The organism is Fructilactobacillus fructivorans, assembly GCF_000814735.1.
Lineage (GTDB): Bacteria > Bacillota > Bacilli > Lactobacillales > Lactobacillaceae > Fructilactobacillus > Fructilactobacillus fructivorans.
The window spans coordinates 1-216,715 of record NZ_JOJZ01000019.1; the positions used below are offsets into that span (position 1 = coordinate 1).

A 216,715-nucleotide genomic window follows, 5' to 3' on the forward strand; every position below is an offset into this window, starting at 1 on the left:
TTTAAGCTTGTACACTTAAAACTACCTTACACTTGTAATCAAAATCTTGTTCAGTTTTCAAAGATCTACTCTTACTAATAACGGCTTTCGTTTCATCTCAACGCCGCATATATTAATATACCATGTGGTTAAATTAATGTCAATAGAAAAGTTTGACTAATTTTAACCAAATTGATATGCCGCTCTTGGCGACAATTAATACTATACTATCTATAACCTTAATCGTCAACACTTTTTTTAAATAAATCAAAAATAATTTAAATAAAGCAAAATTAAATTCAAAAAAATACATTTTATTGATACACTTAAATAGTTAAAAACATATATCAAAAGAGGAAAAATATGGATTTTTTTAAATTTTTAATTGATTTCGTACTTCACATTGATAAGCATCTCATTACCATTGTAAACATGTTTGGAGATTGGACATACCTGATTTTGTTTATAATTATATTCATTGAAACGGGTGCTGTTATTCTACCATTTCTCCCTGGTGACTCTCTTTTATTTGCTGCGGCAGCCCTATCAGCCAATTCAAATTATAGTCTTAGCATTTGGATCTTCATTCTTACCTTCTTTGTTGCATCAGCAGCTGGAGACTCATTAAACTTCTTTATTGGAAGAAAAGTTGGCAATGCTTTAATTGAACATCAATTCTTCGGCAAATTCATTAAGGAAAGGGACTTAAAAAGAGCACGAGAGTTCTTCAATAAATACGGCGCAATTGCAATCTTCTTGGCACGATTCATGCCAATTATTAGAACATTTGCTCCCTTTGTGGCAGCTGGAACAGACTTCAGTTACAAAAAGTTTCTAAAATATAATTTAGTCGCTTGTATCTGTTGGGTATTAATTTGCTGTGGAGCAGGATACTTTTTCGGAAACATCCCATTTGTTCAGGCTCACTTCTCACTTGTAATCATTTTGATCATTATCATCTCATTGATCCCCGCTTTAGTTGGCTATCTAAAAAGCAAGGTTTCAACACCAAAATAAAAAGAATCTTTCTTCCAGAATTTAATCTGCTAGAAAGATTCTTTTTTTAATTCCCTTTTACCAATTATGGCTACTATTATCAAGCCAACAATAACCAGTAAAAAGAACAGTGCAAAACACATCAAAAAGTATTGATCCGGTAATACATTAATTATCGGATCTTTTTTTGGATTAAAAATCCAGTCTTGATTTTTAAACAATACTTCATGGAAATATATGAATACATCTTGGAAATCCAAAACACAAAACAGTGCTAAAACACCCGTCATTAACATTGTCACTTCTGAAAGTGACTGTAATTTCCACATTTTTTTAAAATAGTTAAATCGAAACATGATGATAAGTAAACTGATAAATGTAATCAATAAAACTAAATTATTAACTAACGTTAACGTTCTGACATTTTCAAAATGAACCATTCCATTTGATGAAATGGGAAACTGATTAAGTTTTAGCACACTCGTAAATGGATTTTGAATAAAATTAGTCATCCTATGAAAATTTTCCATTAATAATCCGTTTGAAACATGAAACTTAACCGCTAATCCCATGAACGCTATCGTCACGTAATACAACCAACTGGCATTAATAATAAAAAAGACCGAAAACGTGATCAAAAAAAGTAGGATTAGGATAAATACTCCAATATCCTTTAGACTATAAAACATTCCATTCATCTAGACTATTAACCTCATAAGTGGGTTGAACATCCCGTTTCTCAACCTGTTTCTTGGTGGAAACTCCCGTATAAGTAATTAAAGTATCCATTCCATCGTTAATTCCCGCCATGATGTCAGTATCATAATTATCTCCTACCATAATCACTTCCGACTTCTTTAAACCTAACTGTTTCAGAGCTTTTTCCACAATTAAAGTCTGTGGCTTTCCAATCATGATAGGATCAACTCCCGACGCATAACGAACTGAGTCAATAATTGATCCCGCACTTGGTAACATTCCATTCTCACTTGGAATTCTAGCATCTGGGTTCGTTCCCACGAATTTAGCTCCATGAGCGATTCCAAGAACTGCCCGTGACAATTTTTGATAGGTTAAATCACGATCAAGTCCAACTACTACGTATTCAGGATCATCCGTGAAAACATTAAAACCCTGTGCTTCCATGGCTTCTTTTAAGCCATTTTCACCAATTACATACGCTGACTTTGTTCTGTTATTAGCTTTAGCGTCATCATTAACATAGGCAGCCGTTGCAATTCCAGAAGTATAGACGTTCTTGTCTTCTACATCAATATCATGATTATTCGCCAAATTATCAACAACTTCACTTGGCATCTTCGTTGAATTATTCGTCACAAACAAAAAGGGAATGTGATTTTGCTGGAGCCTTTCAATAAATCGTTTGGCTGCAGGAATTCTTTTCTTTCCTTGGTAAACGGTCCCGTCTAGATCAATTAAGTATCCCTTATACTTCTTCATTTAATCCTCACTTATTTCTGCCTAATGGTAAAGCCACGTTTACCACTCTTAAAGTGTTTTGTCTTTAAACTCTTCTTTTGTTGTTTTTTAGCTGAATTATGACTACCAGCCGATTTGGATTTTTTATTTTTCATCCCAAACCGTTGTTTTTTTCTATTAGATTTATGACTTGAATTCTTTTCCTTCTCTGCCTCTAAATTATGCAAAATGAAGTAATTGGAACCAAAATTAGTATCTTCAATCAAATAATCAGGAATTGCTGAATAACGTAAACTTTTACTAACGTTTCTAAAGTCACCATAAAAACCCTTTAATCGTAATTGTCCGTATCCCCAATCACCAACAATATAATCAAATCTAGTCAAAATTGGGTTAAATTTATTCGAAAATTCACCCAAATCAAAAGCATTTCTAACATTTGTTTCAATCACGTATACGTGACCATTAACACTTAAAGTAGTCTCGTCCACTTGCTTAATATCAGCTAATGCTGCTCGTTCATCATTTCTGGTCTCAATTAACGTCTCAATTTCATTATGATCCATACTATTCTCCCTTTAACGGAAATTTCTTTGCCAGATAATCACCAAAGACATCTCGGAGGGTTTCATCATAAAAAATATCATTCTTTCCCACAATGCTAATCGCTGGGAAAAATGGGATGAAACTATAATGATCTATCAGTGCAATTGTGTATTTTTTGTCGGGCTCCACAAGTTCGTCATGATAAAACAGTTGCTTTTTTTCAGGATCATACCGAATTCCATCATAAATTAATCGACCAAAGTATTTCCCACGAAAACCCATTCCTTTTTGTTCAAATCGAACTAGAAAATCCTTGTTCTTTTCCATTTCCATGACAACTTCCCACAAATTATAACCATAAAATTCACTTTTCATAACGTGAATTGAATGTGGTAATAACTTATGAAGTTCATTTTTATCAACAACACCCTTATCCAAGTTACCTAAAAACAAACCAGTGTTCAAAACGGCAGCCGTTGTACCGGCCTTTTTCTCAATCGCTTTAAGTCCCAAGTCGACTAATTCATTGTCATCCGTTAAAGAAGTAGTCATCGTATGAGGAATATCAGCGACTCGTTGACTTGCTAAAATTCCTTCACCACGATCTTCGAGATGTTCAATTTCTTCCGCATCTTTCACATCAGCTTTCATTTCAGAAGTTTTGTAAACCCGGGCTTTCATATTTTCGACTTGTTTATCATCATTGACATCAAACGTAATTTCACCGACATAATGACCCCACTTTTCAGCAGCAGTCAACATGGTTTGATTAACCTTCTCACCATGAACTAACAGATGATGGGTATGACCACCAACAATAACGTTAATTTCAGGAAAGGCTTTTGCAATTCTTCGATCATTATTAATCCCTAAATGAGAAAGTAAGATCAAAACATCATATTGACCCTTCCAAGCTGTCAAGCAACGTTCAATTGTACTTTTGATGGGAAGAGAATTCCAATCCATGTACTGATAAGTCGGATAAGGAGCAGTTAATCCCATAAAACGAACTCTAACATTGTTCTTTAAAAGAAAGTCACGATATGGAATTGCCCAACTTGGAAGTTGCCCAGTTCTTTCGTCAATTACATTATCTAAAACAACGGGAAAATTAGCATCATCGTATAAATGCGCCAATTCATCATGCGAAGTAGTAAGGGCTTCATTATTACCAATGGTGGCTGCATCGTATCCCACTGAGTTCATCAACTCAATATTTGCTTTGCCAGAAGTGGCCTCGGTCAATGCATTAGATCGATCAATGGCATCCCCATCATCAACTTTAAAGACACGATAACCCTTGTCTTCCAATTGTTTAGTTCTTAACTTCATAAATCTTCTGATTTTAGGCCAATTTTCAAAATGTGAGTGAAGATCATTGGTATGCAAAATTGCTACTTTATCCATCATATTACTTCCTCAATATTTTCTTCTATAATTATCGTTATTTTCTATTCTAACATCCATTAATAATGATAATCAAAAAGTCGATGACTTTAATCATCGACTTCTTTTCTTTCCTTATGCTTATCGCTTAAAACTTTGAAACCATACAAAATTAGTAACCAAATAATTGAACCAATCAACGCAACTAACGTTTGCATTTTAAAAATCAAAACAAAGGCAACAAAAACCATAAATCCAACAACAAAGAAGTCGGAGTAAGGGAACCATGGCATCTTAAAGGTAAGCTTACTGGTTTGTTCTGGCGTAAGTGATCGTCGATACTCATAATGAGTGATCACAATCAATGACCAAACAAATAAGAAACAAGTAGTGGCAATACTTGAGACCAGTTCAAACACGCCTTCAGGCATTAAAATGTTCAACACAACTGAGATAGCAATCACAATGGTTGAGAACAAAATCGCGTTAGCCGGAATGTGTCTTTTGGACAGGGTTCCCAATTTCTTGGCAAATTTGTTTTGACTTTTATCTGTTAACGAAAACAACATTCGTCCAGTGGTAAAAATAGCACTATTACACGATGATGCTGCAGCAGTTAGAACGACAAAGTTAATGATCGCAGCTGCCGATTTAATTCCAATATTCGAAAATACTTGAACAAAAGGACTTGAATTAGCGGAAATGTACTGCCATGGGAAGATACACATTAAGGCTAGTAAAGATCCAACATAGAAAATAATGATTCGGGTAGGAACTTCATTAATACATTTTGGAATGATTTTCTGTGGATCTTGTGTTTCTGATGCGGTCATCCCAATCATTTCAATCCCTGCAAAGCTAAATAGAACCATTTGAAATGAAAGTACAAACCCGGAAGCACCGTGAGCAAAAAATCCGTGAGAATACAAATTGGATACCTGGGCGTACCCCACACTTGTCTTATAGTGCATTAACACCAAAATAATTCCAACGATGATTAACGCCACAATTGCAACCACTTTAATTAATGCAAACCAAAATTCCGTTTCACCAAAAGCAGAAACAGTAATCGAATTCAATAGAAACAAAATTAGAATCAAGAATGCAGCTGTTACCCATTGTGGTAACCCTGGAAACCAAAACTTCATGTATAAACCAGCCGCAGTGACTTCTGCCATCGCAATGGCAATCCAACAGAACCAATATGTCCATCCAGCTACAAAGCCGGTTCTTTCCCCTAAATATTTGTTAATAAATTCAATAAATGAAACGCTATTAGTATTCGATAAAAGTAATTCACCGAGGGCTCGCATCAAGAAGAAACAAGCCACTCCAGCAATTACATAGGCAATAATGATTGACGGTCCTGCAAGGTGAATTGATTGTCCTGCACCTAAAAACAGACCCGTTCCAATGGTTCCACCTAACGCCATTAATTGAACATGACGACTTTTGAGTCCCCGTGACATTTGGTTTTCATTATTTGTATTCTTTTCCAACAAAAACATCCTTTCTTTACGTATGCCTACATTATACACGGATACGTGAAGCTATTTGTTACTTTTTAAGGAAATTATACAGATATTTTGTCAGAAAAACTACCAAAAATTTAAAAAATTCCAAATTTACATGATAAAAAAGAATCCACTTTGATGAGTGGATTCTCATTAGAACTATTTATTTGCTTTTTCTTTGCTTTCTTTTTCAAGTCGTTGAACATCAAGAGCGATCATTAATTCTTCATTAGTTGGAACTAATAAAGTCTTAATCTTTGATCCCTTGGCACTTAAATCTCTAACAACTCCTCTGACATTATTCTTTTCTTTGTCAACACCAATACCAAAGTATGAAAGTTGGTCAGTGACTTCTTGTCTAACAGTGATACTGTTTTCACCAACTCCAGCAGTGAAGACGATGGCGTCAGCACCACCCAATTCTGCTAGATATGATCCAATATAACGAACAATTCGATTATCATAAATTTGACGAGCAATCTTAGCACGATGGTTAGTCTTTTGAGCCTCTTCAACTTCACGCATATCAGCAGAAACTCCAGAGATACCAAGTAATCCAGATTTCGTGTTTAAAACCTTAATCATATCATTGATATCAGTCATGCCCTCTTTTTCCATCACATAGGCTAAAAGAGATGGATCAACATCACCAGAACGAGTTGCCATTGTTAGGCCAGTAACTGGGGTGAATCCCATGGATGTATCATAAGACTTTCCATTCTTAACAGCACATATAGAAGCACCAGCACCCAAATGCATAATAATCATCTTAAGATCTTCCACTGGCTTACCTAACAACTTAGCAGCACGTTGTGATACGTAACGGTAACTGATCCCGTGGAATCCATATTTACGAGCTCGATACTTCTCATAGTATTCATATGGAAGACTATATAGGTAGTTCTTTTCAGGAATCGTTTGATGAAATGAAGTATCAAAAACGGCCACACTAGTTACATTAGGAAGAACCTTTTCAAATGCTTTAATTCCCAAGACATTAGCTGGTTCATGGAGAGGAGCCAGCTCATCCAAACTTTCAATCTTTTTGAGAACTTCAGGAGTAATAATTACCGATTGATCAAAATATTCTCCACCAGCAACAACTCGGTGTCCAACCCCAGTAATTTCGTTATAGTCATTAATAATGTCAAGATCGAGTAATTGATCTAACAAGATTTGAATTGCTTGTTCGTGATCCTTAACATCCAATGTTTCTTCAAATTTCTTCCCATCATCATATTTAATTTCAACATGTGATTCTGGTAAGCCAATTCTTTCAATTAATCCTTCACCAAGAACCTTTTCTTCTGGCATTTTGAATAACTTAAACTTTAAAGTTGAGCTACCAGCATTAATCACAATAATTTTACCCATGAGTAATCTCCTTATTTTTAACTATTTTTTTAATAAATCGTTTTCTTCCCAATCAACAATCTCAGCCATGAATTTTTGAAAGGCATCTGTATCTTTAAACGAAGGGAATTCTCCCAACATAACCTTTTGCACTTGGTGACTATCTCCGCCACGATTTTGCAAAATTAAAATGGCCTTCTGAGCATTTTCGTTTGCAAACAACTCTTTTGGTAAATTCAAGACTCCTTGTAAGTATACAGAATCTTGAAACCATTTTAAAAGACCCTTGGCTTCACTAGTTTGAAAAATGTTGCTGGGAACCAAAAATACTCCAAAACCAGCTGGTTTTAAGTAGTTCATTGATTGTTCAATTAGTAAATGATGAACATATGAATGCCCTGCTTGAGCTCGAGTAGCATAACCCGTGGTTTTTTCATCAATTGGATAATAACCAACCGGAAGATCAGAGACAACCAAATTAATCTTGGGAACCAACAAATGTTCAATACTATCTTGCTGAATTAGTTCGACATCCAAATTCTGCATTTTCGCACTAATACTAGCAATTGAAATCATTGAATCATCATTATCAATTCCATATCCCTTTACAGTATCATGAAGTGAATCATGTAATTGATTCATAACCGCTGTGAGTAAATTCCCAGTTCCAACTGCTGGATCAAGGATGCTAACACTGGATTCATGTTCATAAATCCGCGTAACTATGTATCCCATGATGTAGGCGATTGTATCAGGAGTTATTTGATGATTTGCCTGAATCTTGTCTTCTTTAGTGGCTCGGATCATAACCATTTGAATGGCTCGTCGAATTGATTCGTTATCCATTTTGTGGTAGTCAACCGTTCGATATAGCTTAGTAAGGTCATCCACTATTTTGGGTTTAGGAACCCCATCTTCAACTCGAACCGTATTATTATCAATCATATTATCAGCCGTCTCAATGAAAGCATCCAAATACGATGTTCCTAAAGCTTGACTTAAGACTTTGCTGGATTGATCAAAAACTTGAAACAATGATATTGATTCTTTTTCAGACAGAAATATCAACCCCTTTTCTTATATATCTAGGGTTAATACTACCAGAGTTCACGTCCGTTATTCAAGATTTCTCGTTTATCTCTTAGAATTATTCAATTCTTTAGTCAGCCTTTGATATTTTGCGGTCCGAATATGATTATTTTGGATTTGAAAGTCTACTTTTTGGTAGCGATAAACGATTATACCAGATAAAAATAGCAAAAATAAAATAGCAATTAAAGTTAAACTTCCCCTTCTTTTATAAATAACTTTTGGCTTCATAATTAACCCCATCAATTTTGATACGACTAGTTAAAACATGATGATGAGTAGACCACGAAGCATGATTCACTCTTAAAATAATTGGGATGTGACCACCCTTAACCCCACGTAGCCTCACCATGTTCTCATATTTTTCCATAATGTATTCTTTATTCTCTTTTTTACTTTTAAGCTTAACAGAATTTCTTTCGACATTCATGACTTTAAACTGATAATCCGGTGATTCAATCACATCGAGATAACGGTAAAAAATTCCATCACGATCTTCCCACTTCTCACTTCTAATTAATTGCGTGGTCAACATTATTAGACCAAAGGCCATCGAAATTACCAGCAAGGAAAAAATTGATTCAATGATCGAGAAACCAGCCCGTTTACTGATACTTTTTAAGTAATTTATGCTCATAAGTTTTCCTCACCGCCTGCATTTCATCCCTACTTTTTTGTAAACAATGATGCTCAAAATCATTCACATTTAAATAAAAAATCACTCCACTACAAATTAATGCCAGGCCAATCAGTGAATCCAATAGCGTAAATCCTAATCTAATTTTGTTTAATAGTTTCAAGGTGATATGCACCCCATCCCAGTTGAATTTTTTGTAAAATCAATCTCTTTTGTCCACTTGAAGACCATCTAATGGTTTGCGGTTTAACGTAGCCATCTTTTTTGATTTCAATGTTATGATAACTTTTAACGCTTAGCCCCCTTGGCATTTTAACTACTCGATTTTTTAACTTTGACTTTTCCTGCTTCACAAACACTACCTCATCATTTGGGTAAAATAATACCCGGGTTGAATGGTGATGAGCTTGCGATTCAACTAATGCCTCATTCCAAGCAGAATCAAGTGTCTCAAAGAAACGTTTCTCTTGATTTCCTATTACACCGAGATAATTGAAAGCTACTAACGTGATGCCAAGAATTAAGGACGAAACAAACAACACTAAGACACTTTCAACTAACGTAAATCCAGGTTGATCATTTTTGCATCGCATGATTTTTTACCACAACGATTCTTTCAGCATGTGCTTGATTAGCCTGCTTCCCAGTTAAATAATGACTTCGAACTAACTTATTAATTGTTACATCTCCATCGTGATTTTCATCCTGATAGGCATCAATTTGAGTTTGAATCACAGATACCATTGCTGATCCATGAATTTTCTTAGCATGATCTTTCTGATTACTAAGATTTGGGATAATAATTAAAACTAACAATGAAATGATGAACAAAACAATCGTCATTTCTATTAAAGTAAAACCCTTCCTATTCATTAATAAAGTCCTTTCATCGAATCATACATTGGTAATAGCATTTGTAAATAAGCTCCTACAATTAAAATTCCGATTACTGCAAAAGAAACTGGTTGAATCAATTTAATTAACAAGTTAGACTTACGGATCATTTCTTTAAAGCTCAATCTACTAAGTGCCTTAAGATTTTGAGCTAACTCCGACTGAGTACTTCCGTTTGAAAGAAACACGATCATTTCTTCAGACACAAAAGAATAGCGTGCTAAACTTGCCCCAAAATTCATTCCCTCATTAAAGCCTGCGCGCATTGTTTTTCCAACATCATAAAGAAGACTTTGATGATCAAACTTTAATAAGGCTGAAACGACCTGCTTCAAGTCCAAGCCACCGTTAATCATCAAAGCAAAATTAGAAGTAACAAAATATTGATAATACGCTTTAAATAGCTGTCCTATCACGGGAATTTTAACTAATAAATTAATGCGATCAATGCATTTCTTCGCTTTAAAGTTTTGGTAACCAACCATTCCCAATAAAATAATTGTTAAACCAACAGCATAGACTATATATGAAATAACATGATGATTCCTAGTGCCTGTTTGTCCTGTCAAGTCAGCTGTTTGGGGCATAATTAAGAACTTAACGGCAAAGATAATGCTAAATAAAACTAAGAACAAAAAAATGGGGTAAACCACAACTGCTTTGATTTTCTCATTTTGTGTAATTCTTAATTTTAAAAAGTCACCAACTTTTTTCATCCCATTCACTAAATCACCATGCTCATCAGCGATTTTTAACTGATAATAGATTGATTCACTAAGAAAAAATTTCATCGAATCCGGTAAATTATTTCCTCTTTCTAAGCCATGTATGATCTTATTTACAATTATTTGATTCCGTTTCGAGACTACTTTAACAAACTCCAAGCTCTGATGAATTGAAAATCCAGTAGATAATAAATCACCTAAGGTTGAAAACAAAAATGCTTGTTGTTTTATGGAAATCCGTTTACCCGTAAAAATATTTATCCCGATTTTTTTCACTAATTATTCCCCTTTTAAAAAGCAGTTCAATCTGATCCTTCCAATCTCTCATATCATCTTTTTCCACATGATGATTATTAAACTCATCCTTAATGGTTAATAAGGTTTTAATTTCTTTAGATTTAGTTGGGATTAACCGTTGGTAGACCACTAAGTTTAAAGCCGCTTGAATTCGTTCAAAGTCAATCCCTAACTCTAGTAGTCGCTGAATCGTTCCATCAGGAGACTTTGCATGAACAGTGCTTAAAACTAAATGACCTGATAAAGCAGCTGAAATTGCAACTTCCGCCGTTTGATGATCCCGAATTTCACCAATTATAAAAACGTCAGGACGTTGTCTTAATCCTACTTTTAGCAAATCTGCATAAGTCATCTTGGCCTGATCATTGACTTCCAATTGTAAAAAAGACTCTTCATAGATCTCCACTGGATCTTCAATTGTCATTACAATTTGATCTTTACTGATTTTTCTAACTACACGATAAATAGTAGTTGTTTTACCCGATCCAGTGGGACCCGCAAATAAAAGTAAACCTCGCTTTTTACAAGCCGATTCAATCTTTTGAATTTGATCCGGATTAAAAAAGCCGCTCTCGATTTGATGAGTATCGTAGATAATCCTAATCACCATCGATTCATTTTGGCTAAAGTTTCCCACCGACGATAATCGCAAACGAAGTTTCTGATCTTTGATCATATAATCCATTGCACCAAGCTGGGGCCTCCTACTATCTGTCACTGACATTCCACTTTGATACTTACAATACGAAATTACTCGTTTTGCCATCTCAGTACTCAAATTTGTAATTTGAATCGTCCTGACCGCCGTATGAACTTTAATACAATATTCATTTTCCTTTGGTAAGATAAAAACATCAGAAGCCTGGCGTTGGACCGCGAATTCCATAATATTATCTAACCATTGTGTCACTTTCAATTTCATCACATCCTTCGTAACTAAATACGAAAAAAGGGTGCAATCTAATTAAAGATTGCACCCTTTTTTTAATTATTTAATTATTCAGCTTCATTTGGTAAAACAGCTGCTTCATAAACATCTTGAACATCATCGTTGTCCTCTAATTCATCAATAAGACCACTATACTGTTCAACTTTATCTGAAGGAACTTCAGTTGTATTCTGTGGGACTAACTTAACCTCAGCATCCAACTTATAACCTGCTTTTTGTAATGCATCACGAACGCTCGCCATGCTTGCAGGATCAGTAAGGATTTGATATTCATCATCGGTCGACTTCATATCGTCAGCACCAGCATCTAAGGCAGCCATCAACATACTATCTTCATCATCATCCGTATCAGACTTTGAAATAGTAATGAATCCCTTTCGATCAAACATATATGATACTGAACCATCAGTTCCAAGTGAACCACCATGATGAGTAAATGCAGAACGAATTGCCGCAGCAGTTCGGTTCTTATTATCAGTTAAGGCAGATACCATTACTGCAGTTCCACCAGGTCCATATCCTTCATAAGTTACTTCTTCAAACTTTGCTCCACCAACACCTGAAGCTTTGTCAATTGCCCGTTGAACGTTGTCTTTCGGCATGTTTGCTTCACGAGCTTTTTCCATTTCTAGTCGTAATTGAGGATTTCCTTCTGGATCACTTCCACCAGCCTTTGCAGCTTGGTATAAGTTACGTGAGATCTTCTGGAAAATCTTTCCACGCTTAGCATCTTGGGCGTTCTTTCGTCCCTGAATGTTATGCCACTTTGAATGTCCTGACATGATCGCAACTCCTCTCTCTTTTAAACATATTAACTCTCTAATTATAGCAACTAGTAACTCTAGTATCAAGTTAAGTTCTATTTAGTTGATTCACGCTTTTTTAAACCAAAAGGCAAAAAGACCTTATTTTCTTCAATATCTTCATTATTCATTAACTTCGTTAAAAGACGCATGGCAACGGCTCCCACATCATAAAGCGGTTGAGTAATCGTTGACATGGTTGGTCTGGTCATTTCAGTTAACTTCGTATCATTACTAGTTGCAAGTTCAAATTCACCTGGAACACTAACCCCATCATCAGTCATCGAATTCATCACTCCTGCCGCCATATCATCGTCAGTAACAATTGCGGCAGTTACTTCATTCTTTTGCAACCGTTCTCTTAAAGCGTATCCACCAGAATAACTGACATCGGTCTCAAAAAGCAATGATTTCTCATATGGGATTCCCGCATCAGTCAACGCATCCTTGTACCCTTTCAAACGAAAGTCCTTATTAATGGAACGTTCGAGGGGACCCGAAACAAAGGCAATCCGATCATTTCCATTATTAATTAAATTAGTAACTTCAGAGTACACTGCTTGTCTATAATCAATGTTGACACTCGGAATCTTCCCACTAGCATCCACAGAACCCGCTAAAACCACAGGTGCTCGGGATTTTTTGAATTCCGATCGTAACTCTTCTGAGATTTCATTTCCCATAAAGATAATCCCATCAACCTGTTTAGCCTGAAGCGTATTCATTGAGGTCAGTTCACGCTGATTATTACCGTCAGAATTAGTTAAAATGATGTTGTACTTATACATTGTCGCAATATCATCAATCCCTCTGGCAAGCGAAGCAAAGTAAGTATTCGTCACGTTCGGAATAATAACTCCCACCGTGGTAGACTTTTTACTTGCCAGTCCTCTAGCAACTGCATTGGGACGGTAGTCAAGTTTATCAATGATGTTTAAGACTTTTTGTTTGGTCGCATCTTTAACATTTTGGTTACCATTTACCACTCGTGAGACAGTTGCCATTGACACATTGGCCTCGCGAGCTACATCATAAATTGTCACATTTTGTTTTTTCAAAGTCGATTTCTCCTATGAGCACACTTATGTACACTAATTATTATAAATATATCAAAGTAAAGGAATTCATTCAAGTGAAATCGGTTACATCAAGAGAGCAAAAAAAACCGGACCGTCCGTCCGATTTGGGTAAATAAATTATTTTTCATGGTGTTCGTGAACTGGATAAATTGTCTCTGCACGATCTTGATCGCTAAATGCATCATCTGGATCAATCACAATATCATCAGATTCTTTTTCTTTAGCAAGATCATCTAATTCATTCTTAGGTGCTGGATGTTCTTCAACATCAGATTTTAAAGAATTAACAGCTTCCTGTAAATCAGATAATTTATCACTAAGAGATTCATTAACTTTATGAACCGATCCTCTAGCATCATCCATCTTATCTGAAGCAAGATCCTTAAGGTCTTCAGCCGTATCATTTGCATAGTAAACGTAGTCTAACGCACGGTCTTTAGCATCTTCCGTAGCGTCTAGAATCCACTCTTTAATTTCACGTTGTTTTGCTTCATCTAATAGTTTGTAGGCTACGAAAGCAGCAGTTCCACCAAGTACTGATCCTAAAAGCATTCCCTTTTTCAAATTCATAACCAATCCACCCCTTAATTTGTTTCTTCAGAATTTTTGTCGCGTTTAGAGAACAATCTGCCAAGCATCTTACCAGCAAATGTTAATGCAGACGTTTTAGCTAACAAACCACTCTTCGATTTAACTTTCTCAGTTGCATTTCTTGTTGCTTCATTTAGGTCTGAAACACTTTCACCTAAATCAGCTGCCGCCTGGAACACGGGATCAACCTGATCGAGTTTTGAGTTAACGTTGTTAAGTAAGGTGTTTGAAATGACCATAATTTGCTCACATTCTTTGCTAATATGATTAGCATCATTTGTAAGACTATTAACACTTTCACTGACATCCTTAACCGTTTTTGACAACCTGATCAAGAAGAAACACAAAAATACAACTAAAACTAAAAACGCAATTGCAGCAATTAACGCTGCTACTTCACCGATACCCATTTAATTATCCTCCTAATGGCTTCTTCATCATTTAGAATAGCATTATCCTGTCAATATGACAATTTAAAAAGCTTAATTTTATTTAGGAGATTTCTCTGTTAAAATATTGATAACAGTAAAATCAAGAGTGGAGGAAATTATGAACATTTTTATTCAATTGGTAGCCGATTCTGCCAAAGCATCATCGGCCCTTAAATCAGGGTCAGTGGAAAATGTAGCTAATCCGTCGTTTTTAACCAAGTACTTTAGGAGTTTCGATTGGACCAAAATACTTTCAAATCTTACAACCAAAATTGTAAGTATTATTTTAGTCTCAATCCTTTTTCTAATAATTGTACGAGTTGGAAAAACCGTTATAAAACATTTTTTCAACAAACGTCAAACTAATATTTCACAAAAAAAGGATAGTTTACCAAAGATTAACGGAACATCCGAACCAATTGCAGCGAGAAGAAACAAAACCATGTATACCCTTGCTACTAATATCTACTACTATACCGTCATTTTCTTTTGGTTATATTCAATTTTATCAATGATTGGCATTCCGGTTGGAACTTTGCTTGCTGGTGCTGGAATCTTCAGTTTAGCAATTGGACTTGGAGCTCAGGGATTCGTTAGTGATATTGTTAGTGGATTCTTTATCTTGTTTGAACACCAAATTGATGTTGGTGAACGAGTTATCATTAACAATATTGAGGGTTACGTAAAAGCCGTAGGTATCAGGACCACTCAAATTACTAGTATTAACGGAACCCTTAACTTTATTCAAAATCGGAATATTACCACGGTTTCAAATCTATCTCGTGGTGAAATGATGACAATCGTCAACATCAGAATCACGCCAGAAACACCCATTCATAAAGTTGAAGATATTATTGCTTCAGTTAATGAAGAAAAGTGTCCAAATGATCCTGATATTGTTGGAAAACCAGTCATTTTTGGAACCAACTTCCTTGAAGACGGGTCACTTGCCATTTCCGTGTTCCTACACACCAAAAGTGAACGCGAATTTGACGTCAATGCTAAGTACTTAGGGGCTTATCTCACCGCTATTTATAAGGCTGGCATTAATCTCCCACTTTCACCATTGGTAGTTCCTGCCCCACCACAAAAAACAAATTAAAAAATAAGCTATCACATATGTGATAGCTTATTTTTTTACCACCAATCTTCAATTACATCAGTTAGCTTTCTGAGAGCATTTCCACGTGCACTATACGCATTCTTTTGCTCATCAGTCAATTGAGCCAATGTCTTACCTAACTCGGGGAGATAAAATAAGGGATCATAACCAAAGCCATTGGTTCCCCGTGGAGTTTCAACGATCTGACCATCCACTCTTCCAACAACCACTAACTGTTTTCCATTTGGCTTTCTAACAATCAAAGTCGTATTGAAGTGAGCATTCCGGTTCTGTTTTCCCTGCATGTTCCTCAATAACTTAGTTTTATTAGCCTGATCATTATGATCACCAGCATATCGTGCCGAATGGATACCTGGAGCTCCATTTAATGCATCAACAACTAAACCTGAATCATCGGCCAAAACTGGCAAATCTAGATATTCTGAAACAACCTTGGCTTTGATGGTCGCATTTTCTTCAAACGTTGTTCCATTTTCATTGATGGCAGGAACATTATCAAAATCATTAATCGATTTAACGGTTAAACCAAGTTTAGAAAGCATCTCCGTAAATTCATTAATCTTGCCAGGATTCTTTGAAGCAACCACAATTTGATTATTTTTCATTAATATTTCTCCAATTGTTTTACGGGAATAAGCTTAGCATCAATATCCGTGTGTAACCATTGCTTACCAACTTCGTCGAACCGTTTGACGTCCGCAGTGGTATAAAACTGAGCACTGGGATGAGCTACATTCGCCAAATGATCAGTACCTTTTAGTTCCCTTTCAACTGCATTAACCGTTTCATATCCAGGATTAACCAAAGTTATGTCCGGTCCCATTACATTACCAATTAAATCAGCAATAATTGGAAAATGAGTACACCCTAAAATTAACGTATCGATTCCACTGTTTTGAAATGGCTTTAAGCCCTCTTGAACTTTTGCTTGTGCATCTTTACTATGGTACTTTCCACTTTCAACTAACGGAATAAAAGTTGGACAAGCCACTTCTTTCACTTCAATACTGGGATCAATTTTTTGAATTGTATCACGATATGAATGACTAGCAACTGTTCCCCTAGTGGCGATCACTCCGATTTTCTTATTCTTCGTTTTTTTAACCGCTGCCATACTTCCAGGCTCAATTACTCCAATCACAGGAATTGGAAGCAATTTCCTTAAATACGAAAGAGCTGCTGCAGTGGCAGTATTACAAGCAATTACCATCATTTTAGCACCTTGATCAACAAAAAAATGGCCAATCTCAGCAGAGTATTGACGTACCTCATCGGTGGTCTTTTCTCCATATGGGAGTCGCGCTTCATCCCCTAGATAAATCATATTTTCGTGTGGTAGTTTTTCTAACGCAACTTTTGCGACCGTCAAACCACCAACTCCAGAATCCATGTAAGCTACTGGTGATACCTTCATAATATCCCTCCTATTCACTTCAAATTTAATTATGGCGTTTTTTTTAATTGAGTTCAAGTTACCCTTTCTTCTTTATTTCACGGGAGTCTATGATAGAATGTTATTTGTAAAGTATCTTTTTGGAAGAGGACTCTGATATGAATAAATACGAAAAATTTCGCAAGGAACATTCTGATTCACCTTTTTGGGGAATTGAACTTTTAAGGGACAGCCTTTTACCAGATCTATTAGACCAAGATATTCATGACATCCTATACTGGGGCGGCAAGGATCTTGCTACCAAGTTTCCAGTTGCGTCAAATGATGATCTTCAGGCATTCTTTAAACAAAGTCAGTTTGGTAATCTAGAACTTAAAAAAGAAAACATCAAAAAAATCAGTTGGAAACTAAGTGGACCAGAAGTAGAGACCCGCTTAAAACTAAATAAGGATCCTGATTTCATGCTCGAAGCTGGTTTTTTAGCACAGACTAAACAACAAATCGATCAAATTTCAACCGAATGTGAAGCCACCATTAAACTAAATAGTGTGAACTTTAACGTTGTTTCCGATCCGAATGCTCCTGTGAATAACCCAAGTGATTTCAAAACAATTAATATAGCAAAATAAAAAGAGCCCAACGGGCTCTTTTTTTATGCTGTATATGCAGACAACAATTTCTTTAATTGATCTTTTGAATGGAAGCCGACGATTTGATCGATAACTTTACCATCCTTAAGCACCATGATGGTAGGAATACTCATAATTCCAAACTCACGTGAAGTATTAGGATTATCATCAACATTCATTTTAAAGAATTTGATTTTGTCAGCAACCTCTGGATCCTCTGACAAGTCTTCAATTACTGGAGACTGCATCTTGCATGGACCACACCATGGAGCCCAAAAATCGACAACTGAAACACCATCAGCAGTGTCTTCTTTAAAGTTTGCATCATTAGTTTCATTAACCATAATATTTGCCTCCTTATTTCTCTTACTATGAGTAAGTATAAACACGTGTTGTTTCAAATGCAACTAAATTGCATACAATCTACTTAAACTTCACGACAGTTGAACCGTCCCCACCTGCATTAGCCGGTGAGAAACCAAATTCCTTTACTCGGCGGTTTCGTTTCAAGTAACTAATCACACCTTTTCGAAGAGCTCCTGTACCCTTACCGTGGATAATCGTTACCGAAGGATAGCCAGCTAGAAGAGCAGAATCAATATAACGATCCAACCGTTGCATGGCAGATTCATATCGCTCACCGCGTAGATCAAGGGTTGGAGAAATTCCACTAGAACGGGTTCTTCTTACACTAGGAGTATGCTTCTTCTTACCTGGTTCTTTGTGAGTTTGTTCCAAATCTGACTCAGAAACTTTCATCTTCAAGATCCCAAGTTGGACTTCCCAGTTATCTTTTCCCATCTTCTTCAACAAAACACCACGTTGACCGTAGGATTTTACCAAGACATCATCGCCTTCTTTAAAATGATGCTTGGCTTTTTCACGCTTTAAAACACGATTGTTTTTAAGCTCAGGATGCTGCTCAAGTGAATTAATTTTCCCCTTAGCATCAATTAACTCATTCTCTTTGATTGGCTGATTGGTTCTCTTTTGGACTTGATGAAGATTATTGATGATTTCGTTAGCTTGCCGTCGTGTTTTTGAGACGATTTGATTAGCCTGTCGTTTAGCATCATTTACCATTGAATCTTTATTATCAGTAAACTTAGTAAGCTTATCATTCAGATCAGCATGAAGTCGCTCATTTTCAGCTAATTCAACTTTAAGCTTACGTGCTCGTTCATCCGCATCTTTGGTTTGTTTGGTAAGTTGTTTAATCATCCTATTAATATCTTGACTATCAGAGTCCATTAGTGAACTAGCTTCGGAAATAATGGTGTCAGGCAAACCCAATCGTTTAGCAATATTAAGGGCATTACTTTGGCCTGGAACCCCTAATAACAATCTATAAGTTGGTTGGAGGGTCTTCTCATCGAATTCCATTGAAGCATTGATCGTCTCTGGTCGATTGTAGCCATACACCTTTAATTCTGGATAATGAGTAGTAGCCAAAACTTCACTACCTGATTCACCCATTTTATCTAAAATAGACATGGCAAGCGCTGCCCCTTCCTTAGGATCAGTTCCTGCGCCTAGTTCATCGATTAAAATCAAACTCTGATTAGTAATGTGCTTTAAGATATTAATTAAATTATCCATATGTGATGAGAATGTACTAAGGTTGGCTTCAATTGATTGTTCATCACCAATATCAGCAAACACGTTATCAAATACACCAACCTGACTACCCTCATTGGCCATTACAAAAATCCCTGATTGCGCCATTAACTGGTTAATTCCTAAGGTTTTAATGGTGATGGTTTTACCACCCGTATTGGGACCAGTAATGATAATTTGCCGAAAATCAGAACCAATCTGAATGTCATTGCCAACCACCTTTTTCTGATCAATCAATGGATGACGAACGTTTTTCAGATTAACGTGATTTTCTTTGGAAACACTGGGCTTAGTGGCATGCATTTGATCCGCGAACTTAGCCTTTGCATTAATAAGGTCAAAATGCCCTAATTGTGCTGCGTTTTCCATTAATTCTTCTTGGTAAGGACGAATCATATCCGAAAGCTCACCTAAGATTTTGTGAATTTCCTTACGCTCATCTAATTGAGAACGTCTTAAATCATTGTTCGATGAAACCACACTTTGAGGCTCAATGTAGAGCGTTAAACCACTTGTACTTTGGTCATGAACGATCCCACCAAATTTTTGCTTATCCTCGGATTTAACTGGAATCACATATCGTCCGTCTCGAACCGTAATAATTGGTTCACTTAAATACTTGGACTGCTTTCCATGAATATACTTATTCATGGTAGTTTTGATATTCGTTTCTAGTCGTGTAATTTCTCTCCGAATTGAACGCAGTTCACTGGATGCTGAGTCTAATACACGACCATCTTCATCAATTGAAGCTTGAAGTCGTTTTGAGATTTCTGGAAGATCATTGAAATCCTTGGCTTCGTCGTATAGAACGTTTAATTCAACCTTGTCATCATCTAAGTTTGCAAAAAAGGTCCTGACTCGCTTACTAGCAAGCAAAACCGCATTAACCTGAGATAATTCAGTCCCATTCAGGTCAGCATTAACCGCTAAACGCTTCATAGATGGCGTAATATCAACTAATCTTGGAACTGGGATCATTTTATTTAGACGATAAATATGAGAACCATCATCAGCTTCATCCAGTGAATGTGAGACTATGTCATAATCACTACTTGGCTTTAATTGCTTGAGCTCCCTTGATCCGTTTTCAGTAGTTAAAAACTGTCCTACCAATTGTTTTACTCTGTCGTATTCTAATGTATCGAGTACTTTTTCGTTCATTTTTTCATCCCATTTTAACGATTTATCATTTGATTAAATAAATGCGGCGAATCCATCGTTATCATCTGTGAAACGGTTGAATTTTGATATTCAGTGTTAACCCAATCATTATTAGTTAATAGTAATCCATCCAGTATTAACATCATAACCAGTAAACTGATAATGGCACCAACAACTGCACCCAAAAGTGAGTTCAATTGACGTAAAACTGGAAGCGAAGCAATCCGATTTAATAGGTGTGAAACCCATCGGAGTACCACCGCAACAATTACAAAAGTTATTAAAAACGACAAACCACGCCAAAATCCAGTATTGGTATAAGCATGGGTCGCCAAAATCATATTAGATGCAGACCTTAAGAAATCTGCAACCGGAATTACATAAACAAATGCAATGACAGCAGCAATTAAATAACTAATAAAGCTGAATAATTCATTTACAAGTCCATGATGGTAGCCATTTACGATTGAAAAAATCAATACAATTATGATAATAATTGTAAACAACATTAATCTTCGCCATCCTCCGCTTTATTATTAATTTTATCAAGTTCTAGTTGCTTTTTTAATTGATCAGAAATTGCGTTAAACGCAATTAAAATGGCAGCATCTTCATTACTAACACCCTTAGATAAATTCTTTAACTGTGCAAGTTGATTATTCAAAATACGTGCAGTCGTTTCCATGTGTTCATCAGATGCATCACCAATAAATGTATATTCTTTCCCACCAATTTTTGTTTTAAATCTATTTTTACCTGCCAAATTAAAACCTCCCGCCAATGTTTCTATTTTAGCATGAAAATCTTTTAGAATTAATTAAAAAAGGATGCTGGTAATCCAGCACCCATTAATTATTTTTAATCTTGACCTGATTGAAGGAATGTATCAAGCATTTCTTGAACCATTTCCCACTCATTATCATCTTCAATTGGTTCTAATTCTCCACCAGTTGGATTGGCAGGATCATCATCTTTTGGTAACGCGTAGGCTTCAATGTCAACTTCATCATTATCATCATCTGTTGCTGGATAAATAAAGATATATGAACGATTGTAATCATCAGATGAGAAAGTAAATAAAATGTTGTATAAACTCTCATTTCCATCTTCGTCGACAAGTGTAACTTGTTCTTGTTGGTTGTTCTCGTTTTCTTTACTCATATTAAGCCCTCTTTTCTAATTAGAAATTACATAATTTACCCTTACGATCAAGGTAACTCTGTAAAATCAATTCAGCTGCAACTTTATCAATGACCTTTTTTCGTTTTGCTCTAGAAACATCAGCTTGCTCGATTAACATTCGCTCAGCTTCAACGGTTGTAAGTCGCTCATCTTCAAAATCAACTGGTAAATTAAAGTGTTTTTTAATTAATTCACCATAATTTTTTGATGCTTCTACTCTGGGACCAGAGGTATTATTCATATTCTTGGGCAAACCAATTACAACACCATTTACATCGTATTTTTTAATCAATTCACCAATGCGGTCTAACCCGAATTCTTTTTCGTCTTCGTTAATCTTAACGATTTCAATTCCCTGGGATGTCCATCCCAAAGCGTCGCTCATGGCTACCCCAACTGTTTTTGATCCTACATCTAATCCCATTAATCTCACTGATCTGCCGTCCGATCCATCGATGGTGTTTTACCCTTCAAGTATGAATGTAAAAGTACATCGATTATTTCTTCTCTATCATAATGACACATAAGTGTCCGTGCATTATTCAATTTTGGAAGATATGCTGGATCACCAGATGTTAGATAACCAACCAATTGAACATAAGGATCATATCCCTTTTCAATTAAAGCTTGGTAAACAGTTGCCAGCGTCTTGTGAATGTCTAGATTAGACTTGTCTTCAAATAATGAAACGTCTTCTTGTTTATGCTCCATCATAGATCCCTCCCCTACAAAAATGATAATACACGACTAATTTTTAAATAACAACTATTACTTGCGTTCCTTAATCCAAGCTTTGGCAGCCTCTAACGCATCCTCAATTCCGGCTGGATTTTTTCCACCAGCTTGAGCCATGTTGGGACGGCCACCTCCGCCACCATTAATATACTTAGAAATCGATTTAATCAAATCGCCTGCTTTAATGCCGGACTTAACCTGATCCTCACTAACTGCCACTAATAAATTAGCTTTGTCATCAGTACCGGTCCCAAGTACCAATACATCAGAAGCATGTTTATCTCGCCACGAATCTGCTAATTCTCTTAGTTGGTTTATGTTAACATTTTTTAAACTTCCTGCAATCAAAGTGACTCCGTTAATATTCTGAACATTATTAAAGATATCAGTAGCTTCTTGGTTTGCCAATTTGGTTTCAAGGGATTCCTGTCGACTCTCTAAATCTTTAATTTGGGCTTGCAATTGTTTTACACGTCCCGGAGTCTCATCGGTGGTAGGAGCTTTTACAGTTTTCCCGATTTCTTTTAACATGCGTTCCTCATCATTTAAGAGATCAAACGCATCCTTAGAGGTAACCGCTTCAATTCTTCTTACACCAGAACCAACTCCTGTTTCAGAAACGATCTTAAATAATCCTAGTTGATTGGTGTTTTTAACGTGATCGCCACCACAAAATTCAATGGAAAAATCATCAATTTTTACCACCCGAACTTCGTCACCATACTTCGCATCAAAGAGGGCGATCGCACCCATTTCTTTTCCGGTTTTCTGATCAGTTACCACCGTTTGAACTGGGATGGATGCAAAAATCTTTTCGTTTACCATATCTTCAACTTTTTGCAGTTCATCATCGGTTACTCGACCAAAATGAGTAAAATCAAAACGAAGGTAGTCGGGACGAACCAACGAACCCGCTTGCTGAGTGTGACCTCCTAAAACATTTCGCAGTGCCTGATCCAATAAGTGAGTGGCAGTGTGATTGTTTTCAACTCGCTCATGAAAACTACGGTCAACAACCAGCTTGTACTGCTCACCCTTTTTCAGATCTCTAGTAACTTTTACCGTGTGCAGGTTTTGACCATTCGGAGCTTTTTGAACATCCTCAACTTCTGCCACTTCGTCACCGTTCTGATTATAAATCTTTCCGGTATCAGCCACTTGACCACCCATCTCTGCATAAAATGGGGTCTTATCAAAAATTAGTTCAACTTCTCCTTCACCTGGTGTCACACTGTTTACTAATTTTTCATCCGCAATAATGTCATCCAATTTAGTTGCATCAACGGTTAACTGACTATACCCAACGTATTCACTTGGTGTTTTGATGTCCAGCAATAAATCACGTTGAACCTTCATTGACTTTTTCGAACCACGAGCGTTTCTGGCACGATTTTGTTGCTTTTGCATTTCAGCATCAAAGCCCTCTTCATCAACTTTAACACCTTCATTACCAGCATATTCCTCAGTTAATTCTAGTGGAAAGCCATAGGTATCATATAATTTAAAAGCATCCTTACCAGAAATCTCCTTTTTGGAATCTTTTTTGGTATCAGCAATAATGTCGTTCAATAACCGAAGTCCATCATTTAGAGTTGCATTAAAACGTTCTTCTTCATTTTTAACGATTTTTTGAATATAGTCACTTTGTTCGAGGACATCAGGATAGTAAGCTTGCATAATCTTGCCGACAACGGGAACCAACTTGTATAAGAAAGCATCATTAATCCCTAATTCATGACCATTAACAGTAGCACGACGAATCAAGCGACGAATGACGTAACCACGTCCCTCATTCGATGGAAGAGCTCCGTCACCAATGGCAAAGGTAATGGCCCGAATGTGATCGGCAATAACCTTAAAGGGAACGTCCTCTTCCCGATTGCCACCGTACTTCTTACCGTTGCTTAATTCTTCAGTCTTCTTAATAATCGGCATAAATAGATCAGTCTCAAAATTAGTCGGTGCATCTTGAAAAATGGATACCACTCGTTCTAGACCCATCCCAGTATCAATATTCTTTCTTGGAAGTGGTTCATAAGTCCCCTCTGGGGTGTGATTATATTGAGAAAAAACAATGTTCCAAACTTCCAGGTAACGTTCATTTTCTCCGCCAGGGTAGTTTTCAGGATCATCTGGAGCTAGATCATCATATTTTTCTCCTCGATCATAGAAAATTTCTGAATCGGGACCTGAAGGACCTTGACCAATATCCCAAAAGTTATCTTCAGCTGGCACAATGTGATCCGGAGCAATTCCAACCTTCAACCATAATTTTTTGGTCTCTTCATCATCAGGATAAACTGTGACATACAAATTGTTAGGATCCCATCCAAACCACTTGGGACTAGTTAAAAGCTCGTATGCCCAAGGAATAACCTCTTTTTTGAAATAATCACCAACCGAAAAATTACCAAGCATTTCAAACAAGGTCTGATGTCTAGCGGTTTTCCCAACGTTCTCAATATCATTAGTTCGGATACTTTTCTGAGAACTAGTCAATCTTGGGTTGCTTGGAACTTCTGAACCATCAAAATACTTCTTCATGGTAGCAACACCAGAGTTAATCCATAGTAAGGTTGGATCATCCTTCGGAATTAGAGAAGCACTGGGCTCAACAGTGTGACCCTTTTCTTTGAAAAAATCAAGAAACATTTGACGAACTTGACTACTGCTTAGTTTTTTCATGATATCCTCCATAAAATAAAAAATAAAAAAACACCATTGCTAGCAAAGACGCCGGAACGCGGTACCACTTTGCTTGCAACGATGTTGTTCATTACCTCTTCAGTCCCTATAACGTGGGAAACGGTTTACTATCTGGCAGCATCAAAATAACTTAGCACAGTCTGTTTTCATTATCCAAACCTCTCTGTGGTACTTTATTAATTTGATATATCCAATTAACTTAGATTATATCCAGAAAATAAAACACTGTCAATCAGTAATGTTATTGATAACGCTGTGAACTACGTTTCTTCTGTTTCTTTCGAGCCCGGATTTGATTTCTAACTTCAATCTTCCGATCTTCATCACTTTTTTGTTTAATGGCTCGTTTAATTTTCTTCTTGTATCCTGGCTTAACGTTTTTTTTCTTTTTCTTAATTAAACCAATCATGGTCGGATCTAACTTATTTTTAGGTTCTTTTCGCTTCATTCGTCGCTTTCGATCATACGTATCAACGACCTCACCACGCTTGATCTCTTTTGGAATGAACTTAATGCCCATTTTTTCCAGTTCCGAAACCTTTTGTTCCTCACCTGGAGCATAGAGGGTCATGGCAATTCCCTTCATGCCATTTCTTCCAGTTCGTCCAACCCGATGAATAAAGTACTCTAAGTCAGTGGGAATATCATCATTAATCACGTGCGATACACCAGAAATATCAATTCCTCGAGCAGCTAAATCGGAGGCAACCACAAATTGATAATCTAGATTCTGAATCTGTTTCATGACTCGTTTTCTGACTCGTGGCTGCATTCCACCATGAATTTCAGCAACTTTTAGTCCTTGCTGCTTCAGATAGTTATAAATTTCATCAACTCGTTCGCGAGTATTGGCAAAAATTAAAACTAGATATGGTTCGCCCATCGTAATTAATTGATAAATTAAATCATTCTTATTCTTGCCCTTAGTAGAAATTAACCAGTTTGACACATTTTGGTTAATAACGGTTTTGGTAGGAATATCATTCATTACTGGATTCTTCATGTATTTCTTAAGAAATGGTTTTAGTTTTGGTGGAACCGTGGCAGAAAATACCATCATTTGCAAATCTTCTGCCATTTTAGAGGCAATCTCATCAACCGTATCCAAAAATCCCAGATCAAGTGTCATATCAGCTTCATCAATTACTAATTGGTGGGCACTATGAATCTCAAGATCACCATTCTTCACAAGATCCCAAACTCTTCCAGGGGTCCCAATTACTACTTGCGGTTGTTCACGCTCAAGTTTTTCAACTTGACGTTCTTTATCTGTCCCACCAACGTAATTACCGATATGGATCGTTTTATCAGAAAACTTCGCAATCTGTTTGGCATTGTCGTAAATTTGGTAAGCCAATTCTCTACTAGGAGTAGTGATTACTACTTGAACGTCTTCCTTATTAAGATCTAAACCATCAAAAATTGGTAAAAGAAAAGCATGAGTCTTACCACTTCCCGTAGCAGACTTACCAATCACACTTTTTCCGTGTTTGATGGTTGGAATTACTTTGGTTTGAATTGGGGTGGGATTACGAAATCCAAGATCTTTAATGGCGTCATCAATAAAGGGTTGAAAATGATAATCCTTAAACGAAGCTCCCATTAGTTATTCTCCTTTTTATACTGTTTCACAACTTCAGAAAGTTGCTGCACAACCTGTTTTATTTCATCGTCATCGGAAGCCTTAGCACCACTAGCTAGCGCATGACCACCGCCATCGTGTTCTTTGGCCAGTTCATTAATTGAAGGACCCTTAGAACGCAGACGGATCCGGTAATTTCCTTCTTTTTGTTGAACAAAGATGGCCCAAGCAACTACTTCACCAATATTTCCAGGAAGTGGAACTACCGAAGAAGTACTATCATCGCCTAACTTAAGATCCTTAATCACTTCATTAGTTAAAATCACATAAGCTGCACCATTTTCATCAATTGTTAAATGTTCGTATACATAGGCAGCCAAACGGGCTTGGGCAACATCTATAGCATCTTCAGTTTGAGCAACATCTGTAATTGAAAAATGATATTCATCCAACTTACTTGCCACTTCAAAAGTATGTGAAGAGGTTGAGGAGTACTTGAAACGACCAGTATCACCAATGATTCCAGCATACAACAAACGAGCCGCATTATCTGGCATCTTGAGATCATTGTTTGCAGCAAATAAATCATAGATAAGTTCAGAGGTACTTGATGCTTCCGGCTCAACCCACATCAAATCACCAAATTGGTCATCATTAGGATGGTGATCAATTTTGATGAGGTATTTCCCCTTAGTATAACGATTATCATCAACTCGTGGTTGATTGGCAGTATCTACCACAATTACTAAAGCATTTTGGTAATCATCATCACTTGCTTCAGTTACTTTTCCTAACCAATCAAAACCTTGGTACTGTTTCCCGACCGTTAAAACTTTCTTATCAGGATAAGACGCTTTGATAATACTTGCTAATCCAAGCTGTGACCCAACTGCATCAGGATCAGGGCTCTGATGTCTATGAATAATGATGGTTGGAAATTCCTTGATTTTTTCATTAATCTGCTGTTTTACGTTCATTACAATGGCCTCTAATACTCTTAATTATTTAACAGTTAAGTATAACCCACTCCAGCTACATTTCAAAGCGTGGATCCGAATACAATGGCAACTTAATATTTTGAAAGCCAATGTCTGATAGATTTGTCAGCGTTATCCCGAGCAATCTAATGCCATAGGTTGCCTCAGGTAAACCATCAAAAATCTCCAGCGCCAAATCATAGAAGAGTCGAGCATCATTTTCCATAAAATCATTCCAAGAAATTCTTTTAGTCAACGTCGTAAAATCACTATATCTGACCTTTAGAACTAAAACTTTTCCATGTTTTTCATGTTTATTCAGGGATTTTTCGACCATCTTAGCAATCTTATGCAGCTGTGATTCTACTTCCTCTCTACTCTTTAATTCAGGTCCATAGGTTCGTTCCTTTCCAATTGACTTTCGCTCACGTTGATATTCAACTGGTCGATCATCAGAACCACGAACCCGACGATATAAAAAATAACCAAATTTACCAAAATTCTTGATAAGGTCCATTTCAGATTGCCGATACAAATCCTGCCCATTTTGAATGTTTAGCTGTTGCATTTTTTGAAGTGTTTTCTTTCCAACCCCACGATACCGATCAATTGGGAGCTTCATTAAGAATTCATGACTATCTTTAACGTCAATCATGGTAACCCCCGCCGGCTTACGATAATCAGAGGCTTCTTTAGCCAAAAACTTATTGTACGAAATCCCAGTAGAAGAGGTTAGATGCGTTTTTTCCCATATCTCGCTTTGAATTAGGTGTGCAATGAGAACTGGATTTCTAATTTGCTTTTTATTTTTCGTGATATCAAGATAGGCTTCGTCCAAGGCCACCGTTTCAATACGATCCGTATACTCGTGAAAAATATCGTGAATTTGATGGGAAACATCCCGATATAATTCGAATTCTGGTGCCTTAAAAATACCATTTGGGCACAATTCTAATGCTTTACTGGCAGGCATGGCTGAATGAACGCCAAACTTTCTAGCTGGATAATTAGCAGTGGTAACTACTCCACGACCACCCGTTTTTCTTGGATCCTTAGAGATAATTAATGGTTGATCAATAAACTCAGGGTGCTCTCTTTGTTCAATCGAAGCGAAAAAGGCATCCATATCAACATGTAAAATATCACGTGAATGATTAATTTTAATTGATTCTTCCAATATAATCCTCCTTAATCCACCAAACGTACGTTCTTTCATCTCCAATAAAAAAGATCGGATAAATCCGATCTTTTTTATTTAGCGTTATCATCACTATTTGAAGTTTGCTTTGAATCAGTTGCTTTTTCTGGTTCGTTCTTTTTAGAAACTTCCTTTTCCTTTGAATCATTTTCTGAAGCTTTTTCTTCTCCAGGACGACTTGCACTTGCAATCGCATTGAGGTCAAATACTAAATAAAGACCATCACAGTCCAAAGTAACTGTCCGCTTTTCATTGTTGATTTGATCAACAATTCCATGAAGTCTACCAATGGTAACAACGTGATCACCCTTGCGCAGGTTCTTTAAAGTGTCTTGATGCTTTTGTTGTTGCTTCTTTTGTGGTCTGATCATCATAAAGTACATTAAAACGAACAAAAGAATTAATACAATAATTCCAGCATATTGTGATATATTTTGCATGTTTTCACCTCATTCTTTATTTAACAATAGCTTACCAAATTGAAGATAAAATTTCCAATTTATTTAATTAGTTTCCGGATATTTCCGCCCTAAATGCTCATAGCCAGCTCTAGTTACCATCCGGCCACGCGCTGTCCGTTTTAAATAACCAATTTGAAGTAAATAGGGTTCATACATTTCTGAAATTGTTTCAGATTCTTCACCAATATTAGCAGCTAATGTGTTCAAACCAACCGGTCCGCCATCATAAAAATCAATCATTGTGGAAAGTAACTTAATGTCAGTTCTATCCAATCCATTTTTATCAACCCCTAAAGCATTAAGGGCCGTATCCACACTTTTGACGTCGATTTCATCATGATTAGCAACTTGGGCGAAGTCCCTGACTCGTTTTAGTAAACGATTAGCAACTCGTGGGGTTCCCCTAGAACGAAGGGCAATTTCATGAGCGCCCTCTTCTTTAATCTTACTATGAAAAATTTTTGCTGACCGTTTCACGATCTTCTCTAAATCACGATCATTATAATAATTCATTCGTTCAACGATTCCAAAACGATCTCTGAACGGTGAATCAAGTAGTCCAGCTCTAGTAGTTGCCCCAATTAAAGTAAAGGGCGGCAAATCAAAATGAACGGGATGTTTAGTCGCATCATCATTTCCAATGATAATGTCAACGTAGTAGTCTTCCATTGCTGAATACAGCATCTCTTCCACTTCTTTTGGCAAGCGGTGAATCTCATCAATAAAAAGAATGTCTCCCGGTTGTAGTTCATTTAAAAGTGCAACTAGATCACCCTTCTTTTCGATTGCTGGTCCGGTGGTTGTTTTCATGTCAACACCCATCTCGTTTGCAATAACATTGGCTAACGTTGTTTTACCAAGACCTGGTGGTCCGTATAATAAAACGTGATCAAGTGATTCTTCACGTTGTTGTGCAGCTTGAATGTATATCTTAAGCTTCTTTTTTAGGTCATCTTGACCGATGTACTGATCAAAATTTTGTGGTCGAAGTGACATTTCAAATGATTCATCATTTTCATCATCACTTGCTCCAGACACGATTCGATCATCTGTCATTATTTCCTCCTAACTTACTTAGTTAACAGTTTTAAACCAGCACTAATGTATTGGTCAGTAGTGTAATCTTCCTCAACTTCTTGAAGTTTTGCCTTAATTTTATCAACTTCACGTTGCTTAAAGCCCAATGCTTGAAGGGCACTTAATGCATCATCTAATTGTTTATTACCAGTGTCTTCAACATCATCTACAGAAACATTGCCAGTAAAAACATCATTGGATGTAATTTTGTCTTTTAAGTCTAACACAATTTGCTGAGCAGTCTTTTTCCCAATTCCCGGGAACTTGGTCAGATATTTGATGTTTCCAACGTTAATGGCCCTAACTAAACCATTACTATCATTGCCCGCCATGATCGCCAGAGCACTTTTAGACCCAATGCCAGATACGTTCAGAAGTTGCTCAAAAAGTTGTTTATCTTCTAAGGTGATAAATCCGTATAGCGCCACCCCATTGTCTGAAACCGACTGATGGATGTAAACCCTTACCTGCTGATCAGTATCATAGTGATAAGGATTAGCTACGTAGATTAGATAACCTACTCCATTAACATCGAGAACAATGTATTTGGGACTTACATTCGTAATCATCCCATATAAATACTCATACATACAATCAACTCATTTCACGTTAAATTAAAAATCATTCTTACCACTTTGATGTGGATCTTGAATCCTTTTGAACATCGTCTCTAAGTCTGAATTCGAAAAATGAACCAAAACGGGGCGTCCATGAGGACAATTAAATGGATTTTCACACTCGGGTAACTTGTCTAGCAACGCCTGTGCTTGCCGTTTATCGAGATGATGATTGGCTTTAATGGCACGTTTACAGCTCATCATAATGGCTGCCTTTTCTCTAAACTGAGCCGTTGATAATTGCTGATTGCTTAAAATCCAATCAATCATTTCTTTAATGGTGTCTTCTTCCTGTCCCGCCTTAAACCAAACTGGATGTTGTCTTATTACAAAACTGTTCTTCCCAAATGATTCCAAGTGAAGCCCATTTTCTTCCAAAAGATCCAAATGACTTGAAATTACCAAAGCATCGCTTGCGGGATAATCAAGTACAATTGGAACCAGCATTTTCTGTTCATCCCCACTGACCTTTCCAACTTGCTTTCGGTAATATTCATAATTAATTCGTTCTTGAGCAGCATGTTGATCCACAATGTACATTCCATCTGAACTCTCAGCCACTAAATATGTTCCGTGAACTTGGCCAATATATCTTAGTTGAGGAAAGTCATGAGAAGCATTGGGAGCTTCAATCCTGCCACCAAATGGGAGTCCACCCTTTTCATGCTCATATCTTGCCTTAAAATTTTGAACTGCCGTCGCATTTAAATCAGCTTTTTGATAAATCATAATCGGTTGATGGGTCGATGAATCTGAGGCCATGTGAGTAACAGAATTCATCGGATCGGGTTTCCCAGTTGATTCTTCAGTATCAGCATGAACCGTTTGCTCTCCATTTTCATACAATTGATCTAAATTAAAGGAAATTTCAGTTGAATTATGCCGGGCTACACCGTTTTTTAATGCTTGATTATTCATGGCTTCAGGAATCAAATTTTGTTTAGATAGGGTCTCATAAATCGTTTGCGAAATAAAAGTACTAAGTTCCTTCTTTTTGGAAATTCGAATTTCTTCCTTTGAAGGATGCACATTTACATCCACTAGACTCGGATCCATCGTAATGCTTACGACCACGATCGGATATCTACCAACCATTAGTTTTGATCCGTAACCATCAATAATGGCATGATCCAATCCAAAATCACGAATAAAACGCTCGTTAACAATCACTGACGTATATTTTCGACTAGCCCGTGTTAATTCAGGAAGGCTAATATAACCGCTGATCTTAAAATCAGGATTCTCTCCCTTGATCGCAATCATCTGTTTCATGTTGCGGTTCCCGTAGATTCCGGCAATGACCTGCTGCATATTATTTCTACCTGATGTGCGTAAGAGTTCACGTCCATTGTGAGTAAGCGAAAATGCAATCTCAGGATGACTAAGGGCTAACCGGTTTACAATGTCGGATATTTTAGATAATTCGGTAGCTGGCGCTTTTAAATACTTTAGCCGATTAGGCGTGTTAAAGAAAAGATCAGAGACCAAAACTGAGGTCCCTCTTCGAGCTTGAGAAGGTTCCATTTTAACTACTTTTCCACCATGGATCTGAATCTCAGCTCCTTGTTTTTTACCATCAGAGGTCTTCATATCCACGTCAGACACGGAAGCAATACTTGGCAGAGCTTCACCACGAAATCCTAGTGACCTGACACGAAATAAATCCCGCTTATCACTAATCTTACTGGTTGCAAAGCGACGAAAGGCTAATTCCACTTGGTTTGAAGCAATCCCTGAACCATTATCAACCACTTCAACGCTTTTAAGCCCCGACTCAGCAACCACAATATCAATTTTGGTGCTATTAGCATCAATTGAGTTTTCAACCAGCTCTTTCACTACCGATGCTGGCCTTTCGACTACTTCTCCTGCTGAAATTTGATCTGATAAAATCGTTGGTAGTTGGTGAATATCTGCCATAGTGTCACCTCCTAATTTTCTAACTTAGTTTTCCATTTGTATACCAAATTCATAATTTGAATTGGAGTTTTACTCATAAGATCGGTACTCTCTAAATCTTTAATGATTTTACTTTCATTCTTGCTTAATTGTGAATGGTTCTCAGGCTCATCAACTTTAAATAAAGCCATCTGTTCACCATCACTTAAGTCAACTGACGTTTCTGATTCAGTCTTCTGGGGAAGTGTTGGATGCTTCACTTGTGCTTCATTTTTCTGAACCTTATCATCATGATTGTTTTTCTGCTGATCAGCATCCTCAAGTTTCTCAAGGACCGTATTAGCTCGTTTTAATAATTGGTCAGGAAGTCCCGCTAGCTTAGCAACATTAATCCCGTACGAACGATCAGCAGGACCATCCATAATTTTATGCAAAAAGACTAAATTACCATTCTTTTCAACCGCTCCAACATGAACATTCTTTAAATGTTTTAATTCATGATCTAAATCGGTTAACTCATGGTAATGAGTCGAAAAGAGGGTTTTTGCCCCAATATTGTCATGGATATACTCAATAATGGCCTGAGCAAGTGCCATTCCATCATACGTGGACGTTCCCCTTCCAATTTCATCAAATAAAATCAACGAATTATCTGTGGCATGTTTAAGAGCTTCGTTAGCTTCTCTCATTTCCACCATAAAAGTACTCTTTCCAGAAATAAGATCATCAGCGGCTCCAATTCGAGTGAAAATTTGATCAAATATAGGCATATCAGCACTCTCAGCTGGAACAAAACAACCCATTTGGGCCAAAATCACAATCAACGCTAATTGTCTCATGTACGTGCTTTTTCCTGACATATTAGGGCCAGTGATTAGTAATTCTGAAACAGATGGATGCATTACCACATCATTTGGAACGTAGCTCTGAGCTCCCATTACTCGTTCTACCACAGGATGACGTCCAGCCTTAACGTTTAAGTCATGACCATCATTAAATTGGGGCTTAATAAACTGATATTTCTCAGAGATAGTAGCGAAACTTTGCAAAACATCTAACCGCGAGATCCCACTTGCTAATTTTTGGATCCGCGGGATTTGTTTTTTAATTTGATCGCGAACTCGAGTGAATATTTCATACTCCAAGCTCTTTGATTTTTCTTCAGCTTCAAGTATAATCGACTCTTTTTCTTTTAATTCCGGAGTCGAAAAGCGCTCTGCGTTAGTTAGCGTCTGAAGACGCTCATAACGACTATCATCCAGTTTACTTAGATTTCCCTTTGAAACCTCAATGTAGTAACCGAAAACGCGATTATAGCCAATCTTTAGATTATGAATTCCAGTTATCTGACGTTCCTTAGCTTCCATATCAGCAAGCCACTGCTTACCATTCTTCATGGCATCCCGATACTGGTCGAGCTGTTCACTATAGCCATCTCTAATTAAGCCTCCGTCAGTCACTGAAATAGGTGGCTCGGAGATAATAGCCGCTTTAATTAATTCATATACATCATTAACATCATCAAGTTTTTGATAAATTTCATCGAATTCAGGAGTATCAAGATCATTTAACACGTGCTTGATTTTTGGAATTTGTTCAAGTGAAGTTTCTAATTGGACTAGATCACGGCCATTCACACCGCCAAAAGAAATTCGTCCGGCTAACCGCTCTAAGTCATACACTTTAATCAAATTATCAGCGAGTTCACTTCGTTCATAATAATTATCTAAAAGTGTCTCAACCAAACTCTGACGTTGTTCAATCTCTTTTCGATCAATTAAGGGACGCTCCAACCATTGCTTGAGTTTTCTTCCACCCATTGCCGTTTTAGTATCATCGACAATCCAAAGCAACGTTCCGCTCTTTTTTCCGGTTCGAATATTTTTGGTGAGTCCCAAATTATACTGCGAATTATGATCAATCTTTAAAAAAGAACTAGGTTCATATTGAACGGCGGGTTGAATGTGTGACAAACTTCGTTTTTGGGTGTCAGAAATATACGATAGCAACATTTTAAGTGAATCAAGTAAGGTAGGGTCATCAATGGTAGAAATAATCTCATCTGAATCTATTTCAGAAATCTGGTTTTCATGAGAAATTAGAACTCCAATCCCCTTTAATTGATCAATTAAATCACTATCAATCGATTCATCAACAACAACTTCCTTAGAATTCAAGTTAATCACTTCATTTAAAACAGCTTCCGCGTTTTTTAACAAACTAACCTTTAATTCACCAGTGGATAAGTCAATGTATGAAAATCCATAAGCATTATTACTTTCACTATAGGTCACCGCAGTTAAATAATTATTAACCTTTGCATTTTCAGCGTTAGCATCCGTCTGAGTTCCTGGAGTTACTAATTGAATGACATCCCGGTCAACCATTCCCTTAGCTGTCTTGGGATCTTCCATCTGTTCACAAATTGCCACCTTATATCCCTTATCAACCAGTGTATCTACGTAACTCTGCACTGATTGATGGGGAACTCCACACATGGGAATGGGGTTATCAGATTTTCTGCTACGCTGTGTTAGGGTCAACTCCAATAATTGAGCTCCCTTAACGGCATCTTCATTAAACAATTCGTAAAAATCACCAATACGATAAAACAAAAAAGCATCGGGATACTGATCCTTAACCTCCTGATATTGTTGCATCATTGGCGTTGTTTGTTTTGATTTTGCCATGCGTTACTCTCCTCTAAAATTCTTGGTACGGATGATCCTTATTAATTAAAATGTTCTTAATCTTTCGTGCTTTTCCCGATTTACTGTCAACATCAATGTAACACCCTGATAACACTGCACTACCTGTTTCTTGCACTTCAAACCGATTGGGCCTTGCTGTCATAAACTTATTGATGACTGGCTCAAACTTCATCCCAATGACCCCATCGTTTGGTCCTGTCATTCCGGCATCAGTTAAGAAAGCTGTCCCGTGGGGTAAGATTTGACCATCACTAGTTTGAACGTGGGTATGAGTTCCAACCAAAGCTGAGATTCTTCCATCCAAATGAAGCGCCATGGCCTTCTTTTCACTAGTAGTTTCCGCATGAAAATCAACAAAAATAATATTCACGTTATCTTTGTGTAATTGAGTTAGGAGATTATCCACGTTCTCGAACGGATCGTCAATTTCATCCATAAAAACCCGTCCCTGAAGATTAATTACAGCCACCTGGTTGCCATTCACGTTCATTTCTATGTATCCATGTCCTGGAACATCTTTTCCAGGATAATTAAGTGGACGAATAAGATTTTTGGTTTGATTGATAAAATCGAAAATTTCGGAATTATTCCAGGCATGATTTCCCAGGGTAATTACATCAGCTCCAGCATTCATAATTTTTAAATAAAGTTCATGATTAATCCCACGACCTACCTTAGTAGCATTTTCACCATTTACAATGGTGACCTGAGGTTTCAAATCGTGTTTTAATAATGGTAAATATTTTTCTACCGTAGCCACTCCAATATTACCAACCGTATCTCCTAGAAACAAAAATCGCATATCCATTCCCCGTCTTCTAATATAATATCTTTATTTTACACTGATAAATTGAAATAAAAAAGACCAGAATAATGTCTGATCTTTTACTTTGCATATTCAACTGAACGGACTTCTCGAATCACATCAACCTTGACGTGACCAGGATGATTCATTTCCTTTTCAATCTTATCTTTAATATCTCTAGCAAGCACAATTGCTTGGGTATCAGAGATCTTTTCGGGCTTGGCGATCACTCTAATTTCACGTCCAGCTTGAACAGCGTAACTCTTTGAAACTTCATCAAAGCTATTACTAATCTTTTCAAGTTTATCAAGACGATGAACAAAGCTTTCCAGTGAGTCACTCTTTGCACCAGGTCGAGCCATTGAAATCTTGTTGGCAACATCAACTAACTCTGAAATCATGTAATGAGGCTCACTTTCAGGTCCACCTAATTGAATTGCATCAATTACCTCAGGACTCTCACCATACTTCTTTGCGATATCAACGCCAGCATCAATATATGAAACATCCGTTCCACTATTAGACGACAAGCCAATCTCACGCAATAATCCCGCTCTTTTCGCTAATGTAACATCTTCACCTAACTCAGCAGCAAACACTCCCGCCAATTTTGCTACTTGAATGGAGCGTGATAAAACATTTTGTCCATATGAAATTTTGTATTTCAATTGACCAATTAATTTAATCAAATCAGGATTCATCGAATGAATCCCTAAATCAAAGACAACGTTTTCCCCAGTTTCTTGAATTTGGGCTTCGAGTTCTTTCTTACTCTTATCCACCATTTCTTCAATACGAGCCGGATGAATCCTTCCGTCTTTAATTAACTTTTCAAGTGCCATTTTGGCGACTTCACGTCGAACCGGATTAAAACCACTTAAGACCACGGCATTAGGAGTATCATCAATAATTAAATCAATTCCTGTAAGTGATTCAAAGGTTCTAATGTTTCGACCCTCACGTCCAATGATTCTACCTTTCATATCATCATTGGGTAAAGTTACTACAGACACAGTAGTTTCTGAGACAATATCAGCTGAACTCTGCTGAAGTGCTTCAACAATTAAATTCTTGGCATCCTTAGCAGATGCTTCCTTAGCAGAATCGTAACTTTCTTTAATCATTTGAGCACGAGTATCAGCCAATTCTTGCTTCGTCTCATCAATTACCATCGTACGAGCTTCCTCTTTAGTTAAATTAGAAACTCTGGCAACCTCCTGTTGCCTTTTTTCAATAAGTGAATCTGCTTTTTGTTGTTTCTTAGTCAGTTCTTGCTTCTCTTTTTCAAGTTTTTCTTCTTGACGTTCTAATGAATTATCTCGCTTTTCAAACGCACTATCTTTTCGATCAAGTGTCTCTTCACGTTTTAATAACCGATCTTCCTGTTTTTGAACTTCAAGTCGACGCTTCTTCAGTTCTTTTTCTACCTGAAGACGATAAGCATTACCCTTTTCCTTTGCTTCTAAATTAGCCTCTTTAAGCGCATTTTCAGCCTGCTTCTCAGCATCCGAAAGGATATCCTTTGCACTCTTATGAGCAGCATCTAACTTCTTCTCAGATACTTGCTTATAAGTAAACTGACCAATCAAAAAACCAACAACTACAGCGATAATAGCGGAAACAACTGTAACTATCATTTACATATGCCCCCGTATCACTAATAAAAAATTTATTTAAATAACTAACACAAACGTTATTCACTTCTTAATTCTAAAGTTTAGAAAAATTAGTGTCAACTAGTATGTACAAAAACAGGATACAAATATCATCCTATTTTACTTTAAATTATCGTAAATCATTTTAAGACCACACTTAGTAGCGTAATCCCGAATCTCATTTCGATCTTTGCCAAAGTTAAATTCTTTCGCCTTTACATCTCCGTCAGGGAGCGCAATTCCAACCCAAAAGTTTCCTGCTGGATGTCCTTCCAGTTGATCTGGTCCTGCAACTCCAGTAAATGAAACAGCAACATCGGTATTAAGTATTTTTTTTGAATTTTGTGCCATCCATACGGCGGTTTCACGTGAGACAACTCCATGATCATTAATGACCTCAGTGGGAATATGCAGAACGTTTTCTTTAACCTTAGCTGAATAGGTAACAAATCCACCAGAAAAGACTTCAGATACCCCAGAGACATCTCCAAGTCGACTCTGAAACATGCCGGCTGTGAGCGACTCAGCTGCTGTAATCGACAATTTCTTATCCTTTAGAAGGCTAACGGCCACTTTAGCTAAAGAATTATCGTCACCGAATCCATAGAAATACTTGCCAACGATTGCATTAACCTTTTGAACCATCCCATCAATTAGGTTATCAACATCAGCTTTTTTAGATCCACTAGCAGTAATTCTGAGGGTAACTTCATTATGCTTAGCGTATGTTGCAAGCGTTGGGTTACTTTGGTTAGAGATCAAAGGCTTTAATTGATCTTCAAGTTCAGTTTCCCCAATCCCAAAGAAACGCATTACTTTCGAAGCAATCACTGGATTGCCACTAGCCATCTTGGCCAAGATTGGCAAAGCATATTTAGTAAACATGTGCTGCATTTCAACTGGAGGTCCGGGTAAAACTAAATAATCACATTGCTTGGTCTCTAAAAACATTCCAACCGCAAATCCATTATCATTCGGTAATACAGTTGCACCATGAATGTATTTAGCTTGCATGTCGGCTGTCGTTGGTTCCTTCATTGGATAAGACTTATAAAAGTCATTAATTTTTTGTAGAGCATGCTCATCTGTATCTAGAGCAAGTCCCAGATGTTTAGCAAGGACTAGTTTAGTAATGTCGTCTTCTGTGGGACCCAGTCCACCACTTAAGACGACCAAATTACTTCGACTCTCAGCGAGGTTAATAACCGATTCTAGTCGCTTATAGTTATCTCCCACCGTATCTTGAAAATAAACGTCAATTCCAAGATTAGCTAAGCGACGGGCAATGTATGGAGCACTTGTGTCAGTAATCTCACCTAAGAGAATTTCCGTTCCGACTGATACTATTTCAGCATTCATCAAATCACTCCTAACAATATTAATTAAAATGAATCAGAAAAAACTTTTCGATTTTTGTAGAAATACTCAATCCCAGAGTAAATGGTAAAGAAGAGACAAATGTACAAACAAATCTGTCCCACTGGTAAGTTAAGATTGTTAAATAAGGCATTATTCAATAGCAAAATAATAATTGCAATCATCTGGAAAAAAGTCTTTATTTTTCCAGGCCATGCTGCTGCAACTACTTCCCCATCGTTTTCAACGATAATGAGTCTTAATCCAGTAACCGCCAATTCCCGGCAGACAATGATGGCAGCAATCCAACTAGCAACACTTCCTAAACCTACTAAAACGATAAAAGCACACATTACAAGCATTTTATCGGCTAAGGGATCAGCAAATTTTCCAAAATTAGTCACCAGATGTTGCCGACGAGCAATTTGTCCATCCAAGAAATCCGTTAAAGCGGCCACAATGAAGACGATCGTTGCTAAAATTTGAGTAACTGGAATCATGGTTCCTACAATCATTACACTACCCAAGTCCATGGGTACTACCAATAAAATCAAAAAGATTGGTATAAGAATTATTCTAAATAAAGTTAATTTGTTTGGTAAGTTCAAAAATCTATCCTCCTAGGATCAAACGCTAAAATAACGACCTGTTATCTTTAACAGATCGTTATTTTGGTTAAAGTTTATTTGGTCAACTTGAAAGTAACGTTTCTAACCTGAGCACTGCCATTATTAGCAGGTTTCTCTAAGTTAGCCTTTTGTCCGTTAATGGTAATATCAGTTGCAGTAGCATTACCTAAATTAACGTTAAAGTCCTTAGAATTAGCAGGAATGGTTACCTCATGGGTTTGATTAGGATTCAAGGTTCCTTGCCAAACTTGTGATCCATTAACGGATACAGCCGACCATGATTTAGCGGTTCCCTTTAAATTAACCTTAGTTTTTTTTTCATTGGTCTTAACGTTATACTCGTTCTCATTTGCTCCTTTGGTAATTTGAGTTCCAGTAGCCTTAGTATTCTTTGACTTAGCTTTTGCTTTATCCTCAGCAGCTTTTTGTTTTGAACTGGAACTAGCTTTAGAGCTGTAACTATCGGATGAGACCGAAACTGAGGTGGTGCTTGAGGCACTATTAGAATTATGATGAGCTAATTTTCCTGCGCCAACCCAAATTACACCGATGATAATAACCACGATAATTACAATTCCAACGATCGGAACTAACTTTCTCATATTCCAACCAGAGTGATTTGGTTCTGGACTGGATGGATCATGACGAGCCGTTCTTTGACTAGACTGTTGTGATTGGGCTGGTTCTGGTTGATTCCCATTATAATTCTGGCCCTCACGACTTTCATTATCAATAGAATTGGCATTTTCTCCACCAGGCAGATCTTGATCATACTTTTGAATAAACTCACTTCCGTTTAATCCAACAGCATCAGCAAACTGCTTAACAAACGCACGCACGTAAAAATCACCCGGTAGCGCAGCAAAGTTATCTTCTTCAATTGCCTCTAGATAACGTTTCTGAATTTTAGTTTTCTTTTGAACGTCATCAATCGACATCCCAGCGTCAACTCTTGCCTTACGGAGTAGTTGACCAATATTGACACTCTTTTGATTTTTATCTTCTTTATCCATATGTAAAACCCCATTGTTTTAGATTTCATTGCAAGTATATCACAACGCATTGTTTTAAAAAAAGATATACGTTAAGAAATGACCTTTAAGGTCGTTTTCCCAAAGTCAAAAAAATGTTTAGCAAAATCAATGACTTCGCTAAGTGAGAGTTGATTTAAGATCTGAACTTCATCAAAAATATTTGTGTATTCGTTTAAGGGATCACCCATTTGATTAGCAATCGCTGAATTAGAATTCATGACCGAAATTGATTGGCCAATTTCCTCCCGTTTAATTAAATTGAAAATCTTAGTTAACCCTGAAGCATCATCTAAAGCTCTTTTAATTTCACGTTTAATTGACTGCTGGAATAACTCAGGGTGATCGGAATCTTCAGCAAAAATCACAAATTGATAGCCTGCTTCCATATCAAAATCATACCCAAAAGAATCATTGATGATGCCTTCAGAATATAGACGTTGATATGACTCTGAATCCTCGGAAAAAATCATGGATAGAAATAATCCTAGGGATAATTCATTCTTGGAAAATTGGGAACCGTAAACTTGATCACTTGGTCCCCTGAAACCAACCGCTACTTTACCAGTTGAAAGATTCATTTCAGAATAATCAGATGCAACAATGGGACTCTTCTGAATTGCCTCGTTAGTTTTTTGTTTCAACGTTGCGATCTGTGTTGGATTAATTGGCTTGATCGCTTTTTCGAGATCACTAATCCGCGCAATGGCCTGGTCTTTATCAACCTTTCCTACCAACATTAAATCCATGTTATTAGGAACATAATACTGACGATACATGGCGTACAAATCATCAGCAGTAATTTCAGCAATCGAATCAACGGTTCCAGCAATGTCATGGTCAAGTGGTGATCCATGATACAAATTACCAATCGTGTCGAAATAAATTCTTGAACTAGGATCATCCTGATACATAAGAATTTCTTGACCAATAATCCCCTGTTCTTTTTGGACTTTTTTCTCATCAAAATATGGATGTTGAACTAAATCAATTAAAACATCTAAGTTGTCATTAACATGACTAGTCGTATTAAAAAGATAACTGGTTTGATCAAAACTAGTAAAAGCATTGGAATCAGAGCCAAATTTACCAAATCGATCACTAGAATCATAGTCATGTTTATCAAACATCTTGTGTTCCAAAAAATGTGCAATTCCAAGTGGCATCCCTTGAAGCTGATCACCATTCAATCTCACGTTGTTAATGGCACCAAAATGAACGTTTAAGATCCCATAGGTTGAATTAAAGCCTGGTTTAGGGTCAATCATCACTTTCATCCCATTATCTAAATCATAACGATGAATGGTTTCATTTAAATTGTCATACCGAACTTCAACCATTATTTGTTCCTTTCAATAAAAATCTTGTCTTTAACTTCATCATTGAAGCTACCTTACTTAAGTCGTCTTTAGTAACTGCCCTAATTTTTTGGATCCATTGGTCAACACTCAAGTCCACCCCATACAATTCATTTACAAAGTCGCCGTTCAGAGTTCTTCTCTGACTATCAAACTTTGAATCGTATCCATCGACAAGTGACGATTTCACGTCCAAGAAGCGTTGATCATCGTATTTTTGAGCTTTAATTAAAGCAATCTGCTGATGAATTAAAGCTTCAACCTCCTCTGCATCATCCGCATTAATCCCGCTTTCAATTGCTACATATCCGAGAGTGGAGTTGTAACTACTTGAAATATAATATGCCAGACTGTGCTTTTCACGAATATTATGAAACATCAACGACTGTTGCGTCCCACCAAGTAATGCATTCATGACGATGGCAGAAAAATAATTGCGATCCCCAATCAAGATGGGAAAATCAAACGCCAAATCAAATTTAGATTGTTCACCCTTGATGGTTTCCACCTTACTTTGTTCAGACGATTGACCTAACTCTGGTCTTATTTTCGAACTAAGATCTGGCCGTGGTGAAAACGCCAAATGATGCTGAACATCCTCAATTTGCTTCGGAGAGAGTCGTCCTAGGATTGAAATATGAATTTCATCATTTGCCAAAATGTTCTTCAATTCATTTAAAACATCTTGATTTTTAAGGCTCATAACCTGTTGGGGACTTCCAATCACTGACTCTGAATAGTTGGGTTGACCGTAAAAATATAGTTCACGAGTTCGTTTTAGGGCATAATAACGACGATCATCACTAAGTGAATTCAGGTACTGAACGAGATTATCCCTTTGAATCTGAAACTGATCATCAACATATTGATGACCAACTTGATTAGGATGAAAAATCATTTCGGCAAGAAAAGCAAGAACTTCATCCAAAACATCTGAATTATCCAACGTGAAATCATTATTAACAAAACTCATCACAACTCTTAAAACACTTCGATTGCCAATCTTAAAGACATTGGTACCAAAATCAGCACCAAATAGTTCAGAAAGTCTTCTAGCCACTTTAAGTTTCGAATTATACTTTTGACTGTAATTTTCCATCATTTCAGCTACCATTGCTCTAGCCGCAAATTTTCGATGGTCTAACGGTTCCACAAAGTCAACCGTCATTGCGGTTGTTTTAAACTTGCTACTCTCATGAACGTTCAAATGAACGCCATCTGTCATTACTTTCTTCAAACCAATTCCTCCAAAACAAAAAGTTCTCCTAGAAAGAATTCTAAGAGAACTTTATCAATTAGTACAACTAATTCTTTGTAAACACATGCTTAAATTTTGACCAGAATCCTTGTTTCTGTGGTTTGATCTTCATCAAAGGAACGGTTTCACCTAACAAACGACGCGCAATATTTCGGTACGCTGTTGAAGCAGGATCATCCGTATCTAAAACGACTGGTTCACCGTGGTTGGATGTAGTAATGACCTTATCATCATCAACTACAACCCCAAGTAAACTAATTCCTAAATGATGAGTAATTTCATCAACATCCATTACATCACCATCATCCATCATGCTAGGACGAACTCGATTAATGATCAAACTGGGTGTCTCTTTTAAGGGATGCTTCCCTAATAAGCCCACAATGCGGTCAGCATCACGAACAGCCGAGATTTCAGGAGTAGTAACCACAATGGCACTATCAGCACCAGCCACTGAATTCAAAAATCCTTGTTCAATTCCAGCCGGACAATCAATCAACACGAAGTCAAATTGTGGTTTTAACTCATCAACAATTTCCTTAACTTGATCCTCTTTTAGAGCTGTTTTATCTGTATTTTGTGCAGCAGGTAATAAGTATAAATTATCATCAAACCGTTTGTCTTTTACTAGGGCTTTCTGAAGCGGAACTCGACCATTTGCGACATCGACAATATCATACATAATTCGATTATCCAAGCCAAGAACAACGTCAAGGTTTCTTAGGCCGATATCCAAATCCATTAGGCAGACACGCTTACCCATCAAGGCTAAAGCAGTCCCGATGTTAGCAGAAGTCGTTGTTTTACCAACTCCACCCTTTCCAGAGGTAATAACGATTGCTTTTCCCATTATTCAGTTCCTCCTATTCGATTATAAAACTTTGGACTAATGTTTTTAATCTCATCTAAATTGCCATACTCGATAGTATGTAGGTCATTAATGTAAATTACGGTACGGCTATTTTCAGACATTCTATCTTTATTATCACTCACAATATCAAACTGTTCACCAATCCGAACTTGTTGAGCATCATTTAAGTTTCCGATCACAAGGGCTTCTTCATCATTAGGGAATCCAGCATGAACGATTCCTTTAACATACCCTAAGTTATAAACGTTACCACCAGCAAGTAACTTCCCACCTTCATGTATTGCCCCACAGAATAGCACGTCACCTTTAGCCATGACTTCTTCGCCATTCCTGATGGTTTTCCCAATTACTGAAACCTTATTTAAATCACGAATGCGATAGGCCTCTGAAGTTGTAACTACATCGGCCATAAAACGTCTAATACTCATTTGTGGATACTTGGAAACGATCTCCCTTAACTCTTGCTTTTGGGCTCCGGTTAAGATGCGATTCCCGGTAAAGACATCAAAGGAAAATTGTTTAGTGTTTCCTAGTTCCTTACCACTACTCAGTTGTTCCATTAAATTCTTAAACTCATTAATGTCACTATCAAAATTACTGGTATCAGAAATATTAATCTCATAACCATTCTGAGTACCCTTTAAAACTACGTTCTCCATACAATCAATGCTCCTAGTTTAACTAAAATAATTGAAAAGTGCCCTGATTGGGAAATAAAGAATGACAAACAGGATCAGATTCAATACTAACGTTGGCCCCAAGGTGTAAATCAATAGCTGAGTTCCACTAAGAGACGCAATGTGGGCAATTCGATCACCCAAGTAACTCAAGATAAATACCACTAAAACATCCCCCATATAAATTAGGGATGAAGTTACCAGGTTTTCACGAACAAACTTAAAAACAATGCGATTAATATAAACCACCAGTGGAAAGGCAAACATAAAGATTCCAACGATTCCAACGTAATAAACATCGTAGACGATTCCAATTCCTAAGGCCCACCATCCAATATGAAGTTTTTCGTGGCGCGCAAAAAGCGTTGCCATCACTAACCACATTAAAGTTAGGTATGGTACCATCGAAAATTTTTCAAAAAGTACTGGTGAAAAAAGTTTAGAGATTGACCCCTCTAGTAGGAATGCAATTACCAATCCAATTGGAAATAAGAATTTCAAACGGGATGGGCGACGCATCGTACGCCCTCTTCTAATCCTTCTTGCCAATTACGGTCACCGCCTCAATATCATCCATATTTGCAGCTGGCTTAATGTTAACTTTTTCAGAAATGCCATCACTATTCTGCTTGGTTCCGGCCACTTTTCCTACAAAAAGTCCTTTAGGAGTGACACCACCAAGACCATTTGTCATGACTTTCGTCCCCGTCTTGATTTTATCCTGATTAGTGACACTTCCCATTACCAACTCGTTAGTATCACGATTATAGCCATCAATGAGACCATTAACAACTTTCTTTTGTCCCTGAACTTGAACAGAGAAACGACTAGCGTTATCACCTTTATCTGTGATTAATTCAACTTTACTATTGGTTTTGTTGACTTCAGCAACTCGACCTACTAATCCTGAATTAACGATTACAGACATGTTCTTTTGAACTCCAGAAGCTGATCCCTTATTAATGATCAATTGGTTCAACCAAGAAGATGGCGTTCTAGTAATTACACTAGCATTAATTGATTTGTAGTCCGTGGGAGTTCCCTTAATATCCAACTGTTGTCTTAATTTTGTATTTTCATTTTCAAGTGCTTGATTTTTAACTTGAGTTTGAGCTAATTGTTCAACTTGACCCTTTAAATGATTGTTCTCCTGATAAGTGTTTAATAAATTACCAGTTGCACCAAAGAGTGAACCAACACCATTCGCAGGGATGCTAACAATTCGATCACCAAATCCAACAACGTCATTTCCTACCTGCTGAATCAATGGAGGAGTAGCACGGTTTTTTCTAACTGCCACTGACCCACTAATCAAACCTAAGCCAATAATTAAGCAAACGACAATGATTACTAGCTTTCGACTTGAAAAAAACTTGTGCATAATAATCCTCCGTGCGTGCTTAAAATAAATAAGCGGGAATTAAATCCCCGCTTATCCAGTTTATTTTTTATTCATTACTTCAATACTCTTAAGTGATTCACCTGTACCAATAGCAACACAATCCATCGGATCCTTAGCAATGGTTACAGGAACTTGAGTGGCATCTGAGACTACTTCGGGGAGATTCTTAAGTAATGCACCACCACCAGTTAACACAATTCCATGATCAATCACATCAGCCGAGATTTCGGGTGATGTTTCTTCCAAGGTTTCTTTAATTGTGGTAATAATTTCAAGAATATCTTCATGCATCGCAGAAGCAACATCTTCAGCAGTGACTTCAACTGATTTTGGTAACCCAGTCAGAAGGTCTCTTCCACGAACGGTTTCATCACTCATATCTTTGGCAGCGCCAATTGAGGCAGAACCGATTGAACACTTAAGATGTTCAGCGGTGGGCTCACCAATTAAAACGTTATAATTTTTTCTAATGAAAGTAACGATCACTTCATTAAGTTTATCACCAGCCATTCGAACTGAACGAGACGAAACAATTCCGCCAAGAGAAATGGTTGCCACATCAGTAGTTCCACCACCAATGTCAACTACCATACTACCAGTAGGATCCATCACTGGTAATCCCGCCCCAATAGCTGCAGCGAATGGTTCCTCAATTACATAAGCATCTTTGGCTCCTGCCACACGAGTAGCATCAATTACGGCGCGTTTTTCAACGGCTGTAATTCCACTAGGAACACAAACCATTACGTATGGTTTGGCCCCGTGGTTGCCAAGGGCTTTATCAATATAATACTTCATCATGGCTACCGTAGTATCATAATCAGCGATTACCCCATCCTTCATTGGGCGAATGGCTTCGATACTAGCTGGCGTTCTGCCAATCATCGATTCCGCTTCCTGTCCCACAGCGACAACTTCACCGGTTTTGGTATTTTTAGCAACCACAGATGGTTCTCGTAAAACGATTCCCTTTCCATCAACATATACAATGGTATTAGCGGTTCCTAAATCGATTCCGATGTTTTTCGTACCTAATCCGAACAATTTATTCATCCCTTCAATTTTTAAGTTTTAAATTTTAAGTTATTACTTTGATAAGACTAGTATATCATACTGCATTTACATCAGTCAGGAATATAAAGCCAAATTTAGTTACTTAAGTTTTTCTTCATTTTCTTTAATTAGTTTCCGAACTTCCGAAATAAATAAAAGTGAACCAGTGACTAAAATCAATCGTTGCTCATTCTTACTTTTCAACTCTTGATCAATCGCTTGCTTTAACGCCAACTTCCAGTTACTAGTGAACGCGACGTGGTCACTGCCGGAAACATCAAGACCAGTGAAATCAGCGCTGGCCCTGTTTTCGTTGGCAGTAAAACGGGTCAAAATAATGTCAGCATTAGGAATTTGATTCACAATTTTAAACATCTCTGGGTATTGTTTGTCAGCAAAAACTCCCATGATAACGATAAGATGATGGTCTTTCCATTGACTATAGGGAGCTCGAATTGCCGAAAACAGTTTTTTAATGGCGGGAACATTATGAGCTCCATCAATCATAATTGGAGGGTTAGTTTGAATTAATTCCATTCGTCCAATCCATTGCGCTTGAGCAATTCCTAATCTGACGGCCTTTACGAGTTTCCCTTGATCTTGGTTTAAATAATTAAAAGCATAAATCAGGAAGGCTTCGATGGCAATGGCGGCGTCTTCCATCTCAAAGCTTCCAATTTGTTTCATCGTAAGATTCTTGATCCTAAATTTGGAATTCATAAAATCAAATTGGTTTTGCTCTTGAGGAATAAAACGGTAATCTTCCCCTTCTCTAAAGATCGGACTTTGAAGTTTCTGAGCCGTCTTCTCAATTACCTCACGTGGTCCCTTTTTAATTTTTCCAATCACACATGGACGATTGGGTCGAATAATACCAGCTTTATTATCAGCAATTTGTTCTTCAGTGTCACCTAAAAGCCTCATATGATCCATTCCAATGGTAGTGATAATTGAAAGTCGAGAATGAACCACGTTGGTAGAATCAGACCTTCCCCCAATTCCTGCTTCCACAATGACAATGTCAACCGGATGGCTTTGAAAATATAAAAACATCATGGCACAAATGATTTCGAATTCTGACGGTCCAAGAGATGGAGTGGCCTGATCAATTTGATCAACAACTGGCTTGATTTTTTGAACAAGTTTGAGAATTGCTTCATCAGAAATGGGAACATTATTAACACTAATTCGTTCATTAAACCTAATCATAAATGGTGAGGTAAACGTTCCTACTGTCAACCCAGCAGTTTGGAGCATGTTACTCAAGTAAGCTACACAGGAACCCTTCCCATTCGTTCCTGCTACATGAATACACTTTAATTTGGCTTCTGGATGCTTTAATTTCCCCATCAAATGTTCCATTCGTTTAGTGGGAGGTTCTTTTTTAATGCGTGGCCGCCCGTGAATATAATTCAAGGCGGCTTTATAACTAGTAATCATGGTCTTACATCTCCAAAAATAAAGCTCAGCTTGTTAGCTGAGCTTTAATGTTATTTATTTAGAGCATCCTCAACGTCTTTTAAGCGAATTTGAACGGCTTTAAGTTTATTTTCATTATCCTGCTGCTTCTCTTTTTGTTCGTTTACAACGGCTTCAGGAGCATTTTCAACGAATTTTTTATTAGCCAGCTTTTTCTGTGCCCGTTGAACTTCTGCTTCAAATTTTTGAACTTCTTTTTGCAAACGAGTTTTTTCATCGTTTAAATCAATTAGTTCATCCAACGGAATGCTGATCTCAGCATCCGTAATCACTGATGTCATGGCCAACTTAGGAATGTTAATATCCGCCCCAATTTCTAACTTATTGGGATGACCAAATCGGTCAATGTAGTCACTATTATCTTTCAAAACCTTTTTCAATTCTGGGTCATCAGTTTTAACCAAGATATCCACTGGGCTTGATAATGGTGCATTAACTTCAGAACGGATATTTCTAACCGCCTTAATAACATCAATTAAATGATTCATATCGGATTCAGCCTGTGAATCGTTAAATTCATCATGATTTACAGGATAATAAGCGACTACCAAAGACTTTCCAACATGTGGCATTGAAAGCCAGATTTTTTCGGTAACAAATGGCATCACTGGTTGAAGTAGTCGCAAGATTTGATCAAGAACGTATGCCAAAATATTTCTAGTATTTTCCTTAGCCACTTCGTCTGAACCAGTTAAAATTTCCTTACTCATTTCAATGTACCAATCACAGAAGTCATTCCAAATGAAATCATAAAGAGAACGGTTAGCTTCACCAAAGTTAAACTTATCGTATTCCTCGGTAACGTGGTTTACCACATGATTCAGTTTTGAAAGAATCCAACGATCAGCCAAATTCCATTCAGATTGTGCTGGCAATTTTGGCTGTTTCATATCACCGAGGTTCATGATGACGTAGCGACTAGCATTCCAAATTTTATTAACAAAATTCCAAGCTGACTCAACTTTACTGTAACTGAACTTCATATCTTGGCCAGGAGTTGTTCCAGTTGAAAGACACCAACGTAATGCGTCAGCCCCATACTGATCGATCACATCCATCGGATCGATTCCATTTCCAAGCGATTTACTCATCTTAACCCCGTGTTCATCCCGGATTAAACCGTGAAGAAGAACATTTTTAAAGGGACGCTTACCAGTAAAATGTAAACTTTGAAAGATCATCCTAGAAATCCAAAAGAAAACCAGGTCGTATCCAGTAACCAAGGTATTCGTTGGGAAATACCGTTGGTAATCCTTAGAATCAGTGTCCGGCCAACCAAGAGTCGTAAACGGCCACAAAGCTGATGAGAACCATGTATCGAGTACATCTGGATCTTGGGTCCAATTTTCTGGATCCTTGGGAGCATTTTCACCAACATAAATTTTGCCAGTTTGATTATTGTACCAAGCTGGAATTCGATGTCCCCACCATAGTTGTCTTGAAATGACCCAATCATGAACATTTTCCATCCATTGCATAAACGTATGTTCAAATCGTTCTGGAATAAAGTTAACGGAATCCTTGGTCTTCTGATTTTCCATTGCTTTTTGAGCCAATGGTTTCATTTTGACAAACCACTGGGTCGAAAGCCGAGCTTCAACCTGAACTCCCGTCCTTTCAGAATGACCAACAGAATGGACAATTGGATCAATCTTAATCATCAATCCCTGATCCTTTAAGTCCTTTACCATGGCTTTGCGAGCGTCAAAACGATCCATACCTTCGTACTTACCAGCATTTTCGTTCATGGTTGCGTCTTCGTTCATGGTATTGATGCGCTTCAAATCATGTCGATTTCCAACCTTAAAATCGTTAGGATCATGAGCGGGTGTAATTTTAACCATTCCAGTTCCAAATTCTGGATCGACATATTGATCAGCAATAATTGGAATAGTACGGTTTACAAGTGGAACCACTACTTTCTTACCAACTAAATCCTTGTAACGTTCATCGCTTGGATTAACGGCAACTGCGGTATCACCCATCATCGTTTCAGGTCGAGTAGTGGCAATTTCAATGTAATCTTTCCCGTTGAACTTCGTATCATCAGCAAAGGGATACTTAACGTGGTAGAAAGCCCCCTGATCATCCTTATGAATTACTTCAATATCGGATAATGCAGTGCGAGCCTTAGGATCCCAGTTAATGATGTATTCCCCACGATAAATCAATCCTTGATTATATAGGTCAACAAAAACCTTGCGAACAGCTTTTGACAAACCATCATCTAAAGTAAATCGTTCACGGCTGTAGTCAAGTGATAATCCTAGTTTAGCCCACTGCTTATGAATGGTATCAGCAAAATCATCCTTCCATTCCCAAACCTTATCAACAAACTTCTCCCGACCAAGATCATAACGAGAGATTCCTTGTTCATTTAACATGGCCTCTACTTTGGCTTGGGTTGCAATTCCAGCATGATCCATGCCTGGAATCCATACGGTATCGTATCCTTGCATCCGTTTCTGTCTGATCAGCATATCTTGGAGGGTCGTATTCCAAGCGTGCCCTAGATGAAGCTTACCAGTAACATTTGGTGGAGGCAAAACGATTGAATATGGTTTTGCTTCTGGGTTCCCATTGGGTTTAAAAACATCTTCATCAAGCCATTTTTTATACATCCCTGCTTCAACAGAAGTGGGATCATACTTCGTTGACATATCAACTTCTTTTGCCATTTCTTCACCTCATTATAAAATAAAAGCATCCGTCCAGAATAGGACGAATGCTCGCGGTACCACCTAAATTGAATTATTACTAATTCCAACTTAACTAGATAACGGCTAGTACCGATTACATCTTTATTAATTCAACATAACTGCTCACAAGCAACATTAATCGTTTTAACACATGAATTTCTCAGCTTTCATTCACTCTCTGTGTGCCCTAACAATTAAACTCTTGGTCAATGCATTTAACATAATAAATACTACTTAATTTAGGATGCTTCGTCAACCACATTAAAGTAATTCTGAAAAAACATCTTCATTAGCGTTTAGATAATCATCATCAGGATGGATTTTACTAATCTTAATACCATCGAGAGCTTCTTTCATTAATCCATCAACATCAATATTTTGTTCAAACTCACGAGCTTTTTCCACTTTAGGCTTAGTCTTGGGTGCGGGTGGAGTAAAGATGGTACAGCAATCTTCATAAGGAAGAATTGATAAATCATAAGTATCAATTTGCTCTGCAATCTTAATGATTTCAGTTTTATCCAAAGACAATAGTGGTCTAAGCACTGGCAAGTTGGTGACATCGTTAATGGCACGCATACTTTCAAGCGTCTGAGAGGCAACTTGCCCTAAGGATTCTCCTGTGAACACACCATCGCAGTGACGTGCAATGGTAATTGCTGCAGCAATTCGTAACATCATTCGTCTTTGAACCGTCATCAAGTATCCCTCGGGAACTTTTTCCTTAATCTCTTCTTGGATCTTAGCAAATGGAACCTGAATAAAGTCCACGGTTCCACCTAAGGCAGAAAGCTTAGCAGTTAAATCTTTGGCTTTGGCTAACGCCTGTTCGCTGGTATATGGAGGACTGTAAAAGTGAATCATATCTAACTTAACTCCACGCTTCATTGCCATGTAGGCAGCTACTGGTGAGTCAATTCCACCTGATAACATCATTGTCCCTCGTCCACCAGTTCCAACTGGTAGTCCAAGGGCGCCTTGAATAGTCTGACTAGACAAATAAATTCCTGACATTCGAACATCAATTTGTAAATTAATGTCAGGATGCTTCATTTGAGCCTCAATTCCCTTTAAATGATCTAAAACATAACCACCTACTTCATCATTCATTTGATAAGTATTTAATGGATAATCTTTGTTTTGGCGATTCGTGGAAATCTTGAAAGTTTCGCCATTTTTAAATTGGTTTGAAATCATTTCTAAAGCGGTTTCTTGAATTTTCTCAATTGGAGTATTTTTTTCTAATTTAACGACTGGCGAAAAGGTTTCAATTCCAAAGACCTTTTGCAAAGTGTCCATGACTGGTCCTGCATCCTGGTCATGCAAGCTAACGTGCATTCGATCACGTTGGGCATCTACCGTGACTCCGTCAAACTGCTTTAAGACCTGTCTAACATTATGGCCTAATTGACCAATGAAAACCCTTCGATTTTTCCCTTTGGTTGATAATTCACCATAACGGACCATAATTTCGCTGTATTTCACGTTCTCACTCCTTTATTATTTAATAATTATTATTAATTAGCTTAACTTTTTGAATTCTTCGTACAACTGATCAAACACTTGGTTAAATTGATTAGCTTCCTCTAATGTATTTTTGTCACCTAAAGAGATTCGAACTGCACTTCGCGCAATACTAGGATCGATGCCCATCGCATCTAACGTGCTAGCCGTCTCCTCCTTCTTAGATGAACATGCACTGGTGGTTGAAATGTAGATTCCATGTTCTTCAAACGCATGTACAATTGTCTCACCTTTAACGCCCTCGACTGCAAAACATAAAATATGAGGAGCAAAATGATCGGATAAACCAGAAAAAGTATGAACTTTATCAAATTTTGTAATATGATCATAAATTTGTTTTCGAATCTTTTGCTCGCTAGCGACACTTTCAGCCTCATGATCTGAAATGATTCTCAAAGCTTTAGCCATTCCAGCAATGGCTGGCAAATTTTCGGTTCCACTTCTTTGACCGCGTTCTTGACCGCCACCATCCATTAATGGAGCAATTTTTCGGCCATTTCTACCATAAATTAGTCCAATTCCTCTTGGAGCATGAAATTTGTGTCCTGAAAAAGTGACAAAATCAACCCGATCATTAAAAACGAGATCATGGAGACCTTTTCCCACGGCCTGAACAGCGTCAACGTGAAAGTGAATCTTAGGATATTTTCTTAAAACATCACTAATCTCATCAAGTGGTTCAACTGCTCCCATTTCGTTATTCACTGCCATAATGGAGACTAGAATAGTATCCGGTCTAATCGCATTTTCTAAATCTTGAGCTGATACTCGTCCTTCTTTATCAACGGGAAGGTAGGTAACATCGAACCCCAGATCCTCTAACGCGTGCATCGAATTCTTAACAGCTGCATGTTCAACCGAACTAGTAATGATGTGTTTTCCAAATTGATGTTTTTCCTTAGCAGTTCCTTTGATAACCCAATTATCACCTTCGGTTCCACCACTGGTGAAATAAATTTCATTGGGTTCCACTCCTAAAAGTTTAGCAATTTGGTTCCGTGACTGACTCAATAGATTAAAGGATTGTTGACCAAAGTTATGAAGACTGGAAGGATTTCCCCATATTTTTTCACTTACCTGATTATAAGTGTCCAGAACTTTACTATCCACTTTAGTCGTCGCACTATTATCAAAGTAAATCATTATGGCATCTCCTCTTATTTTTAATTCGTTCAAATTACAACAAATTTCATTATACCAGCATTACATCATAATAAAAACAAGCTGAATTATATAATTTCAATTCAACTTGTTTTTTATTATTTTTGGTTTTGTGAATCCTGTTTATTTTTATAATAGGCATTTTCAATTCTTTTATATGATCCCGGATTAGCCTTATCAATTGCCGTTGCAATTGTCTCTAGACTTTCAGGGTACTTATATTCATCATCAAAAAGATGTTTAGCTTTAGAAAGAGCACTACTAATCTCTGGATTTGAATTGCGGTAACGGTTAGCGTACTGCATGACCTGCTCTGCTAGAGACGAACTATCAATTAAATCATCAGTTTTTTCTTCGAGGGTATCCCGATCTGATTTAATGACACTAAGCTGTTTTTGCACATCATCCATACTGATCTTAACTTTATCCATGGTCCGGTTCAAATCTTTAATTTCATCAGCAACAATTCCAAAATAATCAACATAGTCCTGGGAAATTCCCGGTAAATTCAATTCATCAATCTTACGCTGAATACCATGAAGTTCTAAGTCCAGATCATCTAGAACTTGATGAGCCTTTTGCTCTTCATCCTTAAAGTCGGCCACGGAATCATTAATTAAGCGCTGTTTCTTTTCAATTTCATTGAGTTGACTATCACTACTGGTGATGTGCTCCAGAATACGAGTATAAATGGCTTCCTTATTATTGATGGCATCGCGATCTTTTTTATACGTATCCTCAATTTCATCAATTTGTTTGCCAAGAGCATTCGCATTGTCAATCTCACCATGTTCTAACGAATAGTTATGACTTAGTCGATCTAACTCTGAAATTAAAATCTGATTCTGTTTTTTGGCATGCTGAATGTATTCACCAGTGATTTTGAAATTCTTATCAACCTTTTTCTTAGCGACTAACTGCTTTTCCATTAAGTCATAAAGCCGATCAATTTTAGTTTCAATCTCATTATCCGAATCTTCCGCTAATTTTAGATCCAAATGGGCAATGTTTTTCAGATTATCCGAAACCGCACTTCTTAATTCTTCGAGTGAAACATCAAATTCATCATCTGCAAATTCATAGCCACTTGCATTCATCTTGGCATGGGTTGAACTAATTTCTTCAATCTGATTTTTGAATTCAACGTTATTAGTAGCAAAGATATGAGGGATCTTTTTAACGTCTAACTCAAGTTGGTCAGTTGATTTATTTAAATCCCCCAATATCTTATCGGCCTTTTCATGATCCCCATTTTTAGAAAGACTAGAAAAATCATCAAACGTCCCTTCGATGGTCGATAATTGATTTTCTAAGGCATCAATAGCTGGACCAAAGGAAGCATTTTTAGTCAATAACTTTTTCCTTAAATCTTTATAACGTGCCTCCAGATCAGTAATGGCCTTTTTATGTTCAGAATTTAACTGATTCATTTTGGCTAAAAATTGACGAATGACCTTCACATCATCTTCAGCCGTATTGACGGATTGTTCAGCTTCAGAACATTCATCACGGGTTTTAACAAAATTAACTCCTTTTGAATCACTTTTCACAGCTTCAACATTCTGCTTGATGGCTGGAATTAAACTGTTAGTAACATTATTAAAATCAGCCTGAGCACTATTAACACTACTCAGTGAATCTCCCGTTAGACCAATATCCTTTACCTTGTTAATTTCATTCTGCAGATTCAGATCATTCAACCGCTTAACGCGGCCCTCGATTCCTTCTGCAATCTTTAATAAATGATGTTGATACATGACAACTGCAAAATAAATCACAGCTACTACAACTAAAATTCCAATAATGACGTTAACCATTAAATATCCGTCCTTCAACAAATTAATTATGTATAAATTCTTTTCCTTGTTATTAAAATAATTATATCATAAATGGGCAAAACGTATGGTAGCATTCCCAATTTTTACCATCACAAATTCTAATGTTACATTGACTTTTATGCTTTAGTTTCATATAATTAGGCTTGTGTAAAATAATGCAGCAGTACGCGGTAAGCTCGTCAACATGTTCTTGCTACTTATAGTTTAATTAGTAACCCATTGGCTGCTGAGGCGAAAATTCAGAGGAATATGCACGAATACTAAGCGCACATCGTTATTTTACTCCAAATATTTTATTGGAGGATTCATTTATGTCAAGATATACAGGTCCAAGTTGGAGAATTTCTCGTCGTCTTGGAGTTTCTTTATCAGGTACTGGTAAGGAATTACAACGTCGCCCATATGCTCCCGGTGTTCACGGCCAAGGTCGTCGCCAAAAGCTCTCAGAATATGGTGTTCAATTACGTGAAAAGCAAAAGTTACGTTACATGTACGGTTTAACTGAACGTCAATTTTACTCATTGTTTAACCGCTCTGGTAAGATTCGTGAAGGTAAGCATGGTGACAACTTTGAAATTATGCTTGAAAGCCGTTTAGATAACATGGTTTACCGTTTAGGTTTAGCTACTACTAGAAGACAAGCTAGACAGTTAGTAAACCATGGTCACATCACTGTTGATGGCAAGCGTGTTGACATCCCTTCTTACGAAGTTAAGCCCGGCCAAGTAATCGGCGTTCGTGAAAAGGATAAAGATATGGGAATCATCAAAGAAGCTGTTGAGTCAGTTGTTAGCCGTCCTGCTTACGTATCATTTGATGCTGATAAGCTTGAAGGTTCATTAACTAGATACCCACAACCAGATGAATTAAATGCAGATATCGATACTTCATTAGTTGTTGAATACTACAACCGTTAAAATATTGTGTCTGTTCACAAAAAGGCGATCTCAATTGAGACCGCCTTTTTGTATCTCCATTTTCTTTAATGTTAAAATATAATAAATACCCAATAAGGAGCAAATATTATGGCAGATGACAAAGGATCAGTTCAAAATCGTCTCGATCAAGCAATGAGCGGGAATTCCCCTCAGATTAATCCTGATGAACAAAGAAAATACCTAGGAACCTTTCGTGAAAGAGTCGATTTCGCAATTACGGTTGCTGATGATAAAAACCAAAATGCGATTGATCAATTAAGTGACAAAATGAAACAACATCCTAATTACCAACTTTTCATTAATGGTAATATTCCTGAGGAACAGCAGCAACCCTACATGAAGTTAGCGAGCCAAAATAACGCTAAATTCACTTTGAAAAATAACAGTGCTTACGGAACTAAACCTGACGAATATGCGGTCGTTCTCGTTGCACCGGAAGCAATCCATCAAGATCAAATTGACTTTGACCCTGACAAAACTAGTAGTAAGAAACAAGACGATCAACCTAAAAAATCTGAATCGTGGTTCTCACGTTTATTTCATAAGTAGAAAGAAGATATATGATGCAAAAGCCCCTCGCCTATCGGATAAGACCTACTAAAATTGAAGATATTGTTGGTCAACAAGACTTAGTTGGACCGGGCAAAATTATTGATCGAATGGTAAAGGCAAAAATGCTATCATCGATGATTCTATATGGACCCCCTGGTACGGGAAAGACTAGCATTGCAAGTGCAATCGCTGGATCGACTAAATATGCATTTCGAATGTTAAACGCAGCTACTGATACTAAAAGGGATCTTCAGGCTGTCGCTGAGGAGGCAAAAATGAGCGGTACGGTGGTTCTTCTTTTAGATGAAATTCACCGATTGGATAAGACCAAACAAGATTTTTTGCTACCCTTACTTGAAAGCGGACAAATTATCCTCATTGGTGCTACAACTGAAAATCCATACATTAATATTAGTCCAGCCATTCGTTCCCGAACTGAAATTTTTCAGGTTCATCCATTAAGTAGTGATGATATTAAAAAAGCCGTTGAACGAGCATTAACTGATAAAGAGAATGGATTAGGTAAGTTAAACGTTAAAATTGATCATAATGCAATGAGCTTCTTAGTTCACAGTACGAATGGTGATTTAAGAAGCGCATTAAACGCATTAGAATTATCAGCTAAATCAACTGAACCCGATAAGGATGGTGTTATTCATCTTACCCTTTCCGACATTGAAGCTTGTCTACAAAAGAAGGCCCTCAGTCAGGATAAGAATGGTGATGCTCACTATAATGTGGTATCAGCCCTTCAAAAGTCGATTCGTGGCTCAGATGTCAATGCCGCCCTTCATTATGCCTCACGTTTAATTGAATCAGGTGATTTAAATTCATTAACCCGTAGACTAATGGTAATTGCATACGAGGATATTGGTTTGGCTAATCCTGCAGCTGCTGCTAGAACTGTTAATGCGGTGCAAGCTGCTGATAAGCTGGGTCTTCCTGAGGGACGGATTCCCTTGGCTGATGCGATTATTGATTTGTGCCTATCACCAAAATCTAATTCTGGCATTAAAGCTATTGATAATGCTCTATCAGATGTAAAATCAGGAAATTATGGCGATATTCCCAATCACCTTAAGGACACCCACTTTAAGGGTGCTAAGAAGCTTGGTCATGTTGGCTATAAATATCCACATAATTACCCAAATGATTGGGTGCAACAACAATATCTTCCGGATAAAATTAAGGATGCGAAATACTACCAACCAAAATTAAACGGAAAATACGAAAAAGCGTTAGCTGATCAATATCAAAAAATTAATGAAGCTGAAAAGCATCACGGAAAGGAATAGTTTTTAATGCTCATCAAAGTCTTAATGTTATTTTTCTCCGTAATTTTAATTATTAACGGAATCTACTTTTTAACTCATGCTCATAAAAGTTTCCTTCTCTTTCATCCTGAAAAATTCCCTTCATTAAGGATCATTTTAATTATTAGTGGAATCATACTGCTCGTAGTAGCAATTTTCGGGATTATTTCATTGTTCTTTGACAACACCGTTTTCACGTTGTTAGTCTTATGTGCCGGCTGTTTATGTGCTGTTATTCCAGAAGTTTTTATCATTCAGTACATGGATAAATAACCTTTATATCTGACTTTTCAAGTAAAAAATACTAGAATTAAGTTAAATAAAACATTGAGGTGGTTTTTATGCTACAAGAATACAATAATATCTTAGTTCCCGTTGATGGTTCATACGAATCCGAATTAGCTTTTAAAAAAGCCGTTGCTGTCGCCAAACGAAATGATGCTCATTTGCACATTGTTCACGTTGTGGATACTCGAGCTTTTCAAAATATTTCTAGTTTTGATACTTCCGTGGTTGAAGAAGTAACGCAAAACGCTAAGAAAACCCTAGAACAATATGCTCGTGAAGCCAAGGATGATGGTGTTGACAAAGTTGATTATTCAATCGAATATGGGGCACCTAAAACAATTATTTCTAAAGAGTTACCAACCAAATTAAACATTGATTTGATCATGATTGGAGCTACTGGATTAAATGCTGTTGAACGCTTACTAATTGGTTCTGTGACCGAATATGTAACGCGAATGGCTATTTGTGACGTTTTGGTTGTTAGAACTAACTTAAATAACCAAAAAGTTGATCCTAAAAAAGGAAAACAAAAAGTTACTAAATAAAACAAAAAAGCATTCGTTGAATTTAACGAATGCTTTTTTGTTTGGCAATTTTTAATAATTTATCAATTCTCCCACTATCACGAACCCCATTCAACAAGTTAATCTTGTTCTGGATCGCTTTAGCTTTTGAACATAATTTTTCCTGTTTATAACTCAAGTACTTCAAACTATAAAATGATTTCAAACAATAAAAAGAATATTTACGCTTTAAATAAGCAATCATCCGATTCGATTCATTGATAACCAGTTGGTAATTGTTAGAAATAAATGCAAAGGTAACAATCGCTAATCCTAACTTAATGATAATGTAGCGTTCGTTTAAATTCGTCTGCTTTTGATGAAGCAGATGATGCATTCTCATTAATGCATCATCTAAGTACTTATGGGCTAATTTTTGACATCCTAATCTACGATATGAGATGGCCATCCCTAAATAACTCCATGCTGTACAAACAATATTCGCCTTAACTGCATAGGTATCAATCATCGTATGAAAACATAAAGTGACTTCGTCTAAAGAAACACCGCAAAATAATTCAGCAAATCCACGTTCACAATAATACCGTCCCTTAATTTCTTTTGAATCAATATTTTCAACTTTGATCGTTTTGATGATGGTGTTGGCCTTTTCAAAATGATAGTGGAGTAAGTTACACTCAATTTGCTTCAATAATTCTTTGGCGTAGCAGTAATTATTAGAAACACACATCTCATCTAGATTCATCCCTAATCGTGATACAATCTTTGGGATAATACTCCATTGGTTAAAACAACCATCGTTTTCCAAAGCACTAATCGTCGATTGGGTACAAAGACCCTTTGCTAATTCTGCCTGGGTCATATGAAGGTCCAACCGTCGTTTTCTAATCCTAATTCCGATCTTTTTTAATAACGCTTTTGAGGGCATGATGACTTCCAAGCCCGTCATCTCCCTCTGTATTTCAAAATCTCATCGTGCCTAAAGCACTCAACATCATGATCATTAACGATTCCTGATGCTTGTAAAAAAGAATAGAGCGTCATGGGACCAACTCTTTTAAAATGGTATTTCTGAAACATACGCTTAAACTTTTCCATCATTGGTTTCATTTCATCCAAATTAACTTGATCATTACTAACTAAATGATCAATTGGCGTGTAATTAACTAACTGCCATAGTTGGTCAAAAAAATGGATGTTTTGCGCTTCTAATTCAGCCATAATTTGGGCATTCGTTAAAATTGCCTCAATTTTAGATCGATTTCGAATTCCTCGGACATCATTCAAGGCTCTCCTTCTAACCTCCTCGAAATGATAAGCTAGGTAACCGAAGTCAAATTGATGATAAATATCATCCAATCCATCTAATTTTTTTAAAATTAGATTCCATTGGAGGCCAGCTTGCATAATTTCAAGTGACAAATCTCGAAACAATGATTGTTCATCATAATCAGGAACGCCCCATTTGGTATCATGATAATCCATTAGTTGTGGACTTTTAGTAGCCCAATCACATCTTTTCATCATTATCACCTCCTACCAAGTAAATACGCAACAATTCTTAAAAACAAAAAAGATTATGACTAAATTAAGTCATAATCTTTTTTTGTTTATTTATCTTCATAAACTTTTTTCTGGTCACCCTTTTGAAGTGGCTTAAAATCATGAAGAATTTTAGATTGACGATTAAACTCCGCATATGCTAATTCAATTAATTGATCAATCAAATCGGTGTAACTAATTCCAGAAGCTTCCCAAAGTTGAGGATATAAAGAAATGTTTGTAAAGCCAGGCAAAGTATTAACTTCGCTTAAATATGGTTTGAAGTCTTTAGATACCAGAAAATCAATTCGAGCCATTCCTTTTAATCCAAGTGCTTTGTACGCTCCAAGTGCCATTTTAGTGATTTGCTCATCAACTCCATCAGGTAATTGAACTGGGATAGTAAATTGGACCTGACTAGCATCTACAAACTTATTGTCATAAGTATAGAATTTATCATCAGCGGGAACCTTAATTGCACCAAGTTTAGAAGCCTTAGGGTCCTCATTTCCTAAAATAGAAATTTCAACCTCTTCAGGACCTTCAATGGCTTCTTCGATCAAAATTTTATTGTCATAACGAAAAGCATCGTTTAATCCACTTTCTAGTTCTGCTTGATTATGAACCTGGTGAATTCCAATTGAAGATCCTTGATTAGCGGGTTTGATAAACATTAAAGAACCCAACTTTGCTGCCAACTTATCATAATTCCAATCTTTTCGATTATCTGGAGTTAACAATACATATTTAGTGTTGTTAATCCCAGCTTCATCTAAGATTTTCTTAGTAATGTCTTTATCGTATGCCATGGATGAAGCTAAGATTCCACTACCCACGTAAGGCTTGTTCATTAAACGCAACAACCCTTGAATCGTTCCGTCTTCACCAAGATTTCCGTGAATAATTGGAAAGAAAACATCAATATCACTAGTACTATCAAAATTAATGATAGGTGCTAAGGGATTATTCATGTCTAACTTGGGAATCTCGTCTTTTACTACATCAGCTTCATCCTCACCGTCAAATACACGGTGAGAAGCTTCATTGCTCAAGACAATTCCATTTTTGGTAATTAAGAATAAGCTGACTTCGTACTTATCCTTATCCATCGCATCATAAATATTATGCGCGGATCTTTTTGAGACGTCGTGCTCTGATGAATTTCCACCGAATAATAGCGCAACGTGCTTTTTATTTTTAGTCATTTTCGCACCTCTGTCGTTCATAATAGAACCTTAAGTATAACACAAAAAATTCATTGTAGATGAAACCAAATAAAAAAGCATGAATAAACATGCTTTATGAGAAATTCTTTTCTGTACTGAACATTGAGCTCTTATTATGGTATTGCATTGACATTATCAACCCAATCCCTATCATATTACCAATTAAGGCTGATCCTCCTTGACTCACAAATGGAAGTGGAATACCAGTCATCGGAAGCAATCCGATACTCATTCCAATGTTTTCAAAAACATGGAATAAGATCATCATGATTACTCCACTAGAAATGTAGGCATAGAAAACATTCTTAGTTTCAAAGGTAACTTTAATCATTTCATAAATTAATAAGAAATAAAGTAAAATCAATAAAACGCCACCAATGAATCCAAAGTTTTCTCCCATTACGGAAAAAATCATATCAGATTCACGAACTGGCACATACACTTTAGAAACGTTAAATCCAGTTCCGGATAATCCTCCCGAACCGACAGCTTTCATACTTTGCCACAATTGAAACCCTTGGTTACTCGTATCTGACTCAGGATGCAACCAGGTATCAATTCGAGCAAATTGATAAGCTTTGAAACCAAAGTTTCCTAGTAATGCTCGTCCCTCTTTGGTAATAGCCAGGGTAAGAGCAATCACGCCTAAACCACCAGTCACTCCAAAGATGGGACCGAGGATTTTCCAAGTAACTCCCGAGACAATCATCATGCCAGCTAAAATAGCAATAAACACGATGGTCGTACCAAAATCATTTTGTAACTTCAACAGAATTACGATTGGAATTGTCCACAAAATCATTTTACCAAGTAGTGCCCAATCCGTTCGTGGCTCATGAATGGGATGTTCATTATTATGGGCAGCAATCACCTTTGCTAGCATCAAGATGTACGCTGGCTTCATAATCTCTGATGGTTGAAATGTTAGTGGACCCAGTTGAAACCAACTCTTAGCACCGGTCTGTGCTTCATAAGATCGACTGTATAAGAAAAGGACAGCAACTAGAAGAAAGATTCCAAACCAATACGCGTATGGCGCAAGTTTCCACAACTGTTCAGAATCAAACTGCATCACAACGACAATCGCAATTGCTCCAATTGCGTACCATACTAGTTGAGATACCACCGCTTTTACGACACTAGTCTGACTAGTATCATGACTTGCTGCTACAAAAATTGAGCCTAAACCTACCAAAGCAAGCATCAGTACACAAAAGATAATTCCCCAATCGATTCGATTATCGTCTATATCTTCCGACTTATTAAACACGATTAGAACTCCCTTTTTATAAGATCATACTTATCTTTGATGTAAATTATACTCTCTTATTACTTCAGCGACAGCATCTTCCTCACTATTTTCATGAAAAGTTTTATCACCGATTACGCAAACAGATTTCCCATTTTTTTCTTCAATTGTACCAACGGTATGGCCACCAATTTGAACTAACTTTAACGCTTTTTCTTCTGGATCCTCGACGATATTAACTCCAATTTGTTTTTCTTTTCTCGACACTTCTAAAACCTCCTAGAATAAAAAATAGTTGATAAAATCAACTATTTTAACTTCATTGAGCGACGATAATCTTCTTCAGCTTTCTTATTTCTACCCAGTGAAAACTTCCTTGGAACGGGATCATATCCACCTTTTACAAGTGGATTGCATCGTAAAATTCGGGCGGTACCCATCAAGATCCCTTTAAAAGCTCCAAAGCGGTCGATTGCTTCAAGCGTGTAATGGGAACAAGTCGGTGAGTAACGACAACTAGGCGGAAATAACGGTGAAATAAAATGCTGATAAAATTTAATTAAAGATATAAATATTCGTTTCAACTTTTTTCTCTCAATTATTTTCTACTGAAGAACCCTCGACTCTTCTTAGTGTTACTCATGTGTTCTAGCATTTCACCAGCACCTTTAGCAACGTTATCTAATGGATCTTCAGAAATATAAACTGGAACCGTCAAAGCATTCGCAATTACAGTGTCAATGTCTTTAAGTAATGCTCCGCCACCAGTTAACATAACACCACGATCAATAATATCAGCTGAGATTTCTGGAGGAATGGTTTCAAGAACTGCCTTGGCTCCGGATACAATTGAATTAATAGATCCATTAATGGCTTGAGCAACCTCTTGACTAGTAATGGTTACCGACTTTGGCATCCCACTGACTGAGTCACGACCTCTAACTTCCATTTCTTTGACATCTTGACTTGATACGTCAGCCGTTCCAATCTGCATCTTGATTCGTTCAACAGTATGTTCTCCAATGATGAGATTATGCTCTTGTTTTAAGAAATTAACAATGTCACCATTCATAACGTCACCGGCAATTTTCAGTGACTTACTAGCCACAATATCTCCAAGTGAAAGAACCGCAATATCTGAGGTTCCCCCACCCATATCGATGACCATACTACCATGTGGTTGATAAATATCCATTCCCGCACCAACAGCAGCTACCTTTGGTTCTTCTTCGATGAAAACCTGTCCACCAGCTGCTCGTTCTGCTGCTTGAATAATTGCTTTTCGTTCAATGTTAGTGATGTTTGTAGGAGCACAGATCATTGTCTGTGGTTTAGAAACAACGCCCTTAACGCTTAATTTACTAATAAAATATGAAAGCATTTCCTGAGTGATGTCAAAATCAGAAATTACTCCATCTTTTAATGGTCGAATGGCTTTGATGTTTCCGGGAGTTCTTCCAACCATCTGGTAAGCTTCAGTACCAACCGCTAATACCTTATTAGTCTTTGTATCAACGGCAACTACAGATGGTTCATTAAGAACAATACCCTTTCCTGTAACGTATATAAGAACGTTAGCAGTTCCTAAATCAATCCCAATATCTTGTGCCATAAAAATACTTCCTTCCGTAACATCGTTTAACTAAATTATAGCATATTCATAATAGCAAAAGAGAATTATCACATACGAAATTATCTAAGCTTTTCTAACGATCAAAGTTAGTCATTAGCAATTGCGTCGCTTTCTTTGATGGGAATTCGTTCAACTTCTGCACCAAGCTTTTGGAGCTTCTTGTGAAATTCATAGTACCCACGATCAAGATACTTGAGATTGGTAACTTCAGTATACCCATCAGCAACTAATCCTGCTAAAATCAGCGCAGCGGCAGCTCTAAGATCGGTTGCCGCAACCTTGGCACCCTCAAAATGAGTTGGTCCATACATAATGACTGATTGACCTTTAATATCAAAATTAGCACCCATTCGACGGAGTTCTTCCATATGCATAAATCGGTTTTCAAACACTGTTTCTGTTAATTTACTAACCCCATTAGCCTCTAATTGAAGAACTGTCATCTGAGGTTGCATATCAGTAGGGAACCCGGGGTATGGAGCAGTTTTAACGTCAACCGGTTTTAATTCAGCGGGGCCGATTACTCGAACCCCATCACGTTCTTGCTCAACCTTTACCCCCATTTGTTTCATTTTAGAAATCAAAGGAAGATTGTGTTCAGTAATTCCATTCTCAATTAAAACATTGCCTTGAGTAAGCGCAGCCGCTACCATAAAGGTTCCAGCTTCAATCCGATCCTGAACCACTTCATGATCAGCACCATGAAGACTTTTAACTCCAACTACTGTGATTGTATTAGTACCAGCACCAGAAACCTTGGCACCCATTTTATTTAATACCTTTTGTAAGTCGACAATTTCAGGCTCACGAGCAACATTTTGAATCTTAGTGGTTCCCTTAGCAAGGGTAGCTGCCATCATCACGTTTTGTGTTGCTCCGACGCTTGGAAAATCAAAGTAAATATCAGTTCCAACTAAGCCATTTGGAGCAGAAGCTTCAACGTAGCCATCATGTTGTTCAATATGGGCGCCTAAAGCTTCAAAGCCACGTAAATGTAAGTCAATTGGACGACTGCCAATTGCACATCCGCCTGGCAAAGCAACCTTAGCCTGTCCTAAACGAGCAAGAAGTGGTCCCATAACCACAATTGATGCTCTCATTTTTGAAACGTATTCATATGGAGCTTCTGGTGAAATTTCACCGGAAGCATCCACGGTAATTTTATTTTTATTTTCATCAAAATCAACTTTAATGCCTAAATGTTTTAAAACTTGATTCATAGTAAAAACATCGGACAGCATGGGACAATTAGTTAAAACGGTCTGACCATCTTTAGCAAGAATAGTAGCAGCTAGAATCGGTAAAACAGCATTTTTGGCACCCTCAATGTGAACTCGTCCATTAAGCTTATTTCCGCCATGCACAACAATTTTTTCCATGGTACTCTCTCCTATAAGTATTATTTAAATAGTACTGTTAAATTTTTTAAGTTATCAATGAATGACATAAAGAACGAACTGCATATAAAACCAATCACGATCGAAAGTAAGACAATTAAGACCTTACCTTGACGCTCTTGAATTGGTAAGAACCGTTCAAAGTGAATTCCTTGTATAGCCCAAAAAGCTACTGCAATAAAGAATAGCTGGCTAATTATTGTGATTAATGATTCAACTCCAAATGGGTTCATTACGCGATACTCCTAATATTCATTCTTAGTATATACTATCATAAAAATACCTAATTGTCGTAAATCGGAGGTCCATGTAAAAAATTGTAACAAAAAAGAGGAACTAGAAAGTTCCTCTTTTTAAAACTAATGCTGTGCAACATTAATTCGGTTAACAGCTCTTTGTAATGCAACTTGTGCACGTTTCAAAGCATCCGTATCGTTCTTAGATTGAGCATCTTTAATTTTCTGTTCTGCACGCTCACGGGCATGAGTAGCTCTCGATACATCAATGTCACCTTTACGCTCAGCACTATCAGCAACGATTGTCAAAGTATTATTGGAAAATTCAGCAAAGCCACCATTAACGGCAACGGTGTCCATGTCGTTTCCATTAAACTTGAATCTCGTTTCACCAATTCTTAAAGAAGCAATCACTGGAACATGGTTAGCTAGAATTCCAAGATCACCCATCATGGTCTCAATAACGGCCATAGTAACTTGATCGTTGGAATAAACTTCGCCATCAGGAGTAACGATACTAACGGTTAATACTGATGATTTATTATCAGCCAATTAGATCACCCTCCTATTTGCTCTGACTTGCTTTTTGTTCTTTCAGTTTGTTGTAGTTAGCAACAACATCATCAATTCCACCACAGTTTCTAAAACAATCTTCTGGAATATTATCGTATTTACCTTCAAGGATTCCCTTGAAACCTGCGATAGTATCTTTAACTGGAACGTATTTACCAGGAAGACCAGTAAACTGTTCAGCAACCGTAAAGCTTTGTGATAGGAAGAATTGGATTCGACGAGCACGACCAACAATGGTCTTTTCTTCGTCAGACAATTCATCCATTCCTAGAATTGAAATGATATCTTGCAATTCACGATATCGTTGAAGAACGTGTTGAACTTGGCTGGCAACGTCAAAGTGTTCTTGTCCCACAATTTCTGGAGAAAGAGCAGATGAAGTTGAAGCCAACGGATCAACGGCAGGATAAATACCCTGTTGCGTCAATGAACGTTCAAGGTTGGTAGTAGCATCCAAATGGGCAAACGTAGTTGCAGGAGCTGGGTCGGTGTAGTCATCGGCTGGAACATAAACAGCTTGAATTGAAGTGATCGCACCTTTTTTAGTCGAGGTGATTCGTTCTTGTAGCTGTCCCATTTCAGTAGCTAACGTAGGCTGATAACCTACGGCTGATGGAATACGACCTAACAAGGCTGAAACTTCAGTACCAGCTTGGGTAAATCTGAAGATATTATCGATAAATAGAAGGACATCGTCTCCTTCTGCATCTCTAAAGTATTCAGCGATTGTAAGACCAGTTAATGCAACACGCATACGAGCACCAGGTGGCTCATTCATCTGACCATACACCATGGCAGTCTGCTTTAAAACACCTGATCCTTTCATTTCGAAGTACATATCATTACCTTCACGGGTTCTTTCACCAACACCAGTGAAAACGGAAATACCGTTATGACCCTGGGCAATGTTATGAATTAATTCCTGAATTAAAACAGTCTTACCAACACCGGCACCACCGAATAATCCAACTTTACCTCCACGAATATATGGAGCTAATAAATCAATAACTTTAATTCCAGTTTCAAGAACTTCAGTAGATGGGTTTAACTCATCGTACTTAGGTGGCTGTCTGTGAATGGCCCATCTTGTCTGATCAGGTCCAAACTCAGGTCCACCATCAATCGGTTGACCTAAAACATTAAATACTCGACCTAGAGTATCATTACCTACTGGAACTTCAATTGGAGCACCAGTATTTTCAACATCCATTCCACGACGTAAACCATCAGTTCCGTCCATGGCAATGGTCCGTACTACTCCGTCACCTAATTCAAGAGCAACTTCGACAACTAACTGTTGGTTGTCACCCTTTTTAATGTTCAAAGCAGTATTGATTTCTGGTAAATCACCGTCTAGGGGAAATTTAACATCAACAACTGGTCCGATAACTTGTTGTACTTTACCAGTAGTATTCATTATGCTTTAATTCCTCCCATCTATTATTGGTTCAATGCTTCTTGACCACCAGTAATTTCTGTAATTTCGGTAGTGATTGCGGCCTGTCGTGCACGGTTATACTTAAGTTCCAATGATGAAATCAAATCATCGGCATTATCCGTAGCAGATTTCATTGCTGTCGAACTTGAAGCATGTTCAGCAGTTTTGGCATCCAAGATTGCCCCGTACATCAAGCTTTCAGCATATTGTGGAATTACGACTCCCAATACTGCTTTAGCAGATGGTTCAATATCGTAATCTTCAATCAAGTTTTTCACTTTAACGTCAGATCCAGCTTGACCACTATCTTTTTCATCCATGGAAGATTGAATGGAATCTTTATCCATTGGCAAGAGCTTTTCGGCTCTAAAATCAGAAGAAATTCGGTTAATGAAATGGTTATAGCAAATGTACAAGTCGGTATAAATTCCGTCGTTATACATTGAAGTAATTGTTTTAACGATTCCTTGAACTTCAGTATAAGTAGGTACATCTGAAACCGTACGATTTTCGTACGCTACGTTTGCACCACGCTTCTTGTAGAAGTCAGCGCCACTACCACCAATTGCTAAAATCATATAATCATCGGTATTCGGAGTATGTTTTTCAATAAACTCGTTCGTACCTCTAATCACATTACTGTTATAACTTCCAACCATTCCACGATCGGATGAAATTACAATATACGCAGTCTTTTTCTTAGCATTTTTTGAATCTTGACTTGAAGGTTTATTATCCTCTAACAAATCGGACTGAGCCAGATGAGCGATTACAGACTTAACCTTAGATACATACTGATTATAGTTCACAGTATGTGCCTGAATTCTGTTCAACTTGACAGTTGAAACCATCTGCATCGCCTCGGTAATCTGACGCGTACTCTTGGTCGATGCGATTCTGTGCTTTACATCATTCATCGATTCAGCCATTAGTTGTTATCCTCCCTTCAAGTTAATTACTATTAACTACACTGTCACCCTTAGCCGAGGGCTTAAAGGTGCTTGCAAATTCTTGAATTGCACTGTTTAATTTCTTCTCATCTGGAAGATCACCAGTCTTCTTAATGGTCCCAAGTAAGTCAGAATAACTAGCATCAAAGAATTTGAAAATCTCATCCTGGAATCTTAAAACATCATCAACTGCGATCTTGTCTAAGTAACCATGAGTTAAGCAATACAAAATCAAAACTTGTTTTTCAACTGGTAGTGGAGAATGAAGTGGTTGTTTTAATACTTCCACCGTTCTAGCACCACGATCCAGTTTAGCTTTAGTAGCTTCATCAAGATCAGAACCAAATTGAGCAAATGATTCTAGTTCATGATATGAAGCAAGATCCAAACGTAATGTACCAGCAACTTTCTTCATTGCCTTGATTTGAGCATCTCCACCAACACGAGAAACTGAAGTACCAGCATCAACAGCTGGACGATCTCCAGAATAGAACATGTCAGAATTTAAGAAGATCTGACCATCGGTAATCGAAATTACGTTGGTTGGAATATAAGCTGAAACATCCCCTGCTTGAGTTTCAACGATTGGAAGAGCGGTCATTGAACCGCCACCCATCTTGTCACTCAATTTAGCAGCACGTTCAAGTAAACGTGAGTGAGTGTAGAAAATGTCACCAGGATATGCTTCACGGCCAGGTGGACGTCTCAAAATTAAGGAAAGTTCACGATAAGCATTAGCTTGTTTCGTTAAATCATCGAAAACAATCAGAACATCTTTTCCTTTATCCATGAAGTATTCACCCATTGTTGCACCAGCATATGGAGCAATGTAAAGCAATGGGGCAGGTTCAGATGGACCAGCTGACATAACAATCGTGTAATCCATCGCACCATACTTTTGGAGCGTGTTTACTTGTTGTCTAACAGTTGAATCTTTTTGTCCAATTGAAACGTAGATACAAATCATATCTTGGTCTTTTTGATTCAAGATCGTATCAATCGCAATTGAAGTCTTACCAGTTTTTCTATCACCAATGATCAGCTCACGCTGACCTCTACCAATTGGAACCAAAGCATCAATTGATTTGATACCAGTTTGTAGTGGTTGTTTAACACTTTGACGTTGCATGATTCCGGGTGCTTTTTTCTCAATTGGAGCAGTTTGATCAGTCTTGATCTCACCTTTACCATCAATTGGTTGACCTAATGAGTTAACAACTCGTCCAACCATGTTGTCTCCAACAGGAACTTCCATGATTCTTCCGGTTCTTTTAACACTGTCACCTTCACGAATACCTGTAAAGTCACCTAAAACAACGATACCAACTTCGTTGCTTTCGAGGTTTTGCACCATTCCATAAACACCGTTTTGGAACTCCAGTAACTCACCGGATAAAGCATTATCTAGACCATATGCACGAGCGACACCATCACCAACATAGGTAACAACACCGGTTTCGTCGACGTTAAGTTCGTCTTTGTAGCCATCTAATTGTTTTTTAATTAGGGCACTAATTTCTTCAGCCTTAATGCTCATAAAAGTTTCACCTCTTCAATATAGATATCTTATCGACTAAGAGAGCAGTTTTCGCACTTCTTTAATCTTTGTTCGAACGCTTCCGTCGTAAACAACGTTATCAGACGACAAGATTGCGCCGCCAATGATACTACTGTCTACTTTCGCAGACAAATCAACTGTCTTAGCACCAACTCGTTGAGCAAATGTTTGGGTTAATTTATCTTTCTCTTCGTCATTCATTGGAACTGCTGTAACTACGCTAGCACGCACGATTCCTTGTTTCTTATCATATAATTTGCCAAATTCATCAATAATCGCGACCATATCATTAATACGTCCATAGTCATAAACCATTTTTACGAAATTCTTGACGTACTCAGAAGTTGCGCCATCAATCAAAGAATTAATGATCGAATCTTTTTGCTTAAGATCAAGAACTGGACCAGCCAATGCCATTGATAAACTAGGATCATTATGAAAAACAGCTTTAATAGCCATTAATTCAGCGTTTCCAGTTTCCAATTCATTGTGTTCTTCCAGGACTTGAAACAACGCATTAGAATATCTTTTGGCAAGCGTAACCTTATCTAGACTCATTTGGATTACCTAGCCCTTCAATATAAGAATCGATTAATGCTTTTTGATCATCAGCATTTAAGTTCTTCTTAATGATTTTGGAAGCAATCTCAATAGATAAATCTGCCACATCATCTTTAGTACTTGCTAAAGCGTCTTCACGTTCTTGTTCGATATCTTTATGAGCCTTATCTTTTAAACCTTTAGCATCATTTTGAGCATCGGAAATAATTGTGTCTCGACGTTTTTGACCAGCTTGTTCAGCATCACTAACGATTTTAGTTGCTTCGTCATGCGAGTTTTGTAATGCATCGGCACGTTCTTTTGCTAACTTAGCAGCGTCGTTACGTGATTTTTCAGCAGAATCAATATCGTTGGCAATCTTAGTTGAGCGATCTTGCATCATTTTGGTAATTGGCTTCCAAGCGAAAATCTTAACAATCCACATTAGAAGTAAGAACAAAATGGCATAAAACAACATATCACCAACGTTGAATCCAGCCGCAATAACTAAATGTGTATACATCTATTGACACCTCCTTTTTCTAAACTAAGAAAATGTTTTCTTTATTTGTTCATAACCAAGAAGGCAACAACAAAGGCCAAGATGGGCATAACTTCGACTAAGGCGACACCAATGAACATGTTAGTTCTAAGTGTACCTGATAATTCTGGTTGACGTGCCATACCTTCAAGCATCTTGGAAATAATTAAACCGTCACCAATTCCGGCACCAATAGCGGCACCACACATTGCGATTCCAGCAGCAATAGCTCCCATAATATAATCCTCCTATTTTCTTATTCCTCAATTGATAATTTTTGAGAAACATATACAGATGATAATGTTACAAATACATAGGCTTGAATACAGCCAATAAACACTGAGAATCCTTGCCATGCCAATTCAAGCGGGGCAGCGACCGGAACCAGCCACAATCCATTTGAAAATGCTAAATTAGCAATTATTCCGGCCAACAATTCTCCAGCAAAAATATTCCCATAAACACGAATTCCAAGCGTTAAGAAGTTCGTAAGCTCCTCAAGCAGGTTGATTGGTAGGAACAAGAAGACAGGTTGTAAGAATCCCTTAAAGTGTCCCTTGTAACCCAACTTTTCAACACCACTATACATAGCAAATGTCAGAGACATTAATGAGAACGTTAAGGCAACGATTGGATCAGCCGTTGGACTCTTAACATAAACAATGTTACCTACCTGAATATGTATAAACAGTCCAAGCAGGTTAGCTATTAAGATGAAATAGAATAGCGTAAAAGCCCATAGTCCATATTTCTTAGGTGCATCATTTCCGATCGTTGACTTTATAATTCCATTTGTAAAATCAATCATGTACTCCAATAAATTTTGTTTACCCTTTGGTTTCAACTGCAGGTTTCTCGAGCAGACAAATATAAACGCAAACAAAATGACAGCCACAATCACACCAGAAATCATATTGCTGACGTTGAAAGTAAGACCTAAAAATTGAAAAGTACGAGTTGGCTCCACAGATATCACCTCTTTTCGCAACTATTATCACTCGCAATAAAAAACGTGCCATAAAAAAGTAGTTGAATAATTGCGATTCATTATTTAAATAAGTCACATGCTCACTTATTCAAATCTGATGAAATAATACCACCATTCTGAGCAAATTTCAAAGCTATAAAGCACCAAAAATTCTAATTTTATAGTCTCTATAACAATTGTTACACAATCGAAGTTTATAAAACTCAAATACCACCTTTAAGTAAAGCAATCCAACAAAAAAAGTGGGAGTTAACTCGCTCTCACTTAAAATTAATATTTATTTAGTACCAAATAAACGATCTCCGGCATCACCTAAACCAGGAACAATGTATCCATGGTCAAGATGATCATCAAGCGCCGCCGCATAGATGTCAACATCCGGTTCAGCTTTTTGAACCGCTTTAACACCCTCTGGAGCCGCAACCAAACAAACAAATTTGATGTTCTTAGGGTTAGCACCATGTTTCTTTAATGCATCAAGGGCCATGATTGCTGAACCACCCGTGGCAAGCATCGGATCAACCACAAAGATTTGTCGTTCGCCAATATCACTTGGTAACTTTAGAAAATATTCATGTGGCTGAAAGGTCTTTTCATCACGATACATCCCGATATGGCCAACTTTTGCTGTTGGAATCAAATCAAGAACTCCATCAACCATTCCAATTCCAGCTCTAAGAATTGGAACTACGGCAACTTTTTTGCCAGCTAATTTCTTAGCGTGCGCAGTTCCCTCAGGTGTCTCAACTTCAACGTCTTTAAGCGGCATATCACGAGCAACTTCAAAAACCATCAAACTAGCAATCTCATTGACGACTTCTCTAAACTCACGTGTCCCGCAATTCTTATCTCTAATAATGCTTAATTTATGTTGGATCAACGGATGATCCATTACGTGAAACTCGCCCATAACGCACTCTCCTCTTTGTATTATATTTATCAATATTATAACACAAGGAACAAACAAAAATTTCTAGAATCCTATCGGGTAATGGGATTCTCCTTACACAACTTTGCTACTTCACCCTTAATTTGTGCTAACACGCTCGGGTCGTCATAATTATCAATTGCTTTAATAATTAAATCTGCAACTTTTCTAGAATCGTCCTCATCAAATCCCCTTGAGGTAATAGCAGGAGTTCCAATTCGCAAACCACTCGTTAAAGTTGGTTTTAACTTTTCATTTGGAATTGCTTCCTTGTTAGTAGTGATCATTAACGAATCCAGCATGTCTTGAACCTGCTTCCCGTTCAAACCAGTATCGGTTAGATCCACGGTCATCAAATGATTATCAGTTCCACCTGAAACTACTCTTAGATGATCTGATTGGTTAAATTCATCAGCCATCGCGTTTGCGTTTTTAAGGATTTGTTTGGAATAGTCAAGAAAGTCAGGTTGTAAATCTTCATGAAAAGCGACTGCTTTTGCAGCAATTACCTGTTCCAGTGGTCCACCTTGAGTGCCAGGGAAAACAGCCGACTTAATTTTCTTAGCATACTTTTCCTGACTTAAAATCATTCCTCCACGAGGACCCCTTAAAGTCTTGTGAGTAGTGGTAGTAACTACATCGGCAATCCCAACTGGGCTGGGATGCAATCCAGCTGCCACTAAACCAGCAATATGAGCCATATCTACCATTAAGTATGCTCCAACACTATCGGCAATTTTACGAAACTGCTTCCAATCAATGATTCGACTATAAGCTGAGGCCCCCGCAACAATAATTTGGGGTTGGACTTCTTCAGCAATCTTCTGAATATTGTCATAGTCCAATTGTTCCGTTTGTGGATCAACTCCGTAAGTAAATGATTGGTAAATCTTACCGGAAAAGTTAACTTTAGCACCGTGAGACAAGTGTCCCCCAGCATTTAAATCCATTCCAAGAATTTTTTCACCTGGTTTTAGAAAAGCAGCATAAGCAGCTTGATTAGCCTGAGACCCGGAATGAGGTTGAACGTTTACGTATTCCGCACCAAATAGTTCTTTTGCTCTATTAATGGCTAAAGTCTCAACCTTATCAACATACTCACATCCACCATAATATCGATGACCAGGATATCCTTCTGCGTACTTATTGGTTAAAACTGAACCTTGCGCAGCCCGAACACCCTTCGAAGCAATATTTTCGGAAGCAATAAGCTCGATTGTATCATCCTGACGTTTTTTTTCGTCATGAATGGCATCCCAGAGCTCAGGATCCATTTTTTCGTAGTCTTTATTTGTCATATTATCAACCCCAATTTATTAGTTGAGTCAATTATACTTATTCAAAGTGTTTTTGTCCCGCTGATTTATTTAATCGATTCATATAAGCTTCTCCCAATTCAGTCGCAGGAAATCCCTGCGTCAAAATATTATCGACACCATTTTCTAGGTCAAAATGGCGTAGGCCGGCAAAAAGTAAGTGACTAGCGGTTGAAACATCTTTTCCTAAACTATACAATTCAGCATTTTGGGGCCAATTAATCGAATCAATCACATCATCCGTGGCCATTACACCCACAGTTTCATCCTGACCTTTAATCCAATCAGCAGCACGTTTCCAGTCATCTTTATGATCAACAACCTGAACCTGTGCATCCGGAGCATAATGACGATACTTCATTCCGGGAGCCTTTGGAACTTGATCGGCACTCACATGGTGCACAGCATCATCCACCGGTCCAATCACCCGCTCAATTTGATCCACGGTAACAGCACCAGGTCGAAGAATGGCAGGTTTATCAGTTGACATGTCAATGACCGTCGACTCAACACCAAAATCGGTGGCCCCATCATCTAAGATCCCAGCAATCTTACCATTTAAATCATGATAAACATGCTTAGCAAGGGTCGGACTTGGCTTGCCCGAGGTATTAGCAGATGGTCCTACAAGTGGAACTCCAGCAGCTTGAATTAAGTTCAAAGTAGATTGTTTATTCGGGTTTCGAAAGGCAGCAGTATCAAGCCCTCCAGTAACCTCTTTTGCAAGAGCACCTGGCTTTAATTTCAAAATAATGGTCAATGGACCTGGCCAAAACGTCTTCATCAACTTTTTGACGTTTTCATCTAGTGGTTGGGCATACTTCTCAACCGTCTCAACGTCAGCAACGTGCACAATTAATGGATTGTCACTTGGACGTCCTTTAGCCTTATAAACCTTCTTCACAGCTGAGACATTAGTAGCATCTGCTCCTAATCCATAGACCGTTTCGGTTGGAAATGAGACCAAATTACCCTTTTTAAGCTCAGCTGCTGCCGCTTGAATTTGATCCGGTGTAAATATCTTAGTATCCATCTTATTCATTCTCCTTATTTCATTTTAATCATCCGATCACGCATCGCCATGTCTTTTCTTAGACGAACCGATCGGTCAGGGTTATCAGCCTCTAGCAAACGTTTGACTGAATTTCCCTGTTTAAAGCCAATCTCTAAATAAAGTGAACCATTCTTCTTTAAGTAAGCATGAATGTTCTTTGCAATCTTTTGGTAAACCGCAAGACCATGATCTTGTGCAAAGAGTGCCTGACGTGGTTCATACTCTAAGACACTTTCATCCATATACTTAATTTCATCTTTAGCGACATATGGCGGATTAGAAACAATTAAATCAAATCTTTGTCCGTTAAAAGAATCGAATAGATCGCTTTCAACCATTTTCACCTCAGCATGATTGGCTATTGCGTTTGCTTGAGCTACTTTTAACGCGGCTTCAGAAACATCCGAACCCGTTACGTTCCACTTAGGACGTTGCTTTTTTAACGAAATTGCGATGGCACCACTTCCAGTTCCCAAGTCTAAAACACTTATCGGCTGGTCATCGTGCTCATTTAAGACCCATTCCACCAACTCCTCGGTCTCAGGTCTTGGAATTAAGACATTTGGATTAACCTGAAAGTGATATCCGTAAAATTCTGTCGTTCCAATGACATACTGAAGTGGTTCATAATTAAGGATCCGATTTACCATTTGAATAAACTGACTTTGCTGATCATCAGTTAAATTCAACCGATAATTCATCAGTAAGTTGGTTAGATTCCACCCCATTAATGACCTCATCAACCAACGTCCCTGGTCGGGATCCAAATTTTTCTCCTTAAGACGCAAAGAAGCCCAATTAAGGGCTTCAAAAACGGTGGCATTCTTTTTAAGCTTCTGAATCATTTAACTTCTCCAGCTTTTTAGCCTGATCAGAAACAATTAGGGCATCAATAATGTCATCTAAATCACCATCCATAATCTTGTCTAACTTATTTAAAGTTAAACCAATGCGGTGATCAGTGACCCGATTTTGCGGATAATTGTAAGTACGAATTCTTTCAGAACGATCTCCCGTTCCAATCGCATCCTTACGCTTTTCATCATATTCATTTTGTTCTTTTTGCTTGTAGTAATCGTAAACCCGAGCTTTTAAAACTCGCATTGCCTTAGCCCGGTTTTGCTGTTGGGAACGTTCATCTTGCATGGCAACCACAATTCCAGTTGGTAAGTGGGTCATCCGCACCGCTGACGATGTTTTATTAATATGCTGTCCACCAGCTCCTGAAGAACGATAGACATCCGTCCGAATGTCACCAGGATCAATGTCAATGTCAACGTCTTCCTCTTCTGGCATTACACCAACAGTGGCCGTTGAAGTGTGAACTCGTCCAGCCGATTCAGTGGAAGGAATCCGTTGAACCCGATGGGCACCATTTTCATACTTTAACTTAGAATAAACCTTATCACCAGTAATCATCAAAACGATCTCTTTGAATCCACCAACTTCAGTGTCAGTCTCATCAATCACTTCAATCTTCCATCCCTGTCTTTCCGCGTACTTGGTGTACATATTATACAGATCCGCAGCAAACAAACTAGCTTCATCACCACCAGCAGCACCACGAATCTCCATGATGATGTTCTTTTCGTCATTAGGATCTTTAGGAATCAACAGCAGTTTCATTTGCTCTTCTAACTTTGCTTTTTGATCCTTTAGATCACTAATCTCGGACTTAACCATCTCCTCCATCTCACTGTCAAGCTTTTCTCTGAGCATGGTCTCGTCGTCATCCAACTGTTTACTAATCTTTTTATACTTGTTATAAGTTTCAACCGTTTCTCTGAGGCTACCCTCTTCTTTCGACAGCTTCATGAACTTTTGTGTATCAGCAATTATTTCCGGATCACTAATTAATTCATTCAGTTCATCGTATCTGTCAGAAACGGATTGCAATTTATCAAAAATCTTATCCATATCGGCTTCAGCCATTTTATTACTCCTTACTCTTCTGTGCTTCGATTGGCGGATTAAAGTAATGGTAGCGACAAACTGGGTAATAGGACTCATTGCCGCCCATAAAAATCTGTTCACCCTCATAAACAGGCTTCCCGTCATGGACTCTAAGATTCATAATTGCCTTTTTTTCACAGAACCAGCAAATTGTTTTCATCTCTTCAATTTTATCCGCATACAACAGTAAATACTTTGAGCCCTCAAATAATTTGTTCTGAAAATCATTTTTGAGCCCAAATGCCATGACCGGGATATGTAATTGATCTACCACTTCAGTTAATTCGAAGATGTGATGTTTATTTAAGAATTGCGCCTCATCAACTAACACACAACTGATGGGTTCATCGCGCTTTTCAATCTCTGCTTTGACCATCTTAAGTACGTCAGAATCAGCATTAATTGAGAGGGCCTTACGTGTTAAGCCAATCCGAGAAGCAATGGTACCTTTCTTCTCCCGGGTATCGACCCCACTGGTCATCAAAATAACTGATTTACCCTGCTCCTCATAATTATGGGCCACTTTGATTATTTCGATTGATTTTCCGCTATTCATTGCTCCATATCGAAAGAATAATTGCGCCAAACTATCACCCTTTTCTCTTTTTCACTAACTGTTTCATTATATCGAATTTACCACCTTTTCGCATCCAAATTCAAAATTTGTTCTACCATTGTAAATTGCTTTTTTTAAAATTAGCCGCTATTCTACTTATAAGAGTGATTTTATGCTAAAATATTTTTTGATTGTGTAAAACTAATCATTTCTCAAGGAGAACCCATTTATGTCATTTCAGAGTAGAATTGCCACCATGGCTGGTAAGTCATCTTACTGGTTTTTGCATAACTTTTTGCACCGTGGTAGCTCATTACCAGGAAAAATAACCACTGCAATTGATCCCAACATTTTAAAAACCCTAGGCAAAAATTACGATGTTATCATCGTTTCTGGTACCAACGGAAAAACGCTGACGACCGCTTTAATCGTCCAGGTTTTAAAGGAAGAATATAGTCAAATTTTAACTAATCCAACGGGTTCAAATATGACCCAAGGAATTGTTTCAACCTTTCTCCAGGCCAAACATCCCAAATATGGTGAGAATCCAATTGCGGTCCTAGAGGTCGATGAAGCAAACGTGAAACCAGTGGTAGAAGCTATCAAACCCAAAATGTTTGTTTTAACCAACATCTTTCGAGATCAACTGGATCGGTACGGTGAGATTTACACCACTTATCAAAAAATCCTAAATGGAATTCTATTAGCACCAGGTGCACTATTAGTTGCCAACGGCGATTCGGCCATCTTTAATTCTAAAAAGATGCCTAATCAACAGATCTTTTACGGGTTTGAAGATCAACCCGCCAATAAAGATCTTAGAGCGGCTCCTAACACCGACGGAGTTCTTTGCCCAGTCTGTTCTCACATCATGCATTACCATTACATTACTTACGGAAACCTTGGCGACTACTTCTGCCCTAATTGTGGTTTTCACAGACCAGCACTAGAATACAAAGTTACTAAGGTTGTTGACGAAACTCCCACAAGTTCAACGTTTGATATCGATGGAAATCAATATTCCATTGACGTTGGTGGAACATACAACATCTATAACGCCCTGGCCGCCTATGCTGCAGGTCGTCAGATGGGAGTTCGACCAGATCAAATCAAGCATGCCTTTGAAACCAATAAGCGTTTGTTTGGAAGACAGGAAGAAATCAAGGTCGGCGACAAAGAAGTTACCATTGTTTTAGTCAAAAACCCAGTTGGACTTAACCAGGTAATTGACATGATCTCACACGAAAAAGATCCCTTCTCATTCGTCTTCCTCGAAAACGCTAACTACGCAGATGGAATCGACACAAGTTGGATCTGGGACGGTGATTTCGAACGACTTCCAAAAATGAACATTAAAAAATTCATCTCCGGTGGTGAACGGTACAAGGACATTACATTTAGACTCAAAGTTGCTGGAGTTCAAGATAAAGACCACCTAGTTGAGCCTAGCATTGATAAAGTACTCGAAAAAATTAAAACATTACCAACTAAAAAAGTGTATGTCCTAGCAACTTACACAGCAATGCTACAGTTTAGACATTTACTAGCACAAAAGGGATTCATTAAAGGAGGGATGGACTAATGACAAAAACCATTCGAGTCGCTCACCTGTACGGTGATTTAATGAATACTTATGGCGATATTGGTAACATTCTTTCGCTACGTTACTACGCCAAACAAATTGGTGTAGAAGTTACGTCAAACGTCGTCAGTCTTGAAGAAGATTTTAACGCGGATGATTATGATTTCATGGTATTTGGTGGTGGCCAAGATTTCGAACAAACCATCGTTTCTAAAGATATTCAGACTAAAAAAGATGAAATCAAACGATTCATTGAACAAGGTAAACCGGTCATTGCCATTTGTGGTGGCTTCCAGCTTCTAGGTAACTACTATGTTGCTGCCAACGGTAAGAAATTACCAGGAATTGGCGCTCTTGATCACTATACGGATGCCATGAAAGATAATCGTTTTATTGGTAACATTGAAATTCAAAATGAACAAACCAAAGAAAAGTACCACGGTTTCGAAAACCATGCCGGAGTGACCTACTTAGGTCCAAGCGAGCGTGCTCTGGGAAAAGTCATTAAAGGACACGGAAACAACGGTAAAGATGGAACAGAAGGTGCCATCTACAAAAATACCGTTTGTACCTACTTCCATGGTCCAATCCTAGCGCGAAATGGCAATCTAGCCAAAAGAATGATGTTTCACGCTCTAGAAAAGAAATATCCAGAGACTGATTTTACAAGCGAAAAACCCAAAGTTAAGGTTGATTCATTTTAAAATTAAAGCACTACCAACTAGTTGGTAGCGCTTATTTTTTTACATAAAATGAATGAATGGACGACCACCAGCCAACATAATCCCGATGATTGCGACAATAATAATCGCAACAATGGTAATCCACAAAAATGTTTTTGATAATTTTTGTTGTGATTTAAAAGCAAATGCCATTTCAATTAAACCAATCAACAGTAGTGCGCAAATAATTTTAACAACCGTCAGAATCGGGTCACGTCCCCAGGCATACGGAACTAAGAAAATTCCTGAGATGATTAAAATTACATAACATAATCTAGCAATCATGGTCATGGCCTTAAAGTGCCAGTTTGAAAAAAGCGCAATACAAACTGCAATAAATAAAACCAACCATGTAAGTAAATGAATCCAAATGAGCATCATAACACTTCCCTATTTAGCTTACCTTCATTATACACGTAAACCGTGCTGGATTTTTAGTTGTAATTCGTTAACACCATTCTTTGGTTATGGCATAATTACTGCAATTAAAGAAATGGTGTGATAAATATGAAAAATAATCAGTTTGCACAGAAATCAGTTAATCTGAATACTGTTAAACAAGAGTTAGCCCAAATTGGATTCGATCCAGTAGAGATTGAAAATTCTAAGAACGTTGCAGATGCCTTTTTGAAATTACTTAAAAAAGCTCTCGTTAATGTGAATGATAAAAGCAGTCAAATTGAAAAATTAAATAATTTACTTGCAACCCCGGACCAACAACTAGGTAATTACTTAGTAAATAATGGTGAAATTAATCAACAGGTCTTTTATTTAGTTGTCCTTCAATTACTTCAGTTTCAGGCAGACGTTGATTTTAAAATCAATGATCCAATTTCAGCAATGAAAAAAATTAATTTAGCGTACATTCCCAAGACAGCAAAGTGGAATAAGAACGATCTTCTAAAAGCCTGGTATCTTCTCCTAACCACCCACACTAAAAATGGACAAACATACCTAGATCACTTAGCCAATCAAGGCTTTTTTAAGGGAATTTCAAAGGAACATCCCCTCTTTTTTAACGGTAAAGCCCAGGCAATCTTTGAACCAAACGACCTAATCTACGAAACCGTCTACGTAGAAACAGACACTGATTCTGATAAAGACGGCAATGCCGACTTAATTAAAGTCGAGATCACTCGTCCTAAAACTTCATTCAAGTTAGGAACACTTTATACTGCCAGTCCTTACGATCAAGGAACTAATGATGATTGGGGCGAACAAATGACCCATAACGTAGATGAACCTCTTGCCCGAAAAGAACCCGACGATACCACATACTCTGATATTCAGTATCAGAAACAACCACAAAAGTTCAGTACCAGAAAAACCATGGGCTTCTCCGATCATGCTACTGAACACCACACCCCTAAACCTGGTTATACCCTAAACGACTACTTCTTGATGCGCGGATATGCCGTGGTCTACTCTTCCGAAATTGGAACCAAGGATTCTGACGGGATCCAAACTTGTGGTTCACACGCTCAGACTGACGCTACCGTATCAGTCATCGAATGGATTAATCATAAACGACGAGCATTTACTAATCGAACCGATAACATTGAGATAAAAGCTGACTGGTCTAATGGTAATGTAGCTATGACTGGTCGCTCTTACCTTGGAACACTGGCCAACGCAGCCGCCACTACCGGAGTGGATGGTCTCAAAACTATCATCTCAGAGGCAGCGATTTCATCTTGGTACGATTACTATCGTGAAAACGGACTAGTAATGGCCCCTGGTGGTTTTCAGGGTGAAGATGCTGATGTTCTGGCCGCTGAAACTTTTAGTCGAAGCTTAAATCCCGGAGATAATCTAAAAATTCGCCCCTTCTTTGATCGCTATCTGGCAAGTATGAAAAACTTAATGGATCGAACAACGGGTAACTATAATGAGTTCTGGGATGAACGAAATTATCGCAATGATATTTCCAACATCAAAGCTGATGTGTTAATCGTCCAAGGATTGAATGATTGGAACGTCAAACCAGTAAATGCTGCTAAACTATGGCAGGGAATTTCTCATCTTCCAATTAATAAAAAAATTATTCTGCACCAGGGTCAACACATTTATATCAACGCTTTTCGATCATTTGACTTTAATGACATCGTTAACATGTGGATTTCACACGAACTATACGACGTTGACAACGATGTAATGGAACAAATTCCCAATATGATCGTCCAGGATAACGTAAAGCCAGAAACTTGGACCAAGCAGAAAAGTTGGCTTGATAATAGCGGGAAAAAATATTACCTAAACCAACATGGATTAACTGATACTTCAGAAACGGGCCAACTAACTTATCATGATCAATTAGATCAAGCAGAATTTAAGCAATACCGTATCAGTCCCCAAAAATGGGCAAAAGACTTGCTTGATCAAAATGGCCCACTAAAAGCAAACCAACTTCTCTTCAAGACTCCTAATTTGACGGAAGATCAGATCATTTCTGGCTTTCCAAAGCTTCATTTAAGAATCGCAACGTCCAAGAATGTGGGACTTTTGTCAGCCCGACTGGTTGATTATGGAGAGGCTAACCGATTGAACGTTACCCCTACAACTCTTGTACCAAAGGGACTGCTGCTTGGACACAAGTGGTACACAGATGATCTAAGAGAATTTACCTTAAATAAACACCCCACACCTAGTAAAATGATTTCATTTGGTCACATAAACCTTCAAAATCGGCATTCATCCTATCAAAATGATGAACTTGTGCCCCATCAATTTTATGATATCGACCTAACTTTCCAACCAACCTTTTATCATCTACCAGCTGGAAGAAAGTTAGGACTGGTCCTGTATGGAACTGATTTTCAAATGACGCAACGTGGCAATCAGAAAATTGACTACACGATTGACTTAGAAAATAGTTATTTACAAGTTCCACACAAATAAAAAAGCACGTTTATTCTTTTTAAGGGTAAACGTGCTTTTAATTAATTAAATAATTCATCAAGATACGTATTAATTAAATCATTGCGATCTTCCATAAAGTGTTCCCGTAATTGGGGGTGAACTCGATTTGATAAGAAAACAAACCCACTCTTTCGTTCACGAACAAGGACCATAACAACTCCTGTATATCCTGACTGCCAAATATATGGATTGTCATCATAATCCGCTAGGGCCCAACCAAACGAACGAGTTCCATCACCCATCGGAGTTTGATCGGTATATAGCTCATCAAAAGTCTCATTATTAAAGATGTTACTGCGGTCATTAATTTGCAACATCCATTGTGCAAAGCGTGATAAATCGTTGAGGGTACTAAACATCCCAGCTGAGCCACAGTCATCACCTAAAATCTGAGCTTTAGGATCATGAACTTTCCCTTGCAAGTTAGTCCCCGTTTTTTCGTTATAGGTCGTTGGAACCGACCGTTGGGCATCCGGGTGAAAGGTCGTCTCATTTAACCCCAACGGATTTAAGACCATCTGGGTAATTAAGGGTTGAATCGGAATTCCCATCACGAGTCCAGCAATCCAGCCTAAAAAAATGTAATTAACGTCTGCATACTTCATTTTTTTATCAAAATTATCACCCACGTGCAGTCCCAAAAGGGCCTCACGAAGTTGATTAATGTTCATTTCATTTCGATTAGGAATGTAGCCTTCAATCCCAGAAGTATGCGTTAGTAAATGTCTAATCGTAACTTCAGGATACTGCCATTCTGGCAGATAATCTGATACAGAATCATCCAGGTGAATGCGTCCGTCCTGAAGTAACCGCATGACCACTGGTAAAGTGCCAACTACCTTGGTTAATGAAGCAATGTCGTATACATCGTTCGGGCCAACAGGCTGTTCACTTGGCTCAACCTGCTTCAAGCCCACTTCGTCACTTTCAACGTTCATCCCAGTAATAAATGAAAATGAAGCTCCGGGGATACTTTGATCTTCAACCATTTGTTTAATTTTATTCTTTGTCTTTGAAAAATTCATTTTGTAGTCTCCTAATAAAATCAATTATACTAGTCTTTTCAAAGATCGAGAAGTTCAAAAACTTTAAAATCGAATTATTGAGGATCATTAACTTTCAATGTCTGGTCAACATCCAACTTTTTCATTTCCGTTGCCTTTGGATCAAGAGTAGCCCGTGTCATTGTCAAGCATGTCGGAGTTTGAAGGTAGAGCGTCCTATTTTTAACATCATAACCAACCCAGTATTGCGTTGAATCGCTCTGTCCAGGAGTGTCAGGATTGCGACTGATTCCCTTTGGAACGATAAATGGTTTAAAACAATTGTACAGTGTACTGACTCCTTCAGTGTCGGAAAACTCATCAATGTTTTTAGCGATAAAAGTAGCTCGAACGAAACGGGATGGTGAGGTGTAGTCACCTGGTAAGCCAAACATACCGTAACCAGTTCCACCTTCAATTGGTTCAATGGGTAACTTCCCGCCAATCTTTGTGGCCTTTTGATTGTTGGCATCAAGTGAAATGTAATTTCTAAGATTGGTAGTATGAAAAGAGTATTCGGGACTGTTAGTCATCACACCTACGCTATCGTAAATCTTAAAACCACCGTTATTGGTTGCTTCTAAAACAATCGAATTTCCATTTTCATCAGAAAAAGTATAGTGCAGTTGAAGTTTGCCATTTTTGCCATGGAAAACATAATCCCTATCAATTAATCCAGTCTTCTGGGCTAATTTCTTTACATCATCCAACGTTGCACATTGGGTCAAAACATAAGTCCCAAATTCTTCACCAAAAACAGGAGTTAAATGCCGTTTTTCTAAATTTTCAGCACTATCATGAGTGGTTTCTAAGAGAACTTGAAGATCTCCTGTAATTCCATGTTCATTAATGCCGTCAAAGAGGATACTTCCCTCATCAGGACCAACTCCCATGACCGCATATTGACTTTTCCAGTCCTTTAATTCTGACTTAATTATGTGATTTGCCGAAATATTCACGATTTTCGTTGGAACCGCAGCTTTTTCCTCTGGTGAATCAAAAAGTGGGACGATAAAGTCCATCGTTCTACCCCAAAACGGATGACCATCTTTTGACTTAATAATAATTGATGTACACATAAAACCATCCTCCTTAAATTTTTCAACAAAAAAAGCCCTCAAACGTGATGTTTGAAGGCTCTATCATATTTGAATTACCCGTATGAGACTTGAACTCATAGCTCCGCCTTGAGAGGGCGACGTCTTAAACCAGTTTGACCAACGGGCAATAACTGAACAATTACATAGTTTACCCAATTTAAACCGGTCTGTCAACAAAGGAATGTTAAATTTTCTGTTGACAACTGTCCGGAAAGAATTGTAGTATATTAGATGTTCAATTATTGAGTATTCGCCAAATTGGTAAGGCAGCGGACTCTGAATCCGCAATTTACTGGTTCGAGCCCAGTATACTCAACTATAAATTTAAAACGTCATTTCAAGTATCCACTTGAGATGGCGTTTTTTAATGGATTAAAAAAACATTTCATCACGAAATGCACTTCTTAAATGATTTTGATTTTACTAATAACTTCTGATTTCTTGAACCTTCCCTAAAATCGTTCGAGCAATTGGTCCAACGATAATAAGTTGCAATGGTAAAGCCAAGATGACATTTCTAACCCAAGTAATTCCGAATGAAGTCAGATTTAAGCTTGAAATTCCTCCTTGAACGATAATGCCAAAAATTGACATGCATGTCACCATTCCTAAAACCATCAGAATGGAAATTCCTAGTGAAATCAGAAACGGTTTTTCTTCCATCTTCTCATTAAAAATAAATTTGAAGAAAATTTTCTTTGCGAGTGGACCAATAAAAAGTAAATCACAAAGAGCAGCGATCACTAATGCTAATGGATATCCTACTAGCACACTCTTAATAAACGTGGAGTCAATTCCACTGCCCAACGCAATATTATAAGCTTCCATCACAAGGACCATCATTCCAGCCATTAGTCCAGTAAACAATAATTCTTCTTTAAAATCCTTTGGCATACTTAACCTCCTAATTTTTTAACAGTGATTAAACTATCATAAAGTAATTATTCATGTAAGTTAGTTTTATATCATGATGAAATCAAAAAAGATTAAACGTCGAAACGTTTAATCCCTTTTAATTAATTATTTGTTTATTACTTTCTCTGATAAAAATAATATAAAATACCGCAAACGATCAAAACTGCGTAAATAATACTAAGCGGTAAAACCTTAATGACAATTACTAGTGTTGCAATCGAAATAGCAACTGCAATCCACAAAATAATTTTGCCAATATCGGCATCATTAAATTGATGCGGATCATGTTTTTGATTCTGATGTTGCTGATAAGAATCGTTGTTAGTACTAGAATCACGAGAATGTGACTCATACCTAGACTGGTCTGATCCTGTATACGATCCAAATCCAGAACTATAATTATTTTCTTTAATAATTTCGTATGCATTCGTAATTTCTTTGAACTTAGAAGCTGCATCTGGTGAGGGATTAACGTCTGGATGATACTTTTTGGCTAATTTTCGGTAGGCTTGGTCGACCTCCTGCTTGTCAGCAGTTGCAGTTAATCCCAAAATTGCATAATAGTAATCTAAATTTCCGTATGCCACCATAATCATCTCCACCCTTATGTCATTTTTCTTAATTCTACCAAACATTCCTTAACTAAGTTGGATGACGCTTGGCAATTATTTCTTCCATTATATTTAATTATTTTCAACTTTTAAGTTAATTACTAATCCATTGTGAAAATAAAGAATAATTTTCACCATCTTTTTTTCGAACTTTTCTAATTGAAAATTTACTCTTTTGTAAAATAAAATTACAGATAACTACAAAATATTACCAAAATCATGATCATGAACTTCGGATTTTGAGTTTAATTGCAAAACTAAGTGATCAATTTAATTACGCATCGAAGTAAATGACTGATAAAGACTGCTATATCAGCAATCGCAGTCATCTTGTCTCTCATTCTAAAATTTGCAAAATTATGACTAATCACCATCTAACGTTGGATTCAAGCAATTCCTTTGCTAGCACAATTATATTACAGTATTGTTACTGTAAGTTTACTAGTTTAACAAACTATTTCCTGAATGTTTCGTACTATATCATTATAGTTACGCTTAGGTATATACCTTTTTTTCACATAATTTTGATGTTATGGTTTATATATTCCAAAGGAGGAAATCAAATATATGAATAATGAAAAATTACACTATAAAATGTACAAAGCTGGAAAGAAATGGATGTTTGCTGCTCTTGCAACTTCAATGGTTGCCGGTGGACTTCTAACTACCAGCAGCGTTGTTAACGCTGACGCCTTAGGAAATAATGCACAAACTACTCAAAGTGCTAAGAAAGATAATAGCACTATTAAAAACAACTCAACTAAGGACGCAGCTAACACTAACGTTGATAATCAAACAAATAACGCTAATGCTCAAAAAGAAGACACTACACAAACTAATGTTGCTACAAACAATGATGCAAACAAAACTGCTAATGATTCAGCTAAGGCTGATGCCACTACTAACGATCAACAATCAGCAAAAACTGATAACAATCAAGTAGCTAATAACAACCAAAACACTGATCAAAACAGCAAGGCTGATGACGTTCAAGCAAATGCTAAGACTGACTCAAACAACGATGCCGTTAAAGCTGATAGCCAAAAATCAGATACTACATCAAATAAAATTGTAGAAAACAATGTTGAAAAAGCTATTACTCCTGCTCAACCAGCAAAAACTGACGTTAATGTTAACAATCAAAACCTTAACAATGCCGTTTCTGCCAAAGCAGACAACAACCAAAACAACAATAATGTTGAACAAAAGACTACTAATGATTCAGCTAAGGCTGCCACTACTAATGATCAACAATCAGCAAAAGCTGATAACAATCAAGTAGCTAATAACAACCAAAACACTGATCAAAACAGCAAGACTGATGACGTTCAAGCAAATGCTAAGACTGACTCAAATAACAATGCTGCTAAAACTACAAATGATTCAACAGCTAAAGTTAATGCCACTACTAACGATCAACAGTCAGCTAAAGCTGATAACAATCAGGCTAACACTAACAATCAAAAAGATAACAATGTTACCCCTGCTTCAGCTCGTTCATACTCAAATGTTCAATTAAGTGCTGCTCGTGCAGCCGCAACGAACTTTAGAGTTCAAAACACTAACTTTATGGCATCAACTAATGCTGACCAAGTAGTTAACATTGGTAAACAATATGTTGGTACTCCATATGCATGGGGTGGTAACACACCAGCTGGATTTGATTGCTCTGGATTTGTTCAATACGTATTTGGACAAGCCGGATACAGTCTTCCACGTACTACTTACTCACAATACCCTGCTACTCAACACATCTCACGTAGCCAAGCTCAAAAGGGTGATTTAGTATTCTTCTCCCAAGGTGGAGATCTTTACCACGTTGGAATTTACTTAGGTAATGGTTTAATGCTAGATGCTCAAAATAACGGTGTTAAATACAATGATTCACTTAGTTACTTCCCTGGTGCACAATTGTTCGCACGTGTTAACGGCTTCAATGGTGGAAGTGCCAACACTTCATATACCCCAAGTCAAAACACTAACAACAATTCATACGCTCCAAAGGCTAACAATTCATACACCCCTAGAGCTAACAACCAAGCTAGTTCAAATAATGTTCAATTAAATGTAAGTACTCCAGCCGCAAAGCCTGCTACTAATAACAACAGAAACTACAATTACAACTTAAAGGCTAATGTTCCTACTACTCAATTGAACACTACTAACAAGTCAGCTAATACTGTTACACCAACAGCAACTGCTTCAACTAGCAAAGCTACTACTACTAACGTTGCATCACAAAACAACGATGCTAAGAATGTTAACTTAAACGCTCAACCTGCAAAGACTGAAAATGCATCAGCTAACGTTCAAAATGACGTTACCCCAGCAGCACAAAATGCTAAGACTAACTCATCAAACAATGATGCAAAGCAAGCAGACGTTCAAGCTTCAAAGACAACCACTACTGACAATCAAATTAACCCTGTTAAACAAGATCCTTCAGTAGTAGCTGCTGCACAAAAGGAACAACAAGCTAAAAATGATCAAGTAACTAACTTGTCAGACAACACAACTGCTAAGAAGAACACTACTGATTTAAACGCTTCAACTAAATCAAGCAATGATCCAAAGGCTGCTAAAGTTGTTTCAAACAAGGAAGTTTCTGACAAGAACGCTTCTAAGAAAGAAACTGTTGCTAAGGCAAACGATGATAAGAAAGCTACTTCACACATCGCTACCAACGACAATGGTCAAGCTGATTCAGCTAAGAAGAACGACCAAAAGAATGGTCACATCTTGCCACAAACTGGTCAAGCAAGCACATTACTTATGAGCGCCATCGGTGCCATTATGGTTGCCCTTGCTGCCGTACTTGGTTTCAGACGTAAAGATACTGATAAATAATATCTAAACACATAAAATGGTCTCTCGAATTATAATCGGGAGACCATTTTTATTTGTCTAATTAGATTGCTATTAGAATGCGATTAGTGCTATTCTTTTTATATTGGAGGGATAACTATGGATGTACACTCAAAAGAAAAAGAACTCAAAAAGTTAATTAAAGATCAAGAAAAGTTGCAAAAGGAAAACTCAGACAAATTCAATGCTATTTTGTTGGATAACTACAACGAACGGATGGACATTGTCAAAGAATTAATTGAAAACGAAAATCAAACTAACAGCTTACGTGACACCAAAGTGGCTAAACCTGCCCGTGATGACAAACGAGGAATGGATAAAAATCGCCACGTTGATGATCAAATGAACGATCTTGAAAGAGCTCAACAACGTTTAATCAAGAAATTACGTACACTTGAGGGCAAATGGGAATAGTCTTCCCTCCTTCAAAAATTAACCATACAAAAAGAACGAACCTAGAAATTCGGGTTCGTTCTTTTTTGCTTCATTTAGTTATTGTTTTCATCTTTTAATTCTTCGTCAAGCTTCTTGGTTAATTCTTCGTAACCAGGCTTGCCAAGCAATGCATACATATTATTCTTATAAGCTTCAACACCAGGTTGGTTGAATGGATTAATTCCATTTAAGTAACCAGAGATGGCAACAGCAACTTCAAAGAAGTAGATCAAGTAGCCTAATGAATATTCTGATTGATCTGGAATATGAACAGTCATGACTGGAACTCCACCATCAGTATGAGCTAAGACAACCCCTTCGTAAGCTTTAGTATTAACTTCGTTTACAGTGTCGTTTTGGAGATACTTAAGACCATCAAGATTTGATTCTTCTTTAGGAATATCAATATCATAATCAGGTTTATCGAGCTTAACCACGGTTTCGATTAAGTCACGAAGACCCTCTTGAATGTACTGTCCAAGTGAATGAAGATCGGTAGTAAAGTTAGCTGATGAAGGATAAATTCCCTTTTGATCTTTACCTTCTGATTCACCCATCAATTGCTTCCACCATTCTGAGAACATTCTCATGTTTGGTTCGTAATTTTCAAGCAATTCAGTAGTGTAGCCCTTTCGGTATAAGATGTTTCTCAATGCGGCATAACGGTAAGCATCATTCTTGTTAACGTCTGGGTTAGTGTATTCCTTTGAAGAATCAAGAGCACCCTTCATTAACTGACTAATATCAGCGCCAGTAGCTGCGATTGGTAACAAGCCAACTGGAGTTAGAACTGAATAACGACCACCAACACCATCAGGAATAACAAAAGTTTCGTAACCATTAGCATCGGCCTCTTGCTTCAAAGCACCACGATGAGCATCAGTGGTAGCATAAATTCGTTTGTTGGCCTCTTCTTCACCATACTTCTTAATCAATTTTTCTTTAAAAATCCGGAAAGCAATTGCTGGTTCAGTAGTAGTACCAGATTTTGAAATGATGTTAATTGAAAAGTCATCGTCACCGATGTAGTTCAATAGGTCATGAATGTATGGGGCACTGAGTGAGTTCCCAGCAAAAACAACCTTGACACCACGGCGTTTGTCATCTGGTTCTGAGTTATAGAACGTACCGTTAAGAAAATCAACGGCCATCTTAGCACCTAAGTATGAACCACCTATTCCAATTACAACTAAAACCTTAGAATCAGATTTAATTTTATCAGCTGCCTTTTGGATTCGCTTGAACTCATCCTTGTCATAATTTTCAGGAAGATTCAACCAGTCACGAAAATCACTTCCGGCACCAGTACCATCCCTTAATTCTTTATCAGCTGCAGTTACCATTGCTTGAATCTCAGGTAACTCATCTGGATGTACAAACTTGCCTAATTTAGAATCGTCAAACTTTAAATAAGCCATTACACTATCCCCACTTCTATAAATATTTACATACATTATACAACAAAGCTAAGAGCCATAGCGGGGTTTTATCCCGTTAATTTATCATTTATTTGTAACACTCTTTCTACTTAATTTGGACGTTAATACCCTTAAATGATCCCTCACGCTCGTAATCAGTATCAATTGGAAAATCGCTTGGATTAGCATAAGTTTTGCCAAAATTAACGTTTATTCCACTCTGAGTAAATGCATCTGAGATTTCAGATCTAAATTTTTTCGAGTTCATCTTGTTAGTATCGGTGGTAAAAAAGATGGAAGCATCCTGGTTAGCCACTTCACTTACGGCATTAACTAGTTTACCTAGGTCCTTTTTAATTTCAAAGCGATCTTTCTTATCTCTAACGAAAACTGGAACGTTAACAGTAATAAGATCAAACTTTAAGTTATGCTTTTTAGCATAATCTAAGTAGCCAAAGACGCTCATTTTTCGAACCTCTTGGGCACCGATGGTATAACCATTCGCATCAATCTCGTTGATTAACTGTGATTTAGCCCGATTACTATCATCAACATTGACGGTTTTAACGGTACCACCACCAATCATCGCGTTGGCAACGCCAGTCCCTTCATAAAAGAGATTTAATCCAATTTTATCCTGTGCTTGATCAAAGACGTCTTGTCTTACATCACGATAAACAACGTCTAATCCAGTTGTTTTCGCATTTTGCAGACTAACAGGATAGGTTACTTCACCCTCCAAAACATTGGCAGATGAAACTGGATCTGGACTAGCACTCTCAACTGATTTAATCTCAGATCCATGTTCAAATTGACGATATTCGTACAAGTTCTGGTAGTCGCCTAATTGATTAATAATGACTGAAATTAATTGACTGCGCAATTGATAAATTCCAGAATTTTCCCAACTAATAACGTCCTGACCATCGTAACTATCAATGGTAAGACCAGCTAAACCATCACCCTGTCCGTTGAACATGCGATGAATATCAATGCCCTCATCTTGAAGCAAGATCCGTTTACTAAAAGCCTGGCTAAATAAGTGGCCAAAGAAATTATCATCAATGGATTGATTCTCTTTCCGACTTAAAATCCAGCCAATGCCACCAGCTTGTTTACCAAAATAAGCACTTGCCACGAAGTGATCGCCCTTAACGAGCGCCACCACCTCACCATTGCTAAAGTCAGCTGGATTAACCAAATCCTTTTCACTAATTTGCGGATAACCACCCTCAAATTTCTTAACGGCCTTACCAGTTATTTCAATTTTTTTCATATTATTTATTCTCCCTTAAAAATCTCTTCCTTCTTTTATTGTACATGTAATGAGTGTCAATTAGTAGGAATGCAAAGCATGCCATATGTTAAAATAATAGGCAAAGGAGATTCAACTATGTATAAATATTTAGTATTTTTTGACTTAGATAGAACCCTGTTTGATGAAAATTCCAAGGTGAACGACGAAGTCGCAAATGCAATGGAAGAAATCAGAAAACACGGTGGCCTTCCGGTTATTTCAACTGGAAGGAATATTTTTGAAATCAAAGACACACTGGAAAAGACCAAGATTGATTCTGTGGTTGCCGCTAATGGTGACTTCGGAATGTTAAGGGGAAAAGAAGTCTTCTCTAACACAATTGATCCAAAGATCATCGACCAATTATATGATTTTGTTGAACAACATGGTAATACTTTGGTCCTACTAAATCAAAAACGCGGTGCCATTACCAATCATGATGAGTTAGCCATTAAAGCATTCAAGCACGTCCATGCCCCGCTACCAAAGATTGTTACTAAGACATACTGGCACGAAAACCCCATTAATATGATGGTTGTTACCAACACTGACCTAGATACTGAGTATGAGGATGCTTTCGGTGATGTTTTAACCTTCTACCGTAATTCACCCTACTCCATCGATGTAGTCGTTCATGGGGTTTCTAAGGCTACTGGAATCAAGCAATTAATTGATACTGCTGGACTAAAGGGAATCCCAACCTACGCCTTTGGAGACGGTAATAACGATATCCCAATGCTAGACTACGTTGATCATCCGGTTGTGATGGGTAACGGTCTCTCAAACGTTAAACCACATGGTGAATTTATTACCACCAAGAACACCGACCACGGAATCGTGAATGGTCTCAAGCATTTTAACTTGATTTAAATTACTGTAAATTAGGCAGATATCATGGTATAGTAGTAATGTATCTGTCGGGGGCGTTATGGATTCGACGGGTATAGTTTGAGCCTGAATTGCATTCCGTACGACGATGCGTCAAATCGCTCAGTTTAATTATAACTGCAAAAAATAATAACAATTCTTACGCCGTAGCTGCCTAATAAGCGCTTGACGTAGATCTAGCTGATTTTTCCTATGGATCAGTCCTAGGTCCTACCTTTAATAGGATACGCTTACTGCTCCCATCTGAAGTAGTATGAAGAGATTAATCAGATTAGCTGTGCATGCTAGCATTGACTAATTGCGGATTGTACAGTGAAATTCAAATGATTAGCCTACGAATGTAGACGTTCAGGAGGCAATATGCCCGGACGCGGGTTCAAATCCCGCCGCCTCCATAATTAAAAGCGAACCAGTCATTAAGTTGATTGGTTCGCTTTTTGTTTTTGATATTTATAAATCCATTAATTGTATTTTTTTGATTAGACTTATCTTGAGTGATAACGCCCATAAAATGTCGGCTACAAAAATTGAACCTATTAAAACTTAATAATGCAACAATCTCCCATTATCACACCAACCACCATACATCTCGTTGGCCCTCGTCTTTTTCACCAACTTATGTAACCGGTGCTTGTATGACTGTGGTTTACTAAATTTCAAACGTGATTGAACTCCATCAACGCGAACCCGTTGGTACAAGTCCGGAAACTGATTGAAATTGTCCCATACCTTTGGATCACGTTTCAAAGCTCGCTTAACTGGTTTGATAATCTTAAAGGACTTGGGTGACAAATCGGGCAACACTTTTTGACCTTCATCAGTCATTAAACCCAATTTAATTAATCTCCGAGCACGTTCCTTATTAAGCTCGGTCCAATTACTATTCTCCTTTCTAGGAGTGAGTCGTTGGGCTAATCCGGTCTCATCCGAACTCTTATGCAAACCATCAACCCAACCAAAACACAGTGCCTCTTCGACGATATCCAAATAAAACATCCTGTCATCATTTGTTGGACTCATACTAACTGGGATCCACAGACAACCCTCTTTTTGACAGTTTTCCGTGAACCAATTCCGCAATTCTGATCTTGATGTAATTGGTAAAAATGGTTCGTCCTTTCTTAGCAACTTGGTTCGCTCCCTTCAACTTTTGCCTATATAGTAATCAGGTAAGTTAGGAGTGTCAAAAAAGCCGTCAGGCTCATTAAAACCTAACGGGACTTTTAACTGTTTTTTTAGCAAATGAAACTGGGCGAGATGCTCCGACTAAGTTCCACCATGGGGCGTGAATTGGTTCGATGATAACTCCACGATTTTGCGCATCAATCATTTGGTGTTTGTTTAGAGCAATCCCAACGTGATAGATGTCACTCTTACTTGAACCAAAGAAGACTAAATCACCCTTCTTGATTTTGCTTTTCTTAACATGCTTATAACTGTCATATTGTGCTTGAGCAGTTCTTACAATATTACGGTTAGCACCGTTTTTCATGACATATTGTGTGAATCCAGAACAGTCAAAACTGTTAGGTCCAACTGCACCATATGAATATGGTTTGCCAAGTTCATTTGTTGCTACTCTCTTAACATTTGAAAAATGGACTTTACTTGCGGATGCTTGCGTTTGATTGGCACTCATATTAATAACGCCAAACATCCCAAGTGCTGCAACTGAAACTGCGACTCCTTTAACTAATTTTATAAACATACTCTAGCCTCTTTCTTTATGTAATCCTTGTGTCTTTATTTACAATCTCCTCACACTTTCTATGGTAGGTGGCGATTACTACCAAACGGTTACAACATGATTTCAAAACCATTAATTACAGACCATAGTGTCTCTTTGGCGAAATAAAAAGGGATGGAAATTATATAATTTCCATCCCTTTTACTTTTCGATTTATTTTTGATCCTTTTTAGGGGTTCTAATCATAACAGCGAAGATTAATCCAACTACCGCAATTACTAAGAAGACCCAGTAAACAATGTGAAATCCATTAACTTGTGCTGGCATTGCCGGCATGCTGAGTTTGAAGAAACCAGTGGCTCTAACTAATACAATCGTAGCAACCGCTACTCCGGTTGATCCAAGCACTTGTCTAACCGTAGTGATTAGGGCCGTTCCGTAAGAAATCAAATCTTCTGGAAGTGAATCAGCACCTAGAGTAACAGCAGGCATCATAACAAAGGCATTGCCACCTTCAATCAACATGGCAATAATCATCATTGCCCAAATGTTGTAGATTGGGAAGAAGGCTAAGACCGCCCAGCCAAGCACAATCATAATCATTCCTGTTAACATAACTGGCTTAAATCCAATTTTATCAACAATGGTACCTGTAATTGGGTTCAAGATACTTAGGAAAACAGCTCCAGGAACTAATGCCATCCCGGAAATAAACGGTGACACATTAAGTACTTGCTGGTAATACAGTGGAAAAATAATCGTAACCACAATTAATGAAATGTAAGAGAAACCCGTCAGAAGAACCGCCAAATCATAGTTAAAGGTCTTTAAAACGTTTAAGTTTAACAATGGATTACTGATTCTAAACTGACGAACGACAAACAATGCAATTAAGATGATGCTGATGGCTAGAATCAGTAGTAATAATCCGTAGTTGTTGTTCGGTTTAGCAATTTCACTAATTACATACAAAATTCCAATCAAACCAAATGAATAAATGATTGAAATCCAATCCAATTTGGACTTAATCCTTGGCATTACATCTTTCATAACAAAGAAAGAAATCAAGAAAACCGCGGTAATGATGACAATAAAGACGTCAAACAAACCCCGCCAAGTTGTAAATCTTAAAACGATTCCAGAGATGATTGGTCCACAAGCAAGTGCTGAACCCATAACCAGTCCAGCAACTCCCATGATCGTTCCCCGATCATCCTCTGGGGTGATATTAAGCAAGACCGTTTGATACGATGGAAACAAAATACCAACTGCGATGGCTTCTAGTGCTCTTCCAAAAAGCACCCACGCGAAGCTATTACTGATTAAAATGATTAAAGTTCCCAAATCAAACATCAGCAACACGCCCATAAAGAGTTTCTTAAAACTCATGTTATTCAATAACCAAGGACTGATAGGCATCATAATACACATGATAATCATAAAACCAGTCGTTAACCATTGAACCGATGATGCTGAAATATTGAAATAATTCATTAATGTCGGATAAGCCGTTGATAACGATGATTGGCTGATTGACATTGTGAAAGTTCCAATTAACATAATGGTGATAAACCAAAATCTTTCTAATCTACTAAGTCCATTACTTTTTGCCATATAAAGCGCTCCCTTTTCGATTTGTGCTAATTTAATAGCTAGTTATAGATTATCATTTTTTGATTTGAATTGTTACAAATTGTCACAAAAAAAGTCCACGATTTCTCGTGGATTAATGTAAATCTAAAATTTAATGCTACCTTGCGTTCTTGGATAAGGAATAACGTCCCGAATATTATCCATTCCGGTCACATACATCAGTAAACGTTCAAACCCAATTCCAAAACCAGAATGTTTGGTACCGCCATACTTTCTAAGCTCTAAGTACCATTCATATTCGTCCCTTGACAAGTGGAACTCATCCATCTTATCAGCCAACTCTTTCTCACGTTCTTCCCGTTGACTTCCACCAATCAATTCCCCAATTCGTGGAACCAAGAGATCGGAAGCGGCAACGGTCTTTCCATCATCATTATCTCGCATGTAGAAGGCCTTAATGTTACGTGGATAGTCGGTAACAAAGACTGGATTACCAAAGACTTTTTCTGAAAGGTAACGTTCATGCTCGGCCTTTAAATCAATTCCCCATTTAACTGGATATTTAAAGTCAACGTCAGCCTTTTCAAGGAGATCAATGGCTTCCGTATAGGTAATACGAGCAAACTTTTCATTGACAGTGGTTTGAAGCAATTTGATTAAATTGTCATCAACATTATCATTTAAAAACTGCAGATCTTCTGACGCATTTTTCAACAAATAATTAATTACATACTTCAACATGTCTTCAGAAGTGGCAATAATGTCATCTAGGTCGGCAAATGCCATTTCAGGTTCAATCATCCAAAACTCCGCAGCATGACGCTTAGTGTGTGAGTTCTCAGCCCTAAAGGTAGGACCAAAGGTGTAAACATTTCGGAAGGCCAACGCAAATGCCTCAACCGGAAGCTGTCCACTAACGGTCAAATTGGTTTCTTGACCAAAAAAGTCTTTTGAATAATCAACCTTACCATTTGCATCCTTCGGGAGGTCATTCTGATCTAAACTAGTGATCTGAAACATCTCACCAGCACCCTCAGTATCACTACTAGTGACAATTGGTGTGTTTACATACACAAAGCCACGGTTTTGCAGATATTGATGAATAGCAAAAGCTGCTAGTGAACGAATCTTGAATACGGCATAGAACGTGTTGGTTCTGGGACGTAAGTGAGCAATAGAACGAAGATATTCAAGGGATTGCTTCTTCTTTTGCAGTGGGTAATCTAAGTCAGACACCCCTTCGATATCAACCTTTTCGGCATGAATCTCAAATGGTTGTTGTGCATCTGGGGTCTCAATTAGTTTTCCAGTTACCTTTAAAGTTGAACTAATTGGAAGCTTAATTACGTCATCAAAGTTATCCAGATCACTTTTGACAATCACCTGAACGTTTTTGATATACGATCCATCATTTACCTCAATAAAGGCAATTTTTTTAGAATTACGAATGGTCCGAATCCATCCCGTTAGGACAACTGATTCGTCTCCAAAGTCCCGTTTCTTAGTATAAAGATCTTTTGCTAACACGTTTTTCATTCTTATCACCCTTCTTTAAACAATAAAAAAAGACTTCATCTCACAAAGGGACGAAGTCATCGCGGTACCACCCATCTTGTTTATATTACATAAACCAACTCGAACAATGATAACGGATTGTAACCGTCAGTCCTACTTAGTTCAAACTGAAAACTCAAGGTGTTTTTCACATTAATCCTTTACCGAACTCCCACTATCTTCGACTCGCTGAAAAAGTAATTAATGGTACTCGTCCTCTTTATCGTCGTATTTTATCTGCTTTAAAAATACCATAACCAAGGACTCGTTGCAACATCATTAATAGGTTTTAATGCCAAGATAAATAGCTAGTAAAATGGCTAAAATTCCGACACCATACTTCATAATATTAGATGGAATGTGACGTACAATTGCTGGTCCAATGTAGCCACCAATGATTAGTCCAATGGTTAAAGTAATTAAAACGGGCCAGTTAATTTGAATCGTAAAAATAAAGATAATAGCTGAAATCCAATTCATGACCAAGGACATCACATTTCGAATTGCATTATCAACCGCATATGATTCGTTAAGAGCTCGAAGTAAAATAGCCATGATGAGGATACCACCACCAGCTCCAAAGTAGCCTAAATACATTCCTACTACCGTTAATGCAATTGCTGTTAGTGCCTTCCCCCACAGACTAAGGTGAGTTTCCGTCTGCTGTTTCTTACTCTTGGGCCACATAATTAATAGTCCCGAAAGCATGATAACCACGGGAGCAATGTCAGCAAAACTTTTATTGGAACTCTTGAGTAGAATTAGCGACCCAATCGCTGATCCAAGTCCAGCAAAGATAACTACTTTAAGGATTGTCTTTCCCCGGCCCTTAAGTTCCCTTTGTGACGATGCTACCGCACTCATATTGCTAAAAGCAAACCCGACAATGTTAGTCACACTTGCTACGATGGGAGACAGTCCAGCGGCTAGCATGGACGGGTAAGAAATTACACTAGCTAGACCAACAGCAGTTCCCATAATTCCACTGAAGATTCCTGCAATAATCAACAAAACATACTTTAAAATCAAACTTTCCATTTCTCCTTATTCTATTAATAAGTTTTAATTCCTAAACAAATTGCTAATACTACCGCACCAATTCCAACTCCATACTTCATAATCTTAGATGGAATATGACGCACAATCGACGGACCAATGTAGCCACCAACCAGAAGTCCAATTGTAATCGCAATTAAAGCCACCCAGTTAATTGGCATCGTAAACATGAAGATCACAGCTGAAATCCAGTTCAAAATTAACGAAACAAAGTTTCGAATGGCATTACAGATAGCATATGGTTGGTTGACGGCTCGAAGTAAAATCGCAATGAGCATCACTCCACCACCAGCTCCGAAGTAACCTAGGTACATCCCAACCAGTACCAAAGCAATTGCTGTGATGATCTTTCCGAACCACGTCATGTGGGTCTCAGTCAGTTGCCGTTGACTTTTTGGCAATAACATCAAAATTCCTGAAATCATAATGATGATTGGAGCCACATTTTCAAAACTTTTGTTGGAACTATTAAGCAGGATGAGGGAACCAATGATCGTTCCGATCCCCGCAAAGACAATCACCTTCATGATGATTTTACTCTGTCCTTTTAGTTCCTTTTGAGATGCCAAAATGGCACTAGAATCACTAAACGCAAATCCAACGGTGTTGGTTACGTTCGCTACAATGGGAGCAAAACCAGCAAGTAACATTGCTGGATAAGCAACTAAACTAGCTAATCCAACCGTACTTTCTAGTACCCCACTGATAACTCCTGCCACCACTAAAAAAATTAATTTCAACATTATGTTTTCCTCATACTTTTAAAAATAGGCCTGATAAGCTAAGAAGGCCGCCAGAATGATGGCACCAATTGCAACCGAATATTTCATAATGGCTGATGGGATGACTCGTACAATGATTGGTCCGATATATCCACCGATGAACAGACCAACGGCAAGAACAACCAAGGCACTCCAACTAATCGGCGTCGTGAAAATAAAAATGAGCGCTGAAACGGCATTCATGGTTAATGTCGATACATTTCGGACCGCATTACAGATGGCATAAGGAGCATCAATGATTCGAATCAAAATTGCTGCCATTAAAACTCCACCGCCAGCACCAAAATAACCAACGTAAATTCCGACCACTACAATGGCAATGGCTGCAATCGCACTAGCAGTTTTGGAAACACTCTCATGAACGTAAGCGGACTGCTTCTTTGGAATCAGCATTAACACCCCTGAAAGTAAAATGACAAACGGAGCTACATCTTGAAAGCTCTTATTGGAACTATGTAACAAGATAATCGATCCAATAATAGCACCAATTACTGCAAACGCCATGACGTGCAAGGTAACCGAACCTTGTCCCTTTAGTTCTCGCTTTGATGAAAGAACGGCACTCGTTCCACTAAAAATGATTCCCACTGTAATCGTGACGTTAGCCATAATTGGTGGCAACCCTACAAACAAAAGGGCCGGATACAAAATCACGCTTGCCATTCCAACTACACTGCTCAATGTCCCAGCAATCACACTAGCAATTAAGAGAAAAATCCCATTAAATAACAATTAAAGAACCAACTTTCCAATTAAAATCGTTAACTACTTACTTAATGTTAACACTAATTGGCTTCTCCATTATCAAATCACGTTGTGAACTTCTGCCAAGTTGGAAAACATGATCACTAATTTGCTTAAATCCCATTTTTTGGTAAAACTTTAAGCCACCATCATTGTGTTCCCATACACCCAACCAAATTTTGGGCTTGCCGTAGGCTTGTGCTCTTTGAACGGCTAGGTTCATCAATTCCGTTCCTAAGCCGTGACGCTTAAAGTTCTTTTTCAGATAAATTCGTTGAACTTCCAAGTAATCGTCACCCATCTTCTCCGATTGAGCGCTTCCTACGTTTAATTTCAAGTAACCAGCTAGCTGACCATCAACGTACGCAAAATAAAATTCGGAATTTGGATTCGCAATCTCTTGTTGTAATTTTTCGGTATCATATGCATTATCCAAATATTGGTTCAGATTCTCCGGCTTGTTCTCAGCACCAAATGTATCCGCAAACGTCTCACGACTAATATTCTGAAGTTCATTAACATCATTGATTGTGACTTTTCTGACTTTATTCATTTCCTTGCCTCCATTAAGATTTTAGTTAATATTTTAACTAAATTTGCTGGACGTGCAACCATTACCGTTTCCAGCAAACAAATAAAGTTGATTAAGCGCTTTCATAAGCATAAAATAGATTTAAGCAATAAATAAGAACACAGGAGGAATTCACAATGACATTCAATAACGTTGTAGTTGTCGGTGGAGGAACTTTAGGATCACAAATTGCCTTCATGTCAGCTTTTCATGGAAAAAATACTACTATCTGGGGCCGCTCTGACGGATCACTAGATCGTGCCAAGGCTCGAGTTGCTCGTTGGGAAGAAGCCGTAAAAAAAGATATTGGTGCTACTGATCAACAAGTTAAAGATGCCGAAGCACATCTTCATTACACCACTGATTTAAAGGCCGCACTTAAGGGCGCCGACTTAGTAGTCGAAGCTCTTTCTGAAGACCCAGATGTTAAAAATGATTTTTACAAGAAGTTCAGTGATTTAGCTGATCCGGACACAGTCATCGTTACCAACACATCGACCTTACTCCCATCAGAGTTTGCTGATGCAACTGGTCGCCCTGAAAAATACTTGGGTTATCACTTCGCTAACTCCATCTGGAAGAACAACACCGCTGAGATCATGTCCCAGTCAAAGACTAGTAAAGATCTTCCAAAGGAAATGGAACAATTTTCACGCGAAATCGGAATGGTCCCCATCTTAGTCAACAAGGAACAACCGGGTTACCTCTTAAATTCACTCTTAGTACCCTTCTTGTCAGATGCCCTCGTTCTCTGGAACAACGGCGTTTCTGATCCTGAAACCATTGACCGAGCATGGATGATCGGAACCGGTGCCCCACTTGGTCCATTCGCTATCATGGATAGCATTGGAATGAAGACCATGTACGACATCACTAAAATGTCAACTAATCCAGAAGTTAAGAAGGCCTCCGAAAAATTCAAGACAATGATTGACCAAGGTAAGATCGGTCGAGAATCAGGTAAGGGATTCTACACCTACCCTGATCCAGACTTTAAAAAGCCTGAATTTCTCAAATAATTAATAATTAGACACAAAAAAAAGTTCGCCAATCGGCGAACTTTTTATTTTGCGTATTTTATTTTATAGATGATTCAAAGTTTCAGAACCCAAGGTTGGGAACAATGGAATCAAGTTACTCATCTTTTCAGGTGAGATATGGTACTCAATAAATGGAGCTAAGATGCTAATCACATTATCAGCTTCAGAACTGATTTCAGTTGCACCTACCAGGTAACCTTGCTTATCGGTAACAGCAATGGTCTGACCCTTGTTTTCTTGCATAGCAAATCTGAACCAATCAGTCGAGAGATCTGATTCTTTAACATCATACTTGTCGGGGTTAGCTTTAGCTTCATCAACACTAACACCAATTTCAGCGATTCGTGGTGAAGCAAAGACGGCACTTGGAACAGCAGGATATTCGATTGGGTCAGTAGTTGCACCAGTAAATAACTTGGTCAAGTACATTGATTCATAGATGGCAGTTGGAGTTAACTTACCAACCTTCTTGTCAAGAACATCACCGGCAGCATAGATACTGTCAACTGAAGTTTGAAGGTGATCGTCAACTTTGATTCCGTTCTTGTCGTAATCAACGCCAACTTCTTTAAGGCCAAAGCCTTCAACGTTTGGATCACGTCCAGTTGCATCAAGAATCCAATCAGCATCGTAGTCATCTTTGTTAGTCTTAACAACAAAGCTGTCACCAGATTTTTCAATTGATTCTGGATTTACGTCACGAACAACTTGAACACCTTGAGCTTCAAGATCTTTAAGTAAGTCTTCAACAAATGGTTGGTAGAACTTTCTTAAAGCTTTGTCATGGTGCAATAAGATCGTAACTTTAGTGCCAGCATTAGCAGCGATGGTTGCAAATTCAATCGCAATGTATCCACCACCGATAACTGTCATGCGGTCTGGTTGTTTTTCGAGGTTCAAGAAATCAGTTCCATCATTTGCTAAATCAGCACCAGGAATATCAATCTTGTGGTAATGAGCACCAGTGGCTACAACAAGCTTGTCAGCGGTATATTTAGTACCATTAACTTCGATTGTATGTGCATCAACAATTTTTCCATATCCATGGATAACGTCAATTCCAACACTCTTTAAGCCTTGTTCAATTCCACCAGGTAATTGACTGATAACTTCTTTTTCATGCTTAACGTTGTCTGCCCAATTAATCTTAGGAGTACCATCTAAGCCATGACCTTGAAAGTTATCAACGTCTTTTTTCATCTTAACTGGGAAGTCTAAGGCAATCTTAGCGTTACAACCTCTGTTAGGGCAGGTTCCACCAATTTTGCCAACTTCAATAATGCCAGCTTTTTTACCCTTTAAGGCCAGTGGAATAGCACCGTTAAAAGCACCGTGTCCGCTTCCTAAATACAATACATCAAATTGATAATTGTTTTCACTCATACTTAACACCTCGTCTTTTCAGTTTTGTACAACTAAACTTTATACAATTATTATTATAGTTCTATAATATTACTTGTCAAGATTAGTCATCTACAAAACATTCTAATGCCTCTTTCCCGATAATGAAAACAATTAGAATTGCGGCGACTGAATCGATCCACCAGATATGAAAGAAATAATTAATTAGAACTCCAACCAAAACTGTTCCAGCTAGATAGGCACAGGTCACACTACACATGGCATCCTGAATTAGAGCATCAGAACCAATCACTTTTCCAATCCAGTATTTGGCATAGGCAATGAATGGCATGATAATTAGTGACATGATTGAAATGACCATCCCCATCAGACTGGAATCAGCCCCTTCATGCTGAAACAAATTGTATCCAGAAGTAATCAAGATGTAGCCACATAAAAGTAATAAAATAATACTCACAATTTTGGTTGAAATCCGATCTAACCGATTAATATCCATTTTGGATCCATCAAATTCGACGCCTAATCGCACTAACAACACTATTCCAGCCACAATTTCCATTAAACTGTCAAGACCAAACACGATCAATACTACCGAATGAGCATCAATCCCGGCTCTAAATCCAACCGAGAATTCTACTATCATCCAAGCAATTGCTACTAGTTCCACAATAATACCATATCCAACCACCCTTTTAGTTTCCATGTTTTACTCCTCTTACCACGTGATCGGAATGAGCTAGACCCTCGTTTACGATATCCATAATGTGTGGATCATCAAGCTCATAGTAAATTGACTTGCCATCCCGGACATTACTAACCAATTGGTGCTTTTTGAGCATGGCCAATTGATGTGAAGCCGCCGACTGTTCAATTTTAAGTTCATCACTGATTTGACCAACATTCATGGGGTGATCCTCTAATAATACCAACATCTGGATCCGGGTTGGATTACTTAATAACTTAAATAACTCGTGAACTTCAGCTAATTTTTTCGTACTAATCTTATTATTCATGGTTCCTCCTACATATGTATTTTACATCATATGAAAATTATATCATATGCATTCCAATAAAAAAAGCCTTCTCGGCTCATCTTAATTAGTCTTTAATACCATGGTCTTTAAAAATGACTTGATTAATGGCGTGATCAATATCCCCAAAATCAGAAAAGGCTTGGTTGATCGCATCATTAATGGTAACTTCATCTGAAATCTTAGCTAGTGCGTCTTTAACAATTGATTGTTTTAATTCAATCTTGTACATTTCAACGTTTGGAGTACTGGGATACTTTTCAAAGTATTTATCCAACCGGCCCTCAACGATGTTATTCAATTCTTCATTGTTCATCCTAATCGCCTCACGTTTATTTATAATATCATTATATTACTAATTTAAACTACTGGTTATCTAAAATGTTATCAATCGTCCGTAAAACTCCATCATGTCGATTATCAAACTCAGTAACATGACCAGCGTTATCTTTAGCTTCCGCAATTCCATTTTTCATGGCATAACTATTGGGCGTTAACCGAAGCATCCCTAGGTCATTCTCGTTATCACCAAAGGTAACCACTTCTTCCGGGTTAGCATCATATTTTTTCATCAGATAACGAACCCCGGTTGCTTTATCAACTCCCTGAGTCCCAATTAAGTCTGTGTTAAATCCTGAGCTTAGACTTTCTAGTCCATTAGGAAGCATTTGTCGCATTTCGTGGACTTTCCGCATGACATTCTCGCCTTGTTTGAAGGTCACTCCGACTTTAACTAGTTGATCATTCGTGCTGGCACTGGAAATATCAGCTAAGTCATCGACACGAACAGTATTACTGTAGTATTGCTTCATTAACTGATACATTTTCTCAGGTAATTTTTTGTCAACGTAAGTATGCTTAAGTCCTGAAACATTAACACCCACAATGTCAGGGCCAAAATCATCATACAACATTTTCAAAGTTTGCTTAATTTGGTCATCACTTAATGATTCAGCATGAACTAGGTCACTCCCACGGTAAATCACGGAACCATTTTGCGAAATAAAATCCATCTGATCTTGATAATCAATAAACAGGTTTTGTAATTTATCGTTTGGACCACCACTAGCAACAGCGAAATTAACGTTTTGCTGTTTCATTTTTTGAAACGTCTTCGCAAACTTGATCTCGTCATAACGATTAGCTTCGTTTAAGAACGTTTTATTCATATCAGTCACAATTAATTTAATCAAAATTCTCACCCCACCTGTTTAGTCCAATTATATCAATTTGTTAATGGAATGAAAAAAGTTAATGCCCTGATAGCATTAACTTTTAACTAAATTAACTATTTGCGGGGTGCCACGCAGGTTCCTTCAGGAACTGCAAAATCTTTTTGCACCATCGTTAACTTACCCGTTTCAGGATTACGTTCGTATAAAGTAGCGTTATTAGTATTTTGATTAACCACAATCAGAAATGATTGATCGGAATTAAAATTAAAATCACGGGGAAACTCACCTTCAGTTGAAATAATCTGGATACGTTCCAAATCCCCATCATCTAAAATCTTAAAGACGGCAAGGGAATCATGGCCTCGATTAGATACATATACGTACTTATCATCGTTTGAAACCCGGATAGCAGCTCCACCATTTTGATCCTTATAATCATTTGGGATGGTCTTAACCACTTGTTGAACGGTAAAGATCCCAGCTTCTTCGTTGTAATCTAAGACGGCAATCTTGCTACTTAATTCTCCAATCAAGTATGCCTTACCCGCTGACTCAACAAAGGCAATGTGACGAGGTCCAAATCCAGGTGAGAGTTGAACTTCACTAACTGGGGTAATTTCACCTTCATCAGAAACATCATCTAGGTAGACCCGGTCCAATCCCAAGTCACAAATCACGAGTCGATCATCAGGAGTCAGATCAGCATAATGTGGATGAGGACCACTTTGTTGCTCTGGAAGAGGACCGGTCATCCCATCGTCATGAATTCGTTGGGATTCCTTAACCGTTCCGTCGGCTTCAATGTGATATGCAATGACGTTACCAGTATGATAGTTAGCAGTATAAACCATCTTTCGTCCTTCATCGACGGTAATGTAAGCTGGAGAAGGACCCACTTCAATGTCTTCTTGCATCAATTTAGCTGGCATCGTACTTCCATCAAATACAGCTAAACCGCCACGAGTTTCAGATTCATCCTGATTTCGATCAATGGCATAAATTTTATGATCATCTGATTCAACAACGTAGGTTGGGCAGCTGATCTTGGCGATCAACTGGGCGTTCTCTAATTGTTTTTGATCGGTATCTAATTCAATTTGATAAACACCCTTACTTGTCTTTTGGGTATAAGTTCCAATTAAAAATTTTTCAGTCATTACTAACGCCTCCAAATATTATCCACACTTATTATGCCATATTTGCCCTTGAGTGATAACAAAAACTAACGATTTAATTCACAAAAGTTAACTTGCTAGCCAATGTGATTTTCCTTTAGGATCATCTGAACTTCTTGGTCCATTTCTGGCGTTCGTTTCCACTCCTCAAAGTGATCAAAATTCTCCGCTGGCATTTCATAGTTTTGATTAATGTAATTTTCATAGTTAATCACGTGAACTGAATGCGGAATATTCAACTGTAGAATACGGACCTGCTTAATCATCTTCCGTTCAGCCGCAAGTTCAGCCCGTCCGTTTTGAACCATATTACTGATTTCGAGGTACTTCGTTCCATCTAACCGGGTAATTTCTTCAATTAAGGTAAAAGTTTCATGACTTTTCATTGCCATTTAGATCATCCTCCTAAACAAAAATGCTATTATTCGGTTGAATAATAGCAAAATTTTTATCGTTGTCCCCAAGCATGCTTTTCTAGTTGCTTATACTCGTGCTTGGTAACCATCACTGACTTACCGTCTTTCTTTTGGTAACGCATCTTCTTACTTGGATTAACAATATAGCTTGGGTGTCTTACCACCGCCATTGTTGGATGTCCCGACACGTTAACCAAGCAGAAGAAAACCATCGCAAATAAAACAACCCACGTCAGAATCTTAGCGGTCCATGGCATCTTCTCCTGCATCACTTCACTATAAAAACGTTTGTGAATGGTTTTAGCAGGATTATGATCTTGGGGATGTGACTCAGCGTATTCCTGAGTAACTTCCTTTTGATACTTATCAATATCAAAGTTCTTTTGAATTGTTTTTTCTTTTTTCTGAAATTGTTTCTTTTCTTTTTTACTTAAAGATTTAAACCATTTAATAAACTTCTGGTATTCAGAAACAACCTCTTCCATTGGTCCAATCTTACGAAGCTTACCGTAGTTAATCCAGGCCACTCGGTCACATAATAACCGAACCTGTTTCAGAGAGTGGGAAACAAAGATGATGGTCTTGCCCTCTTCTTTGAACTGATCAATCTTATCAACACACTTCTGATAGAAGGTGTCATCACCAACGGATAAGGCCTCATCAATGATTAAAATGTCTGGTTTAATGTGAACGGCAATCGAAAATCCCAACCGTGAACGCATCCCACTCGAATAGTCCTTCACAGGTTGATCAACAAAGTCTCCAATGTCGGCAAAGGCAATGATGTCATCCATCATGTCATCAATCTGTCGATTGGTAAGTCCTTGCATTAAAGATTTCATTCGAATGTTTTCCCGACCGGTTAGATTCTTTCTTAAACCAGCGTTAATCGCAACAATTGAAGTATCGCCCCGAACGTCAACCAGTCCCGTGGTTTGGGGAATGATTCCCGAAATGATGTTTGAAATGGTTGATTTTCCTGAACCATTTACACCAATGATTCCTAATGCCTCACCTGGTTGAACGGTAAAAGAAATTCCCATCAAAGACCAGAAATGGTGAATTTTATTCTTCTTTGATAATGAAAAAAATGATTTTAATTTGTCAGATTGAGTCTTGAACATGTCATACTCTTTAGTGACATTTTGTACTTTGATTTTATAATTTTCTTCAGCCATGGTTTACTTCCTAAATTTCAAAATTACAACTGACACGATAATAAAATAATACGAGAAAAACACCCAAATGTAAAGGTATGGTCAAAGTGTAAATAGTTTCATTTAATACTATTTACAAAAAAGAAGGAGTTGCCAACAAGCAACTCCTTCTTTTAAAATTATTCAACTGTAACACTTTTAGCAAGATTTCGGGGACGATCAACGTTCAATCCCTTATTCAGACTAGTGTAGTAAGCAATCAATTGAGCTGGAATAACACTTAACAGTGGTGTTAACAATTCATCAACATCGGGAATGACGAACGTATCACCATCCTGAGCTAAACTCTGACGGACAATTGTAAGTGCATTGGCACCACGTGCAGCGGTCTCTTCCAAGTTGCTATGGGTTAATCCTGCCGTCTTCTTTTGCGTAATGATACCGATCACAGGCGTTCCCTTTTCAATCAATGCAATCGTTCCATGCTTCAATTCACCAGAAGCAAATCCTTCAGCATGAACATACGAAATTTCCTTTAGCTTTAAGGCAGCTTCAAGGGAAACGGTGTAATCAACACCCCGTCCGATGTAGAAAGCCTGTTTAGCATTGACAAAGTACTTTTTAGCAATTTCATCAATCTTATCTTTTTCTTCAACGATGGATTGCATTCCGGTAGCTACCAATCCTAGTTGACGACCTAGGTCGAAATCTTTGGCAACTTGACGATTACCACGCATTCCCACTGCCTTGGCCAAGATAGCTTGAATGGCAATTTGAGCAGTATAAGCCTTAGTGGAAGCAACTGAAATTTCAGGACCAGCATTAAGCAGCATTGTATATGTTGCTTCACGTGATAACGTTGAATTAGCAACGTTAGTGATCGTTAAGCTTGGAAAATGCTGCTTGTTAACGTTCACTAGAACCTCACGACTATCAGCCGTTTCCCCACTCTGAGTTAGGAAAATAAAGAATGGCTTCTTAGGAAGAAGTGGTTCTTCATAGGCAAACTCAGAAGAAACGTGTACTTCAGTTGGAATCCCAGTGTACTTTTCCATCAATTCTTTTCCAACCAGACCAGCGTGATAACTAGTACCAGCACCAACGATATAGATACGATCAGAATCAAGAATGTTATCCATTAAACCACAACCGACGTTCATGTTTCCATCCGCATCAAAGTATTTTTTGACTAATTTTCTCATCACGTTGGGTTGTTCATCAATTTCTTTAAGCATGTAGTAAGGATATGTACCCTTATCAGAAGCACTTGGATCAATAGTAACCTTGAACTGATTCCGCTTAGCGGGCTTCCGCTTTTCATCTAAGACGGTTACACTATCTGGTTTAACGATGGCAACGTCTCCATCAACAACTTCCAAGAAGGTGTCGGTGACATCTAACATGGCAATGGAATCAGAACATACCACGTTGAAGCCATCACACAAACCGATCAACATTGGACTCTTGTTTTTAGCGGCATACAAAGTATCGGGATCATCTCGATCCATTAAAATGAAAGCATAAGAAGAATTCTTAAGTAGCGAAAGCATCTTAATGAAAGCATCCTTCGTAGTCATTCCATCTTCAGTGACAAACTTATCAACCAACTGAACGGCCACCTCAGTATCGGTTTGACTGTGAAACTTAACGTTTGGTAAGTATTCTTTCTTCAATTGTTCATAGTTTTCGATCACACCATTATGAACTAAGTAGAAACGGTCATCGTCTGAAAACTGTGGATGAGCATTATCGATGTTAACGCCACCGTGAGTAGCCCATCGTGTGTGTCCAATTCCAGCTGTACCCTGAACTTCTGGTCCAATCTTTTTCTTTAAATCGTCGATACTTCCAGTGGTTTTCACTAAGTAATCTTTGTGGTCCTTACTATCCACAAAGATTCCAGCTGAATCATATCCTCGATATTGTAATTTTTCTAATCCATTAACTAAAATGGATGTTGCATTCTTATTGCCTGTAACTCCAACGATTCCGCACATGGGAATGACCTCTCTTTAAAATTGGTATAGATGTATTTAAACTTTATTTATATACTTAACATCTTTGATGATAATGGTTTCACAAGTGTTTGTCAAACATAAGTTGAAATTGGTATAGCACTGATAAAGAAAAATTTAACGTAAATTTAAACATAATAAAAGAGTTAACTCTCGTTAACTCTTTTATTGACTAATCATTAAATTATTCAATTCCCATATCATCTCTAACGACGTCCGCAATTTCATTAGCATACTTATCGCTTTCTTCTTGAGTAGGAGCTTCAACCATTACTCGGAGCAGTGGTTCAGTCCCACTAGGGCGAACTAACACTCGTCCGTTCCCGTTCATTTCATTTTCAACTTTCTCAATTGCTTTCTTAACGTCATCATGATCCATGGCATGCTTCTTATCAGAAACTTTTACGTTCACTAAACTTTGCGGATACTTCTTTACTTCATCAGCTAGTTCAGAAAGTGGTTTACCAGTATCTTTCATGATGTGCATTAGTTGTAAACTAGTTAACATTCCATCTCCGGTGGTATTGAAGTCTAGGAAGACAACGTGTCCAGACTGTTCACCACCAAGGTTATAACCGTTAGCCTTCATTGCTTCAACGACGTAACGATCACCAACTTTGGTTTTGACACTATTCAAACCGTTAGCTTCCATGGCTTTATACATTCCCAGATTACTCATCACCGTCGTCACAATCGTATCATGCTTTAAACGACCATTGGCATCCATGTACTTCCCACAGATATACATAATCTTGTCACCATCGACAATATTACCCTTTTCGTCAACCGCAATACAACGATCACCATCACCATCAAAGGCAATCCCAAGTTGTGAACCATTTTCAACTACCATCTTTTGCAATTGTTCTGGATGAGTGGAACCAACGTGATCATTAATGTTTAATCCATTGGGTGAGGTGGCCATGGTTTTGAAATCAAGCCCAAGGTCAGCGTACAAACGTGGAACTAAATTACTAGTAGCACCATTAGCAGCATCAACTGAAACTTTAATCCCGCTTAATTCATCTGGAATGGTTTGAGACAAGAAGTGAAGGTACTTCTGGGAAGCCTCACTATATTCAGTCGCAGTTCCTAATCCTTTAGCTGAAGGACGGGGAAGATCATCTTGATCACTTTCAAGAATTTTCTCAATGTCCGCTTCAATGTAATCAGATAACTTATATCCATCACCACCAAAGAACTTAATGCCGTTAAATTCAGCTGGATTATGCGAGGCCGTAATCATGACTCCCGCATCAGCGCTCTGATCACGCACCAAGTATGCAACTCCAGGAGTTGTGACAACTCCAAGCTGGACAACTTCAATGCCAACAGATAACATTCCGGCTACTAATGCATCTTCCAACATTTGACCAGAAATGCGAGTGTCCCTTGCGACCAAAACACGTGGTTGATGATCAGTCACACTATGCTTAGTTAAAGCATATCCACCAGCTCGTCCAGCGCGAAAAGCTAATTCAGGAGTTAGCTCTTTATTAGCCACTCCCCTAATTCCGTCTGTTCCAAAATATCTCATAAATACCTCACTTTGATTTACTTATCCTTTACGTCTACTTGTACTTTCACCGTTGATGGATCCAGTCCATTCACCTTAGAATTACCGGTATCAAGCGAAACCGTCTTGGTGTTCTTACCGGACATCTTACTAACATCGACGTCAGCATTAACTGAATTAATCCCACTAATAGCATCCTTATCACCTAACAATAAGACATCAGATGGATCACACTTCACGTCGTACGTTTTATCATCCTGTTTATTATTTAAGTTAACTTTGACTGGCACTCTCTTATTATCACCCGCTGAGACAGGTAAATCAACTGCACTTGTAGATGGAGTGATAATTACATTAATGGTTTTCCCTTTTTTATCTAGAGCTTCGATCACCGCATCCTGTTTTACATCACTTTTGGTGTTGGGTTTTAGACTTATCTTAGCCACCACTGAATCGATGCGATTAATTTGATCAATTGGGCCAGTTACCTTAGCCGAGCTAACATCAGATGATGCTTTCCCAACTTTATATCCTGAGGCAATGTTTTTCTTATCGTACGTAGCCTTTACCGGGAATTTCACCGTCCGTCGTGGTTGAATATTCACATGAATCTTGGATGGCTTGATTTTACTGTGGATATCAGAATTAAGTCCCTGTTGCTGAAGTTTCACCGTATGCTCACCTGGGCCTAAATTACCAAGGTCCGCATAGACCTTAAAATTCTGAGTGTTAGCGGTAGTCGTAACCAAAGCCGACGGGCCAGACAATTGAACGTTCACTTTTTCTGGATAACCAATCACAAAATACTTGTCTGAATTGACATTCAGTTGCAATGGAACCGAGAGATCCTTCGACTTATTTGCCGCCATCTGAGTGGTATTAGTTGAACTACTGGTGCTGTTAGTTAATCCCATGTCATTTTTACCATCATGGACATAAAAGAACAGTGCAAAGGTAAAAATCAGTGACAAGATAGCGTAAAACCACTTACTTTGAAAGAACTTTTTCATAGCTACTTGTCACCTCCGAAATGTTTCTGGAAGAAACTAATCGCACGCGTTACGATGGTTTGATGTTGATCCGGATGTTCCCTAGGAATCAACTGACTCCTCAAGTACTTCAAGTAATCCTCTTGGGTCATTCCCCGGAGAAGTTCATTATTTCTAGTAATGGAGACTTCCCCAGTCTCTTCTGAAATAACGATTGTTAAAGCATCTGAAACCTCCGAGATTCCCACGGCAGCACGATGCCTAGTTCCTAACTCTTTTGGAATTAAATTACTTTGCGATAATGGCAAGTAAGCCGCAGCCGCAGCAATTTTATCATCCTTAATGATGACCGCTCCGTCATGCAAAGGTGTATTGGGAATAAAAATGTTAATCAATAACTGACTTGAAATATCTGCATCGAGTTTGATTCCAGTCTCAATGTATTCTTCAAGTCCCGTATGCATTTGAATGGTAATCAACGCTCCAATTCGGCGTTTGGACATGTACTGAATGGCACCATCCAAGGCTTTAATCATCTTTTCAGCCTTTTCATCCTGGTTCTGAGTTGATCTAAAGACCGATCCACGACCTAATTTTTCAAGTCCCCGTCGAATTTCGGGTTGAAAGATGATGATGCATCCAATTACTCCCCAGTTGATAATTTGGTCCAGAATCCATGAAACCATGGTTAATCCCAAGTACCAGCTGGCAATTTTTGCGATAATAATGACAATGATTCCACGCAATAACTGCACCGCGCGAGTGCCACGAAGAAGCATTATCAATTCATAAATAATGAGCCAAACAACTAATATATCAATTAAGTTGCTTAGATTATGTAACGTAAACAAGCTACTCCAATCAATCCCCATAGCACAACCTCCAGTTTGTATATTATTATATCACTGAATTATTACCTAAATAAAGGCACTTCGCTAATTCCAAATATTAAAAAAATTTAATTCTATAGTTAAATTTCTAGTTTTTTTCTTTAATTTGGGGTTTAATTTATATATAGAGGAAAAGGGGTCGAATTATCATGTCACAAAACAAAAAATGGCAAGTTAGAATATTTTTCATCGGATGGATGGTGCTACTGTTCTTATTCCTTCGTGATACACGATTTGGATTTTTAGCACTGAATACACTGTTGGGTTACATTCCCATTGAATTGAGTTTTCACATTGGCAATAAACCCCATCAAAACAGTTTTGTTTTTTGGCTTTTGTCACTTCTGTGGTTACTTTTCTATCCAAATTCACCTTATATTCTAACCGACCTTCTGCATCTCGCCTGGTTACATCCAGACGAAGCTAATGGCCTCCTTAGACTGGATCCACATGTGTGGTTTTTGTACACCTGTTTAATGATTAGCGCACTAAGTTGTGCGTTCATCGGTTTCTGGAGTTTAGTTCATGTCGCCAAAGCCATCGATGTCAAGATCCATTTGCCAGGCAACTTTTCGAATTTCGTTACCATTGTCATCTTAACGGTAGCCAGTTCAATCGGATTGTTCATCGGCAGATTCATGCGAGTTCATACCATTTACCTGATTCTTTCACCCCGAATGTACATTCGACCATTCTTAAACATGTGGAACATGCACATGTTGGTCTTTGTCTTTTTGATGACCGTTCTGCAGTTGATGATATATTGGATTTACACCATTATTAGTAATAACAAGGAATAACCAAAAGGGCCTTGCACTTTAAAGTGCAAGGCCTTTTTTAGTTATCACTTAACATTAACGTTTCCTTATAATTAATATCCTGACGCAGGTGCAGCCCCATTGCATGGCTAACTTTACGATTGTTAATCAACCTTTCCACCGCGCGCCGCTCAGCCTCAAGAGCAATTGAACGAAGCCGTAGAAGCTGGTACTCATATTCCTCGTCATCCTCATCAGGATCATTGTAGGAATGAGCTCGTTCAATCTGACTTTGATAAAAGGTAATAATAAAGTGAATAATTTGTGAATCAAAATCTTGCTCATTGATGTCACTTCGACTCAAAAAGTCGGAAATGGCATCAATAGCAGCCTGATCACCTACCACCGTGACCAGCCGTAATTCACTCTTCGTTTTCTTACTTTCGGACTCACTAACCTGCCAACTCTTAATCGAATGAAGAATCGATGAGAACCATCCTGGATAATACCAGTGGTTCTTTTTGTATCCATCATAACCGTTCGCGAACATCCGCCGTTCTTCCCGGTTAATTCGACGATTGGCAATCCAGTACGTATCTTTAGAAATTTGTTTTTCTCGATACAGTTCTTTAATGGCGTTTCGTTTTCCTTCTAAAGCGACCCGTCTTAAACTCAATTCTTCGTTTAATGACTTACTTTCAGCGCTATCATCCCTAGTCTTACGCAAGAGATTTCTTAACTCAACTTGATAGTCTAAAACCGTGTCGTAAACCGCACGTTCGTTATCATTCGTTTTGTTATTTTCGAGACTTGCAATGGCACTTTTAATGATAAAAATGCGCGCATCGTCCTCTGAAACGTAACCCGCTTGTTCGTCCTCTTCATCTTCTGTTTCATCATCATCTTCGTCTTTATCAATCAAAGAAGCTCGAGTTTCAAGCGGACTAGCACCAGGCGAAATAATTGGCAAAATAATAGTGGCAGCCACTAAACTAATGACAATTACCATTGCCGCAATGAAAAGCATTAGCGAACGATCCGGAAAGGCTTTTCCATCCGATAAGAGAGCAGGAACAGAAAGAATTCCGGCCATCGTAATGGCCCCACGTACTCCTGAAATTCCGGCTAAAAGGGCCACTGACAAACTTGGCTTTCGATTGGAACGTTTGGTTACATAGTATGAAAATAACTCATAACCTAAAATCCAAACCACTCGAATTACCAATAAAGCCACCCAAACTGCGAAGGCAATTCCGAATGATGCCAGCGTTCGATATTCTGATCCATTAATAACAACCCGGGTAGCAACCGGCAGCTCAATCCCTAGAATTAGAAAGACAATTCCATTTAAACAGTACACAATGACATCCCAGGTTCGATTCGTTAATAGGTTTACCTCGGGTGACTTAGTGTTAGCGACATTGGTCTGCAAATGATCAATAATTCCAGCCGCAACGACCGCAATTACTCCCGAGGCATGTAAAGCATCTTCTGCAATGACATAGATAATAAACGGGGTCAAAATGTGGAGAACCACGTTAAAGATAACATCATTAAAATGGACTTTTAATAATAAGTTTCGTAAAACAATGATCAGCGACATACCGACAATTCCGATAATCAAACCTACCAGCGCGGTATAGACAAAGTCAACTGTTGCATTTTTCAAAGAAAAATATCCTGTTACAACCGCTGCAATTGCATACTTAAACGCAATTAGTCCACTGGCATCGTTTATCAAACTTTCGCCAGATACCAGATGCAGGATGTTACTTGGTAGATGAACTCGTTTTGAAATTGATTGGACAGCAATCGGATCGGTGGGAGATAGAATGGCAATTAAGGCAAAACAGGCTGCTAGTGGCATTGATGGCACTAGCCAATTGACAAAATAACCACCAATAATGGTCGTAATAAAGACTAACCAGATGGCATTTTCAAAGATCGGTCCCCGCAGTTCCCATAACTCACGCTTCGGAAAATCTCGTCCATCATTGAATAATAACGGAGCAATGAACAACAGTAAAAACCAGTCAGTATTTAAATCAATCTTGAACTTAAAGAAAAGAGCTAACCCTAAACCAAGTAAAATTTGAATCAAACTAACTGGAATTTTCGTGACATAGTGGGAGATAATGCTAGAAAGCAGGACTAAAACGATTAACGTGATGACTGCTTCAACTATTACCATATGCTACTTCCCTCCTATTTTGGTTCACCAATGATCCTGACTTCGGTTTCAAGGTGAACCTGATTATCATGATAAACCGTTTCTTGAACGTGTTTAATCACATTTAAATAATCGGTAGCGGTGGCACCACCAACGTTAATAATAAATCCAGCGTGCTTTTTAGAAACTTCAGCTCCACCAGATCGATATCCCTGCAGGCCAGCATCATGGATTAGTTTACCAGCAAAATAACCCTTGGGGCGTTTAAAAACACTTCCACATGAAGGCCACTCTAACGGTTGTTTCGATCTTCTGAGGTAGTTTAGATGATCCATTTCACTCTGGATTTCTGGCTTATTACCAGGTTCCAACTTGAAAGTGGCTTCTAGTACCACATCACCATAGTCTTGGATACTACTATGACGATACCCAAAATCCAATTGATCATTATCTAAAACAATAATCTCACCCTGTGGGGTCAAAACCGTTGCTGACTCCAAGACATACTGGGTTTCTCCACCGTAAGCTCCGGCGTTCATGAACACACCACCACCAACACTTCCTGGAATTCCAGCCGCAAATTCTAGGCCGGTTAAGCCAGCTTTTTGAGCGGCTTTGGTTGCGTCAATATAAGCAGCCCCTGCTTCCGCAATTACCCGATGGTCCTCAGTTCGGATGGCATTCATTTTAGTGAGGATAATTGTTAATCCCCGAATTCCGCCATCTCGAACAATCAGATTACTGGCATTGCCCAGCACCGTAATTGGCATTTTAATTTCGTTTGCATAGTTTAATAATTCTTCGGTTTCTTTAAATGATGAGGGAAATGCGAGAAAATCAGCTTTTCCACCAGTCTTAGTCCAAGAATAATTGAAAAGTGGCTCATCTTTTAAGATTTCAATCTCCTTGAATTTGTTTGTTAAGTCTTCAACCATCGTCATTTTCCTTTCTAAATATACACACTATATTCTAGCACGTTATCATTATTTAAACACTTCCGATCGTGATATACTGGCATTGAAGGAGGGGATACAATGAATTTTATCTCATGGAATGTAAATGGTTTACGATCCGCAGTTAAAAAGAATTTTTACGAATTTTTCAATGAAATTGATGCTGACTTTTTTAACGTCCAAGAAACTCGGGTTCATGAAAATGATATCGCTCTAGAAGTTCCTGGTAATTACTATCAATACTGGGATTCAGCTGAACGCCCTGGTTACGCTGGAGTAACAACTTTCACCAAGCATAAGGCTCAAAACGTCATTTATGGCGTTGATGGGACTGATACTGATGTTGAAGGTCGTTGCCTAACCCTTGAATATCCTGACTTTTATTTAATTAACACGTACGTTCCCAACTCAGGCGAAGAGTTACAAAGACTTGATTATCGCCTTGATTGGGATCAAAAATTTATTACCTTTGTCAACAAACTCACTGGCACTAAGCCAGTCGTAATTGGTGGTGACATGAGCGTCGCCTACCAGCCAATCGATATTGACGATCCTGAAGAAGATCATCATAAAGCTGGGTACACACAACAAGAACGTGATGATTTTGGTCGTCTTTTAGCTTCAGGATTTGTCGACACATTTCGAGCCCTCCATCCTCACCAAAGTGGTGCCTACACTTGGTGGAGTTATCGATACGACGAACGAGCACGTGATCGTGGTTGGAGAATGGACTATTTCCTAGTTTCTGACTCCATTCAAAACGACGTGGCTGAATCAAATATTTTAGGTAACGTGATGGGTTCGGATCACGCTCCAATTCAATTAATTACCGACGGACTTAAGCTTAATTAGAGAGGATCATTTAAATGAATTTTGCGGCAATCGACTTTGAAACCGCTGCTGGAAAGCGTGCTAGTGCATGTTCGGTTGCACTAACGATCATAAGAAACGACGAAGTGGTTGATGAGTTTTACTCATTAATCAATCCCGAATGTGAGTTTAACTGGCGAAATATCAACGTTCATGGTATTCACGAAAAAGATGTAGTCGATTCACCAACGTTTCCAGAAGTTTGGGACCAAATTAATCCCCTCTTCGATCGAAACAAACTGGTGATTGCTCATAACAATAATTTTGATAACAGTGTCTTAAAGAAAAGTTTGGAGCGATATGGTTTAAGACAACCTCACTACCAAACTCTTGATACCGTTAAAACTTCAAAAAAGTTTTATCCTGGATTTGTTAATCATAAACTAAACACGGTTAGTCAAAATTTAGGAATCGAATTACAGCACCACCACAACGCCTTAGACGACAGCCTAGCGTGCGCTAATATCCTAATTTACGAATACCAACAGTTTGGTAAAAATGCCATTAAACCGTTTGTTAAATCCATTTAAAAAGACTGAGATTTATTCTCAGCCTTTTTTTATGTTCATTTTCATTTCAATTACGTGATCATCTTGACCAGTAACGACAAATCCTAGTTTTTTATACAATCGAAACGCGCCCTGGTTGGTTTTTAGAACCGATAAAGTTAATTCGTCCAATTGACTAAAATTAGCAATCCAATCAATGGCTTCTTGAATCAAGTAGGTGCCAAGTCCCATGTCTTGATAATCGGATAAAATTGCTACTCCAAGTTCACCGACAGTAGGAGCAACCTGACTGATACTTAAAACTCCGATTAGCTTTGTTCCGGCAACCGCCACCATAATGAGATTAGTCCCCGTGGCGTTAACAGCATCAATCGCCTGAGCTTCGGTTTCAGCAGTCAATTGATCAACCTGAACGTCAGTGGTGAAATTTTTCGATTCTTTACTTAACTGTTTCATTAATTTAATTAATGGAGCAGCATCCTTGGAATTAGCGGCTCGGATTGTGATTTCATCATCTGCCAAGGTTCAAATCCCCCGACTTTAGAATCGCATTAAAGTGACCACCACTAGCAGTCATTTCAATTGTCCGATCATTATCACCTAACTCATCATTTCTGGTGAACTTAATCCGTAAGTAATCGTCAGGAAGTTCATCCTCCGCAAATTTCGACCATTCCACAACACTCACTCCGTCACCATTGAAGTATTCGTTTAAACCCAACTCGTCGGCTCCGCCTTCTTCAAGACGATAGACGTCCATGTGATAAAGGGGTAATCGCCCATTCTTGTACTCCCGAATAATGGTAAAGGTAGGACTTTTAATGTTTCGCTTAATGCCAAGTCCTTTACCCAGTCCCTTTGTAAAGGTTGTTTTACCCGCACCCAGATCACCATCAAGTAAAATGACATCTCCGGCTTTTAAATCTGGAGCGAGTTCCTCACCTAATTTTTCGGTTTGTTCAGGACTATCGACTTTAAATTTAATCAAATAAATCGCCTCGAATTAAAGTGCTTGAGTAGCCGTAATGATGGCTACCTTGTAGACATCTTCAGCATTGCATCCTCGCGATAGGTCAGAAACAGGTTGATTTAATCCTTGAAGAATTGGCCCAATAGCTTCAAAACCACCCAATCGTTGGGCAATCTTGTAACCAATGTTTCCGGACTGAAGCTCTGGAAAGACAAAGACCGTTGCCTGACCAGCAACATCTGATCCTGGTGCCTTACTCTTAGCAACTGAAGGAACAATGGCAGCGTCAAACTGCAATTCACCGTCGATCGGCGTGTCCGGATCCAACCTTTGAGCAATCTTAGTTGCGCTTTGCACCTTATCAACTTCAGGACCCTTTGCTGAACCCTTCGTTGAGAAACTTAGGAGAGCAACTTTAGGATCAATATCAAACAAACGGGCTGTATGAGCACTTTCAACCGCTACCTCACCGAGTTGTTGATCGTCTAACTCGATGTTAATGGCACAATCGGCAAACAAGTAACGTGTGTCACCTTTTTGCATCACAAAGGCCCCACTGATTAATTTTACTCCTGGCTTAGTTTTAATAATTTGTAAAGCAGGACGAACCGTGTCACCAGTAGGATGAGCTGCTCCTGAAACCATTCCGTCAACGGTCCCCATGTATACCATCATAGTTCCAAAGTAGTTGGGATCTTTTAACCACTCACGGGCGGTCTTTTCATCGGTTTTGCCATTTCGACGCTTAACCAATGAATCAACCATTTGGTTAAATGTTGCTGGATCAACATTATTAATATCAATAATTGTAATCCCATCTAAATCAATCCCATTTTCATCAGCAACCTGTTTAATTGCCTGAGGGTCGCCTAATAACGTAGGCTCAACCAGATGGTCTTTCTTAAGTCGGCTTGCGGCTTCAACAATTCGATGATCTTCTCCTTCGGGAAATACTAATTTGATGTTCTTACCATTGATCTTTGCTTTCAAACTATCAAAAAGGTCCATAATTAACTCTCCTTATTAGTGGCAGTGACGTGTTCTGGTAATTTCCAGTTAATTGGTTTCTCCCCCATCGCTTCAAGTGCTTCGTTCGTTTTTGAAAATGGCTTGGAGCCAAAGAAACCACGATTAGCAGATAAAGGACTAGGGTGAGCAGATTGAATGACAATGTTAGCGTCGGTATTAATCAATTTGATCTTATCTCTAGCAGCTCGGCCCCATAGAATGAAAACAACGGGTTCGGGTCGCTTAGAGAGTTGCTCAATCGCGTAATCAGTTAATCTCTCCCAACCTTTTCCACGATGAGAAAATGCAACTCCATCCTGAACGGTTAAAACCGAGTTCAGCAACAAAACGCCCTGTTCAGCCCAGCTCTTTAAGTAACCATGGTTAACCGGTTTAATCCCAAGATCACTTTGTAGTTCCTTATAAATATTTTTTAGTGATGGTGGAACAGCGACACCTGGCATCACCGAAAAACTAAGTCCATTAGCTTGATGTGGGCCATGATAAGGATCTTGACCTAGAATAACGACCTTCACCTTGCTAAACGGAGTCCACTCAAATGCTTGAAAAATGTGATGCATTTCTGGATAGATGGTTTTATTATTGTATTCTTCCACCAAGAAATGTCTTAATTTTTGATAATATGGTTTCTTAAATTCTGGTTCCAACACTGGCCACCAGTCATTATGAATAAACGGTTTCACTTCCAACACCTCAATTACATTTTACCATAAGAGAGCGCTTTCTTGGTAAACAAAAAAAGAGTACCAAAGCACTCCTTAATTAACTAGTAATGTTTCATAACACGATCAATCTGCCGTTGAGTATCACGCTGCTTGATGGTTTCACGTTTATCGTATTCGCGTTTACCTTTAGCCACTCCAATGAGCACCTTGGCGTAACCGTGTTTTAGATAAACCTTCAGAGGAACAATGGTAATTCCCTTGGTCAATGTGGCTTCACCAAGCTTCTTGATCTCTTTTTTATGCAACAATAACTTTCGATTACGTAATGGATCATGATTAAATTGATTTCCCTGTGCATACTCACTAATGTGAACGTTCATCAAATATGCTTGTCCGTTTCGAATCTGCACAAAGCCATCCTTTAAATTCATTCGACGTGCTCTAACCGATTTAATCTCAGTTCCAGTTAACGATATTCCAGCTTCATAGGTGTCTGAAATAAAGTAATCATGTCGAGCCTTTCGATTGGTTGCCATTACATTTTTTTCAGTTGGTTGATGCTTTTTTCTAGCCATGATCCCATCTCCTATTTTTTACGACTATTAGATGGTTTGGTTCTGATCTTAAATGAATGTCCCTTTTTACCGTTCTTTCTCCGATCTTGATTCTTATAACTCTGACGACGATTCTTTCCATCGGAATGCTTTCCACTGTGATGATGTTTGTCATTTTTATGCTCTTGTTTTGGCAAAAGTTCACTCAGTGGTGCATCTTCTGGTTTAACAATTTCAAAGTCAACGGTCATCTGATCAACGTCGGCCGCAACACATTTAACCCGTAAAGTCTGTCCGATCTTGTAGGTTCTCCGTGTGTTTCGCCCAACCAGTGCCATGTACTTTTCAACGTATTCGTAGTAATCATCGTCCATCTTACTAATGTGAATCAAACCTTCAACGGTGTTTGGTAGTTCAACGAACATCCCAAATTTCATTACTGATGATACGACGGCATCGTACTCTTCACCAATGTGTTGGGTCATGTATTCTGCTTTCATCATTGAGTCAACGTCACGTTCAGTATCAACTCCACGACGTTCAGTCTCAGAACAATGCACAGCTACTTCTCCAACTTGATCCGCGTAAGTTTGGCGGGTTTCATCGTTAATTCCATTATCTTCATAATAATGAATCAAGCGGTGAACAAACAAATCAGGGTAACGACGAATTGGTGAGGTAAAGTGGGTGTAATACTTGGCACCTAAACCAAAATGACCCACACACTTGTCGCTGTATTTCGCCTGTTGCAAACTTCGAAGCATCATTACTGATACCATCGTTTCCTCAGGCAATCCCTTCACTTTACCTAAAATATTTTGCAAAGTCTTAGGAGTCAAGTGATCTGGATCTGCTTTAACCTCGATTCCAAAGGCAGTCAAGAATTCAAAGAAATCCTTAACCCGAGTTGGATCTGGGGTTTCATGGACACGATAAATGAACGGAACCTTAAGCTTATAATATGTTTCGGCAACCGTTTCGTTGGCGGCCAACATGAATGATTCAATCATTCTTTCAGCCAAACCTCTAGTTCTCAGTTTAATGTCAACTGGCTTACCTTCCTTGTTCATGATGATTTCTGCCTCATCATCATCAAAGTCGATTGCACCACGACGTTTTCTTTGTTTGTATAAAATTCGGTGTAGTTCAGCCATGGTTTCAAACATTGGTACTAAATCATGGTATTCTTCCCGAGTTTTCTTGTCTTTTGATTCAAGAATGTTATTAACGGCAGTGTACGTCATTCGAGCTTTTGACTTCATCACACTAGGATGAATTCGTTTCTTAATCACTTTACCCTGTTGGTTAATTTCCATATCACAACTCAAGCACAAACGAAGTTGTCCTTCATTAAGGGAACAGATTCCGTTTGATAAACGACGCGGTAACATTGGAATAACACGATCGGTTAAGTACACTGACGTTCCACGCTTATACGCTTCACGATCCAAGAGAGTTCCCTGCTTAACGTAGTGACTAACATCAGCAATGTGAACCCCTAAATGATAGTTTCCGTTTGGCAACTTCCATGCGGTAACGGCATCATCTAAGTCTTTTGATGATTCACCATCTATGGTGACTAAGTCTTGATCAGTGATATCTTCGCGACCCTTGGTTTCCTCTGGTAGAACATGATCCGGAATGGCGTCAGCTTCTTCCAAAACATCTTCAGGAAATTGGGATGGAACATCATGGGCATAAACTACCTGAAGGATATCAATCCCAGGATCGTCAACACTTCCGATAACCTGTTTAACGATTCCAACCATGTAATCAGGATGTTCGTTACTAGGATACTCAGTGATATCGGCAGTAACCACTTCTCCTGGAGTTGGATGAAGTCCAGCATCAACAACGTAAAATTTGAGACCCGAGAGCTTCTTATCCTTTAAAATAACTTGACCTAAGTAACCATGGTCATTGTCAGTCTGACGAAATTCTCCTACCACATGGGTATAGTGGTGTTCCAGAATATTAACCACTTTAGCTTGCGGTCCACGATCAGAATCTTTTTCCCCTGGCTTAGTGATCTGAATCTCAACCTTATCCAAGTTCATCGCATGCATGGTCTCATCTGGTGCAATAAATGCATCTGGTAACTCATCATCATATCTTACAAATCCAAAACCCTTAGGGTTAGAATGAAAAATTCCTTCTAACTTTAATTCACTAGGATTAATTTTAAAATCACCGTTCCCAGTTACCACTACGGCACGGTCACGCTCCAGGGCAGCAAGCTCTGAAACAATTAACTTGAAAGCTGATGATCCATGGTAATTCAAGTCATCAGCTAATTTTTCAACACTATAACTTTGATCAGGATGTGATTGTAACTCCTGTTCAATTTCATTTTTTAACTTATTATCTTGCAATATATTTTCCTCTACAATCCAATTGACTTATAGTCAATTATAAATCTCATTCTTTAATAAACGCTAGTAATCCGCTTTAAATACAAAAACCCCCTGCTTAACAGGAGGTTTTTTTATTAATGTGATGAAATCCACATCAGAATTAATGCAATACCAAAGAACAAAATTCCTAGTACCACAGTCACTTTTTGCATAAATGCCTCAAAGCCCCTAGGCTTGGACTCAGAGGAAGAATCGTTCGCACCACCAGAGAGTGATGACATTGCATCATTATTCTTAGAAGGTTGCATTAAAACTGCACCAATAATGAGGATACTAACGATCCATAATAATATCATCAAAAGATTATTCAAAAAAATGCCTCCTACCCATTAGCTAAACAGGCTTATCAATACTTTAATTAGTTTAGCATAAATGCGGAGTTATTTCTAGTCCATCCTATTTTCCGGTCCGATTGATCCTAATGAACCAAACTGAACTAACTAATAAGAGTACTACCCCAATCAATGATAAGAACCAACTACTTTTTTCACCCGTTCGAGGTAAACTCTGAGAGTGATGACGACGATCAGTAGTACTTTTATTATTTTTAAAAGTGGATTGGGTTCGGTGATTTGCGTTATTAGTAACCCGATGATCATGAATTTCTGACCAATTAGTTGTGGACTTTCTCAAATGATGATTGATGTGATCATCAGAAATTTGGTTATTGTTATGACTTATCATCCCATCAGTAGAACGAGTGTGACCTGGGTGCTTAGGAAAGACTAAACGATCTTTGGAAGGTTGCTTTTTCGAAGGCTTCTCGATCTTTTCTTCACGTTTGGGATTGTGATTCTTTTTAGTAGGTTTTAGTGGAATATGATGATCTTCGTTATTCCCCTTCTCATGCTTCTCATCATGATGGTGGCTTGGTTTAACCGGAATGGGTACGACCGGGGTATGCTTTTTCTCATCATGATTAGGAATTGGCTTTGGTTCTGGCTTATTATCACTAGGAACGGGTATAATTGGCACCGGTGGGGTTGGAACTGGATCAGGAATTTTTTCATCTTTATTGTAATTAAAGACCACCACGTCCCTCCCGATATAGATTGGTGCAATACTTGTGTCTAAATGGAACCCCGGAATGATCGGAGCTTTGATGTCAGCTCGATTCTTAACGTTCACCTTTGCAATATCAAAGGCGTAGGATGAATCCCTTACTCCATCCTGATTAATCCAATGCTTGTGAGCGGTAATGGTATACTCACTTGCTTTCGTAATTGGTGCAAAAAAACTCATTGACAAACCAACGGTAGCAACAATTAATGCTAAAAACAGTGGAAACTTTTTTGTGATATTCATATTTCTCCTCCTCTTTCTGTAATTAGATACGCAGGCGGATTCGAAACTTATGAATTTATGTACAAAAAAACACCTTCATAACGAAGGTGTTTTAATTTTATTATTTTTTAATGATTGCTTCTTTAGCTTCTGGGCTCAAGTTGTAGAATGAGTTAATTCCTTTGTACACAGCAACTGATCCTAATTGATCTTCAATTCTCATCAATTGATTGTACTTAGCAATTCTTTCACCACGGCTCATTGAACCAGTCTTGATTTGGCCAGTGTTTAAAGCAACAACTAAGTCTGAAATAGTGGTATCTTCAGTTTCACCAGAACGGTGAGAAATAATTGCAGTGTAACTAGCTTCCTTAGCCATGTTAACGGCATTAACAGTTTCAGTTAAAGTACCGATTTGGTTAAGTTTGATCAAGATTGAGTTAGCAACGTTCATCTTGATACCCTTTGATAAGTATTCAGTGTTAGTAACGAACAAATCATCACCAACAACTTGAACTTTCTTACCTAAGCGTTTAGTAGCCATTTGCCAATCTTCCCATTCGTTTTCATCCAATGGGTCTTCGATTGAGATGATTGGGTACTTGTCAACGATTTCATCAAGTAAAGTGATGAATTCATCAGCAGTGTATGACTTACCGTCACCAACCAGGTTGTACTTCTTAGTGTCAGCGTTGTAAAATTCTGAAGCCGCACAGTCAAAGGCAATTGAAATGTCCTTACCAGGCTTGTATCCAGCACGTTTAATAGCTTCAACTAAGATTTCAAATGGCTCTTCGTTATTCTTCAAATCAGGTGCAAATCCACCTTCATCACCAACAGCGGTTGAGTATCCACGTTCTGCCAAGATAGCCTTTAAGTTATGGAAAGTTTCTGATCCCATCCGAACGGCTTCTCTAAATGTTTTTGCACCAATTGGCATAATCATGAATTCTTGGAAATCAACCTTGTTGTTAGCATGCTTACCACCATTGATAACGTTCATCATTGGAGTTGGAAGAACATGTGCATCGAAACCACCTAAGTAGTTATACAATGGAACACCAAGTTCGTCGGCTGCGGCTCTAGCAGCAGCAATTGAAACAGACAAGATTGCGTTAGCACCTAACTTAGCTTTGTTAGGAGTACCATCAAGCTTGATCATAGCTTGGTCAATACCTAATTGATCAGTTACATCAAAACCAACGATTTTTTTTGCAATGATGTTGTTAACGTTGCTAACAGCTTTAGTAACACCTTTGCCCATATATCTATTTTTGTCTCCGTCACGAAGTTCAACAGCTTCGTGTTCACCGGTTGAGGCACCTGATGGGACGATTCCACGGCCCATTGCACCGTCTTCTGTGTAAACTTCAGCTTCAACAGTTGGATTACCACGTGAATCCAACACTTCGCGAGCATAAATATCAGAAATAATTGACATGTTATCTCTCCTTAGTGAATTTGTTACCTATATTTAAAGGTCAACTTAATTCTATTAGTTTAGACCTTAAGTTGCAATCATAATAACTATTTATTTTGTAAATCTTGGTAATTTGCTAGCTCTAAAAATTCCTTAGATTTAAGACTGCTCTTTCCGGCTAAAATGCCGTCAATATCAATCTGTTTCATCAAAGCAACGATGTTATCAGGATCAACACTACCACCGTACAAAATTCTGATCTGATTAGCAACATCATCCGAATAGATGTCAGCCAAAGTTTGTCTGATTAAATAACATCCTTCTTCAGCTTCAGTAGTTGACGCACTGTGACCAGTGCCGATAGCCCAGCTTGGTTCGTAAGCAATGACAACCTTTAAAGCGTCCTTTTCAGAAATACCCTTTAACCCAGCCGTCACTTGATTAACAACCCAGTGAATTCGATCACCAGTTTCAAGCCGACCCATCGTCTCGTCACAACAGAGAATGGGACGCATTCCGTTGCTTAGAACCGCATGAACCTTCTTATTGATGATATCGTTGGTTTCATTAAAGTAACGACGTCTCTCAGAATGTCCTACAATGACGTATGGAATTCCCATCTGGCTGAGTGCCTTGGGACTTACTTCCCCCGTATAAGCACCTTCATTTTTGTAAAAACAATTTTCGGCTGTGACATGCAATGGACTAGATCCATTGGCTTTAAGCATTGATTCAAGAAACAATGGTGAAGCTGCTAAAGCAGTCTCAACGTTCTTAGGATCTGGTAACTTATCTTTAATATCGATTACAAATTGAACCGCTTCATCTAAAGACAAGTTCATTTTCCAGTTCCCACCAATAAAAGGAATACGCATGATACTTCTCCTTTCGTAATTCATCTTTATCTATATTTTAGCCGAAAGAGAAGCAATAAGCTAGAAAATTGACACAGACAAAAAAAGTCATCGAATAAATCGATGACTTTTTAAATTATTTTTTATCTGAAATTGATGCAATCCCTGGAAGTGTCTTACCTTCAAGGTATTCAAGTGAAGCTCCACCACCAGTTGAAATATGGGTTAACTTATCAGCAACACCCAATTCTTTAACAGCAGCAGTTGAATCTCCACCACCAACAATGGTAGTAGCATCCTTCAAGGTACCTAGGAATTCACCAATTGCCAAGGTTCCCTTAGCAAACTTAGGAAATTCAAAGACACCCATTGGTCCATTCCAAACGACCGTCTTAGCGTCTTTTAGAACATCTTCGAATAATTTAATACTCTTAGGTCCAATGTCAAGACCCATCATGCCATCAGGAATTCCACCATCAACGATTTCAGCTTTAGCATCATTTGAGAACTTATCAGCTACAACTGAGTCAACGGGTAGGACGATTTTATCGCCAGCCTTTTTAAGGATATCTTTGGCAACATCAATCTTGTCTTTTTCAACAAGTGAGTTACCAGTAGGAATGCCCTTAGCAGCATAGAAAGTATAAGTCATTCCACCACCAATGATGATCTTGTCGGCTTTATCTAACAAGTGGTCAATAACACCAATCTTATCAGAAACTTTAGCACCACCAAGAATTGCGATGAATGGATGCTTAGGATTATCAACAGCGTTACCTAAGAACTTAATTTCCTTTTCCATCAAGTATCCGGCAGCAACTGGCTTCCCTGCTTTTTCCATTGCCTTGGCAATACCAACGTTTGAAGCATGTTCTCTATGAGCAGTTCCGAACGCATCATTAATGAATTCATCACCAAGTGAAGCCCAGTATTCACCTAACTTAGGATCATTACCAGATTCACGTTTAACGTTTTCACCATTTACAACGTCTTCATAACGAGTATTTTGTACCAAAAGGACTTGGCCATCTGACATATTGTCAATAGCTTCTTCAAGTTGTGGACCTTCAGTAACAGGAACAAAGGTAACTGGTTTGCCAAGCAACTCAGCTAGCTTTTCTGCGACTGGACGAAGTGACAAACCTGGTTTGTCGTCTTCTTTTTTAATTCGGCCTAAGTGAGAGAACAGAATTGCCTTACCACCATGATCAATTACGTACTTGATTGTAGGAAGTGCAGCAACAATTCGGTTATCATCACCAATTTTACCGTCCTTAACCGGAACGTTAAAATCGACTCTCATTAGAACTTTTTTGCCTTGAACATCTAAATCGTCAACGATTACTTTTGCCATCGTGATTGCCTCCAATGTTTAATTATATTTTATAAAGGAAAAGACGGAAGAGATTTCCCTCCTCCGCCTTTTCAAAGTTGCAATCTAAAATTATAGAGTAGCAAATTTCAACAAGGTACGAACCATGTTGCAAGTGAAGCCCCATTCGTTATCGTACCAAGCAACAGTCTTAACTAATTGTGTGTCACCACTTTGGGTGATTTCAGTTTGACCTGGATCAAATACTGACCCGTGTGAGTCTCCGATAACATCAGTTGAAACCATGTAATCGTTAGCGTAACCAAAGGCATCGTTAACATGGCTCTTCATAGCATCGTTAACTTCTTCAGCAGTAACGTTCTTGTCTAAGATAGCTACTAATTCAGTTAATGAACCATCAGCTACGGCAACACGTTGTGCGTGACCCTTAAGGACACCATCAAGTTCAGGGATAACCAAACCGATAGCTTTAGCAGCACCACTTGAGTGAGGTACAGTGTTAATAGCAGCGGCACGGTTATTTTGTAACTTAGCACTACGTGGGCCATCTTGAAGTGCTTGTGAAGCAGTGTAAGCATGAACAGTAGTCATAGTACCTAACTTAACGCCGAAGTCTTTGTTCAACCAGTAAGCCATAGGTGCTAAACAACTAGTGGTACATGAACCAGCAGAAACAATCTTGTCTTCTGAAGTTAAGTCGTCCATGTTAACACCAGGAACAACAGTAGTCATTTGACCAGCAGGAGCTGAAATCAAGACACGCTTTGCACCGGCATCAAGATGAGCTTGTGCCTTTTCTTTTGATGTGTAGAAACCGGTACATTCAAGTACGAAGTCAACACCATCATTCTTAACCCAAGGAATGTTCTTTGCGTCACGTTCTGCATAAACTGGGATACGAGTACCATTAACGATAATTGCATCTTCAGTAGCTGAAACGTCACCGTCAAAACGACCATGAACTGAGTCATATTTTAATAGGTAAGCTAACATTGAAGGGGTAGTTAAATCATTAATTGCTACGACTTCGATATCACTTGAATTTAATTCAAGGATACGTCTGAATGCTAGACGACCAATTCTTCCGAAACCATTAAGACCAATTTTTGTAGTCATAATATGCTTCCTCCTTTTGGAATAATCAAATTTTAATACATTCACATCTTAACACTTTTGCCAAATCATGTCAGTGATTAAAAACACCAAACGACAAGCCGCAAGCGATAAAATTGTGACAATGAATTCGAAATTCATCACCAGAGATAGTATAGCAAAAACTAACCCGATTTGTAATTAAAAAACCATTATTATCTTGAGTTTTTTCCTCTAATCTACTATATTTAAGAATGTACTGCGCGTGTAGTGTAATGGATAGCACGTAAGATTCCGGTTCTTAAGATGACGGTTCGATTCCGTCCATGCGCATAAAAGCAGTGAGAGATTAACCCTCACTGCTTTTAATTTCGCTCAATTTGCCAGTATAATAGAAGAAAATTGATACTATTCTAGTAAGGAAATCAGCATGAAATTAAACGAAAAGCTAAAAAAATATCGAAATCAAAATAACCTTACTCAGGCTGAAGTGGCCCAAAAACTCAACGTGTCTCGTAAGACCATTTCAGCATGGGAAAATGGTCGAAGCAGACCTGATCAAGATGCCATCACAGCGTTAGCGAATCTCTATGACATCTCAACTAATGAACTAATTGGATCCAAGTCCAAGAGTTCATCCCAATCAAAATTAACATTTAGACAGAAAATGATCCGAATCAAACGTTACGGCTATATTTCTAAATACGCCTACTTCTTTGAGCTAGTTTTACTAGTAATTGGGGTAGTCTTATTCATTTTGCCGTTTAATCTCCACGACTTATGGTTAATTCCCCTCTTCGTAATTGATCTTTGTGTCATCATCCTTTACGAAAAGAATTGGAAAACCATCACAGATGACAAGCCATTGATGAAAAAAATTGAAATTTTATCACCCATTCTATGGCTAGTTATTTTTCTGATTGGCTGCGTTATTAACCTTGACGCCATGCTTAGTCATGATTTAATGATGAAAATTGGAACTATTATTGGTATAATTATGTTTTCATTAACACTAAGTGCTGGCTTGATTTTAGGAATTTTATTCCCACTTAAGCGAATGACGGTCAAACGGTCGTCTAAGAATTAGTTAGACAATTACATCATGAAAATACTGATATAAAGGCAATGTAACCCGTGATGTAACCCTTAAATAGACATAATTATTAATATTTTGTTTAGACTAGCCATGCTTAGCTAGCCTTTTGTGTGTGAACAACTTAAGATAGTTATTGAAGTTAATGCAGAAGTAAGTAAGCAATTTAAAAAGGAGAAGATACTATGTGTGGATTTACTGGTTATATTAACCAAGATAATATCCCAAAGGATACTATCAAAAATATGGCTCAAAGAATTAAACATCGTGGTCCAGATGATGATGGATTCTTCCAAAACGAAGATGTCTCGATGGGATTTCGGCGTTTATCAATTATTGACCTTGCCAACGGTCACCAACCAATGTTTGGTGACAATGACACCGACGTCTTAACATTTAATGGTGAAATTTATAATTACAAAGATTTACAAAAAGAACTAATTGAAGCTGGCCAGGAATTCGATACTGATTGTGATTCAGAGGTTTTAATTCGTGGATACGAAGCATGGGGTCCTAAGAAGTTACTTTCTAAGCTCCGTGGAATGTTCGCCTTTGCCATCTATGATTCCAAAAAGCATCAGGTATTCGGTGCCAGAGATCACTTTGGGATTAAACCAATGTATTACTATGATGACGGTAAGAACTTTATGTGGGGATCAGAAATCAAGGCCTTTTTGGCTAACCCTAATTTCAAAAAAGAAATTAATACAAAACTGCTCCCGGTTCATCTTAGCTTTGAATTCATTCCTTCAGCAGAAACAATGTTCAAGAATGTCTACAAGGTTATGCCAGGACAGTACTTCATCTATAAAGATGGAAAAACTACCACTGACACATTCTACAAATACAATTACGATCACATTGATGACTCTCAAACCATCGATGGTGACGCTAAAAAAATCGAAGGACTCGTTGATGACAGTGTCAAGGTCCACATGGCTTCCGATGTTCCATTAGGTAGTTTTCTATCAAGTGGAGTTGACTCCAGTTACGTTTTAAACGAAGCTGCTAAAATCAAACCGATGCAATCCTTCTCACTTGGTTTTAACGGTTCTAAGTACAGTGAATTAAGCTGGTCAACTAAATTTGCTAAGGAAATCGGGCAGAAAAATACCGCTACCACCATTGATGGCGATGATTACTTTGATTTTCTTCCTACCATGATGTACTACATGGACGAACCTCTATCAAACCCATCTGCACCACAACTTTACTACTTATCACACAGTGCACGAAAAGACCTCATTGTGTCTCTCTCTGGTGAAGGTGCCGATGAATTCTTCGGTGGTTACAATACCTACCTAGAAGCCTTCACTTTTGAGAAATATCAAAAAATGGTTCCTAAGTTTGTAAGAACAGCTCTCGGTAAGATGGCCTCAATGTTCCCACGCTTCCACGGACGTCGCTTCTTAATGCGTGGTGCCGAACCACTTTATGAACGTTACTACCGGGTTAACTATGTCTTTGATCAACATGATCGTGATCGTGTCTTAAAGGATAAGTCACTTAACTTTGATACTGGTGAGTACACTAAACACATCTTTGACGAAGTTGCTGGCAAAGATGAAGTAACCCAAGAACAATACTTTGACATTAATACCTGGTTACCATTTGATATCTTGCATAAAGCTGATCGTATGAGTATGGCTAACAGCCTTGAAGTTCGTACTCCATTAGTTGATAAGGAAGTTGCCGCCTTTGCGCAAACAATGCCAACTAAGACGCGAATCACCTTTGATAAGGATGGTAATCCAATTACCAAAGCTGCATTTAGAAAAGCAGCTTCCTCACAAGTTCCAAAGGTGGTCGCTGATAAAGAAAAACTTGGTTTCCCATCACCAATCGCTCAATGGATCAAGGAACCTAAATATCATGCTAAAATTGAAGAAGCCTTTCATTCTGACATTGCTAAGAAGTTCTTCAACGTGGACGAATTAGACTACATTCTAAAAGAACACATGGAAGGTAAGTCCAGTATGCAGAAGATCTTTACCATCTACACTTTCATTCTTTGGTATGGTGTTTACTTCCCAGAAGACACCAACATGAACTACAATAAAGAAGTTGATTTACACAAATACTCACGTGAATCGATCGCTTAATTATCATCAAGCAAAGTCTTTGACCTTTATTGACCTTTAATGTAGAATGACTTTTATAACTTGATATAATTTAAAATTATCAAAGGAGGAGTATGGATATGAATTTAGTTCCAACTGTCATTGAAAACTCACCACAAGGTGAACGTGCATATGACATTTACTCACGTCTTCTAAAAGACCGAATCATTATGTTATCCGGTGAAATTCAGGATGATATGGCTAACGCAGTTATCGCTCAACTATTGTTCTTGGATGCCCAAGACTCTGACAAAGATATCTACTTGTACATCAACTCACCCGGTGGTGTGATCACTTCAGGAATGGCCATCTACGATACGATGAACTTCATCCACGCAGATGTTCAAACCATCGTTATGGGAATGGCTGCATCAATGGCCAGTGTCTTGGCTTCATCTGGTGCTAAGGGTAAGCGTTTTGCATTACCACATTCTCAAATCATGATTCACCAACCATCTGGTGGTGCTCAAGGTCAACAAACTGAAATTGAAATTGCTGCCAAAGAAATTTTACGAGCACGTAAGATGATTAATGAATTACTTGCTGAAAACTCCGGTCAACCACTTGAACGAGTTAACCGTGATACTGAGCGAGACAATTACCTTACTGCCGATGAAGCAGTTGATTATGGTTTGATTGATGGCATCATGAAGAACAGTTCTGACAAAAAATAATTAAATATTATTTCATAATAAAAGCAGCATTTAGAATTATTCTAAATGCTGCTTTTTTGTTGTTTTATTATCATTCATTTGACCGTAACTCCGTCGCAAATTCATTAATCTTACGTAAACGATGATTGACTCCTGACTTAGAAATCGGACCATTTGGCACCAGATCGCCTAGTTCTTTTAAACTAACCTCCTGATGTTTCATCCGAACTTCTGCTACATCGCGCAGTTTTGGTGGTAATTTCTTTAATCCCACCGTATCCTTAATAAACCGAATGTTCTCAATTTGTTTGGTAGAAGCATTAGCCACCTTATTCATGTTGGCGTTCTCACAGTTTACTAACCGATTAACGGAATTACGCATGTCCCGTACAATCCGAATATCTTCAAACTTCAGCATTGAGTTCGTGGCCCCAATCAACTGAAGAAAATCAGCAATCTTTTCGGCTTCTTTTAAGTATGCGATACAACCGCTCCGTCTGGTAGTGGTTTTAGCCCCCAAATGGTAGTGATTCATCATTTCCGCAATCATTTCATTATGATTTTCGTACGTAGAATAAATCTCCAAATGGTACCGAGACGTCTCTGGATTATTAACGGACCCTCCCGCTAAAAAGGCTCCACGCAAATAAGAACGCACCTGTCCATCATCCTTCAGAAGCTCCATTGGAACCCGTTCAATGATCTTATTGCCATCCAAAATTCCAAGATCATCCAAGATTTCACGCACATGATGATTTAGTCGCACCACGTAAAGATTGTTCTTTTTCAGCTTCATCTTTTTTCTTACTAAGACTTTTCCCTCCACGTGATAAAACTGAAGTAAAAGTCGATACAATCGTCTGGCAATTGCAGGATTCTCAGATTGCATATCCAATACGAATCGTTTTTCGTATATTTTAAGTGTTCCATTCATTCTAATCAAAGCCATCAATTCAGCCTTGGCATTGGCTCGATGAACTTCTAGATTAGTTAATTCTTTTTTGACGTCACTAGCATATGACATCTCATCATCCCCTAATGACGAATTTTAGGTTGCCCTAATAAGCGAATCAGTTCATCTGAAACTAGCGGGCCATTATGAAAAGCCCCATGATCCCGTAATTCAAGAAAATCAGATGAAATGACGCGACACCCCTGTTCTTTTAAACCCTTAAAATCAGATTTAACTGGTTGAGCTTCATCACCCCAACGTTGATGATCAACGTAACTGGCGGGCACTTTCTTATTATTAACTAAAACGGTGTCAATAAAATTAGTTTTCAGATGTCGGTTCAAGACCCGAACGTGGTCGGCATCGGTAAAATTATCAGTTTCACCCTTTTGGGTCATAATATTACAAATATAGACCACTTCGGCATCAGTCTCGGTAACAGCCTTACCAACATTATCAACCATTAAGTTAGGCAGGATGCTGGTAAATAAGCTTCCTGGACCTAACACAATTTGATCAGCATCCATAATAGCGTTAATCACACTTGGAACCGCTTCTGGCTTCTTATTTCCATCAGTTGGTTCAACCCAAACTCTTCGAATCATTTTATCAGAATTAGTGATCTCTGATTCACCAGACATAGTTGTGCCATCAGCGAATTCAGCATGTAGTTCCAGGCTCTCATCACACACCGGATAAACATGACCATCAACTTTCATAATGTCAGTTAACTTTTGAATGGCATCAAAAAAGCCTCCACTCATTTCCGAGAGTGCAGCAATTATTAAATTACCAATGGCATGACCGGCAAGAAACTTGTCAGACGATTCAAAGCGATACTGTAAAATATCTAAATCAATCTGTGGCAACGTCGAAAGCGCCGCCAAGACATTTCGAATGTCTCCCGGTGGTAATACATTGATATAGTTTCGAAGGATGCCAGATGATCCACCATCGTCAGCGACCGTAACCACTGCAGTGATATCAACATCACGTTTTTTTAAACTCTTTAAAATTACAGGTAATCCGGTTCCCCCGCCAATGACAACCATCTTCGGGCGACCGATTCTTTTACCTACTTTGTCAATCATTTACTTAACCCCTTTGTGGCGGTTAATGTCTCTATGTGTGACATTAACGGGATACCCGAGTTGATCCTTGATATCCTTAGCTAATCGCTCAACCATTGCAACCGAACGATGTTGACCGCCAGTACAACCAATTGCCATGGTGACAGTTGATTTTCCTTCTTTTTTAAATTTAGGTAACGTAAACTTAACGAGGTCAAAGACTTTTTTGTAAAACTCATTTGCTTCATCCTGGTTCATGACGTAATCATAAACGTCTTGATCTTTCCCAGTCTTACTTCTCAATTTAACTACATAAAAGGGATTCTTCAAAAAACGCACGTCTAAAATAATATCAGCATCGATTGGAAGTCCATATTTGAACCCGAATGACATTAACTCAACGTGAAATGGTTCCGAATGAGATAATTCAAACTTATGAATAATTTCCTCACGGAGCTCTTGCGGCGTCAAATCACTGGTATTAATGACCAGATCAGCCGAGTCTTTAACCCTTTTCATTAGTTTTCGTTCTTTTTCAATTCCGTCAACAACCCGTCCGTTTCGTGCTAATGGATGGGTCCGACGGCTTTCTTTATATCTAGATACTAATTTTTCATCAGAGGCATCGAGGAAGATTACCTGATCCTCAGTGTCTTTATCATTGGCCATTTCAACTAAAGTATCAACAATTTCACGATACGAAGCTGGTGCTCTTAAATCAATTACTAAAGCCACTTTCTTGATTTCACTAGATGTATGAACTAGTTCCATGAATTTTGGAATCAGAGCCGGTGGAATGTTATCCACACAAAAATATCCTAAATCCTCACATGTCTGCATCGCAAGTGTCTTACCCGCTCCACTCATACCCGTAATAATCACAAACTGTTCGTTGTCTGCCATTTTTGATGCCTCCAAACTCTTCCCAGTATAACATACCGGGTGTGTCATTTATATAGCTAACCTTTGATTCCAAAAAAGGGATTAATGACTACCCATTAATCCCTTCCTGTTTTTCAATGTACTGATTCACCATATCTGGATTGATTCCCGGAAAGGCTTCGGTAACACTTTGATTTGCATACTGTTGCTTTAGTTGCTTTCCCCTTTGAACCCCGAAATCCATCAATGAATTCTGTTTTTTAAATTTAATTAGTTGAGCAGCTGGAGTTAAATTAGGATCCATTAATTTTTTAGTGGCAGCTGCAAGAGCTTCCTCTAACTCCACTTTTAAACCATCTGGGGCGTACTGAACCAAACGATTAATACGCTTCATGATCACACTGGCTTGTTGCTCTAAATTGGACGGTAAATGGTCAGTGGGATGTTGCAAAGCAACCTGATTATTCTGTGCTTTGGCTTCATCCAATTGCTCATCACTCCACTCTTGGGGATTAATAATGGCGTCTACAATTAAGAGATGGATTAAATCCAAGGTTTTTAAATTAATTTCCAAAAAATCAAATGGATCTAAATCTAGGGTTCGTAATTCAAGGTAATCAAACCCCTTTGCTCGAACTGAATTAATTCCATCTTTCGCCTTTAACCTCACTGGACCATAAAATTCACTTTCAGAAAATAACTTATGCGAATTTACTTCATGTTGCAGATCATTCACATATTCACTTAAACTTCCATATGAGACGTGAATTTCCTTAGCATTTTCATAACCATACTTACTGGATCGCAGGGAACGGACTGGAACCACTTGTTGCTCCACCCCGAATAATTGATCATCCGAGTTTTCTGATAGTGGTGTAGCCCCAAATAGATACGTAATTAACCAACGTTCACCAACTAATTGTTGGGCAATTTGAAACAAAAGTTCCGTTTGTGCCCGTTTTTTGCTCTTAATATGATGATTGCTTTGAAAAATCGCAATTATTTGATCGCTTGGTGAATAATTAAAGTGAATTCCACACATGATTTGCCGAAAAATCCCATAGCGCTTTGTCAGCCACTTGCGATAATCAGCCATCCAAAAACGCTTAAACGTGTTTCTAACAAAATCAACATCATCTTCACTTAGTTTAGGTGGCATCGACATCGGCCAAATAATCTCATTTGGTTTGAGGGTTCCATGCAAAATTGATTGAAGGGAACGCATCTGCTCCAACACACCCTTCATGGTTGCGTGTTTATCGGTAACCAGTTCCTCCATACTTTCAGCAAAATCAGTCTGAAAGTGAGTCTTCTTCCCCTGTCGATCACCCAATTCCTTTTGATGCGGGAAGCGGGAGAGACTATTACGACTAAGATCAACCCGATTTTCTTCGATCTCGATGCCAAACAAACCAGCGAACAGTTCGTTTGATGAACTTGCAAGTTTTACTTTGCTTCTCATTTTCATCCCTCCAAACGCTTTGATTAATTTCACTTTGAATCAATTAGTGAAATTTCCAACAGTTTACACCGTTCAGCTTTCACGTCAATAGAATTGGGTTAATTAAGTAATCGCCCACAATTTTATGATTCATTCCTAAAAGCTTAAATTTACCCAAATAAAGTCAAATTTAAACTGCAAAACAGAGACATTTGTGGCATAATGAAACCGTATACATTAGGAGGAATTTGAGACCATGATTGAAAAATTTTTAATTGGAACTTACACCATTAATGCAAGTCAAGGAATCTATCAAATTGAATTAGATACCGACAAGAAACAACTGCAAAACACCCAACTGGTAGCGGAAATTGGAAGCCCTACATACCTTGCAGAGTCGAAGGCCCACAAGATCTACTCAGTTGACAGAAACATGGAAGAACCTGAACTACGAGGCGGAGTAGCTACGTTCGATGGCAAGACCATTCCCGCCAAGGAAATGCAGGAATGCATCGAGAAGGGAACTTCAGCTGCTTTTGTTTCCATCGACGAAAGACGACAGTTTGTTTTCACTGCCAATTACCACATGGGGCACGCCAGTGTTTACAAGATTCAATCAGATGGCACACTCAAACTAACTGATCGTGCTCATGACAACGGAATCCCTGGCCCACTTCCAGAACAAGCTGACGGACCACACCCTCACTACGCTAACCTTACTCCAGATGACCGGTTAGTTGTCTGTGACTTGGGACTTGATCGAGTTTACCTTTATGATGTTTCCGATCAAGGTAAGTTAAGCCTTGTCAGTGAAATCAATACCCATCCTGGCTTTGGACCACGAAACATTACCTTCGTGCCCAGAACTGGAAAGGGTTACCTCGTTGGCGAATTAAGCAGTAAAGTGGCCGTAATTGACTATAACGAAGAAGCCGGCTTATTCACAATTCAACAAATTATTTCCACCATTCCTGACGACTGGGAAAGCCACAACGGAGCAGCCGGAATTAAGGTTTCTAAAGACAAGCGCTTTGTCTACGTCTCCAACCGTGGAAATGATTCAATTGCAGTCTTTAAGATCAAACCAAACGGTGACTTAAGACGGATTCAATTGATCTCAAGCGAAGGTGAATTCCCTCGAGACTTTAACTTCAGTGAAGACGAATCCATGTTCATCGTTACTAACCAAAATAGTGATAATGCTAGTCTTTATTCTCGTGATGCCGAAACCGGAAAGCTCACTTTAATTCAAAAAGACTTCCAAGTCCCTGAAGGGACTTGTGTCGTTAGACGAGAAAATATCGACTAATAATTGATTTAGTATCAAACAAAAAGGCAACTTGCTGAAATTCAGCAAGTTGCCTTTTTAGTTAATTCTTTATTCGTTATCGAGGTCACTGTCGATGTCATCTTTAACATCTTGGGCTTTGTTCTTTAAGTTACCTTTACCGCTTTGTAAATCACCTTTGATCTTATCAATGGTGTCACCCGATAAAGCACCTTTAATTTGTTGTGCTTTGCCTTCAGCTACATCGCTCAAGTTATCGACACGATCAGCAATATCGTCTAAATCGTAACGATCTTCAAGTACTAAGTAGCCTAAAACAATGTTTGCACCTAAACTAAAACCTAAAAGTAAATTCTTCATAATGACCCTCCTAATATTGTTTGATTAATCAATATAATAATATCATGGTTGGAAAATAATAACTAGCAAAGACTTCCCCACTGGATCACTTCTTAATAGTTTTTATCAAAAAAGACATTTGATATATTCAAATGTCTTTTTTACTTTATAATCTGTGAACAAATGCCAACATAATCATATTGATTCCAGCAACCAATAGTACGATCCCAATAATTACGGCCAAAACTTTGGCAGCTAAGTTAGGATCTAACAACAAGAAAAATCCTAAGAATAGTGTAATGAGATCGAAAATTAGTGAGGTCCAGAAGATACCACCATTAAACTTTCTAACGTGATCAACCACAATTAGTTGACAGATTGAGTAGACCAAAATCCAAACCGCGAATAAAATTCCAATGGTAAAGATCCCAGCATGAATCTTAAACAAGAAGAGAAGTGCCAGTAAAATCTCAATGGCACCACCAATCAGCATCGTAAAACTCCGATAACCAATTTCTTGACTTAGCTTCCGGTAAACCCAAATGGACTTTACTCCTGCTACTAGCGCAACAATCGCAAAGATAACAGCGAGTGCTGCAGCACTACCAGTAGGATGAAAGAACATTAATACGGCAGCCAACAATAATACGACTCCAAACAGGCATTCAAACCAATCAAATCCCCATTCTTTACCTTCGTTCATCATAAATATGACCTCCAATAGTTTATTACAACTATATCTTACCACATCTACTTTGGTTGTTTTTCAGCTGCGATAGTTCGCTTCGTATCACGTTCTAAAACGGGCTTTAAATATTCGCCTGTATAACTATTTTTTAGTTTGACAATCTGTTCAGGAGTGCCAGTACCGACAACGTATCCACCGGCAGCTCCACCTTCAGGTCCTAGATCAATCACATGATCAGCTTCTTTAATCACATTCAAATTGTGTTCAATGATTAAAACGGTATTTCCCTTATCAACTAACTGAGATAGTACCCCAATCAAGCGTTTAATATCATCTGTATGAAGACCAGTGGTAGGTTCATCAAGAATATAGAAATTGTTTCCAGTGGAACGCTTGTATAGTTCTGAAGCTAACTTCATTCGTTGAGCTTCACCACCTGACAAGGTATTAGCTGGTTGCCCTAACTTGACGTATCCTAGTCCCACATCCGCAATGGTTTGTAACTTCCGGGTGATCTTCGGAATCGCCTTAAAGAATTCAAGCGATTCGTTAACAGTCATATCAAGGACTTCAGCAATATTTTTACCCTTATACTGGATCTCAAGGGTCTCAGAATTATATCGTTTCCCATGACAAACTTCACAAGGAACGTAGACATCAGGCAAAAAGTTCATCTCAATCTTCAAAATTCCGTCACCATGACAGGTCTCACAACGACCACCTTTGATGTTAAAACTGAAGCGGCCCTTTTTATAACCACGTAGTTTTGCTTCATTGGTTTCGGCAAATAACCCCCGAATATCATCAAAGACCCCCGTGTATGTAGCGGGATTACTTCGCGGTGTCCGACCAATTGGGCTCTGATCAATGCTAACTAGTTTTTCGATGTTCTTCCATCCCGTGATTGATTTATACTTACCGGGCTTTTCAGAATTATGATTTAGTTTCTGTGCTAAGGCACGCTTTAAAATATCGTTCACTAAAGTCGATTTCCCAGATCCAGAGACTCCGGTAACTACGTCGAATTTTCCTAATGGAAATTTAACGGTAATATCCTTTAAATTGTTTTCTTGAGCACCCTTCAGGGTTACGTTCTTTCCATTCCCCTTCCGGCGTTTCAACGGAACCGGAATAAATTTTTTACCTGACAAATACTGTCCCGTCAGTGACTTCGGATTTTGGGCCACTTCTTCAGGAGTTCCAGTAGCAACAATCTTACCACCATTTTCACCGGCACCTGGTCCCACGTCGATTAAGTAATCAGCGGACCGCATGGTGTCCGAATCATGTTCAACAATCACGAGGGTATTCCCTAAATCACGCATTTTCTTCAGTGATTTAATTAAACGATCGTTATCCCGTTGATGAAGACCAATTGATGGTTCATCTAGGACATACAAAATTCCTGATAGGTTAGAACCAATTTGGGTGGCAAGCCGAATTCTTTGTGCCTCTCCACCAGAAAGGGTTCGAGCTGATCTTGACAAAGTTAGATAATTTAACCCAACGTTTTCTAGAAATTCGAGTCGATCACAAATTTCTTTAATAATGGGATGGGCAACAACAGTATCTTGTTCCCCAAAAGTAAGTTTACTAAAGAATTGACGTTCATCAGCAATGTTCATATCAGACACTTCACCGATGTGTTTGCCGTTAATTTTGACTGCCAGAGCCTTTTCGTTTAAACGATAACCATGACACGTTTGACAGGTCAATTCTGTCATGTATTTTTCCATTTGTTCCCGCGTGAAATTACTATTAGTTTCATGATAACGACGTTCAACGTTGTTAATCACACCCTCAAAGGGAGCGTCAACATCACGAACACCACCAAAATCACTCTTGTAATGAAAATGGAAGGTTTTTCCGTTGGAACCATTCATCAATAGATCACGTTGCTTTTTCAGCAATTTCCGATATGGGGTATCCATATCAATCCCAAAAGCCGTACATGCCTGTTCCAACATAGCGGGATAATACTTAGAACTAATGGGATTCCATGGCTCAATTGCACCATCATTAAGGGTTTTATCGGGATCTGGAACCACCAAATCATTATCAACTTCGAGTTTAACTCCGAGACCATCACATTCTGGACATGCACCATATGGAGCATTGAACGAGAATAGTCGTGGTTCTAATTTTCCTACGGTAAAGCCACAAATGGGACAAGAATAATGTTCTGAAAAGACCATTGGATCTCGTTTACCCAAAAAATCAGCAATTGCATAACCATCACTTAACCGAAGGGCCGTTTCGAGTGAATCAGATAATCGGGAATTAATTCCGTTTCTGACAACGATCCGATCGACCACTACATCAATGTTGTGACGTTTGTTTTTATCTAAATTAAAGTCCTCGGTTGCATCATGAATTTCTCCGTCAACCCGAACTCGCACAAAGCCTTCGCGTTTAATTCTTTCAAAAACCTTTTTGTGCTGTCCCTTTTTATCTCTGACGACCGGTGACATGATCTGGAGCTTGGTTCGTTCGGGTAGAGCCATGATTTCGTCAATCATCTGATCCACCGATTGACTGGTAATGACAGTTCCATCGTTTGGACAGATCGGAGTTCCAACTCTCGCCCACAGTAAACGCAGGTAATCGTTAATCTCAGTAACGGTTCCGACGGTTGAACGTGGATTCTTAGAGGTAGTTTTCTGGTCAATCGAGATGGCCGGACTAAGCCCCTCAATTGAATCAACGTCAGGCTTATCCATTTGGCCTAAAAATTGGCGAGCGTACGAAGAAAGACTTTGGACGTAACGGCGCTGACCCTCAGCATACAAAGTGTCAAACGCTAAAGAACTCTTCCCTGATCCTGAAAGTCCGGTCATGACAACCATCTTATTCTTAGGTACATCAACGTTGACGTCCTTTAGATTATGTTCACGAGCTCCCTTGATGCGAATCACATCATTTGCCATCTAATCACCTCACTTTTTCTTTTTTTCACCTTTCAATTGCATAACAGTATCTCTTAAATTAGCAGCTTGTTCGAAATCAAGCTTCTTTGCAGCAGCTCTCATCTCATCCTCCAAGTTACCAATCATTTCTTTTTGATCCTTGGCACTCATTTGATCAAAGTCAGATTCAACGAAACTACCATTGGTATTATCATCATTATTCTTTTCACCCTGCTTGTAAGCAGAAATTGCTTTAGGAATTGGTTTAATGATGGTCTTTGGTGTAATGTTGTGTTCCTTATTGTACTTCATTTGAATGGAACGACGACGAGCAGTTTCGTCCATTGCGTACTTCATTGAATCGGTGACGTTATCCGCGTACATAATAACATGTCCGTGCGAATTTCGTGCAGCACGTCCGATGGTTTGAACCAGCGAACGCTTATCACGCAGGAAGCCTTCCTTATCAGCATCTAAGATGGCAATCAAAGAAGTTTCGGGAACATCAATTCCCTCTCGCAACAGATTAATTCCAACTAAAACATCAAATTTACCTAAACGCAGATCACGGAGAATTTGCGTTCTTTCTAGGGTCTTAATATCACTGTGCAGATATTTAACTTTGATTCCTAGATCCTTAAGATAGTCAGTCAAATCTTCAGCCATCTTTTTAGTCAAAGTTGTCACAAAAGTTCGCTCATGATTTTTAACGCGTTTATTGATCTCACCCACTAAATCATCCATCTGGTCTTTAGTAGGACGCACTTCAACGGTTGGATCTAGTAACCCCGTAGGACGAATGATTTGTTGGACCACGTGATCGGTCTTTTCTTCTTCATACGGTCCAGGAGTAGCGGACATGTAAACGACCTGATTGACTCGTTTTTCAAATTCAGGTAACTTGAGAGGACGATTATCAAGTGCGCTTGGTAATCTGAATCCATAATCAATTAACTGTTGTTTACGAGCTTTATCACCGTTAAACATCCCACCAATTTGAGGAATTGTTCGATGTGATTCATCAATAAACATCAGGTAATCTTTGGGGAAGAAATCCAGCAGCGTATACGGAGCCTCTCCTGGCTTTCTGCGGTCCATGTAACGAGAATAATTTTCAATTCCCGTTGTATAGCCCATTTCTCGCATCATTTCGATGTCATAAGTAGTTCTCTGTTTCAGTCGTTGAGCTTCTAGTAACTTGCCCTTCTTCTCAAAGTCAGCAACCTGCTTTACCATTTCATCCTTAATCTCAGGGAGTGCCACGTCCATCGTTTCTTTATTGGTCAAGAAATGAGTTGCAGGGAAAATCGTAATTTGTTTACGTTCACCAATGACTTCTCCCGTTAACGTATCCACTTCGGTAATCCGATCAATTTCATCACCAAAAAATTCAATGCGATAAGCATGTTCATTTCGAGAAGCCGGAAAGACTTCCACAACATCACCATGAACACGAAAACGACCACGCTGAAAATCAATGTCGTTTCGATCAAATTGAATGTTAACCAACTGACGCAAAAAGACATCGCGCTCTAGTTGTTGTCCAACGTGCAACGACACGGTGTGATCCTGATACTCTTTCGGGCTTCCTAATCCGAAGATTGAAGAAACCGAGGCAACGACAATCACATCATTTCGTTCTAGTAACGCACTGGTAGCGGCATGACGCAATTGATCAATTTCATCATTAATGGAAGCATCCTTTTCAATGTAGGTATCACTTGAAGGAACGTAAGCCTCAGGTTGATAAAAGTCATAGTAACTAACAAAGTATTCCACCGCATTATTAGGGAATAACTGTTTTAACTCACTGTAAAGTTGTCCGGCTAAAGTCTTATTATGAGATAAAACCAGCGTAGGTTTATTAATGTTTTTAATGACATTTGCCATCGTGTAGGTTTTACCGGTTCCAGTTGCACCCAAAAGGACTTGATCCCGATCACCATTTTTAATCCCCTGAGTCAGTTCTTTAATTGCTTCAGGCTGATCACCAGTAGGAGTAAATTTTGAGACCAGATCAAAATTATTATTCGTTTTTTTAATCATTATTGGCACCTCTTCTTAAACTCGGAAAAAAAGGAGAAAGTTTTAACTTTCTCCCATTACTTATAATAATTCTAGCATACGAACATACTTTCGCAAAGTAATTAGACCAGTTCGTTCACCATACAAAAAGTGCGGAATTAATTCCGCACTTTTTAATTACTTTTTAGTTTTGAGTCCTTCAACATAATTGAAAACGCCCTGACCGGCAGTACCACCGTCACCAACGGCAGTGGTAATCTGCCGAAGATGCTTCTTTCGAACATCGCCAATTGCGAAGATTCCAGGAATTTTAGTCTTCATCTCATCATCAGTGTCAATCCAACCACTTTCATCAGTAATGCCTAAGTTCTTAAAGGCATCCGTCATTGGAAGGATTCCAACGTAAATAAAGACACCTGAGGCTTTAATTGAAGAAGTTTCACCGGTCTTGTTGTTCTTCACTTCAACGCCAGTTACCTTTTGATTATCACCCTTGATCTCGGTCACATTGGTGTTCCAAACAAAGTCAATGTTATCTTTGTCAAAAGCACGCTTTTGAAGAATCTTTTGAGCCCGAAGTTGATCTCGACGGTGAATAACCGTGACGTGCTTTACAATATTGGACAAATAAGTTGCTTCCTCAATGGCTGAATCACCACCACCGACAACGACAACGTCTTCACCCTTAAAGAACGCACCATCACAAACGGCACAGTACGAAACACCCTTTCCACTGTATTCTTGTTCACCAGGAACACCAAGCTTTTTGTACTCAGAGCCTGATCCAATAATTACAGAAGGAGCTTCATAGTCGCCATCTTCGGTTCTAACGATTCGTTTATCACCATCAATATCAATGCCAGTAACGGTTCCATAACCATATTCAGCACCAAATTGAGTACTACCATCGTACATTTTCTTGGATAAATCGGGTCCTAAAACTGATTTAAATCCAGGATAATTTTCAATTTCGGCGGTATTATTCATTTGACCACCATAGATTCCGCGATCAAGCATTAATACTGATAGTTCGGCACGTGATGCATACAGTGCTGCCGTCATTCCAGCTGGACCAGCACCGATTACGATTACATCATATTGTTTTGCCATTTTATCACCTCAATCATTATTTATTGTTTGTTACTTTCTTTAATTCGTCAAGAACTGGTTCATAGTTTGGTTGGTGGGTGATTTCAGGAACAGCTTGGCAATACAAAATTTTGCCTTCAGGATTTACCAAGTAAACTACCCGAGCCAAATGGCCAAATGCCGGGATATATAAGTGCATTGCTTTTCCGAATGAGCCATTGAAATCTGATAGAATTTCCATGTTGTTAACACCATGAGCTGCACACCAATTCTTTTGAAATTCAATGGGATTATTGGAAATTGTAATGAATTTAACTCCCTCAAACTTTGATGCCTCTTGGTTAAAACGTGCGGTTTCTAAACTACATACCTTTGTCTTCAGGTTAGGAACAACACTAATCAAAGTTGTCTGACCCTTTAAATCATTGGTTGTAACATCCTTACCATCAGCATTCTTCACCGTAAACTGTGGTAGATAGTCTCCTACTTTGGGTTGATCATTGCCCATTAACCATGATACTGGTAGTCCACCTAATTTAATTTTCATAACCAAAAACCTCCTTAACTAATATCAATTGTACAAAATTATATTATCATAAATTGAATTAAATGTTTAATCTTTATACTCACAAATAAAAAATGCCGACTAGTGCCGGCATCTCAATTAATTCTTTTGTTGTTCATCTTCCTTAGTCAATTTTTGACCAAGTTTTTTAATATATTCACGTAATTCCTGTTCAATTTCAGGATGCTTCAACCCGAAGGTAATGTTAGTTTCAAGCCAACTCAGTTTGTTACCTGTATCGTAACGATCACCCTTAAACTCGTGAGCAAACACACTCTGGGTTTGATTTAAAGTGTTAATGGCATCTGTCAATTGAATTTCGTTACCCTTACCAGGTTTGGTGTGTTCCAAAACATCAAAAATCTGGGGTGTCAAAAGATAACGTCCAATAATGGCTAAATCACTTGGAGCATCCTTTGGATCTGGCTTTTCAACGAAATTACGTACGTTGTATAGTCCATCAGAAACTTCACTAACGGGGTCGATTACTCCGTATTTAGATGTTTCTTTGTGGGGAACCTTCATTACTGCAAGGGTAGAAGCCCCGGTTTTTTCGTAACTATTCATTAACTGCTTAGTGAGAGGAGTAGTATCCTCCATTAAATCATCACCAAGCATTACAACGAAGGGATCGTTGCCAATGAAACTCTTTGCTGTCAGAACAGCATCACCTAATCCGCGTGGATATGATTGTCTGATAAAGTAGATGTTCATATCATTCGTTTTTTGAATTGACTTGAGCATCTTTTCCTTACCCTTTTTTTCAAGGTTCTCTTCAAGCATTACGTTTGAATCGAAATGATCTTCAATCGCACGCTTACCTTTACCAATCACAATCACAATATCTTTAATGCCAGAAGCCTTGGCTTCCTCAACAATGTATTGAATGGTTGGAATATCAACGATTGGTAGCATTTCCTTTGGAAGTGCCTTAGTTTCAGGTAAAAATCTTGTTCCTAAGCCAGCGGCTGGAATAACAGCTTTAGTTACTTTTTTCATCTTCTTATATACCCCTTTTAGAATTAAACCTGTTCTGAACGACCTTCTCGAGCCATGAGGTTCGAAATAGCGTCCGAAACGGTTTCTTCATCATTGATTACTGCATGAATTGCGGACGTAATGGGCATCTCAACCCCACGTTGTTTAGATAATTCATATGCAGCTTGGTTAGTGGCAATCCCTTCGATTACCATGCCCATGTCTTTTACAACGTCATCTAACTTCTTACCTTGACCAAGCTGATAACCAGCTCGCCAATTACGTGAATCAGAACTGGTAGCGGTGACAATGACATCACCTAAACCAGAAAGTCCACTAAAAGTTAATGGGTCCGCACCAAATGATACACCTAAACGTGATATTTCCGCAATACCACGGGTCATCAAAGCGGCTTTAGCGTTGTCGCCGTAGCCTAAACCAACCAAGGCTCCAGCTCCAAGTGCAATAATATTTTTCAAAGCCCCACCAATTTCAACACCAATAATGTCGTTGTTGGTGTAAACCCTGAAGTAATCATTCATAAATAATTTTTGAAAATGTTCAGCTGAGGGCATGTCATCACTAGCAGCAGTTACCAATGTAATATCTCTTCTGGCAACGTCTTCAGCCTGACTTGGTCCAGAAATTACTGAAATCGATTTGCGATTCTTTTCATCAATTTCTTCTTGAAGGACCTGCGACATTCGATCGTAGGATCCCTTTTCAATGCCCTTACTACCATGAATGATATAGGGCTTAATGTTCATTTGATTCAAAACTTCGTTAGCTTGTCTTGCCACTGATCGAGTCGCTTGCGACGGAACGATGAACAGGATGTCATCAACTCCATCAAGTGCCTCACTCATATCCGCATAGGCTTTCATCTTGGTTGGAAAGGTAAAATCCTTGATGTAATGAGAATTGGTATGCTTGGTGTTTAGTTCGTCCACCTGTTCCTTACTTTTTGACCAAACTCGAACTTCGTGACCATTTTCAACTAAAATATCAGCCAGCATGCTGCCCCACGATCCGGCACCAAGTACTGCAATTTTTTCTGTCATTATTTTCTATTCTCTCCTACAAATTAAATATTATAGTACCAAACTAATTGATCATTTTTTCTTCGGTAAATCAAGACAATTAGGGCCACCACGAATAATACAATCGACAGTAACTGTGAAACTCGAATTCCACCAAATAACATCAAACTATCAGTTCGCATTCCCTCGGTAAAGAAGCGCCCAAACGAGTACCACATTACGTAACTTAAAAAGATTTCACCACGCTTAAAGAACTGCGGTGCATGTCTCATGATCATCAAAAGTGCAAACCCGGATAAGTCCCATAACGATTCATACAGAAAAGTGGGTTGGCGATAAGCACCACTGATAAACATCTGGTTAATGATCAAGCTTGGTAAATGTAAATGTTGCAAAAAATGAAGTGAAGTAACCGCGCCAAATGCCTCTTGGTTCATGAAATTACCCCAACGACCAATTCCCTGGGCCATGATAACGGTTGGTGCAGCAATGTCCAGAATCTGCCACACCGATAAATGGTGTTTAAAACAGAACCACCAAATAAACAGTCCAGCTCCAATCAGAGCCCCATAAATGGCAATTCCACCATCCCAAATTTGAACAATCTCATCTAAATGGTGTTGATAGTATCCCCATTGAAAAACAACGTAGTAGATCCGCGCTGAAATAATGGCAATTGGGATGGCCCATAAGATCATGTCATACAAGATGTCTTCATTTAAATGCTGTCGTTTAGCTTCTTTCATTGACAGGTAAACGGCAATCAGAACGGCCGCAGCAATGAAGATTCCGTACCAGTGAACCGCAATCGGTCCGAGATGAATTGCCACTGGATTTAATGCTAATATGCTAAACACAACTTTCACTCCTATTCAGGATCCTTATTAGCATCTTTACTAATATCTTGTTTGTTTTGTTCTTCTTCCTGCTTTTGATACTTTTGTTCTTTGTCATTCTTAGTGGCATTTTCTTTGATTAATTCATTTAAATTCTCATCAAAGACCTTGGTTGCATCATAACCCATGGAACGAGCCCGGAAGTTCATCGCAGCAGTTTCAATGATGATTGCCAAGTTTCGACCAGGCTTAACCGGGATCGTTAATTTCTTCAAATCAACGTCAAAAATCCGGGTAGTTTCCCGATCAGTCCCAAGGCGATCATACTTCGTATCCTTGTTCCATTGATCAAGATGAACGATTAAATCCACCTTGGACTGGGAGCGAACCGCTCCAGCCCCAAACAGGTTCATCACATCAATAATTCCGATTCCACGAATCTCTAACAAGTGATTAAGAATCTTGGGTGCCTGACCAATCAAGGTCTGTTCATCTTGCTGGTAGACTTCAACTCGATCATCAGCAATCAAACGGTGACCCCGCTTAACCAGTTCAAGGGCCGTTTCACTCTTACCAATCCCGGAGTCACCAGTAATTAAAACTCCTAGTCCATATACTTCGACTAAGACTCCATGAATCGACTTTCGTTCCGCCAACTTAGCTTCTAGATAAGTTGTCATGTTACTCAAAATTCTCGAAGTGGTGAGCTTCGATCCAAGGATCGGAATGTGCGCCTTCTTTGCGGCTGCAACTAACTGCTCAGGTGGTTCTAGTTGAGTAGAAATGACGAATGCAGGCGTTTCAGGTTGACACATTTTAGTCATTACTTCTTTTAATTCTTCATCACTCATTCCCTTAGCAAATGAGGTTTCAGTGATTCCAAAAATTTGAATTCGTTTGGCTGGATAATAATTAAAATACCCGGTTAATTCAAGCCCTGGACGTGAAATGTCACTAGTGGTAATGGGGCGATCTAAATACTCACGACCCCAAAAAACGCTAAGATGAGTGTTCTTTACTAAATCAGCTACTGTTACACTCTGAGCCATTGGACTTACCTCCAAATAAAATTAATTTACTTAATTCTAACACAATCAAGTCTGCTTTAGGCGGTTCTTAATTTCGCCCAAAATAAAAGAAGCACCCGTAATGAGTGCTTCCACTTAGTTATTTTGAAACATTTCAATTCCGATTTCATGAGGCGAACCATCGTAAATGGCTGTCTCTTTAATTTCTAACTGATTGTGACGATTCTTAACCTTCATATGTACAAAGGTCGGATCATCCTGCAAGGCTTGGTACAACTGACTCTCTGAGTTAACGGCCATGTTGTTAACCTCAATAATCAAGTCACCTGTCTTAAGCCCCATTTTGTCAGCTGGAGTATTAGGCTTAATGCCAATGATTCGAATCCCATCAACCGCTTGACTAATTTGGCTACCAGTCTTTCGATCCACACGATGGAAATGGTAAATAATTAAAGCGTAGACAATGGCTAACAAGATAATGGCGAAAATGACATAATAACTATTTCTAAAGAAGTAAGCGATTGCCGTTAATACAATGGCAAGAAGCGCCAGTTTACCAATGGCGTTTGAAATCCTTGGCATTAATTCATTTGGTAAGTGATTGATAAATTTAAGGCGGAATCCAATCAAAAATGGAACCACCAAAAACGTTACGTGTGCACCAAAAATGTTGAAAACTGGCCACATGGGAATAACGGTCTCAATGAGTTTACCGGGAATTAACAATACTAACGGAAAAACCGCCAACTCATTAAATCCATACGATGCCACTCGATTCCCTCGTCGGTTCTTTGCTACCTGCGGTGAATTAATGGTCTTACCGTTCATCTTCAAGAAGATAAACATTAAAATCAACATAATTGTAATGAGGGCCAGAAAGTTAGCCGAACGAGACGCATTGACGTTAATGGCACCGGCAATGTCTCCTCCTTTAATCATTGGGATGGAATAATCATTGAAAAAGACTCCCATCAAAACCGCCCCAAACAAAAGGAAGGTTGGAACCAATATCCACGGAATCAGTAAACTAATGGCAACGATTAACTCATAAAGCAAAATCCAATTTAGAGATGTTTCGACTCCCACTAGAGCGGTCAAAAGCGACCCCACGATTCCTAGGACAATTAACGATTTCAGAAAAACCCATCCCTCATGAAACTTGGGATTAATGGCACTCTCAAACAATCTCCGCTCCCGGTTAACTCTTCGATTATAAACGAAGAAAACTCGAATAAGCGCAAACCAAAACACTGGCATAAATACAAAAAACAAAATATTAGTCGCAACTGACATAATGAACTTCCTTTTTCGTTATTTTGGGTTCTTTTGTTTTAAATTCCACTGCAAGTAGGCGTTGATAAACGGATTTAAATCTCCGTCCATCACCGCTTGACCATTTCCGGTTTCGTAGTTGGTCCGATGATCTTTAACCATCGTGTAGGGATGAAAAACATAAGACCGGATTTGTGAACCCCAACCAATATCAAGCTGCTTACCCTCAATCTTGGCCTTCTCTGCTTCTTTTTTCTCTTGTTCACGTTCGTACAACTTTGATTTTAACATATTCATCGCGGTAACTCTATTCTGTAATTGTGACCGTTGAGCCTGACTTGATGTCACAATTCCCGTTGGCAGATGGGTAATCCGTACAGCTGAGGAGGTTTTGTTAATGTGTTGCCCACCAGCACCACTGGATCGAAAAACATCTACTCGCAAGTCTTCGGGATTAATATCCACGCTTACGGTATCATCAAGTTCTGGCATCACATCAACGGATGCAAACGAAGTATGTCGTCTTCCAGCCGAATCAAATGGAGAAATTCGTACTAAACGGTGAACACCCTTCTCAGATTTCAGATATCCATAAGCATTGGGACCCGTGACCAAAAAGGTCACACTGTTAATTCCAGCAACATCGCCAGGTTGATAATCTTCGACAGAAACCGAAAATCCATTTTGCTCAGCCCATCGCTCATACATCCGAAATAACATTGATCCCCAATCCTGCGATTCGGTCCCACCTGCTCCCGGATGAATCTCAACGATGGCATTATTTTCATCATACTTCCCATTCAAAAGGAGGCTTAGTCGATAACTATCAAGTTCCTTCTGGGTCTCACTTAGTTCATCATTAAACTCTTTTTCCAAGTCAGCGTCATCAGATTCTTCCAGAAGTTCTAGGTTTACCTTTAAATCATCAACCTTCTTAACTAGTGAGTTAAAATTATCATACTTTAATTTTAATCGATTATTTTCATCAATCAATTTTTGGGCTTTTCTTTGATCATCCCAAAAACCCGGTTCAGTCATTTTGGCCTCGTTAACGGAGATATCCTCATTTAACTGATCAAGGTCAAAGCGACCCCCTAAAGCCATTGATGGCTTGTTCAATCTTTTCTACTTGTCCGCGTGCTTCGCTTAATTCCATAATGTACTCCTAAAGATTAAAAAACGGAGACCACTAGAGTCCTCCGCTTTAAAACTATCTTTCCATGTTTTGTCTAATTTCAGCCTTCATGAACAATCTGGTTACGTCATAATCAATGTCTGAAACCATTTCTTCAAACATTCTAAATCCTTCTCGTTGATATTCAACTAACGGATTTAACTGACCGTATCCACGAAGTCCAATTGATTCTCGCAACTGGTCCATTGAATCAATGTGATCAGTCCAATGAGAATCAACCACTCGAAGAACAACCACTTTTTCAAATTCCAACATTTGATCGGGATCTTGAAGTTCCTGCTCCTTGTTCTTGTATTCAGTGTTAACCAATCCTAATAAGTAATCCTTAATTTGATCACTGGATTTACCCTTCAAATCATCAATACTAATCTGATCGGGACTTACCAGTGAATTAATGGCGAAGTCAAGAATGGTCTGTAGATCCCACTTCTTTTGATCACCCTGGGTGTGCAAGTCAACGATTCGGTTGACCGTTCGTTTGATCATTGGCATAATAACCCATTTTAGTGACTTATTCTCGTCAATTACCTGACTACGTTCACCATAGATCACATCACGTTGTTGTCGCATAACATCATCGTACTTTAAAACGTTCTTTCGGGAATCATAGTTATTACCTTCAACTCGCTTTTGCGCCGACTCAACTTGTTTAGTGATCATGTGACTTCTGATCACCGCATCATCACCTTCAACCTTCATCGAATCAAGAATATTTTTAACCTTGTCTGAACCGAAACGACGCATCAGATCATCTTCAAGCGAAAGGTAAAATTGTGAATAACCAGGATCTCCTTGTCTTCCGGAACGACCCCGAAGCTGATTATCAATTCTTCGTGATTCATGTCGTTCGGTACCAATCACAGCTAATCCACCGAGCTTAACAACCCCAGGTCCAAGCTTAATGTCGGTTCCACGACCAGCCATGTTGGTCGCAATTGTAACGGCGCCCTTTTGACCCGCATTAGCAACGATATCCGCTTCTTTAGCATGATTCTTCGCATTCAAAACCACGTGCGGAATGTGTTCTTCATCAAGTCGTTTTGACAAATATTCAGAAGTTTCCACCGCAACGGTTCCAATTAGGATCGGTTGGCCACGTTTGTGTAAACTCTTAATCTTATCAACCACAGCGTCAAACTTTGATTCCAAACTAGGGTACAAAACATCGGGTTCGTCGATTCTAACCACCGGTTTGTTAGTTGGAACCGCAATAACGTCCATGTTGTAGATTTCTCTGAATTCATCTTGTTCAGTCTTGGCAGTTCCCGTCATTCCGGCTAATTTGTTGTATTGTCTAAACAAGTTCTGGTAAGTGATGTTTGCCATCGTCTTACTTTCTTCTTGAATCGTAACACCCTCTTTAGCTTCAAGGGCTTGGTGCAGACCATCTGAAAAACGACGGCCCTCCATGATTCTTCCAGTAAACGAATCAACAATTAAGACCTCATCGTTTGAAACCACGTAGTCTTTATCTTTCTCCATTACATAATTAGCTCGTAAAGCTTGATCCAAATGGTGGGTCAAAGCCGTATTGCCAGTGTCATAAAGGTTATTCAAATTGAAATACTTCTCAGCCTTTTCAATTCCAACGTCTTTAAGGGAAACGGTCTTCGTTTCAAGGTCAACCTTGAAATCCGTCTTAGGATTGAGCGTCTTAGCAAACTTATCAGCCTGCATATATAACTTATTAGATCCACGAGCTTCACCAGAAATAATCAATGGGGTTCTAGCTTCATCAATCAAGATTGAATCAACTTCATCAACAATTGCAAAGTTCAGTGGTCGTTGAACCCGATCTTCTTTGTAAACCACCATGTTATCTCTTAAGTAGTCAAATCCAATTTCACTATTAGTGGAATAAGTAATGTCACTGTTATAAGCGGCCCGCTTTTCTTCGGGATTCTTATCAGCTGAGTTTACCCCAACACTCAAACCGAGCCAGTTATACAACTGACCCATTTCGGTTGCATCACGTTGTGATAAATATTCATTAACGGTAACAACATGAACACCCTTTCCTGAAAGAGCATTCAAATAAACTGGCATGGTAGCAGTTAACGTTTTACCTTCACCAGTCTTCATTTCAGCAATGTTCCCTTCATGAAGAACAATTCCACCCATAATTTGTACTCTAAACGGGTTTAATCCAAGTACTCGTCTAGCACCTTCACGTGCTACCGCAAAGGCTTCTGGTAACAGGTCATCTAAACTTTCTCCGTTTTGGTAACGTTGCTTAAATTCTGGAGTTTTAGCTTGTAATTCTTTATCATCTAATTTTCGATACTGTTCTGAGTATGAGCTGACTTTATCGGCGAGCTTACCTAATCGTTTGAGTTCGCTTTTATCACTTTCAACCCATTTCTTTAAAAGGTTTGTTGCCATTGATTAATTTCTCCTCTAGTGTCTAAACCGCTTTTGTTGCTCGAATTCTTAGTCTATTTTTTCATTTTAACATTTTATCAAATCAATTAAAAACTCACCACAAAAAAACAGAAATATCTCATTTCTGCTTCCTTCTACCTATCGATCTGTCTTAATTAATCCATAATCACCATCGTGGCGACGATAAACGATGTCAGTCCGATCATCACTAACGTCAATGTAAACAAAAAAGTCGTGACCAATTAAATTCATTTGAATAATGGCTTCCTCGGCCGTCATTTTTTGTAAGGGGACTCGTTTCTTTCTAACAATTTTAGATTCAGTTATCTGACTCCTAGGATCCTTAAATGCTAAATTCTTACCGTGTTCGGTTAATTCTTCATTGACCTTCGACCCATACGTATCAATTTGTTGCTTAATATCATGAACGGCGATGTCGATGCTTTTATGAGTATCGTTCGAATTCCCTTCCCCGCGCAATAAAAAGTTTGGAAGCACAATTGTGATTTCCGCTTTAATTCGTTCGTTTGAGTAGTTCATCAGGTCAACATGAGCTGTACCCTGAATGTTCATATTGAACCGTTCGTCAATTGTTTTAATGTGTTGATTAATGTAATCACGTAGATCACTGGTGATTTCAACGTCATCACCTCTTAGTTTAGTTTCAAGCATCTTGATCTCTCCTACGTTTAGCGTCAAATATATCAAACGAACCTTCTATCATTATTATAAATTTTAATCTATTAAATAACAATTAATACTAACGCGCAAACGTAATGCTTGAGACGTTTTTAGCTCCATATGAATATAAAAGGTCTGCTGCTAAATGTAAAGTGGTCCCAGTAGTATAGACATCGTCAATTAGACAAATTGACCGATTTTTAAGGCGCCCCTCCCAAGCATTTCGAACTGAAAAGGGTTGTTTTAATTGCATTCGTTCCCGTTTGTCTTTTTTAGACTGCGGTAATCCATCCCGTGATTCAGCATCTAGCATCCTTTGATAAGACATCCCTTCTAACCATCCCTCAACCTGATTAAACTTTCTCACCGCAAACGTCTTCTCACTGATCGGGATGGGAACAATCAGTGCTCCAGATGTAGATGCCAAAATAAAGCTTTGAAACTGCTTTTGAAATAATTTTCGTAGTTCATAATCTCCCTGAAATTTATACCGACTCATGTATTCCTGCACCGTAGCATACGGGAATAGTGCATGATTAGATAATTGCGGCTCATGCCTAGTTTGCCAAATTTGGCAATCTTCACATAATCGTGGCTGCTTCTGCCTTCTACCACAACCTGGGCATGCCGTCGCTTGATCAATGGGTGAAAAAAGTTGTCGACACTTTTCACACATAAGAACCGCAACATAGGGCTTAAAGCTCATGATAAAAGAAACCCTTAGCTCTTGACTGATTGTTTGCTTACACCATAAGCATTTATTTGCCATCTTTTAATTGCTTCCCCTTTCGATTCATGATCGTAATTTCTGCTTGAGCCCTTTTAATTCTCCGAGAATAACTTCCGACGAAAAAATCCACGTTTCCAGTGGGTCTCGTTTTCTTTCGCCCAACTCTTCCAGCAATTTGAACTAATGAAGACGTGGAGAAGACCGGGTCGTCCGCTCCAAGGACCATGACATCAATATCAGGAAAGGTCACCCCACGCTCCAAAATGGTGGTGGTAATTAAGAATAAAACATCGTGATCTCGCATGGCCTGAACTTTCGCCATTCGTTCACTATCAGCTGAATAAACACAGTCCCAGGCCTTCTTCCCCCTCAGTTCCTTCTGTAGGATCTGATCAATCACCGCTAAGTCTTTGATTTGAGGAACAAATAACAAAAACCTTCTTCCAATGGCAATGTTATGCTGACACATTTTAATCAAAATCTTAGGTAATTTCTTTTTAGTTAGTTTCATCCGCCAATTCCTTGAAAGATGAACCTTAATCTGTGGCAAAAGATGACCATGAAAACGCAACGGCAGATAACTAACATCCCCATGTTCTTTAATCACTTTTTCTCTTAGTTTTATTCCCGGCGTGGCACTTAACATGATAGTCTGACCATCACGCTTTCGGGCATGAGTAACCGCAAATTTAAGGTTGACATTTGCGACAAAGGGAAAGGCATCGACTTCATCAATTATTAATAGATCAAAAGTGTGAAAGAAACGCATCAACTGATGAGTGGTACAGATTGTTAGTTGACAATATCGATATTGTTCCTTACTTTTACCATGCAATAAAACCATATCTAGATTAGAAAAGGCTGCCTGTAAGCGGGGATATAGTTCAGAACATACGTCAACTCTGGGAGATGCAATCGCGATTCGTTTTTGATGCTCAATTGCCCACTTTAAGACTGGGAATAGCATCTCCGTCTTCCCCGCTCCGGTCACGGCCCACAATAAATGATTCCGATGATGTTGAACGGATGTAATGATTTTACTAGCACAATCCCTTTGAAATGCCGTCAGGTGACCCTTCCAGGTCAGGATTTCCGGTGGGATCATAAAATCATTTGCCTCAGGTACGGTTACTAACTTCATGCTGGTATCAATTCTTCCCATTTCAATACAATTCGGACAATAAAAAATCCCATTAGGAAGTTTACACTTCGTCTTTTCACAATTAAAACCACATCGGTTACAATGAATACTAGTTTTATTAACCACTACTGCTGAAGTAAACTCAAGTAACGGATCACTTAGAAGTAAATGATCAACTAAAACATCGGGAATGAATCTTCCCATTAGGTCTGTTCGATCTTTAATCATCAGTATCCCCTCCGATCTAAAATACGCAGAATAGGAATATCGCAATGAAAAATTCTTTTCTAACCATCAAACAAGTTGACAGTAACGAGCTTGTCATCAAAAAATCAAAATTCATCGCTCACGTCGATCGGGTTACGACCGAAGCTGAAGCTCAACAATTTATTACCAAGATTAAAGATCAAAATAAAAAGGCCACTCATAACTGTTTTGCCTACGTCGTGGGTGCCACTGACAGTATTCAACGTGAAAGTGATAACGGTGAACCCAGTGGTACCGCTGGAGTGCCAATTCTTGATGCCATTAAGAATATGAACCTTCATAATACTGCCGTGGTGGTAACAAGGTACTTTGGAGGCATCAAACTGGGCGCCGGTGGATTAATTCGTGCATACAGTAACTCGGCTTCAGATGTCATGGAAAAGAGTGGCATTAGTCAGATGACACTGAAAACCGGGATCACCGTTTCCGTATCTTATAAGTTAAACGAACAACTGCAATACTTTCTTAAGCAAAATGGATTACAGGTTTACAAAACTAATTATGGAACTGACGTCCAAGTTGAAACGGCCGTTATTAGTGACTCCGTTTCAAAATTTGAGAACCAGGTCACCAACTTACTTGCAGGTGATGTTCAATTCAAAATTGGTCAGGAATCATACTTCGAAAGTCCCTATCATCCAAATAAAAAGGAGTAACCACGGGTTACTCCTTTTTATTATTTTGTTTGGCTTTATTTTTAGCCTTCATTTTAGTGACTTCAATTTCATGATTTGATTTACTGGTAGTTCCAGTAACCACCCGCTTAATCAGGTTCAGCAACGGTTGCCGATTTTTCCCGACTAAACCGATGGCTTCGACAAAAAGCTCGATACCGATCAAGGTTGCCACGGTTAGTAAGATCGAACCCCAAAAACTTGACAATGGATACAGTAGAGAAATAAACGCAAAGATTAACGCAATTCCATAAATCACTAGCACCGTTTGGCGATGGGTTAAACCGATCTGCATTAATCGATGGTGTAAGTGATGTTTGTCAGCGTGAGAAATTGGTTGTTTGTTAAGCAATCGTCGTAAGATTGCGTAGGCCGTATCCGAAATGGGAACACCCAGAATAACCACGGGAATAATAACGGAGATGAAGGTCGCGTTTTTTAAACCCTGTAACGAAAACACCGAGATCATGAATCCAATTAGTAGTGATCCCGTATCACCTAGATAAATTCTGGCTGGGAAAAAGTTGTACGGCAAAAACCCTAAACAGGCGGCCGCAAAGGTAAAGATCATAATGGAAACATAGATGTTATCGACGTTCAAAAAAAATAACGCAATGATCCCCATCGTGGTCAGTGCAATAATTGCCACTCCCGTTGCCAGACCGTCAAGGCCATCAATTAAATTAATCGAATTAGTAATACCTAAGATCCAAATCCAGGTCAAAGGTAGGCTCAACCATCCCAACTGGATGTTACCTAATACTGGGAGCGTAACCGAACTTACCTGAATTCCAGCAAAAATGTAAACCCACAACGCCGCTAACGAAATTCCAATGACCTTTTGTCTCGGTTTTAAGACAAAAATATCATCGATAATTCCAGTCATGACGATAATTAATTCTCCACCAAGAATTCCCCATAGCTTACTCGACGGAATCTGATTGCGTAAAAACACGCAGGTTGTAACGGTGTAAGCAATCAAAATCGCCAAACCACCTAAAGTAGGCATTGGAATCTTGTTGACACGTCTCTTATTCGGTTTATCGATGGCGCCAATCTTGAATGCTAAAATCCTAATAAACGGGGTTAAGACCGCTGACATAATGGTCGTCGCAAACAAACAGACGAATATTTCAAATTTCAATTGACAACGCCTTTCCCAACTAATTTATCTTTAATTATACAAATGGAAAATAATAAACACAAGGTTACCTTCGACAATTTAATGATAATTAAATCTAATGATCCAATTTAAAATTTTAGTTTGTTTTTTAATTAATTTCATATATGATATTAAATATAGAAATAGCTAAATTAATCACATGCTTTTGAAAGGAGTAAAACATGAACAACAAAAAAGAAACAACCAAGGAGGCCGCTCCACTGCTAACCCAACTTGGAATCTTTGGAGTCATTTTATTCGTGTCAAGTTTAATTTCAGCACTCTTTCCAGCCAACTTCCCGGTTCCCACTCCAGTAATTGGATTAGTCATCTTGTACCTTCTACTTACTTTTAAAATCATTAAACCAGAACAGGTAGAGAAAGTGGGTTCCTTTTTCATTGGCATTCTAGGATTCCTGTTTGTCCCCTCTGGAATTCAACTTGCCGCCTCCCTAGACATCATGAAACATTCGGGAGTGAAATTAGTGATTATGATCATTATCTCAACGGTTGTCATGCTAGTATCGGTAGCATTAGTTGCTACCTTTCTCATCTGGGCCCGTAATAAAATTTTCGGTAAAAAAGAAGATCTTGATAAGGAGTAAAACCATATGCAAGCTGAATTATTAAAATTTTTGGGTAATCCAATGTTTGGAATCGCTCTGTCGTTGGTAGTTTACCTAATTGGATCATTTTTATTTAAAAAGTTTAACGGATTTTTCCTTTTTCAACCATTATTCGTTGGGATGGTACTAGGAATCTTTGTCCTGTGGTTAATGAGCAAAGCCACTGGCGTGAATGTCACCTGGATCTACACCAACCTCTACAAGCCAGGTGGTGACATTATTTTTTGGTTCCTCTTCCCCACTACAATTGCCTTCGCGGTTCCTTTGTTCAAACGAAATGACATTGTGAAGAAATATTGGTTTGAAATCATTTTATCGTTAATCATCGGTCTAACTATTTCCGTTATCATCATGTACTTTGTATCCAAATTAATTGGACTGAACAAATCAGAAATTGCGTCCATGCTTCCCCAAGCAGCTACTACTGCTGTTGCAATGCCAATTGCTCAAGGAATTCATGGAGTACCGGCCATTACCGCCATGGCATGTATCCTAAACGCTGTCATCATTTATGCACTGGGTGATTGGATCATCAAACTATTCCACCTTAAGAATCCCATTGGAATTGGACTAGGACTTGGAACTGCAGGACATACGATGGGTTCCGCCAAAGCCCTAGAACTCGGTGAGGTTCAAGGATCCATGGCCGCAATCGCGGTGGTAATCATCTCGGTAGTAGTGGACATTATCGTTCCATTGTTTGCTAATATTGTTCATCTGTAAAATAAAAGTATAAAATATCCTTAATTGTTAGATGTAATTAAACTAAGAATTAGGGGTATTTTTTTACCTCGGGAGGAAAAGCTGATGGCTGAATATGATATTAAGATTATCAATGGTAAGGTTTTAGATCCAGATCGTATGAAGTTTATTGTTAAGGATTTATTTATCAATAATGGTAAATTAGTTAGTTCTGATCAAGTTAGCAATTTGCATCCCAAAACAACAATTGATGCAACGGGGAAAGTGATTGTCCCCGGCTACATTGACTCCCACGTCCACATTGAGAGTTCGTTAGTGACTCCGAGTGAATTGGGCAAGTTATTATTAAAACATGGCGTAACCACCATTTTTGCAGATCCACACGAAATTGCGAACGTCATCGGTAAGGATGGGATTAAGTACATGATTACCGATAGCAGAAAAACACCCTTAGACATCTTTTACATGTTGCCATCCAGTGTTCCGTGTGTCCCATTTGACCATAATGGCGCCACTCTTACCGCTAACTCTTTACACGAATTTTACCAATATCCGGAGGTAAAGGGACTAGCCGAGGTAATGGATTATCCCGCTGTTGCTAGTGGTGAAAATGATATTATGGCTAAAATTAAAGACGCCAAGCAACATCATCTAAGTGTTGACGGTCACACCGCTGGATTTAACGATCAACAATTAGCCGTCTATGAGAAAGCCGGAATTCAAACCGATCACGAAAGTACCACTCCGCAGGAAATTAAGGAGCGACTTAGACATGGCTTCAAGATCTTTTTACGTGAAGGAACAGTCGAACGCGATCTAAAAAGTACGCTGCCCGCCATGAAGGAAGAAGATCCCGTTAATTTCTCCTTTTGTACTGATGATAAGTTGATTTCGGATTTAGTTGACGAAGGAAGCATTGATGACAACATTCAGTTAGCTTTAGGAGCGGGCGTTAAACCAGAATTAGCCTACACTATGGCCAGCTTTAATGCTGCTAAAGCCCATCAGTTAAGCCAAGTGGGAAAACTTCAACCAGGGTTTAAGGCCGACCTTAATATTTTGAACGATGTTAATAATCCAACCCCCGTTCAAGTAATTAAAAACGGTCAGATTGTCACCGAAAATCATAGTCATCCTACGCCCTTTACAGAAAATACCGTTCATGCCGAATTTAAATCTAACCAACTCCGTTTACCTCTAACTACTGGTAAGGCCCACGTTCTTGGCATCAAACCTAATCACATCGATACAAAACACCTAATTTTAAATATCCCTCCTACTGATAACTTTCAAAGTGACCCAAGTCAAGATATTTTAAAAATCGTGGTAGTTGAGCGTCACCACAACTTAGGTACCGTTGGAGTTGGCTTAGTCCAAGGATTTAAAATTAAACATGGTGCAATCGCAACCACTATTGCTCACGATGATCACAATATTGTAGCCGTTGGAACGAGTGACCATGACATTGAACAAGCTATCAATAACTTAATCACTGCTGGTGGTGGAATTTCAGTTGTAAACAAGCAACAAACGTTGAGCACCCTTGCTCTTCCCGTGGCTGGACTGATGTCAGATAAGGATTATCGAACGGTTGCTAAGGAAACCAAACAAATTTATCGCGATTATAAACAAATTGCCGCTCCAATTGATTTCGATCCATTCATTACCCTGTCCTTTTTAACGTTACCCGTTATTCCAACGCTTAAAATGACCGATCAAGGACTGTATGACTTTAACCAACAACAATTTATTAACGTTAATGCCTCTTCTCATATGTAAACTAAATAAAAAAATCAGGCTACCCGCGAAGGTAGCCTGATTTTTGTTTAATTACTCACTCAAATGATAGTTGTAAGTCGATACAATAATATCTTGACGTGAATTTAACGCAGTTCTCAATCGAACAGCAGTCTGGTTATGAAGAACCTGTTGCCAGTAGTGTTTTGGCACAAATTGAGGAACCAAAACCGTGGTCGTATAATTACGATCTTCATCCTGCTTAGCAATTACATCACAGAATCTCAGTACTGGATCAACCACTGAACGATACGAAGTATGAATATCAACAAATCGAATGTCTGGATATTCTTCTTTGAATTTCGTAGAAATCTTCTCTTCTTTTTGTGGATTATCAGCGAACGAAACATGCATTGCAATTACGTTATCACCAATGGAACGCGCGTAATTGATCGCTTGTCTAGTAACTTGAGTAACGTTTCCAACTAGCACAATTACCGTTGAACCAGCGTACGTATGATTCTCGTAATTAGGATCAGTTGAGATCCGAAGTTGTTCTGCAATTCGTTGATAGTGAAGATGAATCTTGTAAAACATCAAGAGAAGTAATGGCATGATGATCAAGTATGGCCATACGTTTGCAAAGTGAAGTGCAAACAGGAAGACCACCAGCATAACAGAGATAAAGGCTCCAATGAAGTTAATCACGGCCTTCATTGGCCACCAACCCTCTTTGTTTCTGAACCAATGAACGATCATTCCTGATTGAGATAATGTAAATGGAACGAACACACCAACGGCATAAAGTGGAATTAAGAGGTTGGTCTTACCCTTAAAGAGTACGATCAAAACGATGGCACCCAATGCCAATGAAATAATTCCATTTGAATAGCCCAATCGGTCACCCTTATCTAGGTAAGCGTGAGGCAGGTATTTATCCTTAGCCATGTTGTAGGCCAGGATTGGGAAAGCTGAGAAACCGGTGTTAGCAGCAACGGCCAAGATCAATGCGGTTGCCAACTGAAGTAAGTAATACATGATCCCGTGACCAAAGACATTCGTACCAATCTGTGAAAGGACGGTGTCTTTAGCGTTAGGAATAACTCCCATGTAATAACTCAGGAAGGTAATCCCAGCAAAGAAAATTCCTAAAATAATGGCCATAATTCCTAACGTATTAGCAGCATTCTTTCGCTTAGGTTGCTTAAAGTTAGGAACCGCATTACTGATCGCTTCAACTCCGGTTAACGATGCTGATCCAGATGAGAACGCCTTAAAGAATAGAACTAGGGTCATTCCCTTAACGGAAGCATTTAATGGTGCATAAGCATGATAAGTAATTTTATTAGTTAAAATATTGTAAGCACCGACAATGATTAAAATGATAATCATCACGATGAATAAGTACACTGGAATAACCAAGAAAGATGCGGAATCATGCATTCCCCGCAGATTCAAAATCATGATAAACACAACAATTAAGATGGCAATTGGAATCTGATAATTGTACAACGCAGGAATGGCTGAAGTAATCGCTTCAGTTCCTGATGTAGTTGAAACAGCAACCGTCAGCATGTAATCAACTAGTAGTGAGCCACCTGCCACTAGACCAGCTGTATCACCCCAGTTAGTTCTAGCAACTACATATGCCCCTCCACCTGAAGGATAAGCATAAATGATCTGTCGATAAGACAATGTGATCGCGGCTAACAGAACTAATACTAGTAGTGCAACCCACATTTGATACATCAAAGCTGCAGTTGATAAAGTAATCAAAACTGCAGTGATCTGTTCAGTACCATAAGCAACTGATGACAAAGCATCCGATGATAATAAGGCTAAGCCTTTGAACTTAGTAAGAGACTGACCAGAGCCTTCCGTTGTTTTAAGCGGACGTCCAATAATTAGTCTTTTTAAATACCGCCACATTTAATCCATACTCCTTTAATATGTCATATTTAACTTAATAAATCCTTAATTTTAAAGTCAAATGCAATTGTACTACATTAACCTAGATAATTCATCATAATTGAGAATAAAAAAAGAGTCCATACGGACTCTTTTTTTAATCAAACTTTGATTACATCATTCCACCCATTCCAGGTTGTTGTGGAGCGGCTGGTTGATCATTATCATTTTTTGGTTGTTCGGCAACAACGGCTTCAGTAGTCAATAGAAGAGCTGAAACAGATGCAGCGTTTTGAAGTGCTGAACGACTTACCTTGGTTGGGTCAACAACTCCAGCGTTGATCATGTCTTCGTACTTACCAGTTAAAGCGTTGTAACCAACTCCTGGTTTTTCATCTTTCAAATGATCAACGATAACTGAACCATCGACACCAGCATTTTCAGCAATCTGTCTTACAGGAGCTTCAAGTGCTTTAACAACGATGTTGATTCCGGTTGCTTCGTCACCTTCAGCAGGGATCTTAGCAACGTCCTTTAAGATGTTGACATATGCAGTACCACCGCCGGGAACAAATCCCTCTTCAACGGCAGCTCTCGTAGCATTTAGAGCATCTTCAATTCTGTATTTACGTTCTTTAAGTTCGGTTTCAGTAGCTGCACCAACTTTGATAACAGCAACTCCACCTGCCAACTTAGCCAAACGTTCCTTCAACTTGTCACGGTCAAAGTCAGAATCAGTGGCATCAATTTGTTGTTTGATTTCATCGATTCGTTTGTCGATTGCTTCTTTGCTACCCTTACCTTCAACAATAGTAGTGTTGTCTTTAGTAACGTTAACTTTGTTAGCTTGACCTAATTGATCAATAGTAGTGTCTTTTAGATCTAAGCCAAGATCAGAAGTAATTACAGTACCACCAGTCAAAGTAGCGATATCTTGTAATTGTTCCTTACGACGGTCACCAAAGCCAGGAGCTTTAACAGCAACTACGTTAAATGTTCCACGCATTTTGTTCAAAACAAGGGTTGGAAGTGCTTCACCACCAATGTCATCAGCAATGATCAATAGTGAACGACCTTGTTGAACGACTGATTGAAGTAATGGCAAAATGTCTTGGATATTATTAATTTTCTTGTCAGTAATTAGAATGTAGGGATTATCTAAGTTAGCTTCCATTTTTTCTTGGTCGGTAACCATGTATTGTGACATGTATCCACGATCAAATTCCATTCCTTCAACAACGTCTAGGCTAGTGTCAACACCACGTGATTCTTCAATAGTAATAACACCATCATTACCAACTTTTTCCATTGCGTCAGCAATCAAGTTACCAACTTTTTCGTTGGCAGATGAAATTGAAGCGATTTGAGCAATATCATCTTTGCTAGTTACTTGATGGCTCATCTTGTGAAGACTGTCAACGGCTGTTCTAGTAGCTTTTTCAATTCCTTGACGAACACCAACTGGGTTAGCACCAGCAGTAACGTTCTTCATACCTTCCTTGACAATTGCTTGAGCAAGAACAGTAGCAGTAGTAGTACCATCACCGGCAACATCATTAGTCTTTGAAGCAACTTCAGATACTAATTTTGCACCCATGTTTTCAAAGTGATCTGGAAGGTCAATTGATTTAGCAATTGTAACACCATCATTTGTAATGGTTGGATCTCCAGCTTTTTCTTCTAGAACAACGTTACGTCCCTTAGGACCCATCGTTGTTTTTACAGTGTCAGCTAATTTGTCAACACCATTTAACATTGAATTTCTAGCATTTTCAGAAAATTTAATCTCTTTAGCCATGATTATCACCTCATATTAATTTATTTTTTTAATTATTTAACGATTGCAAGTAAATCTTTTTCATGCATTACAAGGTATGGAGTACCATCGTATTCAACCTTTGTACCTGCATATTTATCAAACATTACCATGTCGTCTTCTTTAACAGAAGGGGCAACTTTTTGTCCGTTATCAAGAACTCGACCTGCGCCAACAGCGACAACTTTACCCATCTGTGGTTTTTCTTTAGCGTTGTTTGCTAAAACAATTCCACCGACATTTTTTTCTTCTGGTTCTTGCACTTCGACAATTACGCGATCTCCTAATGGTTCTAACACGTTAATCCCTCCAATGAATATCTTTGTTAAATTTTAGCACTTGCACTTATCAAGTGCTAACTTACATTCTTAATATATTATTTTTTTCAAATTATTGCAAGAACTTTGCCCAGTAAAAACAAAAAAGCATCCAAAATTGGATGCTTAATCTTTATCATAATGATCAATAAAATAAATCAATGTTTGTAGTTCATTGGTTAAATCAACATTATGAACTCTGATTTCTTTTGGAACCGATAGTCGAACCGAAGTAAAGTTTAAGATTCCCTTGACCCCAGCCTTAGCCACTTGATCTGCAACCTGCTGAGCAACTTTACCAGGTACCGTAAGAATCACAACACTGATTTGTTGATCTTTCAGTTGTTTAACCAACTGATCCATTGGATAAATAGGAACTCCACCCTGAATGGTATTAACGTTTTTAGGGTTAACATCAAAAGCAGCAGAGATCCGAATATTACTATCCATATGAAAGTTAAAATTCAAAAGAGCGTGTCCCAAATTACCAACACCGATTAAAGCTACATTGGTAAGTTGGTCTTGGTTCAGGATCTTCTTAAAGAACTCTAGTAAACTATCTACGTCGTATCCGTAACCCCGTTTACCAAGGGCACCAAAATATGAAAAGTCACGACGAATGGTGGCAGAATCCACCTGAATCGCGTCGGCTAATTCATTTGATGATATTCGTTTCTTACCACCGTCATGTAAAATATTTAAATAACGGTAGTAAAGCGGCAATCGTTTTGCGGTTGCTCGCGGAATTTTTGTCTCAGCCATTTCTAAATCTCCTATTATTATTGTCGAGATTAATAAGTCACAAGACCAATTCTACCATAAAGAAATTGTTTGTGAAATAATATAAAAATGAAAGCGTCTGAAAAGCCCGACAACGTAGGACAAATTAATTTTTTAATTTGTTATTAACGATTTAATTCTCATTTGGAGCCCATTCAAATTCTAATCCAGGATCAGCATTTAACGAAGCTTTGCCAGCTTCCTGATGGTGCTGCATTGCCGCCGCAGCGGCACCTATCATAGCTGCATTATCACCACATAACTTTAATGGTGCTTTAACAAATTCGACATTTTCCTTACTTGCGACTGAAGCCAGTCGTTCTCTAATCCCATGATTGGCTGCTACTCCACCAGCTAAAATGAACTCTTTGGCAGGATATTTTTCAAGTGCACTTTGTGATTTTTCTGCCAAGACATCCACCACAGCGGCTTCAAAACTGGCCGCTAAATCGTTCTTATTTAGAGTCTTTCCAATCTGATCGGCATGATGAACCGTATTAATAAAAGCACTTTTTAATCCGCTAAAACTAAAATCATAATTATCATCTGCTTCCATAGCACGTGGAAAGGCAAATGTATCCTTACCCTTTTGTGCCATAGCATCGACGGTAGGACCAGCTGGATAATTAATTCCTAGTACTCGTCCAATTTTATCAAATGCTTCACCAGCAGCATCATCCCTTGTTTCACCAATGATTTCGAACTTACCTTCCTTGGGCATCCAAACTAGCTCGGTATGACCACCAGAAACAACGAGTGCCATGGCTGGAAAAGTAATTGGTTTAACAAAGTTAGTTGCGTAAATATGCCCCGCAATGTGATTAATCGGAATTAGTGGCAGATTATGTGCCCAGGCAACCACCTTAGCAGCTGTAACTCCGATCAAAAGAGCACCAACAAGTCCAGGACCATATGTCACAGCGACTGCGGTTAAATCATCGTATGTAACGTTAGCTCGCTGTAAAGCATCATTGATACAAATGGTAATTTCTTCAATATGATGTCGACTAGCTACCTCGGGAACCACTCCGCCAAATCTTTGATGACTCTTAATTTGAGTTGCAACAACATTGGATAAAATTTTATTCCCGTTTTTTATGACGGCCACACTTGTTTCATCACAACTACTTTCAAATGACAAAATCATACTGTTTTCTTGCATCTCACTCACCGTTTCTAACTATCTTCCAAAATTATTTGGGGCTACTTTTTGCTTAGATAGATCTAATTTCATTACTACGGCATCTTCACCATCGTTATAGTAATCCGGATCAATTCCAACTTGAATAAACCCAAGATCACGATTTAAATCTTGCGCCTTAATATTACTTAGGCGAGTCTCAACTGAGACACTTCGTAATTTCATTAATCGTGCTCTTCTAATTACCATCGTTAATAAGAAATAGCCAAGACCACGATTCTGAAACTTTGGTAACACGGCGATGTTTTCAACGTGACAGTTTTTACTATCACGTGAAATGTAACACCCAACAAACGCAATCAATTCATCCGCTTTACGAATCACCATGTATAAACTATTTTTATGTTTTTTTAAATCATTTAAAAAACGTTCTCGATCCCAAGCAGCCTTTTTATCATAAACTTCTTCTTCAACGTTCACAATATCAGGAATGTCGGTAATAGAACCCTTCCCAAAATAGTAATCAGTTCCGTTAATATCCACAATGTGGTTTTGAATCTGAAGTCCTCGTTGAATTTTGGCTTCTTCTTTTTTCTTCAAATTCTTTTTTAACCATGATTCAATTTTTCTCAACATAGGACTCGTTTTCCCTCCCAGGGTTCAACTTTTGCCAGTCGGCTTGTGCTTTAGTTAAACGAAGATAATTAGGATTAAAATTATTAATGTTGGAAACCGGGTCCTGCTTTTCTCCATAAACCCCGATCTTGGCAGCTTGTGGTAAATTATCAATTCCGGTTAAGCTCTTAAAATTCGTTCCAAAATGTGATTTCAAACGATCCACAAAATGATCAACATCACTTCCAACGAAGATGATTGGTTCATTAAATTCGTCAAGCTTCTGTAACCACTTATCAAAATTGATGTGTTGATCTTCAATCACAACCTCGGGACCACTTTGAGAAGTCCGATACAATCCTGTAAACAAATTATCATTTCTACCATCAAAAAGCGGAACCACCAGCTGATGTTCCTTTTGAACGTTTAGGGCAAGTGCCATTAAACTTGAAATACCAACTAAATCAATGTTTAAAGTATCTGCTAACACCTTCCCCACCGTAGTGGCAATCCTAATTCCGGTGTAAGACCCTGGTCCATTACTTATAACAACTCGATCTAAATCCTGGGGAGTTAATTTGGCATACTTAACCAGTTTCTCAACAATGGGCATTAAATATTCCGCATGCTTTCGATGCGTAGTCATGGTAGTCGTTGCCAAGACCCGTTCATCATCAAGAACGGCCACTGTTAGTGGTTGATTAGAGGTATCAATTGCTAAAACATGCATGTTATTTGCTTCCTTTTTTATCCAACTTTTTCCATTTCACTTCAGCAATCGATTTAGTACTTCCATTAACTGAAATATCATGAACAGTTTGAATTTGATTATCGGTATTGATGAACTTACCTCGACTTAACACGGGATCTCCGTACGTAACTTCGTCTTCATATTTGATGCTTACTTCCGTTGGCACATGAGAAGCCAGAAAATCATAAGGCAAGACGTCTACCATCCATCCTATGTATTTAGCATTATTAACATGAGAATTCCAATCAATATCAGTAAAACGAACGTGATACTCGGTTTGCATAATATCATGTTCATCATGAATCTTCGGAATCTTGTTTAACCGTTGAATTCTTCTGACTCGATCACAGTGATAAGGGATGACCATGGCTTCATCCAACTTCACCATTTTTCTCGATTGAATATCCATCATGACCCATAGGCTACCAACATGAACTAATTCATTTCCATCCATATCTCTTACCCAGAACTCACGATATGCAAAGTACTTTGTATATGATGATCCCCTCGTTTGCACTTGAACCTTCTCATGAACCCTCGGTAAACGAGTGATATCCATATCGGTTTGAGCTACCACCCATGTAACCCCATGTTCAATGACATACTGAGTCCCTACTCCAAGTGCAGTGGCTTGATCTTGTGAAATCATGATAATCACATCAGTTAGCATGGATAAGGTCATGTTACCTAAAAGGTTAGTCTCATAGTATTCAACTTCATGATTTTCAGAAAAAATATCTCCAGTCATTTTCTTCCTCTTATTCTAAGTGATGGTATTGATTATAGACATCCTGGCGTACTAACCCATTTTGCTTAGCTACTTTCTTGATTGCAGCATTGGGCTTATCACCATTACTAATCAATTGGTCAATCTGCTCTTCAACCGATAATTGAGCCTTATTTTCATCTGGCTTCATGATTTTAAAACCATTGGGATTACCAGCGATCAGAATCACAAATTCACCCCGGATTTCATTCTCCTTAGACCAGTCTACCAAATCATCAATTCCACCACGCACGTATTCTTCGAATTTTTTGGTAAGTTCTCTTGCTAAAGTTGCTTGTCGGTTACCAAACACTTTCTGCATGTTTATTAACGTCTTTTTCAATCGGTGTGGCGCTTCATAAAAAATCAAGGTCGGATATGCTTGTGCTAAAATTTCCAACTCATCCACTTGTTCCTTTGGCTTCCGTTTTAAAAATCCATAAAACAAAAAGGGCTGTGGTTTAAGCCCGGAAGCAATTAAACTAGTAAGTCCAGCATTAGGACCAGGAACGCTTATCACGGGAATGTCATTTTCAACACATTGTTGAACTAACTCACGTCCGGGGTCACTAATTGAGGGCATCCCCGCATCACTAACCTGTGCAATTGAGGTGCCTGCTCTTAGTTTTTCAATTAATTCCGGTGCACGCTGTTCTGTATTGTGTTCATGAAAACTAATTTGCTTGGTCGTAATGTCAAAATGATTTAACAGCTTCTGCGTGTTTCGGGTATCTTCGGCAGCAATTAAATCCACATCTTTTAAAATATTAATCGATCTAATTGTCATATCATCAAGATTCCCAATTGGGGTGGGGACCAGATACAAGCTGCCAGTATTATGATTTGCAAAACTCTTTTGAACTGATAAATCCACTTGAATTACCTTTCTCCGTATATAATATCGGTACAAAACATACAACTACTGTTACTATCACGCCGTTTGCCATAAAACTGGGTACAAACATGAAACCCTTCATTGTACAATTTCTCTAAATTCTTCTTCGACATTGAAAGTTGTTGCTTCTTTTTATTTTTGCCGTCTTTTCCAGCAATTAATTCCCGAAGATGTTCATTTTCAATTTTCAGTTCTGAATTCTCCTCAATGACTTTATCCACTTCATCACGAAGGTCGCCAATTCTCTCACTCATTAATTCTGATTGCGACTTTAAATTATTAAATTCCTCGTTAACATCTGATTCTTTCAATCGACTTTTACTCCTAACCTTCAATGACTGCTAGACAATTTAGGGTAATAACTTCCAAAATGTTCTGAAAACTAACATTTATATCCTGTTTTCGGGTACTACCTAAAATTGATGTAATGATCGTAATCAATTGTTCATCGGACAATTTGAGTGCCATTTTCTTCAAAGCAGTATACTGATCGCCAAATCCTAAACTATCAGGTTGAGAATCTTTAAATTTTACATCAAAAACGTCCTTAAAAACCTGATAAATCATCTTTAAGGTCATTTGTTGCTCAAAACGTCCCGTGACAAGTGGCATAAAATTGGTTTGAACATTCGTAAAAGCACGATAATCGTCCTCAACTAACTCATTAAACCACCGTTCAACGGTTGCTTTCATCTTGTTAAACCAACCATCTTCAAGCATCTTGTCAAGTGACGCTAAATTGCCAGTTAGTTCTAAGATTAACTGGCTAGATGTTTTAGACAACCCTTTTTTAGTTACGTATTTAATCAGATCATCTTCGTTAATCTTAGGAAATTCTATCAACTGTGTCCTTGAAATAATCGTCGGTAAAATTTTTCGATAATCGTCGGTAAGTAAAAAAGAATTAACTTGTCCGTTCGGCTCTTCGATAAACTTCAACAAGCTATTAGCAGCACTGGTAGTCATAGTATCAGCATCATCAATAATAAAAACCTTTTGATTCCCTTCAACGGCACTCTTAGAAAACTCACGCTTTAAATAGCGAATTGAATCAACTTTGATACTCCGTCCATCAGGTTTTACCATCACAACGTCAGGATGCTCATCTTTAGCAATTCGAATACATTCATTGCAAACACCACAAGGCATGCCATCTTGAACGTTTTTACAAAATAAACGCATTGCAATGGTTTTAGCAACCGCTAGCTTTCCAAGACCGTCTACTCCTGAAAAAAGGTAAGAATGACTAAGATCATTAGCTGTCACCACTCCCATAAAGTGTTGGGTCAGTGATGGCTGCTTTCGTTTTGCTTCATTAATTACGCTTTGCGCAGGATTTTCTTCTACCATTATATTAATTAGAAACGGTTTAGTGATTCCATTGGTAAAATCATCACCGTAGCTCCCCCAACTTGAACTTCAACTGGGTAAGAAGTTTCGCTAATGCTACCAGCTAAACTAACGGGTGGTGTCATGTACTGCTTTCTGGTTTCACAAGTTGACTTAATGATATCTAGAATCTCGTCAACTTTGTCATCTTGAGCACCAATTAGATAGGTAACGTTCTTAGCCTTTAAAAATCCACCCTTAGTAGATAATTGGGTGGCCTGAATCTTATGTTTGATGAATTCAGATTGTAGTTTAGCTGCGTCCTTATCCTGGACAATTGCAATAATTAGTTTCATGGCTGATCCTCCTATTTGTTCTTATTAAAATAATTTCCTGCTCGTTTATATAATACGGAAAGTACTTGATTTACTACTTCATCAATTGGTTTGGTAGCATCAATTTTGATAACACGCTTAGGATCCCGCTTAGCGATACGATCATAGGCATCATGGACCCTAACGTAAAAATCATGCTCCTGAAGGTCAAGCCGATTAACTTCACCACTTCGATGCTTGGCAATGCGTTTCAAACCAACATCAACGGGAACATCAAAGTAAATCGTCGTGTCCGGCATGAGTCCCTCAGTAGCAAATTGATTCATGTCCAAGACGGCTTTTTCGCCAAGCTCACGACCACCACCCTGATACGCAATTGAACTATCAAGATAACGATCACACAACACTAATTGGTTGCTTTTTAAAGCTGGTAAAATGATTTTTACCAAATGTTCCCTTCTGGCAGCCGCAAATAAAAGTGCCTCACATCGATCATCCATATCAGTCTCATCTTTATTTAAAATGACCTTTCGAATCTGTTCTGATACAGGATTTCCACCTGGCTCGCGAGTAGTTAACAATTGCTTACCAAGGGCTGGTTTGATCTCATCAACCACCTGGTTTAAAACCGTAGTCTTACCGGCTCCATCAGTACCTTCAAATGTAATAAATTGTCCTGTCATATTCGATTCATTCCCAGCATTTTTGCTATTTTCATTGTACTTTAAGTTATATTTAATGTCTATTTAAAAAGCCAGCTAGTGTTTAGCTGGCTTGCGTTTAGTTTTCGTATACTGATGGCTGAATTCGATCATTTTTAATGTTACGTTTCCGTGCTTGACGATACATAAACATGTATTTTTGTTTGGTCAACATCGTCTGAGCAAACAAGTGATTATCTGTCTCAGAAACAGCTTGTTCAGTCTGGACCGCTTGATCCCAATCATTTTTTAAAAAATTAATCGTATCTAACAACTGGTCATCATAATTTTGTTTCATAGAACTATATCTAAATAAAGAAAACATAGCTAATTCCTCACATTTCAGTTCGTCCCGAAACTGCCTTAGAAAGTGTCATCTCATCTGCATACTCAATGTCGCTTCCGACAGACAATCCATGAGACAATCTGGTAACTTTAATTCCAGCTGGTTTGATTAACTTTGCTAAATACATTGCCGTAGCTTCTCCTTCTGGAGTGGCATTGGTGGCAATGATGACTTCTTTAACTTCTTCATTTTTCTGCAAGCGTTTGATAAGCGAGCTGATGTTGATGTCCTCGGGACCCTTTCCCTCAATTGGTGAGAGAACCCCATGTAAAACATGATAAAGACCGTTGTAATCCTTCATCTTTTCCATGGTCATAACGTCTTTAGACTGTTCCACAACCATAATCTTGCTTTGATCACGGGTTGGATCGGAACAAATCTCACATGGATCTGTCTCGGTAATGTTGCCGCAAATTGAACAAAAACGTAAGTCATTTTTAGTTGAAGTCAAAGCATCCGCAAAGTTTTTCACGTCAGTTTTATTCATATCAACCGTATAGAAAGCCAATCGGGTAGCCGTTTTTCTGCCAATTCCTGGTAGATGCATGTAACTATCAATCAGCTTAGCAATTGGTTCTGGATATTGCATTTAAATCCCTTCTTCTACTACATGCCAGGAATATTCATTCCCTTAGTGTACTGACCCATTTTATCTTGGGTATCCTTTTCAATTTTTCCTAAAGCATCATTAACGGCACTGATCACCAAGTCAGAAAGCATGTCAGGATCATCAGGATCAATGGCATCTGGTTTAACGTTCATGTCTTTCATCTTACGATCACCGGTAAAAGTAACGGTTACCATATCTTCAGGTGCTTTACCGACAAATTCACTCTTTTCAATTTCAGCCTGTTCAGCCTGCATCTTTTGTTGCATTTTTCTGGCTTTTTGCATCATCTTACCCATATTCATTCCGTTCATTATTATTTCTCCTTTTTAATCGTCTTTAACATTAATTATATCATTACCAAACATTTGCTTGGCTTGATTAAGGGAATCATTATCTTTTTTACCCTTTGTATCTTCAGGTTGTTCATCACTTGAAGCATCAGGAGCATCGGAATTGGTCTCTGAATTATTCGCTTCTGACTTGTCAGCTCCTGATCGGTGCTTCTTTAGATAATCACTTCTAATTTGAGGCCACTCATCATTTGGAACAAATACCACGGTGGGAACAAAACCGAGAATCCGATCGAGCCCATTTTGGAGGGCATCCATTAGATCTCCATCAGTTCCAGCTTTTTGGTACAAAAAGCCATAATCAAACGCAACTACAACACCTTGATCACTTGCCGCAACAGGATTAGAAACGTGCATTACAGCTCGTTGAGTGACTGAAAGCGACTGCAACAGCTCCTGCCAAATGTCTTGGTAAGCCGTTAGGTCTTTCCTGGTAGCCTTGCCCAATACCTCGTAGACTTTAGTAAGGTTTACCTGAACTTGCTTATTAGAACCTTGATGATGAACTGACTTGGACTTAGTGACATTTTGATCCTTAGTCTCATTAACGGGTGACTTCTTTTTTGAGCCACTCAGTTCAGATTTTAACTCCGAAACCTGGTTTTTGAGATCTGAGAGTTGCTGTTCAAGTTCCTTAGTCCCGCTAATTTCACCATGATCCTCATCTTTTGAACCGACAACTGTCCCAGATTTCTTGGCGTTAGCAAGTTTAACCGTTAGTATATCAAGATAAACATCAGGATGAGATGAATAACGCATCTGATTTTGAACATCACTCATAATTTCAACGTACTGATAGATTAGTTCACTACCGATTTCGCCAGCAATCTTTTTAAAATTGCTGCCCAAAAGTCCTAACTCACTCTTTTGGACCATTTCGGGATCTTGATGATAAAGCAAAATATTCTGACAATAATCAACTAAATCTTCAATAAATTGATTAGCGTCTTTCCCATCATCTAAAATTTCTTGAACCATTTTTAATCCCGTTTGAACGTCAGAATTAAAAACAGCTTCAATGTATGACTGTAGCTTATCCCTAGTTACACTTCCAGTCACGGAAAGTGCACTCTCATAAGTTACCTTATCATTACTATATGAAAGGGCTTGATCTAAGATACTCAATGCATCCCGCATTCCACCTTCAGCACTTTTAGCGATTACCTTCAGGGCTTTATCATCATAATCGATGTTCTTTTCTGAAAGAATGTATTCCATTCGCTTTAAGATGTCACTAGCTTTAATCCGCTTAAAATCAAACCGCTGTGTCCGTGAAATAATGGTAGCCGGAATCTTTTGTGGTTCAGTGGTCGCTAAAATAAAAATCACGTGTTCTGGTGGTTCTTCTAATGTTTTAAGAAGGGCGTTAAAAGCCCCCGTTGATAACATATGAACTTCATCAATGATATAGACCTTATACTTCCCTTCGGTGGGAGCATACTTGGCCTTATCACGAATATTTCTAATCTCTTCAACTCCGTTATTGGAGGCGGCATCAATTTCAATGACATCGTTAAATGCACCCTTGTTGATAGCTAAACAGGTGGCACATTCGTTACATGGTTCTCCATCTTTTAAGTTAGGACAGTTAACCGCTTTGGCTAAGATTTTAGCTGCCGAAGTCTTTCCTGTTCCTCTGGGACCCGTAAATAAATACGCATGGCTAATCTGATTAGTTATCAATGCGTTTTTTAAAGTTTGAGTAATGACCGGCTGGCCAACAATTTCATCAAATCTTTGTGGACGCCAAGTCCGATACAGTGCTTGATAACTCATGAAATGCTTCCTTTCATTGAAAGTTGGTACCATCAATTATTATATATTGAAAATTGATGAAATGCTAATAACTTTAAACCTCAATTTTTCCAAAAAAAATCTCCCAGTCAAACGACTAGGAGTTTAATTTCTAAAAACGAGAAGCACAAGGCAAAAGATACTTAGTGCTGCTTCCTTCCGGACCTGACACGGTTCGTAAGTCCGCCCTTGCTTCAGGGCCTTACGGCATTAATTATCATAACCGAAAATCCATCAAATGTCTAGAATTATTTCCGATGTTTCCGCTTATCTTTAAAGAATTTTTTCATGATAGCACCTGCTTGAGCGGCTCGCAAACCACTTGAAACCCGAACCTGATGATTTTGTCTGGGATCATTTAAAGTGTGATATAAGCTTTCCACTGCTCCTGCATTTTCATTTTTAGAACCATAAACCAATCTTTTAATTCGAGTGTTAATAATTGCACCCGCACACATCAAACACGGTTCAACGGTCACAAACATTTCACAGTCATTTAACCGCCAACTTTTTAGATTAGCACACGCTTCTTCAATCGCTACGATCTCCGCATGCTCCGTTCCCATTTCAGTGTGTTCACGCAAGTTATGTCCCCTTCCAACAATTTGATCATCTTGGACAATGATTGCTCCAATAGGAACCTCTCCAATGATGGCGGCATGATTGGCTTCAATTAGAGCTTGATCCATAAAATACGCGTCGTTTTTATTCATCAGCGGCAGCCTTTCTACTCTTTAAAAGATAGTATCCCTTATCGCGTTTAACGATTTGAACGTTGCCAAAGATTTGTTTCATAAGCTTCTTAGCGGACGGAGCTCCCTGTTTCTTCTGTAAAACCACCGTTAACGTCCCATCGTCTAGTAAATGATCATACGATCCGGTGATCATCTCATCTACCACTTTTTTCCCAGCACGAACGGGTGGGTTGGTAACGATCCCAGCATATTTTTGGGTGACATTCTGATACCCATCAGAGGCAAAGATGTCAACATTACTGATCTGATTCAACTCAGCATTCTGTTTTGCAAGGGACAAGGCCAGATTGTTAACGTCGACCATGGTAAACTGACGTTCTGGATGAGTTTTAGCTAAGAAGATCCCAATCGGACCATAGCCACATCCCATATCCAGAATCGGCCCTGCAGGCATTTCGTTAATATCAACGTTCTTAATTAAAACTCGTGACCCATAATCAACCGTATTTTTAGAAAACACACCGTTGTCCGTTACAAAACTTAGCGTGGTCTTTAATAAAGAAAAGTTCCAATGTTTTTCCTCATGTTTAACATCAGGATTTGCGGTATAATAAAAATTGTTCAAATTTAACACATCCTAAAAAAATTAATATTTAAAATTACAAGCACTACATATAGCGTCCTTTCATCATCATTTTCACTATATGTAGTGCTTTTATCTGTTGAAAATTCCGATTTTTGAGAGTAAACTCATCAAGTGAACGATATCAAGGAGATGAAACAAAATGAAAAAAATTACTGTATTTACCAAAAATAATTGTATTCAATGCAAGATGACAAAACGTTTTCTTAGTGAACATAACGTTGATTTTGTTGAAAAGAACACATCTGAGAATCCAGAATACGTGGATTATCTAAAGGGTGAGGGATTTCATGCTGTACCAGTTGTTGAAAGTCAATCACTCGATGCATTCAGCGGATTTCAACCTGAACAATTAAAAAAGCTCGTTGGTTAATTGTTGTACTTATAGTATAGTACAAAACCAACATTCACGATATTTTCGCATGACACGATTAAGGGAGAATAGTCTAATATGTCTTTAAAGGATTTGCACGATGTTACGTATTACAAACTAAATAATGAAATTAATATCCCTGTCGATGGCCGGATTCAACTGGAAAAAGATCAGGAAGCACTGAAGGCTTTCTTTAAAGAAAACGTTAATCCGAATACCGTTAAGTTTGATTCGTTAAAAGATCGTTTTAATTACCTAATTAAGCATAACTACATTGAAGAGGGTTTCGTCAATAAGTACCCATTTTCATTCATTGAGAAGTTATACAAGTATTTGGATAGTCAAAATTTTCACTTCAAATCATTCATGGCTGCTTACAAGTTCTATGCTCAATACGCAATGAAAACTGACGACAACTCCATGTACTTAGAAGGCTACATAGATCGGACAGCAATGAACGCATTGTTTCTAGCTAATGGTGACCAAAAATTAGCTATGAATCTAGCTGATGAATTAATTCATCAGCGTTTTCAACCTGCCACCCCTACTTTTTTGAACGCTGGAAAGAAACGTCGGGGTGAGTTGATTTCATGTTTCTTACTTCAGACCACCGATAACATGAATACGATCGGTAGAACCATTAATTCAGCTCTTCAATTATCCAAAATTGGTGGAGGAGTTGGAATTAATCTTTCTAACCTAAGAGCTGCTGGTGATCCCATTAAACACATTCAAGGAGCAGCCAGTGGTGTTCTTCCAGTAATGAAGTTACTAGAAGATAGTTTCACCTATTCCAACCAACTAGGCCAAAGAAACGGTGCTGGGGTTGTTTATCTTAGTGTTTTCCATCCTGACATCATTCAATTCTTGGGAGTTAAAAAGGAAAACGCCGACGAAAAAATCCGAGTAAACACCCTTTCACTTGGTGTGGTTGTGCCAGATAAATTTTATGAGCTCGCTAAAAATGATGATGATATGTACCTATTCAGTCCATATGATGTTGAACGTGAGTATGGAGTTCCCTTCTCATATGTTGATATTTCTAAAGAATACGACAATATGGTCAAGAACAAGAACATTTCTAAGAAAAAGATTCGAGCTCGTGAACTTGAAACCGAAATCGGAAAACTACAACAAGAATCTGGCTATCCATACATTATCAACATTGACACCGTTAACCGTGATAATCCGGTTGACGGCAAGATTGTCATGAGTAATCTGTGTACCGAAATTCTCCAGGTTCAGACACCTTCCATCGTTGACGATGAACAAAACTACGAACAGTTAGGAACCGATGTCTCATGTAATCTGGGCTCTACTAACGTAGTGAACCTCATGGCATCACCAGACTTCGGTAAATCAGTTGAAGCCATGGTGAAAGCTCTAACCTTCGTTACCGATCACTCATCAATTAACGTGGTTCCATCAGTTAAACACGGAAATGAACTAAGTCACTCAATTGGTTTGGGAGCCATGGGTCTTCATTCATATTTTGCTAAAAATCATATGTACTATGGCTCACCTGAGTCCATTGAATTTACCAGTACCTACTTTATGCTTTTAAACTACTGGACCCTGAAGGCTTCTAATCAAATGGCTAAGGATCGCGGAAAAGTTTTCCATAATTTCGAAAAAAGTAAATATGCTGATGGATCTTATTTCGATCAGTACACTACCAAGAGTTGGGCTCCAAAGTCAGATAAAGTAAAATCACTGTTTGATGGCGTCTTTATTCCAACCGAAAAAGACTGGAACGCTTTAAAACAATCAGTCATGGAGTATGGTCTCTACCATCAGAATCGCATGGCCGTAGCTCCTAATGGTTCAACTGCTTACATTGGGGATGCAACAGCAAGTTTGCATCCGATTGTTCAAAAAATTGAAGCACGCCAAGAATCAAAGATTGGAACCATTTACTACCCGGCTCCATACCTTTCAAATGACACCATTCCTTACTATGAATCAGCCTATGACACTGACATGCGTAAAGTAATTGATGTTTACGCTGCCGCTCAAAAGCACGTTGATCAAGGAATGAGTTTAACCCTCTTTATGCGTTCAACCATTCCAAAGGGTCTTTATGAATGGAAAGATGGTAGAAGTGACAAAATGTCAACCAGAGATTTAACGATCCTTCGAAATTATGCTTACAAAAAAGGCATTAAATCACTCTATTACGTGCGAACCTTTACTGACGATAATACTGAAGTTGGTGCCAATGAATGTGAAAGCTGCGTAATTTAATCCTTAGGAGGAAATACATGGACATTAATAAAGTCTTAACCGGAAAGTCAAAAGGAAACTACAAAGCGATTAACTGGAATTCTATTGATGATGAAATTGACAAAGCTACCTGGGAAAAATTAACCGAGCAGTTCTGGCTTGATACTAGAATTCCACTATCAAACGATCTAAAGGACTGGCGTTCACTTGATGATGATCACAAATGGATTGTTGGTCACGTCTTTGGGGGGTTAACTTTACTGGATACCCTTCAGTCTCAAGACGGAATGGCAGCCCTTCGAAAAGATGCGGTAACGCAACATGAAATTGCGGTTTTAAATAACATTCAGTTTATGGAATCAGTACATGCTAAGAGTTACTCTTCAATCTTTTCGACTTTGAACACCCCTGATGAAATTGATGAGATCTTTCATTGGAGTGACACAGAAGAATTTCTTCAAAACAAAACCAAAAAAATCTATTCACTATACCACGATGATGGACATCCACTTAAAAAGAAAATTTCAAGTGTCTTTCTTGAAACATTTCTTTTCTATTCTGGATTCTATACCCCTATTTGGTATCTTGGTCATAACGAACTTCCAAACGTTGCTGAGATCATCAAGTTGATTATTCGTGACGAATCCGTTCATGGAACTTACATTGGTTATAAATTCCAAGTTCAGTTCAATCAATTAGGAGAAAACGAACAAAACGACTTAAAAGATTGGATGTATAACTTTTTGTACGATCTTTATCAAAACGAAGAAAAGTATACTCATCTGCTTTACGATCAAGTAGGGTGGACTGACGACGTTTTAACCTTCATTCGTTACAATGCCAACAAAGCATTAATGAATCTAGGACAGGATCCAATGTTCCCCGACACTGAGGAAGATGTTAATCCAATTGTTATGAACGGAATTTCAACGGCAACGGTTAACCATGACTTCTTCTCACAAGTGGGTAACGGTTACCGTCTAGGAAACGTAGAAGCTATGAGTGATTCCGACTATGATATCGGTGATAAGAAAAACAAAAAATAGTTTTCAAACAAAAAAGGAGTTTCAGAATTAATTCTGAAACTCCTTTTTTTATGGAATATTTTCTTCTACATTTTCAATCGTAGGTCGTTCACTAACTACTGACAATAGCTGTAGCATCGTGAATACCAACGAATTGTCTTTTCGGTATACGAAGTACTTGGAGACCCAATTATCAACGTATTTTTGCTTATAAGAACGCAATCCTTGGAAGCTATAGAAAGCATCACCATACTGGTAAATCAAATGGGCAATCTTCTCATTAATAAAACTAAACTTCGATTCACCCACGTTAGCAAGCGGAGCCATTCCAAGGTTAAACCACTTATAACCCTCATCTTGAGAATACTTAAACAGGTGAATAAAAATTCCGTCCATGATTCCAGAAGGTGCATCGTTTCCTGATCGCATCAAATCAACCGACGTCATAACTCGATCACCAGTTGGCATGATATTAGCGAAGGCAACAATCTTCCCCTCCTTATCCCTGATAACAGCGATCGGAGCCTGATTCAAGTAATAAGGATCAAAGAAGCCCAGCGAAAAGCCCTTTTCATCACGACCATTCAACCATTCATCAGAGATACGTTTAAATTCAGCCATCTGCTCTTTAGGAAATGGTGGATCTAGAACCTCAAAGTGGTAACCTTCTCGATCAAATTTATGCATAAGAGCTCGCTCGCCACGATGTCGTTTTCCAGCAAGTGAAAAATCAGTGAGATTAACGTGACCTTCTTCACCCGCTTTAATGAAATCAAAGCCCTTCTCATGAAGCAACATCGTTAACGATTCTCCAACTTCATAAAATACTAGGGTGAAATCCGCTTTATCGGCATCACTCATAAATTGATCAATGGCAGCATCCAACTTGTCTTGATTACCAATTGGTTCCCCCATCACAATTAACTTGTTGGCCTTTTGCTTATACATAAAGATCACTTCGTCTTCACTGTCCTCAGCGTAAAAGTAAACTTTCTTATCACGTAGAAAGACCAGGTGACTAACTTCATTTCCAACAAACTTATCAATCACATTTCGAATCCTAACTTCATCAAATGGTTGATTTAACCACGGAATCCGCGCGTATGTTAGATACTTATAGAGCATAAATAAGATAATAAACGCAATAATAATTCCAATAAATCCAGTTAACCAAACCTGCTGGGAAGGTAAGAGGTAGACATTCATCATTTTAATTGGACCACGACTGGGAAGATGATGATTGCTCATGTAGATCCCAATAATGGAGTAAATTAAGAAGGTCCCGATGAAGATCACTCCATCGAAAATGGCGTTCCCCCATGAATAAGTTAACTTCTGGCGATACATTCCTTTCCTTGATAACCACAAGCAAATAATGATAAAACCAAGTAAAAGCGTCAACTTTAAGGGAAAGTCTTCCTTCCAAAGCGTGTTCGCAATGGCAAATACCAAAATGATAACGGTTGGCCAGAAGGCTTTGTGGACCCGTGAACCCACTCCACGAGCTAGCCCGATCAATAAAATTCCAATAATCACGTTGGACAGTTGCCCCAAGAAGAATAAAGTGTAGGGTGCAAGTGACACATAAAGTGGATTGACCAAAGCCAGATTAGGAATGGTAGCGTACACAATCATCATGATTCCTGAGAAATACATGAAGATAGTGATGATAATCTGAGCCGATCTGTGAATAATCGTTTTAGGAATATCATCAAGAAAGTTGTTAATCCGAGTTCCCATTTCACTGAAGAAAAGGACCACACCAACGAAGAATGGTAAGAAGTAGTAGAAGACACGGTACAAAAGGACCCACACAGCAGCCATTGTCGGTGAAACTCCAAGTAAACTCAAGCTTCCGATCATCATCGTATCAAAAGATCCCAAACCACCAGGAAGCATCGATACAACTCCAAAAACATTAGCAGCAATAAAAATTGGAAAAACGTTCCAAAGATTAATATTAAGTTTCATGAAATAACCAATAATCAAGAAGAGCATGGCACAACTACCCCATTCAAGGCATGAACCCAGAATAAGTTGAAGCTCTCTCTTTAAAGTTAAGTCACTGAAAAACTCGGAATTACTAAATCTGGTAAATAAGAAGACTACTGGAAAATAAATCCCACCACCAACTAGCCAAATCCAATCCTTGGCATACTGGGACCCGATCCCAAAGCCAAAGATCAAAACTAGCGAAACTAGACAGTACGTGGAAAGTCCTGCCAGTAAAAATAAAGCAATTTTAGAAATCGCATATAAAACCTGCTTCTTGGTGGCGTCCTTACTGTAAAACATCGCTCTTAGACTGGCACCTAGAAAACCACCAAAACCAGCAATGTTAGTAAACGAATTAACGATCCATCCACTTTTGACTATGTAAGATGGTTTAAACTTACCAGGCAAGAATTCCGTGATGGTAAAGTCGTAAATTAACATTGGTAACACGGCCACGAATCCCAGAATCGTTAAAATAATCAGGGTCGTTGGCGACTGAGATGCTAAACTTTCTCGCATCTGCTTTCCATTAATCTCTGAAAGGACGTGCGTTGCTTCATAAACAACAAATACAAGGACTAACGCAACGAAAATCCCTTTAATCCAATTCGAATATTTGTTATAGAAATCCATAACTTTGTTAAATGCTTTTTTCAATTGTTAACCCCCAAAATTGGCTAACTTCATTCTCTCAATTTTTATCACATAAAACAACTTTATTTACACAAAATTAAAGCAAAAAAAAGAACGTGCTTAGGCACGTTCTTTTTTGGGTGTAAACTACTTAAGAGTTACAGTAGCACCAACGGCTTCAAGCTTATCCTTAATGTCGTTAGCATCTGCTTCTGAAGCGCCTTCTTTAACAGCCTTAGGAGCACCGTCAACTAAGTCCTTAGCATCTTTTAAGCCAAGACCAGTGATATCTCTAACTGCCTTGATAACCTTGATCTTTTCTTGACCTGCTTCAGTAAGTTCAACATCGTATGAATCTTTGGTAGCACTGTCGTCACCGGAAGCACCTGCAGCAGCAACTGGGGCAGCTGCTGAAACATCGAATTCATCTTCGATTGACTTAACTAAGTCATTTAATTCAGTAATTGAAGCTTCTTTTAATTGAGCAATAATATTATCTTTATCAAAAGCCATTTTAATTTCCTCCTATTAGGACATTTAATTTATTTTTATTAAGCTGCATCACTGTCGTCACCATTGTCATCTTTATCAACAACAGCATTAACAGCATAAGCAACCTTACGGATAGGATCTTTCAAGATATTAGCAAGAGTTGAAAGCAATTCTTCACGGCTTGGTAGAGCAGCAAATTCATTGATTTCATCAAGTGAAGCAATCTTACCTTCGATAATTCCACCCTTGATTTCAAGTTCTGGATTATCATCAGCAAAATTCTTCAAGATCTTGGCAGGAGCAACTGGGTCTTCATCAGAAAATGCAACGGCAGTTGGTCCAACAAAAGTATCCTTTAAATCTTTAACGTCGGCTTTATCAGCGGCACGTTCCAAAATTTTGTTCTTAATAACACTCATTGATACATCATTATCACGTAGTTGTTTACGTAAATCAGTATCTTGAGCAACACTTAAACCACGATAATCAACAACAATTGCTGATACGGCTTTTTGAAATTGGTCAGCAACTTCATCAACCTTCTTGGCTTTAGCATCAATAACGTTCTTTCTTGGCATATTATTTCACCTCCCAATGTATTTTGGGACTTAATAAAAAATCCCTATGTTCGCCAAAACATAGAGAAAGAGTGTTTTACTCCTCGGCAGGCATAATTAAGGTTAAAACCACCTGAGTCTTAGGCGAATCATATTCAACTAATAATCTATCATAACGATAAATATTAGTCAATTAGGGATTATTTAATTAGTTAGTAACTAAAATGATTCAGGATCAACAGCGACACCCGGTCCCATTGTTGATGAAACAGAAATGTTACTAATGTAAGTTCCACGAACAGATGCTGGACGATTCTTAACAATCACATCATTGATGGTGTTAAGGTTTTCAGCCAACTTATCTGCATCGAATGAATCTTTACCGATCGCAACTGCAACGTTTCCATCACGGTCAGTTCTGTAAGTAACCTTACCGGCCTTAGCATCAGAAACCGCCTTTGAAACATCCATGGTAACAGTTCCAGTCTTAGGGTTTGGCATTAATCCTTTAGGTCCTAATACACGACCTAAACGACCAACTTGAGCCATCATATCAGGAGTGGCAATTGCGACGTCGAAGTCGAGCCATCCATCTTGAATCTTTTGAGCTAAGTCATCGTCACCAACGTAGTCAGCACCGGCATCCTTAGCGTCTTGAGCTTTTTCACCCTTAGCAAATACTACAACAGTTTGATCCTTACCAGTACCATTAGGTAAAACTACGGCACCACGTAATTGTTGATCAGCTTGTTTAGTATCAACGTTTAATTTGTAGACAACTCTGATAGTGTCATCAAAGTTAACTGCATCTAATTTTTGAACTAATTCTACAGCATCTTGAGCAGAGTACTTTTTACTCTTATCAATTTGCTTAGAAGCATCTTCGTACTTCTTACCTCTCTTACGAGCCATTGTGTCTTCCTCCTTGCAATTGTGGTTATAACGGAATTTCCTCCCACTAGCACACTATCTTTCGATACCGTGCTGTCCGGGCATAGTGAAATTAACCTTCAACAGTGAATCCCATACTACGTGCCGTACCTTCAACCATGCGCATAGCTGCTTCTACATCAGCTGCGTTTAGATCTTGCATTTTAGTTTCGGCAATTTGCTTAACTTGGTCTTTAGTAACCTTAGCGACCTTGTTAGTATTAGGTTCACCGGAACCGTGTTCAACACCAGCGGCTTTCTTTAATAGGACAGCGGCTGGAGGGGTTTTGGTTACAAAGTCGAACGAACGATCTTCGTAAACAGTAATCACAACTGGAATAAGCATTCCTGCTTGATCAGCAGTACGTGCGTTAAATTCCTTGGTGAAACCCATAATATTAATTCCAGCTTGACCTAAAGCAGGTCCAACTGGAGGAGCGGGTGTTGCTTTACCCGCAGGTATTTGTAGTTTAACTACATTAGCTACTTTTTTAGCCACGAGACATACCTCCTTAAGTCCGTGTGTGGTAAATGAAGATTAAAATTTCTTCTCCCACGTTAATTTATGCAATACGCATACTAGATAAATATACCACGTTTATTTAAACGTGACAATGAGTAATTTACTGAGAATCTGCTTCTAAGGGTTTAACTTGATCAAATTCAAGTTCAGTGCTGGTTTCTCTACCAAACATATCAATGTTAACTTTGAGTTTTCCCTTAGTATTATCAATCTCAGTAATCTTACCAGAAAGACCTTTGAACGCTCCTTCAACGATGGTAACTGTGTCACCAACTTGGCTATCCAATGGCTTAACATGCTTTTTTACCCCAATGGTCGACATTACGTTATCAACCTCTTCAGGTAATAAGGGATTAGGCTTAGAACCTTGCCCATGAGAACCAATGAATCCAGTAACACCTGGCGTGTTTCGAACAACATACCAAGCTCTATCAGTCATTACCATTTGAACCAAGACGTACCCTGGGAAAGTTTTGTTCATTACAACTTTTTCTTTGCCATTCTTAACTTCATGTTCCTCAGTTTCTGGGACCACAATGTCAAAAATATAGTCTTCCATTCCCATAGATTCTTTTCTAGATTCAAGATTCATCTTAACTTTGTTTTCATAGCCAGAGTATGTATGCAATACATACCATTGCTTCTCAGCAGTCTCTACCACAATGATTATCTCCTTTAACTTAAAACAAAATAAAAAAACTCCGCGTAAACGAAGTTCTTATCACTAAAGTAACTATAACAGAAATTAACATACTAATCTAGTTTAGGCCAACAACTTCAAAGCTGCTTGAATAGCCCAGTCAATTACACCAAGGAAAATTGCAAAAAAGATGGTGGTCCAAACAACGATTGAAGTATCAGTTCTCGTTTGTTTAGCGTTCGGCCAAACAACCACTTTCATTTCTGCAACAACGCTTTTTAAAAAGTTCCAAAATCGTTTCATGTAAATTCCCCTCTTAGCGAGTTTCGCGGTGCAACGTGTATTTTCCACAATGCTTACAAAATTTATTTACTTCCAATCGTTTAACGCGATTAGGATTGCTAGCAATGGTGTAGTTTCTTGAACCACATACAGAACAGGCTAGTGCCACTTTTTTCTGTGCCATAAGCTGCACCTCCTTAATATCTAATTTATATTATCATCAATAGGGACATTAGTCAATTCGATTAATCTCATGATACTTGCGTCGGCAACGTGCCATCGCATTCTTCAATCTCATCATATTTTCATCAGAAAGGTTAGCCATTTTTTCAAAGGTAAGGTTTTCAAGAGACTTAATAACCACTAGCCTTTCCACTACTGAAGATTTTTTCATTAGAATCTGTAAATTTTCATAGATTGAAAGCACTCGCTCTGGATTAGCAGCATGAACGTCAGCAATTGTATCCGAATAAAACTGGCTGTAAGCACTAAAAGATGCTTTTTTGGAATCAGGAAGTCGCTTTTGTGCCCGTTTTCTTCGTAAAATATCATATAGTCGATTTTTTAAATTCGTTTTGTAATAGCTGCCAAAGGTTACATTTCGACTTGCATCATATCGAATAATTGTCCGGTGAAGAACAATGGCCGCTTCTTGCTTCCAATCTGATAGCTCCATGTCTGAAACGTAAAAATCATTCCACAGTTTTAAATAAATTGGTGCATATTTTTCAAATAATTTAATAAAGTCAGCATCATTCCACTTAGCGTCTTCAATTAGTTTTAACTCTTTAGCACGTCCATTTTCTTTGTTCACAAGTTGGTTCTCCCCTCAATCAATTAATTAACAATTAATATCGTACCCAAGTAGATTTAATCAAAACAAGCGAACAAACGTTTGATACAGAAAATTATCCACTAACCAATTTTTAATATCGAAAATCCGATATTAAGGTAACAAAAAAGGAATGATCCAAAAGTATCATTCCCAAACTTAATTATTTAATTATAACGGATGACGGGAGTTAAATCCCTGATACATCACAAGACCCGCTGCTACCGAAGCATTAAGACTCTGAATATCGCCTACCATTGGAATCGTGAGGGTCTCATCGACCTGTTTCTTAAGAAGAGGAGCGATTCCCTTACCTTCACTACCAATGATTAATGCAGAAGCTCCACTTGCATCCCAGCGCCGATAATCGGTTCCCTTCATATCCGTTCCAAAAATCCATAGGCCACGATCTTTAAGTTCTTTAACGGTATTAACCAGGTTAGTAACTCGTGCAACTGGGACACGTTCAATGGCCCCCGCTGATGTTTTTGCTACCGTTGAAGTCAATCCCACCGCACGACGTTTAGGAATAATAATGCCATGAACTCCAGCAGCATCCGCAGTTCTAATGATCGAGCCTAAGTTATGTGGATCAGCAATATTATCCAAAATAACGAAATACGGCTTTTCGCCCTTGGATTGGGCATTCTCAAATAAATCATCAATTGAAGCATATTTAAAAGAAGCAATTGCGAGCATCACTCCCTGATGATTCTGATTGTCTGACATTAGGTCTAGTTTCTGTTTAGGGACTTTCGAAATGACTAGATGACGTCCATTTGCCAAACGAATGATGTTTTTAACCGTGTCATCATCCTGACTAATTCCACTTTGCAAAAACACCTTATTAATCTCTTGATCCTTACTTCGCAAGGCAGCAACTGCCGGATGTCTTCCAATTATAAAGTCTTCATTATCTCTCATATTCCACTCTCCCAGCGTCTACTTGATCAATGCACCACTTGGCCAATTCATCAAGACGCTTGTCCTGACCACTAAGTGATAAGAAACCAAAAAGGGCTTCAAAACCAGTTGAGATCCGATAAGTAACAACACTCGTATTCTTAGCATGGGTATAGCTCTTAGCGTTGCGCCCACGTTTAAAGAAGTAAGCCTCTTCATCACTTAGAATTCCATCCTGCTTCATAAGATCAATTAGTCCAGCTTGAGCTTTAGCGGATACGTACTTGGTGGCAAACCGTTGTAGTTGGTTTGGTCTAGCAATTCCCTCATCAATTAGATGACGTCTGATATATACCTCATAAACTGCATCCCCCAAATAAGCCAATACAATTCCATTTAACTGTCGATATTGAATATTGTCGTCCGCTTCACTCATCTAAATTAATTTTCCCTTCTGAACCGTGTTCCTTGCGGTGTATCTTCTAGTATAATTCCCTTATTTTTTAATTCATCACGAATTTCATCGCTTCGGGCAAACTGCTTGTTCTCCCGAGCGTCATTTCTTTCTTGAATTAATTCTTTAACTTTATCATCATTTAATTCGCTACTTTGGAGTTTAATTCCAAAAATGGAAGACAACTGTTCCAGTCGCTTCATCAACAATTTGATTGATTCTTTAAAAACAATGGGACGTTCCGCGTAGACATTGCCGAGTTTAGCTAGCTCGTAAACCTTTGCAATTCCATTTTGAACGTTAAAATCATCATCCATGGCATCCTGAAAATCAGCTTGAATTTGCCGAATTTCCTGATCTAATTTTGGATCATTGTAAGCCTCAGCATCCTTTAATCGGTAATTTAAATTGTCAAAGGCGGTTTGGATTTTTTGCAGATTAGTAGCTGCTTCGTCAACTCCCTGCTGGCTAAATCGAATTGGACGCCGGTACTGGGTAGTTGAGATTAGAAACCGAAGTGCCTGGGGGTTATCCTTTTTCAAGAGATCGTGAACCGTCACAAAGTTTCCCTTTGATTTACTCATCTTTTCATCATCGTCGCCGACGGTAACAAAACCATTATGAAGCCAGTAATTAACAAACTTCTGATCAGTCTTGGCTTCACTTTGAGCCCGTTCATTTTCATGGTGAGGAAACTCTAAATCGATTCCACCTCCGTGGATATCAAAAGTATTACCCAAATACTTAGTTGACATCACTGAGCATTCAATGTGCCAACCCGGGCGTCCCTTCCCCCACGGTGAATCCCATGAAATCTCGTCTGGTTTTGCTTTTTTCCAGAGGGCAAAATCAATTGGATCCTCTTTCTGGGCCAGTTCTTCACTTGAAACGTGTTCACTTGCACCACTCTCAAGATCATCAATGTTCTCATGACCTAACAGGCCATATGATTTAAACTTTCGGGCACGATAGTAGACCGTTCCGTTAACATTGTAAGCATATCCCTTATCAATTAAATCAGCCACAAAGGCAATGATGTCTTTAATATTATCCGTTGCCCGTGGGTTAACGGTTGCGGGCTTTACGTTTAGAGCTTTAGTATCTTCCATGTAAGCATTGATGTACTTATCAGCTAACTTAGGAACCGTAGTTCCCTCTTTCTTTGCTTCGTTAATCATTTTATCGTCAACGTCAGTAAAATTGGACACATAGTTCACTTGGTAGCCACAATACTCCAGATACCGCCGAATGGTATCAAACGCTACCACGCTTCTAGCATTACCGATATGAATGTAGTTATAAACAGTTGGACCACAGACATACATATTAACCACACCGGGTGTAATCGGCTCGAATTTTTCTTTTTCATTTGTAAGTGAATTATAAACTTTTAGCATGTCCAACCTCCTAATTATTATTCAATACTAACATACTCATAATGACCCAAATCAATGATCCCATCCATTATGAACTAGACCAATTGAAAAGAAAATATTTTACTTTTTTAGTGCTGTCTTCAATGCTTCACCAATGGTCGAGACACCAACTACTTGAATATTCTTTGGTGGCGTCCATCCCTTTAAGTTATATTTGGGAACAAGTACTCGCTTAAAGCCTAACTTTTGGGCCTCAATAACGCGTTGTTCAATTCGATTAACCCGTCGAATTTCACCAGTCAAGCCAAGTTCACCAATGTAACATTCTTTTGGATCGGTTCCCACGTTTTCGTAACTGGAAGCAATACTGATTGCCATTGCCAGATCAATCGCTGGTTCATTTAACTTCACTCCACCAGCAGCCTTTAAATAGGCATCCTGATTTTGCAACATTAATCCAGCTCGTTTTTCTAAAACCGCCATAATCAACGAGACCCGGTTCCGATCAAGACCAGAAGCGGTCCTTTGTGCGTTCCCAAAAACCGATGGAACAATGAGAGCCTGTAATTCCACCAGAATCGGACGAGTTCCCTCCATTGCTACCACAATGGCAGAGCCGGTGGCATTTTTTAAGCGTTCTTCCAGAAAAATTTCGGATGGATTTTTAACCTCTTTGAGACCGTCTTCGTCCATCTGAAAGATTCCTAGTTCGTTAGTAGAACCAAATCGATTCTTAACGGCCCGTAATAGTCGATAAGAGTGATGTTTGTCTCCTTCAAAATAAAGGACGGTATCCACCATGTGTTCAAGTGTCTTAGGTCCTGCAAGCGTTCCACCCTTGGTAACATGACCCACTAAGAAAATAGTAATCCCATTCGTTTTAGCAATATTCATTAAGTCAGAGGTAACTCCTCGAACCTGGGTCACAGATCCAATGGCAGAGGGAATTTCATCCTCCTGCATGGTCTGAACTGAATCAATAATGACCGTATCGGGTTTTACTTCTTCAATGGCTTTTCTGATTGAAGCCATGTCAGTTTCAGGATAAATGTATAAATTACCATTTTCGGAAACATTCAGTCGATCAGCCCTCATTTTAATCTGATCGGCACTTTCTTCTCCCGAAACATAGAGGACCCTTTGTCCTGATTCAGCCAACTGACCAGAAACTTGCAAGAGTAAGGTCGACTTACCAATCCCTGGATCACCACCAATTAATACCAGTGAACCAGGTACGATTCCACCACCCAGGACACGATTTAATTCATTTGAATCCACCTGAACTCTAGGAGCACTTTCTGCGTTGACTTGTCCGATTAACTGTGGTTGTGATTTGTTGCCACTAAGGGAAACTCGACTAACATTAGCCTTTTTCGGATCGTTCTTCTGAACGGTCTGTTCCACCATCGTGTTCCACTCACCACAGTTGGGACAACGTCCCATATAACGTGGTGAAATGTATCCACAGTTGGAACAAACGTATTGTGTTTTTGTTTTAGCCATTAAATCATTTCCTAACTATTTGCCAGAAGAACCAAATCCCCCATTTCGAGTTAATTTTGGTCCTTCATCTTTGTCCGCTAATAAATAAGGCATAAAGATTCCCTGTCCAATTCGGTCACCCTTTTTAATCTTGCGATCAACGATGCCGAAATTTAAAATCTGAACAAAAATCTCCCCCTCATTACTTTCATTATTATAGTAATCAGCATCAATGACACCAATCCCATTAGGAATCACTAAGTTTCGTTTAAGTGGATTACTCGAACGATTTGCGATAATCAATACTTCGTTTGGTTGCATGTAAGCCTTGATTCCGGTTGGAACCAAGAACGGTTTTAGAGCCTTTTCTGAAGCCATAATAGCTTGCTGATCTAAATTTTTTTGTGCCTTGATAATGGCAAACGCATGCATCAAACCGGTTTTCCAGATTGATGGGATGGTCATGTCACAAGCACTGGCAAAGTCATAGCCAGCCGCTTTTTCCGTTGCTCGTTTTGGTAACGTTAAATTTTCGTTCTGATATTTTGAAACAATTTCAAAGCCTCTTAGCATAATCGATTACCCCTTCATTTCTCAAAAATTCCTACTATTATTTTACCAGTCTTTTCTAAAATTTGACATTGCTTGACAAAATCATGAAGACCAGTGAAAATTAATATTAGTGGTCAAGTTACTGAAAGTAACGACTTAATTTGAAGGGGAACAATCAAATGAATTCAGCAGATCAGCGAGAGTTAAAGAAACACGTTGGAAAAGAAGCTGTTAAACACGTTAAGGATGGAATGGTTTTAGGTCTTGGATCGGGAACCACCATCAAGTACATGGTAGATGCTCTAAGCGAACGCATTAAGAACGAAGGCTTAGACATTATTGGAGTACCAACTTCTAACAAGACTAAGCGTTATGCTGAAAGTCTTGGGATTACCACCAAGGATGTCGACAAAGTCGATCACATTGACCTCACCATTGATGGGGCTGATCAGATCGATAAGAACTTCCAAGGAATTAAGGGTGGCGGTGCAGCGCACTTGATGGAAAAAATCGTTGCCATTAACTCTGATCGTAATATGTGGATTGTTGATGAAAGTAAGATGGTCAAAAAGCTCAACTATCCACTTCCACTTGAAGTAATTCCATACGGTAGTGGTCAACTTTATCGCCGTCTTAATCGAATGGGACTTCATCCAAAGTTCCGGCAAAGTGGTCATGGAGGAAAGCTAACGACTGATTCCGGTGATTACATCATTGATCTTGGACTACCAGAGATCACCACCCCAGTTCAACTAGGTGAAAAACTTGATAGTATGACCGGAATTGTGGAACATGGTTTATTCCTAAACATCGTTAATACCATTATTGTGGAACATGCTGACGGTCCAGAAACAATCGAAGCCCGTTAGGTTCGAGAAATTACAAGAATAATTACGCAAAGTCTTAACAATCTTAGCCAATAAAAAGGACGAAAACTTAAGTAAAAGTTTTCGTCCTTTTTATTTTACTTCAGATACGTTTTATCCAAAATGTCTAAATCGGGATCAAAGGTATAGATGATAGGACGGCCATTTTTAACTTCGACTCCATCAATTCCCTTATCACTAATGTTTTCTAAGTATTTAATTAACGCTCGTAGAGTACTTCCGTGAGCCACTATCAATTGATTTTTGCCATCAAGAAGTCGAGGAGCAATCTCATCCTGCCAATATGGAATCATACGATCATAAGCCATTTTAAGACTTTCTGCTGGTGGTTCAACCACTCCCAGTCGTCGATACTTTCGCACCGGCGGGACTTCGTCTAATTTCGGTGGGACCGCATAAAAACTCCTTCGCCACTTCATAAACTGGGTATCTCCTACCCGTTTTCTAACTTCTTCTTTATTTTGGCCCCTTAATGCACCATAATGCCGCTCGTTTAAGCGCCAACTCTTGTGTTCAGGAATAAAATCCTGATCAATCACATCTAGGACAATCTCCGCGGTAACAATAGCACGTTTTAAAACGGAAGTATGGACGTCACTGAATTGAATCCCGGTTTCTTTTAACCGTTTGCCAGCTTTAATGGCTTCTTCAGCACCCTTTTTAGTTAGTGGGACATCACTCCATCCAGTAAAGGTATTAGTGTGATTTGCGACACTTTCGCCGTGTCTCATAATTACTAATTTACTCATCCAATCGCCTCAATAAACTAAGATTACTTACTTTCCTCAATCGTCTTGTCATTTAACATGGTGGCATCGGTCTCCTTGTAGCGTTCTCCGATAAAGGTAACCACGGAACCAATCAAAATGATCACGATCCCGACGACGGTTGGCAAATTGATCTTCTCACCAACAAAAATCATGGCTAAGATTGGTGCCAAACCAGGTTTTATGAAGAATACTAGGGACGCAATTGAAACCCCGGACTCCTGCATGGCCAAGAAGTAGAAGGCAAATCCACCACCAGTCACACAAACTCCAATAAAAAACAAAATCCAAAAGTTTTGTAAGTTAACATCTTTCAAAATGGGAATAGCAGCGAACTGGCTTAACCATCCCACCGTTTTCATTCCGCTAGCAACAGCAGGAATGTTGGTAATCAATGATAGAACAAAAAGTTCAAAAGAACCAGCAATAAATGTAAAACAGGTAATGGTTATCCCATCTAAATTCCTTTTCACCGAACAGGATTGTGACAAAATACTATAGAAACCAAAGGTAACCGCTGACAGAAGGGATAAAATAATTCCAACTGGATTAGTCAGATTAAACGGATTGACAATCACAATTAATCCAATAACGGAAATAATAAGCGAAATTAAATTTGCTCGTCCAATTCGTTCGTGCAAAATGAAATAGGCAAAAATAACTGCAAATACTGGATTACAACTAAACAAAACGGCCACAATGGCTGGTTTATCATAAACGATGGCTAACTGATACAAAGTCATGCTGATAACCACACATGCAAATCCGGTAAACGCAAAGGCTTTCCAGTCATCTAGATTAAGCTTCCGCCGTCTTTTATGTAACTCATAAAAAGCAAACGGCAACAATACTACCCCACCAATGAAGAATCGCAGTAAATTTAACTGAATTGGATTAAACTCACTGCCAGCAACCTTTAAGGCAATCTCCATCGAACTAAACATTAACGTTGAAATTAAAACATATATCACTGATTTTTTCACTTTACACTACTACTCCCATTCTTTACTTGTCTATTTTTCAATTGACTCGTCTTAATGGATCTGTTGTACGATCACCATTAAAATGGGTAAAACAATCAAACTGATGATGGTCGTCTCAGTAACCATCAATGAAGCATAATCAGCGTCCGCACCATACTTTCTGGCAACAATTGGGGCATTTGTCATAACTGGCATGGCCGCTTGCATGATAAAGACCTGTTTCATTAAAATTGGCATTCCGGTTGGAATTACCAAGAGCGCCATGAGGGATGGCGAAATGATAAACCTTCCTAGTAAGATCCCCCAATTGGAAGCACTCAAATCGAACTTGGCAAGATTGACATTTGCCATTGAAATTCCAATGAACATCATGGAAAGTGGAATCGTCAAGTTCCCGACGTACTGAAAATCACTCATTAAGAAACTAGGTAGTTTGATCCTAAGAAGGACCAAAATGACCCCAATAATGAATCCTAGAAGTGGCGGTGAAAGGATCTTCCCGATCGTCTTTTTCCAATCAAACTTGGAATTGGCATCCCCGTCCATTTGAATTAGGTAAACTCCAATGGTCCAGAAAAACGTCGTGTTGGCCATGTAGTACACCAGAATGTATGGGAGGCTTTGTGCTCCAAACAACGCCATATTAACCGGCAAACCAACAAAGACCGTATTAGAATTTAAAAACATCGATTCAAACAAGCCCCGATGATACTTTTTAATGCGAATAACTCGTGCAATTGCCACAGAAATGCCGAACATGATCAACATACTTACCACGGGGAACCGCAAATCTGGCAGGGTCGAAAGTAGAGTATTAGCCGTAAAATCATGACCAATGGTGTAAATCATGTAACACGGTAAAGCAACGTCAATCACCAATTTTACAATTAAGTTCGTGGAATCATCGTTGAACCAATGCCGTTTTGCCAAAACAAAACCAAGTATAATCATGATTAACACGATTAGTATTCCTGAAATACTTTTAAAAAAGATCCCCATTAGACCATCCTATTCCTATAAATTTAACTTAACTTATTGTACCATATGATTTTGTGCCATTAAAAACTACTATAATGGGACAATATGGTTATATTAAAATATACTAAAAAGTTAAGAAATAACTAGCGTTTGTCTTCAAGACTGCTATATAATTTGAACCAGTATTAATAATAAGTGGGGGCTGCACATGTCAAATAACGATAACAATAATGACAATTATCAATCACGTAATCGTCGGTCCGGTAATCCACACTTTGCGGAACCACAATCTGAACCCGCCGTTGATTATGATGAAGAACCACACCATCCAATCGCATGGACCTTTATGGCCGTCGTCTTACTAATTGTCCTCATTGGACTAGCGTTCGGATTTCGAGCTTATACGCAAGCACGTCATTCGTTTGGCGGAACGTTTCAAGATGATGGCATTGGAAAATCACGAAACGTATCTGGGATCCTCAAAAAAAGAAAGCCCTTTTCCATCCTATTGATGGGAACCGATACAGGGGCACTGGGGAGACATGACGTTGGTCGTACTGACACAATTATCGTTGCCACCGTTAATCCACAAAAAGAAACTACTTACTTAACCAGCATCCCTCGTGATACTAAAGTGGTTGTTAACGGCGATTCCCAACCATACGAAAAAATTAACGCAGCCTATACCATTGGCGGTCCTAAAACTGCCATTTCTACCGTCCAGGATCTTCTTAACGTTCCCATTGATTATTTTGCTATTGTCAACATGGGCGGATTAAAACAGATGGTGAATTCAGTCGGTGGAGTTGACGTTAAACCACCACTCACATTCAAATATGGCAATGCAAACGTAGTTAAGGGCAAAATGACTCACCTAGATGGAGACCAAGCCCTTGACTATTCCAGAATGCGTGATGACGATCCAAAGGGTGATTATGGACGGCAACAACGGCAACGTCAAATTCTGGAGAAGCTTGTGATGAAAGGAATGGGAATTTCTTCCATCCCTAGGTACCAACAAATTCTTGAATCACTAAACGGCAATCTCAAGACTGATTTGTCATTTGATGACATGATTGCGATCAGATCCAAGTATGGTCCAGCTACTCATCACATTAAGTCGGAAACACTACAGGGAAATGAAGCCATGATTAATGGGATTAGTTACCAAGTAGCTCAACCCGATGAGCTAATGAACGTTTCTAATCATATTCGAACAACTTTGAATCTCGATCCTGCTAAGGGATTAACTTCCAAGCAACAACAAACTAACTCCCCTAGTAACGGAAATGGCGGGAGTCAAGCTAATAATCAAGATTCAAGTGATAACCCTGGTTCCGCTTCAACCGCGCCAGCATACTAAAAAAAGCACTTCACATAACGTGAAGTGCTTTTTTATTTTAATTTAATTTTTTATCTAATTTCATTTAAATCAAGGCCTAATGCTTTGGCAACCCGAGTTCCATATTCAGGATCAGCCTTATAAAACTGTCTAGTCTCCAGAACCTTAATCTCATGGTTATTAACGGAACCTAAAGCGCCCTTGATGGTCTGAATCAAACGATCTCGTTCTTCAGGCTTCATAACATGGTAAAGCTTTCCAGCCTCACTGTAATAATCGGTATCGTAAGGTTTAAAAGCACCAGTTTCACCCTCGACCTTATCAGGACTGATCGAAGCACTGAGATCCTCAACTGGGCCGCCCTTACCATTTGGCTCATAGTTAACCGATCCGTCTTGTCCTTGTGCCATTAAGCCATCTCGTTCATAGTTATGAACACCATCAACAGGACGGTTGACCTTAAGCTGTTCATAATTAGCTCCTAAACGGTATCGCTCGGCATCCTTGTAGGCAAACAAACGTCCTTGTAACAGTTTATCTGGACTAGCTTCGATTCCAGGAACTAGGTTAGCTGGTGAGAAAGCCAATTCCTCAACGTCGTCAAAATAGTTAGTTGGGTTTTGATTAAGGGTAAATTCACCAACTTCTTGCAGTGGGTAATCTTTATGAGAAACAACTTTAGTGACATCAAAAATGTCAGGATTATAGTCAATTCCAGCTTTATATGGAAGAATTTGGACGTAAACCTTCCATGTTGGATAGTTCTTTTGTTCAATCGCATCGTACAGGTCATGAATAAGGTAATCCGTATCCTTAGTAGCTGCTTCGGAAGCTTGCTCATTCGTCATGTTTTTAACACCTTGTTGACTAATAAAGTGATACTTAACCCAAAATGGAGTTCCTTCTTTATTAACCCACTTATAGGTGTGACTACCATAACCATTCATGGTTCGGTAACTAGCCGGATTACCACGATCACCCATCAAATAGGTTACCTGATGAACTGATTCCGGTGAATGAGACCAGAAGTCCCACTGCATTTCTTGAGAACGCAAGTGAGTCTTAGGATCACGTTTCTGAGAATGAATAAAATCAGGAAACTTAAGGGGATCATTTACAAAGAATACCGGAGTATTGTTTCCGACGATGTCATAATTACCCTCTTTGGTGTAAAACTTTAACGCAAATCCACGAACATCCCGCACTGTATCAGGATAACCAGCTTCTCCTGCAACCTGAGAAATTCTGATTGTCATTGGGGTTTCTTTCCCCTTTCCGTTAAAGATGTCGGCCTTAGTGTACTTGCTCATATCATGAGTTAGTTTAAAAACACCCTTGGCACCAGCACCCTTAGCGTGGACAACTCGTTCTGGAATTCGCTCACGATTAAAGTGAGCTAACTTTTCCAGTAGTTGATAGTCTTGCATTAAAACTGGGCCACGAACCCCAGCAGTTTGTGAATGTTCATTGTTGGCCCATGGTTGGCCAGCTTCAGTTGTTAATTTATCTGTCATAATCACACCATCCCTTGATAATTAATTAATATACCCACTTCTTTAAGTTAATCCTAGCGCGCTGAAAGTCAATCAAAGGAACCTAAAAGCCAAAAAATAACACCTAATCTTAAGAAAGATTAGGTGTTATTTGAATCATTATTCAATTATGCGGCCAAGAAGACTCGAACTTCCACCGGGATAAATCCCGACAAGATCCTTAATCTTGCGCGTCTGCCAATTCCGCCATGGCCGCATTGCTACAATAAACATCATAGCAAATTTAACGACGAAGCGCAATGAATTTTTGAATTAATCTTCACCACGAATGGTAGCACCATCACGATCAAGATCAATTAACCGACATTTTCCGTCCAACTGATCATTACTTTCAATCTTGCTTTGTAAGGTCGTTAAGTGATCATAGTCACCTAACGTAATGATTGAGGAACCCACTCCACTAATGTAGGTTCCATAGATTCCTAATTCATGAGCGGTTTGTTGAATAACCTTAAAGTCTTTAAAGTCATTTCCCTGACCGGTTCGAATCAGACTATCAGCTTCAACCATATGAGCAGCCTTATCCCAATCTTTCTGCATTAAAGCCGCGACAAACACATTCGAAGCACTACTAGTTTGAACCTCTTGGGCAAATTTAATTTCCTTGGGGAAACGTTCCATCCCCTTCTTTTGAGTAATTTTCTCGTTTCTGATAAAGACCAAGGCTTGCATTTCGTCAGGCATATGAGCTTTTACCACGTCGGTTTTACCATCTTCATAATGAGAGATGGTAATGTCACCTAAAATTGCCGAAGCAATGTTATCTGGATGACCCTCCATCCGACTACCAATGTTAATCTGATCATTAACAGATAAGTTCATGTTTTCGAGTTTGTTGGCAATCTTAATTCCCGCTGCAATTGCCGTAGTGCTCGAACCCAGTCCTTTTTCAAGCGGAACATCTGACATTACCGTTAGTTGGTGGGGCATAATCTTAGGATTGACCTTCAAAATAGTTTGAACCACTAGGTTCTTGTCGTCGTGAGGGACTGAGTCACCAAAAGCGTGGTTAACCCGCCATTTTTCCGTCTCTTCTTCAACAATAACCGTGTAATACATGTGAAGAGCAAGTCCGATTGAACTATATCCGTTTCCAACGTTTCCTGAGGTTGCAGGAACTCTAACAATAATTTTTTCCATGATATTTCACTCCTTTTTAACTAGTTTTAGCTTACCACGACACTTACTACATACAAAGCGGGAAATATTTACCCGTCGCTTACGTCGATAGATCTGACCACAATTCGTACACTGGTAAAAATAATAAATTGTCGATTTTGCTTTTAAATTAGGGGCATATCTACTTCCACCAACAGCTTTAAGTAACTGCTTAAATTCTTTAGAACGATGATTAGCTGAGTAACCAGCTAGGTGTAAATGATAATGAACCAGCTCATGCTTAATGATTCCAATCAGTTCATCCTCTGAAATCACATCTGCCATTTTTCGATTAATATCAATATTATGGTCTTTTAAGTGATAACGACCACCCGTTGTTTTCAGGCGACCATTAAAATAAGCCCGATGCTTAAACGGTTTTCCAAACGACTCTAACGAAATTCGTTCAACTAACTTCTGTAATTCATCATCTTGCAACTGGCTTCGCTCCTATTCTGGTCCCACCATTGAAAGTTGGATACGTTTTCGATCAAGATCAACGTCTAAGACCCAAACATCAACAATATCACCAACGGAAACGACCTTTGCCGGATCCGAGATAAACTTGTGACTCATTTTAGAAATATGAACCAGACCGTCCTGCTTTACTCCAATGTCAACAAATGCTCCAAAATCGGTTACATTTCGCACCGTTCCTTGTAATTTCATTCCGGGTTTTAAATTATCAATCTTCATGATGTCTGATTTCAAGAGGGGCTTAGGCATGTTATCCCGTTGGTCTCGTCCTGGATTCTTAAGACTAGTCAGGATATCGGTCACGAGTTGTTGATCAATTGATAATGATCGGGACAACTGTACTGGATCAGCTTTTTCGAGTCGTTTCTTGCCATCTTCAGAACTAAAGTTATCAAGGGTTAATCCCAATTCATTTAAAATTTGCTTAGCTTCTGGATAACTTTCTGGATGAATATCAGTGTTATCCAGTGAATTCTTACCGTTGATAATGCGCAAAAAGCCAACCGACTGCTCAAAAGCTTTTGGTCCAAGCCGCTTAACCTTTTTAAGCTGATTACGATTCGAAAACATACCGTTTTCATCCCGATACGTCACAATGTTTTGGGCAATGGACTTTGAAAGACCCGAAACATGTTCTAAAAGGTCCGGGCTCGCGGTATTCAAGTTCACCCCAACTTGATTAACCGCCGTCTCAATCACTCGGTCCAACTGGTCATCGAGATTACTTTCAGAAACATCGTGTTGATACTGACCAACCCCAACCGCCTTAGGATCAATCTTGATTAGTTCCGCAAGCGGATCCTGTAAACGACGTCCGATGCTAATTGCAGACCGTTCCTCAACATGTAAATCTGGAAACTCTTTTCTGGCATTGTTACTAGCGGAGTAAACAGACGCTCCTGCTTCATTAACAATTACGTAATGAACCGGATAATTAATCTTCTTAATGGCATCCGCCACAAACTGTTCTGACTCACGGGAAGCCGTTCCGTTTCCAATCGCAATCATTTCAACGTGATACTGTTTAATTAAATCAATGAGTTGTTGCTTTGCATGGGCTTGCTCGGAAGCAGTGGCTGGTTTGGTTGCTTTAATAATTTTCTTGGTTAAAAATTTGCCACTAGCGTCAATCACAGCAAGTTTACATCCCGTTCGATAAGCTGGATCAAATCCTAGTACTACTTTCCCCTTGATAGGCGCCTGCATCAACAAGTGATACAGATTTCCACCAAACACTTCAATGGCATGTTTTTCGGCCGTCTCAGTCATATTAGAACGAATTTCACGTTCAATGGCAGGACCAATAAACCGCTTGTAAGCATCTTTTCCAGCTTCTTTTACGAACGCCACAGCTGGTCCCTTATGATTACCAACCACATGGAAATCGATGTAATGCATGATGGCATTCACATCAACATCCAGTTTCACGTTTAAAACCTTAGCTTTTTCACCACGGTTAATGGCCAGGATTCGATAACTAGGAACTGCTTTTGCTCGTTCACTAAAGTCATAGTAGTCACTATAAACGCCACCATCATCATTTTCCTTTCCTTTGGTTTTAACCTTGGTCACTAAAATGGCATTCTTGAGGGTATAATTTCGAATCCACTCTCTAAGCTTAGCGTTATTACCAATTGCATCAGCAATGATTTCATGGGCTCCGTCTAAAGCATCATCAGTTGAATCAACGTTCTGCTCATTATTTACAAACTTTTGCGCCAACTGGACTAAGGGTTGATTACGAAACTGTAAAATGGCAGCTGCAAGTGGCTCTAAACCACGTTCTTTAGCAACCGTAGCTTTGGTCTTGCGCTTCTGTTTGTATGGAAGGTAGAGATCTTCAACTATTTGCATGCTTTCTGCGTTTAAAATTTCATTCTTTAGCTGTGAGGTTAATTGTCCTTCTTCATCAATCTTTTTAATGACTTCGGTTTTTCGATGACTGAGTTTCTCTAATCGTTTGTAGGTATCCTCGAGTTCCCTAATCTGAACTTCATCTAAGTTTCCGGTTCGTTCTTTTCGATAACGGGCGATAAAGGGAACGGTATTTCCATCATCTAGCAGTTCTAGGGTGACTTCAATCTGTCGTTTTGAAATGTGGGGTAAGGCCCCGGCGGTTTTGTCAACTAACGTTTTATCCATCTCTTAATCATCTTCCTTCAAAGAAAAACTCCATTAAATAATTAACGGAGTTTAGTACACTTACATTTACTTATTTCCAAAATGTGTCATAAACATTAATTGGAAGGTGACGCTTATGTTGGGTTTTCAAATACCAGTTTTCAATGACTTGAGCTGCGTCTGAACTAATATCTTTTCCCTCCAAGAAGTCATCAATATTTTTATAACTGACCCCTAGTGCCTTCTCATCTGGAAGTGACGGACGATCGTCCTCGAGATCAGCCGTTGGGGTCTTCTCGTAAAGATGTTTAGGAGCACCAAGATATTCCAACAATGCGCGTCCTTGACGCTTGTCTAAACGCCAAATAGGAACAATATCTGAAGCTCCATCCCCAAATTTGGTATAAAATCCAGTCACCGCCTCGGCAGCATGATCAGTTCCAAGGACAATTCCTTGATTAGCACCGGCAATCGTAAACTGAGCAATCATTCTAGTCCGAGCCTTAATGTTACCCTTATTAAAGTCCGAAATAGAATCTCCATTGGCTTCCACCGCTTTAACCATCGAGTCAACCGATGCCTTGATGTTGACACGTTCCACACGATCAGCATCCATGAAATCAATGGCTTCCATTGCATCGGATTCATCAGACTGTTCGCCATAAGGAAGTCGAACGGCGATGAATTGGTACTCCGTATCTCCCGTTTCCTCTCTTAACTCGTTTATGGCCATGGCAGCTAATTTTCCGGTTAAAGTCGAATCTTGCCCACCAGAAATTCCTAGTACAACCGATTTAATAAAGGAATTCTTTTGAACGTAATTCTTGATAAAATCAACGCTACGACGAATTTCAGTTTCTGGATCAATCTTTGGCTGCACCTTTAAGTCATCAATAATTTGTTTTTGAAGTTGTTTTTGCTTTTCATCCATCGTACTCACCTACTCTAATTTTTGTTCAACCCCATTATGAATCTGATTAATCAAATTCATCTTGTGATCCCAAGCTTTCTTAGAAAGGTCAACCGGATAATCTTGTGGATTAAGCTGACGCTTGTATTCAGGCCACAAAGCTCCAAGTGAGTCCTTAGCATGTTGCTTGGTCTCTTCTAATGATGGCAAAGAATAAACCTGTTTTCCATCTTTAAAAATATCCTTAAGGAGTGGCTTAGCATTAAAGTTCTTAATGGTCTTATTGATGTAAGTGAAGTGGGGATGAAACATGAACAATGACGACTGTTCTTGTGGATCTTCCCCGGCAAGGGTGATGTAATCACCCTCGGACTTCCCATCATCTTTTTCAGTAATTCTCCAAACCTGCTTCTTTCCAGGAGTTGAAACCTTTTCAGCATTGTTAGAAAGCTTAATGGTATCAACCATGTGACCCTGTTCATCCTCAACTGAAACCAGTTTGTAAACTGCGCCCAGTGCGGGTTGATCAAAGGCCGTAATTAACTTGGTTCCAACTCCCCATGAATCAATTTTAGCATTCTGCATCTTCAAACTGCTAATGGTATACTCATCTAAATCATTGGAAGCAACGATTTTAACGTCTTTAAAACCAGCGTCATCCAGCATTTCTCTAACTCGTTTGGATAGATAAGCCATATCACCGGAGTCAATTCGAACTCCCTCAAAGTTAATTTTATTACCCATCTTTTTAGCAACCTTAATGGCATTAGGAACTCCACTTTTGATCGTATCAAAGGTATCTAACAAAAAGGTGCAGTTCTTATGCGTCTGAGCGTATGCCATGAAGGCATCGTAGTCATTTCCAAACGATTCGATCAACGAGTGCGCCATTGTTCCACTAACCGGAATGCCGAATTCTTTACCAGCTAACACGTTAGAAGTGGCATTAAAACCACCAATGTAAGCAGCTCGCGTTCCCCACAGTGCAGCAGAAACTTCTTGAGCTCTTCGACTACCGAATTCCATTAGCGGATCATCACCCGCTATCATACGAATTCGGGCAGCCTTAGTTGCAATTAGTGTCTGGTAGTTCACCATGTTTAAAATGGCAGTCTCAACTAACTGACATTCCGCAATCGTTCCCTCAACTTGGACGATTGGTTCATTGTTATAAACCAGGTCACCTTCAACAGCAGAACGAACGGTTCCGGTAAATTTAAAGTTCCGTAAGTAATCCAAAAATTCATCGGAATAATCTCCAACTGATTTTAGATAATTAATATCGTCTTCGGTAAAGTGAATGTGGTTAATGTACTCAATGATATGCTTTAATCCAGCAAACACGGCGTAACCATTTCCAAATGGCATGTCTCTGAAAAATACTTCAAAAACCGCATGGCGATTTTGCATGTGTTTCTCAAAGTAAGTTGCCATCATATTGATTTCATAATCATCAGTGTGTAAAGTTAAATTATCAGGATCTCTTAATGTTGACATTTTTAAATCTCCTTTAGCTAGAAGCTAAGACACTGTTACTTAAGTCACATTGTATCACAAATTCAACCTAAGGAAGGATATCAAATGACCCCTAAATTTAAGACCACCAACATCGTTTCAATTCCCTTTGTTAACACGACTTTCAATGATTTTATGAGGACACTTGAAGCTCGCATTAATGATCACAAAAACACGTTTGTGGTAACGGCTAATCCAGAAATTGTGGTGTATGCGGATCATCATCCCCAATACCAAAAAATTCTGAAATCAGCCACCTATGTCGTTCCAGATGGAATTGGAATTATTAAGGGAGCCCAAATGTTGAATGATCCCATTTCCGAAAGAATTACCGGTTATGATATTTTTTGCCGCTTATTAGAATGGGGCAATCAGAACAACAAATCAGCATACTTTCTGGGTGCTAAACCAGAGGTGGTGTTTGACCTCCGCAAGATTCTAACGGTTAACTACCCCAATTTAAACATTGTTGGGATGCAGGATGGTTATTTCAAAAATGAGACTCCCATCGTTAGTACCATCGAAAATCATGATATTGACATGATCTTTGTGGCCACTGGATTTCCCTTCCAAGAGGAGTTCATTGAGAAGTATAGAAACAAAAACAACGGCTTATGGATTGGCGTTGGTGGTAGTTTTGACGTACTTGCTGGTCACACCCAAAGAGCACCACAATTTTGGATTGATCATCACATTGAGTGGTTGTATCGCCTAATCAAGCAGCCCACCCGCTTCAAACGGATGCTAGCAATTCCAGAATTCCTAAAATTAGTCAGAAAACAAAAAAAGGATGAGAGGTAATCTCATCCAGAGCGGATCCACTTGTGGGTCCGTTTTTTATTTATTTAAATAAAATTCAAAGCGTTCGGCCGCATACTGAGTTTGAACAAATTCAAATGGTTGTTGGTTTTGAAGATAGGAAATCTGCTTTAATTTTAGGATTGGGGCCTTTGCATCAATGTCAAGTAAATCGGCAATCCGATCAGTGGCTAAAATGGCCGAAATAAACTGTTTCGCACTTCTTGGACGAAGACCTTTCTTATCCTCTAAAGAACGATACAGAGAACTTGAGACATCTTCTTCACTTAATCCTTCAACCATGGAAGCATTCACCGCCGCTACCTCGTAACAGATTGGTACTTCATCACCATATCGAATCCGATTCATGCGCAGCACTCGATCATCCTGACTAAGTCCCAGGACGGAAGCTTCCTTAAATGTTGGTTCCACAATCTTATACGATAGTGTCTTAGTGGAGGGTTGTTTGCCTTGTGCCAGCATGATGTTAGTAAAACTCGTGACTCCTGACATCTTCTCTTGTACCTTTTGATTGGTAACATACGTCCCTGATCCGGCCACACGTTTTAAAATACCATCTTCAACAAGCGCTTGCACAGCCTGTCTAAATGTCATCCGACTAACCCCATACTGTTCGGACAATTTCCTTTCAGAAGGAATTCTGGTCCCTACTTTCCAGCTCCCATTCTCAATCTTGTTCTTGATATCATCGTGAATCTTAATATAAACAGGTACTGTCATAATTACTCCTACCTTGGTATAAAAAAATCGACTAACATCTGTTAGTCGATTTTACACCAATAATTAGTATTGGGCTAGCTGGGTTCGAACCAGCGCATCACAGGATCAAAACCTGTTGCCTTACCACTTGGCTATAGCCCAAGAATTAATGGAGGGGAGTGGATTCGAACCACCGAACCCGAAGGAGCGGATTTACAGTCCGCCGCGTTTAGCCAGACTTCGCTACCCCTCCATAATAAATGAGTAATTCGTAGCAACGAATCAACGTTTATTATATTACACGGAAATGATGGTTTCGTCAACACTTTTTTGCAAAAAATAAAAGACGCTAACTTTACAGCGCCTTTCATTATCGTGATTTTAATTAACTCCATCCATTAACTTCTTAACTGGTTTGATCATCAATAGTAAGACAACCCCAAATGCAATGGCAACCAGTCCAACAATTCCGAAGTATGCAATTTCATGTCCAGGAGTATAGAACTTAACAATTTGTGAGTTAACGGCCTGCCCGGCAGCATCAGCTAAGAACCACATACTCATCATCTGTGACTCAAATGCCTTAGGGGCAAGTTTAGTGGTAACTGATAAACCAATTGGAGAAATCAACATTTCAGCAATTTCAACAATGGCCCAACTACCAATTAACCAGAGTGGACTAACCTTAGCAGATGATCCAAACAAGAAGATTGGAATGATCATGAATAAGTATGAAAGTCCGGCGAAAAACATTCCCCAAGTAAACTTAGCTGGTGAACTTGGTTCATCTTTTCTCTTTGCAAGATAGGTCCACAAGAATGCAAAGAGTGGTGTATAAATCATAATAAATAATGGGTTTAATGACTGATACCACGTTGCATTAATATGAAGAAATCCTAAGTTATTATTAGTCTGATTTTCAGCAAATAAAGCTAAAACAACTGATCCTTGTTCTTCAATTGCCCAGAATACCGCCGCAGCGATAAATAATGGGATGTAAGCTAAGACCCGTGAATGCTCGGTCTTCGTAACCTTCTTACTCCGCAAAATAACAACAAAGTAAATAATGGGAGTTAAGATTGCGATGATACTTAATAACAAAACAAAATTATCAATGCTCAAAACCTTGAAGTACCACATTCCTGCGATAATAGCAGCAAAAACAGCTAAGCCACCAATGATTTCAAGAACTAACCGATTTAAATCGTCTGGTTCTAAGGGATCACTTGGATATAAGCCATCGATACTCAAAGTCTTTTTACCACTGAAGTAGTAATAAATTAAAGCAAAGAACATTCCAATCGCAGCAAGTGAGAACCCAGCGTGGAAGTTAAAGTCCATTCCAACGGTTCCGACTAGGATTGGAGCTATAAATGATCCTAAGTTAATTCCAAAAACAAAAATCGTAAATCCGGTATCTCGCCTTGGATCATTTTCACCATACAGAGCACCAACCATTTCAGAAACATTTGGTTTTAAAAGCCCAGTACCAACGGTGATCAATACGATCGAAATAAATAATGCTCCGGCGCCAAATGGTAACGACAAGACCACGTGACCAAACATGATTAAAATTCCACCGTATAGAACGGTCTTTCGACTACCCCAGACACGGTCACTTAGATAACCACCTAAAACTGAGGTTAGAAATACCAGTGAACCGTAAATCGCCATAACTGAAGCTGCGGTGGTTGGAGAGAATCCTAATCCACCCTTTGCAACTGAGAAATACATGTAGTACAGAAGAATTGCACGCATCCCATAGTAACTAAATCGTTCCCACATTTCAGTGAAGAACAGTGTTTGCAGCCCCTTTGGCTGTCCAAAGAACGCATGGTCGAGACTTTTCTCGCCTTGTCCGTCCATAAAATCTCCTCCTGTCAATCTTTTAACAATTATCAGAAATAATACCATTCTTGATTTTCATTTACAATCATATTTCGACAAAAAATTTGTTAGAATAGTGATTATCAAGGAAAAGGAAGTGGATATGTTGTTTAAGGAATTTAAAGAATTTATATCACGTGGAAATGTTATCGACATGGCCGTTGGAATTATCGTTGGGTCTGCCTTTACTTCCATCGTAACGTCATTGGTTAATAATATTTTTAATCCGTTTATTGGCCTATTCTTAGGAAAAATCGATCTTTCATCTCTGGCAATTACCGTTGGTAAGGCGAAGATAAAGTATGGGTTGTTTCTAAATTCGGTAATTAATTTCTTATTGATTGCTTTTATAGTGTTTTTATTAATTAAATTCATTAATAAATTATCTAACAAAAAACAAGAAAAGAAGGCTCAAGAACCGAGCCTTACTGATCAATATCTTGCAGAAATTATTAAACTGCTTAAAAAATAAATTTCCCTTTAAACATCAACTTTTTGTTGATGTTTTTTTATAACATATCCAAGTATCTGTCTCGTTCCCATTGGGAAACATTTTGTCTGTAAGCATTCCATTCCATGTTTTTAGCGTCCAAGTAGTTTTGATACATGTGAGGACCCATGGCCTTCTTCATGAGTGGATCGGCTTCATAGGCTTTTAGTGCGTTATGAAGAGTAGAAGGTAAGTTTTCAATGTGGTCTAACTTACGTTCCTGACCATCCATGTGGTAAATGTTACGGTCAATTGGTTCACCTGGTTCAATCTTATTCTTGATTCCATCTAATCCAGCTTCAAGAATTGAAGCAATTGCTAAGTATGGGTTAGCTGAAGGATCGACACTTCTAAGTTCAAGTCTAGTACTTAAGCCACGGCTGGCTGGAACTCGAACTAATGGTGAACGGTTGGATGCAGACCATGCCACGTAGACAGGAGCTTCAAATCCAGGAACTAGACGCTTGTATGAGTTAACGATTGGATTACATACAGCTGTTAATGCCTTAGCGTGCTTTAAAAGTCCACCTAAGAAGTAATATGCCGTTTGTGATAACTGAAGATCACCATCTTTATCGTAAAAGACGTTGTCGCCATCTTTATCAAATAATGACATGTTAATGTGCATTCCTGATCCGTTAATACCATTCAAAGGTTTTGGCATAAAGGTTGCATATAAACCGTATTTTCTAGCAACGGTTTTTACAACTAACTTAAAGGTTTGGATGTGGTCAGCAGTTACAACCGCATTATCATACTGGAAGTCAATTTCATGTTGGCCAGATGCAACTTCATGATGAGAAGCTTCAACCCGAAAGCCCATGTTTTCGAGTTCTAAGACCATATCACGACGAATATTGGCTGCCAAATCCATTGGTGCAAGGTCAAAGTAACTTCCATGATCATTTAATTCAGTGGTAGGGTTACCCTTATCATCCATCTTGAATAGGAAGAATTCAGGTTCTGGACCAATGTTAAAGTTGGAAAAGCCCATTTCTTTCATTTCACCAAGAACACGAATCAAGTTGTTTCTTGGGTCACCGACAAACACCTTACCATCGGAAGTGTGAACACTACATGTTAATCGAGCAACTTTTCCGTGTTCATCACCCCATGGAAATACCATCCACGTTGAGAGATCTGGGATAAGATACATATCACTTTCCTCAATGCGGACGAATCCGTCAATTGAAGAACCATCAAACATAATCTTCCCATCTAAAACTTTGTCCAATTGGTTAACGGGAACTTCAACATTTTTGATGCTACCCATTAAATCAGTGAACATTAATCTGATAAATCGTACATCTTCATCTTTTACCATCTGGCGAATGTCGTCTTTTGTATAATCATGTACCATAAGTAATCTCCCTTATTTTAAATACTTGCCTTGTTGCTTTAAATCAGAATCATCATACAAGCGTCCAGCCTTTAAAATATCGTCCTTTAAATACTCACGCACATCTTCATCACTAAGTGATTGATTACTATCATGTAAAGCTTTTCGACGACGTTGTTTTTCAAAAACTCGCTTAACCTGAGCAATTGTCATTCCCTCAACTAAATAGTTGTGAATTTCAAGAATTTGATCGACGTTTTCTAATGAATATAAGCGTCGGTTCCCTGAGGTTCGTTTAGAATGAACAAGGCCCTGATCATCGTAATATCTTATTTGTCTGGATGATAAGGAAGTAAGCTTCATCACGGTTCCCATTGGGAGAACCGCCAAGGATTTCCTTAATACTTTCTCACTCATATGCATATCTCCCTGATATGAGACCATTCTATTCGTTATTGGTATAAGCGTCAATATGGTATGTTATAAAAAGTAACATACAATTCAAGTTATTCTAAAAATTAAGGCTAATTAAAAAGGCATCAGAGATTATTTAATCTCTGATGCCTTCATTATGTATATGGATCATTTAATCCATTATTATTTTTATTCACTCGTTATTTCTATGTCGGAATTCAAACGTCATTAAGAATGAATAAAACAAGATTTATGCCGGCTGCAGGATTTGAACCTGTGACCCTCGGTTTACGATACCGATGCTCTACCAGCTGAGCTAAGCCGGCAAAATGACGATAAATTAAAAGTGCTAACGGCAATTGTTGTTAGCACTCGGACATAGCTCCGGCAGGCGGGCTCGAACCGTCGACAACCTGATTAACAGTCAGGTGCTCTACCAACTGAGCTATGCCGGAATA

Annotated in this window: 214 protein-coding genes, 8 tRNA genes, 2 other RNA genes and 3 other annotated features; of the genes, 35 read left to right on the forward strand and 189 right to left on the reverse strand. The window is 38.6% G+C overall.

Annotation, left to right across the window (positions count from 1 at the left end; all coding sequences use genetic code 11):
• Positions 1-342 precede the first annotated feature (342 nt).
• Positions 343-996, forward strand: a complete 654-nt coding sequence (locus tag LfDm3_RS03735; RefSeq protein ID WP_039144243.1) for a VTT domain-containing protein — start codon at positions 343-345, stop codon at positions 994-996.
• A gap of 29 nt (positions 997-1,025) precedes the next feature.
• On the opposite strand, the gene LfDm3_RS03740 is transcribed toward LfDm3_RS03735, so the two are convergent.
• The 16 genes from LfDm3_RS03740 to LfDm3_RS03820 all read right to left on the reverse strand — a co-directional run bounded on the left by LfDm3_RS03740 (position 1,026) and on the right by LfDm3_RS03820 (position 14,688).
• The gene (locus LfDm3_RS03740; protein ID WP_052236606.1) at positions 1,026-1,673 is read right to left on the reverse strand and encodes a TIGR01906 family membrane protein; all 648 of its coding nucleotides are present in this window, start codon (positions 1,671-1,673) and stop codon (positions 1,026-1,028) included.
• A complete protein-coding gene (locus LfDm3_RS03745; protein ID WP_039144245.1) occupies positions 1,654-2,436 on the reverse strand; it encodes a TIGR01457 family HAD-type hydrolase in 783 nt (260 codons plus the stop codon). Before LfDm3_RS03745 ends, LfDm3_RS03740 begins: the two co-directional genes overlap by 20 nt.
• Positions 2,437-2,447: 11 nt before the next feature.
• Entirely contained in the window at positions 2,448-2,981 is a 534-nt protein-coding gene (locus LfDm3_RS03750; RefSeq protein ID WP_039144246.1) for a YutD family protein, read from the reverse strand.
• A gap of 1 nt (position 2,982) precedes the next feature.
• On the reverse strand, positions 2,983-4,371 hold the full coding sequence (locus LfDm3_RS03755) for a bifunctional metallophosphatase/5'-nucleotidase (protein ID WP_039144247.1): 1,389 nt from the start codon (positions 4,369-4,371) through the stop codon (positions 2,983-2,985).
• Between the two features lie 86 nt (positions 4,372-4,457).
• Complete coding sequence (locus LfDm3_RS03760) at positions 4,458-5,855, reverse strand: amino acid permease (RefSeq protein ID WP_039144249.1); 1,398 nt, start codon at positions 5,853-5,855, stop codon at positions 4,458-4,460.
• A gap of 165 nt (positions 5,856-6,020) precedes the next feature.
• The gene (locus LfDm3_RS03765) at positions 6,021-7,235 is read right to left on the reverse strand and encodes an acetate/propionate family kinase (protein WP_039144251.1); all 1,215 of its coding nucleotides are present in this window, start codon (positions 7,233-7,235) and stop codon (positions 6,021-6,023) included.
• Positions 7,236-7,256: 21 nt separating this feature from the next.
• On the reverse strand, positions 7,257-8,249 hold the full coding sequence (locus LfDm3_RS03770) for a class I SAM-dependent methyltransferase (RefSeq protein ID WP_082019963.1): 993 nt from the start codon (positions 8,247-8,249) through the stop codon (positions 7,257-7,259).
• A gap of 262 nt (positions 8,250-8,511) precedes the next feature.
• On the reverse strand, positions 8,512-8,940 hold the full coding sequence (locus LfDm3_RS03780) for a competence type IV pilus minor pilin ComGF (protein WP_039144255.1): 429 nt from the start codon (positions 8,938-8,940) through the stop codon (positions 8,512-8,514).
• A 140-nt stretch (positions 8,941-9,080) separates the two neighbouring features.
• Positions 9,081-9,533 carry a type II secretion system protein gene (locus tag LfDm3_RS03785; RefSeq protein ID WP_039144257.1) on the reverse strand — a complete coding sequence of 151 codons (453 nt, stop codon included), beginning with the start codon at positions 9,531-9,533 and terminating at the stop codon, positions 9,081-9,083.
• A complete protein-coding gene (gene comGC / locus LfDm3_RS03790) occupies positions 9,517-9,813 on the reverse strand; it encodes a competence type IV pilus major pilin ComGC (protein WP_039144260.1) in 297 nt (98 codons plus the stop codon). The genes LfDm3_RS03785 and comGC overlap by 17 nt, the downstream gene beginning before the upstream one ends.
• A complete protein-coding gene (locus tag LfDm3_RS03795; RefSeq protein WP_039144262.1) occupies positions 9,813-10,835 on the reverse strand; it encodes a type II secretion system F family protein in 1,023 nt (340 codons plus the stop codon). Before LfDm3_RS03795 ends, comGC begins: the two co-directional genes overlap by 1 nt.
• A complete protein-coding gene (gene comGA / locus LfDm3_RS03800) occupies positions 10,801-11,766 on the reverse strand; it encodes a competence type IV pilus ATPase ComGA (protein ID WP_259739950.1) in 966 nt (321 codons plus the stop codon). Before comGA ends, LfDm3_RS03795 begins: the two co-directional genes overlap by 35 nt.
• 86 nt (positions 11,767-11,852) lie before the next feature.
• On the reverse strand, positions 11,853-12,587 hold the full coding sequence (locus tag LfDm3_RS03805) for a YebC/PmpR family DNA-binding transcriptional regulator (protein ID WP_010022027.1): 735 nt from the start codon (positions 12,585-12,587) through the stop codon (positions 11,853-11,855).
• A gap of 77 nt (positions 12,588-12,664) precedes the next feature.
• Positions 12,665-13,666 (reverse strand): catabolite control protein A, encoded by a 1,002-nt coding sequence (gene ccpA, locus LfDm3_RS03810; protein ID WP_039144264.1) that lies wholly within the window; start codon positions 13,664-13,666, stop codon positions 12,665-12,667.
• 138 nt (positions 13,667-13,804) lie between these two features.
• Complete coding sequence (locus tag LfDm3_RS06700) at positions 13,805-14,257, reverse strand: YtxH domain-containing protein (protein WP_010022025.1); 453 nt, start codon at positions 14,255-14,257, stop codon at positions 13,805-13,807.
• Positions 14,258-14,271: 14 nt separating this feature from the next.
• Complete coding sequence (locus tag LfDm3_RS03820; RefSeq protein WP_010022024.1) at positions 14,272-14,688, reverse strand: DUF948 domain-containing protein; 417 nt, start codon at positions 14,686-14,688, stop codon at positions 14,272-14,274.
• Between the two features lie 139 nt (positions 14,689-14,827).
• Here LfDm3_RS03820 and LfDm3_RS03825 point away from each other — a divergent pair, with 139 nt between their 5' ends.
• On the forward strand, positions 14,828-15,811 hold the full coding sequence (locus LfDm3_RS03825) for a mechanosensitive ion channel family protein (protein WP_039144267.1): 984 nt from the start codon (positions 14,828-14,830) through the stop codon (positions 15,809-15,811).
• Between the two features lie 35 nt (positions 15,812-15,846).
• Here the strand turns inward: LfDm3_RS03825 and LfDm3_RS03830 are convergent, their stop codons facing one another.
• Both LfDm3_RS03830 and murI read right to left on the reverse strand, forming a co-directional pair.
• Positions 15,847-16,437 carry an XTP/dITP diphosphatase gene (locus LfDm3_RS03830; protein ID WP_039144269.1) on the reverse strand — a complete coding sequence of 197 codons (591 nt, stop codon included), beginning with the start codon at positions 16,435-16,437 and terminating at the stop codon, positions 15,847-15,849.
• A complete protein-coding gene (gene murI / locus LfDm3_RS03835) occupies positions 16,437-17,246 on the reverse strand; it encodes a glutamate racemase (protein ID WP_052236607.1) in 810 nt (269 codons plus the stop codon). Before murI ends, LfDm3_RS03830 begins: the two co-directional genes overlap by 1 nt.
• A 137-nt stretch (positions 17,247-17,383) precedes the next feature.
• Between murI and LfDm3_RS03840 the strand changes: the two genes are divergently transcribed.
• Positions 17,384-17,854 (forward strand): YslB family protein, encoded by a 471-nt coding sequence (locus tag LfDm3_RS03840; protein WP_052236608.1) that lies wholly within the window; start codon positions 17,384-17,386, stop codon positions 17,852-17,854.
• Between the two features lie 23 nt (positions 17,855-17,877).
• On the opposite strand, the gene trxA is transcribed toward LfDm3_RS03840, so the two are convergent.
• The 33 genes from trxA to ezrA form a co-directional block, all read right to left on the reverse strand.
• On the reverse strand, positions 17,878-18,198 hold the full coding sequence (gene trxA, locus LfDm3_RS03845; RefSeq protein ID WP_010022017.1) for a thioredoxin: 321 nt from the start codon (positions 18,196-18,198) through the stop codon (positions 17,878-17,880).
• A 79-nt stretch (positions 18,199-18,277) separates the two neighbouring features.
• A complete protein-coding gene (locus tag LfDm3_RS03850; protein ID WP_039144271.1) occupies positions 18,278-20,635 on the reverse strand; it encodes an endonuclease MutS2 in 2,358 nt (785 codons plus the stop codon).
• Between the two features lie 14 nt (positions 20,636-20,649).
• Positions 20,650-21,144 (reverse strand): CvpA family protein, encoded by a 495-nt coding sequence (locus tag LfDm3_RS03855; protein ID WP_039144273.1) that lies wholly within the window; start codon positions 21,142-21,144, stop codon positions 20,650-20,652.
• Entirely contained in the window at positions 21,144-21,398 is a 255-nt protein-coding gene (locus LfDm3_RS03860) for a cell division protein ZapA (protein WP_010022013.1), read from the reverse strand. The genes LfDm3_RS03855 and LfDm3_RS03860 overlap by 1 nt, the downstream gene beginning before the upstream one ends.
• Positions 21,399-21,493: 95 nt before the next feature.
• A complete protein-coding gene (locus LfDm3_RS03865) occupies positions 21,494-21,796 on the reverse strand; it encodes a DUF1292 domain-containing protein (protein ID WP_039144274.1) in 303 nt (100 codons plus the stop codon).
• Between the two features lie 19 nt (positions 21,797-21,815).
• The gene (gene ruvX, locus LfDm3_RS03870) at positions 21,816-22,241 is read right to left on the reverse strand and encodes a Holliday junction resolvase RuvX (RefSeq protein ID WP_029327128.1); all 426 of its coding nucleotides are present in this window, start codon (positions 22,239-22,241) and stop codon (positions 21,816-21,818) included.
• A gap of 5 nt (positions 22,242-22,246) precedes the next feature.
• Positions 22,247-22,531 carry an IreB family regulatory phosphoprotein gene (locus LfDm3_RS03875; protein WP_039144276.1) on the reverse strand — a complete coding sequence of 95 codons (285 nt, stop codon included), beginning with the start codon at positions 22,529-22,531 and terminating at the stop codon, positions 22,247-22,249.
• Positions 22,532-22,585: 54 nt separating this feature from the next.
• Entirely contained in the window at positions 22,586-25,237 is a 2,652-nt protein-coding gene (gene alaS, locus LfDm3_RS03880; protein WP_039144278.1) for an alanine--tRNA ligase, read from the reverse strand.
• 262 nt (positions 25,238-25,499) lie between these two features.
• Positions 25,500-26,861 (reverse strand): DEAD/DEAH box helicase, encoded by a 1,362-nt coding sequence (locus tag LfDm3_RS03885; protein ID WP_039144280.1) that lies wholly within the window; start codon positions 26,859-26,861, stop codon positions 25,500-25,502.
• Entirely contained in the window at positions 26,861-27,817 is a 957-nt protein-coding gene (locus LfDm3_RS03890; RefSeq protein ID WP_039144282.1) for a DHH family phosphoesterase, read from the reverse strand. Before LfDm3_RS03890 ends, LfDm3_RS03885 begins: the two co-directional genes overlap by 1 nt.
• A 55-nt stretch (positions 27,818-27,872) precedes the next feature.
• Complete coding sequence (dinB, locus tag LfDm3_RS03895) at positions 27,873-29,033, reverse strand: DNA polymerase IV (protein WP_082019964.1); 1,161 nt, start codon at positions 29,031-29,033, stop codon at positions 27,873-27,875.
• A gap of 35 nt (positions 29,034-29,068) precedes the next feature.
• A complete protein-coding gene (gene yajC, locus LfDm3_RS03900) occupies positions 29,069-29,455 on the reverse strand; it encodes a preprotein translocase subunit YajC (protein WP_039144283.1) in 387 nt (128 codons plus the stop codon).
• 63 nt (positions 29,456-29,518) lie between these two features.
• Positions 29,519-30,532: a Holliday junction branch migration DNA helicase RuvB gene (gene ruvB, locus LfDm3_RS03905; protein ID WP_039144284.1), complete on the reverse strand. Its 1,014-nt coding sequence runs from the start codon at positions 30,530-30,532 to the stop codon at positions 29,519-29,521.
• Positions 30,533-30,546: 14 nt separating this feature from the next.
• Positions 30,547-31,143, reverse strand: a complete 597-nt coding sequence (gene ruvA, locus LfDm3_RS03910) for a Holliday junction branch migration protein RuvA (RefSeq protein ID WP_010022001.1) — start codon at positions 31,141-31,143, stop codon at positions 30,547-30,549.
• A 24-nt stretch (positions 31,144-31,167) separates the two neighbouring features.
• The gene (gene mutL / locus LfDm3_RS03915; protein WP_039144286.1) at positions 31,168-33,090 is read right to left on the reverse strand and encodes a DNA mismatch repair endonuclease MutL; all 1,923 of its coding nucleotides are present in this window, start codon (positions 33,088-33,090) and stop codon (positions 31,168-31,170) included.
• 11 nt (positions 33,091-33,101) lie between these two features.
• Positions 33,102-35,759 (reverse strand): DNA mismatch repair protein MutS, encoded by a 2,658-nt coding sequence (gene mutS, locus LfDm3_RS03920; RefSeq protein WP_039144287.1) that lies wholly within the window; start codon positions 35,757-35,759, stop codon positions 33,102-33,104.
• Positions 35,760-35,772: 13 nt separating this feature from the next.
• A complete protein-coding gene (locus tag LfDm3_RS03925; protein ID WP_039144628.1) occupies positions 35,773-36,582 on the reverse strand; it encodes a TIGR00282 family metallophosphoesterase in 810 nt (269 codons plus the stop codon).
• 83 nt (positions 36,583-36,665) lie between these two features.
• Positions 36,666-38,222, reverse strand: coding sequence for a ribonuclease Y (rny, locus tag LfDm3_RS03930; protein ID WP_039144289.1), 1,557 nt, complete (start codon positions 38,220-38,222; stop codon positions 36,666-36,668).
• A gap of 138 nt (positions 38,223-38,360) precedes the next feature.
• The gene (locus LfDm3_RS03935; RefSeq protein WP_039144291.1) at positions 38,361-39,599 is read right to left on the reverse strand and encodes a competence/damage-inducible protein A; all 1,239 of its coding nucleotides are present in this window, start codon (positions 39,597-39,599) and stop codon (positions 38,361-38,363) included.
• A 23-nt stretch (positions 39,600-39,622) separates the two neighbouring features.
• On the reverse strand, positions 39,623-40,204 hold the full coding sequence (gene pgsA, locus LfDm3_RS03940) for a CDP-diacylglycerol--glycerol-3-phosphate 3-phosphatidyltransferase (protein WP_039144294.1): 582 nt from the start codon (positions 40,202-40,204) through the stop codon (positions 39,623-39,625).
• 74 nt (positions 40,205-40,278) lie between these two features.
• Positions 40,279-41,238, reverse strand: coding sequence for a helix-turn-helix domain-containing protein (locus tag LfDm3_RS03945; protein ID WP_039144296.1), 960 nt, complete (start codon positions 41,236-41,238; stop codon positions 40,279-40,281).
• Positions 41,239-41,309: 71 nt separating this feature from the next.
• Positions 41,310-42,596 carry an EF-P 5-aminopentanol modification-associated protein YfmH gene (gene yfmH, locus LfDm3_RS03950; protein WP_039144298.1) on the reverse strand — a complete coding sequence of 429 codons (1,287 nt, stop codon included), beginning with the start codon at positions 42,594-42,596 and terminating at the stop codon, positions 41,310-41,312.
• Positions 42,589-43,851, reverse strand: a complete 1,263-nt coding sequence (gene yfmF, locus LfDm3_RS03955) for an EF-P 5-aminopentanol modification-associated protein YfmF (protein ID WP_039144300.1) — start codon at positions 43,849-43,851, stop codon at positions 42,589-42,591. Before yfmF ends, yfmH begins: the two co-directional genes overlap by 8 nt.
• A gap of 67 nt (positions 43,852-43,918) precedes the next feature.
• Positions 43,919-44,722, reverse strand: a complete 804-nt coding sequence (gene minD / locus LfDm3_RS03960; protein ID WP_010021987.1) for a septum site-determining protein MinD — start codon at positions 44,720-44,722, stop codon at positions 43,919-43,921.
• Positions 44,722-45,402, reverse strand: coding sequence for a septum site-determining protein MinC (locus LfDm3_RS03965; protein ID WP_039144303.1), 681 nt, complete (start codon positions 45,400-45,402; stop codon positions 44,722-44,724). Before LfDm3_RS03965 ends, minD begins: the two co-directional genes overlap by 1 nt.
• A gap of 18 nt (positions 45,403-45,420) precedes the next feature.
• Entirely contained in the window at positions 45,421-45,969 is a 549-nt protein-coding gene (gene mreD / locus LfDm3_RS03970; protein ID WP_156112353.1) for a rod shape-determining protein MreD, read from the reverse strand.
• Complete coding sequence (mreC, locus tag LfDm3_RS03975) at positions 45,953-46,801, reverse strand: rod shape-determining protein MreC (protein WP_039144306.1); 849 nt, start codon at positions 46,799-46,801, stop codon at positions 45,953-45,955. The genes mreD and mreC overlap by 17 nt, the downstream gene beginning before the upstream one ends.
• A gap of 60 nt (positions 46,802-46,861) precedes the next feature.
• Entirely contained in the window at positions 46,862-47,875 is a 1,014-nt protein-coding gene (locus tag LfDm3_RS03980) for a rod shape-determining protein (protein WP_082019965.1), read from the reverse strand.
• Positions 47,876-47,974: 99 nt separating this feature from the next.
• Positions 47,975-49,237, reverse strand: a complete 1,263-nt coding sequence (locus tag LfDm3_RS03985; RefSeq protein WP_191978921.1) for a bifunctional folylpolyglutamate synthase/dihydrofolate synthase — start codon at positions 49,235-49,237, stop codon at positions 47,975-47,977.
• A gap of 128 nt (positions 49,238-49,365) precedes the next feature.
• Positions 49,366-52,032, reverse strand: a complete 2,667-nt coding sequence (locus tag LfDm3_RS03990) for a valine--tRNA ligase (protein WP_039144312.1) — start codon at positions 52,030-52,032, stop codon at positions 49,366-49,368.
• A gap of 36 nt (positions 52,033-52,068) precedes the next feature.
• Positions 52,069-52,272, reverse strand: a binding site (T-box leader).
• Between the two features lie 42 nt (positions 52,273-52,314).
• On the reverse strand, positions 52,315-53,538 hold the full coding sequence (gene thiI / locus LfDm3_RS03995) for a tRNA uracil 4-sulfurtransferase ThiI (RefSeq protein ID WP_039144314.1): 1,224 nt from the start codon (positions 53,536-53,538) through the stop codon (positions 52,315-52,317).
• A gap of 36 nt (positions 53,539-53,574) precedes the next feature.
• Positions 53,575-54,720, reverse strand: a complete 1,146-nt coding sequence (locus LfDm3_RS04000) for a cysteine desulfurase family protein (RefSeq protein WP_039144315.1) — start codon at positions 54,718-54,720, stop codon at positions 53,575-53,577.
• 116 nt (positions 54,721-54,836) lie between these two features.
• Positions 54,837-56,555 carry a septation ring formation regulator EzrA gene (gene ezrA / locus LfDm3_RS04005; protein WP_039144317.1) on the reverse strand — a complete coding sequence of 573 codons (1,719 nt, stop codon included), beginning with the start codon at positions 56,553-56,555 and terminating at the stop codon, positions 54,837-54,839.
• Between the two features lie 332 nt (positions 56,556-56,887).
• On the opposite strand from ezrA, the gene rpsD reads away from it, so the two are divergent.
• The 4 genes from rpsD (at position 56,888) to LfDm3_RS04030 (ending at position 60,212) form a co-directional block, all read left to right on the forward strand.
• The gene (gene rpsD / locus LfDm3_RS04010; protein ID WP_039144319.1) at positions 56,888-57,493 is read left to right on the forward strand and encodes a 30S ribosomal protein S4; all 606 of its coding nucleotides are present in this window, start codon (positions 56,888-56,890) and stop codon (positions 57,491-57,493) included.
• A 108-nt stretch (positions 57,494-57,601) separates the two neighbouring features.
• On the forward strand, positions 57,602-58,063 hold the full coding sequence (locus LfDm3_RS04015) for a YueI family protein (protein WP_010021970.1): 462 nt from the start codon (positions 57,602-57,604) through the stop codon (positions 58,061-58,063).
• Positions 58,064-58,077: 14 nt separating this feature from the next.
• Complete coding sequence (locus LfDm3_RS04020) at positions 58,078-59,361, forward strand: replication-associated recombination protein A (RefSeq protein WP_039144321.1); 1,284 nt, start codon at positions 58,078-58,080, stop codon at positions 59,359-59,361.
• Positions 59,362-59,720: 359 nt separating this feature from the next.
• Positions 59,721-60,212, forward strand: coding sequence for a universal stress protein (locus LfDm3_RS04030; RefSeq protein ID WP_010021967.1), 492 nt, complete (start codon positions 59,721-59,723; stop codon positions 60,210-60,212).
• A gap of 22 nt (positions 60,213-60,234) precedes the next feature.
• Here LfDm3_RS04030 and LfDm3_RS04035 read toward each other — a convergent pair whose 3' ends face one another.
• The 23 genes from LfDm3_RS04035 to LfDm3_RS04145 all read right to left on the reverse strand — a co-directional run bounded on the left by LfDm3_RS04035 (position 60,235) and on the right by LfDm3_RS04145 (position 79,899).
• Complete coding sequence (locus tag LfDm3_RS04035) at positions 60,235-61,119, reverse strand: helix-turn-helix domain-containing protein (protein WP_191978922.1); 885 nt, start codon at positions 61,117-61,119, stop codon at positions 60,235-60,237.
• 17 nt (positions 61,120-61,136) lie between these two features.
• Complete coding sequence (locus LfDm3_RS04040) at positions 61,137-61,718, reverse strand: DNA-3-methyladenine glycosylase I (protein WP_082019966.1); 582 nt, start codon at positions 61,716-61,718, stop codon at positions 61,137-61,139.
• 83 nt (positions 61,719-61,801) lie between these two features.
• Complete coding sequence (locus LfDm3_RS04045) at positions 61,802-62,938, reverse strand: D-alanine--D-alanine ligase family protein (protein ID WP_039144329.1); 1,137 nt, start codon at positions 62,936-62,938, stop codon at positions 61,802-61,804.
• 94 nt (positions 62,939-63,032) lie between these two features.
• Positions 63,033-64,229: an FtsW/RodA/SpoVE family cell cycle protein gene (locus tag LfDm3_RS04050; RefSeq protein WP_052236609.1), complete on the reverse strand. Its 1,197-nt coding sequence runs from the start codon at positions 64,227-64,229 to the stop codon at positions 63,033-63,035.
• A gap of 30 nt (positions 64,230-64,259) precedes the next feature.
• Complete coding sequence (locus tag LfDm3_RS04055; RefSeq protein WP_010021961.1) at positions 64,260-64,475, reverse strand: DUF2969 family protein; 216 nt, start codon at positions 64,473-64,475, stop codon at positions 64,260-64,262.
• Positions 64,476-64,516: 41 nt separating this feature from the next.
• Positions 64,517-64,792 carry a membrane protein insertion efficiency factor YidD gene (yidD, locus tag LfDm3_RS04060; protein ID WP_039144337.1) on the reverse strand — a complete coding sequence of 92 codons (276 nt, stop codon included), beginning with the start codon at positions 64,790-64,792 and terminating at the stop codon, positions 64,517-64,519.
• A gap of 14 nt (positions 64,793-64,806) precedes the next feature.
• Positions 64,807-65,820: a rod shape-determining protein gene (gene mreB / locus LfDm3_RS04065; RefSeq protein WP_039144339.1), complete on the reverse strand. Its 1,014-nt coding sequence runs from the start codon at positions 65,818-65,820 to the stop codon at positions 64,807-64,809.
• 107 nt (positions 65,821-65,927) lie between these two features.
• Positions 65,928-67,220: a UDP-N-acetylglucosamine 1-carboxyvinyltransferase gene (gene murA / locus LfDm3_RS04070; RefSeq protein ID WP_039144342.1), complete on the reverse strand. Its 1,293-nt coding sequence runs from the start codon at positions 67,218-67,220 to the stop codon at positions 65,928-65,930.
• 20 nt (positions 67,221-67,240) lie between these two features.
• Positions 67,241-67,471, reverse strand: a complete 231-nt coding sequence (locus LfDm3_RS04075) for a DUF1146 family protein (protein WP_010021956.1) — start codon at positions 67,469-67,471, stop codon at positions 67,241-67,243.
• Positions 67,472-67,597: 126 nt separating this feature from the next.
• Positions 67,598-68,026 (reverse strand): F0F1 ATP synthase subunit epsilon, encoded by a 429-nt coding sequence (locus tag LfDm3_RS04080; RefSeq protein WP_010021955.1) that lies wholly within the window; start codon positions 68,024-68,026, stop codon positions 67,598-67,600.
• 13 nt (positions 68,027-68,039) lie between these two features.
• Positions 68,040-69,464 carry a F0F1 ATP synthase subunit beta gene (atpD, locus tag LfDm3_RS04085; RefSeq protein WP_010021954.1) on the reverse strand — a complete coding sequence of 475 codons (1,425 nt, stop codon included), beginning with the start codon at positions 69,462-69,464 and terminating at the stop codon, positions 68,040-68,042.
• Positions 69,465-69,487: 23 nt separating this feature from the next.
• On the reverse strand, positions 69,488-70,414 hold the full coding sequence (locus LfDm3_RS04090) for a F0F1 ATP synthase subunit gamma (RefSeq protein WP_010021953.1): 927 nt from the start codon (positions 70,412-70,414) through the stop codon (positions 69,488-69,490).
• Between the two features lie 22 nt (positions 70,415-70,436).
• Complete coding sequence (atpA, locus tag LfDm3_RS04095; protein WP_039144345.1) at positions 70,437-71,972, reverse strand: F0F1 ATP synthase subunit alpha; 1,536 nt, start codon at positions 71,970-71,972, stop codon at positions 70,437-70,439.
• Positions 71,973-72,008: 36 nt separating this feature from the next.
• Positions 72,009-72,551, reverse strand: coding sequence for an ATP synthase F1 subunit delta (gene atpH, locus LfDm3_RS04100; protein ID WP_039144347.1), 543 nt, complete (start codon positions 72,549-72,551; stop codon positions 72,009-72,011).
• Positions 72,538-73,056 (reverse strand): F0F1 ATP synthase subunit B, encoded by a 519-nt coding sequence (gene atpF / locus LfDm3_RS04105; RefSeq protein WP_010021949.1) that lies wholly within the window; start codon positions 73,054-73,056, stop codon positions 72,538-72,540. Before atpF ends, atpH begins: the two co-directional genes overlap by 14 nt.
• A gap of 41 nt (positions 73,057-73,097) precedes the next feature.
• Entirely contained in the window at positions 73,098-73,310 is a 213-nt protein-coding gene (gene atpE, locus LfDm3_RS04110) for a F0F1 ATP synthase subunit C (RefSeq protein ID WP_010021947.1), read from the reverse strand.
• 20 nt (positions 73,311-73,330) lie between these two features.
• Positions 73,331-74,041, reverse strand: coding sequence for a F0F1 ATP synthase subunit A (atpB, locus tag LfDm3_RS04115; protein ID WP_010021945.1), 711 nt, complete (start codon positions 74,039-74,041; stop codon positions 73,331-73,333).
• 298 nt (positions 74,042-74,339) lie between these two features.
• Positions 74,340-74,972, reverse strand: coding sequence for a uracil phosphoribosyltransferase (upp, locus tag LfDm3_RS04120; RefSeq protein ID WP_039144350.1), 633 nt, complete (start codon positions 74,970-74,972; stop codon positions 74,340-74,342).
• A 71-nt stretch (positions 74,973-75,043) separates the two neighbouring features.
• A complete protein-coding gene (gene glyA, locus LfDm3_RS04125) occupies positions 75,044-76,288 on the reverse strand; it encodes a serine hydroxymethyltransferase (RefSeq protein WP_039144353.1) in 1,245 nt (414 codons plus the stop codon).
• 37 nt (positions 76,289-76,325) lie between these two features.
• Positions 76,326-77,339 carry an L-threonylcarbamoyladenylate synthase gene (locus tag LfDm3_RS04130; RefSeq protein ID WP_039144355.1) on the reverse strand — a complete coding sequence of 338 codons (1,014 nt, stop codon included), beginning with the start codon at positions 77,337-77,339 and terminating at the stop codon, positions 76,326-76,328.
• A gap of 14 nt (positions 77,340-77,353) precedes the next feature.
• Positions 77,354-78,205, reverse strand: coding sequence for a peptide chain release factor N(5)-glutamine methyltransferase (gene prmC, locus LfDm3_RS04135; protein WP_039144358.1), 852 nt, complete (start codon positions 78,203-78,205; stop codon positions 77,354-77,356).
• Positions 78,189-79,277, reverse strand: coding sequence for a peptide chain release factor 1 (gene prfA, locus LfDm3_RS04140; RefSeq protein WP_010021939.1), 1,089 nt, complete (start codon positions 79,275-79,277; stop codon positions 78,189-78,191). The genes prmC and prfA overlap by 17 nt, the downstream gene beginning before the upstream one ends.
• A 19-nt stretch (positions 79,278-79,296) precedes the next feature.
• The gene (locus LfDm3_RS04145; protein ID WP_010021938.1) at positions 79,297-79,899 is read right to left on the reverse strand and encodes a thymidine kinase; all 603 of its coding nucleotides are present in this window, start codon (positions 79,897-79,899) and stop codon (positions 79,297-79,299) included.
• Between the two features lie 199 nt (positions 79,900-80,098).
• Between LfDm3_RS04145 and LfDm3_RS04150 the strand changes: the two genes are divergently transcribed.
• Together LfDm3_RS04150 and LfDm3_RS04155 are read left to right on the forward strand one after the other, a co-directional pair.
• Positions 80,099-81,451, forward strand: a complete 1,353-nt coding sequence (locus LfDm3_RS04150) for a Mur ligase family protein (RefSeq protein ID WP_039144362.1) — start codon at positions 80,099-80,101, stop codon at positions 81,449-81,451.
• Positions 81,451-82,155, forward strand: coding sequence for a type 1 glutamine amidotransferase (locus LfDm3_RS04155; RefSeq protein ID WP_010021936.1), 705 nt, complete (start codon positions 81,451-81,453; stop codon positions 82,153-82,155). The genes LfDm3_RS04150 and LfDm3_RS04155 overlap by 1 nt, the downstream gene beginning before the upstream one ends.
• 39 nt (positions 82,156-82,194) lie before the next feature.
• Here LfDm3_RS04155 and LfDm3_RS04160 read toward each other — a convergent pair whose 3' ends face one another.
• A complete protein-coding gene (locus LfDm3_RS04160) occupies positions 82,195-82,554 on the reverse strand; it encodes a DUF1516 family protein (RefSeq protein WP_375378661.1) in 360 nt (119 codons plus the stop codon).
• Between the two features lie 126 nt (positions 82,555-82,680).
• On the opposite strand from LfDm3_RS04160, the gene LfDm3_RS04165 reads away from it, so the two are divergent.
• Positions 82,681-85,071 carry a Xaa-Pro dipeptidyl-peptidase gene (locus LfDm3_RS04165; RefSeq protein WP_039144368.1) on the forward strand — a complete coding sequence of 797 codons (2,391 nt, stop codon included), beginning with the start codon at positions 82,681-82,683 and terminating at the stop codon, positions 85,069-85,071.
• A 41-nt stretch (positions 85,072-85,112) separates the two neighbouring features.
• Here LfDm3_RS04165 and LfDm3_RS04170 read toward each other — a convergent pair whose 3' ends face one another.
• The 3 genes from LfDm3_RS04170 to LfDm3_RS04180 all read right to left on the reverse strand — a co-directional run bounded on the left by LfDm3_RS04170 (position 85,113) and on the right by LfDm3_RS04180 (position 87,362).
• Positions 85,113-86,117: a serine hydrolase domain-containing protein gene (locus LfDm3_RS04170; RefSeq protein WP_039144372.1), complete on the reverse strand. Its 1,005-nt coding sequence runs from the start codon at positions 86,115-86,117 to the stop codon at positions 85,113-85,115.
• A gap of 74 nt (positions 86,118-86,191) precedes the next feature.
• Positions 86,192-87,214: a linear amide C-N hydrolase gene (locus tag LfDm3_RS04175; protein WP_039144375.1), complete on the reverse strand. Its 1,023-nt coding sequence runs from the start codon at positions 87,212-87,214 to the stop codon at positions 86,192-86,194.
• A 74-nt stretch (positions 87,215-87,288) separates the two neighbouring features.
• Positions 87,289-87,362 (reverse strand) — tRNA-Glu (locus LfDm3_RS04180).
• 116 nt (positions 87,363-87,478) lie between these two features.
• Here LfDm3_RS04180 and LfDm3_RS04185 point away from each other — a divergent pair.
• Positions 87,479-87,551 (forward strand) — tRNA-Gln (locus tag LfDm3_RS04185).
• 107 nt (positions 87,552-87,658) lie between these two features.
• Here LfDm3_RS04185 and LfDm3_RS04190 read toward each other — a convergent pair.
• The gene (locus LfDm3_RS04190; RefSeq protein WP_039144377.1) at positions 87,659-88,129 is read right to left on the reverse strand and encodes a DUF2798 domain-containing protein; all 471 of its coding nucleotides are present in this window, start codon (positions 88,127-88,129) and stop codon (positions 87,659-87,661) included.
• 137 nt (positions 88,130-88,266) lie between these two features.
• Positions 88,267-88,740 (reverse strand): DnaJ domain-containing protein, encoded by a 474-nt coding sequence (locus tag LfDm3_RS04195; protein WP_039144379.1) that lies wholly within the window; start codon positions 88,738-88,740, stop codon positions 88,267-88,269.
• Between the two features lie 588 nt (positions 88,741-89,328).
• On the opposite strand from LfDm3_RS04195, the gene LfDm3_RS06705 reads away from it, so the two are divergent.
• Both LfDm3_RS06705 and LfDm3_RS04205 read left to right on the forward strand, forming a co-directional pair.
• Complete coding sequence (locus tag LfDm3_RS06705; RefSeq protein ID WP_052236610.1) at positions 89,329-91,608, forward strand: NlpC/P60 family protein; 2,280 nt, start codon at positions 89,329-89,331, stop codon at positions 91,606-91,608.
• Positions 91,609-91,725: 117 nt separating this feature from the next.
• Entirely contained in the window at positions 91,726-92,040 is a 315-nt protein-coding gene (locus LfDm3_RS04205; RefSeq protein ID WP_039144381.1) for a hypothetical protein, read from the forward strand.
• A gap of 74 nt (positions 92,041-92,114) precedes the next feature.
• Here LfDm3_RS04205 and LfDm3_RS04210 read toward each other — a convergent pair whose 3' ends face one another.
• Together LfDm3_RS04210 and LfDm3_RS04215 are read right to left on the reverse strand one after the other, a co-directional pair.
• Positions 92,115-93,479: a glucose-6-phosphate isomerase gene (locus tag LfDm3_RS04210; RefSeq protein ID WP_039144383.1), complete on the reverse strand. Its 1,365-nt coding sequence runs from the start codon at positions 93,477-93,479 to the stop codon at positions 92,115-92,117.
• Positions 93,480-93,585: 106 nt separating this feature from the next.
• On the reverse strand, positions 93,586-94,755 hold the full coding sequence (locus tag LfDm3_RS04215) for a class I SAM-dependent methyltransferase (RefSeq protein ID WP_039144387.1): 1,170 nt from the start codon (positions 94,753-94,755) through the stop codon (positions 93,586-93,588).
• A gap of 117 nt (positions 94,756-94,872) precedes the next feature.
• Between LfDm3_RS04215 and LfDm3_RS04220 the strand changes: the two genes are divergently transcribed.
• Positions 94,873-95,646: a Cof-type HAD-IIB family hydrolase gene (locus LfDm3_RS04220; protein ID WP_039144390.1), complete on the forward strand. Its 774-nt coding sequence runs from the start codon at positions 94,873-94,875 to the stop codon at positions 95,644-95,646.
• 49 nt (positions 95,647-95,695) lie between these two features.
• Positions 95,696-96,062, forward strand: a transfer-messenger RNA (tmRNA) gene (gene ssrA / locus LfDm3_RS06775).
• 145 nt (positions 96,063-96,207) lie between these two features.
• On the opposite strand, the gene LfDm3_RS04225 is transcribed toward ssrA, so the two are convergent.
• From LfDm3_RS04225 to LfDm3_RS04260, 8 genes are all read right to left on the reverse strand, one after another.
• Positions 96,208-96,792, reverse strand: a complete 585-nt coding sequence (locus LfDm3_RS04225) for a YdeI/OmpD-associated family protein (protein WP_039144393.1) — start codon at positions 96,790-96,792, stop codon at positions 96,208-96,210.
• Between the two features lie 76 nt (positions 96,793-96,868).
• Positions 96,869-97,372 carry a C40 family peptidase gene (locus LfDm3_RS04230; protein WP_039144395.1) on the reverse strand — a complete coding sequence of 168 codons (504 nt, stop codon included), beginning with the start codon at positions 97,370-97,372 and terminating at the stop codon, positions 96,869-96,871.
• A 192-nt stretch (positions 97,373-97,564) separates the two neighbouring features.
• Positions 97,565-98,965 carry a DHA2 family efflux MFS transporter permease subunit gene (locus tag LfDm3_RS04235; protein ID WP_039144398.1) on the reverse strand — a complete coding sequence of 467 codons (1,401 nt, stop codon included), beginning with the start codon at positions 98,963-98,965 and terminating at the stop codon, positions 97,565-97,567.
• Positions 98,966-99,088: 123 nt separating this feature from the next.
• The gene (asnS, locus tag LfDm3_RS04240; RefSeq protein WP_039144401.1) at positions 99,089-100,480 is read right to left on the reverse strand and encodes an asparagine--tRNA ligase; all 1,392 of its coding nucleotides are present in this window, start codon (positions 100,478-100,480) and stop codon (positions 99,089-99,091) included.
• Between the two features lie 43 nt (positions 100,481-100,523).
• Positions 100,524-100,731, reverse strand: a binding site (T-box leader).
• 46 nt (positions 100,732-100,777) lie between these two features.
• On the reverse strand, positions 100,778-101,536 hold the full coding sequence (locus tag LfDm3_RS04245; RefSeq protein WP_225349320.1) for a sulfite exporter TauE/SafE family protein: 759 nt from the start codon (positions 101,534-101,536) through the stop codon (positions 100,778-100,780).
• A 14-nt stretch (positions 101,537-101,550) separates the two neighbouring features.
• Entirely contained in the window at positions 101,551-102,297 is a 747-nt protein-coding gene (locus LfDm3_RS04250; RefSeq protein WP_010021911.1) for a sulfite exporter TauE/SafE family protein, read from the reverse strand.
• 18 nt (positions 102,298-102,315) lie between these two features.
• Entirely contained in the window at positions 102,316-103,068 is a 753-nt protein-coding gene (locus LfDm3_RS04255; protein ID WP_010021910.1) for a sulfite exporter TauE/SafE family protein, read from the reverse strand.
• Between the two features lie 37 nt (positions 103,069-103,105).
• Positions 103,106-103,633: a GNAT family N-acetyltransferase gene (locus tag LfDm3_RS04260; RefSeq protein WP_039144404.1), complete on the reverse strand. Its 528-nt coding sequence runs from the start codon at positions 103,631-103,633 to the stop codon at positions 103,106-103,108.
• A 155-nt stretch (positions 103,634-103,788) separates the two neighbouring features.
• Between LfDm3_RS04260 and LfDm3_RS04265 the strand changes: the two genes are divergently transcribed.
• Positions 103,789-104,670 carry a 3-hydroxyacyl-CoA dehydrogenase gene (locus LfDm3_RS04265; RefSeq protein WP_010021908.1) on the forward strand — a complete coding sequence of 294 codons (882 nt, stop codon included), beginning with the start codon at positions 103,789-103,791 and terminating at the stop codon, positions 104,668-104,670.
• 63 nt (positions 104,671-104,733) lie between these two features.
• Here the strand turns inward: LfDm3_RS04265 and LfDm3_RS04270 are convergent, their stop codons facing one another.
• The 12 genes from LfDm3_RS04270 to cdaA form a co-directional block, all read right to left on the reverse strand.
• Entirely contained in the window at positions 104,734-106,074 is a 1,341-nt protein-coding gene (locus LfDm3_RS04270) for a dihydrolipoyl dehydrogenase family protein (protein ID WP_039144405.1), read from the reverse strand.
• Between the two features lie 82 nt (positions 106,075-106,156).
• Positions 106,157-106,756 carry a cation transporter gene (locus tag LfDm3_RS04275; RefSeq protein WP_039144408.1) on the reverse strand — a complete coding sequence of 200 codons (600 nt, stop codon included), beginning with the start codon at positions 106,754-106,756 and terminating at the stop codon, positions 106,157-106,159.
• A complete protein-coding gene (locus LfDm3_RS04280) occupies positions 106,746-107,066 on the reverse strand; it encodes an ArsR/SmtB family transcription factor (protein ID WP_039144410.1) in 321 nt (106 codons plus the stop codon). Before LfDm3_RS04280 ends, LfDm3_RS04275 begins: the two co-directional genes overlap by 11 nt.
• 85 nt (positions 107,067-107,151) lie before the next feature.
• Positions 107,152-107,400 (reverse strand): hypothetical protein, encoded by a 249-nt coding sequence (locus LfDm3_RS04285; protein WP_039144413.1) that lies wholly within the window; start codon positions 107,398-107,400, stop codon positions 107,152-107,154.
• A 49-nt stretch (positions 107,401-107,449) separates the two neighbouring features.
• On the reverse strand, positions 107,450-108,277 hold the full coding sequence (locus tag LfDm3_RS04290) for an HAD-IIB family hydrolase (RefSeq protein ID WP_052236611.1): 828 nt from the start codon (positions 108,275-108,277) through the stop codon (positions 107,450-107,452).
• Positions 108,278-108,372: 95 nt separating this feature from the next.
• Positions 108,373-109,416 carry a lactonase family protein gene (locus LfDm3_RS04295; protein ID WP_039144416.1) on the reverse strand — a complete coding sequence of 348 codons (1,044 nt, stop codon included), beginning with the start codon at positions 109,414-109,416 and terminating at the stop codon, positions 108,373-108,375.
• A gap of 95 nt (positions 109,417-109,511) precedes the next feature.
• Complete coding sequence (locus LfDm3_RS04300; RefSeq protein WP_010021900.1) at positions 109,512-109,826, reverse strand: hypothetical protein; 315 nt, start codon at positions 109,824-109,826, stop codon at positions 109,512-109,514.
• 56 nt (positions 109,827-109,882) lie between these two features.
• A complete protein-coding gene (locus LfDm3_RS04305; RefSeq protein WP_082019967.1) occupies positions 109,883-111,028 on the reverse strand; it encodes an ABC transporter ATP-binding protein in 1,146 nt (381 codons plus the stop codon).
• 158 nt (positions 111,029-111,186) lie between these two features.
• Positions 111,187-113,004, reverse strand: a complete 1,818-nt coding sequence (glmS, locus tag LfDm3_RS04310; protein ID WP_039144420.1) for a glutamine--fructose-6-phosphate transaminase (isomerizing) — start codon at positions 113,002-113,004, stop codon at positions 111,187-111,189.
• Positions 113,005-113,206: 202 nt separating this feature from the next.
• Complete coding sequence (gene glmM / locus LfDm3_RS04315) at positions 113,207-114,559, reverse strand: phosphoglucosamine mutase (protein WP_039144424.1); 1,353 nt, start codon at positions 114,557-114,559, stop codon at positions 113,207-113,209.
• 17 nt (positions 114,560-114,576) lie between these two features.
• Positions 114,577-115,548 carry a CdaR family protein gene (locus LfDm3_RS04320; RefSeq protein ID WP_039144427.1) on the reverse strand — a complete coding sequence of 324 codons (972 nt, stop codon included), beginning with the start codon at positions 115,546-115,548 and terminating at the stop codon, positions 114,577-114,579.
• A gap of 2 nt (positions 115,549-115,550) precedes the next feature.
• Positions 115,551-116,399: a diadenylate cyclase CdaA gene (gene cdaA / locus LfDm3_RS04325; RefSeq protein WP_082019968.1), complete on the reverse strand. Its 849-nt coding sequence runs from the start codon at positions 116,397-116,399 to the stop codon at positions 115,551-115,553.
• A 167-nt stretch (positions 116,400-116,566) separates the two neighbouring features.
• Here cdaA and LfDm3_RS04330 point away from each other — a divergent pair, with 167 nt between their 5' ends.
• On the forward strand, positions 116,567-117,217 hold the full coding sequence (locus LfDm3_RS04330; protein ID WP_052236612.1) for a DUF1361 domain-containing protein: 651 nt from the start codon (positions 116,567-116,569) through the stop codon (positions 117,215-117,217).
• A gap of 37 nt (positions 117,218-117,254) precedes the next feature.
• Here LfDm3_RS04330 and LfDm3_RS04335 read toward each other — a convergent pair whose 3' ends face one another.
• Positions 117,255-119,366, reverse strand: coding sequence for a cation:proton antiporter (locus tag LfDm3_RS04335; protein WP_039144432.1), 2,112 nt, complete (start codon positions 119,364-119,366; stop codon positions 117,255-117,257).
• Positions 119,367-119,380: 14 nt separating this feature from the next.
• A complete protein-coding gene (gene murB, locus LfDm3_RS04340; RefSeq protein WP_156112355.1) occupies positions 119,381-120,280 on the reverse strand; it encodes a UDP-N-acetylmuramate dehydrogenase in 900 nt (299 codons plus the stop codon).
• Between the two features lie 99 nt (positions 120,281-120,379).
• On the opposite strand from murB, the gene LfDm3_RS04345 reads away from it, so the two are divergent.
• Both LfDm3_RS04345 and LfDm3_RS04350 read left to right on the forward strand, forming a co-directional pair.
• On the forward strand, positions 120,380-121,150 hold the full coding sequence (locus tag LfDm3_RS04345; RefSeq protein ID WP_039144440.1) for an exodeoxyribonuclease III: 771 nt from the start codon (positions 120,380-120,382) through the stop codon (positions 121,148-121,150).
• Between the two features lie 14 nt (positions 121,151-121,164).
• Entirely contained in the window at positions 121,165-121,698 is a 534-nt protein-coding gene (locus LfDm3_RS04350) for a 3'-5' exonuclease (RefSeq protein WP_039144442.1), read from the forward strand.
• Positions 121,699-121,716: 18 nt separating this feature from the next.
• On the opposite strand, the gene LfDm3_RS04355 is transcribed toward LfDm3_RS04350, so the two are convergent.
• From LfDm3_RS04355 to gap, 12 genes are all read right to left on the reverse strand, one after another.
• The gene (locus tag LfDm3_RS04355) at positions 121,717-122,199 is read right to left on the reverse strand and encodes a GNAT family N-acetyltransferase (RefSeq protein ID WP_039144445.1); all 483 of its coding nucleotides are present in this window, start codon (positions 122,197-122,199) and stop codon (positions 121,717-121,719) included.
• Positions 122,189-122,665 carry a tRNA (adenosine(37)-N6)-threonylcarbamoyltransferase complex ATPase subunit type 1 TsaE gene (gene tsaE / locus LfDm3_RS04360; protein WP_039144448.1) on the reverse strand — a complete coding sequence of 159 codons (477 nt, stop codon included), beginning with the start codon at positions 122,663-122,665 and terminating at the stop codon, positions 122,189-122,191. The genes LfDm3_RS04355 and tsaE overlap by 11 nt, the downstream gene beginning before the upstream one ends.
• 15 nt (positions 122,666-122,680) lie before the next feature.
• Positions 122,681-123,655: a phosphate acetyltransferase gene (pta, locus tag LfDm3_RS04365; protein WP_039144450.1), complete on the reverse strand. Its 975-nt coding sequence runs from the start codon at positions 123,653-123,655 to the stop codon at positions 122,681-122,683.
• 2 nt (positions 123,656-123,657) lie between these two features.
• Positions 123,658-124,359, reverse strand: a complete 702-nt coding sequence (locus tag LfDm3_RS04370; RefSeq protein WP_010021875.1) for a uracil-DNA glycosylase — start codon at positions 124,357-124,359, stop codon at positions 123,658-123,660.
• An 83-nt stretch (positions 124,360-124,442) separates the two neighbouring features.
• On the reverse strand, positions 124,443-124,916 hold the full coding sequence (smpB, locus tag LfDm3_RS04375) for an SsrA-binding protein SmpB (protein ID WP_010021874.1): 474 nt from the start codon (positions 124,914-124,916) through the stop codon (positions 124,443-124,445).
• An 11-nt stretch (positions 124,917-124,927) separates the two neighbouring features.
• The gene (gene rnr / locus LfDm3_RS04380) at positions 124,928-127,267 is read right to left on the reverse strand and encodes a ribonuclease R (protein WP_039144453.1); all 2,340 of its coding nucleotides are present in this window, start codon (positions 127,265-127,267) and stop codon (positions 124,928-124,930) included.
• A 116-nt stretch (positions 127,268-127,383) separates the two neighbouring features.
• The gene (gene secG / locus LfDm3_RS04385) at positions 127,384-127,620 is read right to left on the reverse strand and encodes a preprotein translocase subunit SecG (RefSeq protein WP_010021870.1); all 237 of its coding nucleotides are present in this window, start codon (positions 127,618-127,620) and stop codon (positions 127,384-127,386) included.
• Between the two features lie 85 nt (positions 127,621-127,705).
• Positions 127,706-128,614 (reverse strand): LPXTG cell wall anchor domain-containing protein, encoded by a 909-nt coding sequence (locus LfDm3_RS04390; RefSeq protein WP_039144455.1) that lies wholly within the window; start codon positions 128,612-128,614, stop codon positions 127,706-127,708.
• Positions 128,615-128,714: 100 nt separating this feature from the next.
• A complete protein-coding gene (gene eno / locus LfDm3_RS04395) occupies positions 128,715-130,034 on the reverse strand; it encodes a phosphopyruvate hydratase (protein ID WP_039144458.1) in 1,320 nt (439 codons plus the stop codon).
• A gap of 86 nt (positions 130,035-130,120) precedes the next feature.
• Complete coding sequence (gene tpiA / locus LfDm3_RS04400) at positions 130,121-130,888, reverse strand: triose-phosphate isomerase (RefSeq protein ID WP_039144460.1); 768 nt, start codon at positions 130,886-130,888, stop codon at positions 130,121-130,123.
• Positions 130,889-131,003: 115 nt separating this feature from the next.
• Positions 131,004-132,221 (reverse strand): phosphoglycerate kinase, encoded by a 1,218-nt coding sequence (locus tag LfDm3_RS04405; protein ID WP_039144463.1) that lies wholly within the window; start codon positions 132,219-132,221, stop codon positions 131,004-131,006.
• A gap of 90 nt (positions 132,222-132,311) precedes the next feature.
• Positions 132,312-133,316 (reverse strand): type I glyceraldehyde-3-phosphate dehydrogenase, encoded by a 1,005-nt coding sequence (gap, locus tag LfDm3_RS04410; protein ID WP_010021864.1) that lies wholly within the window; start codon positions 133,314-133,316, stop codon positions 132,312-132,314.
• A gap of 237 nt (positions 133,317-133,553) precedes the next feature.
• Here gap and LfDm3_RS04415 point away from each other — a divergent pair.
• From LfDm3_RS04415 to clpP, 4 genes are all read left to right on the forward strand, one after another.
• Positions 133,554-133,625: transfer RNA gene (locus LfDm3_RS04415), tRNA-Arg, on the forward strand.
• 97 nt (positions 133,626-133,722) lie between these two features.
• Complete coding sequence (locus LfDm3_RS06710) at positions 133,723-134,379, forward strand: helix-turn-helix domain-containing protein (protein ID WP_052236613.1); 657 nt, start codon at positions 133,723-133,725, stop codon at positions 134,377-134,379.
• Between the two features lie 191 nt (positions 134,380-134,570).
• A complete protein-coding gene (gene asnB, locus LfDm3_RS04425) occupies positions 134,571-136,487 on the forward strand; it encodes an asparagine synthase (glutamine-hydrolyzing) (protein ID WP_039144466.1) in 1,917 nt (638 codons plus the stop codon).
• Positions 136,488-136,585: 98 nt separating this feature from the next.
• Entirely contained in the window at positions 136,586-137,179 is a 594-nt protein-coding gene (gene clpP, locus LfDm3_RS04430) for an ATP-dependent Clp endopeptidase proteolytic subunit ClpP (RefSeq protein WP_010021861.1), read from the forward strand.
• A 70-nt stretch (positions 137,180-137,249) separates the two neighbouring features.
• On the opposite strand, the gene whiA is transcribed toward clpP, so the two are convergent.
• From whiA to LfDm3_RS04450, 4 genes are all read right to left on the reverse strand, one after another.
• Positions 137,250-138,182: a DNA-binding protein WhiA gene (gene whiA / locus LfDm3_RS04435; RefSeq protein WP_039144469.1), complete on the reverse strand. Its 933-nt coding sequence runs from the start codon at positions 138,180-138,182 to the stop codon at positions 137,250-137,252.
• Between the two features lie 11 nt (positions 138,183-138,193).
• Positions 138,194-139,201 carry a gluconeogenesis factor YvcK family protein gene (locus LfDm3_RS04440; protein ID WP_039144472.1) on the reverse strand — a complete coding sequence of 336 codons (1,008 nt, stop codon included), beginning with the start codon at positions 139,199-139,201 and terminating at the stop codon, positions 138,194-138,196.
• Positions 139,202-140,083 carry an RNase adapter RapZ gene (rapZ, locus tag LfDm3_RS04445; RefSeq protein WP_039144475.1) on the reverse strand — a complete coding sequence of 294 codons (882 nt, stop codon included), beginning with the start codon at positions 140,081-140,083 and terminating at the stop codon, positions 139,202-139,204.
• A gap of 88 nt (positions 140,084-140,171) precedes the next feature.
• Positions 140,172-141,524, reverse strand: coding sequence for a glutamate--cysteine ligase (locus LfDm3_RS04450; protein ID WP_191978923.1), 1,353 nt, complete (start codon positions 141,522-141,524; stop codon positions 140,172-140,174).
• A gap of 235 nt (positions 141,525-141,759) precedes the next feature.
• On the opposite strand from LfDm3_RS04450, the gene LfDm3_RS04455 reads away from it, so the two are divergent.
• On the forward strand, positions 141,760-142,812 hold the full coding sequence (locus LfDm3_RS04455) for a lactonase family protein (RefSeq protein ID WP_039144477.1): 1,053 nt from the start codon (positions 141,760-141,762) through the stop codon (positions 142,810-142,812).
• 69 nt (positions 142,813-142,881) lie between these two features.
• Here LfDm3_RS04455 and LfDm3_RS04460 read toward each other — a convergent pair whose 3' ends face one another.
• The 16 genes from LfDm3_RS04460 to LfDm3_RS04535 form a co-directional block, all read right to left on the reverse strand.
• A complete protein-coding gene (locus LfDm3_RS04460) occupies positions 142,882-143,151 on the reverse strand; it encodes a CsbD family protein (protein WP_010021852.1) in 270 nt (89 codons plus the stop codon).
• A 145-nt stretch (positions 143,152-143,296) separates the two neighbouring features.
• A complete protein-coding gene (locus LfDm3_RS04465) occupies positions 143,297-143,836 on the reverse strand; it encodes an HdeD family acid-resistance protein (protein WP_039144479.1) in 540 nt (179 codons plus the stop codon).
• A gap of 44 nt (positions 143,837-143,880) precedes the next feature.
• Positions 143,881-146,745, reverse strand: a complete 2,865-nt coding sequence (gene uvrA, locus LfDm3_RS04470) for an excinuclease ABC subunit UvrA (protein WP_039144483.1) — start codon at positions 146,743-146,745, stop codon at positions 143,881-143,883.
• 9 nt (positions 146,746-146,754) lie between these two features.
• Positions 146,755-148,770: an excinuclease ABC subunit UvrB gene (uvrB, locus tag LfDm3_RS04475; protein WP_010021844.1), complete on the reverse strand. Its 2,016-nt coding sequence runs from the start codon at positions 148,768-148,770 to the stop codon at positions 146,755-146,757.
• Between the two features lie 156 nt (positions 148,771-148,926).
• Positions 148,927-149,859: a thioredoxin-disulfide reductase gene (trxB, locus tag LfDm3_RS04480; RefSeq protein ID WP_039144486.1), complete on the reverse strand. Its 933-nt coding sequence runs from the start codon at positions 149,857-149,859 to the stop codon at positions 148,927-148,929.
• 16 nt (positions 149,860-149,875) lie between these two features.
• On the reverse strand, positions 149,876-150,385 hold the full coding sequence (tpx, locus tag LfDm3_RS04485) for a thiol peroxidase (protein WP_039144489.1): 510 nt from the start codon (positions 150,383-150,385) through the stop codon (positions 149,876-149,878).
• A 117-nt stretch (positions 150,386-150,502) separates the two neighbouring features.
• Positions 150,503-151,402, reverse strand: a complete 900-nt coding sequence (gene galU, locus LfDm3_RS04490; RefSeq protein WP_039144494.1) for a UTP--glucose-1-phosphate uridylyltransferase GalU — start codon at positions 151,400-151,402, stop codon at positions 150,503-150,505.
• A 23-nt stretch (positions 151,403-151,425) separates the two neighbouring features.
• Positions 151,426-152,442 (reverse strand): NAD(P)H-dependent glycerol-3-phosphate dehydrogenase, encoded by a 1,017-nt coding sequence (locus LfDm3_RS04495; protein ID WP_039144495.1) that lies wholly within the window; start codon positions 152,440-152,442, stop codon positions 151,426-151,428.
• 23 nt (positions 152,443-152,465) lie between these two features.
• Positions 152,466-153,287, reverse strand: coding sequence for a prolipoprotein diacylglyceryl transferase (gene lgt / locus LfDm3_RS04500; protein ID WP_039144497.1), 822 nt, complete (start codon positions 153,285-153,287; stop codon positions 152,466-152,468).
• Between the two features lie 2 nt (positions 153,288-153,289).
• Positions 153,290-154,306, reverse strand: coding sequence for an HPr(Ser) kinase/phosphatase (gene hprK, locus LfDm3_RS04505; RefSeq protein ID WP_010021834.1), 1,017 nt, complete (start codon positions 154,304-154,306; stop codon positions 153,290-153,292).
• A 114-nt stretch (positions 154,307-154,420) separates the two neighbouring features.
• Entirely contained in the window at positions 154,421-155,578 is a 1,158-nt protein-coding gene (locus LfDm3_RS04510) for a PDZ domain-containing protein (RefSeq protein WP_039144499.1), read from the reverse strand.
• Between the two features lie 18 nt (positions 155,579-155,596).
• A protein-coding gene (prfB, locus tag LfDm3_RS04515; RefSeq protein ID WP_156112356.1) for a peptide chain release factor 2 occupies positions 155,597-156,713 on the reverse strand; the annotation gives its coding sequence in 2 pieces (ribosomal slippage) (positions 155,597-156,640 and positions 156,642-156,713; 1,116 coding nt in all).
• Positions 156,714-156,767: 54 nt separating this feature from the next.
• The gene (gene secA, locus LfDm3_RS04520) at positions 156,768-159,134 is read right to left on the reverse strand and encodes a preprotein translocase subunit SecA (protein WP_039144502.1); all 2,367 of its coding nucleotides are present in this window, start codon (positions 159,132-159,134) and stop codon (positions 156,768-156,770) included.
• A gap of 138 nt (positions 159,135-159,272) precedes the next feature.
• Complete coding sequence (gene hpf / locus LfDm3_RS04525) at positions 159,273-159,806, reverse strand: ribosome hibernation-promoting factor, HPF/YfiA family (RefSeq protein ID WP_039144505.1); 534 nt, start codon at positions 159,804-159,806, stop codon at positions 159,273-159,275.
• Positions 159,807-159,894: 88 nt separating this feature from the next.
• A complete protein-coding gene (locus tag LfDm3_RS04530) occupies positions 159,895-160,521 on the reverse strand; it encodes a phosphoribosyltransferase family protein (RefSeq protein WP_156112357.1) in 627 nt (208 codons plus the stop codon).
• A gap of 52 nt (positions 160,522-160,573) precedes the next feature.
• A complete protein-coding gene (locus LfDm3_RS04535; RefSeq protein ID WP_082019970.1) occupies positions 160,574-161,914 on the reverse strand; it encodes a DEAD/DEAH box helicase in 1,341 nt (446 codons plus the stop codon).
• A 44-nt stretch (positions 161,915-161,958) separates the two neighbouring features.
• On the opposite strand from LfDm3_RS04535, the gene LfDm3_RS04540 reads away from it, so the two are divergent.
• Positions 161,959-162,609: a YigZ family protein gene (locus LfDm3_RS04540; RefSeq protein WP_039144510.1), complete on the forward strand. Its 651-nt coding sequence runs from the start codon at positions 161,959-161,961 to the stop codon at positions 162,607-162,609.
• 7 nt (positions 162,610-162,616) lie between these two features.
• On the opposite strand, the gene LfDm3_RS04545 is transcribed toward LfDm3_RS04540, so the two are convergent.
• The gene (locus LfDm3_RS04545; protein ID WP_082019971.1) at positions 162,617-163,771 is read right to left on the reverse strand and encodes a glycosyltransferase family 4 protein; all 1,155 of its coding nucleotides are present in this window, start codon (positions 163,769-163,771) and stop codon (positions 162,617-162,619) included.
• A gap of 200 nt (positions 163,772-163,971) precedes the next feature.
• Here LfDm3_RS04545 and LfDm3_RS04550 point away from each other — a divergent pair, with 200 nt between their 5' ends.
• The 3 genes from LfDm3_RS04550 to ade all read left to right on the forward strand — a co-directional run bounded on the left by LfDm3_RS04550 (position 163,972) and on the right by ade (position 166,896).
• Positions 163,972-164,394, forward strand: a complete 423-nt coding sequence (locus tag LfDm3_RS04550) for a CidA/LrgA family protein (RefSeq protein WP_039144512.1) — start codon at positions 163,972-163,974, stop codon at positions 164,392-164,394.
• A 6-nt stretch (positions 164,395-164,400) separates the two neighbouring features.
• Positions 164,401-165,138 (forward strand): antiholin-like protein LrgB, encoded by a 738-nt coding sequence (gene lrgB / locus LfDm3_RS04555; protein WP_039144514.1) that lies wholly within the window; start codon positions 164,401-164,403, stop codon positions 165,136-165,138.
• An 84-nt stretch (positions 165,139-165,222) separates the two neighbouring features.
• Positions 165,223-166,896 (forward strand): adenine deaminase, encoded by a 1,674-nt coding sequence (ade, locus tag LfDm3_RS04560; protein ID WP_039144515.1) that lies wholly within the window; start codon positions 165,223-165,225, stop codon positions 166,894-166,896.
• Between the two features lie 51 nt (positions 166,897-166,947).
• On the opposite strand, the gene LfDm3_RS04565 is transcribed toward ade, so the two are convergent.
• The 20 genes from LfDm3_RS04565 to LfDm3_RS04655 all read right to left on the reverse strand — a co-directional run bounded on the left by LfDm3_RS04565 (position 166,948) and on the right by LfDm3_RS04655 (position 182,628).
• Entirely contained in the window at positions 166,948-168,783 is a 1,836-nt protein-coding gene (locus LfDm3_RS04565) for an APC family permease (protein WP_010021815.1), read from the reverse strand.
• A 151-nt stretch (positions 168,784-168,934) separates the two neighbouring features.
• Positions 168,935-170,560 carry a chaperonin GroEL gene (gene groL, locus LfDm3_RS04570; protein WP_010021813.1) on the reverse strand — a complete coding sequence of 542 codons (1,626 nt, stop codon included), beginning with the start codon at positions 170,558-170,560 and terminating at the stop codon, positions 168,935-168,937.
• Positions 170,561-170,592: 32 nt separating this feature from the next.
• Complete coding sequence (groES, locus tag LfDm3_RS04575) at positions 170,593-170,877, reverse strand: co-chaperone GroES (RefSeq protein ID WP_010021812.1); 285 nt, start codon at positions 170,875-170,877, stop codon at positions 170,593-170,595.
• 144 nt (positions 170,878-171,021) lie between these two features.
• Positions 171,022-171,657: a redox-sensing transcriptional repressor Rex gene (locus tag LfDm3_RS04580; RefSeq protein ID WP_010021811.1), complete on the reverse strand. Its 636-nt coding sequence runs from the start codon at positions 171,655-171,657 to the stop codon at positions 171,022-171,024.
• Between the two features lie 151 nt (positions 171,658-171,808).
• Positions 171,809-172,837: a tRNA (adenosine(37)-N6)-threonylcarbamoyltransferase complex transferase subunit TsaD gene (tsaD, locus tag LfDm3_RS04585; protein ID WP_039144662.1), complete on the reverse strand. Its 1,029-nt coding sequence runs from the start codon at positions 172,835-172,837 to the stop codon at positions 171,809-171,811.
• Between the two features lie 18 nt (positions 172,838-172,855).
• On the reverse strand, positions 172,856-173,452 hold the full coding sequence (gene rimI / locus LfDm3_RS04590) for a ribosomal protein S18-alanine N-acetyltransferase (RefSeq protein WP_010021809.1): 597 nt from the start codon (positions 173,450-173,452) through the stop codon (positions 172,856-172,858).
• On the reverse strand, positions 173,436-174,161 hold the full coding sequence (tsaB, locus tag LfDm3_RS04595) for a tRNA (adenosine(37)-N6)-threonylcarbamoyltransferase complex dimerization subunit type 1 TsaB (RefSeq protein WP_039144520.1): 726 nt from the start codon (positions 174,159-174,161) through the stop codon (positions 173,436-173,438). Before tsaB ends, rimI begins: the two co-directional genes overlap by 17 nt.
• Position 174,162: 1 nt before the next feature.
• Complete coding sequence (locus tag LfDm3_RS04600) at positions 174,163-174,930, reverse strand: acyl-[acyl-carrier-protein] thioesterase (protein WP_039144523.1); 768 nt, start codon at positions 174,928-174,930, stop codon at positions 174,163-174,165.
• A 10-nt stretch (positions 174,931-174,940) separates the two neighbouring features.
• Positions 174,941-175,822 (reverse strand): 16S rRNA (cytidine(1402)-2'-O)-methyltransferase, encoded by an 882-nt coding sequence (gene rsmI / locus LfDm3_RS04605; protein ID WP_039144526.1) that lies wholly within the window; start codon positions 175,820-175,822, stop codon positions 174,941-174,943.
• 5 nt (positions 175,823-175,827) lie between these two features.
• Positions 175,828-176,154, reverse strand: a complete 327-nt coding sequence (locus LfDm3_RS04610) for a DNA replication initiation control protein YabA (RefSeq protein ID WP_010021802.1) — start codon at positions 176,152-176,154, stop codon at positions 175,828-175,830.
• A gap of 13 nt (positions 176,155-176,167) precedes the next feature.
• Positions 176,168-177,193 carry a DNA polymerase III subunit delta' gene (gene holB / locus LfDm3_RS04615; RefSeq protein WP_039144528.1) on the reverse strand — a complete coding sequence of 342 codons (1,026 nt, stop codon included), beginning with the start codon at positions 177,191-177,193 and terminating at the stop codon, positions 176,168-176,170.
• An 8-nt stretch (positions 177,194-177,201) separates the two neighbouring features.
• Positions 177,202-177,528 (reverse strand): cyclic-di-AMP receptor, encoded by a 327-nt coding sequence (locus LfDm3_RS04620; RefSeq protein WP_010021798.1) that lies wholly within the window; start codon positions 177,526-177,528, stop codon positions 177,202-177,204.
• Positions 177,529-177,539: 11 nt separating this feature from the next.
• Positions 177,540-178,190 carry a dTMP kinase gene (gene tmk, locus LfDm3_RS04625; protein WP_039144531.1) on the reverse strand — a complete coding sequence of 217 codons (651 nt, stop codon included), beginning with the start codon at positions 178,188-178,190 and terminating at the stop codon, positions 177,540-177,542.
• A 97-nt stretch (positions 178,191-178,287) separates the two neighbouring features.
• Positions 178,288-178,506: a YaaL family protein gene (locus tag LfDm3_RS04630; protein WP_225416838.1), complete on the reverse strand. Its 219-nt coding sequence runs from the start codon at positions 178,504-178,506 to the stop codon at positions 178,288-178,290.
• Positions 178,507-178,543: 37 nt separating this feature from the next.
• Complete coding sequence (gene recR, locus LfDm3_RS04635) at positions 178,544-179,143, reverse strand: recombination mediator RecR (protein WP_010021794.1); 600 nt, start codon at positions 179,141-179,143, stop codon at positions 178,544-178,546.
• Positions 179,144-179,160: 17 nt separating this feature from the next.
• Complete coding sequence (locus LfDm3_RS04640; protein WP_010021792.1) at positions 179,161-179,475, reverse strand: YbaB/EbfC family nucleoid-associated protein; 315 nt, start codon at positions 179,473-179,475, stop codon at positions 179,161-179,163.
• 15 nt (positions 179,476-179,490) lie between these two features.
• On the reverse strand, positions 179,491-181,290 hold the full coding sequence (gene dnaX / locus LfDm3_RS04645; protein WP_039144538.1) for a DNA polymerase III subunit gamma/tau: 1,800 nt from the start codon (positions 181,288-181,290) through the stop codon (positions 179,491-179,493).
• A 132-nt stretch (positions 181,291-181,422) separates the two neighbouring features.
• Positions 181,423-181,509, reverse strand: an RNA gene (ffs, locus tag LfDm3_RS06780) — signal recognition particle sRNA small type.
• Positions 181,510-181,556: 47 nt separating this feature from the next.
• On the reverse strand, positions 181,557-182,021 hold the full coding sequence (locus LfDm3_RS04650) for a nucleoside deaminase (protein ID WP_039144541.1): 465 nt from the start codon (positions 182,019-182,021) through the stop codon (positions 181,557-181,559).
• Positions 182,014-182,628: a class I SAM-dependent methyltransferase gene (locus LfDm3_RS04655; protein WP_039144544.1), complete on the reverse strand. Its 615-nt coding sequence runs from the start codon at positions 182,626-182,628 to the stop codon at positions 182,014-182,016. Before LfDm3_RS04655 ends, LfDm3_RS04650 begins: the two co-directional genes overlap by 8 nt.
• Before the next feature lie 160 nt (positions 182,629-182,788).
• Between LfDm3_RS04655 and nrdH the strand changes: the two genes are divergently transcribed.
• From nrdH to nrdF, 3 genes are all read left to right on the forward strand, one after another.
• Entirely contained in the window at positions 182,789-183,019 is a 231-nt protein-coding gene (nrdH, locus tag LfDm3_RS04660) for a glutaredoxin-like protein NrdH (RefSeq protein ID WP_010021786.1), read from the forward strand.
• A gap of 78 nt (positions 183,020-183,097) precedes the next feature.
• On the forward strand, positions 183,098-185,263 hold the full coding sequence (gene nrdE / locus LfDm3_RS04665; RefSeq protein WP_039144547.1) for a class 1b ribonucleoside-diphosphate reductase subunit alpha: 2,166 nt from the start codon (positions 183,098-183,100) through the stop codon (positions 185,261-185,263).
• 17 nt (positions 185,264-185,280) lie between these two features.
• Entirely contained in the window at positions 185,281-186,288 is a 1,008-nt protein-coding gene (nrdF, locus tag LfDm3_RS04670; RefSeq protein ID WP_010021783.1) for a class 1b ribonucleoside-diphosphate reductase subunit beta, read from the forward strand.
• A 48-nt stretch (positions 186,289-186,336) separates the two neighbouring features.
• Here nrdF and mprF read toward each other — a convergent pair whose 3' ends face one another.
• The 14 genes from mprF to LfDm3_RS04735 form a co-directional block, all read right to left on the reverse strand.
• On the reverse strand, positions 186,337-188,919 hold the full coding sequence (mprF, locus tag LfDm3_RS04675; protein WP_191978924.1) for a bifunctional lysylphosphatidylglycerol flippase/synthetase MprF: 2,583 nt from the start codon (positions 188,917-188,919) through the stop codon (positions 186,337-186,339).
• A 123-nt stretch (positions 188,920-189,042) separates the two neighbouring features.
• A complete protein-coding gene (rplL, locus tag LfDm3_RS04680; protein ID WP_010021780.1) occupies positions 189,043-189,408 on the reverse strand; it encodes a 50S ribosomal protein L7/L12 in 366 nt (121 codons plus the stop codon).
• A gap of 38 nt (positions 189,409-189,446) precedes the next feature.
• Entirely contained in the window at positions 189,447-189,965 is a 519-nt protein-coding gene (rplJ, locus tag LfDm3_RS04685) for a 50S ribosomal protein L10 (protein WP_039144550.1), read from the reverse strand.
• A 26-nt stretch (positions 189,966-189,991) separates the two neighbouring features.
• Positions 189,992-190,107, reverse strand: a sequence feature (ribosomal protein L10 leader region).
• 56 nt (positions 190,108-190,163) lie between these two features.
• Positions 190,164-190,856: a 50S ribosomal protein L1 gene (rplA, locus tag LfDm3_RS04690; protein ID WP_010021777.1), complete on the reverse strand. Its 693-nt coding sequence runs from the start codon at positions 190,854-190,856 to the stop codon at positions 190,164-190,166.
• Between the two features lie 91 nt (positions 190,857-190,947).
• Positions 190,948-191,373 (reverse strand): 50S ribosomal protein L11, encoded by a 426-nt coding sequence (rplK, locus tag LfDm3_RS04695; protein ID WP_010021774.1) that lies wholly within the window; start codon positions 191,371-191,373, stop codon positions 190,948-190,950.
• Positions 191,374-191,497: 124 nt separating this feature from the next.
• On the reverse strand, positions 191,498-192,058 hold the full coding sequence (nusG, locus tag LfDm3_RS04700; RefSeq protein ID WP_010021773.1) for a transcription termination/antitermination protein NusG: 561 nt from the start codon (positions 192,056-192,058) through the stop codon (positions 191,498-191,500).
• Positions 192,059-192,160: 102 nt separating this feature from the next.
• Positions 192,161-192,340 (reverse strand): preprotein translocase subunit SecE, encoded by a 180-nt coding sequence (gene secE / locus LfDm3_RS04705; RefSeq protein WP_010021772.1) that lies wholly within the window; start codon positions 192,338-192,340, stop codon positions 192,161-192,163.
• 13 nt (positions 192,341-192,353) lie between these two features.
• Positions 192,354-192,503, reverse strand: a complete 150-nt coding sequence (gene rpmG / locus LfDm3_RS06785) for a 50S ribosomal protein L33 (protein WP_010021771.1) — start codon at positions 192,501-192,503, stop codon at positions 192,354-192,356.
• A 48-nt stretch (positions 192,504-192,551) separates the two neighbouring features.
• Entirely contained in the window at positions 192,552-193,133 is a 582-nt protein-coding gene (locus LfDm3_RS04710; protein ID WP_039144555.1) for a sigma-70 family RNA polymerase sigma factor, read from the reverse strand.
• Between the two features lie 189 nt (positions 193,134-193,322).
• Positions 193,323-194,075 (reverse strand): 23S rRNA (guanosine(2251)-2'-O)-methyltransferase RlmB, encoded by a 753-nt coding sequence (gene rlmB / locus LfDm3_RS04715; protein ID WP_039144559.1) that lies wholly within the window; start codon positions 194,073-194,075, stop codon positions 193,323-193,325.
• Positions 194,065-194,490: a Mini-ribonuclease 3 gene (locus LfDm3_RS04720; RefSeq protein ID WP_039144562.1), complete on the reverse strand. Its 426-nt coding sequence runs from the start codon at positions 194,488-194,490 to the stop codon at positions 194,065-194,067. Before LfDm3_RS04720 ends, rlmB begins: the two co-directional genes overlap by 11 nt.
• Positions 194,491-194,495: 5 nt before the next feature.
• The gene (gene cysS, locus LfDm3_RS04725) at positions 194,496-195,905 is read right to left on the reverse strand and encodes a cysteine--tRNA ligase (RefSeq protein ID WP_039144565.1); all 1,410 of its coding nucleotides are present in this window, start codon (positions 195,903-195,905) and stop codon (positions 194,496-194,498) included.
• Between the two features lie 99 nt (positions 195,906-196,004).
• Positions 196,005-197,387, reverse strand: coding sequence for a DNA repair protein RadA (gene radA / locus LfDm3_RS04730; RefSeq protein ID WP_039144568.1), 1,383 nt, complete (start codon positions 197,385-197,387; stop codon positions 196,005-196,007).
• Positions 197,388-197,402: 15 nt separating this feature from the next.
• Positions 197,403-197,939, reverse strand: coding sequence for a dCTP deaminase/dUTPase family protein (locus tag LfDm3_RS04735; protein WP_039144570.1), 537 nt, complete (start codon positions 197,937-197,939; stop codon positions 197,403-197,405).
• Between the two features lie 158 nt (positions 197,940-198,097).
• Here LfDm3_RS04735 and rpiA point away from each other — a divergent pair, with 158 nt between their 5' ends.
• Entirely contained in the window at positions 198,098-198,787 is a 690-nt protein-coding gene (gene rpiA / locus LfDm3_RS04740; RefSeq protein WP_010021762.1) for a ribose-5-phosphate isomerase RpiA, read from the forward strand.
• 95 nt (positions 198,788-198,882) lie between these two features.
• On the opposite strand, the gene LfDm3_RS04745 is transcribed toward rpiA, so the two are convergent.
• From LfDm3_RS04745 to LfDm3_RS04755, 3 genes are read right to left on the reverse strand one after another with little or no spacing between them, the layout of a single operon-like run.
• Complete coding sequence (locus LfDm3_RS04745; RefSeq protein ID WP_039144573.1) at positions 198,883-199,554, reverse strand: 2,3-bisphosphoglycerate-dependent phosphoglycerate mutase; 672 nt, start codon at positions 199,552-199,554, stop codon at positions 198,883-198,885.
• A gap of 23 nt (positions 199,555-199,577) precedes the next feature.
• On the reverse strand, positions 199,578-200,555 hold the full coding sequence (locus LfDm3_RS04750) for a DMT family transporter (protein ID WP_052236616.1): 978 nt from the start codon (positions 200,553-200,555) through the stop codon (positions 199,578-199,580).
• A 51-nt stretch (positions 200,556-200,606) separates the two neighbouring features.
• The gene (locus LfDm3_RS04755) at positions 200,607-201,554 is read right to left on the reverse strand and encodes an AEC family transporter (protein WP_039144575.1); all 948 of its coding nucleotides are present in this window, start codon (positions 201,552-201,554) and stop codon (positions 200,607-200,609) included.
• A gap of 187 nt (positions 201,555-201,741) precedes the next feature.
• Between LfDm3_RS04755 and LfDm3_RS04760 the strand changes: the two genes are divergently transcribed.
• Positions 201,742-202,896 (forward strand): LCP family glycopolymer transferase, encoded by a 1,155-nt coding sequence (locus LfDm3_RS04760; RefSeq protein WP_039144578.1) that lies wholly within the window; start codon positions 201,742-201,744, stop codon positions 202,894-202,896.
• Positions 202,897-202,946: 50 nt separating this feature from the next.
• Here LfDm3_RS04760 and LfDm3_RS04765 read toward each other — a convergent pair whose 3' ends face one another.
• The 7 genes from LfDm3_RS04765 to LfDm3_RS04795 all read right to left on the reverse strand — a co-directional run bounded on the left by LfDm3_RS04765 (position 202,947) and on the right by LfDm3_RS04795 (position 210,591).
• A complete protein-coding gene (locus LfDm3_RS04765; protein ID WP_039144582.1) occupies positions 202,947-204,389 on the reverse strand; it encodes a catalase in 1,443 nt (480 codons plus the stop codon).
• Positions 204,390-204,538: 149 nt separating this feature from the next.
• Positions 204,539-204,624, reverse strand: a tRNA-Leu gene (locus LfDm3_RS04770).
• A 56-nt stretch (positions 204,625-204,680) separates the two neighbouring features.
• Complete coding sequence (gene thrB / locus LfDm3_RS04775; protein ID WP_039144584.1) at positions 204,681-205,568, reverse strand: homoserine kinase; 888 nt, start codon at positions 205,566-205,568, stop codon at positions 204,681-204,683.
• A 6-nt stretch (positions 205,569-205,574) separates the two neighbouring features.
• A complete protein-coding gene (locus tag LfDm3_RS04780; protein WP_039144587.1) occupies positions 205,575-206,024 on the reverse strand; it encodes a SprT family protein in 450 nt (149 codons plus the stop codon).
• Positions 206,025-206,036: 12 nt separating this feature from the next.
• Positions 206,037-208,205 (reverse strand): Tex family protein, encoded by a 2,169-nt coding sequence (locus LfDm3_RS04785; protein ID WP_039144590.1) that lies wholly within the window; start codon positions 208,203-208,205, stop codon positions 206,037-206,039.
• A gap of 70 nt (positions 208,206-208,275) precedes the next feature.
• Positions 208,276-209,115: an ammonia-dependent NAD(+) synthetase gene (nadE, locus tag LfDm3_RS04790; protein WP_039144592.1), complete on the reverse strand. Its 840-nt coding sequence runs from the start codon at positions 209,113-209,115 to the stop codon at positions 208,276-208,278.
• 9 nt (positions 209,116-209,124) lie between these two features.
• Entirely contained in the window at positions 209,125-210,591 is a 1,467-nt protein-coding gene (locus tag LfDm3_RS04795; RefSeq protein ID WP_039144595.1) for a nicotinate phosphoribosyltransferase, read from the reverse strand.
• An 84-nt stretch (positions 210,592-210,675) separates the two neighbouring features.
• Here LfDm3_RS04795 and LfDm3_RS04800 point away from each other — a divergent pair, with 84 nt between their 5' ends.
• Positions 210,676-211,410, forward strand: a complete 735-nt coding sequence (locus tag LfDm3_RS04800) for a WecB/TagA/CpsF family glycosyltransferase (protein WP_039144598.1) — start codon at positions 210,676-210,678, stop codon at positions 211,408-211,410.
• Between the two features lie 36 nt (positions 211,411-211,446).
• Here the strand turns inward: LfDm3_RS04800 and LfDm3_RS04805 are convergent, their stop codons facing one another.
• From LfDm3_RS04805 to LfDm3_RS04820, 4 genes are all read right to left on the reverse strand, one after another.
• Positions 211,447-212,148 (reverse strand): GntR family transcriptional regulator, encoded by a 702-nt coding sequence (locus LfDm3_RS04805; protein ID WP_039144602.1) that lies wholly within the window; start codon positions 212,146-212,148, stop codon positions 211,447-211,449.
• A gap of 69 nt (positions 212,149-212,217) precedes the next feature.
• Positions 212,218-212,289, reverse strand: a tRNA-Gln gene (locus tag LfDm3_RS04810).
• Between the two features lie 8 nt (positions 212,290-212,297).
• A tRNA-Tyr gene (locus LfDm3_RS04815) sits at positions 212,298-212,380 on the reverse strand.
• A gap of 128 nt (positions 212,381-212,508) precedes the next feature.
• Positions 212,509-213,993, reverse strand: a complete 1,485-nt coding sequence (locus LfDm3_RS04820) for a peptide MFS transporter (RefSeq protein ID WP_010021744.1) — start codon at positions 213,991-213,993, stop codon at positions 212,509-212,511.
• 127 nt (positions 213,994-214,120) lie between these two features.
• On the opposite strand from LfDm3_RS04820, the gene mscL reads away from it, so the two are divergent.
• Positions 214,121-214,486 carry a large-conductance mechanosensitive channel protein MscL gene (gene mscL / locus LfDm3_RS04825; protein ID WP_039144668.1) on the forward strand — a complete coding sequence of 122 codons (366 nt, stop codon included), beginning with the start codon at positions 214,121-214,123 and terminating at the stop codon, positions 214,484-214,486.
• A gap of 37 nt (positions 214,487-214,523) precedes the next feature.
• On the opposite strand, the gene glnA is transcribed toward mscL, so the two are convergent.
• From glnA to LfDm3_RS04845, 4 genes are all read right to left on the reverse strand, one after another.
• A complete protein-coding gene (gene glnA / locus LfDm3_RS04830; protein WP_039144605.1) occupies positions 214,524-215,864 on the reverse strand; it encodes a type I glutamate--ammonia ligase in 1,341 nt (446 codons plus the stop codon).
• A 12-nt stretch (positions 215,865-215,876) separates the two neighbouring features.
• On the reverse strand, positions 215,877-216,260 hold the full coding sequence (locus LfDm3_RS04835) for a MerR family transcriptional regulator (RefSeq protein WP_010021739.1): 384 nt from the start codon (positions 216,258-216,260) through the stop codon (positions 215,877-215,879).
• A 250-nt stretch (positions 216,261-216,510) separates the two neighbouring features.
• Positions 216,511-216,583 (reverse strand) — tRNA-Thr (locus tag LfDm3_RS04840).
• Between the two features lie 56 nt (positions 216,584-216,639).
• Positions 216,640-216,712: transfer RNA gene (locus LfDm3_RS04845), tRNA-Asn, on the reverse strand.
• Between the last annotated feature and the right edge of the window lie 3 nt (positions 216,713-216,715).

What these genes read in the sequence shown, in the direction of transcription:
- LfDm3_RS03735 (WP_039144243.1), top strand. Translation starts at nt 343, where the DNA reads ATGGATTTTTTTAAATTTTTAATTGATTTCGTACTTCACATTGATAAG.
- LfDm3_RS03740 (WP_052236606.1), bottom strand. Translation starts at nt 1,673, where the DNA reads ATGAATGGAATGTTTTATAGTCTAAAGGATATTGGAGTATTTATCCTA.
- LfDm3_RS03745 (WP_039144245.1), bottom strand. Translation starts at nt 2,436, where the DNA reads ATGAAGAAGTATAAGGGATACTTAATTGATCTAGACGGGACCGTTTAC.
- LfDm3_RS03750 (WP_039144246.1), bottom strand. Translation starts at nt 2,981, where the DNA reads ATGGATCATAATGAAATTGAGACGTTAATTGAGACCAGAAATGATGAA.
- LfDm3_RS03755 (WP_039144247.1), bottom strand. Translation starts at nt 4,371, where the DNA reads ATGATGGATAAAGTAGCAATTTTGCATACCAATGATCTTCACTCACAT.
- LfDm3_RS03760 (WP_039144249.1), bottom strand. Translation starts at nt 5,855, where the DNA reads ATGTTTTTGTTGGAAAAGAATACAAATAATGAAAACCAAATGTCACGG.
- LfDm3_RS03765 (WP_039144251.1), bottom strand. Translation starts at nt 7,235, where the DNA reads ATGGGTAAAATTATTGTGATTAATGCTGGTAGCTCAACTTTAAAGTTT.
- LfDm3_RS03780 (WP_039144255.1), bottom strand. Translation starts at nt 8,940, where the DNA reads ATGAGCATAAATTACTTAAAAAGTATCAGTAAACGGGCTGGTTTCTCG.
- LfDm3_RS03785 (WP_039144257.1), bottom strand. Translation starts at nt 9,533, where the DNA reads ATGCGATGCAAAAATGATCAACCTGGATTTACGTTAGTTGAAAGTGTC.
- comGC (WP_039144260.1), bottom strand. Translation starts at nt 9,813, where the DNA reads ATGAATAGGAAGGGTTTTACTTTAATAGAAATGACGATTGTTTTGTTC.
- LfDm3_RS03805 (WP_010022027.1), bottom strand. Translation starts at nt 12,587, where the DNA reads ATGTCAGGACATTCAAAGTGGCATAACATTCAGGGACGAAAGAACGCC.
- LfDm3_RS06700 (WP_010022025.1), bottom strand. Translation starts at nt 14,257, where the DNA reads ATGAATTTGAAAAAGGGAATGCTTTTAGGATCAGTACTTGGTGGAACT.
- LfDm3_RS03820 (WP_010022024.1), bottom strand. Translation starts at nt 14,688, where the DNA reads ATGGGTATCGGTGAAGTAGCAGCGTTAATTGCTGCAATTGCGTTTTTA.
- LfDm3_RS03825 (WP_039144267.1), top strand. Translation starts at nt 14,828, where the DNA reads ATGAACATTTTTATTCAATTGGTAGCCGATTCTGCCAAAGCATCATCG.
- LfDm3_RS03830 (WP_039144269.1), bottom strand. Translation starts at nt 16,437, where the DNA reads ATGAAAAATAATCAAATTGTGGTTGCTTCAAAGAATCCTGGCAAGATT.
- murI (WP_052236607.1), bottom strand. Translation starts at nt 17,246, where the DNA reads ATGAAGGTATCACCAGTAGCTTACATGGATTCTGGAGTTGGTGGTTTG.
- LfDm3_RS03840 (WP_052236608.1), top strand. Translation starts at nt 17,384, where the DNA reads ATGAATAAATACGAAAAATTTCGCAAGGAACATTCTGATTCACCTTTT.
- trxA (WP_010022017.1), bottom strand. Translation starts at nt 18,198, where the DNA reads ATGGTTAATGAAACTAATGATGCAAACTTTAAAGAAGACACTGCTGAT.
- LfDm3_RS03850 (WP_039144271.1), bottom strand. Translation starts at nt 20,635, where the DNA reads ATGAACGAAAAAGTACTCGATACATTAGAATACGACAGAGTAAAACAA.
- LfDm3_RS03855 (WP_039144273.1), bottom strand. Translation starts at nt 21,144, where the DNA reads ATGTTGTTTACAATTATTATCATAATTGTATTGATTTTTTCAATCGTA.
- LfDm3_RS03865 (WP_039144274.1), bottom strand. Translation starts at nt 21,796, where the DNA reads ATGAGTAAAGAAAACGAGAACAACCAACAAGAACAAGTTACACTTGTC.
- ruvX (WP_029327128.1), bottom strand. Translation starts at nt 22,241, where the DNA reads ATGGGATTAGATGTAGGATCAAAAACAGTTGGGGTAGCCATGAGCGAC.
- LfDm3_RS03875 (WP_039144276.1), bottom strand. Translation starts at nt 22,531, where the DNA reads ATGATGGAGCATAAACAAGAAGACGTTTCATTATTTGAAGACAAGTCT.
- alaS (WP_039144278.1), bottom strand. Translation starts at nt 25,237, where the DNA reads ATGAAAAAACTAAGCAGTAGTCAAGTTCGTCAAATGTTTCTTGATTTT.
- LfDm3_RS03885 (WP_039144280.1), bottom strand. Translation starts at nt 26,861, where the DNA reads ATGGGAGCTTCGTTTAAGGATTATCATTTTCAACCCTTTATTGATGAC.
- LfDm3_RS03890 (WP_039144282.1), bottom strand. Translation starts at nt 27,817, where the DNA reads ATGAACGTAAAACAGCAGATTAATGAAAAAATCAAGGAATTTCCAACC.
- dinB (WP_082019964.1), bottom strand. Translation starts at nt 29,033, where the DNA reads ATGAAAGAACGTACGTTTGGTGGATTAAGGAGGATTATATTGGAAGAA.
- yajC (WP_039144283.1), bottom strand. Translation starts at nt 29,455, where the DNA reads ATGCAAAATATATCACAATATGCTGGAATTATTGTATTAATTCTTTTG.
- ruvB (WP_039144284.1), bottom strand. Translation starts at nt 30,532, where the DNA reads ATGACAGATGATCGAATCGTGTCTGGAGCAAGTGATGATGAAAATGAT.
- ruvA (WP_010022001.1), bottom strand. Translation starts at nt 31,143, where the DNA reads ATGTATGAGTATTTATATGGGATGATTACGAATGTAAGTCCCAAATAC.
- mutL (WP_039144286.1), bottom strand. Translation starts at nt 33,090, where the DNA reads ATGGCAGATATTCACCAACTACCAACGATTTTATCAGATCAAATTTCA.
- mutS (WP_039144287.1), bottom strand. Translation starts at nt 35,759, where the DNA reads ATGGCAAAATCAAAACAAACAACGCCAATGATGCAACAATATCAGGAG.
- LfDm3_RS03925 (WP_039144628.1), bottom strand. Translation starts at nt 36,582, where the DNA reads ATGCGATTTTTGTTTCTAGGAGATACGGTTGGTAATATTGGAGTGGCT.
- rny (WP_039144289.1), bottom strand. Translation starts at nt 38,222, where the DNA reads ATGATAGTTACAGTTGTTTCCGCTATTATCGCTGTAGTTGTTGGTTTT.
- LfDm3_RS03935 (WP_039144291.1), bottom strand. Translation starts at nt 39,599, where the DNA reads ATGAATGCTGAAATAGTATCAGTCGGAACGGAAATTCTCTTAGGTGAG.
- LfDm3_RS03945 (WP_039144296.1), bottom strand. Translation starts at nt 41,238, where the DNA reads ATGGATAAAGAAGATAAAAATCAAAAGAGTGTCAATATTGGTCAACTA.
- yfmH (WP_039144298.1), bottom strand. Translation starts at nt 42,596, where the DNA reads ATGGTTGAAGTTCGGTATGACAATTTAAATGAAACCATTCATCGTTAT.
- minD (WP_010021987.1), bottom strand. Translation starts at nt 44,722, where the DNA reads ATGGGAAAAGCAATCGTTATTACCTCTGGAAAGGGTGGAGTTGGTAAA.
- LfDm3_RS03965 (WP_039144303.1), bottom strand. Translation starts at nt 45,402, where the DNA reads ATGGAGAACGTAGTTTTAAAGGGTACTCAGAATGGTTATGAGATTAAT.
- mreC (WP_039144306.1), bottom strand. Translation starts at nt 46,801, where the DNA reads ATGCACAAGTTTTTTTCAAGTCGAAAGCTAGTAATCATTGTCGTTTGC.
- LfDm3_RS03980 (WP_082019965.1), bottom strand. Translation starts at nt 47,875, where the DNA reads ATGAATAAATTGTTCGGATTAGGTACGAAAAACATCGGAATCGATTTA.
- LfDm3_RS03985 (WP_191978921.1), bottom strand. Translation starts at nt 49,237, where the DNA reads ATGGAACATTTGATGGGGAAATTAAAGCATCCAGAAGCCAAATTAAAG.
- LfDm3_RS03990 (WP_039144312.1), bottom strand. Translation starts at nt 52,032, where the DNA reads ATGGCAAAAGAAGTTGATATGTCAACGAAGTATGATCCCACTTCTGTT.
- LfDm3_RS04000 (WP_039144315.1), bottom strand. Translation starts at nt 54,720, where the DNA reads ATGATTTACTTTGATAATAGTGCGACGACTAAAGTGGATAGTAAAGTT.
- ezrA (WP_039144317.1), bottom strand. Translation starts at nt 56,555, where the DNA reads ATGGTTAACGTCATTATTGGAATTTTAGTTGTAGTAGCTGTGATTTAT.
- rpsD (WP_039144319.1), top strand. Translation starts at nt 56,888, where the DNA reads ATGTCAAGATATACAGGTCCAAGTTGGAGAATTTCTCGTCGTCTTGGA.
- LfDm3_RS04015 (WP_010021970.1), top strand. Translation starts at nt 57,602, where the DNA reads ATGGCAGATGACAAAGGATCAGTTCAAAATCGTCTCGATCAAGCAATG.
- LfDm3_RS04020 (WP_039144321.1), top strand. Translation starts at nt 58,078, where the DNA reads ATGCAAAAGCCCCTCGCCTATCGGATAAGACCTACTAAAATTGAAGAT.
- LfDm3_RS04030 (WP_010021967.1), top strand. Translation starts at nt 59,721, where the DNA reads ATGCTACAAGAATACAATAATATCTTAGTTCCCGTTGATGGTTCATAC.
- LfDm3_RS04035 (WP_191978922.1), bottom strand. Translation starts at nt 61,119, where the DNA reads ATGCCCTCAAAAGCGTTATTAAAAAAGATCGGAATTAGGATTAGAAAA.
- LfDm3_RS04040 (WP_082019966.1), bottom strand. Translation starts at nt 61,718, where the DNA reads ATGATGAAAAGATGTGATTGGGCTACTAAAAGTCCACAACTAATGGAT.
- LfDm3_RS04045 (WP_039144329.1), bottom strand. Translation starts at nt 62,938, where the DNA reads ATGACTAAAAATAAAAAGCACGTTGCGCTATTATTCGGTGGAAATTCA.
- mreB (WP_039144339.1), bottom strand. Translation starts at nt 65,820, where the DNA reads ATGGCACAAGATATTGGGATTGATTTAGGAACTGCTAACGTTCTTATA.
- murA (WP_039144342.1), bottom strand. Translation starts at nt 67,220, where the DNA reads ATGGAAAAAATTGTTGTGCATGGCGGAAATAAGCTTAATGGACGAGTT.
- LfDm3_RS04075 (WP_010021956.1), bottom strand. Translation starts at nt 67,471, where the DNA reads ATGAACCCATTTGGAGTTGAATCATTAATCACAATAATTAGCCAGCTA.
- atpD (WP_010021954.1), bottom strand. Translation starts at nt 69,464, where the DNA reads ATGAATACTACTGGTAAAGTACAACAAGTTATCGGACCAGTTGTTGAT.
- LfDm3_RS04090 (WP_010021953.1), bottom strand. Translation starts at nt 70,414, where the DNA reads ATGGCTGAATCGATGAATGATGTAAAGCACAGAATCGCATCGACCAAG.
- atpA (WP_039144345.1), bottom strand. Translation starts at nt 71,972, where the DNA reads ATGAGCATTAAGGCTGAAGAAATTAGTGCCCTAATTAAAAAACAATTA.
- atpH (WP_039144347.1), bottom strand. Translation starts at nt 72,551, where the DNA reads ATGAGTCTAGATAAGGTTACGCTTGCCAAAAGATATTCTAATGCGTTG.
- atpF (WP_010021949.1), bottom strand. Translation starts at nt 73,056, where the DNA reads ATGTATACACATTTAGTTATTGCGGCTGGATTCAACGTTGGTGATATG.
- atpE (WP_010021947.1), bottom strand. Translation starts at nt 73,310, where the DNA reads ATGGGAGCTATTGCTGCTGGAATCGCAATGTGTGGTGCCGCTATTGGT.
- upp (WP_039144350.1), bottom strand. Translation starts at nt 74,972, where the DNA reads ATGGGCGAGTTTCACGTAATGGATCATCCGTTGATCCAACATAAATTA.
- glyA (WP_039144353.1), bottom strand. Translation starts at nt 76,288, where the DNA reads ATGACAAATAAAGACTACGAAAAAATGGATCCTGAGCTCTGGGATGCC.
- LfDm3_RS04130 (WP_039144355.1), bottom strand. Translation starts at nt 77,339, where the DNA reads ATGGATACTAAGATATTTACACCGGATCAAATTCAAGCGGCAGCAGCT.
- prmC (WP_039144358.1), bottom strand. Translation starts at nt 78,205, where the DNA reads ATGATTCAGAAGCTTAAAAAGAATGCCACCGTTTTTGAAGCCCTTAAT.
- prfA (WP_010021939.1), bottom strand. Translation starts at nt 79,277, where the DNA reads ATGGATAAGATTTTTGATAAATTGCAATCCGTTTCTGACAGATACGAT.
- LfDm3_RS04150 (WP_039144362.1), top strand. Translation starts at nt 80,099, where the DNA reads ATGTCATTTCAGAGTAGAATTGCCACCATGGCTGGTAAGTCATCTTAC.
- LfDm3_RS04155 (WP_010021936.1), top strand. Translation starts at nt 81,451, where the DNA reads ATGACAAAAACCATTCGAGTCGCTCACCTGTACGGTGATTTAATGAAT.
- LfDm3_RS04160 (WP_375378661.1), bottom strand. Translation starts at nt 82,554, where the DNA reads ATGATGCTCATTTGGATTCATTTACTTACATGGTTGGTTTTATTTATT.
- LfDm3_RS04165 (WP_039144368.1), top strand. Translation starts at nt 82,681, where the DNA reads ATGAAAAATAATCAGTTTGCACAGAAATCAGTTAATCTGAATACTGTT.
- LfDm3_RS04170 (WP_039144372.1), bottom strand. Translation starts at nt 86,117, where the DNA reads ATGAATTTTTCAAAGACAAAGAATAAAATTAAACAAATGGTTGAAGAT.
- LfDm3_RS04175 (WP_039144375.1), bottom strand. Translation starts at nt 87,214, where the DNA reads ATGTGTACATCAATTATTATTAAGTCAAAAGATGGTCATCCGTTTTGG.
- LfDm3_RS04190 (WP_039144377.1), bottom strand. Translation starts at nt 88,129, where the DNA reads ATGCCAAAGGATTTTAAAGAAGAATTATTGTTTACTGGACTAATGGCT.
- LfDm3_RS04195 (WP_039144379.1), bottom strand. Translation starts at nt 88,740, where the DNA reads ATGGTGGCATACGGAAATTTAGATTACTATTATGCAATTTTGGGATTA.
- LfDm3_RS06705 (WP_052236610.1), top strand. Translation starts at nt 89,329, where the DNA reads ATGAATAATGAAAAATTACACTATAAAATGTACAAAGCTGGAAAGAAA.
- LfDm3_RS04205 (WP_039144381.1), top strand. Translation starts at nt 91,726, where the DNA reads ATGGATGTACACTCAAAAGAAAAAGAACTCAAAAAGTTAATTAAAGAT.
- LfDm3_RS04210 (WP_039144383.1), bottom strand. Translation starts at nt 93,479, where the DNA reads ATGGCTTATTTAAAGTTTGACGATTCTAAATTAGGCAAGTTTGTACAT.
- LfDm3_RS04215 (WP_039144387.1), bottom strand. Translation starts at nt 94,755, where the DNA reads ATGAAAAAAATTGAAATAACTGGTAAGGCCGTTAAGAAATTTGAGGGT.
- LfDm3_RS04220 (WP_039144390.1), top strand. Translation starts at nt 94,873, where the DNA reads ATGTATAAATATTTAGTATTTTTTGACTTAGATAGAACCCTGTTTGAT.
- LfDm3_RS04230 (WP_039144395.1), bottom strand. Translation starts at nt 97,372, where the DNA reads ATGTTTATAAAATTAGTTAAAGGAGTCGCAGTTTCAGTTGCAGCACTT.
- LfDm3_RS04235 (WP_039144398.1), bottom strand. Translation starts at nt 98,965, where the DNA reads ATGGCAAAAAGTAATGGACTTAGTAGATTAGAAAGATTTTGGTTTATC.
- asnS (WP_039144401.1), bottom strand. Translation starts at nt 100,480, where the DNA reads ATGAAAAACGTGTTAGCAAAAGATCTTTATACTAAGAAACGGGACTTT.
- LfDm3_RS04245 (WP_225349320.1), bottom strand. Translation starts at nt 101,536, where the DNA reads ATGGAAAGTTTGATTTTAAAGTATGTTTTGTTGATTATTGCAGGAATC.
- LfDm3_RS04250 (WP_010021911.1), bottom strand. Translation starts at nt 102,297, where the DNA reads ATGTTGAAATTAATTTTTTTAGTGGTGGCAGGAGTTATCAGTGGGGTA.
- LfDm3_RS04260 (WP_039144404.1), bottom strand. Translation starts at nt 103,633, where the DNA reads ATGAATAAAGTCAGAAAAGTCACAATCAATGATGTTAATGAACTTCAG.
- LfDm3_RS04265 (WP_010021908.1), top strand. Translation starts at nt 103,789, where the DNA reads ATGACATTCAATAACGTTGTAGTTGTCGGTGGAGGAACTTTAGGATCA.
- LfDm3_RS04270 (WP_039144405.1), bottom strand. Translation starts at nt 106,074, where the DNA reads ATGAGTGAAAACAATTATCAATTTGATGTATTGTATTTAGGAAGCGGA.
- LfDm3_RS04275 (WP_039144408.1), bottom strand. Translation starts at nt 106,756, where the DNA reads ATGGAAACTAAAAGGGTGGTTGGATATGGTATTATTGTGGAACTAGTA.
- LfDm3_RS04280 (WP_039144410.1), bottom strand. Translation starts at nt 107,066, where the DNA reads ATGAATAATAAGATTAGTACGAAAAAATTAGCTGAAGTTCACGAGTTA.
- LfDm3_RS04285 (WP_039144413.1), bottom strand. Translation starts at nt 107,400, where the DNA reads ATGAACAATGAAGAATTGAATAACATCGTTGAGGGCCGGTTGGATAAA.
- LfDm3_RS04295 (WP_039144416.1), bottom strand. Translation starts at nt 109,416, where the DNA reads ATGACTGAAAAATTTTTAATTGGAACTTATACCCAAAAGACAAGTAAG.
- LfDm3_RS04300 (WP_010021900.1), bottom strand. Translation starts at nt 109,826, where the DNA reads ATGGCAATGAAAAGTCATGAAACTTTTACCTTAATTGAAGAAATTACC.
- LfDm3_RS04305 (WP_082019967.1), bottom strand. Translation starts at nt 111,028, where the DNA reads ATGGCTGAAGAAAATTATAAAATCAAAGTACAAAATGTCACTAAAGAG.
- glmS (WP_039144420.1), bottom strand. Translation starts at nt 113,004, where the DNA reads ATGTGCGGAATCGTTGGAGTTACAGGCAATAAGAATGCAACATCCATT.
- glmM (WP_039144424.1), bottom strand. Translation starts at nt 114,559, where the DNA reads ATGAGATATTTTGGAACAGACGGAATTAGGGGAGTGGCTAATAAAGAG.
- LfDm3_RS04320 (WP_039144427.1), bottom strand. Translation starts at nt 115,548, where the DNA reads ATGAAAAAGTTCTTTCAAAGTAAGTGGTTTTACGCTATCTTGTCACTG.
- cdaA (WP_082019968.1), bottom strand. Translation starts at nt 116,399, where the DNA reads ATGGGGATTGATTGGAGTAGCTTGTTTACGTTACATAATCTAAGCAAC.
- LfDm3_RS04330 (WP_052236612.1), top strand. Translation starts at nt 116,567, where the DNA reads ATGTCACAAAACAAAAAATGGCAAGTTAGAATATTTTTCATCGGATGG.
- LfDm3_RS04335 (WP_039144432.1), bottom strand. Translation starts at nt 119,366, where the DNA reads ATGGTAATAGTTGAAGCAGTCATCACGTTAATCGTTTTAGTCCTGCTT.
- murB (WP_156112355.1), bottom strand. Translation starts at nt 120,280, where the DNA reads ATGGTTGAAGACTTAACAAACAAATTCAAGGAGATTGAAATCTTAAAA.
- LfDm3_RS04345 (WP_039144440.1), top strand. Translation starts at nt 120,380, where the DNA reads ATGAATTTTATCTCATGGAATGTAAATGGTTTACGATCCGCAGTTAAA.
- LfDm3_RS04350 (WP_039144442.1), top strand. Translation starts at nt 121,165, where the DNA reads ATGAATTTTGCGGCAATCGACTTTGAAACCGCTGCTGGAAAGCGTGCT.
- pta (WP_039144450.1), bottom strand. Translation starts at nt 123,655, where the DNA reads ATGGACCTTTTTGATAGTTTGAAAGCAAAGATCAATGGTAAGAACATC.
- smpB (WP_010021874.1), bottom strand. Translation starts at nt 124,916, where the DNA reads ATGGCTAGAAAAAAGCATCAACCAACTGAAAAAAATGTAATGGCAACC.
- LfDm3_RS04390 (WP_039144455.1), bottom strand. Translation starts at nt 128,614, where the DNA reads ATGAATATCACAAAAAAGTTTCCACTGTTTTTAGCATTAATTGTTGCT.
- eno (WP_039144458.1), bottom strand. Translation starts at nt 130,034, where the DNA reads ATGTCAATTATTTCTGATATTTATGCTCGCGAAGTGTTGGATTCACGT.
- tpiA (WP_039144460.1), bottom strand. Translation starts at nt 130,888, where the DNA reads ATGCGTATTCCTTTTATTGGTGGGAACTGGAAAATGAACTTGTCTTTA.
- LfDm3_RS04405 (WP_039144463.1), bottom strand. Translation starts at nt 132,221, where the DNA reads ATGGCAAAAGTAATCGTTGACGATTTAGATGTTCAAGGCAAAAAAGTT.
- gap (WP_010021864.1), bottom strand. Translation starts at nt 133,316, where the DNA reads ATGACTACAAAAATTGGTCTTAATGGTTTCGGAAGAATTGGTCGTCTA.
- LfDm3_RS06710 (WP_052236613.1), top strand. Translation starts at nt 133,723, where the DNA reads ATGAAATTAAACGAAAAGCTAAAAAAATATCGAAATCAAAATAACCTT.
- asnB (WP_039144466.1), top strand. Translation starts at nt 134,571, where the DNA reads ATGTGTGGATTTACTGGTTATATTAACCAAGATAATATCCCAAAGGAT.
- clpP (WP_010021861.1), top strand. Translation starts at nt 136,586, where the DNA reads ATGAATTTAGTTCCAACTGTCATTGAAAACTCACCACAAGGTGAACGT.
- whiA (WP_039144469.1), bottom strand. Translation starts at nt 138,182, where the DNA reads ATGTCATATGCTAGTGACGTCAAAAAAGAATTAACTAATCTAGAAGTT.
- LfDm3_RS04440 (WP_039144472.1), bottom strand. Translation starts at nt 139,201, where the DNA reads ATGATTGACAAAGTAGGTAAAAGAATCGGTCGCCCGAAGATGGTTGTC.
- rapZ (WP_039144475.1), bottom strand. Translation starts at nt 140,083, where the DNA reads ATGGCAGACAACGAACAGTTTGTGATTATTACGGGTATGAGTGGAGCG.
- LfDm3_RS04450 (WP_191978923.1), bottom strand. Translation starts at nt 141,524, where the DNA reads ATGAGAAGCAAAGTAAAACTTGCAAGTTCATCAAACGAACTGTTCGCT.
- LfDm3_RS04455 (WP_039144477.1), top strand. Translation starts at nt 141,760, where the DNA reads ATGATTGAAAAATTTTTAATTGGAACTTACACCATTAATGCAAGTCAA.
- LfDm3_RS04460 (WP_010021852.1), bottom strand. Translation starts at nt 143,151, where the DNA reads ATGAAGAATTTACTTTTAGGTTTTAGTTTAGGTGCAAACATTGTTTTA.
- LfDm3_RS04465 (WP_039144479.1), bottom strand. Translation starts at nt 143,836, where the DNA reads ATGATGAACGAAGGTAAAGAATGGGGATTTGATTGGTTTGAATGCCTG.
- uvrA (WP_039144483.1), bottom strand. Translation starts at nt 146,745, where the DNA reads ATGGCAAATGATGTGATTCGCATCAAGGGAGCTCGTGAACATAATCTA.
- uvrB (WP_010021844.1), bottom strand. Translation starts at nt 148,770, where the DNA reads ATGATTAAAAAAACGAATAATAATTTTGATCTGGTCTCAAAATTTACT.
- trxB (WP_039144486.1), bottom strand. Translation starts at nt 149,859, where the DNA reads ATGGCAAAACAATATGATGTAATCGTAATCGGTGCTGGTCCAGCTGGA.
- tpx (WP_039144489.1), bottom strand. Translation starts at nt 150,385, where the DNA reads ATGAAAATTAAATTAGGTGGACTACCAGTATCATGGTTAATGGGCAAT.
- galU (WP_039144494.1), bottom strand. Translation starts at nt 151,402, where the DNA reads ATGAAAAAAGTAACTAAAGCTGTTATTCCAGCCGCTGGCTTAGGAACA.
- LfDm3_RS04495 (WP_039144495.1), bottom strand. Translation starts at nt 152,442, where the DNA reads ATGACAGAAAAAATTGCAGTACTTGGTGCCGGATCGTGGGGCAGCATG.
- hprK (WP_010021834.1), bottom strand. Translation starts at nt 154,306, where the DNA reads ATGGCTCAGAGTGTAACAGTAGCTGATTTAGTAAAGAACACTCATCTT.
- LfDm3_RS04510 (WP_039144499.1), bottom strand. Translation starts at nt 155,578, where the DNA reads ATGTCAGTTGCGACTAATATTTTGTTTTTTGTATTTATGCCAGTGTTT.
- secA (WP_039144502.1), bottom strand. Translation starts at nt 159,134, where the DNA reads ATGGCAACAAACCTTTTAAAGAAATGGGTTGAAAGTGATAAAAGCGAA.
- hpf (WP_039144505.1), bottom strand. Translation starts at nt 159,806, where the DNA reads ATGCTTGAAACTAAACTAAGAGGTGATGACGTTGAAATCACCAGTGAT.
- LfDm3_RS04530 (WP_156112357.1), bottom strand. Translation starts at nt 160,521, where the DNA reads ATGAGCTTTAAGCCCTATGTTGCGGTTCTTATGTGTGAAAAGTGTCGA.
- LfDm3_RS04535 (WP_082019970.1), bottom strand. Translation starts at nt 161,914, where the DNA reads ATGATTAAAGATCGAACAGACCTAATGGGAAGATTCATTCCCGATGTT.
- LfDm3_RS04540 (WP_039144510.1), top strand. Translation starts at nt 161,959, where the DNA reads ATGAAAAATTCTTTTCTAACCATCAAACAAGTTGACAGTAACGAGCTT.
- LfDm3_RS04550 (WP_039144512.1), top strand. Translation starts at nt 163,972, where the DNA reads ATGAACAACAAAAAAGAAACAACCAAGGAGGCCGCTCCACTGCTAACC.
- lrgB (WP_039144514.1), top strand. Translation starts at nt 164,401, where the DNA reads ATGCAAGCTGAATTATTAAAATTTTTGGGTAATCCAATGTTTGGAATC.
- ade (WP_039144515.1), top strand. Translation starts at nt 165,223, where the DNA reads ATGGCTGAATATGATATTAAGATTATCAATGGTAAGGTTTTAGATCCA.
- LfDm3_RS04565 (WP_010021815.1), bottom strand. Translation starts at nt 168,783, where the DNA reads ATGTGGCGGTATTTAAAAAGACTAATTATTGGACGTCCGCTTAAAACA.
- groL (WP_010021813.1), bottom strand. Translation starts at nt 170,560, where the DNA reads ATGGCTAAAGAGATTAAATTTTCTGAAAATGCTAGAAATTCAATGTTA.
- LfDm3_RS04580 (WP_010021811.1), bottom strand. Translation starts at nt 171,657, where the DNA reads ATGGCTGAGACAAAAATTCCGCGAGCAACCGCAAAACGATTGCCGCTT.
- tsaD (WP_039144662.1), bottom strand. Translation starts at nt 172,837, where the DNA reads ATGCAAGAAAACAGTATGATTTTGTCATTTGAAAGTAGTTGTGATGAA.
- rimI (WP_010021809.1), bottom strand. Translation starts at nt 173,452, where the DNA reads ATGTTGAGAAAAATTGAATCATGGTTAAAAAAGAATTTGAAGAAAAAA.
- tsaB (WP_039144520.1), bottom strand. Translation starts at nt 174,161, where the DNA reads ATGCATGTTTTAGCAATTGATACCTCTAATCAACCACTAACAGTGGCC.
- LfDm3_RS04600 (WP_039144523.1), bottom strand. Translation starts at nt 174,930, where the DNA reads ATGACTGGAGATATTTTTTCTGAAAATCATGAAGTTGAATACTATGAG.
- holB (WP_039144528.1), bottom strand. Translation starts at nt 177,193, where the DNA reads ATGGTAGAAGAAAATCCTGCGCAAAGCGTAATTAATGAAGCAAAACGA.
- LfDm3_RS04620 (WP_010021798.1), bottom strand. Translation starts at nt 177,528, where the DNA reads ATGAAACTAATTATTGCAATTGTCCAGGATAAGGACGCAGCTAAACTA.
- tmk (WP_039144531.1), bottom strand. Translation starts at nt 178,190, where the DNA reads ATGACAGGACAATTTATTACATTTGAAGGTACTGATGGAGCCGGTAAG.
- LfDm3_RS04630 (WP_225416838.1), bottom strand. Translation starts at nt 178,506, where the DNA reads ATGAAACAAAATTATGATGACCAGTTGTTAGATACGATTAATTTTTTA.
- recR (WP_010021794.1), bottom strand. Translation starts at nt 179,143, where the DNA reads ATGCAATATCCAGAACCAATTGCTAAGCTGATTGATAGTTACATGCAT.
- LfDm3_RS04640 (WP_010021792.1), bottom strand. Translation starts at nt 179,475, where the DNA reads ATGAACGGAATGAATATGGGTAAGATGATGCAAAAAGCCAGAAAAATG.
- dnaX (WP_039144538.1), bottom strand. Translation starts at nt 181,290, where the DNA reads ATGAGTTATCAAGCACTGTATCGGACTTGGCGTCCACAAAGATTTGAT.
- LfDm3_RS04650 (WP_039144541.1), bottom strand. Translation starts at nt 182,021, where the DNA reads ATGAATAAAAACGACGCGTATTTTATGGATCAAGCTCTAATTGAAGCC.
- nrdH (WP_010021786.1), top strand. Translation starts at nt 182,789, where the DNA reads ATGAAAAAAATTACTGTATTTACCAAAAATAATTGTATTCAATGCAAG.
- nrdE (WP_039144547.1), top strand. Translation starts at nt 183,098, where the DNA reads ATGTCTTTAAAGGATTTGCACGATGTTACGTATTACAAACTAAATAAT.
- nrdF (WP_010021783.1), top strand. Translation starts at nt 185,281, where the DNA reads ATGGACATTAATAAAGTCTTAACCGGAAAGTCAAAAGGAAACTACAAA.
- rplL (WP_010021780.1), bottom strand. Translation starts at nt 189,408, where the DNA reads ATGGCTTTTGATAAAGATAATATTATTGCTCAATTAAAAGAAGCTTCA.
- rplJ (WP_039144550.1), bottom strand. Translation starts at nt 189,965, where the DNA reads ATGCCAAGAAAGAACGTTATTGATGCTAAAGCCAAGAAGGTTGATGAA.
- rplA (WP_010021777.1), bottom strand. Translation starts at nt 190,856, where the DNA reads ATGGCTCGTAAGAGAGGTAAGAAGTACGAAGATGCTTCTAAGCAAATT.
- secE (WP_010021772.1), bottom strand. Translation starts at nt 192,340, where the DNA reads ATGAAACGATTTTGGAACTTTTTAAAAAGCGTTGTTGCAGAAATGAAA.
- rpmG (WP_010021771.1), bottom strand. Translation starts at nt 192,503, where the DNA reads ATGGCACAGAAAAAAGTGGCACTAGCCTGTTCTGTATGTGGTTCAAGA.
- rlmB (WP_039144559.1), bottom strand. Translation starts at nt 194,075, where the DNA reads ATGAGAGATAATGAAGACTTTATAATTGGAAGACATCCGGCAGTTGCT.
- LfDm3_RS04720 (WP_039144562.1), bottom strand. Translation starts at nt 194,490, where the DNA reads ATGAGTGAAGCGGACGACAATATTCAATATCGACAGTTAAATGGAATT.
- cysS (WP_039144565.1), bottom strand. Translation starts at nt 195,905, where the DNA reads ATGCTAAAAGTTTATAATTCACTTACAAATGAAAAAGAAAAATTCGAG.
- radA (WP_039144568.1), bottom strand. Translation starts at nt 197,387, where the DNA reads ATGGCTAAAACAAAAACACAATACGTTTGTTCCAACTGTGGATACATT.
- LfDm3_RS04735 (WP_039144570.1), bottom strand. Translation starts at nt 197,939, where the DNA reads ATGCTAAGAGGCTTTGAAATTGTTTCAAAATATCAGAACGAAAATTTA.
- rpiA (WP_010021762.1), top strand. Translation starts at nt 198,098, where the DNA reads ATGAATTCAGCAGATCAGCGAGAGTTAAAGAAACACGTTGGAAAAGAA.
- LfDm3_RS04745 (WP_039144573.1), bottom strand. Translation starts at nt 199,554, where the DNA reads ATGAGTAAATTAGTAATTATGAGACACGGCGAAAGTGTCGCAAATCAC.
- LfDm3_RS04755 (WP_039144575.1), bottom strand. Translation starts at nt 201,554, where the DNA reads ATGGGGATCTTTTTTAAAAGTATTTCAGGAATACTAATCGTGTTAATC.
- LfDm3_RS04760 (WP_039144578.1), top strand. Translation starts at nt 201,742, where the DNA reads ATGTCAAATAACGATAACAATAATGACAATTATCAATCACGTAATCGT.
- LfDm3_RS04765 (WP_039144582.1), bottom strand. Translation starts at nt 204,389, where the DNA reads ATGACAGATAAATTAACAACTGAAGCTGGCCAACCATGGGCCAACAAT.
- thrB (WP_039144584.1), bottom strand. Translation starts at nt 205,568, where the DNA reads ATGGAAAAAATTATTGTTAGAGTTCCTGCAACCTCAGGAAACGTTGGA.
- LfDm3_RS04785 (WP_039144590.1), bottom strand. Translation starts at nt 208,205, where the DNA reads ATGGATAAAACGTTAGTTGACAAAACCGCCGGGGCCTTACCCCACATT.
- nadE (WP_039144592.1), bottom strand. Translation starts at nt 209,115, where the DNA reads ATGGATGAAAAGCAAAAACAACTTCAAAAACAAATTATTGATGACTTA.
- LfDm3_RS04795 (WP_039144595.1), bottom strand. Translation starts at nt 210,591, where the DNA reads ATGTCAACATTAAGAGATCCTGATAATTTAACTTTACACACTGATGAT.
- LfDm3_RS04800 (WP_039144598.1), top strand. Translation starts at nt 210,676, where the DNA reads ATGACCCCTAAATTTAAGACCACCAACATCGTTTCAATTCCCTTTGTT.
- LfDm3_RS04805 (WP_039144602.1), bottom strand. Translation starts at nt 212,148, where the DNA reads ATGACAGTACCTGTTTATATTAAGATTCACGATGATATCAAGAACAAG.
- LfDm3_RS04820 (WP_010021744.1), bottom strand. Translation starts at nt 213,993, where the DNA reads ATGGACGGACAAGGCGAGAAAAGTCTCGACCATGCGTTCTTTGGACAG.
- glnA (WP_039144605.1), bottom strand. Translation starts at nt 215,864, where the DNA reads ATGGTACATGATTATACAAAAGACGACATTCGCCAGATGGTAAAAGAT.
- LfDm3_RS04835 (WP_010021739.1), bottom strand. Translation starts at nt 216,260, where the DNA reads ATGAGTGAGAAAGTATTAAGGAAATCCTTGGCGGTTCTCCCAATGGGA.